General features: G+C 64.0%; 199 protein-coding genes, 4 tRNA genes, 3 rRNA genes, 8 pseudogenes and 2 riboswitches. Of the genes and pseudogenes, 102 read left to right on the top strand and 112 right to left on the bottom strand.

What is annotated here, in order from left to right:
• Positions 1–202, top strand: a 202-nt coding sequence (locus RM530_RS04710; RefSeq protein ID WP_311364050.1) for a transposase domain-containing protein, incomplete at its 5' end; no start/stop codon positions are given.
• A 67-nt stretch (positions 203–269) separates the two neighbouring features.
• On the opposite strand, the pseudogene RM530_RS04705 reads toward RM530_RS04710, so the two are convergent.
• Together RM530_RS04705 and RM530_RS04700 are read right to left on the bottom strand one after the other, a co-directional pair.
• Positions 270–491: pseudogene (locus RM530_RS04705) on the bottom strand (MAPEG family protein); the annotation flags it as partial.
• 30 nt (positions 492–521) lie between these two features.
• Positions 522–1,400: a phosphoribosylaminoimidazolesuccinocarboxamide synthase gene (locus RM530_RS04700; protein ID WP_349256178.1), complete on the bottom strand. Its 879-nt coding sequence runs from the start codon at positions 1,398–1,400 to the stop codon at positions 522–524.
• Between the two features lie 114 nt (positions 1,401–1,514).
• Here RM530_RS04700 and rpe point away from each other — a divergent pair, with 114 nt between their 5' ends.
• The 6 genes from rpe to trpC all read left to right on the top strand — a co-directional run bounded on the left by rpe (position 1,515) and on the right by trpC (position 7,496).
• Positions 1,515–2,192, top strand: a complete 678-nt coding sequence (gene rpe / locus RM530_RS04695) for a ribulose-phosphate 3-epimerase (protein WP_311364047.1) — start codon at positions 1,515–1,517, stop codon at positions 2,190–2,192.
• A 25-nt stretch (positions 2,193–2,217) separates the two neighbouring features.
• Positions 2,218–3,417 carry an MFS transporter gene (locus RM530_RS04690; RefSeq protein ID WP_311364046.1) on the top strand — a complete coding sequence of 400 codons (1,200 nt, stop codon included), beginning with the start codon at positions 2,218–2,220 and terminating at the stop codon, positions 3,415–3,417.
• Positions 3,418–3,644: 227 nt separating this feature from the next.
• Positions 3,645–5,069, top strand: a complete 1,425-nt coding sequence (trpE, locus tag RM530_RS04685) for an anthranilate synthase component I (protein WP_311364045.1) — start codon at positions 3,645–3,647, stop codon at positions 5,067–5,069.
• An 11-nt stretch (positions 5,070–5,080) separates the two neighbouring features.
• Entirely contained in the window at positions 5,081–5,662 is a 582-nt protein-coding gene (locus tag RM530_RS04680) for an anthranilate synthase component II (protein ID WP_311364044.1), read from the top strand.
• A gap of 2 nt (positions 5,663–5,664) precedes the next feature.
• Positions 5,665–6,702 carry an anthranilate phosphoribosyltransferase gene (gene trpD / locus RM530_RS04675; protein ID WP_311364043.1) on the top strand — a complete coding sequence of 346 codons (1,038 nt, stop codon included), beginning with the start codon at positions 5,665–5,667 and terminating at the stop codon, positions 6,700–6,702.
• Complete coding sequence (trpC, locus tag RM530_RS04670; protein ID WP_311364042.1) at positions 6,699–7,496, top strand: indole-3-glycerol phosphate synthase TrpC; 798 nt, start codon at positions 6,699–6,701, stop codon at positions 7,494–7,496. Before trpD ends, trpC begins: the two co-directional genes overlap by 4 nt.
• Positions 7,497–7,513: 17 nt before the next feature.
• Here trpC and crp read toward each other — a convergent pair whose 3' ends face one another.
• Complete coding sequence (gene crp, locus RM530_RS04665; RefSeq protein WP_311364041.1) at positions 7,514–8,149, bottom strand: cAMP-activated global transcriptional regulator CRP; 636 nt, start codon at positions 8,147–8,149, stop codon at positions 7,514–7,516.
• A 79-nt stretch (positions 8,150–8,228) separates the two neighbouring features.
• Between crp and RM530_RS04660 the strand changes: the two genes are divergently transcribed.
• On the top strand, positions 8,229–8,648 hold the full coding sequence (locus RM530_RS04660; protein WP_311364040.1) for an OsmC family protein: 420 nt from the start codon (positions 8,229–8,231) through the stop codon (positions 8,646–8,648).
• Between the two features lie 110 nt (positions 8,649–8,758).
• Positions 8,759–9,559 carry an adenosylmethionine decarboxylase gene (speD, locus tag RM530_RS04655; protein WP_349256174.1) on the top strand — a complete coding sequence of 267 codons (801 nt, stop codon included), beginning with the start codon at positions 8,759–8,761 and terminating at the stop codon, positions 9,557–9,559.
• A 24-nt stretch (positions 9,560–9,583) separates the two neighbouring features.
• Here speD and coq7 read toward each other — a convergent pair whose 3' ends face one another.
• Entirely contained in the window at positions 9,584–10,171 is a 588-nt protein-coding gene (coq7, locus tag RM530_RS04650) for a 2-polyprenyl-3-methyl-6-methoxy-1,4-benzoquinone monooxygenase (protein WP_311364039.1), read from the bottom strand.
• Between the two features lie 172 nt (positions 10,172–10,343).
• On the opposite strand from coq7, the gene RM530_RS04645 reads away from it, so the two are divergent.
• The 3 genes from RM530_RS04645 to RM530_RS04635 all read left to right on the top strand — a co-directional run bounded on the left by RM530_RS04645 (position 10,344) and on the right by RM530_RS04635 (position 14,385).
• Entirely contained in the window at positions 10,344–10,598 is a 255-nt protein-coding gene (locus RM530_RS04645) for a ComEA family DNA-binding protein (protein ID WP_311364038.1), read from the top strand.
• A gap of 327 nt (positions 10,599–10,925) precedes the next feature.
• Positions 10,926–13,997: a TonB-dependent receptor gene (locus RM530_RS04640; RefSeq protein ID WP_311364037.1), complete on the top strand. Its 3,072-nt coding sequence runs from the start codon at positions 10,926–10,928 to the stop codon at positions 13,995–13,997.
• 136 nt (positions 13,998–14,133) lie between these two features.
• Complete coding sequence (locus tag RM530_RS04635; protein WP_311364036.1) at positions 14,134–14,385, top strand: hypothetical protein; 252 nt, start codon at positions 14,134–14,136, stop codon at positions 14,383–14,385.
• On the opposite strand, the gene RM530_RS04630 is transcribed toward RM530_RS04635, so the two are convergent.
• From RM530_RS04630 to RM530_RS04610, 5 genes are all read right to left on the bottom strand, one after another.
• Complete coding sequence (locus RM530_RS04630; protein WP_311364035.1) at positions 14,343–14,675, bottom strand: hypothetical protein; 333 nt, start codon at positions 14,673–14,675, stop codon at positions 14,343–14,345. The two genes, RM530_RS04635 and RM530_RS04630, sit on opposite strands and share 43 nt — an antisense overlap.
• Before the next feature lie 184 nt (positions 14,676–14,859).
• Positions 14,860–15,204 (bottom strand): helix-turn-helix domain-containing protein, encoded by a 345-nt coding sequence (locus RM530_RS04625; protein ID WP_311364034.1) that lies wholly within the window; start codon positions 15,202–15,204, stop codon positions 14,860–14,862.
• A complete protein-coding gene (locus tag RM530_RS04620) occupies positions 15,201–15,581 on the bottom strand; it encodes a type II toxin-antitoxin system RelE/ParE family toxin (RefSeq protein WP_311364033.1) in 381 nt (126 codons plus the stop codon). The genes RM530_RS04625 and RM530_RS04620 overlap by 4 nt, the downstream gene beginning before the upstream one ends.
• 194 nt (positions 15,582–15,775) lie before the next feature.
• Positions 15,776–15,955 carry a hypothetical protein gene (locus RM530_RS04615; protein ID WP_311364032.1) on the bottom strand — a complete coding sequence of 60 codons (180 nt, stop codon included), beginning with the start codon at positions 15,953–15,955 and terminating at the stop codon, positions 15,776–15,778.
• A gap of 193 nt (positions 15,956–16,148) precedes the next feature.
• Positions 16,149–17,054, bottom strand: a complete 906-nt coding sequence (locus RM530_RS04610; RefSeq protein WP_349256172.1) for a cupin domain-containing protein — start codon at positions 17,052–17,054, stop codon at positions 16,149–16,151.
• 77 nt (positions 17,055–17,131) lie between these two features.
• Between RM530_RS04610 and RM530_RS04605 the strand changes: the two genes are divergently transcribed.
• From RM530_RS04605 to RM530_RS04565, 9 genes are all read left to right on the top strand, one after another.
• Entirely contained in the window at positions 17,132–17,374 is a 243-nt protein-coding gene (locus RM530_RS04605; protein ID WP_311364030.1) for a substrate-binding domain-containing protein, read from the top strand.
• The gene (locus RM530_RS04600; protein ID WP_311364029.1) at positions 17,359–17,721 is read left to right on the top strand and encodes a substrate-binding domain-containing protein; all 363 of its coding nucleotides are present in this window, start codon (positions 17,359–17,361) and stop codon (positions 17,719–17,721) included. Before RM530_RS04605 ends, RM530_RS04600 begins: the two co-directional genes overlap by 16 nt.
• 50 nt (positions 17,722–17,771) lie before the next feature.
• On the top strand, positions 17,772–18,806 hold the full coding sequence (locus RM530_RS04595) for a methyltransferase domain-containing protein (protein ID WP_311364028.1): 1,035 nt from the start codon (positions 17,772–17,774) through the stop codon (positions 18,804–18,806).
• Positions 18,806–19,834, top strand: coding sequence for an arsenosugar biosynthesis radical SAM (seleno)protein ArsS (gene arsS, locus RM530_RS04590; protein ID WP_311364027.1), 1,029 nt, complete (start codon positions 18,806–18,808; stop codon positions 19,832–19,834). The genes RM530_RS04595 and arsS overlap by 1 nt, the downstream gene beginning before the upstream one ends.
• Positions 19,835–19,883: 49 nt before the next feature.
• Positions 19,884–20,678 (top strand): peroxiredoxin family protein, encoded by a 795-nt coding sequence (locus tag RM530_RS04585; RefSeq protein WP_311364026.1) that lies wholly within the window; start codon positions 19,884–19,886, stop codon positions 20,676–20,678.
• Entirely contained in the window at positions 20,679–22,832 is a 2,154-nt protein-coding gene (locus RM530_RS04580; protein WP_311364025.1) for a dihydrolipoyl dehydrogenase family protein, read from the top strand. It begins immediately after the preceding gene.
• Positions 22,833–22,837: 5 nt separating this feature from the next.
• Positions 22,838–23,641 carry a DUF547 domain-containing protein gene (locus tag RM530_RS04575; protein WP_311364024.1) on the top strand — a complete coding sequence of 268 codons (804 nt, stop codon included), beginning with the start codon at positions 22,838–22,840 and terminating at the stop codon, positions 23,639–23,641.
• A 185-nt stretch (positions 23,642–23,826) separates the two neighbouring features.
• Complete coding sequence (locus tag RM530_RS04570; protein ID WP_311364023.1) at positions 23,827–24,648, top strand: sterol desaturase family protein; 822 nt, start codon at positions 23,827–23,829, stop codon at positions 24,646–24,648.
• Positions 24,638–24,763, top strand: a complete 126-nt coding sequence (locus RM530_RS04565) for a hypothetical protein (RefSeq protein WP_311364022.1) — start codon at positions 24,638–24,640, stop codon at positions 24,761–24,763. Before RM530_RS04570 ends, RM530_RS04565 begins: the two co-directional genes overlap by 11 nt.
• Positions 24,764–24,788: 25 nt before the next feature.
• On the opposite strand, the gene dauA is transcribed toward RM530_RS04565, so the two are convergent.
• Positions 24,789–26,567, bottom strand: a complete 1,779-nt coding sequence (gene dauA, locus RM530_RS04560) for a C4-dicarboxylic acid transporter DauA (protein WP_311364021.1) — start codon at positions 26,565–26,567, stop codon at positions 24,789–24,791.
• Positions 26,568–26,803: 236 nt separating this feature from the next.
• Between dauA and RM530_RS04555 the strand changes: the two genes are divergently transcribed.
• Positions 26,804–26,995 (top strand): CopG family transcriptional regulator, encoded by a 192-nt coding sequence (locus tag RM530_RS04555; protein ID WP_349256170.1) that lies wholly within the window; start codon positions 26,804–26,806, stop codon positions 26,993–26,995.
• Between the two features lie 239 nt (positions 26,996–27,234).
• On the opposite strand, the gene metH is transcribed toward RM530_RS04555, so the two are convergent.
• Positions 27,235–31,455, bottom strand: coding sequence for a methionine synthase (gene metH, locus RM530_RS04550; protein WP_311364019.1), 4,221 nt, complete (start codon positions 31,453–31,455; stop codon positions 27,235–27,237).
• A gap of 285 nt (positions 31,456–31,740) precedes the next feature.
• Here metH and RM530_RS04545 point away from each other — a divergent pair, with 285 nt between their 5' ends.
• The 3 genes and pseudogenes from RM530_RS04545 (at position 31,741) to RM530_RS04530 (ending at position 35,189) form a co-directional block, all read left to right on the top strand.
• Positions 31,741–33,939, top strand: a complete 2,199-nt coding sequence (locus RM530_RS04545; protein ID WP_311364018.1) for a DUF1631 family protein — start codon at positions 31,741–31,743, stop codon at positions 33,937–33,939.
• A 168-nt stretch (positions 33,940–34,107) separates the two neighbouring features.
• Positions 34,108–34,871: pseudogene (locus RM530_RS04535) on the top strand (alkane 1-monooxygenase); the annotation flags it as partial.
• Between the two features lie 147 nt (positions 34,872–35,018).
• Positions 35,019–35,189: a rubredoxin gene (locus RM530_RS04530; protein ID WP_311364015.1), complete on the top strand. Its 171-nt coding sequence runs from the start codon at positions 35,019–35,021 to the stop codon at positions 35,187–35,189.
• 230 nt (positions 35,190–35,419) lie between these two features.
• Here RM530_RS04530 and RM530_RS04525 read toward each other — a convergent pair whose 3' ends face one another.
• The 4 genes and pseudogenes from RM530_RS04525 to RM530_RS04510 all read right to left on the bottom strand — a co-directional run bounded on the left by RM530_RS04525 (position 35,420) and on the right by RM530_RS04510 (position 37,604).
• Positions 35,420–35,638 carry a hypothetical protein gene (locus tag RM530_RS04525; RefSeq protein ID WP_311364057.1) on the bottom strand — a complete coding sequence of 73 codons (219 nt, stop codon included), beginning with the start codon at positions 35,636–35,638 and terminating at the stop codon, positions 35,420–35,422.
• Positions 35,618–36,018: pseudogene (locus tag RM530_RS04520) on the bottom strand (integrase core domain-containing protein); the annotation flags it as partial. The gene RM530_RS04525 and the pseudogene RM530_RS04520, both read right to left, overlap by 21 nt.
• A 97-nt stretch (positions 36,019–36,115) precedes the next feature.
• Complete coding sequence (locus tag RM530_RS04515) at positions 36,116–36,868, bottom strand: SDR family oxidoreductase (protein ID WP_311364014.1); 753 nt, start codon at positions 36,866–36,868, stop codon at positions 36,116–36,118.
• A 61-nt stretch (positions 36,869–36,929) separates the two neighbouring features.
• Positions 36,930–37,604, bottom strand: coding sequence for a histidinol-phosphatase (locus RM530_RS04510; protein ID WP_311364013.1), 675 nt, complete (start codon positions 37,602–37,604; stop codon positions 36,930–36,932).
• Positions 37,605–37,715: 111 nt separating this feature from the next.
• Between RM530_RS04510 and RM530_RS04505 the strand changes: the two genes are divergently transcribed.
• The 3 genes from RM530_RS04505 to bfr all read left to right on the top strand — a co-directional run bounded on the left by RM530_RS04505 (position 37,716) and on the right by bfr (position 39,196).
• The gene (locus RM530_RS04505) at positions 37,716–38,237 is read left to right on the top strand and encodes an RNA pyrophosphohydrolase (RefSeq protein ID WP_311364012.1); all 522 of its coding nucleotides are present in this window, start codon (positions 37,716–37,718) and stop codon (positions 38,235–38,237) included.
• Positions 38,238–38,374: 137 nt separating this feature from the next.
• Complete coding sequence (locus RM530_RS04500; RefSeq protein ID WP_311364011.1) at positions 38,375–38,587, top strand: bacterioferritin-associated ferredoxin; 213 nt, start codon at positions 38,375–38,377, stop codon at positions 38,585–38,587.
• 129 nt (positions 38,588–38,716) lie between these two features.
• On the top strand, positions 38,717–39,196 hold the full coding sequence (bfr, locus tag RM530_RS04495) for a bacterioferritin (protein ID WP_311364010.1): 480 nt from the start codon (positions 38,717–38,719) through the stop codon (positions 39,194–39,196).
• Between the two features lie 45 nt (positions 39,197–39,241).
• On the opposite strand, the gene RM530_RS04490 is transcribed toward bfr, so the two are convergent.
• Entirely contained in the window at positions 39,242–39,658 is a 417-nt protein-coding gene (locus tag RM530_RS04490; protein ID WP_311364009.1) for a CopD family protein, read from the bottom strand.
• 114 nt (positions 39,659–39,772) lie between these two features.
• Between RM530_RS04490 and argC the strand changes: the two genes are divergently transcribed.
• From argC to erpA, 4 genes are read left to right on the top strand one after another with little or no spacing between them, the layout of a single operon-like run.
• Complete coding sequence (gene argC / locus RM530_RS04485; RefSeq protein ID WP_311364008.1) at positions 39,773–40,804, top strand: N-acetyl-gamma-glutamyl-phosphate reductase; 1,032 nt, start codon at positions 39,773–39,775, stop codon at positions 40,802–40,804.
• Positions 40,801–41,541, top strand: coding sequence for a DUF6776 family protein (locus RM530_RS04480; RefSeq protein WP_311364007.1), 741 nt, complete (start codon positions 40,801–40,803; stop codon positions 41,539–41,541). The genes argC and RM530_RS04480 overlap by 4 nt, the downstream gene beginning before the upstream one ends.
• 1 nt (position 41,542) lies before the next feature.
• A complete protein-coding gene (locus RM530_RS04475; RefSeq protein WP_311364006.1) occupies positions 41,543–42,028 on the top strand; it encodes a bactofilin family protein in 486 nt (161 codons plus the stop codon).
• A gap of 58 nt (positions 42,029–42,086) precedes the next feature.
• Positions 42,087–42,434, top strand: coding sequence for an iron-sulfur cluster insertion protein ErpA (gene erpA, locus RM530_RS04470; protein ID WP_311364005.1), 348 nt, complete (start codon positions 42,087–42,089; stop codon positions 42,432–42,434).
• Positions 42,435–42,441: 7 nt separating this feature from the next.
• Here erpA and RM530_RS04465 read toward each other — a convergent pair whose 3' ends face one another.
• A complete protein-coding gene (locus tag RM530_RS04465; RefSeq protein ID WP_311364004.1) occupies positions 42,442–43,551 on the bottom strand; it encodes an anhydro-N-acetylmuramic acid kinase in 1,110 nt (369 codons plus the stop codon).
• A gap of 51 nt (positions 43,552–43,602) precedes the next feature.
• Entirely contained in the window at positions 43,603–44,940 is a 1,338-nt protein-coding gene (locus RM530_RS04460) for a peptidoglycan DD-metalloendopeptidase family protein (RefSeq protein ID WP_311364003.1), read from the bottom strand.
• 264 nt (positions 44,941–45,204) lie between these two features.
• Between RM530_RS04460 and tyrS the strand changes: the two genes are divergently transcribed.
• The 7 genes from tyrS to RM530_RS04425 all read left to right on the top strand — a co-directional run bounded on the left by tyrS (position 45,205) and on the right by RM530_RS04425 (position 53,142).
• Entirely contained in the window at positions 45,205–46,410 is a 1,206-nt protein-coding gene (gene tyrS / locus RM530_RS04455; protein WP_311364002.1) for a tyrosine--tRNA ligase, read from the top strand.
• 507 nt (positions 46,411–46,917) lie between these two features.
• Positions 46,918–48,452: ribosomal RNA gene (locus tag RM530_RS04450) — 16S ribosomal RNA — on the top strand.
• A gap of 100 nt (positions 48,453–48,552) precedes the next feature.
• Positions 48,553–48,629, top strand: a tRNA-Ile gene (locus tag RM530_RS04445).
• 46 nt (positions 48,630–48,675) lie between these two features.
• A tRNA-Ala gene (locus RM530_RS04440) sits at positions 48,676–48,751 on the top strand.
• A gap of 220 nt (positions 48,752–48,971) precedes the next feature.
• Positions 48,972–51,859, top strand: a 23S ribosomal RNA gene (locus RM530_RS04435).
• Between the two features lie 119 nt (positions 51,860–51,978).
• A 5S ribosomal RNA gene (gene rrf, locus RM530_RS04430) occupies positions 51,979–52,093 on the top strand.
• The 16S, 23S and 5S rRNA genes sit together here with 2 tRNA genes alongside, the layout of an rRNA operon.
• 155 nt (positions 52,094–52,248) lie before the next feature.
• Positions 52,249–53,142, top strand: a complete 894-nt coding sequence (locus RM530_RS04425; protein ID WP_311364001.1) for a DUF4382 domain-containing protein — start codon at positions 52,249–52,251, stop codon at positions 53,140–53,142.
• Between the two features lie 53 nt (positions 53,143–53,195).
• Here RM530_RS04425 and RM530_RS04420 read toward each other — a convergent pair whose 3' ends face one another.
• The 3 genes and pseudogenes from RM530_RS04420 to RM530_RS04415 form a co-directional block, all read right to left on the bottom strand.
• A complete protein-coding gene (locus RM530_RS04420) occupies positions 53,196–53,642 on the bottom strand; it encodes a rhomboid family intramembrane serine protease (protein WP_311364000.1) in 447 nt (148 codons plus the stop codon).
• A gap of 23 nt (positions 53,643–53,665) precedes the next feature.
• Positions 53,666–53,935 (bottom strand): annotated as a pseudogene (locus tag RM530_RS18945) (Sir2 family NAD-dependent protein deacetylase); the annotation flags it as partial.
• A gap of 80 nt (positions 53,936–54,015) precedes the next feature.
• Complete coding sequence (locus RM530_RS04415; RefSeq protein WP_311363999.1) at positions 54,016–54,828, bottom strand: glutaminyl-peptide cyclotransferase; 813 nt, start codon at positions 54,826–54,828, stop codon at positions 54,016–54,018.
• Positions 54,829–54,953: 125 nt separating this feature from the next.
• On the opposite strand from RM530_RS04415, the gene RM530_RS04410 reads away from it, so the two are divergent.
• The 8 genes from RM530_RS04410 to ubiA all read left to right on the top strand — a co-directional run bounded on the left by RM530_RS04410 (position 54,954) and on the right by ubiA (position 63,273).
• Positions 54,954–55,349 (top strand): hypothetical protein, encoded by a 396-nt coding sequence (locus RM530_RS04410; RefSeq protein WP_311363998.1) that lies wholly within the window; start codon positions 54,954–54,956, stop codon positions 55,347–55,349.
• Between the two features lie 243 nt (positions 55,350–55,592).
• On the top strand, positions 55,593–56,444 hold the full coding sequence (locus RM530_RS04405; protein ID WP_311363997.1) for a YicC/YloC family endoribonuclease: 852 nt from the start codon (positions 55,593–55,595) through the stop codon (positions 56,442–56,444).
• Entirely contained in the window at positions 56,434–57,090 is a 657-nt protein-coding gene (gmk, locus tag RM530_RS04400; protein ID WP_311363996.1) for a guanylate kinase, read from the top strand. The genes RM530_RS04405 and gmk overlap by 11 nt, the downstream gene beginning before the upstream one ends.
• 38 nt (positions 57,091–57,128) lie before the next feature.
• A complete protein-coding gene (gene rpoZ, locus RM530_RS04395; protein ID WP_311363995.1) occupies positions 57,129–57,398 on the top strand; it encodes a DNA-directed RNA polymerase subunit omega in 270 nt (89 codons plus the stop codon).
• Positions 57,399–57,542: 144 nt separating this feature from the next.
• On the top strand, positions 57,543–59,720 hold the full coding sequence (locus RM530_RS04390) for a RelA/SpoT family protein (RefSeq protein WP_311363994.1): 2,178 nt from the start codon (positions 57,543–57,545) through the stop codon (positions 59,718–59,720).
• A 39-nt stretch (positions 59,721–59,759) separates the two neighbouring features.
• A complete protein-coding gene (locus RM530_RS04385; RefSeq protein WP_311363993.1) occupies positions 59,760–60,143 on the top strand; it encodes a RidA family protein in 384 nt (127 codons plus the stop codon).
• Between the two features lie 38 nt (positions 60,144–60,181).
• On the top strand, positions 60,182–62,299 hold the full coding sequence (gene recG / locus RM530_RS04380; protein ID WP_311363992.1) for an ATP-dependent DNA helicase RecG: 2,118 nt from the start codon (positions 60,182–60,184) through the stop codon (positions 62,297–62,299).
• 92 nt (positions 62,300–62,391) lie between these two features.
• Positions 62,392–63,273, top strand: coding sequence for a 4-hydroxybenzoate octaprenyltransferase (gene ubiA / locus RM530_RS04375; RefSeq protein WP_311363991.1), 882 nt, complete (start codon positions 62,392–62,394; stop codon positions 63,271–63,273).
• 12 nt (positions 63,274–63,285) lie between these two features.
• Here the strand turns inward: ubiA and RM530_RS04370 are convergent, their stop codons facing one another.
• Together RM530_RS04370 and RM530_RS04365 are read right to left on the bottom strand one after the other, a co-directional pair.
• Positions 63,286–64,518 (bottom strand): DUF819 family protein, encoded by a 1,233-nt coding sequence (locus RM530_RS04370; RefSeq protein ID WP_311364055.1) that lies wholly within the window; start codon positions 64,516–64,518, stop codon positions 63,286–63,288.
• A gap of 92 nt (positions 64,519–64,610) precedes the next feature.
• Positions 64,611–65,300, bottom strand: coding sequence for a ComF family protein (locus RM530_RS04365; protein WP_311363990.1), 690 nt, complete (start codon positions 65,298–65,300; stop codon positions 64,611–64,613).
• 87 nt (positions 65,301–65,387) lie between these two features.
• On the opposite strand from RM530_RS04365, the gene bioB reads away from it, so the two are divergent.
• From bioB to RM530_RS04330, 7 genes are all read left to right on the top strand, one after another.
• Positions 65,388–66,404, top strand: coding sequence for a biotin synthase BioB (bioB, locus tag RM530_RS04360; RefSeq protein ID WP_311363989.1), 1,017 nt, complete (start codon positions 65,388–65,390; stop codon positions 66,402–66,404).
• 23 nt (positions 66,405–66,427) lie between these two features.
• Positions 66,428–67,642 carry an aminotransferase class I/II-fold pyridoxal phosphate-dependent enzyme gene (locus RM530_RS04355; RefSeq protein WP_311363988.1) on the top strand — a complete coding sequence of 405 codons (1,215 nt, stop codon included), beginning with the start codon at positions 66,428–66,430 and terminating at the stop codon, positions 67,640–67,642.
• 1 nt (position 67,643) lies between these two features.
• Positions 67,644–68,345 carry a dethiobiotin synthase gene (gene bioD / locus RM530_RS04350; protein ID WP_311363987.1) on the top strand — a complete coding sequence of 234 codons (702 nt, stop codon included), beginning with the start codon at positions 67,644–67,646 and terminating at the stop codon, positions 68,343–68,345.
• A gap of 87 nt (positions 68,346–68,432) precedes the next feature.
• Positions 68,433–68,954 carry a DUF2244 domain-containing protein gene (locus tag RM530_RS04345; RefSeq protein ID WP_311363986.1) on the top strand — a complete coding sequence of 174 codons (522 nt, stop codon included), beginning with the start codon at positions 68,433–68,435 and terminating at the stop codon, positions 68,952–68,954.
• Positions 68,955–70,223: a cytochrome c oxidase subunit II gene (gene coxB / locus RM530_RS04340; protein WP_311363985.1), complete on the top strand. Its 1,269-nt coding sequence runs from the start codon at positions 68,955–68,957 to the stop codon at positions 70,221–70,223.
• A gap of 50 nt (positions 70,224–70,273) precedes the next feature.
• Complete coding sequence (gene ctaD, locus RM530_RS04335) at positions 70,274–71,887, top strand: cytochrome c oxidase subunit I (protein ID WP_349256169.1); 1,614 nt, start codon at positions 70,274–70,276, stop codon at positions 71,885–71,887.
• A gap of 233 nt (positions 71,888–72,120) precedes the next feature.
• Complete coding sequence (locus tag RM530_RS04330; protein WP_311363984.1) at positions 72,121–72,999, top strand: cytochrome c oxidase subunit 3; 879 nt, start codon at positions 72,121–72,123, stop codon at positions 72,997–72,999.
• Positions 73,000–73,064: 65 nt separating this feature from the next.
• Here the strand turns inward: RM530_RS04330 and RM530_RS04325 are convergent, their stop codons facing one another.
• Positions 73,065–73,274, bottom strand: coding sequence for a twin transmembrane helix small protein (locus tag RM530_RS04325; RefSeq protein WP_311363983.1), 210 nt, complete (start codon positions 73,272–73,274; stop codon positions 73,065–73,067).
• Between the two features lie 81 nt (positions 73,275–73,355).
• On the opposite strand from RM530_RS04325, the gene RM530_RS04320 reads away from it, so the two are divergent.
• From RM530_RS04320 to cyoE, 4 genes are read left to right on the top strand one after another with little or no spacing between them, the layout of a single operon-like run.
• Positions 73,356–74,060, top strand: a complete 705-nt coding sequence (locus tag RM530_RS04320) for an SURF1 family protein (protein ID WP_311363982.1) — start codon at positions 73,356–73,358, stop codon at positions 74,058–74,060.
• On the top strand, positions 74,057–74,653 hold the full coding sequence (locus RM530_RS04315; RefSeq protein ID WP_311363981.1) for an SCO family protein: 597 nt from the start codon (positions 74,057–74,059) through the stop codon (positions 74,651–74,653). The genes RM530_RS04320 and RM530_RS04315 overlap by 4 nt, the downstream gene beginning before the upstream one ends.
• Before the next feature lie 29 nt (positions 74,654–74,682).
• On the top strand, positions 74,683–75,699 hold the full coding sequence (locus tag RM530_RS04310) for a COX15/CtaA family protein (protein ID WP_311363980.1): 1,017 nt from the start codon (positions 74,683–74,685) through the stop codon (positions 75,697–75,699).
• Positions 75,696–76,598 (top strand): heme o synthase, encoded by a 903-nt coding sequence (gene cyoE / locus RM530_RS04305; protein WP_311363979.1) that lies wholly within the window; start codon positions 75,696–75,698, stop codon positions 76,596–76,598. Before RM530_RS04310 ends, cyoE begins: the two co-directional genes overlap by 4 nt.
• Before the next feature lie 222 nt (positions 76,599–76,820).
• Here the strand turns inward: cyoE and RM530_RS04300 are convergent, their stop codons facing one another.
• From RM530_RS04300 to RM530_RS04280, 5 genes are all read right to left on the bottom strand, one after another.
• On the bottom strand, positions 76,821–77,414 hold the full coding sequence (locus RM530_RS04300) for a pyridoxine/pyridoxamine 5'-phosphate oxidase (protein ID WP_311363978.1): 594 nt from the start codon (positions 77,412–77,414) through the stop codon (positions 76,821–76,823).
• Positions 77,415–77,809: 395 nt separating this feature from the next.
• The gene (locus RM530_RS04295; RefSeq protein ID WP_311363977.1) at positions 77,810–78,547 is read right to left on the bottom strand and encodes a SapC family protein; all 738 of its coding nucleotides are present in this window, start codon (positions 78,545–78,547) and stop codon (positions 77,810–77,812) included.
• 2 nt (positions 78,548–78,549) lie between these two features.
• Positions 78,550–79,290 (bottom strand): FecR family protein, encoded by a 741-nt coding sequence (locus RM530_RS04290; RefSeq protein WP_311363976.1) that lies wholly within the window; start codon positions 79,288–79,290, stop codon positions 78,550–78,552.
• 23 nt (positions 79,291–79,313) lie between these two features.
• Entirely contained in the window at positions 79,314–85,718 is a 6,405-nt protein-coding gene (locus tag RM530_RS04285; protein WP_311363975.1) for a two-partner secretion domain-containing protein, read from the bottom strand.
• A gap of 10 nt (positions 85,719–85,728) precedes the next feature.
• Entirely contained in the window at positions 85,729–87,393 is a 1,665-nt protein-coding gene (locus tag RM530_RS04280) for a ShlB/FhaC/HecB family hemolysin secretion/activation protein (RefSeq protein ID WP_311363974.1), read from the bottom strand.
• Between the two features lie 250 nt (positions 87,394–87,643).
• Positions 87,644–87,746: riboswitch (glycine riboswitch) on the top strand.
• Between the two features lie 38 nt (positions 87,747–87,784).
• Positions 87,785–87,881: riboswitch (glycine riboswitch) on the top strand.
• Between the two features lie 45 nt (positions 87,882–87,926).
• Between RM530_RS04280 and gcvT the strand changes: the two genes are divergently transcribed.
• The 8 genes from gcvT (at position 87,927) to RM530_RS04240 (ending at position 94,906) form a co-directional block, all read left to right on the top strand.
• Entirely contained in the window at positions 87,927–89,009 is a 1,083-nt protein-coding gene (gene gcvT, locus RM530_RS04275; protein WP_311363973.1) for a glycine cleavage system aminomethyltransferase GcvT, read from the top strand.
• Between the two features lie 106 nt (positions 89,010–89,115).
• Positions 89,116–89,505: a glycine cleavage system protein GcvH gene (gene gcvH / locus RM530_RS04270; protein WP_311363972.1), complete on the top strand. Its 390-nt coding sequence runs from the start codon at positions 89,116–89,118 to the stop codon at positions 89,503–89,505.
• A 94-nt stretch (positions 89,506–89,599) separates the two neighbouring features.
• Complete coding sequence (gene gcvPA, locus RM530_RS04265; RefSeq protein WP_311363971.1) at positions 89,600–90,958, top strand: aminomethyl-transferring glycine dehydrogenase subunit GcvPA; 1,359 nt, start codon at positions 89,600–89,602, stop codon at positions 90,956–90,958.
• 34 nt (positions 90,959–90,992) lie between these two features.
• The gene (gene tpx / locus RM530_RS04260; RefSeq protein ID WP_311363970.1) at positions 90,993–91,493 is read left to right on the top strand and encodes a thiol peroxidase; all 501 of its coding nucleotides are present in this window, start codon (positions 90,993–90,995) and stop codon (positions 91,491–91,493) included.
• 23 nt (positions 91,494–91,516) lie between these two features.
• On the top strand, positions 91,517–92,980 hold the full coding sequence (gene gcvPB, locus RM530_RS04255) for an aminomethyl-transferring glycine dehydrogenase subunit GcvPB (protein ID WP_311363969.1): 1,464 nt from the start codon (positions 91,517–91,519) through the stop codon (positions 92,978–92,980).
• Between the two features lie 82 nt (positions 92,981–93,062).
• The gene (locus tag RM530_RS04250) at positions 93,063–93,995 is read left to right on the top strand and encodes a carbohydrate kinase family protein (RefSeq protein WP_311363968.1); all 933 of its coding nucleotides are present in this window, start codon (positions 93,063–93,065) and stop codon (positions 93,993–93,995) included.
• 329 nt (positions 93,996–94,324) lie between these two features.
• Positions 94,325–94,519, top strand: a complete 195-nt coding sequence (locus RM530_RS04245; RefSeq protein WP_311363967.1) for a DUF4169 family protein — start codon at positions 94,325–94,327, stop codon at positions 94,517–94,519.
• 141 nt (positions 94,520–94,660) lie between these two features.
• Entirely contained in the window at positions 94,661–94,906 is a 246-nt protein-coding gene (locus RM530_RS04240; protein ID WP_311363966.1) for a hypothetical protein, read from the top strand.
• Between the two features lie 8 nt (positions 94,907–94,914).
• On the opposite strand, the gene RM530_RS04235 is transcribed toward RM530_RS04240, so the two are convergent.
• The 7 genes from RM530_RS04235 to ettA all read right to left on the bottom strand — a co-directional run bounded on the left by RM530_RS04235 (position 94,915) and on the right by ettA (position 99,633).
• Positions 94,915–95,304: a hypothetical protein gene (locus RM530_RS04235; RefSeq protein WP_311363965.1), complete on the bottom strand. Its 390-nt coding sequence runs from the start codon at positions 95,302–95,304 to the stop codon at positions 94,915–94,917.
• Between the two features lie 19 nt (positions 95,305–95,323).
• Positions 95,324–95,509, bottom strand: coding sequence for a hypothetical protein (locus tag RM530_RS04230; protein WP_311363964.1), 186 nt, complete (start codon positions 95,507–95,509; stop codon positions 95,324–95,326).
• 97 nt (positions 95,510–95,606) lie between these two features.
• Positions 95,607–96,116: a glycoside hydrolase family 5 protein gene (locus tag RM530_RS04225; protein WP_311363963.1), complete on the bottom strand. Its 510-nt coding sequence runs from the start codon at positions 96,114–96,116 to the stop codon at positions 95,607–95,609.
• Positions 96,089–96,610, bottom strand: a complete 522-nt coding sequence (locus tag RM530_RS04220) for a cellulase family glycosylhydrolase (RefSeq protein ID WP_311364053.1) — start codon at positions 96,608–96,610, stop codon at positions 96,089–96,091. The genes RM530_RS04225 and RM530_RS04220 overlap by 28 nt, the downstream gene beginning before the upstream one ends.
• A complete protein-coding gene (locus tag RM530_RS04215) occupies positions 96,611–96,865 on the bottom strand; it encodes a hypothetical protein (protein ID WP_311363962.1) in 255 nt (84 codons plus the stop codon). It lies immediately after the preceding gene.
• A gap of 296 nt (positions 96,866–97,161) precedes the next feature.
• Complete coding sequence (locus tag RM530_RS04210; RefSeq protein WP_311363961.1) at positions 97,162–97,923, bottom strand: ATP-binding protein; 762 nt, start codon at positions 97,921–97,923, stop codon at positions 97,162–97,164.
• Positions 97,924–97,968: 45 nt separating this feature from the next.
• A complete protein-coding gene (ettA, locus tag RM530_RS04205; RefSeq protein ID WP_311363960.1) occupies positions 97,969–99,633 on the bottom strand; it encodes an energy-dependent translational throttle protein EttA in 1,665 nt (554 codons plus the stop codon).
• Positions 99,634–99,793: 160 nt separating this feature from the next.
• Between ettA and RM530_RS04200 the strand changes: the two genes are divergently transcribed.
• The 3 genes from RM530_RS04200 to RM530_RS04190 all read left to right on the top strand — a co-directional run bounded on the left by RM530_RS04200 (position 99,794) and on the right by RM530_RS04190 (position 103,814).
• Positions 99,794–101,023 (top strand): threonine ammonia-lyase, encoded by a 1,230-nt coding sequence (locus RM530_RS04200; RefSeq protein ID WP_311363959.1) that lies wholly within the window; start codon positions 99,794–99,796, stop codon positions 101,021–101,023.
• A 73-nt stretch (positions 101,024–101,096) separates the two neighbouring features.
• Entirely contained in the window at positions 101,097–101,861 is a 765-nt protein-coding gene (locus tag RM530_RS04195) for a DUF1571 domain-containing protein (RefSeq protein ID WP_311363958.1), read from the top strand.
• A gap of 282 nt (positions 101,862–102,143) precedes the next feature.
• Positions 102,144–103,814, top strand: a complete 1,671-nt coding sequence (locus RM530_RS04190) for a diguanylate cyclase domain-containing protein (RefSeq protein ID WP_311363957.1) — start codon at positions 102,144–102,146, stop codon at positions 103,812–103,814.
• 8 nt (positions 103,815–103,822) lie between these two features.
• On the opposite strand, the gene nth is transcribed toward RM530_RS04190, so the two are convergent.
• The 5 genes from nth to metG form a co-directional block, all read right to left on the bottom strand.
• Positions 103,823–104,509, bottom strand: coding sequence for an endonuclease III (gene nth, locus RM530_RS04185; protein WP_311363956.1), 687 nt, complete (start codon positions 104,507–104,509; stop codon positions 103,823–103,825).
• A gap of 112 nt (positions 104,510–104,621) precedes the next feature.
• Positions 104,622–104,900, bottom strand: coding sequence for a hypothetical protein (locus tag RM530_RS04180; RefSeq protein ID WP_311363955.1), 279 nt, complete (start codon positions 104,898–104,900; stop codon positions 104,622–104,624).
• Between the two features lie 160 nt (positions 104,901–105,060).
• Positions 105,061–105,252, bottom strand: coding sequence for a hypothetical protein (locus RM530_RS04175; RefSeq protein ID WP_311363954.1), 192 nt, complete (start codon positions 105,250–105,252; stop codon positions 105,061–105,063).
• A 76-nt stretch (positions 105,253–105,328) separates the two neighbouring features.
• Entirely contained in the window at positions 105,329–105,922 is a 594-nt protein-coding gene (locus RM530_RS04170) for an RnfABCDGE type electron transport complex subunit B (protein WP_311363953.1), read from the bottom strand.
• Between the two features lie 16 nt (positions 105,923–105,938).
• A complete protein-coding gene (gene metG, locus RM530_RS04165; protein WP_311363952.1) occupies positions 105,939–107,954 on the bottom strand; it encodes a methionine--tRNA ligase in 2,016 nt (671 codons plus the stop codon).
• Positions 107,955–108,081: 127 nt separating this feature from the next.
• Between metG and RM530_RS04160 the strand changes: the two genes are divergently transcribed.
• Positions 108,082–108,567 (top strand): hypothetical protein, encoded by a 486-nt coding sequence (locus RM530_RS04160; protein ID WP_311363951.1) that lies wholly within the window; start codon positions 108,082–108,084, stop codon positions 108,565–108,567.
• Between the two features lie 13 nt (positions 108,568–108,580).
• Here RM530_RS04160 and RM530_RS04155 read toward each other — a convergent pair whose 3' ends face one another.
• On the bottom strand, positions 108,581–109,054 hold the full coding sequence (locus RM530_RS04155; RefSeq protein ID WP_311363950.1) for a TspO/MBR family protein: 474 nt from the start codon (positions 109,052–109,054) through the stop codon (positions 108,581–108,583).
• Between the two features lie 40 nt (positions 109,055–109,094).
• On the opposite strand from RM530_RS04155, the gene RM530_RS04150 reads away from it, so the two are divergent.
• The 5 genes from RM530_RS04150 to apbC all read left to right on the top strand — a co-directional run bounded on the left by RM530_RS04150 (position 109,095) and on the right by apbC (position 114,931).
• The gene (locus RM530_RS04150) at positions 109,095–109,628 is read left to right on the top strand and encodes a MarR family winged helix-turn-helix transcriptional regulator (protein ID WP_311363949.1); all 534 of its coding nucleotides are present in this window, start codon (positions 109,095–109,097) and stop codon (positions 109,626–109,628) included.
• Between the two features lie 31 nt (positions 109,629–109,659).
• Complete coding sequence (locus RM530_RS04145) at positions 109,660–111,102, top strand: TolC family protein (protein WP_311363948.1); 1,443 nt, start codon at positions 109,660–109,662, stop codon at positions 111,100–111,102.
• Positions 111,095–112,198 (top strand): HlyD family secretion protein, encoded by a 1,104-nt coding sequence (locus RM530_RS04140; RefSeq protein WP_311363947.1) that lies wholly within the window; start codon positions 111,095–111,097, stop codon positions 112,196–112,198. The genes RM530_RS04145 and RM530_RS04140 overlap by 8 nt, the downstream gene beginning before the upstream one ends.
• Before the next feature lie 8 nt (positions 112,199–112,206).
• A complete protein-coding gene (locus RM530_RS04135; RefSeq protein ID WP_311363946.1) occupies positions 112,207–113,775 on the top strand; it encodes a DHA2 family efflux MFS transporter permease subunit in 1,569 nt (522 codons plus the stop codon).
• Between the two features lie 73 nt (positions 113,776–113,848).
• The gene (gene apbC, locus RM530_RS04130; protein ID WP_311363945.1) at positions 113,849–114,931 is read left to right on the top strand and encodes an iron-sulfur cluster carrier protein ApbC; all 1,083 of its coding nucleotides are present in this window, start codon (positions 113,849–113,851) and stop codon (positions 114,929–114,931) included.
• Between the two features lie 6 nt (positions 114,932–114,937).
• Here apbC and RM530_RS04125 read toward each other — a convergent pair whose 3' ends face one another.
• Positions 114,938–115,873, bottom strand: a complete 936-nt coding sequence (locus RM530_RS04125; RefSeq protein ID WP_311363944.1) for a 2-oxoadipate dioxygenase/decarboxylase family protein — start codon at positions 115,871–115,873, stop codon at positions 114,938–114,940.
• 143 nt (positions 115,874–116,016) lie between these two features.
• Here RM530_RS04125 and RM530_RS04120 point away from each other — a divergent pair, with 143 nt between their 5' ends.
• A complete protein-coding gene (locus tag RM530_RS04120) occupies positions 116,017–117,774 on the top strand; it encodes a DUF885 domain-containing protein (RefSeq protein ID WP_311363943.1) in 1,758 nt (585 codons plus the stop codon).
• An 83-nt stretch (positions 117,775–117,857) separates the two neighbouring features.
• Here RM530_RS04120 and RM530_RS04115 read toward each other — a convergent pair whose 3' ends face one another.
• Both RM530_RS04115 and RM530_RS04110 read right to left on the bottom strand, forming a co-directional pair.
• The gene (locus RM530_RS04115) at positions 117,858–118,130 is read right to left on the bottom strand and encodes a hypothetical protein (protein WP_311363942.1); all 273 of its coding nucleotides are present in this window, start codon (positions 118,128–118,130) and stop codon (positions 117,858–117,860) included.
• 5 nt (positions 118,131–118,135) lie between these two features.
• Positions 118,136–118,405: a BrnT family toxin gene (locus tag RM530_RS04110; RefSeq protein WP_311363941.1), complete on the bottom strand. Its 270-nt coding sequence runs from the start codon at positions 118,403–118,405 to the stop codon at positions 118,136–118,138.
• A gap of 187 nt (positions 118,406–118,592) precedes the next feature.
• Here RM530_RS04110 and RM530_RS04105 point away from each other — a divergent pair, with 187 nt between their 5' ends.
• The 3 genes from RM530_RS04105 (at position 118,593) to RM530_RS04095 (ending at position 122,943) form a co-directional block, all read left to right on the top strand.
• Complete coding sequence (locus RM530_RS04105; RefSeq protein ID WP_311363940.1) at positions 118,593–118,814, top strand: type II toxin-antitoxin system VapB family antitoxin; 222 nt, start codon at positions 118,593–118,595, stop codon at positions 118,812–118,814.
• On the top strand, positions 118,811–119,203 hold the full coding sequence (gene vapC, locus RM530_RS04100) for a type II toxin-antitoxin system VapC family toxin (protein WP_311363939.1): 393 nt from the start codon (positions 118,811–118,813) through the stop codon (positions 119,201–119,203). Before RM530_RS04105 ends, vapC begins: the two co-directional genes overlap by 4 nt.
• 104 nt (positions 119,204–119,307) lie before the next feature.
• A complete protein-coding gene (locus RM530_RS04095; protein ID WP_311363938.1) occupies positions 119,308–122,943 on the top strand; it encodes a hydantoinase B/oxoprolinase family protein in 3,636 nt (1,211 codons plus the stop codon).
• An 18-nt stretch (positions 122,944–122,961) separates the two neighbouring features.
• Here the strand turns inward: RM530_RS04095 and mutS are convergent, their stop codons facing one another.
• Positions 122,962–125,547: a DNA mismatch repair protein MutS gene (gene mutS / locus RM530_RS04090; RefSeq protein WP_311363937.1), complete on the bottom strand. Its 2,586-nt coding sequence runs from the start codon at positions 125,545–125,547 to the stop codon at positions 122,962–122,964.
• Between the two features lie 139 nt (positions 125,548–125,686).
• Here mutS and RM530_RS04085 point away from each other — a divergent pair, with 139 nt between their 5' ends.
• The 9 genes from RM530_RS04085 (at position 125,687) to RM530_RS04045 (ending at position 133,304) form a co-directional block, all read left to right on the top strand.
• Positions 125,687–126,181, top strand: coding sequence for a CinA family protein (locus RM530_RS04085; RefSeq protein ID WP_311363936.1), 495 nt, complete (start codon positions 125,687–125,689; stop codon positions 126,179–126,181).
• The gene (gene thpR / locus RM530_RS04080) at positions 126,174–126,707 is read left to right on the top strand and encodes an RNA 2',3'-cyclic phosphodiesterase (protein ID WP_311363935.1); all 534 of its coding nucleotides are present in this window, start codon (positions 126,174–126,176) and stop codon (positions 126,705–126,707) included. Before RM530_RS04085 ends, thpR begins: the two co-directional genes overlap by 8 nt.
• A 293-nt stretch (positions 126,708–127,000) precedes the next feature.
• Entirely contained in the window at positions 127,001–128,020 is a 1,020-nt protein-coding gene (gene recA, locus RM530_RS04075; protein ID WP_311363934.1) for a recombinase RecA, read from the top strand.
• Entirely contained in the window at positions 128,004–128,477 is a 474-nt protein-coding gene (locus RM530_RS04070) for a regulatory protein RecX (RefSeq protein WP_311363933.1), read from the top strand. Before recA ends, RM530_RS04070 begins: the two co-directional genes overlap by 17 nt.
• 33 nt (positions 128,478–128,510) lie before the next feature.
• Positions 128,511–128,735 carry a hypothetical protein gene (locus RM530_RS04065; protein WP_311363932.1) on the top strand — a complete coding sequence of 75 codons (225 nt, stop codon included), beginning with the start codon at positions 128,511–128,513 and terminating at the stop codon, positions 128,733–128,735.
• Between the two features lie 68 nt (positions 128,736–128,803).
• Positions 128,804–131,449 carry an alanine--tRNA ligase gene (gene alaS, locus RM530_RS04060; RefSeq protein ID WP_311363931.1) on the top strand — a complete coding sequence of 882 codons (2,646 nt, stop codon included), beginning with the start codon at positions 128,804–128,806 and terminating at the stop codon, positions 131,447–131,449.
• A gap of 41 nt (positions 131,450–131,490) precedes the next feature.
• Positions 131,491–132,720 (top strand): aspartate kinase, encoded by a 1,230-nt coding sequence (locus tag RM530_RS04055; RefSeq protein WP_311363930.1) that lies wholly within the window; start codon positions 131,491–131,493, stop codon positions 132,718–132,720.
• A gap of 106 nt (positions 132,721–132,826) precedes the next feature.
• The gene (csrA, locus tag RM530_RS04050) at positions 132,827–133,021 is read left to right on the top strand and encodes a carbon storage regulator CsrA (RefSeq protein ID WP_311363929.1); all 195 of its coding nucleotides are present in this window, start codon (positions 132,827–132,829) and stop codon (positions 133,019–133,021) included.
• 192 nt (positions 133,022–133,213) lie between these two features.
• Positions 133,214–133,304, top strand: a tRNA-Ser gene (locus tag RM530_RS04045).
• Between the two features lie 121 nt (positions 133,305–133,425).
• On the opposite strand, the gene RM530_RS04040 is transcribed toward RM530_RS04045, so the two are convergent.
• From RM530_RS04040 to RM530_RS03910, 27 genes are all read right to left on the bottom strand, one after another.
• Entirely contained in the window at positions 133,426–134,244 is an 819-nt protein-coding gene (locus RM530_RS04040; RefSeq protein ID WP_311363928.1) for a DNA adenine methylase, read from the bottom strand.
• A 149-nt stretch (positions 134,245–134,393) separates the two neighbouring features.
• Positions 134,394–134,621 (bottom strand): hypothetical protein, encoded by a 228-nt coding sequence (locus RM530_RS04035; protein WP_311363927.1) that lies wholly within the window; start codon positions 134,619–134,621, stop codon positions 134,394–134,396.
• Entirely contained in the window at positions 134,618–136,546 is a 1,929-nt protein-coding gene (locus tag RM530_RS04030; RefSeq protein WP_311363926.1) for a hypothetical protein, read from the bottom strand. The genes RM530_RS04035 and RM530_RS04030 overlap by 4 nt, the downstream gene beginning before the upstream one ends.
• Positions 136,543–136,818 (bottom strand): hypothetical protein, encoded by a 276-nt coding sequence (locus RM530_RS04025; RefSeq protein ID WP_311363925.1) that lies wholly within the window; start codon positions 136,816–136,818, stop codon positions 136,543–136,545. The genes RM530_RS04030 and RM530_RS04025 overlap by 4 nt, the downstream gene beginning before the upstream one ends.
• 77 nt (positions 136,819–136,895) lie before the next feature.
• Positions 136,896–137,813, bottom strand: coding sequence for a hypothetical protein (locus RM530_RS04020; protein WP_311363924.1), 918 nt, complete (start codon positions 137,811–137,813; stop codon positions 136,896–136,898).
• A gap of 13 nt (positions 137,814–137,826) precedes the next feature.
• The gene (locus RM530_RS04015) at positions 137,827–141,366 is read right to left on the bottom strand and encodes a hypothetical protein (RefSeq protein ID WP_311363923.1); all 3,540 of its coding nucleotides are present in this window, start codon (positions 141,364–141,366) and stop codon (positions 137,827–137,829) included.
• Positions 141,367–141,370: 4 nt separating this feature from the next.
• On the bottom strand, positions 141,371–141,739 hold the full coding sequence (locus RM530_RS04010; RefSeq protein ID WP_311363922.1) for a hypothetical protein: 369 nt from the start codon (positions 141,737–141,739) through the stop codon (positions 141,371–141,373).
• Positions 141,739–144,840, bottom strand: a complete 3,102-nt coding sequence (locus tag RM530_RS04005; RefSeq protein WP_311363921.1) for a phage tail tape measure protein — start codon at positions 144,838–144,840, stop codon at positions 141,739–141,741. Before RM530_RS04005 ends, RM530_RS04010 begins: the two co-directional genes overlap by 1 nt.
• 15 nt (positions 144,841–144,855) lie before the next feature.
• Positions 144,856–145,182, bottom strand: a complete 327-nt coding sequence (locus RM530_RS04000; RefSeq protein WP_311363920.1) for a hypothetical protein — start codon at positions 145,180–145,182, stop codon at positions 144,856–144,858.
• A gap of 48 nt (positions 145,183–145,230) precedes the next feature.
• Entirely contained in the window at positions 145,231–145,470 is a 240-nt protein-coding gene (locus RM530_RS03995; RefSeq protein ID WP_311363919.1) for a DUF7210 family protein, read from the bottom strand.
• Between the two features lie 3 nt (positions 145,471–145,473).
• Positions 145,474–146,217 (bottom strand): phage tail tube protein, encoded by a 744-nt coding sequence (locus tag RM530_RS03990; RefSeq protein ID WP_311363918.1) that lies wholly within the window; start codon positions 146,215–146,217, stop codon positions 145,474–145,476.
• The gene (locus tag RM530_RS03985) at positions 146,214–146,690 is read right to left on the bottom strand and encodes a phage tail terminator protein (RefSeq protein ID WP_311363917.1); all 477 of its coding nucleotides are present in this window, start codon (positions 146,688–146,690) and stop codon (positions 146,214–146,216) included. Before RM530_RS03985 ends, RM530_RS03990 begins: the two co-directional genes overlap by 4 nt.
• Before the next feature lies 1 nt (position 146,691).
• Positions 146,692–147,192, bottom strand: coding sequence for a gp436 family protein (locus RM530_RS03980; protein ID WP_311363916.1), 501 nt, complete (start codon positions 147,190–147,192; stop codon positions 146,692–146,694).
• A 6-nt stretch (positions 147,193–147,198) separates the two neighbouring features.
• Entirely contained in the window at positions 147,199–147,420 is a 222-nt protein-coding gene (locus tag RM530_RS03975; RefSeq protein ID WP_311363915.1) for an HI1506-related protein, read from the bottom strand.
• Between the two features lie 138 nt (positions 147,421–147,558).
• Positions 147,559–148,464: a Mu-like prophage major head subunit gpT family protein gene (locus RM530_RS03970; RefSeq protein ID WP_311363914.1), complete on the bottom strand. Its 906-nt coding sequence runs from the start codon at positions 148,462–148,464 to the stop codon at positions 147,559–147,561.
• Positions 148,465–148,502: 38 nt separating this feature from the next.
• Entirely contained in the window at positions 148,503–148,952 is a 450-nt protein-coding gene (locus RM530_RS03965) for a hypothetical protein (protein ID WP_311363913.1), read from the bottom strand.
• 33 nt (positions 148,953–148,985) lie between these two features.
• The gene (locus tag RM530_RS03960) at positions 148,986–149,894 is read right to left on the bottom strand and encodes a phage protease (RefSeq protein WP_311363912.1); all 909 of its coding nucleotides are present in this window, start codon (positions 149,892–149,894) and stop codon (positions 148,986–148,988) included.
• Positions 149,895–150,175: 281 nt separating this feature from the next.
• Complete coding sequence (locus tag RM530_RS03955) at positions 150,176–150,670, bottom strand: phage virion morphogenesis protein (protein ID WP_311363911.1); 495 nt, start codon at positions 150,668–150,670, stop codon at positions 150,176–150,178.
• Between the two features lie 90 nt (positions 150,671–150,760).
• Complete coding sequence (locus tag RM530_RS03950) at positions 150,761–151,993, bottom strand: PBECR2 nuclease fold domain-containing protein (RefSeq protein WP_311363910.1); 1,233 nt, start codon at positions 151,991–151,993, stop codon at positions 150,761–150,763.
• Position 151,994: 1 nt separating this feature from the next.
• Positions 151,995–153,551 carry a DUF935 domain-containing protein gene (locus RM530_RS03945; RefSeq protein WP_311363909.1) on the bottom strand — a complete coding sequence of 519 codons (1,557 nt, stop codon included), beginning with the start codon at positions 153,549–153,551 and terminating at the stop codon, positions 151,995–151,997.
• The gene (locus tag RM530_RS03940) at positions 153,551–155,221 is read right to left on the bottom strand and encodes a hypothetical protein (protein ID WP_311363908.1); all 1,671 of its coding nucleotides are present in this window, start codon (positions 155,219–155,221) and stop codon (positions 153,551–153,553) included. Before RM530_RS03940 ends, RM530_RS03945 begins: the two co-directional genes overlap by 1 nt.
• Complete coding sequence (locus RM530_RS03935; protein ID WP_311363907.1) at positions 155,221–155,715, bottom strand: DUF3486 family protein; 495 nt, start codon at positions 155,713–155,715, stop codon at positions 155,221–155,223. The genes RM530_RS03940 and RM530_RS03935 overlap by 1 nt, the downstream gene beginning before the upstream one ends.
• A gap of 32 nt (positions 155,716–155,747) precedes the next feature.
• Positions 155,748–156,053 (bottom strand): cytoplasmic protein, encoded by a 306-nt coding sequence (locus tag RM530_RS03930; protein WP_311363906.1) that lies wholly within the window; start codon positions 156,051–156,053, stop codon positions 155,748–155,750.
• Entirely contained in the window at positions 156,050–156,400 is a 351-nt protein-coding gene (locus RM530_RS03925) for a hypothetical protein (protein WP_311363905.1), read from the bottom strand. The genes RM530_RS03930 and RM530_RS03925 overlap by 4 nt, the downstream gene beginning before the upstream one ends.
• Positions 156,390–157,016, bottom strand: coding sequence for a hypothetical protein (locus RM530_RS03920; RefSeq protein WP_311363904.1), 627 nt, complete (start codon positions 157,014–157,016; stop codon positions 156,390–156,392). Before RM530_RS03920 ends, RM530_RS03925 begins: the two co-directional genes overlap by 11 nt.
• A complete protein-coding gene (locus tag RM530_RS03915) occupies positions 157,016–157,252 on the bottom strand; it encodes a hypothetical protein (RefSeq protein ID WP_311363903.1) in 237 nt (78 codons plus the stop codon). Before RM530_RS03915 ends, RM530_RS03920 begins: the two co-directional genes overlap by 1 nt.
• Positions 157,249–157,782 (bottom strand): lytic transglycosylase domain-containing protein, encoded by a 534-nt coding sequence (locus RM530_RS03910; RefSeq protein ID WP_311363902.1) that lies wholly within the window; start codon positions 157,780–157,782, stop codon positions 157,249–157,251. The genes RM530_RS03915 and RM530_RS03910 overlap by 4 nt, the downstream gene beginning before the upstream one ends.
• A 136-nt stretch (positions 157,783–157,918) precedes the next feature.
• Here RM530_RS03910 and RM530_RS03905 point away from each other — a divergent pair, with 136 nt between their 5' ends.
• Positions 157,919–158,521: a hypothetical protein gene (locus RM530_RS03905; protein ID WP_311363901.1), complete on the top strand. Its 603-nt coding sequence runs from the start codon at positions 157,919–157,921 to the stop codon at positions 158,519–158,521.
• 16 nt (positions 158,522–158,537) lie between these two features.
• On the opposite strand, the pseudogene RM530_RS03900 reads toward RM530_RS03905, so the two are convergent.
• The 25 genes and pseudogenes from RM530_RS03900 to RM530_RS03780 form a co-directional block, all read right to left on the bottom strand.
• Positions 158,538–158,657 (bottom strand): annotated as a pseudogene (locus RM530_RS03900) (tyrosine-type recombinase/integrase); the annotation flags it as partial.
• A gap of 50 nt (positions 158,658–158,707) precedes the next feature.
• Complete coding sequence (locus RM530_RS03895) at positions 158,708–158,893, bottom strand: hypothetical protein (protein WP_311363900.1); 186 nt, start codon at positions 158,891–158,893, stop codon at positions 158,708–158,710.
• Positions 158,890–159,528 carry a BRO family protein gene (locus RM530_RS03890; protein WP_311363899.1) on the bottom strand — a complete coding sequence of 213 codons (639 nt, stop codon included), beginning with the start codon at positions 159,526–159,528 and terminating at the stop codon, positions 158,890–158,892. Before RM530_RS03890 ends, RM530_RS03895 begins: the two co-directional genes overlap by 4 nt.
• A 317-nt stretch (positions 159,529–159,845) precedes the next feature.
• Entirely contained in the window at positions 159,846–160,124 is a 279-nt protein-coding gene (locus RM530_RS03885; protein WP_311363898.1) for a hypothetical protein, read from the bottom strand.
• A gap of 82 nt (positions 160,125–160,206) precedes the next feature.
• The gene (locus RM530_RS03880; protein ID WP_311363897.1) at positions 160,207–160,587 is read right to left on the bottom strand and encodes a Mor transcription activator family protein; all 381 of its coding nucleotides are present in this window, start codon (positions 160,585–160,587) and stop codon (positions 160,207–160,209) included.
• Between the two features lie 4 nt (positions 160,588–160,591).
• Positions 160,592–160,825 carry a hypothetical protein gene (locus RM530_RS03875; RefSeq protein WP_311363896.1) on the bottom strand — a complete coding sequence of 78 codons (234 nt, stop codon included), beginning with the start codon at positions 160,823–160,825 and terminating at the stop codon, positions 160,592–160,594.
• Positions 160,822–161,253 carry a regulatory protein GemA gene (locus tag RM530_RS03870; protein WP_311363895.1) on the bottom strand — a complete coding sequence of 144 codons (432 nt, stop codon included), beginning with the start codon at positions 161,251–161,253 and terminating at the stop codon, positions 160,822–160,824. Before RM530_RS03870 ends, RM530_RS03875 begins: the two co-directional genes overlap by 4 nt.
• Entirely contained in the window at positions 161,237–161,584 is a 348-nt protein-coding gene (locus tag RM530_RS03865) for a DUF6378 domain-containing protein (protein ID WP_311363894.1), read from the bottom strand. Before RM530_RS03865 ends, RM530_RS03870 begins: the two co-directional genes overlap by 17 nt.
• The gene (locus RM530_RS03860) at positions 161,581–162,099 is read right to left on the bottom strand and encodes a host-nuclease inhibitor Gam family protein (RefSeq protein WP_311363893.1); all 519 of its coding nucleotides are present in this window, start codon (positions 162,097–162,099) and stop codon (positions 161,581–161,583) included. The genes RM530_RS03865 and RM530_RS03860 overlap by 4 nt, the downstream gene beginning before the upstream one ends.
• Positions 162,100–162,106: 7 nt before the next feature.
• On the bottom strand, positions 162,107–162,448 hold the full coding sequence (locus RM530_RS03855; protein ID WP_311363892.1) for a hypothetical protein: 342 nt from the start codon (positions 162,446–162,448) through the stop codon (positions 162,107–162,109).
• Positions 162,445–162,858 carry a hypothetical protein gene (locus tag RM530_RS03850; RefSeq protein WP_311363891.1) on the bottom strand — a complete coding sequence of 138 codons (414 nt, stop codon included), beginning with the start codon at positions 162,856–162,858 and terminating at the stop codon, positions 162,445–162,447. Before RM530_RS03850 ends, RM530_RS03855 begins: the two co-directional genes overlap by 4 nt.
• Entirely contained in the window at positions 162,855–163,433 is a 579-nt protein-coding gene (locus tag RM530_RS03845; RefSeq protein ID WP_311363890.1) for a hypothetical protein, read from the bottom strand. The genes RM530_RS03850 and RM530_RS03845 overlap by 4 nt, the downstream gene beginning before the upstream one ends.
• Positions 163,430–163,972 (bottom strand): Rieske 2Fe-2S domain-containing protein, encoded by a 543-nt coding sequence (locus tag RM530_RS03840; protein ID WP_311363889.1) that lies wholly within the window; start codon positions 163,970–163,972, stop codon positions 163,430–163,432. Before RM530_RS03840 ends, RM530_RS03845 begins: the two co-directional genes overlap by 4 nt.
• The gene (locus RM530_RS03835; RefSeq protein WP_311363888.1) at positions 163,969–164,268 is read right to left on the bottom strand and encodes a hypothetical protein; all 300 of its coding nucleotides are present in this window, start codon (positions 164,266–164,268) and stop codon (positions 163,969–163,971) included. The genes RM530_RS03840 and RM530_RS03835 overlap by 4 nt, the downstream gene beginning before the upstream one ends.
• Entirely contained in the window at positions 164,265–164,528 is a 264-nt protein-coding gene (locus tag RM530_RS03830) for a hypothetical protein (protein WP_311363887.1), read from the bottom strand. Before RM530_RS03830 ends, RM530_RS03835 begins: the two co-directional genes overlap by 4 nt.
• Positions 164,525–164,770, bottom strand: coding sequence for a hypothetical protein (locus RM530_RS03825; protein WP_311363886.1), 246 nt, complete (start codon positions 164,768–164,770; stop codon positions 164,525–164,527). The genes RM530_RS03830 and RM530_RS03825 overlap by 4 nt, the downstream gene beginning before the upstream one ends.
• A complete protein-coding gene (locus RM530_RS03820) occupies positions 164,767–164,988 on the bottom strand; it encodes a hypothetical protein (protein ID WP_311363885.1) in 222 nt (73 codons plus the stop codon). The genes RM530_RS03825 and RM530_RS03820 overlap by 4 nt, the downstream gene beginning before the upstream one ends.
• Positions 164,985–165,284, bottom strand: coding sequence for a hypothetical protein (locus RM530_RS03815; RefSeq protein WP_311363884.1), 300 nt, complete (start codon positions 165,282–165,284; stop codon positions 164,985–164,987). The genes RM530_RS03820 and RM530_RS03815 overlap by 4 nt, the downstream gene beginning before the upstream one ends.
• Positions 165,281–165,661 carry a hypothetical protein gene (locus tag RM530_RS03810; RefSeq protein WP_311363883.1) on the bottom strand — a complete coding sequence of 127 codons (381 nt, stop codon included), beginning with the start codon at positions 165,659–165,661 and terminating at the stop codon, positions 165,281–165,283. Before RM530_RS03810 ends, RM530_RS03815 begins: the two co-directional genes overlap by 4 nt.
• Positions 165,658–166,278, bottom strand: coding sequence for a hypothetical protein (locus RM530_RS03805; RefSeq protein WP_311363882.1), 621 nt, complete (start codon positions 166,276–166,278; stop codon positions 165,658–165,660). The genes RM530_RS03810 and RM530_RS03805 overlap by 4 nt, the downstream gene beginning before the upstream one ends.
• Complete coding sequence (locus tag RM530_RS03800; RefSeq protein WP_311363881.1) at positions 166,278–167,027, bottom strand: AAA family ATPase; 750 nt, start codon at positions 167,025–167,027, stop codon at positions 166,278–166,280. Before RM530_RS03800 ends, RM530_RS03805 begins: the two co-directional genes overlap by 1 nt.
• A gap of 52 nt (positions 167,028–167,079) precedes the next feature.
• Positions 167,080–169,260 carry a DDE-type integrase/transposase/recombinase gene (locus RM530_RS03795; RefSeq protein ID WP_311363880.1) on the bottom strand — a complete coding sequence of 727 codons (2,181 nt, stop codon included), beginning with the start codon at positions 169,258–169,260 and terminating at the stop codon, positions 167,080–167,082.
• Entirely contained in the window at positions 169,257–169,736 is a 480-nt protein-coding gene (locus RM530_RS03790; RefSeq protein WP_311363879.1) for a DNA-binding protein, read from the bottom strand. The genes RM530_RS03795 and RM530_RS03790 overlap by 4 nt, the downstream gene beginning before the upstream one ends.
• Positions 169,733–170,167 (bottom strand): hypothetical protein, encoded by a 435-nt coding sequence (locus tag RM530_RS03785; protein ID WP_311363878.1) that lies wholly within the window; start codon positions 170,165–170,167, stop codon positions 169,733–169,735. Before RM530_RS03785 ends, RM530_RS03790 begins: the two co-directional genes overlap by 4 nt.
• 2 nt (positions 170,168–170,169) lie before the next feature.
• Positions 170,170–170,520, bottom strand: coding sequence for a helix-turn-helix domain-containing protein (locus RM530_RS03780; protein WP_311363877.1), 351 nt, complete (start codon positions 170,518–170,520; stop codon positions 170,170–170,172).
• Between the two features lie 152 nt (positions 170,521–170,672).
• Here RM530_RS03780 and RM530_RS03775 point away from each other — a divergent pair, with 152 nt between their 5' ends.
• Positions 170,673–171,212 carry a helix-turn-helix domain-containing protein gene (locus tag RM530_RS03775; RefSeq protein ID WP_311363876.1) on the top strand — a complete coding sequence of 180 codons (540 nt, stop codon included), beginning with the start codon at positions 170,673–170,675 and terminating at the stop codon, positions 171,210–171,212.
• Between the two features lie 422 nt (positions 171,213–171,634).
• On the opposite strand, the pseudogene RM530_RS18635 reads toward RM530_RS03775, so the two are convergent.
• Together RM530_RS18635 and RM530_RS03755 are read right to left on the bottom strand one after the other, a co-directional pair.
• A pseudogene (locus RM530_RS18635) lies at positions 171,635–172,666 on the bottom strand (recombinase family protein); the annotation flags it as partial.
• A gap of 200 nt (positions 172,667–172,866) precedes the next feature.
• A complete protein-coding gene (locus RM530_RS03755; protein ID WP_349256168.1) occupies positions 172,867–173,448 on the bottom strand; it encodes a type IV toxin-antitoxin system AbiEi family antitoxin in 582 nt (193 codons plus the stop codon).
• 413 nt (positions 173,449–173,861) lie between these two features.
• Here RM530_RS03755 and RM530_RS03750 point away from each other — a divergent pair, with 413 nt between their 5' ends.
• The 10 genes and pseudogenes from RM530_RS03750 to RM530_RS03705 all read left to right on the top strand — a co-directional run bounded on the left by RM530_RS03750 (position 173,862) and on the right by RM530_RS03705 (position 183,840).
• The gene (locus RM530_RS03750) at positions 173,862–174,059 is read left to right on the top strand and encodes a helix-turn-helix domain-containing protein (protein ID WP_311363871.1); all 198 of its coding nucleotides are present in this window, start codon (positions 173,862–173,864) and stop codon (positions 174,057–174,059) included.
• Positions 174,056–174,857 (top strand): annotated as a pseudogene (locus RM530_RS18630) (DEAD/DEAH box helicase family protein); the annotation flags it as partial. The gene RM530_RS03750 and the pseudogene RM530_RS18630, both read left to right, overlap by 4 nt.
• Positions 174,858–175,924: 1,067 nt before the next feature.
• Positions 175,925–176,284 (top strand): NADH-quinone oxidoreductase subunit A, encoded by a 360-nt coding sequence (locus RM530_RS03740; RefSeq protein ID WP_311363869.1) that lies wholly within the window; start codon positions 175,925–175,927, stop codon positions 176,282–176,284.
• Positions 176,275–177,258: a hypothetical protein gene (locus RM530_RS03735; protein ID WP_311363868.1), complete on the top strand. Its 984-nt coding sequence runs from the start codon at positions 176,275–176,277 to the stop codon at positions 177,256–177,258. Before RM530_RS03740 ends, RM530_RS03735 begins: the two co-directional genes overlap by 10 nt.
• On the top strand, positions 177,258–178,142 hold the full coding sequence (locus tag RM530_RS03730; protein ID WP_311363867.1) for an NADH-quinone oxidoreductase subunit H: 885 nt from the start codon (positions 177,258–177,260) through the stop codon (positions 178,140–178,142). The genes RM530_RS03735 and RM530_RS03730 overlap by 1 nt, the downstream gene beginning before the upstream one ends.
• Complete coding sequence (locus RM530_RS03725) at positions 178,139–178,747, top strand: NADH-quinone oxidoreductase subunit J family protein (RefSeq protein ID WP_311363866.1); 609 nt, start codon at positions 178,139–178,141, stop codon at positions 178,745–178,747. The genes RM530_RS03730 and RM530_RS03725 overlap by 4 nt, the downstream gene beginning before the upstream one ends.
• Positions 178,744–179,049, top strand: a complete 306-nt coding sequence (nuoK, locus tag RM530_RS03720; RefSeq protein WP_311363865.1) for an NADH-quinone oxidoreductase subunit NuoK — start codon at positions 178,744–178,746, stop codon at positions 179,047–179,049. Before RM530_RS03725 ends, nuoK begins: the two co-directional genes overlap by 4 nt.
• On the top strand, positions 179,046–180,929 hold the full coding sequence (locus RM530_RS03715) for a proton-conducting transporter transmembrane domain-containing protein (protein ID WP_311363864.1): 1,884 nt from the start codon (positions 179,046–179,048) through the stop codon (positions 180,927–180,929). Before nuoK ends, RM530_RS03715 begins: the two co-directional genes overlap by 4 nt.
• Positions 180,930–180,931: 2 nt before the next feature.
• Entirely contained in the window at positions 180,932–182,419 is a 1,488-nt protein-coding gene (locus RM530_RS03710; protein WP_311363863.1) for a complex I subunit 4 family protein, read from the top strand.
• A 2-nt stretch (positions 182,420–182,421) separates the two neighbouring features.
• On the top strand, positions 182,422–183,840 hold the full coding sequence (locus RM530_RS03705; RefSeq protein WP_311363862.1) for an NADH-quinone oxidoreductase subunit N: 1,419 nt from the start codon (positions 182,422–182,424) through the stop codon (positions 183,838–183,840).
• A gap of 6 nt (positions 183,841–183,846) precedes the next feature.
• Here the strand turns inward: RM530_RS03705 and RM530_RS03700 are convergent, their stop codons facing one another.
• Positions 183,847–184,212, bottom strand: a complete 366-nt coding sequence (locus RM530_RS03700; RefSeq protein WP_311363861.1) for an IS4 family transposase — start codon at positions 184,210–184,212, stop codon at positions 183,847–183,849.
• A 177-nt stretch (positions 184,213–184,389) separates the two neighbouring features.
• Positions 184,390–184,677 carry a hypothetical protein gene (locus RM530_RS03695; RefSeq protein ID WP_311363860.1) on the bottom strand — a complete coding sequence of 96 codons (288 nt, stop codon included), beginning with the start codon at positions 184,675–184,677 and terminating at the stop codon, positions 184,390–184,392.
• Between RM530_RS03695 and RM530_RS18940 the strand changes: the two are divergent.
• Together RM530_RS18940 and RM530_RS03690 are read left to right on the top strand one after the other, a co-directional pair.
• Positions 184,582–184,941 (top strand): annotated as a pseudogene (locus tag RM530_RS18940) (EAL domain-containing protein); the annotation flags it as partial. The gene RM530_RS03695 and the pseudogene RM530_RS18940 overlap by 96 nt on opposite strands.
• Before the next feature lie 23 nt (positions 184,942–184,964).
• Entirely contained in the window at positions 184,965–185,093 is a 129-nt protein-coding gene (locus RM530_RS03690; RefSeq protein WP_311363859.1) for a hypothetical protein, read from the top strand.
• 112 nt (positions 185,094–185,205) lie between these two features.
• Here RM530_RS03690 and rpoC read toward each other — a convergent pair whose 3' ends face one another.
• The 10 genes from rpoC to RM530_RS03640 form a co-directional block, all read right to left on the bottom strand.
• The gene (gene rpoC, locus RM530_RS03685) at positions 185,206–189,486 is read right to left on the bottom strand and encodes a DNA-directed RNA polymerase subunit beta' (RefSeq protein ID WP_311363858.1); all 4,281 of its coding nucleotides are present in this window, start codon (positions 189,484–189,486) and stop codon (positions 185,206–185,208) included.
• Positions 189,487–189,529: 43 nt separating this feature from the next.
• Positions 189,530–193,603 (bottom strand): DNA-directed RNA polymerase subunit beta, encoded by a 4,074-nt coding sequence (rpoB, locus tag RM530_RS03680; protein WP_311363857.1) that lies wholly within the window; start codon positions 193,601–193,603, stop codon positions 189,530–189,532.
• Between the two features lie 212 nt (positions 193,604–193,815).
• Positions 193,816–194,190: a 50S ribosomal protein L7/L12 gene (rplL, locus tag RM530_RS03675; RefSeq protein ID WP_311363856.1), complete on the bottom strand. Its 375-nt coding sequence runs from the start codon at positions 194,188–194,190 to the stop codon at positions 193,816–193,818.
• Between the two features lie 68 nt (positions 194,191–194,258).
• On the bottom strand, positions 194,259–194,783 hold the full coding sequence (gene rplJ / locus RM530_RS03670; protein WP_311364052.1) for a 50S ribosomal protein L10: 525 nt from the start codon (positions 194,781–194,783) through the stop codon (positions 194,259–194,261).
• 222 nt (positions 194,784–195,005) lie between these two features.
• Positions 195,006–195,698, bottom strand: coding sequence for a 50S ribosomal protein L1 (rplA, locus tag RM530_RS03665; protein ID WP_311363855.1), 693 nt, complete (start codon positions 195,696–195,698; stop codon positions 195,006–195,008).
• 3 nt (positions 195,699–195,701) lie between these two features.
• A complete protein-coding gene (gene rplK, locus RM530_RS03660) occupies positions 195,702–196,133 on the bottom strand; it encodes a 50S ribosomal protein L11 (protein ID WP_311363854.1) in 432 nt (143 codons plus the stop codon).
• A gap of 120 nt (positions 196,134–196,253) precedes the next feature.
• Positions 196,254–196,787, bottom strand: a complete 534-nt coding sequence (gene nusG, locus RM530_RS03655; RefSeq protein WP_311363853.1) for a transcription termination/antitermination protein NusG — start codon at positions 196,785–196,787, stop codon at positions 196,254–196,256.
• Positions 196,784–197,179: a preprotein translocase subunit SecE gene (gene secE / locus RM530_RS03650; RefSeq protein ID WP_311363852.1), complete on the bottom strand. Its 396-nt coding sequence runs from the start codon at positions 197,177–197,179 to the stop codon at positions 196,784–196,786. Before secE ends, nusG begins: the two co-directional genes overlap by 4 nt.
• A gap of 93 nt (positions 197,180–197,272) precedes the next feature.
• A tRNA-Trp gene (locus RM530_RS03645) sits at positions 197,273–197,348 on the bottom strand.
• A 99-nt stretch (positions 197,349–197,447) separates the two neighbouring features.
• On the bottom strand, positions 197,448–197,535 hold an 88-nt coding region (locus tag RM530_RS03640), incomplete at its 5' end, for an EF-Tu C-terminal domain-related protein (RefSeq protein WP_311364051.1).

The following is a 197,535-nucleotide window of genomic DNA, read 5'->3' as shown; positions in this document are numbered from 1 at the left end:
CGCGATCATTCAGAGCCTGCTCGTCACCTGCCGGCTGCACGGCGTCAACGCGCACGCCTATCTGGTCGATGTGCTCCAGCGCGTCGGTCAGCATCCCGCCAGCCGAGTCATCGAACTCACGCCGCGTGAATGGAAAGTCCGCTTCGCCGACAATCCGCTCCGATCAGACCTTGAGCATCGGGGCAACTACGCCGCGGTTTGAACGCTTACGAAGATGCGGCAGGCGATGAAGAGCAGGGCCAGCAGGTCGCAGTCGAATTCGGCCCGGGCACGACATGCGCGATGATCACGGCGGCGGCGAACATCGGGAACGCCTCGAAGCTGTTCTGCTGCGCCCAGTGTGCACGCTTCGGCCAACCCTGGATGGTTTCCAGGAATTCGCGTGGGTTGTGATTGGCACGCGGCGTGAAACGTCCGCCGGCCTTGGCGGTCATGCTGAAGCAGAACGGCAGCAGGGCCGCCACAAGAACGCACCACAGAGCAATCGTCATTGCCTTTCTCCCTCGTCGGTGTTCCTGGACTCAGCCGATCAGCCGGCGCTGAGCCTCGCGATACTTGTCGGCCGTACGCAGGATGATCTCGTCCGGCAATTTCGGACCGGGCGCCTGCTTGTTCCAGTCCAGGGTGTCCAGATAATCGCGCACGAACTGCTTGTCGAAACTCGGCGGGCTGATGCCGGGACGGTAAGTATCCGCCGGCCAGAAGCGTGAGGAGTCAGGTGTCAGCACTTCGTCGATCAGGTGCAGCTTGCCGGCCGCATCGACGCCGAATTCGAACTTGGTGTCGGCGATGATGATACCGCGTTCGCGCGCATACTCCGCAGCCTCGCTGTACAGACGCAGGCTCAGATCGCGGACCTGGATCGCAAGCTCGTGGCCGATGGCCGCCTCGACCTGAGCAAAGCTGATGTTTTCGTCATGGCTGCCGACCGGTGCCTTGTCGGCCGGCGTGAAGATCGGCTGCGGCAGGCGATCGGCGATGCGCAAGCCCTGCGGCAGTCTGATCCCGCAGACCGCGCCGGTATTCTGATAGTCCTTCCAGCCGGAGCCGATCAGGTAGCCACGTACCACGGCCTCGATCGGCAGGGCCTTGAGTTTCCGGACCAGCACGGCGCGCCCTTCGCATTCGGCCATCTCTTCCGGCGTGATCCATTGCCAGAGCTCCAGGTCCGAAGCGTGATTGGGCACCAGCTCCGAAAAGCGCCGCATCCAGAAGTCGGTGACGGCGGTCAGTACCGCGCCCTTGCCGGGAATCGGCTGCGGAAGAATCACGTCGAAGGCCGAAAGCCGGTCGCTGGTGACGATCAGCATATGCTCGTCGCCGACCGCGAAAATGTCCCGCACCTTGCCGCGGTGCAGGCGCGGCAGCGATTGGATCGAGGATTCGTACAGGACAGGCATCGCGTTCATGGCGGGTTCCGGGAGCGGGCGCTGAATGTAGGCAAGCTCGGCGGGGCTCGCAACTGGCGCCGCCAGACGGAATAATGCGCGCGCTTTCCGCCACGGACGAATTCCATGCCGCGCCAGTCACCGATCATCGCCCCCAGCATTCTTTCCGCCGACTTCGCGCGTCTCGGCGAGGAGGTCGATCAGGTGATCGCCGCCGGCGCGGACTGGGTGCATTTCGACGTGATGGACAATCACTACGTGCCCAATCTGACAATCGGTCCGATGGTCTGCGAAGCGCTGCGCAAGCATGGGGTCACGGCGCCGATCGATGTGCATCTGATGGTCGAGCCGGTGGATGAACTCGCGCAGATGTTCGCCAAGGCCGGCGCCAGCCTGATCAGCTTTCACCCCGAGGCGAGCCGCCATGTGGATCGCAGCCTGCAGGCGATACGCGCGGCCGGCTGCAAGACCGGCCTGGTGTTCAATCCGGCGACGCCGCTGGATGTCCTGCGCTATGTCATGGACAAGGTGGACATGGTGTTGCTGATGTCGGTGAATCCAGGCTTCGGCGGACAGAGCTTCATCCCGGCGGCGCTCGACAAGCTGCGCGAAGTGCGTGCCCTGATCGACGCCAGCGGCCACGAGATTCGCCTGGAGATCGATGGCGGGGTCAAGGCCGACAACATCGGTGCGATCGCTGCCGCCGGTGCCGATACCTTCGTCGCCGGCTCCGCGATCTTCGGCGCGAGCGATTACCAGGCCACGATTCGGGCGATGCGCGATGCCATTGCCGAAGCCGTTTGATCGGGACGCTGAAGGGACTGGTGATTTGAACGACGTCAGCAAGCCGGCGGCACCGGTGCGCGCTGGCCTGGTCTGGACTTTCGCACTGGCCTGCGGACTGATCGCCGCCAACCTCTATTATGCGCAACCCCTGGTCGGCCTGATCGGCGCCGACCTGGGTCTGAGCCATGCCACCGTCAGTCTGGTGGTGACCCTGACCCAGCTCGGCTATGGCCTCGGCCTGCTGTTGCTGGTGCCGCTGGGCGATCGGTTCGAAAACCGGCGGCTGTCGGTCGGTCTGCTCACCCTGGTCGTGCTCAGTCTGATCGCGGTGGCCACGGCGCGGGGCCCCGCGCTGTTCCTCCTGGCGACCTTCGGCATGGGGCTGTGCTGTGTCGCAGCGCAGATTCTGGTGCCGTTTGCCGCCTCGCTGGCACCGCCGGCGGAGCGCGGTCGTGTCGTCGGCAACGTCATGAGCGGTCTGCTGGTCGGCATACTGTTGGCGCGGCCGCTGTCGAGTTTCGTCGCCGAGTTCGGCGGCTGGCGCGCCATCTACGCGATCTCCGCCGTGGCGATCGCGGTGCTGGCGATGGCGCTGCGCCGCTTGCTGCCCCTGCGTCAGCCTGCGCCCATGGATTTGTCGTATGGCGCATTGATCCGGTCCCTGTGGCACTTGTTCCGGGACACGCCCTTGCTGCGCCGGCGGGCGACCTATCACGCCGCCATGTTCGGTGCGTTCAGCGCGTTCTGGACGATGATCGCCCTGCGACTGGGAGACGCGCCCTTCGATTTCTCGCAGCGCGACATTGCCCTGTTCGCACTGGCCGGCGCCTCGGGCGCGCTGTCGGCACCGTTGGCCGGGCGGCTTGCCGATCGGGGACTGACCCGGCTCGCGACCGGCGGTGCCTTCCTGCTGGCGGGGCTGTCTTTCGTGTTGGCCGGCTGGGGTGGGGCTGCGGGTTCGCTGTGGCTGTTGCTCGCCGCCGCGGTGATCCTGGATTTCGCGGTGTCCGTGAATCTGGTGCTCGGTCAGCGTGCGATCTACATGCTCAGCGATGAAGTGCGCGGGCGCCTCAACGCCCTGTACATGGCGCTGTTCTTCGGCGGCGGCGCGGCCGGCTCGGCGCTGGCCGGTCTTGCCTATGCCTCAGGCGGCTGGACGCGCGTTTGCGAGGCCGCTTTCGTGGCACTGGCATTGACCACGCTGTACTTTCTGACCGAGCTCGCACACGGCGGGCAGCGCTGAATGAATGGCGACCTGAATGCTGTGGGGCTTGTCGGGACGGCGCGGAATTCGCGTATCATTCGCGCGTCCAGATGATTCTTAGCTTGCCGACAATGTTGATCCGGGAGTCGAATGCGCAGGCCGCAAACCTGCGCCAGTGGTGGCGATGGCGCTGACCTGAGTGTCACGCGGCGCTTGTCATTGGCCGCAGCCAGAGTGGTTCCACCTCGTTCGACGATCTCGACCCCATGACGGACTACACCCACATTGCGCTGACGCGCGAACTGGCCGGCGACCTGGATACGCCGGTCGGCACCTATCTCAAACTCGGCAATCGTCCGTACTCGTTTCTGTTCGAATCGATGCAGGGCGGCGAGACCTGGGGACGCTATTCGTTCATCGGTCTGCCCTGCCGCGAAATTCTCAGCGTGCGCGGCTCGGCAATCGAGCGTCGCGTCGACGGTGAACTCGTCGAACATACGAATTCCGACAATCCCTTCGAGTGGATCGCCGACTACGCCCGCCGCTTTCAGGTGGAGGAGGCGCCGGGTCTGCCGCGTTTCACGGGCGGGCTGGTGGGCTATTTCGGCTACGACTGTGTGCGCTATGTCGAATCGCGCATCAACCGCGAGCATCCGGACCCGATCGGCGCGCCCGACATTCTGCTGATGCGCTGCGACGAACTGGCGATCTTCGATTCGCTGCGTGCCACCCTGACGATTGTGGTGCACGCGGCGATCGGCGATGCGGACGATCAGGCGCGGGCGCGGCGCCGGCTCGACGAGATCGAGGCATTGCTGACGCAGCCCTTGCCGCGCACGCCCTCGCGCGGAACCGGCGGTGTGGCGGCCGAGCGCTTCGAATCCGGATTCACGCCGCAGAGCTATGGCGAGGCGATCGCCAAGATCAAGCAGTACATCGCGGCCGGCGATGTCATGCAGGTGGTGCCCTCGCAGCGGCTGGCGGCCGATTTCGACGCCGATCCGGTGGCGCTGTACCGCGCGCTGCGGCGGATCAATCCCTCGCCGTACCTGTACTGCCTGGATCTGGACGATCATCACGTCGTCGGGTCCAGCCCGGAAATCCTGGTACGTGTGGAAGACCAGGAAATGACGGTGCGCCCGATCGCCGGCACGCGTCGGCGCGGCGCCAGCGAAGCCGAGGATCGCGCGCTGGAAACCGAGCTGCTGGCCGATCCCAAGGAAATCGCCGAGCACCTGATGCTGATCGACCTGGGTCGAAACGATGTCGGCCGCGTCGCCGAGATCGGCAGCGTCACGCTCACTGAAAAAATGGCGATCGAGCGTTACTCGCACGTCATGCACATCGTGTCCAATGTGCGCGGGCGCCTCAAGCCGCACATGCATGCGCTGGATGCCCTGGCTGCCGCGTTCCCGGCCGGCACCCTCTCCGGCGCGCCCAAGGTGCGGGCAATGGAGATCATCGACGAACTGGAGCCGGTCAAGCGCGGCATCTACGGCGGCGCCGTCGGCTACCTCGCCTGGTCCGGCAACATGGACATGGCGATCGCGATCCGCACCGCGGTGATCAAGGACGGACGCATCTATGTGCAGGCCGGTGGCGGTGTGGTCGCGGATTCCGACGCTCAGGCGGAATGGGAAGAAACCATGAACAAGGCCGGCGCGATGCTGCGTGCCGCCGCCAGCGTGTAGGGGGCGAACCGATGCTATTGATGATCGATAACTACGATTCGTTCACCTACAACCTGGTGCAGTATTTCGGGGAATTGGGCGCCGAGGTCGAGGTGTATCGCAATGACCGGATCCGCATTGAGGAGGTTGCCGCCAAGCGGCCGAGCCATATCGTGCTGTCGCCCGGACCGTGCACGCCCAACGAGGCCGGAATCTGCCTGGATCTGATCGACCGTCTCAAGGGCCAGTTTCCGATCCTCGGCGTGTGTCTGGGGCATCAGGCGATCGGGCAGGCCTTCGGCGGCAAGGTGGTGCGCGCGCGCGAGGTCATGCACGGCAAGGTCAGCGCCATCGAGCATCGCCAGCAGAGCGTGTTCTACGGTCTGCCTTCACCGTTCACGGCGACCCGCTATCACTCGCTGGTGGTCGAGCGCGACTCTCTGCCGGAGGACTTCGAACTGACGGCCTGGACCGCGACGGCGGATGGCGCTGTCGACGAGATCATGGGGATTCAGCACAAGACGCTGCCGATCGAAGGCGTGCAGTTTCATCCAGAATCGATCCTGACCGAGCATGGGCATACCATGCTCAAGAACTTTCTGGAGGCCCGCTGATCATGGCGATCACCCCGCAGGAGGCGCTGACGCGCGCCATCGAGCATCGTGAAATCTTTCATGACGAGATGGTCGATCTGATGCGCCAGATCATGCGCGGCGAAGTCTCGCCGGTGATGACGGCGGCGATCATCACCGGACTGCGCGTGAAGAAGGAAACCATCGGCGAGATCGCGGCGGCGGCGCAGGTGATGCGCGAATTCGCGGTCAAGGTGGAGACGCCGGCCTATCCACATTTCGTCGATATCGTCGGTACCGGCGGTGATGGCGCGCAGACCTTCAATATCTCCACTGCCTCGATGTTCGTGGCGGCGGCGGCCGGCGCACATGTCGCCAAGCACGGCAATCGCAGCGTGTCCTCCAAGTCCGGTGCGGCCGACGTGCTGGAGGCGCTGGGCGCCTGCATCGATCTCGATCCGGTGCAGGTTGCGGAATCGCTGGATCGATGCGGCGCCGGCTTCATGTTCGCGCCCCGCCACCACCCGGCGATGAAGGCGGTCGGTCCGGCGCGCCGGGAAATGGGGGTCAAGACGATCTTCAACATCCTCGGCCCGCTGACCAATCCCGCCAGCGCGCCGACCATTCTGATGGGCGTGTTCCATCCGGATCTGGTGGGCATCCAGGTGCGCGTGTTACAGCGTCTCGGTGTATCGCGTGCGCTGGTGGTCTGGGGCAAGGACGGCATGGACGAGATTTCGCTCGGCGCCGCTACGCTGGTCGGTGAACTGCGCAACAACGAGGTTCGCGAGTACGAAATCCATCCCGAGGATTTCGGCCTGCCGATGGCCGCGAGCCGGAATCTGCGGGTCGACGATCCCAGGCATTCGCGCTCGGTGCTGCTGGACGTGCTCGACGGCAAGGCCGGCACGGCCTCGGACATCGTTGCGCTCAATGCTGGCGCGGCGCTTTATGTCTGCGGTGTATGTCCGAGTATCGATGATGGTGTTGTGCTGGCTGCACGCACCATTGCTTCCGGCGCGGCGCGCCGCAAGCTCGACGCATTCATTGGCGTGACGCGCGAGCTGGGAGGACTTTCGTGAGCGAGGACATCCTGCAACGCATCCTCGCCGTCAAGCGCGAGGAGATCACGGCATTGGCCAAGCGCCACAGCCGGGCTTCCCTTCACGGCCTCGCCGACGAGCAGGCCGCCCCGCGCGGTTTTGCGGCTGCGCTTTCGAAGAAGGCTGCGCACGGTGTGGGCGTGATCGCCGAGATCAAGCGGGCGAGTCCGAGCAAGGGCCTGATCCGGGCGGACTTCGAGCCGTCCTGGCTGGCGCGCGAATATCAAAGCGGCGGCGCGGCCTGTCTGTCGGTCCTGACCGATGAGCGCTTTTTCCAGGGCGCAACGGTTTATCTGGAACAGGCGCGTGGCGCCTGCGATCTGCCAGTCCTGCGCAAGGACTTCATGATCGACGAATTGCAGATCTATGAAGCACGCGCCATCGGTGCCGATGCCATCCTGCTGATTGCCGCCGCGCTGAGCGCCGGGCAGATGGGCGAACTGGCGGCTTGCGCGACCGAACTCGGCATGGACGTGTTGCTGGAAATCCATGACCGCGAGGAACTGGATGCGGTGCTCGACGCCGGCTTGCTGGGCCGCTGCCTGCTCGGCATCAACAACCGTAACCTGCGGACCTTCGGAACCCGTCTGGAAACCACATTGGAGCTGTTGCCGCTGCTGCCGGAAGCGACGGACGTGGTAACCGAAAGCGGAATCGGTGTCGCGGCGGACGTGAAGCGAATGACCGATGCGGGCGTACGCCGTTTCCTGGTGGGTGAGTCGCTGATGCGCCAGTCCAGCCCCGCGGCGGCCTTGCTTCGTCTGTTGGCCTGATCGCCTGGCCGCCGCGATCAGGCGATCGCGTGCCGTGGCACTGCGTTGATGACCAGAATGCTGCGGCCCGTGACCTGCACCAGGCCGTCTTCTTCGAGTTTCTTGAGTACGCGACCGGCCATTTCGCGGGAGCAGCCGACGATGCGCGCCAATTCCTGCCGGCTGATGCGAATCACCATTCCACGCGGATTGGGCTGCGCATCCGGCTGCTGGCACAGCGCCAGCAGTTCGTGTGACACGCGCCCGGCAACATCGACAAAAGCAAGATCGGCGAGTCGCCGGCTGGTGTCGCGCAGGCGCGCTGCGAGCTGGCCGGCGATTTCGTACATCACATCCGGCATTTCGTGCGAAAGCTGGTGAAACGCGTGAAATCCGATCTCGGCGACCAGCGTGGGTGTGCGCGTGCGGACGATGGCAGTGCGCACGTTCTGCTCCGGGAACAGACACATTTCGCCGAAAAACGAGCCGGGATTGAGATATGCGAGTACCATCTCGCGCCCGTCTTGGTCCTCGACGAGCACACTGACGGATCCTTCGAGTATCAGGTAGAGGCTCGTGGGCAGATCGCCAGCATGAATCAGTGTGTGCTTGGGCGGATAGCTGCGTTTGTGGGCCCGTCCAATGAACTCCTGGATGGCCGGCTTGTGAAACATCGAATAACCCCCGGTGGACTCGCCATTGTTTGACCGGCGATCCACAAAAAATAGCATGGCCCGGAGGTGAGCGACAGCGATGCAAGTACGTGTGAAGTGGGTCGAAGGCATGGCCTTCGTCGGCGAAAGCGGCAGCGGCCACGGCATCGTGATCGATGGGCCGCCCGATCTGGGCGGGCGCGATCTGGGCATGCGTCCGATGGAATTGATGCTGATGTCGGTCGGGGCATGCTCGGCCGTGGACGTCGTGCATATTCTCAAGAAGGCGCGCCAGCCTGTGCTTGACTGCTACGTGGAAGTGAAGGGCAAACGCGCCGAGACCCAGCCCAAGGTGTTTACCGATATTCATCTGCATTTCGTGGTGATCGGCAATGACCTCAAGGCGAACCAGGTAGAACGAGCCGTCAAGCTGTCGGCGGACAAGTACTGTTCCGCCTCGCTGATGCTGTCCAAGGCCGCCAAGGTGACGCACGACTATGAATTGCGCGTGCCTGGATGAGTCGCGAAAGCGTCATGAAGTTGCGATAATTAGCGGTTCCTCGCTGAACAAACCAGCATCCGATTTCCTCTGCCGCCACCAGAGCCGCCATTAGATTGGGGACGCCCACGTTGACCAAGCCCACCAAGGCCAAGGACCTGAAGCTCAAGCTGCACGGGTTCAACAACCTGACCAAGTCGCTGAGCTTCAACATCTATGACATCTGCTACGCGCGTTCGGCACGCCACCAGCAGGAATACATCGAATACATCGACGAGGCCTACAACGCGGAGCGATTGACCGCGATCCTCACCGAGGTCGCGGACATCATCGGCGCGAACATCCTCAACGTGGCGCGGCAGGACTACGATCCGCAGGGCGCCTCGGTAACGATGCTGATATCCGAAGGCCATCTCGACGGCCTGCCGACACCGGCCACGCACAAGGACTCGGTTGTCGCGCATCTGGACAAGAGCCACATCACGGTCCACACCTATCCGGAAACCCACCCGGACGCCGGCATCAGCACCTTCCGCGCCGACATCGACGTTTCGACCTGCGGCAAGATTTCGCCTCTGAAGGCGCTCAACTACCTGATCAGCAGTTTCGAATCGGACATCGTGGTCATGGACTACCGCGTACGTGGTTTCACGCGCAACGTGCGCGGCATGAAGCATTTCATCGACCACAACATCGACTCGATCCAGAACTTCATCTCCAAGGGCATCAAGGACCGGTACGACATGGTCGACGTCAACGTCTACCAGGAGTACTTCTTCCACACCAAGATGCGCCTCAAGGACCTGGACCTCGACACCTACCTGTTCGGCGAAGGCGCGCGTGAGTTGCCGCCGCGTGAATCCAAGCGGATTCGCAATCGTGTCGACCACGAGATCATGGAAATCTTCTACGGTCGGAACATCGCCCGATAAGCAAGCGCGCGGGCGCTGCTTCGACTAGAAGCGGCCGGCCGTCCACTTCATCACGGCCGCAACCCGCCGCATCAAGCGGCGCACCGGCGCCGGCGGTGGCCGGCCGCCGGCCACGGCTGCCTCGTCGCCGTGACGCTGCTCGTCCAGACGCATCTGTTCGAGTATCGTGCGGCTGCGCACGTCCGAATCGGACAGTTGCGCGATGTGCTCGTCCAGGTGTTCGGCGACCTGCCGTTCGGTTTCGTTGACGAAACCCAGGCTCCAGCGGTCACCGGCAAGTCCCGCCAGCGCGCCGATCGCAAACGAACCGCCGTACCAGAACGCCTGCAATCGGCTCGGTCGTGCGCCCAGCTCCGCGAGACGGGCCTCGCACCACGCCAGGTGATCCTTCTCTTCCATTGCGGCAGACAGCATGTGTTGACGCGTTTTCGCATCTCGAGCGGTCATCGACTGACCGTGATAAAGCGCCTGAGCTGCCACCTCGCCCGCGTGATTGATGCGCATCAGGCCAACGCTGCGAAGCCGGGTCTCAACAGCTGGAACAGCGGCGCCTGCCCTATCCGTATCCAGACGTGCAGGCAGTGCGCGACGAGGGGGCTGAGCCGCCGTCATTAGCAAAGCCGACCCCCGGACCAGGGCGGATTCAAGTACGGAATCGGAACGGATTTGTCGCATTGAAGGCCAAATATCACCTGGGCAGGGGATTCCAAATGTGCCACAACGCGCTAAATTGAGCACGTCTCGCAAGGCGAGGCATAAATCACTTTGGATAGGGAGTGTCGAAATGAAATATGCCCGAATCGCAGGTCTGTTCACCGCCGGCCTGATCTCGTTTTCTGCCTGGAGTTGCCCGGTCAACATCAACACGGCGACCGCCGAAGAACTCATCGAACTCAAGAATATCGGCGCAGCCAAGGCCGAGGACATCATCGAGTACCGCAGTGCCCAGCCGTTCAAGGTCCCCGAAGACCTGATCAAGGTATCCGGCGTCGGCGAAGCGACCTTGTCGGCCAACAAGGACTGCATCACCGTGGAGTGAAAACCCGAAGGCGGGGTGATCAGGCATCACCCCGCCAACGCGGCCCCCTCGTCTGCGAATGTGCATTCCGGCTCAGGGGGGCGTCGATTGGGAATGCAGTGATTGCCAGCGCGACCGATGAATAAAATCAATTAAAACCGCCACTTCTGCCCGAAAACGGGGCGTCTTTGGCGCACCGCAACGGCGCACCGCACCACTTGGTTACACATTCTTGACGGCCCCAATACCGGGGGCTACTCTCCGCCTGCATCGCTAGGTCCCGGGCGTCGTACTCGCGTTCCCGCGTGCACGATTCGGGGGCAACTAAATTCGTAGGGAGAATTCATGATGAAAGTTCGTAAGGGCCACAGAGGCCGTGCGATCGTTTCCAGTGCTCTTAAGGGAGCTCTGGTCGCGTCCGCATTCGGGCTCGCGAGTCCAATTTTCGCGCAGAGTAACGCTGAAGGTTTCGTGTACGGCGAAGCGCCCGCCGGAAGTTCAGTTGTACTTAAGAACGTCGATACTGGCTATTCGCGTACAGTCACCGCAGGTCAGAGCGGAGATTTCCGCGCCAACTCGATTCCGGTGGGCAAATACGTGGTTATCGTGGACGGGCAAGAGGATCAGTCGTTCACGGTCAGGATTGGTCAAGGTACTTTAGTTTCGCTGGGTGGATCGAATCAGTCCGCTGTCGAATTGGGTACGACCACAGTATCCGCTGCGGCAATTTCGCCTATTGACGTTTCTTCGTCGGAACTCGCGTTTAATATCGACGAAGCCCAGCTTGACGCTCTGCCGCTGGGCCGAAACATCACTTCGGTTGCATTGCTCGCTCCCGGCACTATCCAAGGGGATGACGGTTTTGGAAATTTGGCCTCCTTCGGTGGGTCAACAGTTGCCGAAAACCAGTACTTTCTTAACGGATTCAACATCTCTGATCTTAGGACTCGGTTAGGGCCTTCGAATGTTCCTTTTGAATTCTTTCAGGACTTTCAAGTAAAGACAGGCGGATACTCCGCTGAGTTCGGGCGCTCCACGGGTGGTATTGTGAACGCCGTATCCAAGCGCGGAACAAACGAGTGGGAAGCAGGCATGAGCGCTTTCTACCAAGATGATTCGTGGTCAGAAACTTCGCCGAATGTTCTGGATGCGAATGGCTCAAGTCAGTACCTGTATTTTAATGAAGCGGACTACCGTCAAGAGACGCAAGCGAACTTTTACGCGGGCGGGCCGATCATTCGCGACAAACTCTTTATCTTCGCGCTTGCAAACCTGAGAAACATCCAAGACAACGGTGTTCTTAAGACGGGCGATTATTCTCAGAGTTTTGCACGAGGCTCGCGTTACGGGGAGTCACATATTAGTTCTCCGTTCTACGCGGCAAAACTAGACTGGGCGATTGCGCAGGGCCACAATTTTGAAATCACCTACTTTAAAGACGAATCGATTACCAGTCGCTATAACTACACATTCGATTTGGATGTCGGTGTGGCGACCGATGCAACTGGTCAGCTCGACTTTAATTCAGGCGGCGAGACTCAAATTTACCGTTATACGGGCCAAATAACAGATGCTTTCACTGCGTCGGCTTTGTACGGTAAAGGTACTGACGATACATCAGTGATTCCTTCAAATACTGACTGTCCGAATGTCACCGAAGTGCAAGATGGTGATGATGCCGTTTCGCGTCAGAAGGGCTGCTATGTCGGAAGCTCAACGCTAGACAAGGATACGCGTGAAGCGTACCGCTTGGACTTCCAGTATTACTTGGGTGATTTTGGTGTTTTCGGCTCGCATTCGCTTCGGTTTGGTGCAGACCGTGAAGAAAATGAGAGCTTCAGTGCGACCGCGCTTTCGGGTGGTTCATCCTACGAGGTCTATCTGAATCAGTCTGCGGGCTCCAGCGTCGGTGGTATCCAGGTTAATGAGCCGGGAGACTACGTGGCCATCATTGATTTCTCGAACAACGGGACCATCAATGAGACCCTGAGCGCCTATTACGTTGAAGACCAGTGGCAGATCACCCCCAGGTTGTCCGCCACCATCGGTTTTCGCCAGGAATCATTTAAACTGGAAAATACGTTAGGCGACACCTTCTTAGATCTCGATGGAGATATTGCACCGCGTCTCGGATTGGCCTTTGACGTCTTTGGCGACGGCAACACAAAGGTATTTGCGAGCTATGGGCGTTATTATATTCCAACAAGCACACAGGTCGCCGTCCGAAACGGTACTGGTGAGTTTTATCGGACTCAGGTCTACGACTTTGAAGGCTACTCAGCGGACCAGACTGAGCGTCCAATGACCGGGGATGATCTGATTGGTGAAGCTGTTACTGCCGACGGTGACGTTGCAAACACTCTGCAGCTCGTTTCCGGTGATGTAGATCCGAGCTATCAGGATGAAATTGTCGTTGGTTTCGAATCGACACTTCCGGAAAACATCTTCGGCAAGAAGGCAACTGGTGGTATTCGATATGTTTATCGCGAGCTGGGACAAACTTTGGAAGACATCGCGATTGACGAAGGCTTGAACCGGACGCTTGCAGGTCGCGACGATGTCAATATGCAGAGCTGCACGTTCCCGAATGTTCGAACGGCGTTCGCTTGTGGATTTGACTTCTACTTCATCACCAATCCTGGCGGTGACGTGACGGCCTATATCCCAACCGATTCCGCAACGGGGAACCTTGACGCCTATGGCGACGGTCCGTTGGTTCCGGTTGAGCTTTCGGCGGATGCTCTTGGCTACCCGGAAGCGGAACGCAAGTACCATGCTGTCGAACTGACCTACGATAAGGTTTGGGGCACCGAGTGGTTTATACAGGCGTCCTATACTTGGTCGCAGAGCTACGGTAATTACGAAGGCTTCGTTAACAGTGTCGTGGAGCAGGAAGATGTCGCTATCACGCAGGACTTCGACCAGCCAGGCTTCACGGAAGGCGCCTACGGTTGGCTCTCGAATGATCGTCGCCACAAGATCAAGCTTTCGGGTGCCTATAAGCCGACTGATGAATGGCAGATTGGTGCATTTTTCCAAGCGTATTCCGGCCGTCCGCTGAGTGCCTATGGCTTCTATCCGGATGCTTCGCGCCCCGAGTATTACTACGCCCAGTTCTCGTACTACACCAATAACGAACAGTTCTCCGAAGATGGGTCATCAGTATTGGTGCCTCGCGGTTCCGCCGGAAGAACAGATTGGGTGTACAAGCTGGATCTGAGTGTGACGTATACGCCTAATGTTTTTGATAACAAGCTGAGTGTGGGCGTAGATGTATTTAACGTCTTTAACTCGGATGCTTCTCTTGAAGAGAATGAAACGTCTGAAACTGGCAGTGGTGCTTCGAACGCGAACTACCGTGCGACCGCAAGCTTTCAAACTCCTCGGTACATGAGGGCAAGATTGGAGTATCGGTTCTAAGCAGGGCAGAAGGTCAGCAGTTTTCAGAGGGGGGGCATTCGCCCCCCTTTTTTTGGGTCTATGCTGAATCGAGTGGAATCGGCCTGTAATCTTCGTGTTGCCTGATTGAGGCGTTCATGAAGAGTGGGGAGCACACATGTCGGGATCGGAAGCCTTGTTCACGGCGGCGTTGGGACTGTCGGCGCCGTGGCGCGTCACCGATATTCGCTTTGCGCCGGAGGCGGGTGAGATCCATTTCGACATCAAACGTCGGGGTCAGGTCTTGTTCCTTGCCAAATTTCTTTGGCTTCGCTACGTTCCCCGCATGGCCCGCCCTCTGCGTATCGAATTCCCCGGCGCGATCCATCATGTGACCCCGACCTTCGTGACCCCGACCTTCCCGACCTGACCCCGACCTTCCCCATCCATCTCCTTGCGGACGGTTTCGTAGATCCCCTTGGGCGAGTCGAGGTCGGGCGGCGTAGCGGGGGCCTGGGCGGCGAGTGCCGATCCCGCGAAGAACCCCTTCACCTGCGCCAGCGGCGTCCATGTCGACACGCCTTCCATGCGGATCGTGTCCGTCGCGGCGAGCCGGCCTCCGGCGTGCATCGCCTTGAGCTGGGGAATCGAGAGGGCGACTGGCGTGCTGTTTCCGCGGCGCAGCCAGACCGTTGGAACAGCATTGGTGTCCATGGTCACGGGAGTTCTTCGGTGCGACAGTGCCAAGGGCGCCGATTCTGACAACCGAGTCGCGTCTGATGCCGTCCGATTGCTGCGCAGACGGTATCGCCAGACCGATGGTTTCTGGTTGCTTGCTGGGGTTCTACCTTTGAGATCATGGGCCGCCAGCGGACATGGGTGTATCGCATCACACCTAAACTTCTCACGCCGAAGCCGCCTGCAGGTGGATCGTGTCCTCCGGCTTCGCGCGCCGGCCGTGCTGCCGTACGACGATCTCGACGTCACAACCGAGCCTGGTCAGCATGCGCATCAGGCGTTCGACGGAAATGTCCCGGAACTGACCCTTGAGCAGCCGGGACACGTCTGGCTGGCTGACGCCCATGCGACTGGCGGCTTCGACCTGGGTCAGCTTGCGTTCGCTGATGACATCCTGCAGGCGGCTGACCAGTCCGGCCTTGAGCAGATGGGTCTCCGCGTCGGGATAGCCGAGATCGGCAAAGACATTGCCGGTGCCGCGGACGATGGTCGTTTCAGTATCGTTGCTCATGATGGTCCTCTTGCGAGTTGCTGCTGGTAGTCGGCTTCGGCCACTTTGAGCCGGCGCCGGATCAGTTCAATTTCCTCAGCCGGCGTTTTGCGGCCCGACTTCGATTTCTTCTGGAAGGCGTGCAGGACGTAGATCGCATTGGCGAACTTCACGGTGTACACCGCCCGGAAGGTATCGCCGTCATGATCAGTGACGATTTCCAGTACGCCTGCGCCGCCGAAGCCCTTGAGGGGTTTCGCGTCATCGTGCTTGGCGCCCTGCTGGGCGCGGAACAGCGCGAAACCCATCGCATCCTGTACAGGCTCCGGGAACGCCCGGTAGTCCTTGTAGCTGGACGCAATCCAGGAAACGGGTCTGAGAGCTTCTGCCTCCAGCATCGGCTCAATATGGTGGAAGCACTATAGAGAGTCAAGGACCGCCATGTCTCCGTTCGAGCAGGGCCAAAACCCGCCCTGAAGAGGTCGGGGTCAAGAGGTCGGGGTCAGTGAAGAGGTCGGGGTCAAGTGAAGAGGTCGGGGTCAGGTCTTGCGTCTTGACGCAGCCCGCCGATCCACACCTCGCGCGATCCGGCTTACCGTCGAGTAGTCGAGTAGTGCGACCCGAAGTGCACACCGATCTGCGGAAGTTGTCGGTGTCCGCTCTCGTAGGCGTCGCGACCTTCGTCATTGAGGAAGATTGCTTGACGGGCATTGCCGCGCGCCATCACATGATGGATCGCGCCGGGGAATTCGATACGCAGAGGGCGGGCCATGCGGGGAACGTAGCGAAGCCAAAGAAATTTGGCAAGGAACAAGACCTGACCCCGACGTTTGACCCCGACGTTCGACCCCGACGTTCGAGGAACAAGACCTGACCCCGACGTTGCTGACCCCGACGTTGACCCGACGTCTCTGACCCCGACGTCTGCTGAGTTACTTTCCTCGGCGCGAATCCGCGAACTTGGGTCAAGGCATCCGCTCCTTTAGCCATCGCTTGATTGCGCCGGGCCCGATGCCGTGAACCCTCTTGAAGGCCTTGCGAAAGGCGGCCTCCGTTTCGTAGCCCATCTGCTCAGCGACGGCTGCGACGGACACCCGTGGTTTTCGAAGGGCGAGCTCCGCCTGGATCATGCGCCACCGAGTGAGATAGTTGATCGGCGTCGAGCCCACCACGGCAGCGAAGTGCTGAGAGAAGTTGCTGCGCGACATGCCGGCTTCCTGTGCCAGCGATTCAAGCGTCCAGTCCGCACCCGGCTTGCGATGCATGGCCGCCAAAGCGCGCCGCAGTCGCTCGTCCGCCAGTGCCGCCAGCACGCCACGCTGTTCGCTGAGCCCGTTGACGTAGAAGCGGACCACCATCACGAACAAGGTATCGGCAAGCTTGTCGAGCACAGTCCGCGTGCCCACCGAAGAACCGTCGGTTTCCGCCATCATCAGCTCCCCCAGCGCTGCCAAGGCCCTGCCGCCTTCACGGTAGGTGATGACCAGCACTTCTGGCAGTGCATCCAGAATGGGATTCTTGTCGCCCAGTTCGAACTCGAAGAAGCCGCAGACCATGACGGTATAAGGCCCGTCACCCTCCTGGATCGGAATCGAGTCCTCTCCGTGCAATACCGGTCCGGCAGAAAGCATGTGCCAGGCATCGTGGGGTAGCACCACGAGGTCGCCAGGCTCCAGTCGGATGGGCTCGGCCTGCTGCCGCGTGTGAAACCACGCTCCCCCGGTGCCAACGAGATGAAACGCACCGCGGTGCATCCCGGTGGTGCTGTGCTGCCAGGCACCGCAAAAGCGCGGGCTGCCGTAGACGCCCGCTCGCAAGTGATAGGCGGATAGCACTGAGGACAGCAGATCGTCTTCTGGACTCATGGACATATATTCAAGACTCCAGCATGTTCAGATTCGCGGCTTGGCCAACGTAGGATGCCCTATATCGTCATACGGTCGCGTCCATGCAAATGCCTGCTCGTTTTGTATTGATCCTCTGTATTGCCGCCCATATGGTCTCACCGGCGGCGGCGGACAAGCTGGTTCTGACCGGCTCCAGCACGGTCGCGCCGCTGGCCGCCGAACTCGGCAAGCGGTTTGAGCAGCAGCAGCCGGGCACGCGTATCGATGTGCAGAGCGGCGGTTCTTCGCGTGGCGTGCAGGATGCCCGCAGCGGGCTTGCGGGGGCATGGTGTCGCGTGCACTGAAAGCCGACGAGGCGGATCTGCGCGGTTTCGTGATTGCCCGGGACGGCATTGCTGTGATCGTGCATGCCCGCAATCCGATCCAGGCCCTCACCGACTCGCAGATCGTGGCGATTTACACCGGACAGCTGCGGGACTGGCACACTGAAGCTGCGCTTATACCCTGGTCGTGGTCACGGGTCGTGGCCACGCACAAGCTCGCGCAGGCGCGGCGCATCTCGGACTACTGCGCGGCGTTCTGGACGCACGACGGCAGTGGCCGGCTGATCGAATTCAATCGCACCGACGCACTGTTCAGTGCGCCCAACGATCCTCTGGTCGCAGCCTACCTCGATGGCCGCCGCGGCTGAGCCCCTTGACCCGCCCCTTGACCCATTTTACCGAACGAGCGAGATTTCAAATGGACGGCGATTTCAAGACCCACGAGAGCGTGCAGGACTATTACGGCCGGATTCTGCAATCCTCTGCCGACCTCAAGACCAGTGCCTGCTGCCTGGCGGAAGCCGGCCCGGCGCGCGTCCTCGAAGCCTTGAAGAACGTGCACGAGGACGTGAAGAGCCGCTTCTACGGCTGTGGCTCGCCGATCCCGCCCGCGCTGGAGGGCTTGAAGGTGCTCGACCTCGGCTGCGGCTCCGGTCGCGACTGCTATGTGCTCGCGCAACTGGTCGGCGCCGAGGGCCAGGTGACGGGCCTGGACATGACCACGGAGCAACTGGAGCTGGCGCGCAGCACGCAGGCCTGGCACGCCGAACGCTTCGGCTATGCCAACACGCGTTTCGTGCAGGGCTATATCGAGCAGCTCGATGGCATCGACGACGCCAGCCTCGATCTGGTCGTCAGCAACTGCGTCATCAACCTCTCGCCGGACAAGGAACGCGTCTTCCGCGAAATCTTCCGCGTCCTCAAGCCCGGCGGCGAACTCTATTTCTCGGACGTGTTCAGTGACCGGCGGATTCCAGCGACGCTGGCAACGGACGCGGTCATGCTCGGCGAGTGCCTGGGCGGCGCGCTGTATGAAGAGGATTTCCGGCGCCTGATGCTGCGGGTCGGCTGTGCGGATGTCCGCATCGTCACCAGCAGTCCGCTGTTGATCAACAACCCGGAACTGGAACAGCGCGCCGGCAATATCCGCTTTTATTCACGCACCGTGCGCGCGTTCAAGCTCGATCTCGAAGATCGCTGCGAGGATTATGGGCAGGTCGCCATCTATCTCGGCACGCTGCCCGAAGCGCCGCACGCCTTCACGCTCGACGACCACCATCATTTCGTGAGCGGCAAGCCGATGCTGGTCTGCGGCAACACCGCCGACATGCTCGGCGGCTCGCGCTACGCGGCGCATTTCCGCGTGTTCGGTGAAAAAACGCAGCACTTCGGTCTGTTCGATTGCGCACCGCCGGGCGCCGTGTCAGCCGTCCAGCCCGGAGCCTGCTGTTGATGAACATCACCGTCCGCCTCGCCGATCTTCCAGCCGCCGATCATGGTCCGGCGTTCGAGCGCCTGCTCGCAGAGCATGCACTGGTGCTATCGCCGATCGACGTGCAGACCCTGCAGGTCAACCTGACCAAGCTGTGCAACCAGGCCTGTCGGCATTGCCATGTCGATGCCTCGCCGGCACGGACAGAGCAGCTGTCGTCCGCGCATGCCGATCGTGTGCTGGCGATCCTGGCCGGACACCCGCAGATCACGCAGCTCGATCTCACCGGCGGCGCGCCGGAACTGCATGCGGATTTCGAGCGCCTGGTCGTCGGCGCCACGACGCTCGGCAAGCACGTCATGGTGCGACACAACCTGACGGTGCAGTTCGACGGGCATCCGAAAACGGGCCAATCGATGGCGCATCTGCCCGCCTTCTTCGCCGAGCACCGCGTCGAGGTCATTTCCTCGCTGCCGTGCTACGGCGAGAAGAACACCGACACCCAGCGCGGCAAAGGCGTCTTCGAAAAGTCGATCACCGCTCTGCATCGGCTCAATGCCGTCGGCTACGGCCAGCCCGACTCCGGGCTCATGCTGACGCTGGTCTACAACCCGCTCGGGCCGTCGCTGCCGCCGCCGCAAGCCCAGCTGGAAGCGGACTACCGCCGAGAACTGGCCGAGCATCACGGCATCGTCTTCAGCCGTTTGTTCACCATCACCAACATGCCGATCCACCGCTTCGCGCTGCACCTGCGCAAGAACGGTCAGTACGAGCGCTACATGGAGACCTTGCTCGCGGCCTTCAACCCGCAGGCGGCCGAGAATGTGATGTGCCGGCGCCTGATCAGCGTGGACCATGCGGGTCACCTGTTCGACTGTGACTTCAATCAGCAACTCGGCATCGCGGCGCGCGATGCGAATGGCCAGGCAATGACGCTCGACAGCTTCGATCACGCCCGTCTGCTGAATCGCGCCATCCGTTTTGAGCGTCACTGTCTGGGGTGCACCGCCGGCGCGGGTTCGTCCTGCGGCGGCGCGCTGTCCACTTGAGAAATTCTCCATGCATCGCATCAAGGCTCTATTCGTTTCGTTCTACATGATGGCGCTGATGGCCGGGCTGGTCGTCGCCGCCACGCGCCTGTGGACCGCACCGCAGGCCTGGGCCTGGTGGGGCGTGGTGCTGGCATCGGGCGTGCCGATGGCGTTCTTCATGCGCCTGTTCATGGGCTCGACCGCGCGGACCAGTGCCAACCTCCACGGGATCCCGATGGCCGGCGGCCTGGGCACTGTCGTCGCGCTCGCCGATGCGGGCCCCGGCCTGGCGGCCGGCATCGCCTTGTTCAACGGCGTGTTGCTGTCGCTGCTCTATATCCACTCACGCTTCAGTGCTCGCAGTGGCGATCTGCTCGGCACTGGAAAGCGGCTGCCCGATCTGGCTCTCATCGACATCGATGGCCGCGAGCTGCGCACCGCGGAGCTGACCCGCAAGCCCGCGCTGTGGATGTTCTATCGCGGCAACTGGTGCCCGCTGTGCATGGCGCAGATCAAGGAGGTCGCGGCCGAATACCGGCGGCTCGCGGATCGCGGCGTCGAAGTCTTCCTCATCAGCCCGCAGCCGCAGGACCACACGCGCAGGCTGGCGCAACGTTTCGAGGCGCCGATGCGCTTCCTGAGCGATCGCGACAATCGGGTTGCCGCGCAGCTCGGCATCCTCGCCAGAGGCGGCTTGCCGATGGGCATGCAGGCCCTGGGTTACGACTCCGACGTACCGATGCCGACGGTGTTCATCACCGCTGCGGGCGGCCGCATCGTGTACAGCGACCTCACGGACAACTACCGCCTCCGGCCCGAGCCCGCCGATTTCATCGCCGCGCTCGACCGCGCAGGACTGTGAATGAGCACTTCCACGCTTCGACGCCTGATCATCGGCCTGCTCATCGCGGCAGCGGTCGCGGCGTTCTTCGTGCTGGATCTCGGGCGCTATTTATCGCTGGACTACCTTCACGCGCAGCACGCTGCGCTGCTGGCCTGGCGCAGTGAGCAACCGCTGATTGCAACCGCCAGTTTTTTTGCCGTCTACGTGCTGGCCACGGCGCTGTCGGTTCCGGGGGCGGTGGTGCTGACGCTGGCGGCGGGCGCGATCTTCGGGCTGTGGTGGGGCCTGCTCATCGTCTCGTTCGCCTCGACGCTCGGTGCGACCGGTGCCTTCCTCGCCGCGCGTTACTTACTGCGCGGGATGATCGAGGCGCGTTACGGTGATCGGCTCAGGGCCATTAATGCCGGCATCGAGCGCGATGGCGCGTTCTATCTGTTCACGCTGCGGCTGGTGCCGCTGTTTCCGTTTTTTCTCATCAACCTGCTGATGGGTCTCACCGCAATGCCGGCGCGGCGCTTCTTCTGGGTGAGCCAGATCGGCATGCTGGCGGGCACGGCGGTTTATGTGAATGCCGGCACTCAGCTTGCGCAGCTGCGTTCGCTGGCCGGCATCCTGTCGCCGGGACTGATCGGCGCCTTCGTCCTGCTCGGCGTCTTTCCGTATCTGGCCCGAGGCCTTGTCAATGCCGCGCGGGCGCGCAAGGTCTATCGCGGCTTTCGCCGGCCAACGCGGTTTGATCGCAACCTGATCGTGATCGGTGCCGGCAGCGGTGGTCTGGTCAGCGCCTATATCGCAGCTGCGGTCCGCGCCAAGGTGACACTGATCGAGAAGCACCAGATGGGCGGCGACTGCCTGAATACTGGCTGCGTGCCGTCCAAGGCGCTGATCCGCTCCGCCAAGTACGCCAGTCAGCTGCGCCGTGCCGGCGAGTTCGGCTTTGACAAGGTCGCGGGGGAAGCCAATTTCGCCAAGGTGATGGACCGTGTGGCGCGGATCGTCGAAGCGATTGCGCCGCATGACTCGGTCGAGCGTTTCAGCGGGCTGGGCGTGGAATGTGTCCTGGGCGAGGCCAGGCTGGTCGATCCGTGGACCGTCGAAGTCAATGGCAGACGCCTGAGCGCGCGGAACATCATCCTGGCTACCGGTGCCGAGCCGTTCGTGCCGCCGATCCCGGGGCTCCGGGAGGTCGGTTACCTGAGCTCCGATACGGTCTGGCAGCTGCGCGAGCAGCCGCAACGATTGATCGTTCTCGGCGGCGGGCCGATCGGCTCGGAGCTCACGCAGGCCTTCGCGCGACTGGGCTCCCATGTGACGCAGATCGAGATGCTGCCGCGGCTGCTGGCGCGTGAGGACCCGGAAGTCTCGCAACTCGTCATCGACCGCTTCCGCGCCGAGGGCGTCGATGTGCGCGTCAACACCCAGGCCAGGGCCGTGATCGTTGAAAACGGCGAAAAGTTTCTGGTCTGCGAATCCGCAGGGCGCGAGGAACGCGTGGCCTTCGACGCCATTCTGGTCGCGGTCGGTCGTGTCGCCCGACTCCAGGGCTTTGGCCTCGAAGAACTGGGCATCAAGGCTGGCCGCACGATGGTGGTCAACGAGTTCCTGCAGACGAGCTTTCCCAATCTCTACGCCGTTGGCGATGTGGTCGGGCCGTTCCAGTTCACGCACACGGCGGCGCACATGGCGTGGTATGCCACTGTCAACAGCTTGTTCAGTCCCCTCCTCGCGCTGCGGGGCGGACCATTCAAGGTCGACTACTCAGTGATCCCTTGGGCCACGTTCACGGAGCCGGAAGTCGCGCGGGTCGGACTCAACGAGACCGAGGCGCAGGAGAAAGGCATTGCCTATGAAGTGGTCCGGTATCCGCTGGACGATCTTGACCGCGCCATTGCCGACGGCGAGGCGCATGGCTTCGTCAAGGTGCTGACGGTGCCGGGCAAGGACCGGATTCTCGGTGTCACCATCGTCGGCGAGCATGCCGGCGATCTCCTGGCCGAGTATGTCCTGGCGATGAAGCACCGCATCGGCCTGAACAAGATCCTCGGCACCATCCACATTTACCCGACGCTCGCCGAGGCCAACAAGTACGCGGCGGGTCTCTGGAAGCAGGCGCACAAGCCGGAGCGACTGCTGCGCCATGTCGAGCGCTTCCATACCTGGCGTAGAGCTTGACGCCCATGTGCAAGATTCTGAGGATGATGCTGATGATGACCGCCGCGATCTTGAGTACCGCCGCCATGGCCTTTGATCACGACTACGCCGTCTATGGCGAAGCACTGAAGAAGCATGTGCGGTGGACGGCCGGCGGGAACAGCAGCGTGGTGGACTATGCCGCACTCAAACGTGATCCCGCGGCACTCAGGACGTCGCTGTCGACGTTTTCGGCCGTCGACAAGGTGGATTTCCAGCGCTGGCATCCGGATCAGCAGCAGGCCTTTCTGATCAATGCCTACAACGCCTTCACGCTTGAGCTGATCCTGAGCCGATATCCCGATCTCCAGTCGATTCGGGATCTGGGTTCTCTGTTGAGTTCGCCCTGGAAGCAGAGCTTCTTCGCCTTGCTCGGCGAGCAGCGCAGCCTGGACTGGATCGAGCATCAGCAGCTGCGCCCGCGCTACCACGATGCGCGCATCCACTTCGCCGTCAACTGCGCGTCGATCGGCTGTCCGGCGCTGCGCCCGGAGCCCTATCGCGCGGCAAGCCTCGACGCGCAACTGACCGATCAGCAGAGACGCTTCCTGAGCGACCGGTCGCGCAATCGCTTCAATGCGAGCCGCGGGGTGCTGAGCGTCTCGTCGATCTTCAAGTGGTACGGCGAAGACTTCACGGCGGACAACAAAGGGCTTGAGGCCTGGCTGGCGAGTCAGGCAAGCCTGCTGGCGGATAAGCCGGTCGATCAGGCGCGGATCGCCAAGGGGCAGTTCAAGCTCGAATACCTGTCGTATGACTGGACGCTCAACGCGTCAGGCGGCCAGCGCTGATCGATGCACACCGGATCGATCCTCGCTGACCGAATTCGCACGCGCCACTCGCGGATGGCGAAAGCGAGGCAGCCGCGGTTCGCGATGGCGACGCCGGCGGGCCTTCAAGCTCACCGGTCTGCCGCAAAGTGACGCTCATGCATGTGGGCGGCCTATCGGAACTGACGTGGCGGCTGAGCGCATTCGTGGCGATCTTCGCGATCATGTCGCTGGCCGAGACCCGGTGGCCGCGTCGACCGCGACGGCTGGGCCGATCTCATCGCTGGGCGACCAACCTCAGCATCATGCTACTGGGCGCCGGCGTGGTCCGACTATTGGCTGCGCTGTCGGTGCCACTGGTTGCCGTCGCGGTGGCGCTCTGGGCCGAGCGAACACAGACGGGACTGCTGCATTGGCTGGCGTGGCCTGAATGGCTGGCGTTTACCGTCAGCCTGATCTTGCTCGACCTGCTGATCTGGGCCCAGCACGCGGCTTTCCATCGCGTGCCGCTGTTCTGGCGGCTGCACCGGGTGCATCATGCCGATCGCGAGATCGACGCCTCCACGGCCCTGCGTTTTCATCCGATCGAGATCGGATTGTCCATGCTGATCAAGAGCGCCGCGGTGCTGCTGCTGGGTGCGCCGGCCCTTGCCGTGATGATGTTCGAGATCGGCCTCAACGCGATGGCGATCTTCAATCACACCAACGTCGGACTTCCGGAACGGGTGGATCGCTGGCTGCGGCGCCTGCTGGTGACGCCGGACATGCATCGCATTCATCACTCGATCGATCCGCGCGAGCATCACCGCAACTTTGGATTCAACCTGTCGATCTGGGATCGGCTGTTCGGAAGCTATGTGGCTTCACCGCGGCTAGGCCATCTCGGCATGCAGATCGGCTTGCTGCAATACCTGTCCGATGACCCAGGCCGGCTGTGGTGGAGTCTGTGGCTGCCCTTTGCGCGAGCCAACATCTCACCGGAATCGCCACCGGCGAATGAGCATGAAGCTGGACCTCATGAACGGTGACGGGAGCGTGGCTACACCCACTGCGCCCGCGACCGAAACCCTTGGCGCGACGATCTCGATCATCGTGCCCCTGTTGATGAACATCTACACAGCGCCCGATACCTTCGGCGCTTGATCCAGCACTGCAATCATCTGGCTCATTAAAATACCTCCGCGTTTCGATCCATCTCGTTGCGCTCATGATGCCAACGCAGCACGACGACCTTGGCCCACTGCCAGTCTTTGCAGTACGTCAGCACTCCTTTTTCCTTTCGAATGCCTGCACGACGCAGTTTGACGATGATCCGCGTCGGTAATCCCATCAGGATCAGCGCTATTCCCTCGCGATGCATTTCGTCGATTAGCGACTGGAGAGCGACGATTGCCGTGCCATCCATGCTGGGCACCTTGCGCATGTCAATAAGTACAAGCTGGACGTTACGATCGACCAAGTGCAGTGATGTGAGGGCTTTCTCGGCCACCCCGAAGAACAGGGGGCCATTGATCTCGTAAACGGCCACTTCTGGAGGCAGCCCGTTGACAGTAGGGTGATTCTCGGCCTCGATACGATCAGTTGTGGTCAGCAAGGCCATACGCCGAATGAAAAGTGCCGCCGCCAGTCCCATACCGACAGCGACGGCCAGAACCATGTCAAACAGGACGGTCAGTCCGAAGCAGGTGACGAGAATGGCCACGTCGCCAGGAGGCGCCGACCGCAAGGTATGCAGGAAATGACGCGCTTCGCTCATGTTCCAGGCAATGATGAATAGCAGAGCCGCGAGGGCAGCCATGGGCACGAGGCCCAGCAATCCAGCGAGTGCAATGACCGCCAACAGCACCACTACAGAATGCACCACTGCCGCGATGGGTGAACGAGCGCCGCTTCGGATGTTGGTTGCTGTCCGGGCAATGGCCGCCGTGGCGGTGATGCCGCCGAACAGTGGCGCGATGATGTTGCCCAGCCCTTGGCCAATCAGCTCGGCGTTGGGATCATGCTTGGTCTTCGTCAGACCATCCGATACCACCGCGCACAGCAGTGACTCGATCGCCCCTAGCATGGCAATGGCAAAGGCAGGCCCTAGCAGAGCACGAATCAGTTCGAAATTCAGTTCAAGGGGCTCTCCATTGGCTCCCGGTAATAGCCAAGGAGCCATGAAGGAAGGCGCTATAGGGGGGATTCCAGTACCCGTCTCGCCATTGGCCTCCCAGGTAAAGCGTGAGGCAATCGTCTCAACGGCAGGCGCGCCGGCGCTCCCGAACCACTGATTGGCACCGTAAGCCGTGATAGCGCCAACGACCAGCCCGACTAGGGGCGCCGGAATGGGCACATGCAATCGCGGCCAAAGCTGCATGACGACGAGAGCGAATGCACCAATACCGAACTCAAGCATATTGAGGCTGGGGAGTGAGGTGAGGATCCGGCCCAAGTTTTCGACAAAATGCTCACCGAGCTGCCCAACGCTCAGCCCCAGAAAATCGGGAATCTGTAGTACCGCGATGACAACTGCTATCCCCGCCGTGAAGCCCAAAACCACGGGATAGGGTATGAACTCGATCAGGCGCCCCATTCGGGTAACCCCCAAAACCACCAGAATGATGCCGGCCATCATCGAGGCTAAAAGCAATCCGCCGAGACCGTACTGCTGAACAATCGGGAAAAGTATGACGACAAAAGCGGCTGTCGGGCCTGAGACACTGAAGCGAGCACCGCCGGTCAACGCGATGATGGCCCCAGCCACAATCGCTGTATAGAGACCCTGCTGAGGTGGAACGCCTGTAGCGATCGCCAGCGCCATCGACAGTGGCACGGCCACGGTACCGATGGTAAGGCCAGCCATCACGTCTTTGCGTAAATCCGAGAGTCCGTAACCCTCCCGCCACGCAGCGCGAAGACCTGTGGAGATGCTGGGCAGGCTAACCGAAAACCTTTGGCGCGACATTCGATGGCCCTCGCTGTAATGCACCCTCGCCATGGCGGCGTCGAGCGGAAAATTGGGCGCAGGGGGCGGAAAGCATGTTAATTACGTTAACATGTAGTTGTAATTATGTGCAAGCATTGGGCACCATGTTTCAATGCGAGCATCCGGCATCACGCGGCGCGTGATTCACGTTAAGACATTGCGGGATGAGAGTAATGACATTAACATTGGATGTTAATGTCAGGAGGGGAATGCTAATGGAAAAGAAAACTGCTCGCCTCACTCTGCTCATAGACCCCCAAAAGAAACGAGCCTTTGAGCAGCTATGCGCTTTGCAGGATCTGACACCCTCGCAAGTCGTGCGGCAGCTGATACGAGACTATCTACATAAGCATGGGGCGGAGTACGAGACACAGATGACCAAAGAGGGGAAAAACACCTCAAGCTGATGCCAGAGCCATCTCATGCAAAGCTACATGGCTCCGTGACGCCACCCTCGTCAGCAACCGGCGATCTGTGCCATGACGCCGGGCAGGTGGTAACTCATCAACCATGAAATCCGGTGAGACGGCGCAGTGGGCGCGACTCTATTTCATTGGTTCGGCTTTGGCGCCCTGATGGCGCCTGCGCTTCTGGCTTTGGTGCTGCACACGCGCGAGCTCGGTCGGCGAATAGTCGCCAGTCCTGATCAGTCTTCCGGCTCGTAACCCAGGTTCGGCGCCAGCCATTTCTCGGCCGTACGGAAATCCCAGCCCTTGCGCTGCGCGTAGTCCTCGACCTGATCGCGATTGATGCGGCCGACCACGAAATACTGCGATTCGGGATGGCCGAAATACCAGCCGGATACCGAGGCGCCGGGCCACATCGCCATGCTCTCGGTGAGTTCGATGCCGATGCGCTGGTTCACGTCCAGCAGTTGCCACAGCGTCTGCTTCTCGGTGTGCTCCGGACAGGCGGGGTAGCCTGGGGCCGGGCGGATGCCTGCGTATTGCTCGGCGATCAGCGCTTCATTGGGCAGGTGCTCGTCGGCGGCATAGCCCCACCATTCCTTGCGCACGCGTTGATGCAGGCGTTCGGCAAAGGCCTCCGCGAGGCGGTCGGCGATCGACTCCAGCAGGATCGCGTTGTAGTCGTCATTGGCCTTCTTGAAGGCTTCGACGCGTTCGGCGCTGCCGATGCCGGCGGTGACCGCGAAGGCGCCGACGTAGTCGTGAAGGCCGGTTTCGCGCGGTGCCACGTAGTCGGCGAGGCTGCGGTTTGGAATGCCGGGGCGGTGCTCACTCTGCTGGCGCAGGTGGTGTAGACGCGCGATTTCGGTCTGATACGTTTCGTCGGCGAAGATCACCGTGTCGTCACCGTCCGCCTGCGCCGGGAACAGCCCGAACACGCCACTTGCCTTGAGCCACTTTTCGGCGATGATCCGGTCGAGCATGGTCTGGGCGTCGTCCCACAGCTTGCGTGCGACTTCGCTGGTGGCCGGATTGTTGAGCAGGTCCGGGAAGCGGCCCTTCATCTCCCAGGAAATGAAGAAAGGCTGCCAATCGATGTATTCGCGCAGTTCCTCGATCGGGTAGTTCTTGAGTTCGTGGACGAACTGGGTCGCTTGCCTCCCCTCTCCCCTGGGGAGAGGGGCCGGGGGTGAGGGCGACCTACTGCCGCGAGCCTCACAAGCGTTCCACAGATGCCCCAGTACATCTTCGGTTCGCTCGAACAAATCATGATTCCAGACGCGTACGACTTCGATGCCCTCGGACAACAGAAACGCATCACGCGCCGTATCGTGCCGGGCCTGCGTATCTTCGTTGCGCTGCCCGCCATCCAGTTCGATGGCCAGCTTCAATTCGTGGCAATAGAAATCCAGGCGATACGGCGGCAGCGGATGTTCGCGCCGGAATTTGTGGTTGCCGAAACGGTGGTCGCGCAGCAGGCTCCACAGGAATTGCTCGGCATCGGTCGCGTCTTGCCGCTGGCGGCGTGCGGCTTCGGTGATTTCGTGTGGGATGTGGCGGAGGCGTGGGGCGCCCTCACCCCCGGCCCCTCTCCCGGAGGGGGAGGGGAATTCGATTGATACGTCCCTGGCCTGTTGCAGCAGCATGCGCGGGCGGAACGGGCGGTAGCCGTTCCAGTCGATCGGCGTGCGGTTCTCGCGCGCCTGCGACAGGCGCAGGAACTTCTCCTGGCGGTTGCGCTTGCCGTGGCGTTCGCGCACGCCGTCGTATTCCTCGCGCAACTTGTCGAGCAGGACCGGGCGCTGTTCGTCTGACAGCAGGGCCGCCGCGATCGGCACCGAGCGCGAGGCGTCCTTCACCCAGACCACCGGGCCGTGGTAGCCCTTGTCGACCTTGACCGCGGTGTGCGCGCGCGAGGTGGTAGCGCCACCGATCATCAAGGGGATGTCGAAGCCCTGGCGTTCCATTTCCTTGGCCAGATGCACCATCTCGTCGAGGCTGGGCGTGATCAGGCCGGAGACGCCGATGATGTCCACCTTTTCGGCCCTGGCGGCGTCGAGAATCTTCTGCGCCGGCACCATCACGCCGAGATCGACCACGTCATAGTTGTTGCATTGCAGGACCACGCCGACGATGTTCTTGCCGATGTCGTGCACGTCGCCCTTGACCGTGGCCATGAGGATCCTGCCCTTGGCCTTGTGTACCTCGCCCGGCTGCTTCTCGGCCTCGATGAACGGAATCAGATAGGCCACGGCCTTCTTCATCACGCGCGCGGACTTGACCACCTGCGGCAGGAACATCTTGCCGGCGCCGAACAGGTCGCCGACCACGTTCATGCCGTCCATCAGCGGGCCTTCGATCACCTCCAGCGGGCGCTTGCCCTGGCTCGCCAGTTCGGCGCGCAGCGCCTCCACGTCTTCCTCGACGTAAGCGTCGATGCCCTTGACCAGGGCGTGGGTGATGCGCTCGCCGAGCGGCAGCTTGCGCCAGACTTCGTCGTCCACGGCCTTCTTCTCGCCGGTGCCGCGAAAGCGTTCGGCGATCTCCAGCAAGCGCTCGGTGCCGTCCGCGCGGCGGTTGAGAATCACATCCTCGATGCGCTCGCGCAGCTCGGGGTCGAGGTCCGCGTAGATCGCGAGCTGGCCGGCGTTGACGATGCCCATGTTCAGGCCGGCCTGAATCGCGTGATACAGGAACACGCTGTGAATCGCCTCGCGCACCTCGTTGTTGCCGCGGAACGAGAACGAGACATTGGAGACGCCGCCGGAGACCGAGACATGCGGCAGGTTCTCACGCACCCAGCGCGTGGCCTCGATGAAGTCCACACCGTAGTTGTTGTGCTGCTCGATGCCGGTGGCGACCGCGAAGATGTTCGGGTCGAAGATGATGTCCTCGGGCGGAAAGCCGACCGTCTCGGTGAGAATCTGGTAGGCACGGCCGCAGATCTGCTTGCGGCGTTCCAGATTGTCGGCCTGGCCGTCCTCGTCGAAGGCCATCACCACCACGGCCGCGCCGTACTTGCGGCACAGGCGCGCGTGCTCGATGAAGGCGGCTTCGCCTTCCTTCATGGAAATGGAGTTGACCACCGGCTTGCCCTGTACGCAGCGCAGCCCGGCTTCGATCACTGTCCACTTGGAGGAGTCGATCATCACCGGCACGCGGCTGATGTCCGGTTCCGAGGCGATCAGCTTGAGAAAGGTGCTCATGGCCTCGACGCCGTCGAGCATGCCTTCGTCCATGTTGACGTCGATGATCTGCGCGCCGGCTTCGACCTGCTGGCGCGCCACGGTCAGCCCGCTGGTGTAGTCGCCGTCCTTGATCAGGTTGCGGAACCTGGCCGAGCCGGTGACGTTGGTGCGTTCGCCGACGTTGCAGAAATTCAGCTCGGCCGTCAGGTTCAGCGGTTCCAGGCCGGCGAGGCGGCACACCGGATCGTGCGCGGCCGGCGTGCGTGGCGCGATGCCCTCGACATGTTTCGCGATGTGCGCGATGTGGTCCGGCGTGGTGCCGCAGCAGCCGCCGACCAGGTTCACCAGCCCCGAATGCGCGAACTCCTCGATGATGCAGGCGGTGTCTTCCGGGTGTTCGTCGTACTCGCCGAAGGCGTTCGGCAGGCCGGCGTTCGGATAGCAGGAGATGTAGCAGTCGGCGAGGCGCGACAGCTCCTCGATGTAGGGGCGCATTTCCTTGCCGCCGAGCGCGCAGTTGAGGCCGATGGCCAGCGGCTTGGCGTGGCGCACCGAATTCCAGAAGGCCTCGGTGACCTGGCCCGACAGGGTGCGTCCGGAAGCGTCGGTGATGGTGCCGGACAGGATCACCGGCCAGCGCTGGCCGCGTTCCTCGAACAGCGTCTCCACCGCGAAGATCGCGGCCTTGGCGTTGAGCGTGTCGAAGATCGTTTCGATCATGAACAGGTCCACGCCGCCGTCGGCGAGCCCGCGCGCCTGTTCGAGGTAGGCGTCGACCAGTTCCTCGTAGGTCACGTTGCGCTTGCCGGGATCGTTCACGTCCGGGCTGATGCTGGCGGTGCGGTTGGTCGGGCCCAGCGCCCCGGCGACGAAGCGCGGGCGCTGCGGCGTGCTCGCGGCGTCCGCCGCCTCGCGCGCCACGCGCGCGGCCGCGACGTTGATTTCATAGGCCAGCGCTTCCATGCCGTAGTCGGCCTGGGAGATCTTCTGAGCATTGAAGGTGTTGGTCTCGACGATGTCGCTACCCGCCGAGAAGTACTTGCCGTGAATCTCGCGGATGATGTCCGGCTGCGTGATCGACAGCAGGTCGTTGTTGCCCTGGATGTCGCTGGGCCAGTCCGCGAAGCGCGCGCCGCGGTAGTCGGCCTCGCCGAGCTTGTAGCCCTGGATCATCGTGCCCATGGCGCCGTCGAGCACGAGTATGCGCCGACGCAGTTGTGCTTCGATGTCTTGGAAGGAGGGCGTCGGCACTGGGGTCTTGATCTCGCTCATCGGAAAATTATATCCGCTTATCCGCATAAGCGGATGACGTTGAGGGTGGCGATACTAAAACCATTTGAGCCACCGCACCAGGCTCGACGACATGGCACAGGCTGTGCTATCAATCCAGCGGCAACGGAGTGGCGATTTTGTCGCCGTTTTCGCAGGCCACTGTACTGGTCAATTTGCGTGAGTCCTGTGGAGACAGCTCTCTGTTTCATGGCTTCGCGGGCGGGGACTGGTTCGGGCCGGTTGTCGGATAGTGAATAATGAGCTTGGTCTCGGGGGTGGCCATAGATGGCCTCGGCCGCCTCGGCCGCCATTTCCGAAACCGGCAAGCCCAGGCTAGGGGATATGGCGGCGACGGTTCACACGTTTCCCAATGGACGAACGGCTCCACCGCAGGAAGTCGCGGGGCCAGCGTCAGCCATTGTCGAAGGCCTGAGCAACCGGGTCCGTGCGGCTTTTTCCGAGTTGACCCGCAAGATGTTCGAAGGCGCGGACGACGCGCTGTTCGAGATGAGCGAAAAGTCGCGCAACAACGAGGAGCAGCGCCTCTATTTCGACACGATGCGGGTGCTGAGAATCGAGCAGTCGCGTATCGTCAGCCGCTTCCTGACGCTGCTGGGCGAAGCCTTGTTGAGTTCCGGCAGCAACGAAGCCGGCGCCGTCAATATCGATTTCGAGCATCTGTCGCTCAAGCCGACCGAAGCGCTCGAAGAATCGATCGCGATCTCCAACATGGAAGCCAAGGCCGATGGACTGTACCGCGACCTGATCTGGGAACTCGATCGCCGTCTCGATACCGTGTCGCGCACCTACAAGGTTCAACTGACTTCGCAAGGTCTTGCGCCGGCGTCGCTGTGCGGAGCCTTTCGGCGCGCCGTTGAACCTCTGGACATCGAATTCGACATCAAGCTGGTCGTCTACAAGTTGTTTGACCGCAGCATCATTTGCTCGCTCGGTGAGTTTTACGCACAAACACTCAATTGGCTGGAATCGCAAGGCATCAAGTCGGTGCCGACGGCACCGACGGTGGAGCCCTCGCGCTGGACGCCGGCTGGCGCCACCGTTGATCGCGCAACGCTGGATGCATTGCGTGCGCTCGGTGAGGGGATGCCGTCCGCCATGAGTGGGTGGGCGAGCGAACGCTACGGCGCAGGCCTCTCGGCCGGCTCCATTCCGAATTCCCTGTCCGGGTCGGCCCCTGGTCAGTTCAGCGATGCGTCTCTGGCGGCGGAACTGGCCAGCACGCTGGGTGGTTCGTCGGCCAGTCTCTGGGCGCAGGCGGCCACCCAGCGGCTTGCTCTGGTGGGCCGTCTGTTCGCGGACATCCTGGGCGATCCGAATGTCCCGTCGTCGCTGAAGCCTTCTCTGGAACAACTGCGCTTTCCGGTGATCAAGACGGCGCTGTCCGATCCCGGATTCTTCAACGATGCGCAGCATCCCGTACGTTCATTGATTCACGAGATCGCGACGATGGTGGCCGCATCGCGTGCCGTCGACGGCGACGCCCAGCGGGAAGTCGAATGGCTGGTGCGCGAGGTTCGCAACCAGTTCGATCTCAATCCCGAAAGCGTGCGGCCCAGCCTGCGGGACGCCGAGCCGCTGGGGAAACCGGATATCGAAGGGTTCCTCGGCCAGATCGAGGTCCAGGCCCGAATTCGGCGCGAGGCGATTCTCGGCAAGGTGAAACGCATCGTTGCCGAGGAGTTGACGCTTCGCACCGTCGGGCGAGACGTGCCGGCGTCTGCATGGCCGCTGTTCAATGCCGGTTGGGCGCCGTTGATGTGCGTGCGCCTGTTGCGCTACGGAGTGCGCAGCAGCGGTTGGACCGATGGGCTTGCGCGTCTGGATGAGGTGCTTGCCGGAATGCGACCGATAGCGGCTGATGCCGAAATCCAGCATCGGCGCGATGCGGTCATTGCGGCGCTGTCCTCCGATTTGCGCAAGGTCGGCATGTCCGACGACAAGTGCGCGCGCCTGCTGGCGGGGCTGCGTCAGGCCTATGCCGAATTCGATTCCAGGGATGCGACGCCTGCGGCAACCCAGGCGGCGCCCGAAGTGCCCGCGGAGCCGGTCGCGTCTGCCGAGCACGGTGCACCGCAGGCGGCCACCGAATTGGTGCCCGAGCCGGCGATGGATGCTGCGCCGTTCGGGACGGCGCCCGACATGAACGCGCAGAAGCGCGAAGGCGGTAGCAACGCCGTCTCTGATGGCGACACGCGCCGTCTGCTCGATCTGCTGTGTACCCCGGGTGCCTGGTTCCGTGTTCTCGACCGCGAACAGCAGCGCACACGCTGGTTGCGGGTCAATTCCTTCCATCCGCAGCGCGACTCGATCGCTTTCGTCGAGTTCGACGGGACCGCCGCACTGCAACTGCGCGTCAGTATGCTGCTGGGCGATTTGCGCGACGGGCGTTCGGAGCCGATCAACCCGGATCCGTTCGCCAAGACCCTGCTTGATCGCGTGATTCGCGGCGAAACTGCGGCTTAGTCGCTCCACTCGATCCGCACCGACCGCGCGACCCAAAATCCGCCGCGGTCAGCTCAGACTCGATCCGTGCACTGGAGGAAGGTAATGCGCTCGGCAACGATCGATTCCACGTCCTGGAAGGGACGGCAAGCGCCATTCGTGGTTGTTGGGGGCGCCGATCATGGCATGCATGAGCTTGGGCACAAGACCTCACCGTTAGAGCGCTGGCTCGCCAAGATCAGCTTGCTGCCGACGGTCTACGGCCATTTTTTCGTGGAGCACAACTGCGGCCATCATGTTCGCGTCGCCACGCCGGAAGTCCCGGCGTCGGCACGCTTCGGTGAGTCATTCTGGAGTTTTCTGCCGCGCACGATGATCGGCAGTCTGACCTCTGTCTGGAGCGAGAACGCCTGGCGCGTCGCGGCCATTCGGTGTGGAGCTGGCGCAACGACATTCTGCAAACCACCGCGCTTACAGCGCTGCTGTTCGGCGGACTGATCGCGGCGCTCGGCTGGACCGTCGCGCCGTTTCTGCTGATCGCCGCGTTCTACGGCGCAAGCCTGCTCGAAGTCGTGAACTATGTGGAGCACTACGGCCTGTGCCGTGAACGCCTGGCCAACGGGCGCTACGAGTGCTGCCAGCCCAAGCATTCCTGGAACAGCAACCATGTCGTCACCAAGCTGCTGCTGTACCAGTTGCAACGCCATTCGGATCATCACGCCAACCCGATACGTTCCTATCAGGCGCTGCGCCATTTCGACGAAGCGCCGCAGTTGCCGTCGGGCTACGCCTCAATGATCCTTCTGGCCTATTTTCCGTCAAGCTGGTTCCGGCTGATGAACCCCAGAGTGGTCGCGCACTACGCCGGGGATATGCGGCAGGCCAACATCAAGCCTTCGGTCCGGACGCGCGTGCTGGCCAAGTACGCACATTCCGGCCCCTCGCCAGTGTAGTCCCAAGCGGTGTAGCCCCAAGCGCGGATTCGACCGCGCTGCCGAGGCTGGTAGAATGCTGCCTGCGCCGCGTTCACACGCGGCGTCGGCGTTATCGCTGGGTCGAGCGCCGTCTCCCTGAAATCGTTTCAAAGCCGAAGGATTCGAATGCGTAAGTGGCACTGCGTGATTTGCGACTTTATCTACGATGAAGCCAAGGGTCTGCCCGACGAGGGCATCGCGCCGGGAACCCGCTGGGAAGACATCCCGGATTCCTGGACCTGTCCCGATTGTGGTGCCTCGAAGGACGACTTCGAGATGGAACCGATCGACGAATAAGTCGACGATTGGTCGTTTGCGCAGGCCGCCACAAAGCCCGTACACCATACCCGCCGGGTCGCTTCGCTCGACGACGCCCGGTGCATGTTCCGGCTCCGGAAATGCTCCGGGTGTCGTGCGCTTGCGCGTTTCCTGCTGCTGGTGCTGCCGGCCGCCGGGCTGGATGGCTGCAGCGCGGCCAAGTTCGGCTGCAAGCATGCGGAGCGGCGGCTGTCCTGGAAGGTCGACGATCAGTCGAGCAGATAAACAAGGCGCTCGACGACGAGTTGCGCGAAGCGAGAGACGAACAGGCCCGGGAAGACGGAGACGATCCCTTGGCGCATCGTCGCGACAAGATCCAGGGCGACTTCGAGCGCTGAATCGGTCGCCTGAATCATGCAGCGATTTGAGTGTTGATCGCCGGCGCCGAAGCGGGCTGCGGCGGTGGGACGCTCGGGATTGAGCGTCACGGCACCGATCGGCGTCCAGTTACGCGTATGTCGTGTCCATCGTCGCGGGTTTTGCGCTCGGGCTTCGACGTAGAGCGCATGGCGCTGCGCGAGGATGCGGTGATCGTCACCGGCTGCCGCTGCGCGGGCGCGACGTAACGAATGCCGCTGTGCCGGTGCTGGTGGTTGTACCAGTCGACCAAGCCCGCCGGCCAGTGCCGGGCGTGATCGAGAGTGTCGAATCCCTGTGCGGGAAACCCAGGGCGGTACTTGGCGGTGCGGAACAGCGATTCGACGAAGGCGTTGTCGTCGGACACGCGTGGACGCGAGTAAGACGGTGCGATGCCCAGCCAGTGCAGCATCGCCAACACGGTGCAGCCCTTGAGTGCAGCGCCGTTGTCTTGGTCACGTCGTTCTCCTTGCGTGGGTTGAATCACACGGCAAGGGATACGTTTTTCGCGGGCAAGGTCAGTCGAAGGCTGAGTGCCGTGCGCCCGTTCAGGCGTCGCGCTTGACTGCCAGCGGGCCGAAGGCCTGGCTGACCGGCATCAGGGAAACGGTATTGATGTTGAGGTGCGCGGGGCGCGTCGCGATCCAATGCACGGTTTCGGCAATGTCCTCGGCCGTCATCGCCTGCGTATTGCTGTAGACCTTGGCGGCCCGTTCATCGTCGCCGTGAAACCGGACATTGGAAAATTCGGTGCCGCCGGCCAGGCCCGGCTCGACGTTGCTGACCCGCACCGGCGTACCCAGCAGGTCGGCACGCAGATTCAGCGAGAACTGGCGCACGAAGGCCTTGGTGCCGCCGTAGACATTGCCGCCCGGATACGGCCATTCACCAGCGGTGGAGCCGATGTTCACGATATGCCCACGTCCGCGTTCCACCATGCCTGGAAGCAGGCTGCGCGTGAGATACAGCACGCCCTTGATGTTGGTGTCGACCATCTGTTCCCAGTCGTCGAGCGAGGCCTGTGGAGCCGGCTCCAGTCCCAGTGCCAAGCCGGCGTTGTTGACCAGCAGATCGATCTCGCGAAATTCTTCCGGCAGCGTGGCGATGGCCGACTCCACGGCGGTACGGTCACGCACATCAAGCGCCAGCGGCAGGGCCATGGATGGCCCGATCTCGTCCGCCAGTGATTGAAGGCGCTCCATGCGCCGTCCGGTGATGATGAGACGGTGTCCGTCAGTGGCGAAGCGGCGCGCGATGGCGGCACCGAATCCGGCGCTCGCGCCGGTTACGAAAACGATCATGCAACTGTCCTGTCGAGGAGCGGGGTACACATCCTGGGGCGGGACCGGACCAGTCGGCAAATCAGCGGGGCGCGGTCGAGGGTGAGCGCAAGGAAATGATCGGCCAGCCGCGCGCGGCCGCGATGTCTCGCAGTACCGGGTCGGGGTCCACGGCAATCTGCACGTCAGCCATCTCCAGCAGTGGCACGTCGTTGCGGGAATCGCTGTAGGCGGTCATGTGTGTGACCGGGGCGGCGGCGGCCTCGATCCATTGGCGCAGTCTGATGCACTTGCCATCCTGAAAATTCGGCGTGCCGGCGATGCGACCGGTGTAGACCCCGTCGATGACCTCCGGGTCGGTCGCGATCAGGTGCTCAACGCCCAGCAGTTCGGCGATCGGCTCGGTGATGAAGCGGCTGGTTGCGGTGGTGATCAGCAGGGTGTCGCCATCGGCTCGATGACGCTCGAGCAGGGCGTAGGCCTGTTCGCTGACGATCGGCGTGATCTTGTCCCGAACAAAACGCGGTCGCAGCGCAGCCAGGCTGGGTGCGCCGAGTTCGACCAGCGGACGCAGCGAAAATGCCGCGAACTCCGCAATGTCCAGTTCCCCTGCGAGATACTGCTCGTAAAAGCGGCGGTTGGCGTGTGCATACTGATCGGCGTCGACATAGCCGCCGTCGGCCAGGAACTGACCCCAGAGGTAGTCGCTGTCTCCGGACAGCAGGGTATTGTCGAGATCGAAAACGGCCAGTTGCATCAAGCAGGCTCCGGAAAACACGCGCTTTTGGGGGCACCGCGTCGCCGCCGCCGATTGGCGCAGCTGTGGTGCTGTGAAACAATAGGATACCGACCAAACGAGGGCAGGATCGTGGTCGACGCCGAGGGCTTTCGCCCGAACGTCGGGATCATTCTGAGTAACGAGCAGGGCCGCGTGCTGTGGGCCAAACGAATCGGACAGAATGCCTGGCAGTTTCCACAGGGTGGACTCAGTCCCGGCGAATCCCCCGAACAGGCGCTGTATCGCGAATTGATGGAGGAATTGGGCCTCGACCCCGAGCACGTCGTCGTTCTGGGGCGCACCGAGGACTGGCTGCGTTACCGTCTGCCCAAACGCTATATCCGGCGCGGCCGCGTTCCAATGTGCATCGGCCAGAAACAGATCTGGTTTCTGTTGCGCCTTAAAGCCGACGAATCGGCGATTCGCTTCGATCGCTGCGAACGTCCGGAATTCGACGGCTTTCGCTGGGTCGATTTCTGGTACCCCTTGCGCGATGTCGTGTCCTTCAAGCGCGATGTCTATCGCGCTGCAATGCGTGAGCTGGCGCCCTTGATTGGCGTGCAGCCGCAGCGTCGACGCTATCCGCCCTATGGCGTGAGCGCCAGAGGCTGATCGCGCGATTCGCCATCGATCGGCGAAGGACGATAGTTAAAATCACTCGCAGACATTATTGACACCGATTCGCATTTGTAATGTAATCGGAATCACTCTCGTTCATGTTTTTCCAAGTCCTTCCGAGCCTGATTTCCATGTATGTCTGCATTTGCAAGGCTGTCAGCGAGTCCCGCATCCGTCGCGCAGTGGGCGAGGGCGCCTGCACGCTGCGTGACCTGACGCGCGAACTCGGCCTGGGAACCTGTTGTGGCAAGTGTGTACCCACTGCACGTGAGGTCTTGTCCTCGGCCCTGCCGGAGGTTTCGGCGCCGTTGATGCAGGCCGCAGCGCGGACGCGGTCGGTGTGAACGAGAATCCCAAGCATAATCGTTAAAAATTATAAATAAAAACAGCGGTTTATGGTCTATTCCGGGGTTCCCGGTGGCGATGTCCGCGCGTAGACTGCGCACGATCCTCAAGACTTACAGGAGTGTGCAATGCAGGGCGACGCCAAAGTGCTGGAATATCTCAATCTGGCGCTGAAAAACGAACTCACGGCGATCAACCAGTATTTCCTGCATGCGCGCATGCTGGAGAACTGGGGTTTTCATCGGCTCGGCAAGAAAGAGTACGAAGAGTCGATCGACGAGATGAAGCACGCTGACAAACTGGTCAAGCGAATCCTGTTTCTCGAAGGTCTGCCGAACCTGCAGGATCTCGGACGCCTGTTCATCGGTGAAGACGTACCCGAGCTGCTGCGCGCCGATCTCAAGCGCGAGCAGGAAGCGCACCCGATGTACAAGGAGGCGATCGCCTATTGCGAACAGGTCCGCGACTACGTGACGCGTGAGCTGTTGGTCGAGATTCAGGAGAGTGAGGAAGAGCACATCGACTTCCTGGAAGAGCAGCTCGGCCTGATCGACAAGGTCGGCCTACAGAACTATCAGCAGTCCCAGATGTACGGCGACGAATCCTGAAGTCTGCGTACCGCGGTCGCGCCGCAGGGGCGCGACCGCTCAGATTCAGAATGGCTTGACCACCGCGAGTATCACGATCGCGATCAGGAACACGGCCGGAACTTCGTTGATGATGCGGAAGTAACGCTCGCTTTTGGTGTTGGCGTGCGCGGCCAGCCGTCGTATGTGCGATTTGAGCCAGCCGGTATAGCCCGACAGCAACAGTGCCAGCGTGATCTTGGCGTGCAGCCAGCCCATCTGCAGGTAACCGGGCGTGGTCACGATCATTGCGATCGCAAACACCCAGGTGCCGAGCATGCCGATCATCATGATCGCGTACAGCTTGCGCTCCATCGTGCTGAAGCGCTGCTTGCCCGCATCGTCGCTGACGCCGACGTGGTAAACGAACAGGCGCGGCAGATAGAACAGGCCTGCAAACCAGGTGACCATGAAGATGATGTGGAAGGCCTTGAGCCAGAGCATCGTTTGAGTTTCCCGTGATCGTGTGAATGCGCACCGGCGAAGTTTATGCCAGGCCTGTCTCGCAGGGGTGCATTGCCGCTAATATCGCGCGCTCAGTTGTCAGAGCGTCCTCGCATGATCAAGGTCGGAATCGTCGGCGGCTCGGGATATACCGGAGCCGAGCTTCTGCGTCTGTTGGCGCGGCATCCGTATGCGCGCGTCGAGCATCTGACCTCGCGCAAGGAGGCCGGCAAACCGGTGACCGAGATGTTCCCGCAGTTGCGCGGATTTTTCGACGGCCTGGAATTCACGGCGCCGGATATCGCTGCGCTGGCGGGTTGCGATGCGGTGTTCTTCGCCACGCCGCACAGCACGGCGATGCAAATGGCCCCGGAACTGGTGTCGCGCGGCGTACGCGTCGTCGACCTGTCGGCCGATTTTCGCTTGCGTGACGCCGCGGTCTACAAGCAGTGGTATGGGCATGCGCATGCCTGTCCCGATTTGCTGGAAGCTGCGGTTTATGGATTGCCCGAGATCAAACGCGAGCACATTCGTCGCGCGAGCGTCGTCGGCAATCCCGGCTGTTACCCGACCGCCGTCCAGCTCGGTTTCCTGCCGCTGCTGGAGGCACGGGCTGTAGACGCGGAAAGCCTGATCGCGGACTGCAAGTCCGGTGTCAGCGGCGCCGGGCGTGAACTCAAGCTGGGTTCGTTGTTCGCAGAGGCGACGGATTCCTTCAAGGCCTATGGCGTGGCCGGCCATCGGCATCTGCCGGAAATCGAGCAAGGGTTGGTCGGTATTGCCGGGCCGGCGGTTTCCCTGACATTCACGCCGCATCTGGTCCCCATGGTGCGCGGCATCCATGCAACGCTCTATGCCAGGGTCAAGGGGGATCTCGACTACCAGGCCTTGTTCGAGGCGCGGTATCGCGATGAGCCGTTCGTTGATGTGATGCCGGCGGGGGCGGCGCCGGATACGCGATCGGTGCGCGCCTCGAATACCTGCCGAATCGCGGTTCATCGCCCCATGGGGCGGGACACCGTCGTGGTGCTGGCGGTGATCGACAATCTTGTCAAGGGCGCGGCTGGACAAGCCGTGCAGAACTTCAACCTGATGTTCGGTTTCGATGAAGTCACTGCGCTGGACCAGCCGCCTGTCTGGCCATGAACCCGAAGATCATCATCAAGCGAGACCGGCCCTGGTTTCGTCCGATTCTGATTGTTCTCATCACCGCCGCCGTGGCAATTGCGGCCTGGGCGCTCTACAGCTATACGCGGGCGACAACGGTTTCCGATTTCGAGGAAACCCGCGTGGAAAGCCAGAAGCTTTCTCTGGAGCGGCGTGAGCTGATGCGTGAACTGCGTGACGCGCGCACACAGGCGCAGGAACTGCGTGAGCAGGTGGTATTTCTGGAGCGCTCGCAGGAAATCGACAAGCAGGCCTGTCAGAGTGTGCGGGGCTCCCTAGTCAAGCTGCAATCCGAGGTCTCCGACCTGCAGGAACAGGTCGCCTTCTACCGGGGCATCGTTTCGCCCGGCGAGGCCCGCACCGGTGTACGCGTCTACGATTTCAAGGTACATCCGCCAGAAACCAAGGGGCGCCTGCGCTATGAACTGGTGTTGATCCAGTCGGTACGGCACGACCGGCGTATCACCGGGCGGGTCGAGATCGCGATCCAGGGCGCCCGGGAGAATCGAACGCAAACCTTGTCGCTTGGCGATCTGACGGCTGGTTCCGAGCGAAATCTGTTATTTTCATTCAAGTACTTTCAGGAGTTCAGCGGAGAGTTTGAACTTCCGGAGGGGTTCAACCCGTTGCGCGTGACCATTGCGGTGGTGCCCGAAGGTTCGGGTCAGACGCGCGTTGAGGACGTTTATGACTGGAGCAAGATCCAGGGGGTCTGAAGTGTTCAAAGCAAGCAAGGAAGGTGTGCCGCGCCCGGCCAACAATGCCGTCGATACCTTGATCGGCCGGCAGACCGAGGTTCAAGGCGATGTCCGCTTTACCGGCGGGCTGCATGTCGACGGACGAATCAAGGGCAAGGTGATCGCCGCTTCCGACAAGTCCGCGGTACTGTCGATCAGCGAATCCGGTGCGGTTGAAGGTGATGTGCGGGTTCCGAATGTCGTGCTCAATGGCAGCATTACCGGTGACGTGCACGCCTCCGAGCGGCTGTCCCTGAACAACAAGGCACGCATTTCCGGCAACGTGTATTACAAGGTGATCGAGATGGCCAGCGGCGCGACCGTCAACGGCCAGATGATTCACGAAGGTGAGGCGTCCTTGCAGTCGGTGACGCACGAGGCCAAGGGTATACACGAGATCGTCGATCCGGCAGCCAATACGGGCGACGCAGAGCGCGACGGTCAGGCTAGCCCGACGTCCGGCTAGTCACACTGGATGCTCGACGGGATTCTACTGCCTGGTTTTGGAGAGTAGACTTACCGCTATGAGTGAAGAAGCGATTTCGACATCCCTGCTGTTCTCGGATTCTGCGGCGCGCAAGGTGCGTGAGCTGCTGGACGAGGAGAACAATCCCAACCTGAAGCTGCGCGTGTTCGTGACCGGTGGCGGCTGTTCGGGGTTCCAGTACGGGTTCACCTTCGACGAAGCCGACGACGCTGAAGATTCTCGCGTCGAGAAGGGCGGCGTGACCCTGGTTGTTGACCCGATGAGCGTCCAATACCTTCAGGGCGCGGAAATCGACTACAAGGACGACGTAGAGGGCGCGCAGTTTGTGATCCGCAATCCCAACGCAGCGACGACCTGCGGCTGCGGCAACTCCTTTTCGGTCTGAAGAACGCTCACGGCTGGTAGATCGCGCCGAGGACCACGGCGCGGTGCGCGCCGGTCGCGCTCGGCAGGTTTCCGGGTAATCCCTCCATTCGTCGCTTTGCCAGCCACGCAAAGGCTGCCGCTTCGACCCATTTCGGATCGATTCCGCCGTCTGCTGTGGTACCGACGGTGCGCTGCGCCAGTTGCTCGCGCAGTCGCTCCACCAGATAGCCATTGTCGGCACCGCCACCGCACAGAAGCACACGAGTACCTCCGTCGGCCAGCGGTGCAAGCGAGTCCGCCACGCTTTGCACGGTCAACTCAAGCAGGGTCCGCGCCACATCCTCGTCCGGCAAGGTGTCCAGCGCCGGGAAACGGGCGCGGCACCATTCCAGATTGAAATGATCCCGGCCGGTGCTTTTGGGGGGCGGTTGCTGGAAGTATGGGGCGGCGAGCAGGGCATCCAGCAAGGGGCGGTGGACGGTGCCGCTGCGTGCAAGTGCGCCGTCGGCGTCAAAGGCACAGCCGCGCCGCGTCTGCATCCATTCGTCCAGCAAACCGTTCGCCGGGCCGGTATCGAAGCCGCGAACGGGGCCGTCACAGCTCGGGAGGTGGCTCAGATTTGCGATTCCGCCGAGGTTGACGATGCACAAGTCTTCATCGGTCCGGCCGAACATCGCACGATGAAACGCGGGGACCAGTGGCGCGCCCTGCCCGCCGGCCGCCATGTCGGCGCGCCGGAAGTCCGCAACGACGGGGCGGCCACAGGCGATCGCGATGCGGTTCGGGTCGCCGACCTGAAGGCTGTTGCCGAGAGGGTCGTGAAACAGGGTCTGTCCATGGCTCCCGACGGCTGCAACGTCGGCCCAAGGCACCTCTGAGTGTTCGACCAGGTCCGCCGCAAGCTGCGCGAACGCCTGACCGACGCGCGCATCGATCTGTGCGTAGGTCTGAAGGTCCAAAGCCCGCGCCCGGACCGAGGCGGACAGGATCGACTGTCGCAGGGCATCCGGGTAGGCGCGGGACAGGCGACCGATGAGTGTGCAACCGCCGCTGTCCGGGAATCGAGCCAGTACGGCGTCGATGCCGTCCGCGCTGGTGCCCGACATCAGGCCCAAATAGAGCGCAGTCTCTGCCATGCGGACGGCCGTGGGGGAGGGGGGCGAGGAGTGAGCAGCCCGGAATAGGGCCTAGTGTGTCCCGGCTGGCTCGGCGCCCAGTGCTTCGCTCGCACTGGCGAACTGGGCGCTCGACAGCGTCTCGATCTGGGCCATCAGTGGCGCAGAGACGTTCTTGAACTTGGGCAGATCGGCGCGTGCAACCGGGTTGGCCCTGGGCAGCGCGACCGTCACCGGGTTGCGGTGGGTTCCATTGACGAGGAATTCGTAATGAAGGTGCGGCCCGGTCGCGAGGCCGGTGGAGCCAACGTAGCCAATGATCTGCCCCTGCTTGACGGAAGCGCCGGTACGAATGCCAGAGCGAATCTTGGACATGTGACCGTACAGGGTCTGGTACGTCGACCCGTGACGCAACACCACGCAGTTGCCGTAGCCGCCTTTGACGCCGGCGAAAACCACGCGCCCTTCGCCGGTGGCCTTGATCGGCGTGCCGGTCGACGCGGCGTAGTCGGTGCCTTTGTGCGAGCGGATGCGGTTCAGCACCGGGTGAAAGCGTCCCGGATTGAAGTGAGAGCTGATGCGAAACACATCCAGGGGCGTGCGAATGAACGCTTTGCGCATCGAATCGCCTTCCGGCGTGTAATAGGCGGTATTGCCGTCCGCATCGGTGAAACGTACGGCGCGCAGTTCCCGATCCTGATTCACGAATTCGGCGGCGAGGATGTCGCCGTCGCGCAGCTTCTTGCCATCCTTGTAGAGGCGGTCGTAAACCACCACGAAGCGATCGCCGCGGCGAATATCGAGCGCGAAGTCGACGTCGTATCCGAATACACTCGCCATCTCCATGATCAGCCGTCCCGACAGGCCGGCGCGCTGCGCGGAGAGGAACAGGGAGTCATTGATCTCGCCGTAAGAGAACGCCGGACGGTGTTCGATCTGTGCGGCCAGTACGATCGCTTCGAATCCGTTGCCGGTGCGACGGATATTGAGCGTATGCGATTCATCGATATCGTATTTGAGCTCGGCAAGATGACCGGCGTTGACGCGCAGGTGCAGTTCCTCACCGGCCTTCAGCTTTTTCAGGCGCTCGGCGTCGCTGCCCAGCTTCAGGATTTCGATCCAGTCCGTGGCTGGAAGGCCTTGCCCGTCGAAGATGGCGGACAGGCTCTGACCCGGCTTGATGGTGATCCGGCTCCAATCGCTGGGCGATGGGATCTCCAGATCGTCCGTTACCGTTGCCTGGAGCATCGTGTCGTAGTCGACGCCGCTGGCGTCGGGAAGAGCGTCCTCGGCGTGTCCGCGCAAATCGAGCGATTCGGTTTGCGCGGACGGCGCATCCTGCTTCTTGGCAACGCCGGGACGACTGATAAATGCCAGAGCCACTAGGCTCACGGCGACAGCGATGACCACGGCGGTGTGGCGTCGCACGGGGAGCCGGCGGCGGCGCGGCTCAGGTGAACTATAATCAAAACGCATTGTTGCTCGCCCGGAAAACTACTTGATGAATGAGTCGTGCGGCCCCTGCCGCGCTGGCGCAGACCCTCATTCGCGATTCCTGGGTGCACACGCGCCAAACGCTAAAGAAACACAAAATCCGTTACAGCGCAAGATGTTCCGAGCAATTCCTAAAGTGGGTTCTCGGAATGATCCTGCCTCTACTCGAATGACAGACCAATGACTGACGTTTTCGCCGAGCTACAGCGCGGAACTGAGGAGATTCTCCCCCTCGACGAATTGCAGCAACGCCTTCGCGCATCGCAAGAATCAAGCCGACCGCTGCGCATCAAGGCCGGCTTCGACCCGACTGCCAAGGATCTGCACTTGGGACACACCCTGCTTCTGAACAAGCTTCGTACATTTCAGACGCTGGGTCACGAGGTCACCTTCCTGATCGGTGACTTTACCGGGATGATCGGTGATCCAACCGGCAAAAACGAAACCCGAAAGCCACTGACGCGCGCCCAGGTCGAGGAGAACGCGCAAACCTACAAAGAACAAGTCTACAAAATTCTGGACCCCGAGCGGACCCGAATCGCCTTCAATTCGGAGTGGCTCGACAAGCTCGGCACCGAAGGCATGATCCGCATCGCCGCGCAGCACACCGTTGCACGAATGCTCGAACGGGATGATTTCCAGAAGCGTTACCGCGAGGGCCATCCGATCGCCATTCACGAATTCCTGTATCCGCTGTTGCAGGGCTACGATTCGGTGGCCCTGCAGAGCGATGTTGAGCTCGGCGGCACCGATCAGAAATTCAACCTCCTGGTGGGGCGCCACCTTCAGAGCGCCGCCGGTCAGAAGCCGCAATGCATCATGACCGTACCCATTCTGGAGGGGCTCGACGGCGTGCAAAAAATGTCGAAGAGCCTCAACAACTACATCGGCGTGAACGATCCGCCGGTTGAGATGTTCGGAAAGCTCATGTCGATCTCCGATCAGCTGATGTGGCGCTACTTCGAGCTGCTGTCATTTCGCCCGCTCGCGGAGGTCGAAGCCTTGCGGCGCGGCGTGGAAGAGGGCGCAAATCCGCGGGATGTGAAAATGCAGCTCGGTCAGGAAATCGTCGCTCGCTTTCACGACCGGGCTGCCGCCGAGACCGCGCGTCAGGCCTTCGTCGATCAGTTCTCGAAGGGTGCGCTGCCGGACAACATTCCGGAGCTGACCGTCAGCGCAACGGACGGCGACGGCATTGCCCTGCCCAAGGCATTGAAGGAGGCCGGCCTCTGCGCCTCCGGCTCGGAAGCGTTCCGACAGATCCAACAGCGCGCCGTGCGCGTTGACCAGCAGCGAGTCGAGGACCGAGGTTTCCTGCTGCAGCGGGGGTGCAGCTACCTGCTTCAGGTCGGGCCCCGGCGGTTCGCCAGAGTCAGCATTGTCTGATGGCCGGCTCTCGACGCAATGTTGTGCCGGAAGGGGGGGGGGGCGATTCCCGCGGGCCAGCCCGCTCGAAATTCCGAAACCTCGGTTGCTCTACCACTGCCCCTTATAGAACGCGCGTGCGCGCGAGTCGCGGCCCATATCCAGGCCCCCCGGTTCGGGCAGGCTATTCGGCCGAAGCGGCTTGGATATGCCCTCCGGAAGAACTTTAAACCGTTTAGAAACAGTGTGTTGAAAGTTTTTCAAAAAATAGTTGTTGACGCTCTCTGTGAGCTGCGTAGAATGCGCCCTCCCAGCTGACGGGAACGACGCAAAGCGCCGGCCCCCAACGCTCTGATTTTTAACAAGAAGCAAGTGATTTGTGTGGGTGCTCCCGGGTGCGTGGCGGAAGCCATAGCATTACCGGAGTATCAACATGGCCCAAGCAGTTAAAGCAGTATTGGAGCCTTGAACGGATAACTCTGACGCATCAACGACCGTAAAAAGTCCTGATGCAATCCAGTTGTATTTTAATTGGAGAGTTTGATCCTGGCTCAGATTGAACGCTGGCGGAATGCTTAACACATGCAAGTCGAGCGGTAACAGGCCTTCGGGTGCTGACGAGCGGCGGACGGGTGAGTAACGCGTAGGTATCTGCCCAGAGGTGGGGGATAGCCCGGGGAAACCCGGATTAATACCGCATGACCTCTTCGGAGCAAAGTGGGGGATCGTAAGACCTCACGCCTTTGGATGAGCCTACGTCCGATTAGCTTGTTGGTAGGGTAACGGCCTACCAAGGCGACGATCGGTAGCTGGTCTGAGAGGATGATCAGCCACACTGGGACTGAGACACGGCCCAGACTCCTACGGGAGGCAGCAGTGGGGAATATTGGACAATGGGCGAAAGCCTGATCCAGCAATTCCGCGTGTGTGAAGAAGGCCTTAGGGTTGTAAAGCACTTTAGTTCGGGAAGAAAAAGCTCTGGTCAATACCCAGTGCCTTGACGGTACCGAAGGAATAAGCACCGGCTAACTCTGTGCCAGCAGCCGCGGTAATACAGAGGGTGCAAGCGTTAATCGGATTTACTGGGCGTAAAGCGTGCGTAGGAGGCTTGTTAAGTCGGATGTGAAAGCCCCGGGCTCAACCTGGGAACTGCATTCGATACTGGCAAGCTAGAGTTCGGTAGAGGGTGGTGGAATTCCGGGTGTAGCGGTGAAATGCGTAGATATCCGGAGGAACATCGATGGCGAAGGCAGCCACCTGGGCCTGAACTGACTCTGAGGCACGAAAGCGTGGGGAGCAAACAGGATTAGATACCCTGGTAGTCCACGCTGTAAACGATGGGTACTTGACGTTGGTTTGCTTAGCGAATCAGTGTCGTAGCTAACGCGATAAGTACCCCGCCTGGGGAGTACGGCCGCAAGGTTGAAACTCAAAGGAATTGACGGGGGCCCGCACAAGCGGTGGAGTATGTGGTTTAATTCGATGCAACGCGAAGAACCTTACCTGGCCTTGACATGTCCGGAATCCTGCAGAGATGCGGGAGTGCCTTCGGGAATCGGAACACAGGTGCTGCATGGCTGTCGTCAGCTCGTGTCGTGAGATGTTGGGTTAAGTCCCGCAACGAGCGCAACCCTTGTCTTTAGTTGCCATCAGTTCGGCTGGGCACTCTAGAGAGACTGCCGGTGACAAACCGGAGGAAGGTGGGGATGACGTCAAGTCATCATGGCCCTTATGGCCAGGGCTACACACGTACTACAATGGACAGTACAGAGGGTCGCCAACCCGCGAGGGGGAGCTAATCCCAGAAAGCTGTTCGTAGTCCGGATCGGAGTCTGCAACTCGACTCCGTGAAGTCGGAATCGCTAGTAATCGCCGATCAGCATTTGCGGCGGTGAATACGTTCCCGGGCCTTGTACACACCGCCCGTCACACCATGGGAGTTGGCTGCACCAGAAGCCGGTAGTCTAACCGTAAGGGGGACGCCGTCCACGGTGTGGTCAATGACTGGGGTGAAGTCGTAACAAGGTAGCCGTAGGGGAACCTGCGGCTGGATCACCTCCTTTATGAGCATGCTTCTACGCGTGCCTAGGGAGTACCCACACAAGTCACTTGCAATATCAAAATTAAGTCGCCGTTACACCGGCACTTATGCCCGAGGCGTCAGGGTCTGTAGCTCAGTTGGTTAGAGCGCACCCCTGATAAGGGTGAGGTCGGTGGTTCAAATCCACCCAGACCCACCAGCTTTCTGTGGGGGTCTCTCAGACGTCCGGGTACCGTGGGTCAGCCGGGGCCATAGCTCAATTGGGAGAGCGCCTGCTTTGCAAGCAGGAGGTCGTCGGTTCGATCCCGACTGGCTCCACCAGTCCCCAAGCCTATTCAGGAAAGCCGCTGGGCTTTCTTGAGTAGGCTTCGGCCTTCTAGACTTATTTTGATCTTTAACAATCAGGTTTGAAGTCGAACACTGTATAAGCAGCGTGTTCAAAGCATTAATGAACACACTCAATGCCTATAGGTGCTTGACGGCGTTGTATTATCGTAGATTGAATGGTCGACATTGATCTCAAGAATTCTTGAGGTTATATGGTCAAGCGACTAAGCGCATCTGGTGGATGCCTTGGCGGCAACAGGCGATGAAGGACGTAGTAGCTTGCGATAAGTCACGGGGAGCTAGCAAACAAGCTTTGATCCGTGAATTTCCGAATGGGGCAACCCAACCCGCAAGGGTTATCCGTGGCTGAATACATAGGTTACGGAGGCGAACCCGGAGAACTGAAACATCTAAGTACCCGGAGGAAAAGAAATCAACCGAGATTCCCCTAGTAGCGGCGAGCGAACGGGGACTAGCCCTTAAGTTTTATGCGTTTTAATGGAACAGTCTGGAAAGGCTGGCCGTAGTGGGTGATAGCCCCGTACATGAAAGGGCGCATAAGATGAAATCGAGTAGGGCGGGGCACGTGAAACCCTGTCTGAACATGGGGGGACCATCCTCCAAGGCTAAATACTCGTTGCCGACCGATAGTGAACCAGTACCGTGAGGGAAAGGCGAAAAGAACCCCGGCGAGGGGAGTGAAATAGAACCTGAAACCGGATGCGTACAAGCAGTCGGAGCTCCTTCGGGAGTGACGGCGTACCTTTTGTATAATGGGTCAGCGACTTACTAGTCTGTAGCGAGCCTAACCGTTTAGGGGAGGCGTAGGGAAACCGAGTCTGAATAGGGCGACTAGTTGCAGGCTGTAGACCCGAAACCTGTCGATCTATCCATGGCCAGGGTGAAGAGTGGGTAACACCACTTGGAGGCCCGCACTCACGCCTGTTGAAAAAGTCGGAGATGAGCTGTGGATAGGAGTGAAAGGCTAATCAAGGCAGGAGATAGCTGGTTCTCCTCGAAAGCTATTGAGGTAGCGCCTCGTGTCTCACTCCGGGGGGTAGAGCACTGTTTCGGCTAGGGGGCTCACAAGAGCTTACCAAACCGATGCAAACTCCGAATACCCGGAAGTGCAATCACGGGAGACACACGGCGAGAGCTAAATTTCGTCGTGAAGAGGGAAACAACCCAGACCGCCAGCTAAGGTCCCTAAATTATCGCTAAGTGGTGAACGATGTGGGAAGTCATAGACAGCCAGGAGGTTGGCTTAGAAGCAGCCATCCTTTAAAGAAAGCGTAATAGCTCACTGGTCGAGTCGGCCCGCGCGGAAGATGTAACGGGGCTAAGCGATATACCGAAGCTGCGGGTGCATAGCTTGCTATGCGCGGTAGAGGAGCGTTCTGTAAGCCTGTGAAGGTGAACTGTAAGGTTTGCTGGAGGTATCAGAAGTGCGAATGCTGACATGAGTAACGATAATGCAGGTGAAAAACCTGCACGCCGTAAGCCCAAGGGTTCCTGCGCAACGTTATTCGGCGCAGGGTGAGTCGGATCCTAAGGCGAGGCCGAAAGGCGTAGTCGATGGAAAACAGGTTAACATTCCTGTACTTGTTGCAACTGCGATGGGGTGACGGAGAAGGTTAGGCTAGCCGGGTGTTGGAAGTCCCGGTTCAAGCGTGTAGGTGGATCTCTTAGGCAAATCCGGGAGGTCAACACCGAGGCGTGATGTCGAGGCCCTATTGGGCCGAAGTAGTTGAGACCCCGCTTCCAGGAAAAACCTCTAAGCTTCAGGTTGCAAGAATCCGTACCCGAAACCGACACAGGTGGGCGAGGAGAGTATCCTAAGGCGTTTGAGATAACTCGGGTGAAGGAACTCGGCAAAATAGTACCGTAACTTCGGGATAAGGTACGCCCCTTTTATGTGATCGCCCTCGCGGTGTGAGCAGAACGGGGTCGCAGTTAAGAGAGGGTGGCGACTGTTTATCAAAAACACAGCACTCTGCAAACACGAAAGTGGACGTATAGGGTGTGACTCCTGCCCGGTGCCGGAAGGTTAATTGATGGGGTTAGCGCAAGCGAAGCTCTTGATCGAAGCCCCGGTAAACGGCGGCCGTAACTATAACGGTCCTAAGGTAGCGAAATTCCTTGTCGGGTAAGTTCCGACCTGCACGAATGGAGTAACGATCGCCCTACTGTCTCCACCCGAGGCTCAGTGAAATTGAAATCGCTGTGACGATGCAGTGTTCCCGCGGCAAGACGGAAAGACCCCGTGAACCTTTACTACAACTTTGCACTGGATTTTGAATTTGTTTGTGTAGGATAGGTGGGAGCCTTTGAAACCAGGACGCCAGTTCTGGTGGAGGCAACCTTGAAATACCACCCTGACAAATTCGAAGTTCTAACTTAGGCCCGTTATCCGGGTCAAGGACATTGCATGGCGGGTAGTTTGACTGGGGCGGTCTCCTCCCAAAGAGTAACGGAGGAGTGCGAAGGTTACCTCAGCGCGGTCGGAAATCGCGCTCTAGAGTGCATAGGCATAAGGTAGCTTGACTGCGAGACAGACAAGTCGAGCAGGTACGAAAGTAGGTCTAAGTGATCCGGTGGTTCTGTATGGAAGGGCCATCGCTCAACGGATAAAAGGTACTCCGGGGATAACAGGCTGATTCCTCCCAAGAGTCCACATCGACGGAGGAGTTTGGCACCTCGATGTCGGCTCATCACATCCTGGGGCTGTAGCAGGTCCCAAGGGTTCGGCTGTTCGCCGATTAAAGTGGTACGCGAGCTGGGTTCAGAACGTCGTGAGACAGTTCGGTCCCTATCTGCCGTGGGCGTTCGAAACTTGAGAGGAGCTGTCCTTAGTACGAGAGGACCGGGATGGACACACCTCTGGTGTTCCGGTTGTCACGCCAGTGGCATTGCCGGGTAGCTATGTGTGGACGGGATAACCGCTGAAAGCATCTAAGCGGGAAGCCCACCTCAAGATTAGGTTTCGCTGGATCTTCGAGATCCCTAAAGAGCCCAGAAAGACTATCTGGTTGATAGGCACGGTGTGGAAGTGTGGCAACACATGAAGCTAACGTGTACTAATTGCTCGTGAGGCTTGACCATATAACGCTCAAGCATTCTTGAAATACGACGCGCAAGTGTCCTGTGGCATTGAGTTGCCGCAGTGTTCGAACTTCAAACCAAATTCGGATCACGGCGAAGGCCGTGTTCCAGCCAGTTTGCCTGGCGGCTATAGCGTGTAGGAACCACCGGTCCCCATCCCGAACACCGAAGTGAAACTGCACAGCGCCGATGATAGTGTGGCAGCAGCCATGTGAAAGTAGGACATCGCCAGGCTCTTAAACCAAAACCCCGGACCGTAAGGTTCGGGTTTTTTTTGTGCTTTTCGATTTACGAGTCCCGTTATCAAGAGGCAATTCGTTCTGGTCTCACGGCACGCGTCCTTGGAGCAATCCGGACGAGTCCGTAGTAGCGTATAGCCCGAGCGTCTAATGCAAATTCAGTTCTGGAGGTTGGTCTTGTTACTTTCATGGAGTTCGTGGCGCAGGACGGTTCTGTTGATTACCTCAGCTGCCTTGGTCGCCTGCGACAACGGTTCGATCACCTTGTCGGTCACCGACACGCCGGCCGACGAAGTGTCACGTGTCGTCGTTCAGTTCTCCGCTGTGGAATTTGAGGATAGCGGCGGTGACTGGGAGCGGGTCGAACTCAAGCCGGAACTACAGGTTGATCTCCTGGCTTTGCGTGGCGGTGATTCAAAGGTCCTGATTGCAGACGAAAGCATTCCGTCAGGTTCCTACAGGCGTATTCGCTTTGTGATTGATGCGGATTCCAATGGCTCGGAGTCTTACGTTGATCGGACCAATGGCGGGCGGATTGCCCTTGAGCCGGACGGCGGCGAAGACGCCCGGCCGACGGTCGATTTTCGATTTTCGCTGGATGACGGCGATGATGTGGCGCTCACCGTGGACTTCGATCTGCGGCGTGGCTTGATCGAGCCCGACGATTTTTCTGATCCGTATCGATTGCGGAACGCGCTTCGTGTCGTTGACGACGAATTTTCAGGCCGGGTTCGCGGAACCGTCTCCGCCGCTCTCCTCAGCAATGCTTGTGAACCGGCACTTTACGTGTTCGATGGAGAGGACGCGGACGTGGGGGACATTGGCGCCGACAATGAGCCCCTGACATCGGTCGGCCTTGTCGCCCAGAACGGCAGTAGTGGACTGTCCTACAGCATTGGCTTTCTGGAAGCCGGTGACTACACGATAGCCTTTACCTGTGACGCCGAGGGCGATGATCCGGAAGATGACGATGAGCTGTCGTTCCGTCGTGAGCGCAACTTCGAAATTGAGGAAGGCGAAGAAACGATCCTGGACATCAATTGATCGCGCGCCTATCGATGGGTGTCGACGACATGCCGGCGGTTTGCGGCCGAATGTCAGTCATTGAAGCCGGTCCTTTCGTCTGACCGCAACATCGCGTTTGAAGCGATGCCGGCAAGAAAGCCACCGATATGAGCACGAAAGGCGGCACCGGCCGCGTCTGGACGACGGAACTCGGACAGTCGCTGCAAGGTGAGACACAGCCCGAGAATCAGCAACGTCGGCAAGCGTACGCTGAGAGTCCCGAATTTTCGGGGAAGCGCAATCAGCAGGTTGGCGCGCGGAAACCGCAAGACGTAGGCGACGAGCACGCCCGAATTGGCGCCGCTGGCCCCGATCATCGGCACCTCGGCTGGTGCCGTGACGAGCGACTGTGCGATCGCGGCCGAGATCGCGGAGCATAGGTGCGGCAATGCGAAGCGGGTATGGCCATCTCGATTTCGACACGACCGGCGAACATCCACAGGTAGAGAAGGTTGCCGATCAAGTGCGGCATCGTCCATACGGGAACATCTCGAACGCGCCACAGGCTGCCATGCAGTTCGACCACACTGCGCGAGCCTGCACGCGGGTGCATTCCGTCGATGTTCTGCGTCACGATCGCAAGATTCGGGTGAAGCGATTCGAGTTGAGCCAAGCTGAAGTGGCCCGCATGCGGCGCGCATTCAAGCACTTTGCGGCGTCGAGTCTGGTGAAAGTCCTGAATGGATCGCGCGTCCTTGTCGAACGCTCGTTGACACGCGTAGTCCTGCCACCGGTATTGCGACCAGATCCCAGCATGTCCTCGATAAGTTGGAACACCGCATTCGGATTACATCCCGACGCCGGTGAAAAAAGCCACACGCGTATAGCGGCTGACATCAAAGATCGGCGGATTCACGGCAGTCCGTCCAGCTTGATGACATACAGCACCGGCCAACACTTGCCCGTCAGCCAGAACTCGTCGCGTTTTTGGTCATACGCGATGCCGTTGAGCACGTGCTCTCGCGCGTCCCAGTGAGCCGGCTTGCGAAAGCCTTGCTTCAGGCGCGCGAGATCGAGCCAGGCGCGAACCTCTCCATTCGCCGGATCGATGACGGCGATTCGGTCGCTATGCCAGATGTTGGCGAAGATGTATCCGTGTGCGAACTCGAGTTCGTTGAGCTGCGATACCGACCGGCCCTTGTCGCGAACTTCGATCATGCTCTCGGTCCTGAACGTCGTTGTTGATCGAAAGAGCAGACGTGAGGTCCCGTTGCTCATCACGAATCGAGTGCCGTCGAAAGTCAGACCCCAGCCTTCCCCTTCATACGAATAGCGAGCCTGCAGTTCCAGCGCGTCGTTGAACAGCCATGCGATACCTGCGCGCCATGTCAGTTGCATCAGTCCGCCGGGTGCTGCGCTCACACCTTCGCCGAACACGTTCGATGGCAAGCGGATCAAGCGTTCTTCTGCGCTTCCGTTCAAGTTTCGAACGCTCAATAAGGACAGCCCATAGCCTCCGGTACTTTCGATCAGGCGGTCGCCAACAATCGTTAGTCCTTGTGTGAAGCGCGTGCTGTCATGCGGCTCAATGCGTTCGATGTGATAGCCGAGCGACGGCGCAGAAAAGGTCGGCGCACACACGCAAAGCAGACTGAAGAACGCGACAGCCGAGGCAATGAGATTTCGATTGAGTACCAAGTGGGCTGTCCTGTTGATCGCATCCAAGCTGGCTTCAATTGATTTTCTGACAGCAATCCGTCAAATTCCATTCACATGAAGCGTTGAGCGCTTCATTGTTGCATTCAGGGGACGGAAATTTTCCGATTGTGCGGAAATCAGGAGAGTACGAAATGGCAGTAGCGAAGAAGGCGGCCAAGAAGGTCGCAGCGAAGAAGGCTGCAAAGAAAGCGGTTGCCAAGAAAGCGGCTGCCAAGAAATCTGCGGTGAAGAAAGTCGCGGTCAAGAAAGCAGTCGCCAAAAAGACCGTAGCGAAGAAGGCCGTCAAGAAAGCTGCAAAGAAGGTCAGCAAGAAGACAGTCGCCAAGAAGGCCGTCAAGAAGGCGAGCAAGAAAGTAGCGAAGAAGCTTGCGGCGAAGAAGGCAACGAAGAAGGTCGCCAAAAAGGTCGCCAGGAAAGTTGCGGTGAAGAAGGCTGCCGTAAAGAAGATCGCCAAGAAGGCGCCCGCGAAGAAGAAGGCGGCGAAGAAGCTTGCTGCCACCAAGACGGTGCCTGCACCGATGCCTTGAGGCAGACGTGGGTATCTGTCCGTTGCGGCGGGCAGACGTCAGGCTTACAGATCGGCTTATCGTATCCGCTTGTTTTATGCGGCCAACGGTAGGCCGGTTTCTATTGGCTCCTCCCTACGCTCTGAGCGCAGTCAAGGGATGAGTGCGCGGTGCATCAAAGCGATGTGAGCATGTGAGCACGGCTGCGGTAGAATTCACCGCCTCCATTGTCGCGATAACGCGAGGCACCGAATGATACGCAGCATGACTGGCTACGCGCGGGCGGAACTGCAGAACCAGACAGGGCAGGTTACCTGGGAACTGCGATCCGTCAATCACCGTTACCTCGATCTGCAGTTGCGCTTGCCGGAAGAATTTCGTGGACTCGAAAACGAGCTGCGGACGATGGCAGCCGAATGCATGTCGCGCGGCAAGGTGGAGGCGCAGCTTCGCTATTCAACAGAGATTGATGGCGGCAACATCAAGATCGATCGATCGCGGCTGCAGCAGGTTCTCGATGCGCTGGAGCTGGTGCGGGAGGCCGCCGGTGCAAGCTCACAAATCGATCTACAGCGCGTCCTCGCCTGGCCGGGAGTGGTCAGCGAATCGTCCGCAGACTTTGCGCCGCTGCAGGCCTTGGCTCTGGAAACCTACAAAGCCGCCTTGGACGATTTCGCCCAAACTCGCGAGCGTGAAGGCGAGCGCCTGCACCAATACCTGATGCAGCGCTGCGAGTTGATGGAATCCTTGGTTGCCGCCGTGCGGAAGCGTCTTCCGGAAGTGCGCGGCGGCATGCTGGACAAGGTTCGGGAGCGGTGCCGAGAGCTCGGGGTCGACGTCGATCCCAGTCGCCTTGAGCAGGAGTTGGCGCTGCTGGCCCAGCGCCTGGATGTCGATGAGGAAATGTCGAGACTGGCCTCCCATATCGGCGAGGTTCGCAGAACCTTGGGGCGTGACGACGCGGTGGGGCGCCGTCTCGATTTCCTGATGCAGGAACTCAATCGCGAAGCGAACACCTTGTCGTCCAAATCTCAGGATGCGGAGATGACGCGCTGCGCGGTGGAGATGAAGGTGCTGATCGAACAGATGCGCGAGCAGGTCCAGAATGTCGAATGAGGTGGAGCGCGGCGGTCTGTTCGTCGTTTCGGCGCCATCGGGCGGGGGCAAAACCTCGCTGACGCGAGCGGCCATCGACGAGCTCGCGCGCCGTCAGATGTCCGCGGAGATTTCGGTGTCGTATACCACCCGAAAATGCCGGCCTGGCGAAACCGATGGGCAGCACTATCATTTCGTTGACGAAGCCGGATTTGTGGCGATGGTCGACAACGGAGAGTTTTTCGAGCATGCCGAAGTGTTCGGTCGGCGCTATGGCACCGGTCGCGCAAAGACCGAAGAACTGTTGGCGCGCGGTGTCGATGTGGTCCTCGACATCGATTGGCAGGGCGCCCGCCAAGTCAAGGCGCAGATGCCGGAGGCGATCGGCATCTTCATTCTGCCGCCGTCGGTCGAAGTCCTGGAGCAACGTCTGCACTCGCGAGGACAGGACAGCGCTGAAACGATCACCGAACGCATGGCGGAGGCGCACAGTGAAATCGCGCACCATGCCGAATACGATTATCTGATCGTCAACGACGATTTTGCGCAGGCGCTGGACGAATTGATTGCCGTCTTTGTGGCACGCCGACTCAGTCGCCCCGTGGCCTCGGCCCGTCATGCAGGGCTGGTCGAACGTCTGCTGGATTCCACGGCACGGAAGGTATAGAATTCCCGCCCTTTTGTTGGTGTTTTGAAGGTTTAGCAATGGCTCGTGTCACCGTCGAAGATTGTCTGGAAAAACTGCCGAATCAGTTCGAACTGACCTTGGTGGCCGCCAAACGTGCTCGCCAGCTTGCGCGCGGCGCCGAAGCCAAGATTCCCTGGGGCAATCACAAGTCCACCGTCGTTTCCTTGCGCGAGATCGCGGAAGGCCACGTGGACCGCGAGGTTCTGGACGAAGCCGATCTGCCGGCCGTTCAGGCGCCGAAGGTTGAACTCGAGGCGCTGGACCCGCTGGACGCGCTCGACCTCTGAGCGAGTTGGCGTCCATCCGTTTCGGATGGTTCGTCGCAGGAATCGAAAACGGCCCGCTCAGTGCGGGCCGTTTTCATTAGAGGGCAAGCAAACGGGTGCTGCGTTGCCCGCTTGGGCAGTTCGGGCCTCTATACTGACCATGACATGGACCTGCCCGTCATCCAAAGAATCGGTTCCGCCATCCGCACACAGCGGGTGGAGCGTTCGTTCGGCATCGACGCACTGACGCGCCTGCTCGGCGAATATCTGCCGGAGGAGCAGGTCTCCGAGGTTCGCCGCGCCTACGTGTATGGCGCGCAGCTGCACGAAGGCCAACGCCGCACCTCCGGCGAGCCGTATATCTACCATCCGCTTGCGGTCGCACGAATCCTCGCGGACATGCGGCTCGATCACACCACGCTGATCGCCGCGATCCTCCACGACGTCATCGAGGACACCGGCGTCACCAAGGAAGAGATCACGCGGGACTTCGGCGCGGACATTGCGCAGCTGGTCGACGGAGTCAGCAAGTTCCGCAAGGCCGAAGGCATGACGCGCGCCGAGATCCAGGCCGAGTCGTTCCGCAAACTGTTGATGGCGATGACGCAGGATCTGCGCGTGATTCTGATCAAGCTCGCCGATCGCCTGCACAACATGCGCACGCTCGGCGTCATGGAGTCCGCGAAGCGTCGAAGGATCGCGCGCGAAACGCTGGAGATCTATGCGCCGATCGCGCAGCGTCTGGGCATACACTTCATCCGGACCGAACTTGAGGATCTGGCGTTCGCCAGTCTGTACCCGAATCGCGCAGTCGTGTTCGCTGCGGCGATCAAGGAGCAGATCGGCGATACCAAGTCGATCATCAACGACATCGAAAGCCGCCTGTCGAAAGCGCTGCGTGCCGAAGGTATTGGTGCCACCGTGGTCGGACGCCAGAAGAATCTGTACAGCATCTATTCCAAGATGCGTCGCAAGCGTCTGCGGCTGCCGGCGGTCATGGATCTGTTGGGGTTTCGCATCACCGTCTCGAAGCTCGACGACTGCTATCGCTGTCTCGGTATCGTGCATTCGGTCTACCGGCCGGTGTCCGAGCTGTTCAACGATTACATCGCCAATCCCAAGATCAATGGCTATCAGTCCTTGCACACCACCTGCGTGGGACCTCGGGGGCGCAAGATCGAAGTGCAGATTCGAACGCGCGACATGCACCACATCGCCGAGTCCGGTATTGCCGCGCATTGGCAGTACAAGCTGGGCGGACGCACAACCTCGGTCGCCGCGCCGCAGGTACGGGCGCGCGAATGGCTGTCGTCGCTGTTCGAGATGCAGGGCGGTACCGCGGCGATCGATTTCCTCGAGAACGTCAAGGTCGACCTGTTCCCGGACGAGGTCTACGTGTTCACGCCCAAAGGGGAAATCCGCCGTCTGCCGCGCGGCGCCACGCCGGTCGATTTTGCCTATTCGGTGCATACCGAACTCGGCGATCACTGCGTCGCTGCCCGAATCGATCAGCATCTGGAACCCCTGAACTCGCCGATCTCGAACGGTCAGACGATCGAGATCATCACCGCCAATCATGCACGGCCGAACGCCACCTGGCTGAATTTCGTCAAGACGGCCAAGGCGCGTTCGTGCATTCGCCACTACCTCAAGACGCAGCGCGAGGACGAAGCGATCCGCCTCGGGCGCCGTCTGCTGGAAAAGGCGATGCGCGAGCTCAAGCTGCCGATGGCGCGGCTCAAGAACGAGCAGGCCGACGAGGTGCTCAAGCTCTACGGTCTCGATGACGTTGAGGATCTCTACTCCTCGATCGGCTTGGGCCAGCGCCTGGCGCCGCTGGTGGCGCGACACTTTCTGCCGGATGCGACCCGCATCAGCGGGACGACAGCGACAGGCGATGCCTCGCCGCTGGCGGTGGAGGGTACCGAAGGCCTGATTCTCGATTACGCGAAATGCTGTCGTCCCGTCCCCGGCGACGACATACGCGGTCATATCAGCGTCGGGCGCGGCATCGTGATCCACCGCATGGACTGCAAGCAGACCCACAACCGCAAGATCTCTCCCCAGGACTGGCTGTCGCTGGTCTGGGCCGACAATGTGTCCGGGGACTATGTTGCCGAGCTGCGGGTACAGGGTTCAAACCGGCGCGGGCTGCTGGCATCGATCGCGTCCGAGATCGCCGCTGCCGAGTCCAGCATCGAGAACGTCCACATGGCCGAACGCGTCGACACCGAAAGCGCCGACATGCGCTTCGTCATCACCGTGCACGACCGGACCCATCTGGCGCGGGTCATGCGCCGTATCCGGCGACTTTCCAATGTGGCCAAGGTCACGCGCGTTTAGAACAAGCACACCTCACAATTTTCGACGACAAGACGACACATGGCAAAGCAGATCATTCACACCGACGAAGCCCCCGCCGCCATCGGCACCTATTCGCAGGCGGTTCGTCACGGAGACACCGTTTACATCTCCGGCCAGATTCCGCTGGACCCGAAGACCATGGAAATGGTCAACGACTCGATCGAGTCCGAAATCCACCAGGTCTTCCGCAACCTGACGGCGGTGGCCGTGGCTGCCGGCGGTTCGCTCGCCGACGTCGCCAAGCTCAACATCTACCTCACCGATCTTGCCCATTTTCCCAGCGTCAACGAGATCATGGCGAAGTACATGCCGGAGCCGTACCCGGCTCGCGCGGCGATCGGGGTATCGAGCTTGCCCAAGGGGGCCCGCGTCGAGGCGGACGCGGTACTGGTTCTGGGCTGATCGCCGCACCTCGTAGCGTCGGCAAGAAAGAGGCGCCGGTGACCGGGGGCACGCGCAAGGCGCCGCCACGTGGCACGCGATCCGGCGTGCCAGCGTCCCTCAGTCTCGATGCCGAGGTTCAGTTCCTCAAGGGCGCCGGTCCGCACCTGGCCTCGCGACTCAGGGCGCTGGACATCACCCAGGTGCGGCACCTGCTGTTTCATCTGCCCTTCCGCTACGAGGATCGCCGTCATTTCGCCGCGCTGCATGGCTTGGTCGATGGCGCCGAAGCTCTGCTGCGTGTGCGCGTGGACCGGGCCGAAGTGCGCTACACCGGCCGGCGGCAGCTGATCGTGACTGCCCACGACGGCGACGACTGGCTGCGTATTCGGTTCTTTCACTTCGGTGATGCGCAAACGCGCAGCTTCGCCAGCGGGCGTTGGCTGCGTGCCTATGGCGTGGTCCGCTTCGGCCAAGGCGGTGCCGAGATGATCCATCCGGAATACACGCTTGCCGACTCCGCGGACGAACTACGCGCGGAAGCGCAGCTCACGCCGATCTACTCGCTGACCACGGGGGTCACACAGGCGCGGCTGCGCGGCCTGATTGCGCAGGCACTGGACATCGCCTCCCGCGACGCCGCGTTTGCAGAATCGCTGCCCGACCTGCCGCAACCGGCGACGCTGGACGCGCTGTGTGCGATTCATCGTCCGGCATCGGATGTGGATGCGGCCCAGCTGCTCGCCGGGACGCATCCCGCCCAGCTCCGACTGATCGACGAGGAACTACTGGCGCACCAGTTGGTGATGCGGGTGTTACGCCGCCAGGTTCGATCACGGCCAGCGCCGGTGATCCGCTCCCGTATCGATGGAATGCCGGCGCTGCAGGCGCAGCTCGGATTCGTCCCGACCGGCGCGCAGACACGGGTGATCGCCGAGGTCGCGGCCGATCTCTCGCAAACCAGACCGATGCTGCGTCTGGTCCAGGGCGATGTCGGTTCCGGCAAGACCGTCGTTGCGGCTGCCGCGATGCTGGCAGCCAAACAGGCGGGGTGGCAGTCCGTGCTGATGGCGCCGACCGAGCTGCTGGCCGAACAGCATGCGCGCAATCTTGCGCAATGGCTGTCGCCGCTGGGGGTTCACATCGCCCTGCTCAAGTCCGGACTGAAGAAGTCCGCGCGCGATGCGACGCTGAGCGCAATCGCGGGCGGCGAAGCCAATGTGATCATCGGAACCCATGCCGTATTCCAGGCGTCCGTGCAGTTCAGCCGGCTGGCGCTGGTGGTGGTCGATGAGCAGCATCGCTTCGGCGTGGGCCAGCGTCTGTCATTGCGCGACAAGGGGCCGGATGGCCTGTCGCCGCACCAATTGGTGATGACTGCCACGCCGATTCCCCGCACGCTCGCACAGACCATCTATGCCGACCTCGACGTGTCGGTGATCGACGAACTGCCGCCCGGGCGAACGCCGGTCCTCACCGTGGTGCTCGGCAACACCAGGCGCCATGAGGTCATGGAGCGCTTGCGCGCAGCATGCCGCCAGTCGCGCCAGGCCTATTGGGTGTGCACCTTGATCGAGGTGTCCGACGAGGTCGAGGCGCAGGCCGCCGAAGCGGTGGCGCAGCAGCTCACCGAGGAGTTGCCTGATGTCAGCGTGGGACTGGTGCACGGCCGCATGAAGTCGGCCGACAAGGACGCGCAGATGAACGCCTTCAAGGCCGGCGAGATACAGTTGCTGGTGGCGACCACGGTGATCGAAGTAGGCGTCGACGTGCCCAATGCCAGCATCATGGTGATCGAGAATGCGGAGCGCTTGGGACTCGCGCAATTGCATCAATTGAGAGGGCGCGTCGGGCGTGGCAGCCGCGAGAGCCAGTGCGTGCTGATGTACCAGCCACCGCTGTCCGACACCGCGCGGGCACGGCTGCAAACCATGCGTTCGACCACCGATGGATTCGAGATCGCACAACGCGATCTTGAACTGCGCGGGCCCGGCGAAATACTGGGACGGCGTCAGACCGGGCTGATCGGGCTCAAGGTTGCCGATCCGGTGCGCGATGCCGAACGGATACCGGCGCTGCAGGTCTGGGCCGACCGCTGGCTCGAACAGCATCCGCCCTTGGCGAGCCGCCTGATCGAACGCTGGGTCGGCGACATCAAGCGTTACGGACAGGTCTGATTGCGTGAGGCGTGAGGCGTGAGGCGTGAGGCGTGAGGCGTGAGGCGTGAGGCGTGAGGCGTGAGGCGTGGCGTGCGCGCTATGCTTGTCGCATGAGTTCCGCCACGCAGACGTCGCCACTGTCCGCGAAGCTGCGCGACTACGCGCTGCTGATGCGCTTCGACAAGCCGATCGGCATTTCGCTGTTGCTGTGGCCCACGCTGTGGGGCCTGTGGTTCGCCGCCGACGGAATGCCGCCGATCGCGATCCTGCTGACCTTCATCACCGGCACCGTGCTGATGCGCGCCGCCGGCTGCGTGATCAACGACTATGCCGACCGCGGGTTCGACCCGCATGTGGCGCGGACCCGTATGCGCCCGATCGCGGCTGGTCGCGTCGTGCCCAAGGAAGCACTTGTCCTGTTCGCGGTCCTGGTGTCGCTGGCGTTCCTGCTGGTGCTCGCACTCGGGATGAGGACCGTGTTGTGGTCGATTCCGGCTGTCTTGATCGCGGCCAGCTATCCCTATGCCAAGCGCCTGCACGGCCTGCCGCAGGCGCATCTTGGCGTCGCGTTTTCCTGGGGCATTCCGATGGCTTTCGTCGCCGTCAGCGGCGGCGTCGACTGGCCGCTGTGCGCCGCGCTGCTGGCGGCCAATCTGTGCTGGACGATCGCCTACGACACCTTCTACGCCATGGCCGACCGCGAGGACGATGTCAAGATCGGTGTCAAATCCTCGGCGATCCTGTTCGGTCGTCACGACCGACTCATCACCGCCGCCTTGCAGGCCTGTGCGCTGGCCTTGCTGCTGCTGGCCGGTGCACTCGATGGCCGCGGCGGCTACTGGTGGCTGGGTCTTGCCGGCGCCGCCGCAATCGCGGTCTATCAGCAGTTTCTAGTGCGCGAGCGCGAGCCAACCGCCTGCTTCCGGGCGTTCCTCAACAACCACTACTTCGGCATGCTGGTGTTCGCCGGCCTGCTGCTGGATTGCCTCTGAAAGCCAGCCGAACTATCCGGCGGCAAGCCGCATCAGCTGGCCGCAGGCCCAGGCCGCGTAGGTCCCGAGCGCATAGCCGAAGACCGCCAGCAGCACGCCGACCGGCGCCAGCGCCGGATGGAACGCGCTGGCCACCACCGGTGCGCTGGCGGCGCCGCCGATGTTGGCCTGGCTGCCCACGGCCAGATAGAACACCGGTGCGCGGATCAGGCGGCCGACCAGCAACAACAGGCCGGCGTGTATCGCGATCCAGCTCAGGCCCACGCCGAACAGCTTGGGGTCGCTGAGAATCGCGCCGAGGTTCATGTGCATGCCGATGCTGGCGATCAGGATGTAGAGCATCGCCGATCCGATCTTCGAAGCGCCGGCGCCTTCGAGTCGCTTCACGCGCGTGAAAGACAGCATCAGGCCGAAGCTGGTGGCCAGCACCACGATCCAGAAGAAGCTGCTGTCGAAGGACAGACGCGCCGCCCACCGGAACTGCGAGAACCAGGCGGCGATCGGCGCGCCGATCGCATGTGCCGCACCGGTGCAGCCGAAGGCCGCTGCCATGATGAACATCAGCTCCGGCAGGCTGGCGATGCGTGCGTTTTCGGCCTGAAAGCTTTCGATGCGCTGCCGGAGGGCGGTGATGCCCGAAGTGTCCGCGCCGCGCCGGGCGTCGAGACGTTCGGCATTGGCAGCCATCCATAGCAGTACCGCCATCCACAGATTGGCGACGATGATGTCGACCGCGACCATGGTTCCGAACAGATTGTTGTCGACGTCGAAGACTTCCTTCATCGCCGCCTGATTGGCGCCGCCGCCGATCCAGCTGCCGGCGATCGCGGTCATGCCGCGCCAGGTGTCGCCATCCACGGTGTCCGGCGAGAACAGTTGCCAGATCAGGATCGCGATCGGGCCGCCGATGACCACGCCGACGGTGCCGGTCAGGAACATGGTGACGGCCTTGGGCCCCAGGCGTGCCACCGACGGAAGATCGATGGACAGCGTCAACAGCACCAGCGTCGCCGGCAGCAGGTAGCGCGAGCTGATGAAGTAAAGCTGCGAGGCCTCGCCGTCGATGAGGCCCACGGTGTTGTAGACCGCTGGGATGAAGTAGCACAGCAGCAGGGCCGGCACATATTTGTAGAACGCGCGCAGCCAGGGATGTGGGCTCTGCGAGGTCCAGAAGACCGCGCCCAGGGTCACGGCCAGCAGGCCGAGCACCACGGCATCGTTTTCGATCAGCGCCGTCGAGGTCATCGAGTTCACGAGATATGCAAAGACGCATTGAACCGGTGTGGTGCCGGCCTGACAAGCGCGCCGTGCCCTCGCCGTGCCGTGAACGGTGGAGATCAGGGCGTGCGCGCGGCCGTCCACACCGAGATGCTGGCCGCTCCGGCCTGTCGGCACAGGCGGCTGATGGACTCGACCGTGGCGCCGGTGGTCATCACATCGTCGACCAGCACCAGCGCCTGGCCCCGAACCCGCGCCGGATCGACGGTGTAGGCGCCACGAACCTCGCGGCGGCGCGCAGGGCGGTCGAGTCGGGTCAGGTCGCGGCTGGCACGAACCTGAGTCACCGCCAGACCGTCGCAGCGCAGTTGCAGCCGTCGTGCCAGGCGCCGCGCCAGCTCCAGCGCCTGGTTGTAGCCGCGTCGACGCAAGCGATGCCGAAACAGCGGCACCGGGACGAGCAGGCAATGTTCGTCAACGAAGGCCGGGTGCGCACTTGTCATCAATTGCGCCAGCAGCTCGGCGTTGTCGAGACGCGCGTGCGACTTCAGGCCGTAGATCATCTGCTGTATCGGTGCTTCGAGTCGGAAGCTGGCCCCCGCGTGGTCGTATGGCGGGGCGCGACGCTGGCAACGGGCGCACAGCCGCTGCATCGTCGACAGGGGCTGCGCGCAGCGTTCGCAGGCGCAATCGTTCCACGGCAGGCTTTCGACGCAGGCCGTGCACAGTGGGCCAGCCCCGCTGGCCGCACACAAGCGGCAGGCCGGTGCGCTGAGTCGTCGCCAGCCGTCAACCAGAAGGCACTTCATAAGTTGACAGTCTCCCATCTGCTGCCGACACTGATCGCATTCTGCCGCGCGTGACCGCCGCCAGCCAGCCACCACAGGAAACCTACGATGTCCGCCAACGAAATCCGTCACGACTGGTCCAGTGCCGAAGTCGCCGCGCTGTTCGATCTGCCGTTCTCCGATCTGATGTTTCGTGCGCAGACCGTGCATCGCGAACATTTCGATCCGAACGCGGTGCAGCTTTCCACCCTGCTGTCGATCAAGACCGGCGCCTGCCCCGAAGATTGCGCCTATTGCCCGCAGTCGGTGCGCTTCGAGACGGGTTTGCAGAAGGAGGCGTTGATGGAGGTCGACGCGGTGCTGGAAGCCGCGCGCGAGGCCAAGGCCAATGGCGCGACCCGGTTCTGCATGGGTGCCGCCTGGCGTTCGCCGAAGGAGCGCGATCTCGACAAGGTCGAGGCGATGGTGCGCGGCGTCAAGGAACTGGGGCTGGAGTCCTGTGTCACGCTGGGCATGCTCAAGCCGCAGCAGGCGCAGCGCCTGGCCGATGCCGGGCTGGACTACTACAACCACAATCTCGATACCTCGGAGCGCTACTACAAGGACATCATCAGCACGCGGACCTATGCGGACCGGCTGGATACCCTGTCCAATGTGCGCGATGCCGGGCTCAAGACCTGTTGCGGCGGCATCGTCGGCATGGGTGAATCGCGCGAGGATCGCGTGGAACTGATGCTGACCCTGGCCAATCTGCCGGCCCACCCCGAAAGCGTGCCGATCAATAACCTGGTGCAGGTGCCGGGCACGCCACTGGCCGGTGGCGAGCCGCTGGACCCGTTCGAGTTCGTGCGCACCATCGCCGTGGCGCGCGTGATCATGCCGCGCGCCTATGTGCGCCTGTCCGCAGGCCGCACCGAGATGAACGATCAGTTGCAGGCGCTGTGTTTCCTCGCGGGCGCCAATTCGATCTTCTATGGCGATCGTCTGCTGACCACCGAGAACCCGCAGAACCTCCGCGATCGTGCATTGTTCGCCCGCCTCGGCATCGAGGCCGAAGGCCGTGCCGAAGCGCACTGCACGCCCAAGGCGGAGGTGTCCGCTGCGGCCGAGGGCCACTGCGGGTGAATGTCGCCGAGGCGCGGTCCTCAGTGCGCAATGCGCTGTCGACGCGCCTGGACGCCGAACTGCGGCGGATACGCGCGGCCGATCTGTACCGGGTGCGTCGCGTCATCGACGGGAATCACGGCGCGGATATCGTGGTCGATGGTCGCCGCTGCATCAATTTCTGCAGCAACGACTACCTCGGCCTCGCGGGCGATCCGCGCCTGGCGGTGGCGGCGAAGCGCGCGCTGGACCATGCCGGCGTCGGCAGCGGCGGCTCGGCGCTGATCTCCGGATACAACGCGGAACACCGCGCGCTGGAAGAAGCCCTGGCGGATTTCACCGGTCGTCCGCGCGCCTTGCTGTTTTCGAGCGGCTGGGCGGCCAATCTGGGTGTGCTGCGCGGCCTGCTGCGCTGCGGTGATGCCATCGTCGCGGACGAACTGAATCACGCTTCGTTGATCGACGGCGGCCGTCTGTCCGGCGCCGACTATCGACGCGTTCCGCATCGCAATCTGGCCGCGTACGAAGCCACGCTGGGTGATCTGGCGGCCGCCCCGGGCGGCACGCTGTCACTGATCGTCAGCGACAGCCTGTTCAGCATGGATGGCGATATCGCCGAGCTACCGGCCCTGCGCCGCCTGGGCCGGCGATTCGGTGCGCCGCTGATGATCGACGACGCACATGGATTCGGTGTACTCGGCGAGCACGGGCGCGGCGCCGTCGAAATGTCTTCGGATTCGATTCCCGACATCTATGTGGCCACGCTCGGCAAGGCGATCGGCGCCGCCGGCGCCTTCGTCGCCGGTGACGAGGATCTGATCGAGTATCTGGTGCAACGCGCACGCAGCTGGATCTTTTCCACGGCGCCGCCACCCGCTGTCGCTGCGGCCGCGCATGCCGGTTTGCGGATCGCGCGCGAGGAGCCCGGGCATCGCCAGCGTCTGCACGCCAATATCCGGCAGTTCGTCGACGGTGCCCGGCGCTGCGGACTTCCGCTGGGGCAGCAGGCCGGAGAAATGTCCAGCACCGCGATCCAGCCGCTGCTGACGGGCGATGAGGCGCGGACCCTTGCGATGAGCCGCGGCCTGTTCGAGCGTGGTTACTGGGTCGCGGCGATTCGCCCGCCGACGGTACCGCGCGGCACCTCGCGTCTGCGCATCACCTTGTCCGCTGCGCATCGACCGGCGCAGATCGACGGTTTGCTCAATGCGCTCGGCGAGGTCTGGGAGGCCTTGGGTTCCGAGTCCGAGCCGGCCTGAGATGCCGCTCGGACACGTCATCGCGGTCACCGGAACCGACACCGGCGTGGGCAAGACCTTCGCCGCCTGCGCCCTGATTCAGCACGCGTGCTCCCGGGGGCTGAGCGTCGTCGGCTACAAGCCGGTGGCCAGCGGCAGCGAAGCCACGTCCGAGGGCTTGCGCAACGAGGATGCGCTGGCACTGATGGCGGCGTCCGGAACCCAATTGCCATATGCGCGAATCAATCCCTACGCCTTTGCCGACCCGATCGCGCCGCATCTTGCCGCCGCCGACGACGATGTTCACATCGATCGCGCGCGCCTGACGCAAGGTGTTGCCGCGCTGCGTGAAACGCACGATCTGGTGATCGTCGAGGGCGCCGGGGGCTGGCAAGTGCCGCTGGGCGAGAGCTGGACCTTTGCCGACTGGATCGGCGCGAATGCCTGGCCGGTGCTGATGGTGGTGGGTATCCGCCTGGGCTGCATCAATCACGCCTTGTTGAGCGCGCAATCGATCGCTGCCCAAACCCGCTGTGTGGGCTGGGTCGCGAACGGTCTGCCGCCGCCGGCGGATCGAGAGGCGGACATCGTCGAAAGTTTGCGGCGCCGGCTTCAGGCGCCGTTGTTGGCGACGCTGCCGGCGCTGTCGACGCCCGCCGAGGCCGCGGATCATTTCATAGAGTCAACGCTGCAATCGCTGGAAGTTCCGGCGTCAAGGCGCTGATCGGCCACAGAACGGTCGCCTTGGCTTTGCGCATGCAATCCCCGGTGCACTACAATCCGCAGGCTTTATCCTGACCCTCCGAGCGAAGTGGACTCCACCATTCCCGCACGAACCCGTCTGGTGATTGGCCCCAACGCCTCGTTGAGTGGTCCTCAGGCGGTGTGCGTCATGGCCGGAATCAGCGCGGTGAGTCTGGGTATCGCCGGATTTTTGGCTTGGCGGGGCTTTTGGCCGGTATTGGCGTGGGCCGGGCTGGAACTGGCGGGGCTCGGGGCTGCGTTGTGGATCAGCATTCGTCGAAACGCCTATCGCGAAGTATTGCGATTCGAGAATGACCGTCTGCGCGTGGAACTCGGCATGTTGGGGCGCGGTGTGCAGTCGGTTTGTGATCTGCCACGCAGTTCGACGAGGGCCTTGCTGGAACCGGGGGCCACCGCGAACGAGTCGCGCCGTCTGCTGCTGAGCAGTGGACCGCAACGCATCGAGATTGGGCGTTGCCTGATCGAAGAGGAAAAAGTGGCGCTGCAGAAGCGCTTGAAGGAATTGCTACGTTCCGGTTGGGAGCACTGCTCCGCCGAGGCTGCCGGCACGGTGTCGGCCGAAACTTAAATGTTGGAGACGGGCGAAATGCTGTTGAAGAAGCTGATGACGGTTGCGGGCCTCATGCTCGCCAGCTTGGCTGCCAGTGTGCCGGCCTGGGCCGAGACTCCGGCGGCGGCGCAAGCCAAGTGGAACATGCCGGTCGGTGTGACCGAAATCAGCCGCAGCGTGCACTCCCTGCACATGACGATCTTCTACGTCTGCTGCGTGATCGGGCTGGTCGTGTTCGGCGCGATGTTCTATTCGGTGTTCGCGCATCGCCGCTCGCGCCACCCCAAGCCCGCCACCTTCCACGAATCGACGCTGGTCGAGATCATCTGGACGGTGCTTCCGTTCGTGGTGCTGATCGGCATGGCGATTCCGGCCACCGGCACGCTGGTCAAGATGTCCGACACCAGCAATTCGGACATGACCATCAAGATCACCGGCTATCAATGGCTGTGGGGTTATGACTACGTCGGCGAGGGCGTAAGTTTCTACAGCCGCCTCGACGAAGCTTCCAACGCGGCGCGTCAGCTCGATTCCGGCATCGATCCGGCCAGCGTCGAGAACTATCTGCTCAATGTCGACAAGCCGCTGGTCCTGCCGGTGGGCCAGAAGATCCGCTTCCAGATGACCTCCGCGGACGTGATTCACGCCTGGTGGGTGCCGGCTCTGGGATGGAAGAAAGACGCGATTCCGGGTTACGTCAACGAGATGTGGGCGCGGATCGACGAGCCCGGCATCTATCGCGGTCAGTGCGCCGAACTTTGCGGCCGGGATCACGGCTTCATGCCGATCGTGGTCGAGGCGCTGCCGCAGGACGAGTACGAGCAATGGCTGGCGAAGCAGAAGGGCGGCGATGAGGCCCCCGCGCAGTCGGCCGAAACCGCTGCCCCGGCGACCGAGGCCGCAGCCACTGAATCCGCCGTGGCCGGCGATATGGACGCAGATGCAGACGCAGGGGAATCCGAAGCACCGGCCGCCGCAGCCGGCGACGAGCTGTCCAGGGATGCCTTGATGGAAACCGGCAGGAACGCGTACCAGGCGAATTGCTCGGCCTGCCATCAGGCGGACGGCAACGGTTTGCCGCCGACCTTCCCGTCGTTGCACGGCAGTGCCGTGGTCAACGGGCCTGTCGATGCGCAGATTGCCCAGGTGCTCGAGGGCAAGAATGCAATGCCGCCGTTTGGCTATCTGTCCGACAAGGACATCGCGGCGGCGATTACCTATACCCGTAATTCATGGGGCAACGACGCCGGTGTGATTCAGCCGGCCCAGGTTGCTGCGGCCCGCTGAGTCGGAACTTTTCAGTCGTTTGGAGCGAAAGCTTCAGGAGTATCCAAGCCATGGCACACGAACACGCGCACGCGCACGACCACGACCACGAGCATCACGGTCCGCCCCCCGGGCTCATGCGCTGGGTCAAGACGACCAACCACAAGGATCTGGGCACGCTGTACCTGTGCTTCAGCATGCTGATGTTCTTCATCGGCGGCTTGATGTCGCTGGTGATCCGCGCCGAGCTGTTCGAACCGGGTCTGCAGTTCGTGCACCCCGAGTTCTTCAACTCCATGACCACCATGCACGCCTTGGTCATGATCTTCGGCGGTCTGATGCCGGCGTTCACCGGTCTGGCGAACTGGATGGTGCCGATGATGGTCGGTGCCGGCGATCTGGCGCTGCCGCGAGTCAACAACTGGGGCTTCTGGTTGCTGCCGTTCGCCTTCGCGCTGCTGCTGTCGACCCTGTTCATCGGTGGCGGTGCACCTGCGGGCGGCTGGACCATGTACCCGCCGCTGGTGCTGCAGACCGGCGCGGCATTTCCGCTGCTGATCTTCTCGATCCACTTGATGGGCATTTCGTCGATCACCGGCGCGATCAACGTCGTGGTCACGATCCTGAACATGCGTGCGCCGGGCATGACCCTGCTGAAGATGCCGCTGTTCGTGTGGACCTGGTTGATCACCGCCTATCTGCTGATCGCGACCATGCCGGTTCTGGCCGGCGCGGTGACGATGCTGCTCACCGACAAGTATTTCGGCACCACCTTCTTCGACGCCGCCGGCGGCGGCGACCCGGTGATGTTCCAGCACATCTTCTGGTTCTTCGGCCATCCCGAGGTCTACATCCTGATCCTGCCGGCCTTCGGCGTGGTTTCGACGATCATCCCGACCTTCGCGCGCAAGCCGCTGTTCGGCTATGACTCGATGGTGTACGCCACGGCCTCGATCGCCTTCCTGTCGTTCATCGTCTGGGCGCACCACATGTTCACCGTGGGCATGCCGCTGACCGGCGAGCTGTTCTTCATGTTCAGCACCATGCTGATCGCGGTGCCCACCGGTGTGAAGGTGTTCAACTGGATCGCGACGATGTGGAAGGGCTCGATGACCTTCGAGACGCCCATGCTGTTCGCGGTGGCCTTCGTGTTCCTGTTCACCATCGGCGGCTTCTCCGGATTGATGCTGGCGATCGCGCCGGCGGACTTCCAGTACCACGACACCTATTTCGTGGTGGCGCATTTCCATTACGTGCTGGTGCCGGGCGCGGTGTTCTCGGTGATCGCGGCGATCTACTACTGGATCCCGAAGTGGACCGGACACATGTACAACGAGAAGCTCGGCAAGCTGCATTTCTGGCTGTCTGCGATCTTCATCAATGTCACGTTCTTCCCGCAGCACTTCGTCGGTCTGGCCGGCATGCCGCGCCGTATCCCGGACTACGCGGTGCAGTTCACCGACTTCAACCAGATTTCGACGATCGGCGCGTTCGGTTTCTTCTTCGCGCAGTTCCTGTTCATCGGAAACATCATGCGCTGCATGGCGCGCAAGGGTGAGAAGGCCAAGGCGCGCGCCTGGGAAGGCGCACAGGGTCTGGAATGGACCGTGGCGTCGCCGGCGCCGTACCACACCTTCGAGGTGCCGCCGCAGATCGACGACGCCGAAACCCAGGCCGCGCACTGAACGCGAACTTGAACAGCGATCGAGTGGTAATGGGTGACAAGCAACAACGCCGACGCAATATCCGCACGGCTCTGCTGCTGCTGGGACTGGCGCTGCTGTTCTACGCCGGCATCTTCATCGCACAGGCGCTCCGATCCTCGGGCTGAGGGCCGGAACGCCGCTGCCGGATCGACGTCGATCCGGCAGAAACTGGAATGACGCAACGCGCGCAAGCGCGACAACGGGACTGGACCATGGCGACGCACGCGACTGATTCGAAGCAACCCTATTTTGTGCCCGCGCCCAGCGTGTGGCCGTTTCTGTTGACGTTAGGGCTGGCCGCCACGCTGCTGGGCGTTTCGCATCTGCTCGAAGGCAAGGCGTTCACGACGATCCCGCTGATCGCCGGTGTGGTGATTGCCGTCGCGATCATCTTCATGTGGTTCCGGGATGTCATCTCGGAGAGCGAGACCGGCAAGTATGGCGCCCAGGTCGACATGACCTATCGCTGGGGCATGGGCTGGTTCATCTTCAGCGAGGTGATGTTCTTTGCCGCCTTCTTCGGCGCGCTGTTCTACGCACGCCACATGGCGCTGCCGTGGCTGGGCGGCGCCGGCGAAAAGCTGTCGACCAACCTGCTGTTGTGGCCGGACTTCGAGAACACCTGGCCGACCAACGGCCCCGGCGAGATCGGCGGCGACTTCGAAACGGTCTCGGCCTGGGGTCTGCCGTTCATCAACACGCTGTTGTTGCTGTCCTCAGGCGTCACGATCACGATTGCACATCACGCGCTCAAGGATGCCAAGCGCCTCAAGTGCATCATTTTCATGTGGGCAACGGTCGCGCTCGGCGCCACGTTCCTGTATTTCCAGGCCGAGGAGTATATCCACGCCTATCATGAACTGAACCTCACGCTCGGTAGCGGCATCTACGGTTCCACCTTCTTCATGCTGACCGGCTTCCACGGCATGCACGTCACGCTCGGCACGTTCATGTTGATCGTGATCACCTTGCGCCTGATGAAAGGCCACTTCAAACCGGATTCGCACTTCGGATTCGAAGGCGTGGCCTGGTACTGGCATTTCGTGGATGTGGTGTGGGTCGGACTGTTTGTCTTCGTCTATATTTTGTAGCCACGCCTCATTCCGACGAACCGGGAGGGCGGATGACTGCCCGTACCGGCTCGTGAGCGCTGGGTTCAGTCGACGATGCCGTGGGGCTGAATCCAGCCCATGAAGTACGCGAGCACCAAAAACGCGATCAGCAACAGCGACAGGCTGATCCGCACCGTCAAGGCGTTGACCGTGCGCTTGCGGTTACTCGGGTCGCGGATCAGGAAGAACATCCCCGAAGCGAGTGACGCGACGATCGCGAGCAGAAACGCGATGATGATCAACTTGGGCAGCATGGGGCTTCCGGTGGCGGGAAAGCCGTCCATTCTATCCCGGGAGCCCAGCACTCGCTCCGGTGCCGGGGCGTGCCGATGGCCGTGAGCTTTCGGCCGCGCGCCTGGATCGTGCTCGCGACGGTGCTCGGATGTGTCGCCATGCTGTCCGCGGGTTTCTGGCAGCTGCGGCGTGCCGACGAGAAGCGGGCGATGATCGAGCAATATCGCACGCTCGCTGATCGCCCGGCCCAGGTTCTGCGGGTCGATACACCGGCGCCGCCGGCTACGCGCCCCTTGGTGGTGACCGTGAGTGGACACTACCTACCGGACCAACAGCTTTGGCTCGACAATCAGGTGGATCAGGGCGTGGCGGGTTATCACGTCTGGACGCCACTGGCGCTCGACGACGGCAGCGGAATCGTGCTGGTCGACCGCGGTTGGTTGGCCGCGCCGCGTTCGCGCGACGAGCGCCCGGCCGCGCCGGTGCCGAGCTCGGCGCTGAGCCTCCGCGGATATTGGCGCGAGCTGCCGGAATCGGCGCTGCACGTAGAGAACCGGTTGTGCGAGCCGAACGCGACGCCGGTGGTGCAATATCCGCGGTTCGAGGAACTGCGCTGCCTGTTCGACGCACCGCTCGCCGATGGCCTGCTGTGGCTGGCGCCGGGCGCCGAGGGCGGCTTTCGGCGCGAGTGGAATGTGGTTGATATCGGACCCGAGCGACATCTCGGCTACGCGCTGCAATGGTTTACGTTCAGCGCCACCCTGTTTGGACTGTTTGTGGTCCTGAACCTGAAACGAAAGCCATGAAAGACTCCAGTGATCAAGCCCGCGGTCGTCGCCAGTTCCTGCTGCTGGTCGGCCTGTTCGCAGCCCCGGTGGTCGCGGCCCTGCTGCTCTACTTCTTCCTGCCGGGGCTGCGGCCCGAGGGCACCACCAACTACGGCACTCTGGTGGAGCCGGCGCGTCCGCTGCCGGACAAGCTGCCGCTGACCACCGCGAACGGCCTGGCCGCCGATCTTGAAGTGTTCTATGGTCGCTGGACGCTGGTGCAGCGCACCGGTGCAAGCTGCGACGAGGCCTGCACCGAGAGTCTGTATCTGACGCGGCAGGTTCGCACCACGCTGAACAAGGATGAGGAGCGCCTGCGCCGCATTCTGATTGCCGAAACACCGGTGGCGGCCGAGCGCATGCGTGAGCAGCTGGCGGAGCTTCATCCCGATCTGGTGATCCTCGCCGATCCGCTGGAGCAGTTTCGCGCGTTCTTCGCCGATCGCGGCGACGATGTCTTGTTTCTGCTCGATCCGATCGGCAACTGGATGATGAGCTACCCGCAGGACGTGGAGCCCAAGGGCCTGCAGAAGGACCTCAAGCATCTGTTGCGCATTTCCCAAATGGGCTGAGGCCTGTTGCCGGAGTACGAACTTTAGAGATGATCTGGTTTCGCCGTATCAACAGCCTGGCCCTGCTGCTGTGCTTCTGCGTGGTGGTGTTGGGCGCCTTCGTGCGCCTTTCCGACGCCGGCCTGGGTTGCCCGGACTGGCCCGGCTGCTACGGGCACATCACCGTGCCGGACGCCGACCACGAGGTGCAGGCTGCCGAAGCGCGCTTCCCGGACCGTCCGGTCGAGGCGCACAAGGCCTGGAAGGAAATGCTCCATCGCTATTTCGCCTCCACGCTTGGCTTGCTGATCGTGGCGTTGGCGGCGATCAGCCTGTTGCGGCGCAAGCAGGGTATCCCGCGCGTGCTGCCACTGGTGCTGGTTGCGTTGGTGATATTCCAGGGCCTGCTCGGCATGTGGACCGTGACCTGGCTGCTCAAGCCGCTGGTCGTCACCGGGCACCTCATCGGCGGCATGACGACCATGGCCCTGCTGCTGTGGCTGCGTCTGTCTGTACGGCCGGGACCGGGGGCCCGGGGCCCGGGACCCGGAGATGCGCTCCCGCCGAAAGGCTTGAGGACGTTCGCGGCTGTCGCCCTGGTGGTCCTCGCCTGCCAGATCTTTCTGGGCGGCTGGACCAGCACCAACTACGCGGCGCTGGCCTGCCCCGATTTCCCGACCTGTCAGCTCAAGATGCTGCCCGAACTGGATCTCAAGGGCGCCTTCACACTCTGGCACGGACTCGGCATCAACTACGAATACGGCGTGCTCGACAACCGCCAGCGCGTCACCATCCATTTCACCCATCGCGTCGGCGCGGTGGTGGTCGCGCTGCTGTTTTCGCTGCTGTCCCTGTTTCTGCTGCTTCGCGGCAGCGGGCGCTGGCGCCGCCTCGGTGCGCTGGTACTCGCGGCGGTGCTGCTGCAACTGACGATCGGTATCGGAATCGTGATGCTGCACCTGCCCCTGGGCCTGGCGACGGCGCATAATGCCGGAGCCGCGATCCTGCTGCTGGTCACAGTGGCGCTGAACTTCTTCGCCCGGGACGCGGGCAGACAAAACCCATGAATACAGGCGCAAGCACCCTCAATCGAATCACGCCGCGCGCACGGCTGCGCGAATACTACGAGCTGTGCAAGCCGCGCGTGGTGATGCTGATCGTGTTCACCGCGGTCGTCGGCATGTTCCTGGCCACGCCCGGCATGGTGGCCCTGGATGTGCTGCTGCTCGGCACGCTCGGCATCGGTCTGATGGCCGCGGCGGCCGCGGCGGTCAATCAAATGCTGGACCGCCACGTCGATGCGCGCATGGCGCGCACCTGCGGCCGCCCGCTGGTCACCGGCACGCTGACGATGACCGAATCGGCGCTGTTCGCCACCATCATCGGCGTCGCCGGGTTCGCGATTCTGGCCAGCTGGGTCAATCCGCTGACCGCCTGGCTGACCCTGGTTACGCTGATCGGCTATGCCGGCGTCTATACGCTTTACCTGAAACGCGCCACGCCGCAGAACATCGTCATCGGCGGCGCCGCCGGCGCCGCGCCGCCGGTGCTCGGCTGGGTGGCCGTGACCGGCAGCCTGGATCCGCATTCGCTACTGCTGTTTCTGATCATTTTCGTGTGGACACCGCCGCACTTCTGGGCGCTGGCGATCGAACGCCGCGAGGAATACGCCAAGGTCGGTATTCCGATGCTGCCGGTCACGCATGGCGTGGAATACACCCGCACCCAGGTGCTGCTGTACACGCTGTTGCTGATCGGTGTGACGCTGCTGCCCTACGTCACCGGTATGTCCGGGCTGCTCTATCTCGTCGGCGCACTGCTGCTCGGCGGCGTATTCCTCTACCATGCAATCAGGCTCAAGTTCGCCCCGTACCCCGGCCTGCCGATGAAGACCTTCGGCTATTCCATCGTCTACCTGATGGCCTTGTTCACGGTGCTGCTGCTCGACCATTACGTTCGCTTCTGAGGCGGATTTTCGGGGCCGCGGACCTTCCGATCAGCCATTCTTCGCGCCCATAGACGCCAGGACTGTGGAACCGGAGGAGTCCGCGCCAGAGCGGAACGCCGCGCCACGATGACCTGGGCGCAGCGCCTCAAGCAGGTGTTCGGGATCGATATCGAGACCTGTTCTTCGCCAGCGCCAGCCAGAGCAATTCAGTCGCGATGAGCACCGACCGATCGTGGACCGTCAGGGATCCTGGCGCAAGCTAACCCATGTACCGTCGGGCTGGCGCTCGAAGGAACGGCGCGAACTCAGCCGGCCCCAGCCAGTCTCCCAGAATTCAAAATGCTCGGGGAGCAGCTTGTACCCAAGCCAGTGCTCGGGGCGGACCACTTTACTGAAGTTGAATCGTTGCTTTTCTTCGTGCAGGCGAGCCTTCATCGCTCGCTCATCGCCTGTGTGGGCGTGTTGCCGGGAGGCGTGTGCCGCAAGTCGGCTTTCACGCGGCCGATCGCGCCAGCAGGCATCAGCGGCAGCAGGATCGAGCAACTCGATCCTGCCCTCCACAATGACCTGCCGGCGCATATAGCGCCAGAAAAAGCACAGGCCGACGTAGGGGTTCCACTCGATCTGACGCCCCTTGCCACTGCGGGCATTTACGAAAAACACGATATCCTGCTCGACAATCTGCACGTATACGGTACGCACCGAGGGGCGGCCCGAGGCGGAATCGGCAGTGGCCAGCGCGGCCGCGTTCGCATCCGCATCGTCATTGGCATGTCCCTGCTGGATGATGTCGCGCAGGAGGGTGACCGGTTCGACCGTCTGAGCTTTCGTCATGACCCGACCTCCCCCAGCTTGAGCCCGATCAGCAAGCCGCAGATCAGACAGATGGCGCTCAACCACCGCGCCCAAAGCGGCGGCGGGCCATGATATCCGGAGACTGCTACCGAGCCCCTACGCTGATGTTGTTGCTTCGTCATGACTGTCCATCCCTCTCCGCTTAGCCACTGTACTTTGCGGAAGATCCAAAAAAATTGTTCCAGGTCAATTTCCTGATTCATGAGGGACGTCGAAAAACACAGCTTTCGGCCCAGCTGAATGCGAACGCGTCGGCACTCGAAGCCACCCGGCGTCCGGCAGTCCGCGGCCCCCCGCAGCGAGGGTTGTTCGACGAGACGGGCTAGGTGGGACGGCAGACTTTAGTCGTTTCGCCGGCCCGGCAAGCCAGTGCTTCAGGCTCGTGCCGTGCCTGTCGAAGCCGCGTCCATGAGTCGCGCGAAGTTCTCCAACGAGATCAGGTGCGCGTGTGCGGCGCGCAGCCAGTGCCGAGTCTGCCAGTCATGCAGGGTTTCGGGCGACAGCTTGTTCAGCCGGTTTTCGTCGATGCGATGCAGGCCCGAGACCCGCATCGGCTCGCCGGAACGCGGCCGTGCCAGTGCGTCGAACGGCACCAGCAGGTCGAGCGCGCGCAAGGCTTCGCTCCAGGCTTGGGTCGCACGGCGCGACTGTTCCGCCGCGTCGAGCAATTTCTCCCAGGAAGCCCAGTGCGCTGTCGGTTGGCCCGTGGTGTCGAACAGCGGCGGGGCGGTGGCGCTTAGGCGATCCGCCTGTACGGCCACCAGCGTTCGCGGTGCCGCGTCAGAATCGCCGGTGGCGATCTCGGCCAGGCACAAGGGATGCAGTCGGATGCCGGCTGGAACGTAGGCGCCCGGACGCCAGTGTCCCGATTCTTCCACGAACAGGTTTTGGCCGGCACGCAGTCCCAGTACGGCGACGGCGTCATAGCGTTCGCCACGACGGACGAAGGCCAGCGGATAGTCGAGCGCCGCGCGGGAGAATTCGACGAGACCGATGGCGACCGCCGTCAGCGCCGCGGTCCAGCGATGGTCGCTGGCCGTGACCAGGCCCAGGCCGGCGTGAGCCTGACGGTCCAGGGCGACGAGGTCTCCGTATCCTGGGGGGGCTGGCAATCTCACTCGACGCAGCTTTCCGGATTCGGAATCGGGTCCACGCTCAGGAAGCGCGGCTGCCGGCTCAGCAGCACGATACGCCCGTCGGCGAGGACGATCGCGTATTCGTCGGCGCCGAGTTCCTGGGTTTCGCCCTGCGGCGTGGTCAGCACGATGCGGCCCTCGATCACCCCGAAAATCGAGGCGCCTGCGGTATTGGCGCCTTCCGGCAGATCGCTGCGGACCACCGGGTCGGCCTGGCAGGCCAGATCGCACAGCACGGCAAGGTAGTCGGTGCCGCGAATGCCGATCGTCGCCACCGGGGTGACGGCTGCGTAGTCGTTGCGATCGCTCTTGCCGATCAGACCGGTGACGGCGCGAAACCCGCCCTTGAGCAGGCGGAAGAAGGCGCGGCCGGTGCTGGCTTGCGGTGTTGCACTGCTGGGCGACGCGGCCTCCGCCGGGGCGGGGGCATCGCCATCGTAGCGATACTCGCTGATCTCGAAGCGGCTGTTGGGCCGCAGCGTCACCAGACCGCCGTCGTGGAACTTGATATTGAGGAAGCTGTTGGTGCCGGTGTTGACGAGGTCTCCGGCGAACACCGGATCACCCTTGGCCAGGGCGCGCACATTGCCGTCCGGCGACAGGGCCGTGCCGCGCCCCACCAGCATGGTGAGGTTGCCGGCGTCTGCCGCGGCGGCGAACGACGGCAAGGCCGCGAGAATCAGCGTGGCTCCAAACAGGACACGGCGTAGCAAGCTCATGGTGTTTCCTTTCGAGCCCGTCATCATTCGCACTCCGCGTCTTCGCCGCCGGCGGTTTCGTCGATCAGGTCATCCTCATCGTCGGCGCTCGCCACGCTGACCAGCACGCCGCCTTCTCCCGGCAGCGAATCTCCTTCGGGATCGGGTGGCACGGCGCTGTTGATGCCCGGGTCTGCGTCCGGCTCCTGCTCAGGTACATCGAGCACCGTGCCGCCCAGGACGACGACCTGGCCATTGGTCGGGATTTTCTGCGTTGTGCCCGAGATCGTGCCGGAGGTCAGGAAGACGAAGTTGCTGTCGTGCCCGGCAAGATCGAGCGCGGCGCTGTCGCCAACCACGATATTGCCCGCGTAGGTGCTGCTGCCGAATGCCAGGGTGGTGCCGGGGAACACGGTGACGTGCTGGTCGACCGTGAAGTTGATGTCCTGCGTGGTCGAGGCGAGGTTTTCGATGCCCAGCGACAGCGCATCGTCGTAGGGCCGGAACTGCACGAACAGATCGGTCGGGGCCGCGATGTTGCCGGAGAAGCGCACCGAGTTGGTATGCAGGTAGAGATGATCGCCGGCCATGCTCAGTCCACCGAGACCGATTGCGCCGCCGGCGGTGAACGCCGCGTTGGGGTTCGGCGACGTGGGACGCAGCGCGACCGGCAGCCGCGCGATCAACGTGTCATCGCCGGCGAACGGAGAGTCACCGGTACCGACCGTGAGCTGCGCTTCGACCAGTTCGATGCGGTCACCGGCGACCACGCCGAGCCCGCCGGCATCGATCGTGGTCCCTTCGCCGCTGGCGACGACATCGCCGCCGGCGCGGATCGCCACGCTGTCGGTGTTCAGCGAGCTGCTGACCAGTGAGACATCGCCTTCATCCGCCGTGAGTTCGAGCTGATCGACCGTGATCGAACTGCCGCTGAGGCTCAGCGTGTTGCCGGCGCGCAGCGCGGCGCTGCCGGCGTTGACGTTTACCGAGTCGAGCGTCAGCTGGTTCGCAGCGAGCAGACCGATTGTTTCGGCATTGAGGCTCGAATCCTGGCTGACAATATTCACCGCTGAAACGTCGAGACTGTCGGCATCGACACTGCCGAAGCGAGCGTTGCCGTTGGCGAGTTCGATGCTCAGCGCCTGCGCGGATACGTCGCCTAGCGTGACATCGGCATTTGTATAATTGAAGCCGAGTACGCCGCCATAGGAAATGTCGCCGATCAGGGTTTGCGTGCCGGTTGCATCGCCTGCGGTCAGCATCAGGCTTTCGCTGACATCCAGGTCACCGAGCGTGAGGTTGCCGGCAGCGTCCGCGGCCAGCGCACTCACGTCGAGGTTGCCGGCGCTGATGCTGCCGGCATCGGCCGTCAGCGATAGCGCGGCACCCTCGAAGCTACCGAAGGCGAGGTCGCCGCTGAACTGACGCAGCGCGAGATCAGTCGTCGCCAGCGAGGTTTCCCCGAGGCCGAGGCTGTCGCCGCTGAGATTGATGCTGCCAGCCGTCAACTGGCTGCCATCGAGCGCAAGCACGCCGCCGGCACTCATGGCGATTTGTTCGGCGTTGATGCTGCTGCCGAGACTGCTGATGCCGGCTGCGCTGATATCGACGCTGTCGGCGTCGACATTGCCAAAGTGGGCGTCGCCATTGCCGAGTTCGAGGCTCAGCGCCTGCGCGGATACGTCGCCCAGCGTGACATCGGCATTGGCGTAGTTGAAGTCGAGTGCGCCGCCGTAGGCGATGTCGCCGACCAGGATCTGGGTGCCGACGGTATCGCTGGCGGCCAGACTGAGCGCTTCGTTGATGGTCAGATTGCCCAGGGTGAGGTTGTTGGCGCTGCTCACCGCCAAGCTGTCTGTATCGATGTTGCCGGCGCTGATGCTGCCGCCGTCGGCGGTCAGCGATAGCGCGGCACCCTCGAAGCTACCGAAGGCGAGGTCGCCGCTGAACTGACGCAGCGCGAGATCAGTGCTTGCCAGGGTGGTGTCGCCGAGGCCGAGGCTGTCACCGCTGAGATTGATGCTGCCAGCCGTCAACTGGCTGCCATCGAGCGCAAGCACGCCGTCGGCACTCATGGTGATCTGTTCGGCGTCGATGCTGCTGCCGAGACTGCTGATGCCGGCTGCGCTGATATCGACGCTATCGGCGTCGACGCTGCCGAAGCTCGCGTCGCCTTCGGTCAGCGCCAAAATCAGTGACTGCGTGTTCACGTCGTCAAGCGACACGCTGGTGTTGCTGTATTCGAAGCTCAGCGGACCGTCATAGTCGATGTCACCGATGGCGATCTGCGTGCCGGCGGCGTCGCCGGCCGTCAGCGCTAGGCTCTCAGCGATCAGCAGGTCGCCGAGCGAGACATTGCCGGCGGCCGCGACCGTCAGCGCATCCACGGCGATGTTACCGGCCGTGACGCTGCCGTTGTCGGATATCAGCGATAGCAGCTCGCCCTCGAAATCGCCGTAGCTGAGATCGTCGAGGACTTCATGCAGCGAAAGGCGCGCGGTCGACAGACTGGCTTGCGATAGGTCGAGTTCGCCACTGAGGGCGATACTGTTGGCGGTCAGCATGGTATTGCCGAGGTCGAGTCGGCTCTCGGCGGCCAGTGTGGTGTCGCCGTCGACGGTGAGGCTGGCGCCATGACCATTGAGGTCGACGGTCGATCCGCTCAGCTCCAATCCGTCCAGCGCGCTGTCGTCGAAGAACTGCATCGTCACCGCGCCGTCGGCCGCGATGTTCAGCGGCAGCAGCGAGATGTTCGAGCGTGCTGGCGCCGCACTGCCGCCGGAGACCTGGATATTGGCGCCGGCGCCCAGCGGAGAGGACGGCAGGTACTCGATCGGAATCGAACCGTCGATCAGGCCGGCGCTGCTGATGCTGACGTCGCCGCTGCTGTTGAAGCTGCCGCCGAGATGGACATTGCCCAGCGCATCGACGCTGACGGCACCTGTTGCGAGCGGGCCGTCCGTATCGATCTGCAGACTGGCGTCGCCGATGATCAGCGAAACCGGCTCCGCGAGCACGGTCGGGTCATTGGTTTCGACCAGACCGTTCTGGGCCGTCACCGACAGCGCGCCGGTGCTGGCACTGCCCGAGACCACGACCAGTGCGGCCTGACCGGCACCGCTGACCGAAATGTCGCCGGACGCGAAACTCAGTGGCGGACCGCCGGCCTCGTCGCCGACGGCGAAGCTGTTGAGGCCGCCGAGCAGCCGCGTCTGCGTGTCGCCGATGCTCGGGGCGGTTTCGTCCAGCGCCACGAAGCTGGCCGTGTCGGCGTAGTCGTTCGCGAGTTCGCCGAGCCCGCCGGCCACGGTGATGTCACCCACGCTCCAGTGCTGGCCGCCGTCAAACTGGATGTAGGCGTTGCCGCCGCTGGCCGATACGTCACCCAGCATGGCGTCGCCATCACGCAGGCCCAGGTAGATGCCCGATATGGCGTGGCGCGCCGGACTTTCCCCGTCGGTTCCGCTCACGCTGCGCGTGACTTCGTAGTCCGCTCCGTCGATCGTGCGGGTTTCGCGCCAGCTGCCGCTGAGGTGTCCGAGTGTTGCGTCGGTGCTCGTTGTCCCACCGACACTGAGTCCGTCGGTTTGCACCTGGGTCAGCGCGATGCCCTGACCGCTCACCTGAAGATTGCCGCCGATGCTGACGGCGTCGGCGAAGTCGCTGTCTTCCAGTACGCCGTTCTCCAGCGTGGTGCCGGCGATCAGGACACCGGCGCCGCCCCACTCGGTGCGACCCTCGAACAGTACCGGCGGCAGCAGCAGTGGTGATACCGGGCTGCCGGCGAGACCGTCCTCGTCGAGCAGGCGCGTGGCGTCGCCGTCGACGACATAGCCGCTGGCGAGGACCGAAAGCTCGCCGCCGATGCTGATGTCGTCAGTGGACGCCAGCGTGATGCCGGCGGTCGGGCCGTCGAGCATCAGATCGCCGGTCACGGAGATGCCGTCGCTGAGCGCGGTGAGACGCACACCGACACCGGAGAACGTCGAATCCACCAGGATTTCGCCATCCTCGATTTCGCGTTGCCAGGCGCTGCCCTCGCTGCCGGCCGCACGCGCGCTTGCGTGGAAATCGCCTTCGATGTCGATGCGCCTGCCGGAAATGGCGACGCCGGCTTCCGGACCGACCAGGGATACGTTGCCGAGTCCGATTCCAGAGGCTTCGCCGCCGAAGATCTGAAGATAAGCCACCCCGTAGTGTTCCTCGCCGCCGTAAGCGTCGCCGAACTCCGAGTACACGGCGGCGGCCGTATCAATGGCGATGTCGCCGGTGCTGACGTCACCGAGGCTGTCGATATACAGCCCGCTATCGCCGAAGCCCGCGATCGAGGTATCGCCTGCGATGGTCACGGTGCTGCCTTCGATCTGAGCGGTGGCGCGACCTTCAAGGCTGCCGTACGAGTAGCCGTCGCCGACGAATTCATCGATGACCGCCTCGGCGCTGAGCGAGAGGTTTCCGTTCACGGTCACGGCGTCCGCGGCACTCAGATGGATCTGTGCGCCATCGGTGTAGTAGTCCTCATAGCTATCGCCAGCCGACACGGCGGACGCGCTGACGGCTGCGGCCGGAATGTAACCGCCACCGCCGTTCGGGCCGGCGTGAACGGATATGTCCCCGGTGCTCAGGCTGCCACCGGCGAAGGCGCTGAGGTAGGCGGGCCCGCCGCCGTCGACCGCGATGTCTCCGACCGCGATCGATCCTTCGCTGGCATACAGGCTGAGCTCGGTACGGCCATAGCCATCGTTGTATGAATCGTCGGCGCCGAGGCTCAGATTGCCTGCCGTCAGGTCGCCGGCCGTGGTGTCCATGTAGATTGAACCCTGCGCCACGACGTTGCCAGTGACGATGCCGCTGCCGGCGTACACGGTCGCGGCGCCATCGCTGGTGATATCGCCCGCGATGATGTTGCCGCCCGCAGCCAATTCGATGCCGGCACCGCTGAGTTCGCCGAAGCCGCTGATCGAGCCGCTGCTCTCGCCGGCATAGATCGAAATGCCGCCATCCATCAGAAAGGCGTTGAGGGAACCGTCGGCGACCTGGATGTCTCCCGCGTCACCGCGATAGTAGATGCCGTCCACACTGCCGATGCCGATCAGCAGATTGCCGCCGCTGCCTTGTCCGTTGCGTCCGTCGAAGTGGCCGTCGGCGGTGGCGTAGAAGGAAATCAGGTCCTGCGCGACCAGGTCCACGTCCGCGCCCTGGACCAGCACGTCTTCTAGCAGTTCGTAGCAGTAGTCGAACTCGCAGCCCTGGCCGCCGCTGGCGCCGATGCTGATTTCGCTGGGATCGATCAGCAGTCGCCCGCCCAGGCCGATCTGCTGGCTGCCGCGAATCGTGATGCCGTGATGACCGGACAGTTCGACCAGGCCGCCGGTAGTGCCACCGCGCACGTCCAGCCGCGCGCTGCCGGCGCTGTAGAGATCGCCGTCGGCGATCGTGCGGATTTCGCCGCCCGTGCCGTTGGTGCCACCGCGTGCGACGGTGCGTGAACCGGCTGCCAGCTCGATGTCCCCATCGGTGCGCAGGTGAATGCTGCCGGCGCTAGCGCTGCCGGTCGCCGAGGCGTCCAGGGTGCCGGACTGCGAAATGTTGCCGCCGCTGGCGGACAGCAGGATCGAACCGTCGGCGCCTGCCTCGATCGACTGCGCGCGGACCAGGCCTTCGTTGTTGACCACGGTGCCGAGAAGACCGCGCGCGACCGCCGCGGTCATCAGCACGCTGCCGCCGTCGGCGGTGATGCGACCGAGATTCTCCACGCCGGCCAGCTCCGAGACCGTCGCCGCATCGACCGAAAAGCCGACCAGGCCGTCACCGCTCAGGTCCAGTGTCATCGCGCTGCCGGAGGCCAGCACCACTTCGCCGAGCCGGGCCTGGATCAGGCCGGCATTTCCAACATGGTCGCCGGCCAGCACCACGAAGCCGTTGTCGCCCGCGTGAATCGAGCCGGCATTGGCCACCTCGCCGTCGCCGCCTTCGGTGAAGACGTAGCGGCCGGCCATGAAATCTTCGTCCGAGATGCTCATGGTGGTGGCCACCAGGCCCCCCACGTTCAGCTCTGCGCCCGGCGCGAACAGCACGCCGGACGGGTTGACCAGAAACACGCGCCCGTTCGCCAGCAGGTGTCCGAAGATTTCGGACGGCGTGCCGCCGAGCACCCGGTTCAACGCCACCGAGGACGAGGACGGCTGGTTGAAGACCACGTACTCCTCGCTGCCGATCGAGAAGGTCTGCCAGTTGATCACGGCCGAATGCGTGGACTGGTCGATCGTGGTGGTGGTGCCGTTGGGCGTGTTGATCCCGGCATGTCCGCCGACCACCTGGCCGCCGCTCGGGCCCGCCATTGCCAGCGACGGAACGGCCAGACTGGCGGCGCCGAGCCAGGCGCCGCGCTGGCGCAGTGCGCGCGCGATCGGGGTCAGGGACAGACGCGGAAAATTGGCTGAAACCATGGCTCGGACCTCAGAAGCGATAGGAGACGGTGCCGTAGAGGCGGCCGTCGTCGTTTCCGTCGCTGATCGTGTCGCGGCGGTCACCGAAGGGGAAAGCCAGATCCAGGCGCAGCCCGAAACCGGCCGGCAGGCTCAGGTCGCCGCCGATGCCGATACTGGCGATCGAGACCTTCGAATCCGTGCCGTCCGGCGCGTCGATCACATAGACGCTGCCGGCGTCGACAAAGACGCGGCCGTCCAGCGTGACCGGCCCGAAGCCGAAGCTGCGGTTCAGGCCGAGCGTCGCCATGTATCCGCGATCGCCGCGCACTTCCGCGGCTGGGTAGCCGCGTACGCTGTTGGGGCCGCCCAGCGAAAACTGCTCGGTGTCGACCAGCGGGTCGGGCGACCACACCGCGGCCGCCCTCGTATATACGAAGATTTCCCGCCAAAGTGGACTCAGCTGTTGCAGATCGACTTCGGCGCGCAGCTTCTGTTCGGTACCGACGCTGTCCGGCGCGCTCAGATCCTCACGCGACTGCGAGCCGAAATCGCTCGAAAGATTGCCGCTGAGCTGGATCACCGAGCGGTTCGTGAACGCGCGGCTGTAGCTCGCGCCGAAGTCCAGCAGGGTGATGCGCGTACCGCGTTCCACGAGGCCGAACTGGTCGGTGTCGGCCACCGTGCGGCGCACCGCCGGTGACAGCACCAGGCGCTCGTTGCGCGTGATGATCAGCGGCCAGTTCAGGGCTACGCGGCCGTCGCGGTTGGTGCCTTCGACCAGGCCTTCGAACGGACCGTCGCCGACCTCGAAGTCGGATTGGCCGTAGGACACCGCCAGGCGCGGCCCGCGGAAGTTGAGCGGAACGGAATATTCTACGAAGCCGTAGCGCAGCAGTGCATCCTCGGACTGCAGGTAGAGCAGGCGCAACTGATCTTCGGTGCGGGTCGGATTGTTGAGCTCCAGATTCACGGTGGCGCGGTATTCGCCGATGCTGTCGCGGCCGTGGTTGTCGAGGAAGACGCCGCCGCGAACCGGCGTTTCCTCGGCACGCAGCACGATGTCGCTGCTGCCGTAGGCCTGACCCGGTTCGACCACGGCGCGCGCGGACAGGCCCGGCAGCTCATTGAGTTGGCGCAGCCCCCGCTCCAGATCCTCGGTGCGATACAGCTCGCCGGGATGGACCTCGTCCAGATAGTGACGCAGATGGGCTTCCTGATAGCGCGTGGTGCCTTCGGCGCGGACGCGGCCGACCCGACCCTCGATGACTTCGAACACCACCTCACCGCGATCCACGCGCTGTGCCGGAATCGCCACCGTGGTCAGCGTGTAGCCCTGGCCGATGTAGTGCGCGGCGATGCGATCAGCCGCTTCGTAGAGGTCGTAGAGCGTTACCGGCCGCGCCCGGTAGTCGGCGATCAGGGCGTCCAGCGTGGCCTCGTCGTAGGCGGTATTGCCTTCGAAGACGAAGCGTTCCACGGTGATCTCGCGGCCACCGGCCGGCACTTCGGCGCGAGGTTGCGGTGCTGGCGTGTCCACTGCGGCGGGTGGTAGCGGCTCGATTCTGGGTGCGGGCTTGAGCGTATCGGTCACGCTGCCCGGCGTGGGGGGCGTCTGCTGCGCGAGGCTGATGACCGGTGAAAGCAGAATCAGCGCGGCGAGCATGCGGCTCGCTGCGAACGGGTGTACTGACATTGTCTCGTTGTCTCCCCAGGTGCCGGACGCCGGCGCTTTGCCCGCTTCGCACGCGACCGGCTGCCGGGACCATTTTCCGCTTGCATCGGCAGTCACTCGCGATTCGCGAACCGCGTGGCGTCAGATTGTGCGCGCCGTACCGGTCGAGGAAAATCCCCTGCTTGGGGGAGTCTGACCGCGGTTCCGGGCGGTTCCGTGACACCGCTCTCGCTTTCGGGAGCGTGCCAGACCGGTTACCATGCCGGTCGATCAAAGGTGTTTGGGAGAGACCGCGAACCGGCCGAGGCCGCGCCGCGGCGCCGAAGGCGCAAATCCGCCCGGAATCGCTCAGGCAAAAGGACCAGACACTTTCCGATCCGCGATGCACGGGGGATGGTTGCGTCGCGGGCTGGTGATCGACTCTGGAGAGCGACCGAACAGGTCCACCGAAGGGGTAAGGTGACGCACTCGTCGCCTGAACTCTCAGGTTCCCGGACAGAGGGGCGGCGAGACATTGCTCGTTTTCGCCCACTGCTGTGCCCGACGGAACCTTCATGCTCAAGACCACCGCACTGCACGCCCAGCATCAGGCTCTCGGCGCCAGGCTCGTCGACTTCGCCGGTTGGGACATGCCGATTCACTACGGTTCCCAACTCGAAGAGCATCACGCGGTGCGCGCCGATGCCGGAATGTTCGATGTGGCCCACATGTCCGCCGTGGATCTGCACGGGCCACGCACCCGTGAGTTCCTGAGCCGGCTGCTGGCCAATGACGTCGCCAAGCTGCAAATTGTCGGCAAGGCCTTGTACAGCTGTCTGCTGCACGAAGATGGCGGCATTCTCGATGACCTGATCTGCTACTTCCTGGCCGAGGACCGCTTCCGCCTGGTGGTCAACGCCGGCACCACCGACAAGGACCTGGCCTGGATTCGAAGCCATGCGGCCGCGTTCGGTGTCGAGGTCCGACATCGGCAGGATCTGGGCATTCTGGCCGTGCAGGGTCCGAACGCGCGCGCCAAGGCGGATCGGCTGATGCCCGAAGCCTTGCAGCCGTCCGTCGCAGAACTCAGGCCGTTCCAGGCTGCCTGGGATGAAAGCTGGTTCGTCGCCCGCACCGGCTACACCGGCGAAGACGGTTACGAGCTGATCCTGCCGCACGACTTGCTGGTCGAGGTCTGGGAAGCGCTGGCGATGTCCGGCGTGCGTCCCTGCGGGCTCGGCGCGCGCGACACCCTGCGACTCGAAGCCGGCATGAATCTCTACGGGCAGGACATGGACGAATCGGTGAACCCGCTGGAATGCGGACTCGCCTGGACGGTCGCCTGGGAACCGGCGGAACGTGATTTCATCGGCCGGGGCGCGATCGAACCGCTGCGCGGCAAGGCGCCGCGCAAGATGATCGGCGTCGTGCTGGAAGGGCGCGGCGTGCTGCGCGGACACATGAAAGTGCGGTTCGGCAACGGCGCCGCCGGCGAACTCAGCTCCGGCGGCTTCGCGCCCAGCCTCAAGCTGTCGATCGGCCTGGCGCGCGTGCCGCGCGAAGCCGAGGGTGACTGCGAGGTCGAAATCCGCGGCCAGTGGCATCCGCTGCGCGTGGTCAAGCCGAACTTCGTGCGCCACGGGCAGTCGCAGCTTTGAGCGCCGACCGCTTCGGCATGCAATTCGCAGGAGTCCCGCACTACCGTGTGGCTCCATGACCTGCTGCACCTGAACCCCAAATCGACATTCAAGAGGAGTTGGTGAGATGAGCAATATTCCAGAGGATCTGCGGTACGTCGCATCGCACGAGTGGGTCAAGCCACTGGACGACGGCAGCGTGCTGATCGGCATCACCGACCACGCGCAGGAAGCGCTGGGTGACCTGGTATTCGTGGAACTGCCGGAGGTCGGCCGCGTGCTGGCCGCCGAGGAAGCCTGCGGTGTGGTCGAATCGGTCAAGGCTGCGTCGGACGTTTACGCGCCCCTGTCCGGCGAAGTGGTCGAGATCAACGAAAACCTCGCCGACGCCCCGGAAATTCTCAATCAGGATCCGTACGGTGAAGGCTGGATGTACAAGCTCAAGCCCGACAACATCGATCAGGTCGACGATCTGCTGGATGCGGATGGCTACGAGCAGGTGCTGTCGGAGGACTGAGCGCTGTTGCTCGCGCAAAGCCGCCAAGACGAGCGGGAAACAATTTGCGTCTCCGCGTCTTTGCGCGAGACATCAATCCGGTGACTGAAATTCGATGCCCTTCATTCCGCACACCCAGGACGACATCAACAGCATGCTCGGCGCGATCGGCGCCAGCAGTCTGGATGCCCTGTTCGACGAGATTCCGGCGGAGCTCAAGTCCGTCGGCCTGACGCAGGTGCCGTCCGCGCTGCCCGAAATGGCCGTGGCGCGCCTGATGCATGGCCGAGCGGCGATCGACGGTGCGCCGCTGAACTTCGTCGGTGCCGGTGCCTATGAGCACCATATTCCGGCCGCGGTGTGGGAGATCACCACGCGCGGCGAGTTCTATTCGGCGTACACCCCGTATCAGGCCGAGGCCAGTCAGGGCACGCTGCAGGTGCTCTACGAGTTCCAGTCGATGATGACGGCGCTGACCGGCATGGATGTCTCCAATGCCTCGCTCTACGACGGCGCCTCGGCGCTCGGCGAGGGCCTGCTGATGGCGATGCGCGCCAATGGCAAGAGCCGTACCGGGCGCGTGCTGATGCCGGCATCGGTGCATCCCTATTATCGCGAGACGGCCTACGCAATCACGCATGCGCAGAACATCGAGCAGATCGCCATCGGATACCTGGCTGATACCGGGGCCATGGACCTGTCGGCATTGAAGGCGCATGAGGGTTCCGACATCGCCGCCGTGGTCGTCGCGCAGCCCAATTTCTTCGGGCAGTACGAAGACGTGGACGCGATCACCGACTGGGCGCATGTTCAGGGCGCGCTCGTGGTCGCGGTGGTCAACCCGACCTCACTGGCGCTGCTCAAGCCGCCCGGCGAGTGGGGCGAAACCGGTGCCGACATCGTGGTCGGTGAAGGCCAGCCGCTGGGTGCGCCCCTGTCCTCCGGCGGGCCCTACTTCGGTTTCATGTGCAGCAAGCAGGCCTTCGTGCGCCAGATGCCGGGCCGTATCGTCGGCCGCACCGTGGATCTGGACGGCAAGCCTGGCTTCACGCTCACCTTGCAGGCGCGCGAACAGCACATCCGCCGCTCCAGGGCCACGTCCAACATCTGCACCAATCAGGGCCTGCTGGTCACGGCCGCCACGATCTACATGGCGATCACCGGTCCGGAGGGCCTGGCCCGCACCGCATCCGCCAGCACCGCCAATCTTCAGGCCCTGCGTCAGGCCTTGTGTGCAATCGACGGCGTCGAGGCGGTGTTCGCGCCGGCCGGTTTCCACGAATGCGTGATTCGCCTGAACCAGCCGGTGGCGCCGGTGCTGGAGAAGCTCGCGAATCTGGGCATCGTCGGCGGTTTCGACCTGAACCGGCACTATCCGGAACTGGGCAACGCGCTGCTGGTCTGCGCAACCGAAACCAAGACGGAGCAGGACATCAAGCAGTACGCCGACGCGTTGTCGGCGACCCTTCAATGAACATTTGTACCCACGTTTACAAGGAGTACAGACGATGAGCACCGTAACCCTTAGAGGCCAGGAGATTCAGGTCTTCGGCGAGATGCTGCCGGTGGGCAGCGACGCGCCCGGACTGCGGTTGGTCGGCCTCGATCTGGCCGACGTGACGCTGCATGATTTTGCCGGCAGGAAGAAGCTGCTGAACATCTTTCCGTCGATCGATACGCCGACCTGCGCGATGTCCGTGCGCAAGTTCAATGAGCGTGCCGCGGCGATCGACGGTGCGGCCGTGCTGTGCGTCTCCGCCGATCTGCCGTTTGCGCAGAAGCGTTTCTGCGGCGCCGAAGGCATCGCCAATGTCACCATGCTGTCGCTGATGCGCGGCCGCCAGTTCGGCAAGGACTACGGTCTGCTGATCGAAACCGGGCCGATGGCCGGACTCACAGCGCGCGCGGTAATCGTGCTGGATGCCGACAACAGGATCGTCTACTCCGAACTGGTGCCGGAGATCGGCAACGAGCCCGACTACGACACCGCCCTGGCCGCCCTGGTCTGAGCCCGCAGCTTCCAAGAAAGCCCATGAGCGAAAAGCTGATCTTCGAAGTCTCCCGTCCCGGCCGCGGCGCCTACGCGCAGCGACCGCAGGCCGCAGTCGACGTCTCCGGTATTCCCGAAGCACTGCGGCGCCGAAAGCCGCCTGCTTTGCCGGAGGTCTCCGAATTGCAGGCGGTGCGCCACTACACGCGCCTGTCTCAGCTCAACTTCAGCATCGACACTCATTTCTATCCGCTGGGTTCGTGCACCATGAAGTACAACCCGCGCGCCTGCAACACCCTGGCGATGCTGCCGGAGTTCCTGCACCGGCACCCATTGGCGCCGGTTTCGCATTCGCAGGGTTTTCTGGGCTGCATGTACGATCTGCAGGAAATCCTCAAGGACGTGACCGGCATGGCCGGTGTGTCGCTGACACCGATGGCCGGCGCCCAGGGCGAGTTCGCCGGGGTGGCGATGATCCGTGCCTATCACCGCTCACGCGGCGATACCGCGCGCAGCGAAATACTGGTGCCGGATGCCGCGCACGGCACCAATCCGGCGACGGCGACGATGCTCGGCCTCAAGGTGCGCGAGATCCCGACCACCGACGACGGCGACGTGGACTTTGACGCGCTGACGGCCGCCGTCGGTCCGCAGACGGCCGGCATCATGCTGACCAATCCCTCGACGCTGGGTGTGTTCGAGCGCCGCATCAAGGAGATCGCCAGACTCGTGCACGAGGCCGGTGGCCTGCTGTACTACGACGGCGCCAACCTCAACGCGATCCTCGGCAAGGTGCGGCCCGGCGACATGGGCTTCGACGTGATCCACATGAACCTGCACAAGACCTTCTCCACGCCGCATGGCGGTGGCGGGCCGGGCGCCGGCGCGGTCGGTGTGTCCAAGCGCCTGTTGCCGTTCATGCCGATTCCTGTCGTCGGTCGTTGCGATGACGGGCGCTATCGCTGGCTCGACGAGAACGACCTGCCGCAGTCGATCGGCCGCCTGTCTGCGTTCATGGGCAATGCCGGGGTGCTGCTGCGCGCCTACATCTACGCGCGCCTGCTGGGGCGCGAGGGCATGCACCGCGTGGCCGAATTCGCGGCGCTCAACGCCAACTACATGCAGGCACGGCTGCGCGAGAAAGGCTTCGATCTGGCATTTCCGACGCGTCGCGCCTCGCACGAGTTCATCATCACGCTCAAGAAGCAGAAGCAGGCGCTCGATCTCACCGCGACCGACGTCGCCAAGCGCCTGCTCGACTACGGATTCCACGCACCCACGATCTATTTCCCGCTGCTGGTTCCGGAATGCCTGCTGATCGAGCCGACCGAGAGCGAGGACAAGGAATCGCTGGACGCCTTCGTCGACGCCATGGTCGCGATCTGGGACGAGGCCAAGGCCGACATCACCAAGCTCAAGGGCGCGCCGTACACGATGCCGGTGCGGCGCCTGGACGACGTGCGTGCCGCACGCCAACTCGACCTGCGCTGGCAGCCGGCCGCCTGATCGGGGCGGATCTTCAATTCACGCAGCGACGGCTGGTAGAGCTGGCGCCGATGACACAACGGACAGAAGAGGAAGGGAAACGATGTCGGTACTGATCTGCGGCTCCGTCGCCTATGACACGATCATGGTTTATCCGGGCCATTTCAAGAACGAAATTCTTCCGGACAAGGTGCATATGTTGAACGTGTCGTTCCTGGTTCCACAGATGCGCCGCGAGTTCGGCGGCTGCGCCGGCAATATCGCCTACAACCTGCAGCTGCTTGGGGGTGTGGGTACACCGGTCGCCACGGTTGGCGAGGATTTCGCCAACTACGCCGAGTGGATGGACAAGCACGGCGTGCCGCGTGAGTTCGTCAAGGAAATGCCCGGCACGCTGACCGCGCATGGCCATGTCGTGACCGATCTCGACGACAACCAGATCTGGGCGTTTCACCCCGGCGCGATGTCCCAGTCGCATGCGCAGAGCCTGTCGACGCAAGGCGTGAAATTGGGCACCGTCTCACCGGACGGGCGCCAGGGCATGTTGCTGCACGCCCAGCAATTCGCGGACGCCGGTGTACCGTTCCTGTTCGATCCCGGGCAGGGCATGCCGCTGTTCGATTCCGAGGAACTCACGCATTTCCTTGACCTTGCGACCTATTGTGCCGTCAACGACTACGAAGCCGAGATGTTCATGTCGCGCACCGGGCTCAGCCTTGCTGAAATGGCGCAGCGCGTGGACACCCTGATCGTGACCCGCGGCGGCAAGGGCTCGATGATCCACAACAAGGGCAAGCTCATCGAAGTGCCGTGCGCCAAGGCCGAGTCGCTGGCCGACCCCACCGGCTGCGGCGATGCCTATCGCGCCGGCCTGCTGTACGGATTGCTCCACGGCAAGGACTGGGAGACCACCGGCCGCATTGCCTCCTTGCTGGGCGCAATGAAGATTGAACGCCCCGGCACGCAAAACCATCGCTTCACGCCGGAGAGTTTCCGTGCGCGATTCAAGAAGGAATTCCGCTACGACCTGAGCTGAGTCGCCAGATCGTCAACAGCCCCTAGTGTAGGTCCGGCGCGCCCAGCGGGAGCAGTGACCGGTAAGGCCGGTAGGTGCGCAGATGGCGCATAGCCGGATCGCGCGGATAGGCCCGGTCCGCGTAGAACGGCGCCGGCGCGGCCGCGCAAGCCGCCAGGCTGATTCGACGCTCGCGGCCCAGACCTGTCCATCATCCGGTCACCCAGCCGTAGCGGTCGATGGTTTCCAGCATCGGGTGCGCTCGGGTTCTGCGGCTCATGCAGGCTGTCATGGTGGGCCGCCATATCCAGGCTAGACTGTGGCGCATCGCCGGAGTTCGGAGTGACCTTGTGACTAAAGTGATCAATCTCAAACAGGCTCGCAAGCGCAAGCAACGGACAGACAAGGCCGCACAGGCCACCGAAAACCGTGCTCGGTTCGGACGTACGCTGGCCCAGAAGCAGCTCGACGAGACGCGCCGCCAACAGAGCCAGGATGCTCTGGATGCACATCGACGCGAACAGAGCGAGACGCCGAAGTCCTAGGGTTCCCGCTGCCATTGGTTCAAGCCGTCGATGCCTGGTTGCTGCGGTGCCTACGTCAACGTGCCGCCAAACGCCGACGGCACCGCTACACTGGGGTCTCGACCATCAAGGGAGTACAAGGTGACAAGGACGGGACAAGGCTTGGCGACACTGGGACTGCTCCTGGGCTGCGCGTACGGCAGCGTCGCGTCGGCGGCCCAGATCATGGTCTGCGTCTACGAGGGCGTACCGGGGCCGTCCGATACCATCGAATGTGAAGCGGTCGGTGGCGAAAAGGCGGACCACAGTCTCGCCTCGCTCTATGAAGACGGCTGGAAGCTGGCCGAGTTGGAAGTGACGTCGAAGTTCGGCGGCGCCACGACGGTGATGTTCGTCGACAAGGACTGATCGCTGCGCTAGGGGCAACGTCGTCGCACCAGCTCCCGGGCTCCGATTCGTTCGGATAGCGACTGACCGTCGTCGGACAAGCGCAAGCGGTGCTCACCCAGCCAGGTTTGCCCCTCGCCCTTGAATTCGGCGATCAGGGCCAGGGTGTCGTCGGCTTCGACGGCGGCGGTCTGGACAGTGCCGCTGCTTTCATGGAACCGAACGCGCTCGGATTCGATGCGCAGTCGGCTGTCGTTGTCACCCGTGCCGCAGTCCTTAAGGTCGGTATTCCATTCACCGATGAAGCGTTCCGGAATCCGCATGTCCGGTGGTTCCGGCGACTTCGTGCAGCCAATGAGAATCAGCGCCAGGCCGCTCGCCAGCAAGACGTTCAGTGGAGTCCGGGTACGGATTCGCATGGCTGCACGCTTGTGCCGGTCAGCCCGCTTCGGTCGGCAATGGCGGAGCTGGATCGGCCCATTCGATCAGGTCGCCGGAAACCGGAACGTCGCTGTCCGTGCTGGTGTCGGCACTGATCGCCTTGATGCCGGGATAGACGGAGAACACCGCTTCGGCGGTGGGGCTGCGAAGCCGGTTCTGACTGCACACGAAAAGCGGGTTCATGAGGATGTTGGTCCGGACCGATGGCATCGCCCGAGCTTTCGATCGGGCGGGCGACGCTTTCAGCCTGAAATCAGACCACAAGGCTCGTGAACGGCGGCTAAATTCCGAACAGCCGGTGCAGCATCGTCAGCTTGTCCTCGCGCACCTTGAGGTCGTCGTCGAGAATGCCGCCGGTGTTGTAACTGTTGGGGGTGTAGCACCAGTAGAAGGCGCTGCGCATGTCCTTGGAGATCAGGTAGTCCACCAGGGCGTCGTGCCACTGCCGGTCCTGGTCCCCGCTGGGACCGGTGCCGTAGAAGCCGCCGAATTCTCCAATGATGACCGGGTGCTGCTCTGAAAACTGGCCGAACAGGGTTTCCCAGTCCGCCGCGAGGCTGTCCGGAAAGTCCGGGTGATCGAAGGAGTCCTTGGGAAATTCGTACAGGGCATCCGGACCATAGGTATGCGGCGAGAGCACGAGCTTCTCGTCCGGAATGTCCAGCGGGCGGTAGGCCTGAGGTTGCAGATTCTCCCAAAGGTTCATCGGAATACTGCTGTCTTCCTCGCCGTCGAAATTGCCCTGTATGCCCTCCACGAAAATCAACAGCTGCGGGTTGGCGTCCAGCACGGCCGCGGGGCGCGTTCGACGGCGCGCTGCCAATCGGCCTCCTCGGAATAGCCGAAGGGATCGCCCGGGCCCCAACGGACGACGCCGTAGGGTTCGTTGTAGGGATCGATGCCGATGAAATGGACAAGGCCGGAATAGCGCTGCGCCACGAAGCGCAGGTCACGGATCCAGTCGTCTTCACTGTAGGCCTGGGCGTCGTGCGTTTCGGCCCACATGCCCTCGCCGTAAGCGCTGGGGTCGTCCGAGTACCAGGTGAAGTACTGCGAGACGTTGCTGATGGAGTGGAAGTCCAGCCCCACATACAAGTGCTGGCGGTCGGCTTCGGCCGTCCACAGGTCCATGATTTCCAGCGGGGTTTTGCCGATCAGCTCCGCATTGAGCGTGGGTTCGACGTGGGTCGGCAGATCCTCGCCAGCCTTGAGCGGCGAATACAGCGTCTTGGGTACGAAGGGCAGGCGCACGGCGTTGAAGCCCAAATCCTTGACCTGCTGAATCTATTCCTTCCAGCCCATTTCCCAAAGGTATTCGGGAATCAGGATGTCGGCATTGAAACCGTACATGTTGATGCCGCGCAGCTGCACTTCCTCACCCGCCGGGTCGTAGAGCTTGGCGCCCTGCGCGTAGTAACCGATCACGGGTGTTTCCCCGGCGCCGTCTGCATCGTCTTCGCCGCCCGAATCCGCTCCGCCACAGGCGCCGAGCAACAACAAGGTGGTGAAGACGAACGGGTGCAGGATCGAAAATCGCATGGGACAGACGCCATTGCGGTGGAGCATGGGCAGGTCGGACCCGCTCACGGAGCCCGAAGTCCCTCCATGCCAGGAGGGTCTGCGTTGATTGCGATGATGATCCGACCAGCGGTGCGGACCTGTCGCGTCAGCGCAGACTATTGCTATGTTGCCGGCGGCGTGAATCCGAGCGTGAACGGACACAGCGTGATCAGGGCCAGTCCGAAGAGCGGATTGAACGCGCCACAGGCAAATCGGCGAAGAACCGCCTACGCCGAACAGTTTCGAGAACGGGCTCGGGAACGCTTGGCCCTGCTCTAACCGCGTCGGCCCGCCCAGTCCCTTGCGAACTGTTGCGCGACACGACCGGAGCGCGAGGCGCGCGCCAGGGCCCAGCGCAGTGCGGCTTTGATTCCGTCTTCGTCCAGCGAGTCCACACCCAGGCGCGCCAGATGCAGGTGCACCGCGTCCAGATACTGCTGCTGGGAGAACGGCTGGAAGCTCAGCCACAGGCCGAAACGCTCCGACAGAGAAATCTTTTCCTCGCTGGATTCGCCGGGATGCAGTTCGTCGCCGTGCCAGCGGTATTCGTCGTTCTCGCTCTGAAATTCCGGCATCAGATGGCGCCGGTTGGAGGTGGCGTAGATCAGCACATTGTCCGGCGGCTCTTCGATGCCGCCGTCCAGCGCGGTCTTGAGCGCGGTCAGCGCCGGGTCGTTGGCCTGAACCGAGAAGTCGTCCACGTACAGCACGAAGCGCTCGCGGCGCTCGCGCAGCGGGGCGACGATGTCCGGCAGGTCCGTGAGCTGGTGGCCCGGCACCTCGATCAGGCGCAGGCCCTGTTCGCCGAATTCGTTGAGCAGGGCCTTGACCACCGAGGACTTGCCGGTGCCGCGTGATCCGGTCAGCAGCGCGTGATTGGCCGGGCGGCCCTCCACGAACTGGCGTGTGTTCTGCACCAGAATCGCTTTCTGCCGATCGATGCCCAGCAGCTGATCGAGCCGCACCGGCTGCGGAAACTCGATCGGTTGCAGGGTGCCGTTGCGCCAACGATAGGCAAGCGTGCGGTCTGGTTCCATGCGCAGGCCCGGCCCTCAGAGGGCAGTGGAAATATTCATAAGCTCTCAGCCGATCTTCTTGTGGCGCTGACGGCGGTTCACGCCGGGCTCCGAACCATGCCGACGGCGGAAGTCCGCTTCGTAGTCCTGGTAGTTGCCCTCGTGGAACACGATCTCGCCGGAATCCTCGAAGGCGAGGATGTGCGTGGCGATACGATCCAGGAACCAGCGGTCATGCGAGATCACCATCGCGGCCCCGGGGAAGTTGAGCAGCGCGTCTTCGAGCGCACGCAAGGTTTCCACGTCCAGATCGTTGGTCGGCTCGTCCAGCAGCAGTACGTTGCCTCCGGCCAGCAGCAGCTTGGCGAGATGGGCGCGGTTGCGTTCGCCGCCGGAGAGGTCCTGCAGGCGCTTCTGCTGGTCCGCGCCCTTGAAGTTGAAGCGGCCGATGTAGGCGCGCGAGGGCATTTCCCAGTTGTTGACGCGCAGGATGTCCTGTCCGCCGCTGAGTTCTTCCCAGACAGTCTTCTTGTCGTTCAGTGAATCGCGGCTCTGGTTGACGTAGGCGATCTGCACGGTTTCGCCGATCGTGATGCTGCCGCCGTCGGGCTTTTCCTCGCCGGTGATCATGCGAAACAGCGTGGTCTTGCCACGGCCGTTGGCGCCGATGATGCCGACGATACCGCCGCGCGGCACGCTGAAGCTGAGCCCTTCGTAGAGGACGCGATCGCCGTAGGTCTTCTTGAGATCGGTGGCGTCGATCACCACGTCGCCCAGACGCGGGCCCGGCGGAATGTAGATTTCGCTGGTCTCGGCACGCTTCTGGTAATCCTGTGAGGACATTTCCTCGAAGGCCTTGAGGCGCGCCTTGGACTTGGACTGGCGGCCCTTGGGGTTCTGGCGTACCCATTCGAGTTCTTCGGCCATCGCCTTCTGGCGCGCCGATTCGGTCTTTTCTTCCTGGGCGAGGCGCTTTTCCTTCTGCTCCAGCCAGGTTGAATAGTTGCCCTCGTACGGAATGCCGTGGCCGCGATCGAGTTCCAGAATCCAGCCGGCGACGTTGTCGAGGAAGTAGCGGTCATGCGTGACCGCGACGATGGTGCCGGGAAAGTCGTTGAGGAACTTTTCCAGCCAGGCCACGGACTCGGCGTCGAGGTGGTTGGTCGGCTCGTCCAGCAGCAGCATGTCCGGCTTGGACAGCAGCAGGCGGCACAGTGCGACGCGGCGACGTTCACCGCCGGACAGCGATTCGATGTTCGCGTCCCAGGGCGGCAGATTCAACGCCTCGGCGGACTTGTCGAGCGTGACGTCCAGCTCCCAGCCATTGGCGGCCTCGATGATTTCCTGTAGCTCGGCCTGTTCGGCCAGCAGCGCATCGAAGTCCGCATCCGGGTCTTCGAAGCCCTTGGTGACTGCGTTGAAGCGTTCCAGTGCGGTGCCGAGTTCGCCGAGGCCGTCCATCACGTTGCCGCGCACGTCCTTTTCGGGATCCAGCTGCGGTTCCTGCGGCAGGTAGCCGACCTTGAGGCCGGGCATGGGCCGCGCCTCGCCGTGAAAGTCCTTGTCGATGCCGCCCATGATCCTGAGCAGCGTGGACTTGCCGGCGCCGTTGTAGCCGAGGACGCCGATCTTGGCGCCGGGGAAGAAGGACAGCGAGATGTCGCGCAGAATTTCCTTCTTGGGCGGGACGACCTTGCCGACCCGGTTCATCGTGTAGACGTACTGAGCCATCTGATATGTCTGCTGTGGCGTGCGGGGGAACACGCAATTATCGCGGTCGCGGGGTGCGCTGTCACGGCGCACCTCCGGAAAAGCGGGATATTGGCTTGTTTGGTCAGGGTTGCCGTGTTGCGTCACCCTATAATCGCCAACTGTTCCAGTGGATTGAATCATGTCGATCACGATCGAGGATGTGCGGGCGGCGGCGCAGCGAATTTCCGGCCAGGTGATGCGGACGCCGATGCGGCCGTCCCGCGTGCTTTCGAAAATCACCGGCGCCGATGTCTGGCTCAAGTTCGAGAACTTTCAATTCACCGCTTCGTTCAAGGAGCGCGGTGCGCTCAACAAGCTCGCCAGCCTCAGCGAGGACCAGCGCGCGCAGGGCGTGGTCTGCATGTCGGCTGGCAATCACGCGCAGGCGGTGGCCTATCACGCGACGCGGCTGGGTATCAAAAGCCTGATCGTGATGCCACGCAACACGCCGTTCACCAAGGTGCGCAACACGCGCGAACTCGGCGGCGAGGTGCTGCTGGAAGGCGAAACACTGGCGGATTCCTGGACCTATCTGGAACGCGAGCTGTTGCCGCGCGGCTACACTCTGGTGCATCCCTACGACGATCCTCTGGTGATGGCCGGGCAGGGCACGATCGCCCTGGAGATGCTCGGCGAGCAGCCGGACCTCGACGCGATGCTGATTCCGATCGGCGGCGGCGGCCTGTTCGCCGGCAATGCTGTGGCGGCACATGACGTGAACCCGAAGATCGAAATGTATGGCGTGGAGTCGGCGGGCTATTGCTCGGCCTATGCCGCGCTGCAAGGCGATGCCTCGCTAGCGCGTGGCGGCCCGACGATCGCCGAAGGCATTGCCGTGAAGAACGTCGGCGCGATGACGCTGCCCTTGATCCGCGATCACGCCGCCGATCTGCTGCGCGTGGAGGAAGCCGTGATCGAACGGGCCGTGGGCATGCTGGCCAATGTCGAGAAGGTCGTGGTCGAGGGCGCCGGCGCCAGCGGGCTGGCGGCCCTGCTGTCCGATCCGGCGCGCTTCGCCGGACGGCGCCTCGGCTTGATCCTGTGCGGCGGCAACATCGATCCGCGCCTGTTGGCCTCGGTGCTGCTGCGTCAGTTGGTGCACGAATCGAGGCTGGTGTCGCTGTCGATCGAGATCGAGGACAGTCCCGGCTTTCTGGCGCGTGTCGCGGGCTGTGTCGGCGCCGCCGGCGGCAATATCGTGCAGGTGCATCATGAGCGACTGGCTACCGGCCACGGCGCCAAGCTGACGGTGCTGGAGATGTTGATCGAGGCACAGGACGGCGCGCACGCGGAACAGGTGATTCGCGATCTGGGCGAGGGCGGCTTCGTGGTGCGCCGCGTGCACGGCGAGCACATCGAATTCGAGTAGCGCGGTCAACCGATCGGTCGCTGCGCGGTTTACGAAACAAGTGCTTACAGATCGGCCGATGCGGAGGCGCCTCATGCGTGCTTCACTCTCGGTTATGAATGTTCTGATCAAGCCTCAGTCCGGCTGGGTCCCGCCGATGTTCGTGCTGCTGTTCGCCTGCACCAGTTTTGCTGCACACGCGCAGGCCTCTGCCGATCCGCTCGCACCGCTCAAACGCCTGGCCCAGATCGCGGCGGATGTGGACGATTACACGCTGCACATGGACCGCGATCAGCGCCATGACGATCCATCGGACGACATGGAGCCAGCCACCGTGCTGGTCAAGCATCGCCGTGAACCTGCTTGCGTCTACATGCGTTGGATCGAGAAGCCGCACAAGGGCCGCGAGATGCTGTACTGCAGCGACAAGTACGATGGCAAGATCCAGGTTCACGAAGGGGGATTCCTGGGCATGGTCAGCATCACCATGGACCCGAAGAAGGAATCCTCGGCGCGCGGCCTGGGTTTCCGCTCGCCGGACGAGATCGGTCTGTTCGGTTTGTCGCGGATGGTCGACGATGTACGCGAACGCGGGCTGAGCCCGCAGACCTCGGTTCGGACCATCAACGAAGCCGAGGCTACCTGCCTGCGTTTCGACGGTGGCGCCGAGGTGCCGCGCCGTTTTGAAGTGGGTGCGCGCGAGCTGTGCGTCGATACGCAAAGCGGGCTGCCGGTCGGGCTGCGCCTGTGGTCGCCGGACGGTACGCTGATGGAAGACTCGCGCTTCTCGATGATCATGCTCGACGCAGGTCTGACGGACCTGGACTTCGACAAATCGAATCCAGATTACGACTTTTGATCACTTTTCGGCGGGTTCCCGTATGCTCATGGCGTCGGTGCGACCTTCGATGCGCTGAACCGGGCCGTTTGTCTGTATGACGGCCGCTCGGTGAGTTGCCGGGCCTACAGTCGGAATTTCAGAATTCCTTGCGGCTCTGCCGGTCACGCAGGACTTGCGCGTACAGATATCGGCCCGTAAGAGGCGATGCGCACCCGCAAAATGGAACGAACGCGTGTTTTCGGTGCTGTCCAGGGGAGGGGCGGCGGCGAGCTTCGCTTTTTGCTCAGGAGCTTTGTTGCGATGTCAGGGGATCGAGCGTCGCCGCCGGCGGATCTTGGCGGCAAGGCGTTTTACATGTTCGTGGGAAACTGGGTCGCCTTGGCGACGCTGATCCCCATGGTGATTGCTGGTCTGATGCTCAGCTTTCTGTTCATCGACCGCGCCGAGCAGGACGACATGGCCGATCTGCAACGCATCGTCGGCGGTGTCGCGCGGGGAATGGATGCCTATCTCGACTCCAATATCGTCATCGCCAGTTCGGTGGCCGAGGCGGTGCATCTCTATTCCGGGCCGAATCCCGGTGTGAGCCGGTCTTTGCCTGAGCTGATCGTAAGTCAGCGCGAAACGGTGCTGAGCATTACGATCACGGACGCAGAGGGTGCGATCATTAGCGCATCGCCGGGCGGCGCAAGGCCTGCGTCCGATCTTCCGGAGTTGTCGAGGCAGTCGCCGGCACGATTTTCGACGCTGCGCCAGCCGGCTGGCGGCGATGCGCAACTCGGCGTCACGGTGCCGATTCGCGACGCGGCAGACGTCTATTCGGGAGCGGTCCATCTGGAATTCTCGCTGGCACCTTTGATTGCTCTTGGGCGAGAAATTGGTGGTCAGGATATGGACCTTCGGCTGCTGGATGCCGCCGGCCACGAGGTGGCTCTGAGTGCGCATGTCGCGACAAGCGCGGTCCCCGAATCCGTGTTGCTGGCCGATCGTACGCTGTCCAATGGCTTCGTCGTCTCCGGTCGGCGCTACGTGCAGACCGTGGAACTGCGTGAATGGAATGAATACGCGGTGGCGGCTTGCCTGTTGTTGCTGGCATCCATGGTGTCCTGGCTGGTGGCGCAGGCGGTGGCGCATCGGGTCACCAAACCGCTCGCGGGCCTGGCGCGTGATCTCGCGGACCTGAATCTGGAAGGTGGCCAGCACCAACTCGATGTGCCGGACGATGCCCCGCGGGAAATCCGCGCATTGTTCGGCGAATTCAATGCCTTGCTGCGGCGCCTTGACCTGTCCTATGGACAGCTGCGTGAATCGCTGGAAGAAGCCAAGCTTTTGCGCCGCCGCATGGAGCATGTGATCGACGAGCGCGACGCGATCATCAGCAAGCGCACCGCGGATCTGCAGAGCCGTACCGCGCAGCTGGAGCGAGCCAATTCGGCATTGCAGCGCGTGGCCATGGAAGACGCGTTGACCGGGCTCGCCAATCGTCGCGCGTTCGACGAGTTTCTGGCGCTGGTATGGCGCCTGTCCTTGCGCGAGCACGTGCCGGTATCGCTGATCCTGATCGATATCGACTGTTTCAAGTCGTACAACGATCATCTGGGACATCAGGCCGGCGATGACTGTCTGCGTCAGGTCGCGCATGCCATGCGCAGCCTGGCCAAGCGCCCGCTCGATCTGGTGGCGCGCTACGGCGGGGAAGAGTTCGCGATCGTGCTCGGCCGTACCGATCTGGCCGACGCGGCGGATATCGCGCAGATGGTGAGGCGTGCGGTCGAATCCATGCGTATCGACCATGCGGCCGGCGGCATCAACGGTATCGTCACGATCAGCCTCGGCGTGGCCTCGATGTTGCCGGACGAGACGGCGGAGGCCGACGATCTGATCGCGATGGCGGATAACAATCTATATGCCGCCAAGGATCGTGGCCGTAACCGCGTCGAGTTCGAGTTCCCGACCGCTCCGGAGTCGTAGCTCGCGGCTCAGCCCGGCCCGATGCGGCGACCGCGGCGGGGTGTTGCGGTTTGCTCCCCGGGCTCGGGCGTTTTCGGTCGGTAGGGGCACAGGTCCTCGATCGGGCAGCGCCAGCATTCCGGCACGCGGGCCTTGCAAATGTAGCGGCCGTGCAGGATCAGCCAGTGGTGCGCATCGCGCAGATATTCCCTGGGGATGACCCGCATCAGCCGATCCTCGACCTCGCGCACGGTTTTTCCAGGCGCCAGCTTGATGCGATTGGCCAAGCGGAAGATATGCGTATCCACGGCGATCGTATGTTCGCCGTAAGCGGTGTTCAGCACCACATTGGCGGTCTTGCGGCCGACGCCGGGCAAGGCTTCCAGGGCCTCGCGTGAGCGCGGCACTTCGCCATCATGTTGCTCCACCAGGATTCGACATAGCGCCATGACGTTCCTGGCCTTGGCGTTGAACAGGCCGATGGTCTTGATGTGTTCGCGCAAACCCTCCAATCCCAGATCCAGGATCGCCTGCGGTGTATTCGCGACCTGGTAAAGGCGCGCCGTGGCTTTGTTGACGGACACGTCTGTGGCCTGAGCCGACAACACGACTGCCACCAGCAGCTCGAATGGCGTGGTGTAGAGCAGCTCCGTGGTCGGGGCCGGATTGTTTTGCTTGAGGCGCGCGAAAATCTCGCGGCGGGTCTGGGCGTTCAAGCGTGGCGGGTTCCAAGCGGATCTCCGCGCATTATGAACCGTGCGGTGCAGCGGTATTCCAAGGAGCAAGGGCCGCGATTCGCGGCCCTTGCTCCTCGCCAGCGGTGCGCGTTTAGCGCGAAACCACCAGTTCGAATCCCTCCGCGTTCATGCAGTCCTTGTAGTCCTGGAACTCCGCCGAATAGGCGTTGCCGGAACCGGTGAATCCGGAGGTGTCTTCACAGGAGGCGTTCTTGACGAAGAACGCGGTCTGTCGCACCGGTTGTCTGGCCGTCCAGGAGTAGGTCGGCGCAGCCGCAGTCTGCGCTGTGGAGGCGACCGGCTGTGAAGTCGAGGCGCAGGCCATCAGTAATGCCGCCGGGGCCAAAACCAGTAGCAGGCTCTTTTTCATATCGGTCTCCTCCATGTCATGTTGATGTCACAAAACTACGATAGGGATAAATATCCAGGACGTCAACTTTTTTCTTAGGATGATTGATCCTATAAATCCGACACGGAAACTGCGTGGGAATTCGATCCTTCGGGGAAGGGCAGCGAAGGCGGGCCGGCGGTTACTTGCCGAATTTGTGGCGCAGCGTGTACCAGCTCGGGTACGGGATCTGGCGTGGTTCTTCTTTTTGTGTCCAGAAACGCACGACGCGACCGTCCGACAGATGCAGCGCCTTGGCCACGTCCTTGTTGGACAGATTTTTCTTATCCATCCATTGGCGCAGCTCTTTGGCGGTCGGCGGGTATTTCTTCATCGGGCGGTGCCGGTGGTGGGACCGTGAATCCTATGTGACTGTCCCCGCGCTGCGCCAGCGCGCGGCCAGCGGCGAATCAGGGTTTGCCGGCGCGGGCACGGACTCTTGCGAGCAGATCGTCCATCGTCGCCGCGTCGCGCAACGGCGAGGTTCGCGCTCGCCGTTTCGATTCGCGCTCATCGCTCTGGCCTTGCAGGCGGGCTGTGCGTAACTCGAAGCGCTGCCGCGAGCGCGTTGCGCGCTCGCGGCCCAGGTACGGGTCGATCTGACGCGGCACCCACTCGATGCAGTCGACCGGGCACGGCGGCAGGCATAGCTCGCAGCCGGTGCACTCGGCTTCGACTACGGTGTGCATCAGCTTGGGCGCGCCGACGATCGCGTCCACCGGGCAGACCTGGATGCATTTGTAGCAGCCGATGCAGCGCGCTTCGTCGATCAGCGCCACGAACGGCTGCGTCTCCGGCTCACCGTAAGCCGGGTCCAGCGGCAGCGCCGGCTGGCCGGTGATTGCCGCGAGTTCCGCGATCGTCTCGCCGCCGCCCGGTGGACACTGATTGATGCGAGCCTCGCCGCTGGCGATCGCCTCCGCATACGGGCGGCAGCCGTCGTAACCGCAGCGCGTGCATTGCGTCTGCGGCAGCCGTGCATCGATGGAGTCGGCAAGACTCACGCGAAATCCGGGAGGTTTACTTGACGCGCATGCCGGGCTCGGCGCCCGAGTCCGGCGACAGAATGTACGGCTTGCCGTCACCGAAGGAGGCGGCGAGCACCATGCCTTCGGACAGGCCGAAACGCATCTTGCGCGGTGCCAGATTGGCCACCACCACGGTCAAACGCCCGACCAGCGATTCCGGTGTGTACTGCGATTTGATGCCGGCGAAGACCTGGCGTTTGCCCAGCTCGCCCACGTCCAGTGTCAGCCTGAGCAGTTTGTCAGCGCCTTCCACCGCCTCGGCGGCGTCGATACGCGCGATGCGCAGATCCACCCGGGTGAAATCATTGATGCCGATTTCCTCGGATTGCGATGCCGCTGCGCTTGTGGCGGCTGCGGTCGCGGGGGCGAGATCTTCCCGGGATGCGTCGACCATGGCTTTGATCCTGTCGGTTTCGATACGGGTGATCAGTGGCTGGTACGGGCGAATCCCGTGATCGAGCAAGGGCGTGGCCGCGTCGGTCCATTGCAGCGCGGGAATCGCCAGAAAGGCTTCGGCTTCGCTGGCGAGTTTCGGCAGCACCGGCTTGAGATACAGCGTCAGCAGCCGGAACACGTTGAGGAACGTGGTGCACACCCGATGGAGCTCGGCTTCGCGCGCCGGATCCTTGGCGATCAGCCACGGGGCGTTCTTCTGGATCACTTCATTGGCCTGGTCGGCCAGCGCCATGATGCGGCGTACTGCGGCGGCGAAGTCGCGGGTTTCGTAGGCCCCGGCGATCGTCTCGGCTTCGGCCGCGAATCGGTCGAGCAAGGCCGGATCATGCACGGCCTCCGCCAGACGCCCGCCGAAACGCTTGCTGATGAAGCCGGCGCAGCGGCTGGCGATGTTGACGTACTTGCCGACCAGATCACTGTTGATGCGCGCGACGAAGTCGTCGAGATTGAGGTCGAGATCGACCACGCCGTCCGACAGCTTGGCAGCGTAGTAGTAGCGCAGGCATTCCGGATTCAGATGCTGCAGGTAGGTGTCGGCGCGGATGAAGGTACCGCGGCTCTTGCTCATCTTGGCGCCGTCCACCGTCAGATAGCCGTTGACGGACAGTCCGGTCGGCAGGCGCAGTCCGGCGCCCTTGAGCATGGCCGGCCAGAACAGGCCGTGGAAGTTGACGATGTCCTTGCCGATGAAGTGCCACATCTCCCATTCGGAACCGATGGCGATGTAGTCGTCGATGTTGCGGCCCTGGGTGGTACACCAGTTCTGCAGGCTGGCGAAGTAGCCGACCGGCGCGTCCAGCCAGACATAAAAGTATTTGCCGGGTGCGTCCGGAATCTCGAAGCCGAAGTAAGGCGCGTCGCGTGAGATATCCCAGTCGCGCAGGCCGGCCGTGGTCCATTCGCGCAGCTTGGCGCGCACCGCGCTTTGCAACTTTGATTCCGCCAGCCACTGCTCCACGGCGGCTTGCAGTGCTTCCAGCCGGAAGAAGTAATGATCCGAGGCGCGTGTTTCCGGTACGGCGCCGGACACCACCGAACGTGGATTCTTCAGCTCGGTCGGTGCGTAGGTGGCGCCGCAGTTTTCGCAGTTGTCGCCGTACTGGTCGGTGGTGCCGCAACGCGGGCATTCGCCCTTGATGTAGCGGTCCGGCAGGAACATCTGCTTGATCGGGTCGTAGGCCTGCTCGACCGAGCGCGTGGCGATGTGGCCGGCCTCGCGCAGTGCCCTATAGATACGCTGCGCCAGTTCGCGATTTTCGTCCGAGTGCGTCGTGTAATAGTTGTCGAAACTGATGTTGAAGCCGGCGAAGTCGCGCTCGTGCATGTCACGGATTCGCGCGATGAAGGCCTCGGGCGTTTCGCCGGCCTTTTCCGCGGCCAGCATGATCGGCGTGCCGTGCGCGTCGTCGGCGCAGACATAGGTGACTTCATGGCCACGCAGACGCTGGAATCGAACCCAGATGTCGGCCTGGATGTAGCCCACCAGATGACCGAGATGAATCGGTCCGTTGGCGTAGGGCAGGGCGTTGGTGACGAAGATCTTGCGCGGCATGGCCGGCTTCGGGACAGTCAGAGGGGCGCGGATTATCGCATGGAGACAGTTCAGGCCGCGTTCACGTTTCGCGCTCTAGCGTCGGCCTACCACCCAAGGATGCCCGTTTCGGCATCACGGAGCCACGATGAACCGTCAATCACCCTGTCGGCTGTCACGATATGGCGCCCTGCTTGCCGCCTGCGCGCTGTCACTGGCGGCAGCACCGGTCCTGGCCGATTCCAAGTGGTACGCCAACAAGGGTCACGACGAGCATCGCGACCGCAATGATCGCCACGGTCATGAAGGTCGGCATGGTCACGATAATCGTCACGAGCACAATGCCCGTTACGCGCAGCACGAGCGAGACGTCCGCGTGATCTATCGGCAGCCGTACGCAGCGCACCAGCCCGCGCGCTACCGGTATGTCTACTATCCACGTTACGAAACCTATTACGCGCCGGACCGCAACCTCTGGTACTGGCCGCAAGGCCACAGCTGGCACAGCGCAAGCCGTGCGCCCTCGTTTCTGGGTAGTCGCATCGATGTCGGGGGCGTCACGATTCTGCTGGATAGCGGACGGCCTTACGAGCGCCACGAGCGGATCCGTCACGAATACGCATACGGCTACTGAAGCGCGCCGACGTTCAGTTAAGCCGTACGATCGAGGCGTTGAGCAGCGCCGCGAACGAAACCCAGGCTAGATATGGCAGCATCAGCCAGCCTGCGACTCGGTCGTGCGCGAAGAAGCGTCGTGTGGTCAGCAGGATCGCCAGCCACAGCAGCAGAATTTCGAACAAGGCCCATTCCGGCCGGCGCAGTCCAAAGAACAGCACCGACCAGAGGCCGTTCAGCGCGAGCTGCGCAGCGAACAGGCTCAAGGCCGCTGAAGCGGGCGTCCAACCACCGCTATACAGAACCCGCCACGCGGCCACGGCCATCATCAGGTAGAGCGCTGTCCAGGCTGGGCCGAACACCCAATCGGGTGGATTGAAGACCGGCTTCTCAAGAGCACGATACCAAGTGTCGACACTGCTCGCGGTGGCGAGCCCGCCAATTGCGGCGACGGCGAAAACCAGCAGGAGGGTGCCAAGCAGGCTGAGGATTGCGCTTCGGTTCATGGTGAACGGCCGGTTTCTGGATTCGCGATGGTAGGGGTGCTTGATCGCCGCCGTATGGAATGTCAGTATCGCTGAATATCTGTCGTACCGCGTATTATCATTGGCCGGAAAACATCCAATCTCCGAATCGGCAACGGGTACTCTAGGCCTGCCATCCGAGTTCGAAGACTACCTTGCGTTCAGCCTGATCAAGACGACCTTGTTTCTGACCGAGCGCCTCAATCAGGTCACCGCTCCGGACGGCCTCACTCCGCGTCACTTCGGGCTGCTCCGGCTTTTGCACAGCCGTGGTCCGATGCGCCAGACGGATATCGCCGAGTTGCTGCGTGGTGACAGAACCACCGTCATGCAGTTCATCGACCATCTGGAACGTCTCGACATGGTCGTGCGCGAGCGCGATCCGGACGACCGGCGCGCCAATGCCGTGACGCTGACGGCCAAGGGCCTTGATTATCTCGAAGCCAATATGCCGCGAATGGCCTTGGCCGAGGACGAGTTTCTGGAACCGCTCAGCCTTTCAGAGCGCAAACGTCTCAAGTCTCTTGTGAAGAAGCTGTTGGTCACGCACTGGTAACAGGCATCGGCTGACAAAAGGAAACGTCTACATGAACCATCTTCAGCGCGATAGTGCGCCCTGCTCGAAGTCCTGCAAGGCACGTGGCCTGGTCCTGATCGGCGCCATGCTCTTGTGCAGCGGGGCCGCATGGGCCGCCGAGGCGCCCTTGACGCTCGAACAGGCGATTCACGATGCGGTGGCGCGTGCGCCATCCTCGCTCGCCGCCAGCGCCGCGGTGAGCACCGCAGACGCCGAGGCGCGACAGGCCGACGGCAGCCTCCGGCCACAGGTTGATCTGGCGGCCTCGCAGACGCGCGCAACCACCAATCTGGCGGCGCAGGGCCTCATGCTTCCGGGCCTCGATCCCCTCATCGGTCCGTTTTCGACCTTCGACGCACGGGTCGAGCTGTCGCAAGTGATCTTCGACTGGAGTCGCGTGCTGCAGAGCCGCAGCGCACGCCTGGCGGTCGACGTCGCCAAGGCGCAGGCGGCGCTGGCGCGTGAGCACGCGGCCTCACGTGCGGCGATCGCCTATATCAATGTGCTGGGTTCGGAACAGGGGCTCGAAGCAGGCAAGGCCAACCTCGCGCTGTCCGAGGATCTTTACAGGCTGGCGGTCGATCAGCGTGATGCCGGCGTGGCTTCCGGAATCGACGTGGCGCGTGCCGAAACGGCTGTTTCGCAGAACCGCTTTCGTGTGTCCGAGGCGGATACCGCCTTGCAGACGGCGCGCCTGAATTTGCGCCGCGCGATTGCGTTGCCGAGCGACCAGCCCATGAACCTGACGGGTCGTCTGCAACGCCAGCAAGTCATGGTGCCGGAGCCCGAACAGGCGCTTTCGGTGGCGCGACGCACGCGGCCCGATCTGTTGGTGATCGCGGCGCAGCTCGATCAGCTCGATCAGCTCCTGGCCGCGGCCAGGAGCGAACGTCTGCCCAAACTCGTGGCATATGCCGACTACGGCTATTCCGGCAGTACCCCGGTACAGAACGAGGAACGGACCTATCGCTATGGCGCCAGCGTCGAAGTGCCGATTTTCACCGGCGGAACCATCGGCGCCGCCACCGATGCCGCCCTGAGTCGCATCACTGAAGCACGCCTGCGTGCGGACGATCTCAATGCCCAGGTCGAGGAGGATGTGCTCACGGCATTGGTGCAGGTACGCAATCGTGCCGAGCAGGTGGACGCTGCGGCGTCGACCCGTTCCCTGGCGGAGCGTGAGCTGACGCTGGCGCGAGACCGCTTCAGCCAGGGCGTGGCGGACAACATCGAAGTGGTGTCCGCGCAGGCATCGTTGACCGAGGCGCGGGCGGGCTACGTGCAGGCACTGGCCGGCTTCCAGCAGGCGCGCGTCAATCTCGCGGCGGCATTGGGGCAGGCCGAAACATTCAGTCTGGAACAGAATGTGATTGCCTCGCCTGCTGCTGCGAGCCCTGCGAGCCGCAATGACGGCGGAGGGCTTGGCGTAGCCGAAAGGAACAACCATGGCTGAGCCGACGCAGTCGGTGAACGATCGCAAGAAACGACGATCCCGTGCCGGCACTCTGGTGGCGATCATCGTGGTGGCGCTGGGCGTGGTCGCCTGGTGGTGGTTGGGGCGTGGACGGGTGTCTACGGACAACGCCTTCATCCAGGCCGATATCGTGCAATTGTCGCCGCGGATCAACGGTACCGTTGCCGAAGTGCTGGTCGACGAAAATGACTGGGTCGACGCCGGACAGCCGCTGGTGCGGCTCGACCCGGTGGACTATGACGTGCAGGTTGATCAGGCTCGTGCCGCAGTGGCGACCGCGCGTGCCCAGCTCGAAACCGCCGCAGCCGACCTGGACCTGACGCGCGAGCAAAGTGAAGCCGGTGTCTTGCAGGCCGAAGCGGTCTTGCGGGCCGCACAGTCGGAGGCCTCACGCGCCGCCAAGGATGCGCAGCGCTACCGCGACCTGTTGGCCAAGGATGAAATCGCGCGTCAGCAGGTCGATCAGATCGAGACCATGGCGCAGTCCGCACGCGAGCAGGTCGAGCAGGCCCGCGCCGGCCTGCGTCAGGCGCGAACCGCGCCGCAGCAGGTTGCCGCCAGGCAGGCTCAGGTGAATGCCGCCCAGGCCCGGCTGGAGCAGGCCGAAGCCATCCTGCGTCAGGCCGAGCTTGAGCGGTCGTATTGCGAAATCCGCGCGCCGCGCGCCGGCCGTGTAACGCGCAAGAACGTGCTTGCCGGACAGCAGGTGGCGGTTGGCAAGCCGATGCTGGCGCTGGTGTCGAACGAGCCCTGGGTGATCGCCAACTTCAAGGAAACCCAGCTCACGGACATGCGTCCCGGCCAGGCGGCGAGCTTCGAGATCGACGCTTACCCGGACTATGAATTCCACGGCTACGTGGAAAGCATCCAGGCCGGCACGGGCTCCATATTCAGCCTGCTGCCGCCGGAGAACGCCACCGGGAACTATGTAAAGGTGGTGCAGCGGGTACCCGTGAAGCTGATGTTTGACCCGGAACCGGATGAGGCGCACCGGCTGGTGCCCGGCATGTCCGTGGTGCCGACCGTGGATGTCGCACGCGCCCCGCGCGAGCTGCCGCGCCAGAGCGGTCCCTAGGGCGCGGCATGGCCGGGATCAGCGCCGGCTCGGCGGGTCTTCCTGCGAGCGCCCGCAACCCGTACCTGATCGCGACGGTCGTCGGGATTGCGGCGTTCATGGAGGTGTTGGACATCTCCATCGCCAACGTCGCGCTGCAGCACATCGCCGGTTCGCTGTCTGCGGGCCAGGAGGAGTCCACCTGGGTGCTGACCTCCTATCTGGTGGCCAATGGCATCGTGCTGCCGATGAGCGGCTGGCTGTCGGATCTGATCGGCCGTCGCCGTTTTTTCATCATGTCGGTGGGCGTGTTCTCGGTGGCATCGTTCCTATGCGGGATCGCGCCCAGCCTGGAGTTGCTGATCTGCGCCCGCGTGCTGCAGGGCTTCGGCGGGGCCGGCCTGCAGCCGGTGTCGCAGGCGATCCTGTCGGATGCCTTCCCGCCGGAAAAGCGCGGCATGGCCTTCGGCATCTACGGTATGGCCGTGGTCGCGGCGCCGGCGATCGGACCTACCCTGGGAGGCTGGATCACCGAGAACTACAGCTGGCATTGGATCTTTCTGATCAATGTGCCGATCGGCATGCTGCTGATCGCGCTGGCGCGCGTGTTCGTGTCCGACCCCCCGGAACTGGTCGAGGCCCGCAAGACGCGAATGGCACGCGGGTTCAAGATCGACTACCTGGGTTTGGCTCTGATCACGCTGGGGCTCGGTGCCTTGCAGATCGTGCTCGACAAGGGCCAGCAGGAAGACTGGTTCGACTCCGGCTTCATCCAGTTGTGGGCGCTGTTCGCGGCGATAGGAATCGTCGGCGCGGTGTTCTGGGAACTGCGCCAGAAGGATCCCATCGTCAACCTGCGCCTGCTCCGGCAACGCAATTTCGGCATCGCCAACGGCCTCATGTTCTTGCTGGGCTTCGTTCTGCTCAGCACCACCCTGCTGCTGCCGCAGCTGACGCAGTCGCTGCTGGGATACAACGCGCTGCTGGCCGGCCTGGTGCTGACGCCCGGCGGCATGATCCTGCTGGTGCTGATGCCGCTGATGGGGCGGCTGGTGTCGGTGATCGACGCCCGTCTGCTGATCGGCATCGGCTGCATGATCGTCGGCAGCTCGATGCTCTACATGGGCACGCTGAGTCTGGACGTGGACTTCAATACGCTGGTGTGGGCGCGCATGTTCCAGACTGCGGGGCTGGCCTTTCTGTTCATACCGATCAATACCCTGGCCTATGTCGGGATCTCGCCCGACCAGAGCGGTTCCGCCTCCGCGCTCATCAACCTGATGCGCAACGTCGGCGGCAGTTTCGGCATTTCACTGACCACCACACTGCTGGCGCGCGGCGCGCAGGCCCACCAGGTGGAACTGGTCGACCGTGTAACGCCGCTCGACCCGGTCTACCAGGCCACGATGGACGGCCTGCAGGCGGCCACCGGCAGTGAACAGGCAGCCCACGGCGCGATCTATCAGATGGTGGTGCAGCAGGCGACGATGTTGTCGTTCGTCGATGTCTTTCACGTGCTGGCGATCATCATCTTTGCCTGCCTGCTCTCGGTGTTCGCACTGCGCAAGGGGGGAGCGCCGCCGCCGGGTGCGCATTGAGCCCAACGAGGCCTGTGCATGTCGCGTGATAGCGGCCTAGACTTTCCGCCCCCTTTGCACATTCCGAGGTTTCGTGAACGCGCACGCCGATACCGAACTGCTGGCCCTGCTCGATCAGATCGTCGACCCCTTGATCGGTCGCGGACTGGCCGAGGCCGGGGCCGTCGCCGAGGCACGTCGCGAGGACGGCCGCGCCATCGTGCATCTGCGTCTGGACTTCCCGGCGGCGAGCCTGCGCGACACCCTGATCGGCCGGGTGCGCGCCCTGCTGACTGAACATGGCATCGAATCACAAGTCACGCTGGACTGGGCCGTGCGCTCGCATGCGGCGCAGCAGAAGCTGGTGCCTTTGCCGGGTATTCGCAATGTCATCGCCGTGGCCAGCGGCAAGGGCGGCGTCGGCAAGTCCACGGTCGCCGCAAATTTCGCGCTGGCGCTGCTGGCGGAAGGCGCGCGTGTCGGCATGCTCGATGCGGATATCTATGGCCCCAGTCAGCCGCAGATGCTGGGCGTGCCGGACGAGAAGCCGCAATCGCCGGATGGCAAGCTCGCGATCCCGGTGCGTGCGCACGGGCTGCAGGTGATGTCGATCGGTTTTCTGGTGGACCCCGAGCAGCCGATGATCTGGCGCGGCCCGATCGTCACGCAGGCGCTGATGCAGTTGATCAACGACGCGCGCTGGGACGATCTGGATTATCTCGTGGTCGATATGCCGCCCGGTACCGGCGACGTACAGCTGACGCTGGCGCAGCGCATTCCCCTGGCCGGGGCGGTGATCGTGACCACGCCGCAGGACATCGCCACGCTCGATGCCAAGCGCGGCCTGCAGATGTTCCGCCGCGTGGAAGTGCCGGTGCTCGGCATTGTCGAGAACATGGCGCTGTACACCTGTCCGAACTGCGGGCGCAGCGAGCACGTGTTCGGCCAGGGCGGCGGCGACAGTATCGCGGAGCGTTACGACGTGGAACTGCTCGGCAGCCTGCCGCTGTCGCGCTCGATCCGCGAGCAGGCCGATTCCGGTGTGCCGACCGTGGTTGCGGAGCCCGAATCCGAGATCGCCCTGCTTTATCGCAGCATCGCGCGCCGGGCCGTGGCTCGCCTGGCCTACGGCGAAGCGCCTGACGCGTTTCCGAGCATCGAGATTGCCGAGGACTGAGACGGCTCAGCAGCTTTCGGCTGCCGCGCGCGCATGCGTGCTTGCGGCATCGAAGATCTTCTCGGCATTGGCGGCGAGAAAATTCTTGAAGATGCGCGGCGCACCGTCGGTCCTGTCGACCAGTCCGCGTTCGATGATTTCCACGAACTGCCTTTCGGTCTGCGCGCTGCCGATGCGGCCGTCGGCCTCGCGCACCGGCGTCTCCATCGTCGCCGCCATCGTCGCCGTCTGACGCAGCTTGCTGCCGGGTTCGCCCTGAATCTTCGGCAGCAGGCGGAAGCCCCGTTCACGCATCGCTGTCGTCATTTCGTCGATGCCGGGATAGCCGGCGGCGAGCACGTCGATGGTCACGTGGTTGAAGTCCGGCCCCAGCGCCAGTGCACTGGCGGCTTCCCCTGAGACTTCGGCAACTGCCTGCAGTGTGCTGCGTTTCATCGGCGGTCCGTTGCGCGTCATCAATCGGTCGACGAAATAGTCGATGAAAGCCTGCGCCTCATCGGCTTCCAGGCCGGATTCGCCAGCCTTGGCGATCAGGGCTCTGAACCTGGCGTGATCCACCGCATCGGCCTGCTCCGCACAATCCTCGCGAATCAGGGCAGTCACGTCCGGCGGAAAGGCGTCGAGGTCGACCTGCGACACGAAAATCTTGAACTGCGTGGAATCGTCTCCTGGTACCTGAAGATCGAATGACACGAGTTTCTTGGTCGGGAACGCGTAGTCCAGGTCGCGCTGGAGTCCCAGCACTGCCGCGGCCTCCACGAACAGATCGCGCACCGCCGGGTCGGCCGTGCGGATCGCGCCGTGATCGTTGCGGAACCGGCCGCCGTTGTCCGCCACCAGCTTTTGCAGGGCGAGGAAATCGGGGACATTGGTCGCGAACTTCGCCGTGGCCGCTTCGACGAAGCGGGCGCGCAGCTCGGCGGTGGCAATGGTCTGAGCCATTTCTGGAACTCCGTAGGCGGGGTGAGTATGAACCGCGGGGCCGAAGTCTAATCCAAGCGACCACGCTATGGCGGATGCTGCCCGGCATGAGCCGAAGCGGTTAGAGTCGCCCGGGTTCTTGACCTGTTTTTGGGGATTTCTTCATGCGAAATGCGTTCGGTCTTTGGCTGTGCGCCGGCCTCATCGCCTGGGCGAACCTGGCCCCGGCCGCAACCGTAACCAACCCGGCCCTGACCGAAGCCGTTGCGCTCTACGAGCAGATCGACTGGCCGGAAATGAGCGAGGATGATCTGGCGGGCGACGACCGGCTGCTGCCGGATCTCAGTCCTGCGGCAGACCAATTGCGCGAAACCAGTCTGCGTCAGGTGCGGGCACGACTCGTCGGGATCCCGGCCGCAGGCCTGGATGAAAAGGATCGCATCACCCTGGCCCTGCTCAAATGGACGGTCGACGAGCACATCGACGCCACCGCGTTCGATGAGGCGCGCATGCCCTTCAACAGCGACGGCGGTTTCGACCTCGCGCTGAACTACCGCGCGGACCGCACCCGCCCCGCCACGGTCGAGCAGGCCGAGCACTGGCTGGCGGTACTGGGAGCCGTTCCGGACTACTACCGCGCCAACCTCGACAATCTGCGGCGGGGTGTCGACACCGGATTCGTGTTGCCGCACATCACGGTCGAATCGGTGTTGCCGCGTGTACGCAGGGCGGCGGCGGTGCCGGTCGAACAGGACCCTCTGCTGGCGCCGTTGTCGGAGCTACCGGAATCGATTCCAGAGCAGCAGCGGACGGCGCTGCTCGACCGAGGACGCGCGCTGATCCGCGACCGGATCGGCCCGGCGCGCGCCGACTTCGCCCGCTTCCTCGAAGCCGAATACCTGCCGGCCTCGACGAAAAGCCTGGCGGTGTCCTCGCTGCCGGATGGCGAGGCCTACTACCGCTTCCTGGTGCGACGTCATACCACGACCACGATGACGCCCGAGCAGATCTTCGAACTCGGCCAGCGCGAGGTGGCGCGAATTCGCGCGCGCATGCAGGCGGTGATGGAGGAGGTCGGCTTCGACGGTACGCTCAGCGCGTTCATCGCCAGCCTGCGCGCCGACCCGCAATTCGTGGCGGCCAGCCGTCAGGACCTGCTCGAAAAGGCGTCCGAAATCGCCAAGCGCGTCGATGGCCTGCTGCCGGCCCACTTCAAGACCTTGCCACGGCTCAGCTATGGCGTGCGCGCGGTGCCGGCGGACATCGAGGACGGCTACACCACCGGCCGTTATTTTTCCGGCGATCCGGACAAGGGCCGGGCCGGCGGGTTGATGATCAACACCTCACATCTCGACCAGCGCCCGCTCTATGAGCTTCCGGCGTTGGTATTGCACGAAGGCGCGCCCGGTCACCACATTCAGGTCGCGCTCGCGCAGGAACAGGACGAAGTGCCGGATTTCCGCCGCGAGCTGTATTTCACGCCGTTCGGCGAAGGCTGGGGCCTGTACGCGGAGCGCCTCGGCGAAAGCATGGGAATCTACCGCGATGCCTACGAGCGGTTCGGTCGTTTGTCCTACGAAATGTGGCGCGCCTGCCGCCTGGTCGCCGATACGGGTATTCACTGGAAGCACTGGAGCTTCGAGCAGGCCCGTGCCTGTTTCGCCGACAACACCGCGATGTCGCCGCTGAACATCGATATCGAATTGCAGCGCTACGTCTCCTGGCCCGGGCAGGCGCTCGGCTACAAGATCGGCGAACTCAAACTGGTTGAGCTGCGTTCCAGAGCCGAAGCTGCCCTCGGTGCGGACTTTGACGTACGCACCTTCCATGACGCCGTGCTGTTCAACGGATCGCTGCCGATGACGGTGCTGGAACAGCAGGTGGAGGCATGGATCGCGGCGCGAAAGCTCGAGGGAACCTGAAGCTGCCGGGGCCCCGGTGCGGGGTCACGGATTCCGCGAGGAAGGATTTTGGCGCCGTCGGGATTCGATGTGGGCTCTCGAACTCACCCTTCGTCGCGCAAGCGGCCCTCCACGTACTTGTGGAGAATGCTCGCGATCAAGGTTTGATACGGGATGCCCTCCGCCAGTGCGCGTTTCTGCAAGCCACGCAAATCGCGTGAGGACAGACGAATGTTGATTCGTGCGTCTTTTCGAAACGTCGCTTCGGCGTAGCCTTGGTGGCGCTGCAACAAGGACCGAGCCTCAGCAACCCGCTTGAGTGTTCCAGCCTCGAAGGCTTCGAGAATTTCTTCTTCTTCCCGGTCGCGTTCAGTCATCGCGTTCACCTTTTGTATCTTTGGGTGGCCTTTCGGCTTGGGATGATTGTCTTGAGAAAGACTTCGTTCTCGGACTCCACGAATGGCACCAGATAGACATATGCCTCGATCTCGATCGCGTAAATCCTCTGCCCCGGATACCGGTCTTGATTGGGGTGCTCGAAGATGTCCAGTACATCACCGGCTTCCAGATGAAACAGCACCTCCTCGAAACTGATACCACGCTCCCGTTTCAGAAGTGCATTCCTTTCCGGAGCCCATGCGAACAGTTTCACGGAGAGCCATCCAGGACAACGTGTGCCTAATGTACTCCGGCACCATGAAGAGTTTCATCCTTACCGCGTTGTTCTTCAATACTGGGCATGAGGTTCGGAAATTGAGCCTTGTTATTCAGTCCGGGCGGCTATCAAGCCAATGCTGGCCTTGCTACAATGTGTATGAATTGATCTTTTAGTACACATTATGCGCACCAATATCGTGATTGACGAAGACCTGATGCAGGAGACGCTCCGACTCACTGGCATCAAGACCAAGCGGGAGGCAGTGGAGAAGGGCCTGCGCACGCTGTTGCGCCTGGAGCGTCAGGCCCAGTTGCGGAAATTCCGCGGCAAGCTGGACTGGCAAGGAGATTTGGAGGCCATGCGTGTCGACCGGACGCCTATGGGCTCCGGAGATGCCGTGTGATCCTGGTCGATTCCAGTGTCTGGGTCGACTATTTCCGGGGTGTCGCCTGCGCCGAAACCGATCGGCTCGATGGCGCTTTGGGGAACGAGCCGGTATTGATCGGCGACCTGATCCTGACCGAGGTGTTGCAGGGCTTCACGCATGAGCGCGACTTCCGCCGTGCGCGACGGCTGCTCGGGGAACTGCAAGTGGTGGAAATTGTCGGTCAAGCCATCGCAATCGAAGCGGCGCGAAATTTTCGCCGCCTGCGCGCCAGAGGCGTCACCGTCCGCAAGACCATCGACACTTTGATTGCTACGCGCTGCATCGCGGACCGCTATCCGTTGCTGTATCGAGATCGCGATTTCGACCCTTTTGTCGAACACTTGGGTCTGCGCGCCGCCGTGTAGGCGAGTCGCGTGTCGGGCCGATGCAGGCGGAACGAAGTCTGTCCGCGCCTTGGCGTCCTGGCGGCTTTGCGCGAGACTGATTTCTGACTTTTCTGGACGAGTCCATGCCCGAGACCTTCGAGCGCGGTTGCTGGGCCTTCTGGATCGACCGCGGCGGGACCTTCACCGATATCGTCGCGCGTTGTCCGGACGGTGCGCTGGTGACACACAAACTGCTGTCCGAAAATCCAGAGCGCTATTCCGATGCCGCCACGGCCGGCATTCGTGCGCTGCTGGACTTGCATGGCGATGCGCCGATCGCAGTCGTGCGCATGGGCACTACCGTGGCGACCAACGCGCTGCTGGAGCGCAAGGGCGAGCCGACCCTGCTGGCAATCACGGCCGGGCACGGTGACGCCTTGCGGATCGGCTACCAGAGTCGGCCGGACATCTTTGCGCTGAATATCCGCCTGTCGAACCCACTGTATTCACGCGTTATCGAAATCGACGAGCGAGTCGGCGCCGACGGTAGCCTGATCCGCGAACTGGACGAGCCTGCCGCGCGTCGCGAACTGCAGGCGGGGTACGACCTGGGTTTGCGCGCAATTGCCATCGTGCTGCTGCATGGCTATGCCTTCCCGGAACACGAGCGGCGGCTGGCGCGAATGGCCCGTGACATCGGCTACACCCAGGTCTCGGTCAGTCACGAAGTCAGCGCGCTGATCAAGTTCGTGGGGCGTGGCGATACCACGGTGGCCGATGCCTATCTTTCACCGATCCTGCGACGCTATGTCGAACGCGTGGCGAGCGAATTGGCAAGCGATACCCGGCTGTTGTTCATGCAGTCCACCGGTGGCCTGGTGGATGCTCAGGCCTTCCGCGGCAAGGACGCGGTGCTGTCCGGCCCGGCCGGTGGCATCGTCGGCATGGTGCGCACGGCGCAGGCGGCAGGCTATGAGCGGCTCATCGGTTTCGACATGGGCGGCACCTCCACCGATGTGTCGCACTACGCCGGTGACTACGAGCGCACCCACGAATCGCAGATCGCCGGTGTGCGCCTGCGCACGCCGATGATGGACATTCATACCGTGGCGGCGGGCGGCGGCTCGATCTGCCGTTTCGACGGTTCGCGGCTGCGGGTCGGCCCGGCCTCGGCCGGCGCGATGCCGGGGCCGGCCTCGTATCGACGCGGCGGGCCGCTGACCGTGACCGACTGCAATCTGCTGCTCGGCAGAATTCAGGCGCAATCGTTTCCCGCGGTGTTTGGCGCGAACGGCGACCAGCCGCTGGACCTCGACGCGGTGGAGCGCGGATTCGTAGCCCTGGCTCATGAGGTCGAACAGGCCAGCGCTCAGGCGCGCACGCCGCAGCAGATCGCCGAAGGCTTCATCACCATCGCCGTGGAGAACATGGCCAAGGCGATCAAGCAGATTTCGATTCAGCGTGGCTATGCGGTGGGCGACTACACCCTGGTCTGTTTCGGCGGTGCCGGCGGCCAGCACGCCTGCCGCGTGGCCGACGCCCTGGGCATGAGCCGCGTGATGATTCATCCGTTGGCCGGTGTCTTGTCCGCCTACGGCATGGGCCTGGCCGATCTGCGGCTGATTCGCGAACGGACCGTGAACGTGCCGCTGGACGATGCAGTCGTCGTGCTCGCCGATAGTGCGCAAGTGCTGGGAGATGAAGCCGAGGCTGCGTTGCGTGCGCAGGGCGTGCCGCTGCGCACACTCACGCGCGAGGCGAGCGCGCAGATCAAATACGCCGGTTCGGATACCACGCTGTCTGTGTCGCTGGAGTCGCCGACAGTGATGCGCGAGACCTTCGAAGCACAGCACCGGCAGCGCTTCGGATTCATGGCGCCCGACAAGGCGGTGATCGTGGAGATGGTGTCGGTGGAGGTGATCGGTACCGCTTCTGCAGGGCCAAGCCTCAATGAGGCGGACGCCCTCAGCCTCGGTCCCTCTACCGGAGGGAGAGGGAAGACCAGCAACGGCAGTGGGCCACGGACGGTCAAGGCGCACTTCGACGGCAAGGACTTGGACACGCCCGTTCATGATCGCGCCGCACTCCTTGCCGGCGCCGCCATCGACGGCCCAGCGATCATCCGAGAGGACACCGCGACCACGGTCGTCGAACCGGGCTGGCGCGCCGAGGTCGATCGCCTGTTCAATCTCATCCTGCGCCGGGTTGTGCCCTTGCCGTCGCGTGTCGCGATCGGCACCGCGGTCGATCCGGTGATGCTGGAGGTGTTCAACAAGCAGTTCATGGCAGTGGCGGAGCAGATGGGCGTGGCGCTGCAGAGCACCGCCTATTCGGTGAACATCAAGGAGCGGCTGGATTTTTCCTGCGCGCTGTTCGATCGCCACGGCGCATTGATCGCCAACGCACCACACATCCCGGTGCACCTGGGTTCGATGGGCGACAGCGTGCGCGCGATCATCGATGGCCGGCGCCGCGACGGACGCGGTTTCGCCGTCGGCGACGCCTACATGCTCAATGCTCCGTACAACGGCGGCACCCATCTGCCGGACGTGACGGTGATCGCCCCGGTGTTCGACGAGGCCGGGGAACTGCTGGTGTTTGTCGCCGCGCGCGGCCACCACGCGGATATCGGCGGACTCACGCCAGGCTCGATGCCACCGAACAGCCGCACTGTCGAAGACGAGGGCGTGCTGATCGACGATTTCCTGCTGGTCGAAGCGGGGCAACTGCGAGAACACGCGGTGCGTGCATTGCTGGCGTCCGGGGCGTATCCGGCGCGCCGGCCCGATCAGAACCTGGCCGATCTGCAGGCCCAGCTCGCGGCTTGCGCGCGCGGGGCCGAGGGCATCGGAAAAATGGTCTCGACCTATGGCCGCGCCGTGGTCGAAGCCTACATGGGCCACGTGCAGGCCAATGCCGAGGAATCGGTGCGCCGTGTCATCGCGAAACTGGCGGATGGCGATTGCACGGTAGACATGGACGACGGCGCACGTATCCAGGTTTCGATTCGCGTCGATCGCGTGGCGCGCCGGGTGCGCGTCGATTTCTCGGGCACCAGCGAACAGCAGCGCAGCAACTTCAACGCGCCGCTTTCGATTGCCCGCGCCGCGACCCTGTACGTGTTCAGAACCCTGGTGAACGATGACATCCCGCTCAATGAAGGCTGTCTCAAGGCGATCGAACTGATCGTGCCCGAGGGCTGCATGCTCAATCCGCGCTATCCGGCGGCGGTGGTCGCCGGCAATGTCGAAACCAGTCAGGCGGTGACCGACGCGCTGTACGGCGCGCTCGGCGTGCTGGCCGGATCGCAGGGCACGATGAACAACTTCACCTTCGGCGACGGCGAGCGGCAGTACTACGAAACCATTTGCGGCGGCGCCGGCGCCGGCCGTGACTTCGACGGTGCCTCGGTGGTACAGACGCACATGACCAACAGCCGGCTGACCGACACCGAAGTGCTCGAAACCCGCTTTCCGGTGCGGGTGGAACGCTTCGCGATCCGGCACGGCTCCGGCGGCGATGGCGCGCATCGTGGCGGCGACGGCGTGATTCGACACATTCGATTTCTGCAGCCGATGACTGCGGCGATTCTGTCGAACCGTCGCCGCGTGGCGCCCATGGGCTTGCAGGGCGGTGAGGACGGCGCCTGCGGTATCAACCGCTGTCTGCACGCGGATGGGCGCGAGCAAGTGCTCGCCGCAACTGCCGTCGTCGAATTACAGGCCTGCGACGCCATCGTGATTGAAACGCCCGGAGGTGGCGGGTACGGACACGGCTGACGGCAGGCTGTTCCGCACTCAGCGTTCCAGCTTGCGCAGCGCCTTGAGTTCGAACAGCGCGTCCAGCGCCTGACGTGGACTCATGTCGTTGGGATCGATGCTGTCGAGCTGTCGCAGCGATTCCGACAGCGGCGCGGGCTCCGTCGGCGCAGGCGCGGCGTTGAACAGGGCCATTTGCGGCGTGGTTTCCGCGCCGCCGACCGGACGCCGCTCCAGTTGTTCGAGACAGGCCCGCGCGCGGGCGATCAGCGGCTTGGGAATACCGGCCAGCGCGGCCACCTGAATGCCGAAGCTGCGGTTCGCCGGTCCGTCCTTGACCCGGTGCAGCAGGACCAGTTGTTCGCCATGCTCGCCGTGGTATTCGGCGGCGTCCAGATGCACGTTGACCACGCCGGGCAGGGTCTGCGCCAGCGCCGTCAGTTCGAAATAATGCGTGGCGAACAGCGTGAACGCGCGTGTGCGCGTGGCCAGCCATTCGGCGCAGGCCTGGGCCAGCGACAGGCCGTCGTAGGTCGAGGTGCCGCGTCCGATTTCGTCCATCAGGATCAGTGACTGCTCGCTGGCGTTGTGCAGGATGTTGGCGGTTTCGCTCATTTCGACCATGAAGGTCGACTGCCCGGAGGCGAGATCGTCGGCTGCGCCGATGCGCGTGAAGATGCGGTCGATCGGACCGATCCGCACCGAATCGGCCGGCACGCAGGCGCCGGTGTGTGCCAGCAGTGCGATCAGCGAGGTCTGCCGCATGTAGGTGGACTTGCCGCCCATGTTGGGGCCGGTGATGACCAGCAGGCGGCGTTCGTCGTCGAACAGCAGATCGTTGGCGACGAACGGCTCGCGGGTGTGGCGTTCCACCACCGGATGGCGGCCGGCGACAATGTGCAGGCCGGGGGCGTCGCTGAGTTGCGGCGCGACCAGATCGAGCGCGTCGGCGCGTTCCGCGAAACAGGCCAGCACATCGAGTTCGGCGAGTGCGGATGCAGCGTCCTGCAAGGCCGGCAGATCGGCCAGCAGCCGGTCGAGCAATGCCTCGTAGAGCTGTTTCTCGCGGGCCAGCGCGCGTTCGCGCGCTGACAGTACCTGGTCCTCGAAGCGCTTGAGTTCCTCGGTGATGTAACGTTCCGCGCCCTTGAGCGTCTGGCGGCGCGTGTAATCCACCGGCACGCGCTCGGCGTGTATGCGCGACAGTTCGATGTAGTAACCGTGTACGCGGTTGTAGCCGACCTTGAGATTGTCGATGCCGGTACGTGTGCGTTCGCGTGTTTCGAGGTCGGAGAGATAGCCGTCGGCGTTTTCGGACAGATTGCGCAGTTCGTCGAGTTCGGCATCGTAGCCCGAGCGGAACACGCTGCCGTCCTTGGCCAGCAGCGGCAGCTCGTCCGCCAAGGCGCTGTGCAGCCAGGCGACAGTGTCGTTGTGATTGCCCATCGTTTCGCACAGCGCGCGCAGCAGGCTGAGCGGCGCTTCGTCCAATACGGCGTGCACGGATGGCAGCGCGGCCAGGGTCGAGGCGAGTCCCGCGATGTCGCGTGGCCGGGCGCTGCGCAGGGCCACGCGCGCCAGGATGCGCTCGGCGTCCGAGCAGGGTTCCAGCGCCTCGCGCAGCAGCGTGTAGGCGCAGTCGCTGCGCAGCCAGGCCACGGCCTGCTGGCGCCCCTGGAGCACGGCGCGCGTGCGCAAGGGCCGGGCCAGCCAGCTGCGCAGCAGGCGGCTGCCCATGGGCGTGCGGCAAGTGTCGAAGACCGCCACCAGGGTGTGCTGCGGTTTGCCGGACAGCGACTCGTCGATCTCCAGATTGCGCCGCGTGATGCCGTCCAGGATCAGCGTGTCGTCGGCCGATTCGGTACGCAAGGCGGTGATGTGCGGCAGCGCGCCACGCTGGGTTTCGCGGGCGTATTGCAGCAGCGCGCCGGCCGCCGCGATCGCACACGGCAGCGCCTCGCAGCCGAACCCCTTGAGGTCGCGCGTGGCGAATTGCTCCACCAGCAGGCGATAGGCGGAGGTGCTGTCGAAGTGCCAGGGTGGTCGCGCGCGTGGCAGGAAACCCGCCGGCAGCATCAGACCTTCCGGCGCCAGCAGTTCGGTCGGCGAGAGGCGGTGCAGCTCCGCCAGCCATTCGCCTTCGGTCGCGGGCTGCATCACCGAAAAGCGGCCCGATGACAGTTCCAGCCAGGCCAGGCCGAAAGCACCGCGTTCGCGGCAGCAGGCCACCAGCAGGTTCTGGCGATTGGGATTGAGCAGCGATTCCTCGGTAGCAGTGCCGGGGGTGACGATACGCACCACCTCGCGCGCGACCGGCCCCTTGGCGGCGCCGACTTCGCCGACCTGCTCGGCAATCGCCACGGATTCGCCGAGCTTGAGCAGCCGCGCCAGATACTGCTCCACCGCGTGATACGGCACGCCGGCCATCGGAATCGGCGTGCCGGCCGATTCACCGCGCTTGGTCAGCGTGATGTTGAGCAGGCGCGCGGCCTTGACCGCGTCGTCGAAGAACACTTCATAGAAATCGCCCATGCGGAACAGCAGCAACTCATTCGGATGCTGGGCTTTCAGCGACAGGTATTGCTGCATCACCGGGGTGTGACCGGCGTGCTCGGCGGGGTTCATTCGATGAGGCGGCGGCATGAAACGGGGCGCTAGTGTGCCAAGCGCCGCCGGTCGCACCAAGGGGCGCCACCACATGGCGCCGCGAACCGCGTCACGAGTAGGCGTCGCCGCATTCGCTTCCAGATGCTAGCGTGATTGCATGAACGACGACGAAGCACTCAACCGACTGGCGAAGACAGTCGCCGGGCGCTTGGCCGAACGCGGCCAGTGGCTGGCCACGGCCGAGTCCTGCACGGGTGGCTGGATTGCGAAATGCCTGACGGATATCGCCGGCAGCTCCGGCTGGTTCGAACGCGGGCTGGTCTCGTATTCGAATCGCGCCAAAAGCGAGTTGCTGGGGGTGCCGGAGGCGACGATCGCCCGCTTTGGTGCGGTCAGTGAACAGACGGCGCGGGCGATGACGGACGGTGTGCTGGAGCATGCGCCGGTCGACCACGCCATTGCCGTGACCGGCATCGCCGGGCCGGGCGGCGGGACCGCTGGCAAGCCGGTGGGGACCGTGTGGATCGCTTGGCAGACGCGGGGCTGTGATGCGCAGGCGCGGCGGTTCCGGTTCGACGGCGATCGCGAACAGGTGCGCCGCGAGACGGTTGGCGCTGCCTTGGCCGGTCTGATCGCGCGCCTGGATGGCTGAGCACCGGCGCCTGTTCTTCGCGTTGTGGCCCGACGAGGCGCTGCGCCAGCAAATCGCGGCGATCTCGGCGACCGCGGATTGGCCGCGCGGTGCGCGTCGGGTACCGGCAGCGCATCTGCATCTGACGCTGGTGTTTCTGGGCGACGTGCCAGCGGAGCGCGTCGATGCCGTTCGGTCGGTGGCGGCGTCGTTGAGAGTGGCGCCGTTCGAACTGTCGCTCGCCGGTTGCGGACACTTCCCGCGTGCCGAGGTCGGCTGGCTGGGTTGTGTCGATGCACCGCCGGCATTGTTCGCGCTGAATACCGGATTGCGTCAGCGGCTGCGGACACAGGGCTTCGCGCTGCGGGGCGAATCGTTCCGACCGCATGTCACGCTGGCTCGGGGGCTGCGCGAGCCGCCGGTGCTGCCGGATTACCCGCCGCTGCACTGGCCGGTCTCGGAATACGTGCTGGTGGAAAGCCGGCGCGGGCGCGCACCGGCCTATACCGTGATCGGCGCCTGGTCGCTGGCGCCGGTCAGCGACTGAAGTTGCGGAACTAGCAGCCTGCCGGAACTTAAGGGGTCGCAGCGAGGGTTTGGTCCTGTGAGATGAAAATTTCGGGAGACCGAGGCGAATATCGGGAATTATTCAAGGAGGGCGCCCGGAATTTTCAGCCGCAACGAAAACTGTCAGCAGAGCCGGACTTTACGTGATTTGGGCGCAATCGGGCCGCTCCGGCGCTGTCCTCCGGCGGACGCTGTGGGATAATTCCCGGATTCGGTCGCGCATCGCCTCGAAGCGCGCCGCCCCAGGATTTCACACAGGAATTACCAGACTCGATGGACGACAATCGCAAGAAAGCCCTTGAAGCCGCTCTCGGACAGATCGAACGCCAGTTCGGCAAGGGTGCGGTCATGCGCATGGGCAGCAAGGAGGCGCCGCGCGACATCGAATCGGTCTCTACCGGATCGCTGGCGCTGGACGTGGCTCTGGGTATCGGCGGCCTGCCTCGCGGTCGTGTGATCGAAATCTACGGCCCGGAGTCCTCGGGCAAGACCACGCTGACCCTGCATGTGGTTTCGGAAATCCAGAAGCTCGGCGGCGTGGCCGCATTCGTGGACGCCGAACATGCGCTCGATACCGGTTATGCCAAGAAGCTCGGCGTCAACATTGATGACCTGCTGATTTCGCAGCCGGACACCGGTGAGCAGGCGCTGGAGATCACCGACATGCTGGTGCGCTCGGCCGCTGTCGACATCGTCGTGATCGATTCGGTGGCGGCGTTGACGCCCAAGGCCGAGATCGAGGGCGAGATGGGCGACCAGTTGCCGGGTCTGCAGGCACGACTGATGAGCCAGGCGCTGCGCAAGCTCACCGCCAATATCCAGAAGTCGAACACCATGGTGATCTTCATCAACCAGATCCGCATGAAGATCGGCGTGATGTTCGGAAGCCCGGAAACCACGACCGGCGGCAATGCGCTCAAGTTCTATTCCTCGGTACGTCTCGACATTCGCCGTATCGGCGCGATCAAGCGCGCGGACGAAGTGGTCGGCAACGAAACCAAGGTCAAGATCGTCAAGAACAAGGTGGCGCCGCCATTCCGCGAAGCCTTCTTCGAAATCCTCTACAACGAAGGCATCTCGCGTTACGGCGAATTGATCGAACTCGGCGTGGCCAACAGGCTGGTCGACAAGTCCGGAGCCTGGTACGCCTACAACGGCGAGAAGATCGGGCAGGGCAAGGAAAACTCCAAGCAGTTCCTCAAGGACAACCCCGCCATCGCTGAGGAAATCGAAACCAAGCTGCGCGAACTGCTGTTGCCGCCACGCAAGCCGAGCAGTGGAGAAGCCGCCTAAACGCGGCCGCCCGCCGCTATCGACCAAGGGCCGCGCCGTGCGCCTGCTGGCGCGGCGCGAGCACTCCGCGGTCGAACTCAAGCGCAAGCTGGCCTGGCGCGGCGTGGACGAAGCCGAGGCCGACAAGGCGGTCAACGAACTCGCCGATGATGGCTGGCAATCCGATCAGCGCTACGCCGAATCGATGGTGCGTCAGCGGGTCATGCAGGGCTACGGCCCGCTGCGTATCGAGGCCGAGCTGGAACAGTCGGGCGTGGATTCGGCACTGGTGCGCGCCGCGTTCGCCGAGATCGAATGCGACTGGCTACAGCTGGCTTACGAAACACACGCGCGCCGCTTCGCGGCGCCGGGCAATGCCAAGGAGTGGCAGAAGCAGTACAGCTATCTGCGAATGCGCGGATTCCAGTCTGACCATATTCGTAGCGTGCTCAAGGGCGATCCGCCCGTTTCGGACTAGGCCGCGACCGTTTCACAACCGCAAGGAAGCATCATGAGCGCCGCCGGCTTCAAGCTTGAATCGCTGAATTTCCCGGTTCGCGGTGATCGGCTTTCCGCCGACCTTTATCGGCCTGTATCGCCCGACCACCGAGGTCGCTGCGATCAAGGTGCCGGTGCAGATATTCGTGGCACGCCAGGACAGCCTGATTCCGATTGCCGCCGCCGAGAAGGCCGCCGAAATCGGGTCGAGATCAAGTGTTCGCCGAAGCTGCAATAGCGGTCCGACAAGCGCTCCGTTAATATTGCCGCCCTTTTTCCCAGGCCGCCTGCGCGGCCCGACCGCCGATGGACAGCAACACTCTGCGAGCCAGATTTCTGGCCTACTTCGAAGCGCACGGTCATGCCGTGGTGCCTTCGAGTTCGCTCGTGCCCGCAAACGACCCCACGCTGTTGTTCACGAATGCCGGGATGGTGCAGTTCAAGGACGTGTTCCTCGGGCGTGAGCCGCGTGGCTACAAGCGCGCAGTGTCCTCGCAGCGCTGTGTGCGCGCCGGCGGCAAGCACAACGATCTGGAGAACGTGGGCTATACCGCGCGCCATCATACGTTCTTCGAAATGCTCGGCAATTTCAGTTTCGGTGATTACTTCAAGCGCGATGCCATCGGCTTTGCCTGGGAGTTCCTCACCGGTGCCGCTTGGCTCGGCATTTCACCGGATCGCCTGTTGGTCACCGTCTATGCCTCCGACGATGAGGCCTACGGCATCTGGAAGAATGAGATCGGCGTGCCCGTGGATCGTATCGTGCGCATCGGTGACAAGCCGGGCGGCGGTTCGGACAACTTCTGGCAGATGGGCGATACCGGCCCCTGCGGACCCTGCTCCGAGATCTTCTACGACCATGATCCGGACGGGTCGCTTGGCATCTGGGGCGGTCCGCCCGGCTCCCCGGAAGAGGACGGTGACCGCTGGATCGAGATTTGGAATCTGGTGTTCATGCAGTTCGAGCGCGCCGCCGACGGCACGCTGACGCCGCTGCCCAAGCCCTCGGTGGACACCGGCATGGGCCTGGAGCGCATCTGCGCGCTGATGCAGGGCGTGCACAACAATTACGATATCGACATCTTCCAGACACTGATCCGGGCCGTGGCGGGCCTGGCCGGAACCGGGGATCTCGGCGATGCGTCGCTGAAAGTCGTGGCCGACCACATCCGTGCCACCTGTTTCCTGATCACCGACGGTGTGGTGCCTTCCAATGAGGGCCGGGGCTATGTCCTGCGTCGCATCATGCGTCGCGCGATCCGCCACGGTTACAAGCTGGGCCTCGAAGACGCCTTTTTCTACAGGCTGGTGGCACCGCTGGCCGCCGTCATGGGCGACGCGTATCCGGAACTCAAGGAAAAGCGCGATTATCTGGAGCGTGTGATCCGGCAGGAGGAGGACAGCTTCGCGCAGACCCTGGAAAAGGGCATGCGCCTGCTCGAGGACGCGATCGAGGCCAGCCCGCAAGGCATTTCCGGCAACACCGTATTCAAGCTTTACGACACCTACGGCTTTCCGGTGGACCTGACCGCGGACATCGCGCGCGAACGCAAGATCACGATCGACCTAGACGGCTTCGAGCGCGAGATGCAGGGCCAGCGCGAGCAGTCGCGCGCCGCCAGCAGCTTCGGCGCCGGCAATGTCGAAGTCTCGGTGATCGACGTGGAATCCGAATTCACCGGCTACACCGAGACCATGCGCGGCGCCAAGGTGCTGGCGATCCTGTGTGACGGCGCGCCCGTCGGACAATTGCAGGCCGGCGAAAGCGCCGTGGTGTTTCTCGACAAGACGCCGTTCTACGCCGAATCCGGTGGTCAGGTGGGCGACACCGGCGTGATCGCCGCACCCGGTTTGCGTTTCGCGGTGAACGACACGCGGGCGCTCAAGCCCGGCACGCCGGGTCACATCGGCACGCTGGAATCCGGCACCCTGACGGTCGGTGACAACGTCAAGGCCGAGATCGACCATGAGCGCCGCCATGCGATCATGCGCAATCATTCGGCGACGCATCTACTGCATGCGGCTCTGCGCGAGACCCTGGGTACGCACGTCGCGCAGAAGGGATCCCTGGTGGCGGCGGACCGGCTGCGCTTCGATTTTTCGCATTTCCAGGCTGTCACGCCCGAGGAAATCACCGCGATCGAGGATCAGGTCAACCGCCAGGTTCTGGCCAATGTCGCGGCCGAGACCCAGTTGTGTGGCTATCAGGAGGCCGTGGACCGTGGCGCGATCGTGCTGTTCGGCGAAAAATACGGCGATGTCGTGCGCGTGCTGTCGTTCGGACCGGCCGGCAACAGTTTCTCCACCGAATTGTGCGGCGGCACGCATGTGGCGCGCAGCGGCGACATCGGCCTGTTCAAGATCGTCGCCGAGGCCGGCGTGGCCGCCGGTGTACGTCGCATCGAAGCGGTCACCGGCCTTAACGCACTGAGTTATCTGCGCGGTCTGGATCGGAAGCTGAGCGAGGCGGCGGCTCTGCTCAAGGCGCCGCGCGACGAACTGGCCGCCAAGCTGGCCCAGCAACTCGACCGCAGTCGTGCGCTCGAAAAGGAACTGGCTCAAGCCAGACAGAAGCTCACCAGCCAACAGGGCGGCGATCTCGCTTCGCAGGCGCAGGATGTCGCTGGCGCCAAGCTGCTGGTGCAGCAGGTCGAAGGGCTGGACGTGGCCGGTCTGCGTGGATTGATGGATCAGCTCAAGAACAAGCTCGGTTCGGGTATCGTGGTGTTGGGCCAGGCCACGGACGGCAAGGTCACGCTGCTGACCGGCGTCACCCAGGACCTGACGGCACGGCTCAAGGCCGGCGAACTCGTCAACTTCGTGGCGTCGCAGGTCGGCGGCAAGGGCGGTGGTCGGCCGGACATGGCCCAGGCCGGCGGCAGCGAGCCCGACAAATTGCCGGCCGCGCTGAAATCCGTGCACGCCTTCGTTGCCGGCAAGCTCGGCGCCTAAGCCTGCCGTAAACCGCAGGCGTCCAAATTTCCCAGGGAACCATGGCTCTAATCGTCCAGAAATACGGCGGCACCTCGATGGGCTCGGTCGAGCGTATCGAGCACGTCGCCGGCAAGGTCGCCAGCTGGCGCGACAAAGGTCATCAGGTGGTGGTCGTGGTCTCCGCCATGTCCGGCGAGACCGACCGTCTGCTCAAGCTCGCCCGTTCCATCGCACCGCGCGGCAATCCGCGCGAATACGACCAGATCATCTCCTCGGGAGAACAGATTTCGACCGGCTTGCTGGCGCTTGCGCTGGAAAAGGCGGGAGTTCCGGCACGGTCGTACACCGGCCGCCAGGTCGCGATCCGCACGGATGATGCGCATGGCAAGGCTCGCATCCAGAGCATCGACACGGAGCGTTTGCTGGCCGACTGCAAGGCGGGGGTCGTTCCAGTGGTCGCAGGCTTCCAGGGCGTGGCCGACACCGGCAGCGTCACCACGCTGGGGCGCGGCGGCTCGGACACCACCGGCGTGGCGCTGGCGGCGGCGCTCGGGGCCGACGAGTGTCAGATCTACACTGATGTCGATGGGGTCTACACCACCGATCCGCGCGTCGAACCGCGCGCGCGCCGTCTGGACCGGATCACTTTCGAGGAAATGCTGGAAATGGCCAGCCTCGGGTCCAAGATACTGCAGATACGGTCAGTCGAATTCGCCGGTAAGTACAAGGTGCCGCTACGCGTCCTGTCCACGTTCGAGGACGGCCCCGGCACGCTCATCACGCTTGAGGATTCTGGTATGGAAGAACCGCTGATCTCCGGTATCGCCTTCAATCGCGACGAAGCGCAGATCACCATGGTCGGCGTGCCCGACAGGCCCGGCATCGCCGCCGCGATTCTGGGGCCGGTCGGCGAGGCCAACATCGAGATCGACATGATCGTGCAGAACGTCGCGGGCGATTCGACCACGGACTTCACGTTCACCGTGCATCGCAACGACGTCGAGCGGGCCGTGGAAATCGTCGAAGGCGTTGCGCGCGAACTCGGCGCGGCCGGAGTGCGCACCGCGCAGGACATCGTCAAGGTGTCCTTGGTCGGCGTCGGCATGCGCAGTCACGCCGGCATCGCCTCGCAGATGTTCAAGGCCCTCGCGGCGGAAGGCATCAACATCCGCATGATCTCCACATCGGAGATCAAGATCTCCGTTGTCATCGAAGACAAGTACCTCGAACTTGCCGTTCGGACGCTGCATACGTCCTTTCGGCTGGAAAGCGCACCCCTTTCGGGGTGACGTGGGTTACAACATTGTTTCCCCGTATGGCAATAGTGCGCGGAACAGGATTGAGATCGAGGGGTCCAAGAACCATCCTGCCGGCTCTAATGGAAGGAGTGAATGGATGCTTATTTTGACAAGGCGCGTCGGCGAGACTGTCATGATCGGTGACGAGGTTTCCGTGACGGTCCTTGGCGTCAAAGGAAATCAGGTTCGCCTGGGCGTGGATGCCCCAAAGAACGTAGCGGTTCATCGCGAAGAGATTTTCGAGCGTATCAAGCGCGAAGAAGCCCTGCCCGGGACCGGTACGGGCGGCTGAGCCGATACCGCCGCTGAGGGCGACAGTCAGGCGATGGCGGCACGAGCGGCAGCGCTGTGCTCGCCGTTGTTCCGCGTTCCGGCTTTGCGCCTGTGGTCCCATCCTGCTTTACCGGGCCCTGACGGTCCGGTATTCTCTCGCCCTCTTTGGCGGTCCAGCCCGTGAATCCACGGCCGGTCGCCTCCAAGTCCCGGAGAGATGGCCGAGTGGACGAAGGCGCTCCCCTGCTAAGGGAGTAAGGGCCAAAAGCTCTTCGAGGGTTCGAATCCCTCTCTCTCCGCCAAATGCAATCGCCGGAAACTCGACGTTTGAGTCGTGCGGCGCAATCGGGGATTCGAACCCTCGAACAATCGATGTAACGCGCCGGTTGGTTCGGGGCGCTCGACCGGATGGTTTGGGGTGCGCTACCACTCCCCGATCCGGAATTGTTGAGTGAGCGGCCGGGGCTCTGGCCAGCCACCTCGCCAGTTCCCTATCACCAACTCCATCCGTTCGGCAGGCCGGTCGGCACCGCCGACCGTGTAGGTGATAGGCACCGCGCGCATTGGGAGGCCTGCAAACACCCTGCGCATCTCCGGGTGATCGTTGACCGATACGATCATCGTGCCCTGCATTGTGCGCGCGAGTTCCGCCATCAGCTCGTACTCCTCAATCGGAAAGTCCGTGCCGTAGCCAGCTGTCTCCCAATACGGCGGATCACAATACACAAGCGTGTGCGGTCGGTCGTAGCATTCGATTACCCGCTGCCAAGGCAGGTGCTCCAGGTAGACGCCATCCAAGCGCAAGTGGGCCGCGCTCAACTCTTCTTCTATCCTCAGCAGGTTTAGCCGCGGCCCGGAGGTCGTGGACGTGCCGAAAGTCTGCCCGGTGACCTTGCCTCCGAAACACAGACGCTGTAGGTAGTAGAAGCGCGCCGCGCGCTGGATGTCTGTGAGAGTTTCCGGTCTCTTTAACCGTTCCCATTCGAACATTTGGCGGCTGCTTAAAGCCCATTTGAACTGGCGCACGAACTCTTCGAGGTGGTTCGCCACGACGCGGTACAGGTTGATCAACTCTCCGTTGAGGTCGTTCAGAATCTCCGACTCGGCGCGCTCTTTTGCGAACAGGCAGGCGGCACCGCCAGCAAAGGCCTCGACATAACACGTGTGATCCGGGAACAAGGGCAGGATCGTCGGCAGCAGGCGCCGCTTCCCGCCCATCCACGGGATGATCGGTAAAGACATGGTGAGCTTCCTTATTTCTGCGATCATTCCCCCGCTCGGTACCGGGCGGGGAAGCTTCGGCTGGCTCACCTGCTAGCTCAGGTGGGTTGGCGGCTGGGCTGCGTTGCCGCGCAGTCCAGTCGCTTCCTCTTTTTGCTTCGTGGCACATCTCAGACAGTGATGTTGTAACTCGGTAAATTCGGTGCTGCCCCCTCAATCTGCCCCGCGCGCACGAAAGCCTTGCCGCCGATGGCCACGTCCTGGCCGCGGGCGCGGACGGTTTGGTTACCGGGGAGCTGAACGTCGCTGGTGCCGTCGGCGTTGTGGGCGGTGACGGTGCCGACCTGGAGCGGCTCGCGGGGAATCAGGCGGCGGAATTCGCGGTAGAGGTTGCTCATGTGAGGTCCACCGGGTAGTGCCTGGCCAGTTCGACGGTCTGGCGGATGGTGACGGCGCCGTCGCCGGCGAGGCTGGCGCTGATCGAGACGCCGGTGGCCTGCGCCTTGTAGATGCCGTGGATGGGGTCTTCGACTTGCACCAGCTCACAGGGCTGGATCACGCCAGGGCCGGCCGGGGCCGGCAGCAGCGGGAGCACGACGGGCTCAAGGGTCTGGTTTTCGCTGTCGGCGATTTCGCGGGTGCCGCGACCGCGGGCGGGCTCGGTGGCGGTGATCAGGGGGTCGACGATCATCTGCGCGTAGGGGCTGCCGGCGCTGCCGTCCCGGATCACGTTGACCAGCACGCCGTCAGATTCGCCGCTGACGTAGATGCCGAGGTACTGCGGGCCTGGGCGCCACTCGCGGCCCATCTCGATGAGCGATTGGCCGTCCATGATCACACTCGGCGTCTCGCCGTCCCAAGCCCAGGGCGCGACGGCGTAGGCCGGGCGGACGATGAGGGTCTCGTCCTCGGGATGCGACTGCACAACGCCACCGCAGGCCGCGGCGATCTTGGTGATCGCGGACAGCGGCGTCTCGCGGTCGTAGTGCCAGGCGCCGGCCGGTATCAGCCAGTCGTCGACCTGCCAGTCGAGCGCGAAGCCGCTGAAGTCCAGTTCACGCGCGGCGGCTTGCGCGGCCGTGGTGGCTTCCTCGTTGATGTAGGGCCGCGCGATCGCGTAGGGCTCCGCCAGCAGCGCGGAGCGGCTGCGGCCGGAGGCGCTGAATCGAGCGGCCGAGCCGCGATCACCGGACGGCGCGGATCGGCGCTCGCTGGCGCGCTCGATCAGCGCGGTCCAAACGTGACCGCTGGCGTTGACTTCGACGAGCTTGGGGCCGTCGCCGTCCGGCATGATCGCGTGATAGCTGGCGCGGTCCGCAATCTGCAGGTCCACCGACCAGGCCCAGCTATCGCGGTCCGTGCTGATCGAGACCGACACCACGTGCAGCGGCAAGCGGTCCGGCAGGCGGACGACGCTCAAGCTGTGCTGCATCACATATCTCCGGTGGATGACGTAGACGCGCTGCTTGCAGCGGATGCGCAGGGCCACGCGATCGCCCGGCGGCGGGTCCATCGGCTCCGTGAGGCTGAGGCGCACCGCATCGCCGGCGGGCGGTAGGTAACACGGCAGCACTGGCGGCGGCGTGATGGGCGGCGGCTCGATGATCCCGTAGCGCTGACGCAGCGGCTTGGCCCAATCCCAAGGCGCGACGCGGTGCACGTCCTTGGGCGGCGGGTTGCGCCAGGGCATGCGCCAGAGCTGGCCGTGCGGATCGCCAGCATCCCATTCGAGCCGGCGGGCTGCATCGCGCGGCGGCGGATTGCGGTATGGGAGCGTACGCGCAGCGTCGTGCGGGTCGCCCCAGTCCCAGGCGTCGGCCGCCGTGCTGTCGCGCTTGGGTACGTCGCGCCAGCCGGAGCGCCGAGCGGTGCCGAGCGGGTCCGCCCAGTTCCAGCGGGCGTCGGCGCGGTTGTCGGCGCGGTTGCTGGCCGCCCATCGCAAGGCAAACGGGTGCTCGAACATCCGCGCCCACTGCCACGCCATGATCGGCGCGGCATCGGCGCGTGGTGCGTCGACCCAGCGTGCATGCAGACGCGCATTGTGGAGGTCGCCCGGGTCCCAAGGCAGGCGCGTGCGGGCGGCGAGGCCGTCGTAAACGTTGCCCGGCGGCGGTGGCGGCTCGATGCCGTCGCAGACCAGCGCGAGGGCGACCGCCGCTCCGGACGGCGGGGTGTAGTCGCCTGCGAGTGCCAGCGCGACGAAATTGCCGGCGGGTGGCACGTAGCACGGGGGATCGATCGCCAATGCCAGGGCGTCGCCGGCCGGTGGCGACAGCTCTCCGACGAGTGCGAGCGGTACCGCATCACCGGGCGTCTCGCTCACGACTCAACCGGCGTAATCCCGTCAGCGATGGCAGCATTGTGCTCAGCTGCAAGATCGAGCGCGACGACGTAGTACTGGCGCGACGAGTTGAGGCCGGTCAGTTCGTAGGTGCCATCCGCCGACGACTGCGTTGCAGCGACGACCTGACCGCTCGCGCGGTCATGGACGCGCACCATCGCCGCGGCGGGTGCGCCATCGATCGTCACGATGCCCGGCGCCTCACCCGCGATGCGACCCGCGCCGTTCGTGTCGCTGGCGCGCCAGCGATTCATAGTTGCGCCGGGGTTGCGGGGCTGTACTCGCAGTGCGCCGATCCGGATGATGCCGCCCCGTGGCGCTGCTACGTCACTCATCGCCAAGGCCCGGTCACATCGACTATGACGTTGCCGATGGCGGAACTCGAGGCGCCGTTTAACACTACGACGAGATTTCGGCCAGTCAAGTCACCGTTTCCAGGGATCAACGCCCCGAATTCAAGGCCGTGATTGTGCAAGGGCTGGAAGATGCCGGGCAGTTGCCCACGCAATATTGCTCCGCCCGATACCACTTCGCGCAGAATAATGGGGGCTACCCCGATCGAGCCGTCGACGACGTTTGGGTATTCGCAGCAATAACCGCCGTACCCGATGCTTTGATTGTTCGCTGAAATCACCGAGCAACCCAATAACGGGGACTCCGTCATTTCGTCGATCCCACGAGCCCAGCGCGATCGCGGCGAGCCTGTGGTCATGCCGCCGGCATCGAACCCAGCGTATCCGGTGGCCGAATTGCTGGTGTCAGCCAACAGTATGGCGGCGGCTGCATCGGTCGGGCTATACCCGATCACGTCGCCGAAAAAGTGCACAGACCAGTACGAACTGTATGCGTTTGTCGCGAGCAGAAAAGCACGTTCGTCGCCCACCAAGTACCAGGCTCTACTGTCGCTTGTCGCCGAATTGCTTTTATGCGCGTACAAGCCGGACGCCGCCTGAGCCGATGTGGGGAAGGAGAACGTGCCGGTGTCGATATCGGACATCGTCAAGAACCCGCGCAACATTGCTACGGTAGTGCCGGTGTCCTGCACGCGCAGTAGTGCTCCGCTCGCGTCCGGATCCGTGCTGCGATACGCACGTAGATCGGTGCCGGTAAACGCAATCTCCCAACCCAGCGCCGGCTTGCTGCCGTAGCCATCGACCACGCAGGCATCAAGCAAGGCCGTCAACGCCCCCGCCTGCCCACTGAGCACCGGAGCCCCGGCATCCTCACTGCTGTAGTACTGCACTCCCATCACGAATCTCCTATCAGTTGGCGTCGCCGCGCAGCTCGACCTGGAACCGGTCTTCGGGATCGGTCAGCGGGCCGGGCAAGGTGCAGCGGTTGAACCAGATTGGCCGCGCGGCCGCCTCGGTGTTGAAGCGCAGCTGATTGCCGATGTTCCAGCCCGCGGACCAGCCGGCGGCCTGCAGCTCGAAGTACGGGGCGCCGGTGGCGGGGTTGATCGGCAGGCAGTTGGTTTCGGTGTCGCCGACGCCGACCTGGCCGACCGTTTCGCCGATGACGCGAAAGGCCGTGACGCTCGTAAACTCCACGCGCCAGCGCTCGCGGATCGCGCCCTTGTTGGTGGTGATGATCGGCGCGACGGTGGCGTTGTATTGGCCGACGGCGGGCGTGCCGATCAGCTCATCCGACCATTCGTCGGTCCACGTGGTCTGAGAGAACACGCCGTAGGCGCTGGCTTGTAGCTCATTGCCCAGGGGCAGCGCCGTCGATAGAAACGAGGTGTCCGCCGGGTAGTCGTGCGTGAGCTGGGCGTTGAGGTCGACGAGGCCGCTGAGCTGCGCGTCCGTGACCAGCAGCATGTCCTCGATGCGGTGATGCGCCGTGAGCGGCTGGGTGTAGTCATCCAGGTCCAGGGGGTTTGCCATCGTCACGTCGCCGGTGGTCTTGTCCCAGGTGTAGCGGTCGGTGGGGATGCGCTCGCCGTCCGCGTCGTAGAGGTCCAGCGCGCTGATGTAGGCGCGGGTGCTGTAGGTCTGGCCGGCGATGGCGGGATTGGGCAGCGCGGTGGTCTGGGTGTTGTGGATGACGGCCACGTCCGCGTCCTGCACCGTCGGGATACGGCCGTCCGCCGAGAGGCGCACCGGGTCCAGGCCGATGATCTCCGGGTCCAGCGGCAGGTACTGCACGGCCACGGCGTTGTAGGTGGCCAGCTCCGGTAGGACTTCGGACTCCGCCCATGCCAGCGAGTAGACGCCGGTGTCGTAGTTGATGGTGCCGGTGAAGCCGCCGTCCCCCGCGATGTCTCCGGCGTTGTCGGAGACGGCCTGGTCGGGATCGGTCTCCCCGATGCGGGTGTAGGTGGCCTGGAATGAGGCGGACTTGACCTGCTCGGCCGGAACGCGCCAGAAGGCGGCCGTCATCGGCCAGCGACCGTAGGCGACGAGCACGCCGCGCACGTTGCCGGTGGGCGCGCCGGCGGCCCAACTGGTGAGGATGATCAGGCCGGCTGCGTAGTCGATGCTGCCGGCAGTCTGCTCGTTGCCATTGCTGTCCCGGTAGTAGACGACGCCGTTGCGGTCGTAGTAGCGGCGGCCGTTGAACTCGACCCAGAGGCTCGCGGCTTGGACGCCGTAGAGCAGGTCGTCGCCGCTGAGTTGCAGGGTGAGGCTGTCCAACGTGGCCGCGTCTGCCTGCGCCTGCGGCGCGCCGGCGGAGCTGTAGCGCACGTCGGTGAAAGATTCCCATAGGAGGTCGTAGGGGTCGTCGGTCCAGGTTCCGGAGCCGAAGCCGCTGTAGCTGAGGTGAGAGATGGCGCCGGCCACGGTTTCGTCCAGCTCGATGAGGCCGGTGCTGTAGTTGATGGTGCCCATCGGTTCGCCGGCCCGCACGTAGGCGGCGCTGAACCCGGGGACGGTCACGGAGTCACGCACGACGATACTGCCGGCGCCGTCATCGATCAGCTGCAGGGCGAACGGGTCCGCCGTGCCGGCCGAGGCGCTGAACTCGGCGCGAATGCGGATGCTGCGCGGATCGACCGCGCCGTTGTCGAGCTGGATTTCCACCACGCCGCCGCTGCCGCCGGGCGTGGGCGTTTCGGTGTAGCGGTTGCCCTCGGTTTGGTAGTCGACATCGAGCGATGCGCCAGACGCAGGCACCTGCGTCAACTGCACGCGGATCTCGCCGGCGGCGTAGTCGATGCTGCCGGTGGCGTCGCCCGTCCAGCCGCCGGTGCCGTCGTCGGTGGCGCTGTAGTCATCCTCGCCGCTGCTGTACTCCAGAGTGACCGTGCCGGGCTTGGCCGGTGCCTCGTCGAGCTGGATGACGATTTCCGGCGTCTTGGCCTGCACGGTGCCGGCCGGGCCCTTGTAGTGCGCACCGCTGCCCCAGCCATAGAGTAGGTGGCTGCCGATGTCCGGCTCCGCGCCCAGCGTCAGATTGACCGAGCCGGTGGCGTAGTTGATGGTGCCGCTGCCCTCGCCGGAGGAGCCGGCAATGGTGCCGTCCCCTCGATCGCGCAGGGTGATCCAGCGGCCGAGCGCGCGATACTCGATCTGCAGGGCGCTGGGTGTGGGCTTGGGCAGCAGGGTGCGCGTCCACACCAGGCCGCGGTTGCTGACGTCGATCTCCACACCGTCGGTATGCTGCACGTCCGTGATCGCGACGGCGGGCCGGTAGGTGACGGTGCTGTTGGCGGGGTCGAGCGAGCCGTCCGCGATGCTCATGCCGGTGACGACGATCTGACCGAAGCGGTAGTCCACGGTGCCGGCACACTGCGCGGGCACGCTGGCGCCGCTGGCGGCGTCCCGCACCAGGACGCCGCGGCCGTTGTCGGTGAGAACGTGCTGGTGCCCGGTCGACTCGCCGGTGGGCCGCAGGCTGACGGTGACGCTGCCGGGAATCACCGAGTGCTCCAGCACCGCCGCGACGGCGTTGCTGGTAATGGCCACACCGCGGACGGCTTCGGCCAGCTCGCCGGCCGTGCCGGGGTCGCCGATCGCCACCAAGGACGTGGTGTCGCTGCCGATCTGCTGATCGACGATGGCGGTTTCCTGCTGCGCGGCGGGCACCATCGGGGTAAGGATGGACTCGACGCTGCAGCTGCTGTCCCCTGCTGTGATCGGCTCCACGATCTTGTGGATGGAGTAGTAGCGCTTGCCGCCCGCCAGCGTGGTGCGACGCACGGCGGTTTTCTGCTGGCTGGATTGAGTGAAGCCGAAGTTCTCGCCCGGCACGTCGAAGCGCAGCGGCTGGTCGATGGTGATGTCCAGCAGCTGCAAGGTCTTGGTGCTGGAGTTGGGCGGCACCGTGGCGGTGATCTGGCTGACCTCGACCTTGATGCATCGCACGAACTGCTGCTCGCCGACGTTGACGCTGCCATGCTCGACCGACAGCACCAACACATCGCCGGCCGCCGGCGGCGTGTTGGCCAATTCCGTCAGCAGGGAGACGATCAGCGCGCCTTCGGGCTGGGTGTCGTACGGGTAGTACGGCAGCGTGGCGCCGGCGGCCAGGTACTGTTCCAGGTGCGCCTGGGCGGCATCCCGGCGGTCCGTGTGATTGTCGCGCCCGAACATGGAGACGTGGACCAGCGGATCGAGCGCGCGCTGCAGCAGGATGGCGTGCGCGCCGAGCAGCTTGGTGCGGTTCTCGCTGATGACGGCCATCCAGCCTTTGCGTAGGCTCACGCGGCCGGTGACGCGGTCGAAGCGCGACTGATCGTCGAAGACGTTGTTCAGGTCGCCGTCCACGACTTGGTTGGGCGACATGCGGCCGCCGCCGTTGGGCGTGTCGTCGAGGACTTCGGGCTGGTAGAGCTGGATGTCTTGCGTTGTGATCGTCATGGGCTCAGACCGTGATGAGGTTGATTTGCACGGCGTAGAAGTCGTCGACCGTGGGGTCGGCGAACTCGATCACTGGCCGTGCGCTGATCGCGGGGCGCCGGAAGACGACGTCGTATTCGTCTCCGCGCAGGTCCAGCGTGTGTATCTGTCCCGCCGTGTCCGCCAGGGCACGCAGCGTGAGCAGCGTGCTGCGCGTGATCCACTGGTTGTCCGTGCCCAGCGTGATCGGGCGGCCGGCGATCAATGCCGTCTCTTCGATGATTTGTGCGCCGCCCAGCGTGCGCTGGAGGGCCTGTCCGACGGGCTCGTGCACAAACTCGTCGGTCCAGACCAGGTCGTCAGGCAGGGCGATCGATGCGAGGGTGATCGCCATCAGCTGCTGACCCCGGCGGATCGCTCAAGCTCGCGGAGGATGTCGGCGGCGCTGACGCTGGAGCTGGGCCGGTATTGCCCTCGCACGGCGTCGTCGATCTGACCGCTGATGATTTGCAGTCGGCGGTCGATCGATTGCAGGACGCTGACGGCTGAGGATAAGTCGACGGTGCCGCCGGTCGATGGCAATTGGATCGGGTTGCCGCCGCCGCCAGTGCCGGGCGTCGTCGGATAGTCGATCGTGACTGAGCCGCCCGAGCTGGAGCCGGGCGAGGTATAGGGAATGCCCAGCTGGCGGTAGATCGATTTGCGCGCCGCCTCGGCGCTCGCGCCACCGCCGGCGAGCTTGCGGGTGAGCGTTTCCAACTCATTGACAATGCGCTGGGACGCGTCCGCCGACGCACCCGACAGCGAGCCTGTATTCACGCCCCTGTTGCGGCTGTAGATGTCCTGGAGTTGCTGCTTCTGCAGCTGCGCGGCGAGGAGCTGCAGAATGTCGCGATCGTCGCCGGTGAGCAGGTTTGCGGCAGCCGGGAGGCTGGAGCCGGCGGTGGACGTGGTGCGGTCGGGGATTGCGCGCGGATCATGGTCGCTGACGTCGTAGACCTTGGCTGCCTCTGCGGCCGCCTCGCGTGCAGCATTCTGTACATCCACGATTTTTTGCCGCCACGGTTCGAGCGCATCGGTCGCTTTTTTGGCGCCATCGGCCGCCTGCTGGCCAGCGTCCGTTGCCGCTTCGCCGACCTCGACATACTTGTCGGCAATCTCGCGCACCTTGACGCGAAAATTCTCGGTGCCTGGCAGGGCCTTCGCATTGGCGGCGATGACTTTGACCGCGAACTCGTCGCCCGCCGCATCGGCGGCCTTGAGTTCGGCTTCCAGCACTGCAAGCCAAGCCTTTTCCTGATCCGCCAGTGGGGCGCCAGATGCACGGATGGCCTCCGCCGCTTCGCGTGCCTCTTGTGCCTGTTGCTTGAGCGTCGCGCTGCTGGTGATGCCGAGCGTCTGATAAGCCTGTTCAACGTCGGCGGCTGTGGGGCCGAGCGCCTCGACTTTCTTTCCAGCGTCAGTGGCAGCGTTACCGACGTCGTCTATTGCTGATGCCGCGCTGGTTGCGCCCTCGACCAGCTTGTTGCTGGCCTGCTCGCCCTGGCCTCCCAAGTTTTCGACGGCGCTTCCGGCATCGGCGGCGCTGTCGACGACGCGCCCGCCAGCGACTTCGGCGCCGTCTCCCAGTGCGTCGAACTGTTCGACGGTGAGGCCGGCCGCATCGCCGACCGACTTGACTTTCTTTCCAGCGTCAGTGGCAGCGTCACCGACGTCGTCTATTGCTGATGCCGCGCTGGTTGCGCCCTCGACCAGCTTGTTGCTGGCCTGCTCGCCCTGGCCTCCCAAGTTTTCGACGGCGCTTCCGGCATCGGCGGCGCTGTCGACGACGCGCCCGCCAGCGACTTCGGCAGTGTCTCCCAGGGCGTCGAGTTGTTCTGCAGTGATACCGGCCGCGTCGCCTGCAGATCGGGTGTCTGCGCTCAGCGCCTGGACCTTCGGTGAGGCGCTATCCGCCCCGGCGCCCAGGCTGCTGACGCCTTCGGCGGCGCGGGCGAATCCGCTGCGGACGGTTTCGCCGGCCTCGGCAATGTCGCCAAGGTCGCCCTGGATGCGTTCGCCGAGGTCGGCGGACGTCTGCCGCATCAGCGCCGCGTGGCGTTCGAGGTCATCCGACAGATCGCCGAAGGTGACCTGGCTCAGCGCCTCGGCGGCGACGGCCACCTTGTCGACCACGAACTGCAGCACGCTGGCCACAGTAATCTGGACCAAATTGAAGAACGCGCGCAGCCCGCCGCCAAGCGCCTGCGCGGAACCGACAATGATCTGTAGCGCCGGTTCGATCTTGGCCGCTGCGGCGCTGACCGATTCGCCGAGGTCGTCGCTGCTTTGGGCGCTGTCATTGAACTCGTTGACGATATTCGTTGCCGCGTCGGCAAGCGGCACCAGGGCCTTGGCAATTAGGCCGCCAGCCGTGATGCCGATGTCGGTCATCGCGGAGCCGAAGCGGCGCAGGCTGGACCGGTCATCGCCTGCGATCTTGGCGACGGCCTTGTCGGTCTCGCCTGCACTGTTTTCGACGCTGTCGAGCACGGCGCCGAAGTCGTTCGCCTGCGTCCCCGTCAGGCTCAGCGCGCCACCCAGCGCCTCGACCTGACTGAACAGGATCGCCATCTGTTCGGTGTTGCCGCCGGTCTTGTCCGCTACGGCCTGCAGGAATCCGGACAGGCCCTGGGCCTTGAGCGCCTGCACGTCGAACTGCAGACCCAGTTCCTCGGCCTGTTTCGCCGCCTCGCTCGTCGGCTTGAGCACCGAGCTGATGATGCCGCGCAGCTGGGTCACGGCCTGGGACGTGCTGACGCCGCCCTTGGTCAGGGTGGCGGTCGCGGCCGCCACCTCTTCGAATGAGACGCCGGCCTGGGCGGCGATCGGCGTAACCTGGCCGAGGCTGGACGACAGCTCGCCGATGGTGGTTTTGCCGGCGCGCATCGCCGCGAACAGGCCGTCGCTGATGCGCGTGGACTGCCCCGCTTCCATGCCGTAGGCGTTGAGGATCGAGGTCAGGCCGTCCGCCGCGGTATTGACGTCGGTCACGCCGCCCAACGCCAGCTTGTTGGCGTCCGTCAGCAGGCGCATGGCGTCGGCGGAATCCGATGCGCCGGCGGAAATGATGTTGTAGAGCGCCTGCGCCTGCTCGGTCGGCGCGTTGCCGAATTCGCGCGCCAGGTCACGCGTCTTGGCGGTCAGCGCGTCGAGGCCGCTGGTGTCATCGAGCAGGGTGCTGACTTCGGCGATTTTGCCGCCGAAGTCGGTGGAGGCGCTGACCGACGCCTTGAGCCCTGCGATGAGGCCGGCACCGCCCAGCAGCCCGGCGGCCAGCCCGGCGGCGGTTTTGGTCAGGCTGCCGAGGCCACCGCCGAGCCGCGTGGTGGTGGCGCTGGCGCCTTGTGCACTGTCGCCCAGATCGCGCACGCCCTGGCGGGTCTCGCGCAGCCCGGAGTCCACGCCCTCTTTGCGCAGGGCGATGCGCAGCAGCATTTCCAGGGCATTGGCCATGCCGCGCTCCGGGGCTTACTGGCGGCTGGTGGTCGGATTCGCCGCGGCGTCCAACTGGGTAGACAAAGCCTGCAAGCGCACCACGCCGGGCAAGACCTTCTCACCCAGGTAGGCGCCCGCGCGGTCGATAAAGTCCGGCGCGCGCTGATTGAGCAGGTCCACTGCTTCATCCAGCGGCATGGTGGCGGCATCCGGGCGGTCGCAGATCAGCGCCACCAGACGGATCAAATCCTCGCCGTGGGCCAGCAGCAGCGCGCTCCAGTCCTCATGGCCGGATTGCTGCTGCGAGGACCAGGCATCGATCAAGCGCAGCAGCAACAGCATGTCGTTCAAATTGAGCATCGGTCTACCCGTGTTTAGGCCCCATCAAAGGGGCCTGTAAATAAGGAGTCAGATCACGCCGCGCTGGCGCAGCCAGTCGGCGATCTGGGGCGACACCTCGATGGTCTTGCCGGCGCCGTACTGGACGCCGGCATGGTTGTGCGGTGTGCGCAGCACCACCGCCACCCGAGCCGGCTCCGCGCTGCGCTCCAGCTCGGAGTCGAAGGGTGGCGGCGCGCCGTAATCGCCGGGCGTGTCGCCGATTTCGGGTGCGATCGGGTCCGGGCCGGTGGTCGGTTTGCGGGGCATGGCTCAGGCCGCCCGCAGGGTGACGGTGTAGGGCCCGGTCTGGCCCGGCAGTGTGCGCGGCAAGCCCGACAGGGCCACCCGCGCATAGGCGCCGGAGGCAAAGTCCAGCTCGCCGGTGGGCGCCAGGCGCGTTTCCGGCACGTCTACGATGACCAGCGACTGGTCGGCCAGGTTGATGCCGTCCAGGATCACGCGGCCGCGGATCACCGGTTTGGAGCCGCCCGTCACCGTGCTGCCGGTGACCTCGCTGTAGGCGTAGCTCAGCTTGTTGTCGGTGGCGACGGCACCAGCGCTGAGCCCCTGCATCCAGCCCATGCGGCGGTTGATCGAATAGTCCGTGCCCTCGACATAGGTGACATCGCCGGCGGCATTGGTCAGCACCACGCCGACTGCATTGATATTGACGTGCGGCAGCTGCACGCTGGCGTTGAGCTTGAGCCCGACCACCGCGTCCGTGACCGTGCCGTCGGCCTGCGTCAGCGCGGCCACATCGCCCATCAGCGCCAGGCCCAGCACGGCGGCGTTGACCTCGTCGGCCTCGATCGCCAGCGTGGCGGGGCTCTTGATGTAGACCACGTCCTTGGCTTGGCCGTAGTCATCGCGCCCGCGCGACTCGCGGATCACGGACTGCGTGGGCTCGGTGATCGCGAACTTCTTCGCGTCGAACAAGTAGACGATGCCGGTGGACTGGCCGGCATCGTCGAGCCGGTCGAAATAGACATCGCCGGCACACAGGATTCCGCTCATGAGGTGACTCCAGGCTGCGCGCCCGTCAACGAGCGCTCGGTGGTAAATGAAAGAGGGAAATAGGCGTTGCGCACGCCGTACTGCGGCGGGTAGGCCGGGTCGGTCAAGGCGAGCGGTTTGAACGCGCGGCCGGACTGGTACGGCGGCACCCAGCCGTGGACCATGCCGATCACGTCGTCGAGCAGGATCGAGGCATCCTCCCGCGCGCCCAGGCGTTCGCCGTCGCGCAGGTTGGCGAGCACGGCGGTGACGGAATACCCCTGACCGATGCGCACCTGGCGCTTGGCCGCTTCCAGCACGCGATAACCGTCATAGGTCACCAGCAGTGCCGGCACCCGCAGGATCGGCTCGGCGGTGGCGTTGTCGCGCGGCACCTGGCGGCCGGACTTCACGTCCACCGGCCGGCCCTGGAATTCCACCTGGCCGGCCAGGTGCTCCACGAGCTGTTGTTCGAGGACGAGGAAGTCGCTCATCTCACAGGCCCTTCATGCTGTCGCGCGTGAACAGCCGCGCCGGCCCGAAGACCTCGCCGGAGACATGCTCCGCGGCCGGCGCCGGCGCGGTGGCGCTGCCCAGTGCGAGCTTGCCGTCGCGCACCGCCTGCAGGGTCTTTTCCGCGATCTTGTAGTCGCGCTCTTCCACGCCGTCCTTGGCCGCGGCGTCGCCCCAGAGATAGAAGCGCGCGATCGAGCAGGTATTACGCACGATCATCAGCGGCAGCGGCGACAGCGGCACCGCGTAGAGATCCGAGACGTGCGTGTTGACGAACTCCGTGGCGTCGGACAGTGCCTCTTCGATGCGGGCGATCGCCGCATCGATCGCGGCGACCTCCTCCGCGTTGTAGTCCCCCAGCTCGCCGGCGATGCCCGCCTTGAGCATGTCCCCGGTCACGCGCAGACCCTCGGGTGCCGCACGCTGAGCGACGAGGTCCGCCTCGAAGCGCGCGATCAAGTCGGCTGGCGTGGCATAGCTCATTGCGAATTACTTCGTCTGGGCGACTTTCTTGGCCGGCACTTTCTTGGCTGGCGCTGGTGTATCGATCTCGACCGTCTCGACGATCAGGCGCGGTTCGCCCTTGAGCGCAGCGATGTCCTCGTCGCTCAAGGTATCGATCGGGTGATCGACGGCTGTCGCGGGGTGATGCATCCCGGCGCGGCGAAAGCCTTCGCGGGGCTTGGCGGTGATGCGGATGAATTGCGGCATGATGTGTTGACCCTGTTGGACCTGCGGCGAGGGCATCCCCGACCACCCGCTGCAGGATTTCGTCTGCGCTCGCCTCAACCGATCCGGGGAATCCGCTGCGGGTCAATGCGCCTCGCTGGGGGGGGGAATGGCTGCGGATCAGATGACCCAGGGGGAGCTGACGACCTCGACCAGGCCCTTGAGCACGTTCTCGGCGCCGTTGGCCAGCGTGCTGGCGCTGACCAGCTTGCGGGCAGCGAACTCCTGTCCGGGACGCACCAGCAGCACGTTGGGCTTGATGCCCAGCGGGCGGCCGAAATCACCCGTGCGTTCGGTCATGGCGGTGTACGCGGCGATGAGGTTGGTTTCGTCCAGCGCCTTGCGGGATCCATAGGCGAGCTGCCAGAAGCCGTAACCCACGTTGCGGCGGCAGTCCACGCCGTAGACGAATTCCTTGGCCCAGAAGACGTTGTCGTCGGTGACTTGGTTCTTGGACACGAACTCGGGCTTTTTGCGGTCCTGGAAGATGATCGGCCGCAGTGCGCGAGATAGGTCCAACAGATACCAGGGCGTGCCGGCGCCGGAGTTGTCGTCCCAATTGCTCTGGGATTGCACCCCGCCGGCGGCATCGAGCACCGGGTGATCCGTGTCGAAGAAGTTCTGGCCGTCGTAGCACAGCTGGCTTGCGCCATCCTTGACCAGGCCGAATACCATCTGATCAGGATGCGCCTCCACCGAGCGGCCCATTTCTTCCATCATTGGCGCATAGATGCCGTGCTGGTCGTCGTCGACAGCGTTGCGCGGCACGCCAACCGTCAGCTCCCAATCCTTGTTTTTGATGGTGTAGCCGTGGCTCTTGACACCGTGGACCACGCGATCACCGAGCCATTCGCGGACGTTCGGGAAGCTGCCCAGCCAGCCATATTCTTCGCTCGCGGTGCCGCTGGGCACCATCGTCGCGAAACGGCTGTACTGCGTCTGCGCCTGGGCGGCCGTGATGCCGCGCTGGAACGCGGCTTTGTAGCCGGTGTTGAGGGTGCGAAGATTCGCCTGATTGATCTGCATGTGATGCGCTCCGAGAATCGGGTAGGGAGAACCTGGGCTTAGGGGCCGGCCGGACCTGCGGGACCGAGGGCGCCGGGCATGATCTGCACCCAGACATCGCCATCGGAATCCACGTCGGCGATGGCGCCGGCCAATGAGAGTGAGCCACTGCCATCGGTCAGCGCCACGGTCTGGTCGTCCACCGCGTAGCAGGCCTGGCCGATGTGCGCGTGGGTGATTTCGTCGCCGGCGGCGGAATTGGCGAACTTGAAACAGCCGCGTTCGCCGTCCACACGATTGAGCCCGTCCGTACCTTCGCCGGACACGGTATAGCGGGCAACAGCGAGTGCCTGGCCGCTGCCTGCGGTGCCGGCCGGTACGGCCATGCCGTCCGCCGCGAGTAGCGCGAACATCGTGCCCGCGTAGATCGTGGCACTGCCCGAGACGGGCTTGTTGATGAGCAGGTTCTCGCGCCGGGCGGTGGCGCGGCCTTGAATGGCTGCAGTCATGATTGCGTGACTCCGTGTGTGAGGGGTGCGGGCTTACGCCCGAGCCGCCAGGTACTGTTCTTCGGTGACGCCCATCTGCCGGCAGATCAGCTGCTCATCGGCATTGAGCGCGGTCTGCCCGGCCTGCCCGGCCGGCGGCTTGTCGCCGGGGTTGACCGGCGGCGCGCCGATCACGGGCATGGCGGCCAGCGCCGCCTTGAAGCGTTCGAGCCCGCCATCGGCGCGGCAGTTGGCCAGGTAGTACTCGCGGGTGGCCGGGATCACCTTGCCGTCCGCCTGCGCCTGGTCGACCAGCGCCACGATCTCGGCCTCGCGGCCCTGTGCGCGTTCAGCGTTGAGCGCGGTCTCGGCGGTGGTGGCGCGTGCCAGCGCGGCATTCAGCTCGGCGGCCGGTTTCCACTGCGTCGGGTCGGGCGTCTGCGCCGCGTTGAGGGCGGTCTGCTTGTCCTGCTGGAGGCTGTTGATGGCCGTCAGGCAGGCGGATTCGTCGGCGGTTTCGGGCAGGCCGAGTGCCGCGGCTATGGCTTTCAAAGACATGGGGTGCTCCGGGTCGTCGTTCTCGCGGTTGAGGGCGAGCTGCGGGAAGTTGGGATCGTTGGTGAGGCCGGCGCCGACCACGGCCAGGATGTTGCCGTCGCCGTCGTGCTCGAACTCGGGAGACAGAAAGCGGTAATCGCGGCCGTTGATGGCTGCTTCACCGCGCGCATTCCAGTCCGGCGTGAACTCGATGCCGCCGTCGGCGGCGGCGCGGATGGATTCGATCCAGCCGAAAGCCGGGGCGCGGCCGCCCTTTGGGGCCGCCAGCACGCGCGCATGGTTTTCGGTGATCGCCCGCGACCGGGTCCACGCCGCGATGACGGCGCCGGGGTTGGCGAGCTGGAACGTGCGCCCGTCCACGCCGCGCACCTTGCCTTCGGCGTCCGGGGCGGGAATCAGCGTCATCGTGGCGCCAGCGGCATCAGCCGTTGGCAACTCGAAACACAGGGCGGAAATACGCGTCTGGGGCATGGACCGCAGTGTGTGCGGTCGCCCGGCGGCGGATAACGCTAACGGCGGTTAGCCGCACCCATCAGTGGCGCCCGACCAGCATGAAGCACCGGACGCACGCCGCGCAAGCTGGCGCTGACCCCTTTAATTGGCCTTTAATCGCTCGCGTAAGGCGATTACAGAAATTCTTGGTGTCGTTGCGCGCCGGACGGCCCCGCGCGGCCCTGGCGGCGCGCTCAGGGCTTGGCGTCGATCGCGATCTGCAGATGGTCCTGGGTGATGTCCACCAGCTCACGGTCATCGGCGGCCGAATGGCCCAGCCACGGCCGCGCCGGGATGTCGCCTCGGGGGATCGGCCCGCCGCGCCGGGTGCGGCCGAACACGCCTTGCGCGGCGCCATACTGCATGACCGCGCCATAGGGCCGGTTGGTCCCGAACTCCAGGCCGTCCGGCCCGGCGTTGTAGCGCAGGGTACCGGCAAGGAAGCCTTCCAGCACCAGGATGCGGCTGGCGTTCTTTTTCTTCTGGGCCTGGTACTCGGGCGACAAGGGCGCCCAGGGCTTGCCGGCCGGGCTCACCTGCCGCTCGAAGCGATCGCGATGCGAGATCAACAGGTATTCGCCGTAGTCGCGCATGATCGGCGTGATGTCGCCGAGCAGCGCCATTGCCCGGCTCAAGGCGTTGGACGCCAGCGTGCCGTCGAACTCGATCGTGTAGCGCGCGCCGGCCATGCTAGGATCGCCTCACGGCGTCAGGACAAGGGCTGCGTCCCGTTCCAGTCCTGGCGATTGCCGGCCTCCGCGCAGGGAGGCAACGCGCCTTCACCCAGGCCTCCCATAGATCAGCTCACCCTGCCGCTGCCGTTGCAGATCAGCCAGGTTGCCGGTGGGGATGACGGTCCAGCCTTCCAGGCGCCCACGCACGGCGTTGGCCACCAGCAGTAAACCCCGGCCCTTGCCCAGGTCGAAGCCCTTGATCACCCGCGCGCGCAGCGCCACGTAGCCGGTGGCCTTGTGGCGCTCAAACGAGACCCAGGTTTCGAAGGGGTCGGCCAGAGTGTCATCCAGCAGCGGCAGGTAGGCGGCGCGGCCGAAATCGTCGATATGCTCGGCCAGCGACTCGGCGTTGATCGCCACGGGTAGGCCCTGCACGTCGTAGACCTTTTCCGGCCCCCCGATGGTCTCGCGCACGCGCCGCAGTAGATCCTCGCGCGAGACCGCAGGCGGTTGCAGGCCCACGCGCGGCGGGTCCAGCGGGATGCGCGGCGGCCGGTCGAACTCCATCCAGGTCTTGGGCGTGAGCTTGTCCCAGGCCGGCGCGCCCTGGGCGCGCCAGCCGTCCATCACTTCATCGGCCAACGGTTTGCCGTAGGCCGCCTCGCCAGGCGAATAGCCGAAGCCGGGGTCGATGCCCTTGGGCACGCGCACGGTGCGCGGATTGGGGCCGCGCACGCCCACCGTGCGCTCCTCGTACTCGATCGCTGGCGCCTGGTCCGGGCCGTCCTTGCCGAGGCGTTTCAAGTCCCGTTCCGACAGGGTTTCGACATCGCAGTCGCAGCCCCAGGCGTTTTGCGGGTAGTGCGTCGACCAGAAGGCGTCGTCATGGCGCAGCACCAAACCGTCCCAGGCTTGATGTTCGGCACGCGGGTGCTCCTGAAACGGGCTGTGCCGATAGCGCCAGAACGGCCGCGTGCGGATCACCTGCTGCTGCTGTTGCCAGCGCCCGGTGTTGTAGCTCTGGCGCAGATTGGTGTGGTAGATCACGCGGGTACGCCAGTTGCGGCCGCCGTTGTAGACCCAGCCGTGGCGCTGGACCAGCGCATCGAAATCCTTGCGGAAATCCTCCAGGGTGGCGCCGTCGGCGATCACCTTGTCCACAGCGCCGCGTAGATCCGTGAGCAGATCATCCTTCATCGCCCCGGCGACGACGAAGGCACGGGCATGCTGGCCGTCGAAGATATCGGTCCAACTCGCCGTGGGCAGGTTGAGCTTGCCGCGAAAGAACTCGATCTGCTCGCCAAAGGGCAGCGAGCCGTGTTCGACGCTGCCGGGCACCTCAGCGGACCTGCCCGGCCTCGGCCAGGATGTCGTAGCGGCCGGCCAGCTCGGCCGCCGTCAGGGCATCGCCGAGCAGTGCCTGGAAGTCCGCCGTCGGCATCTGCGCGTGCAGCGCCAGCAGGCCGTCGCGATATTCCTCCAGGCTCTGCACCTGGTCCAGCAGCCGGCGCGCGGCGTCGATCCATCCGTCCAGCGGCGCATCCGCTTCACGGCTCACGCGCTCCACCTGCCCCGGCGTCGCATCCTGCGCGCGCTGCGCGGCGTTGAGGGCAACGTGGTGATTCAGGGCGGCGGGCGCCGCCATCGGCGAGCGCAGCAGCTTGGCGCCCTTGGCCGGCTCCGGCGCGCCGATCTTGTCGCGCGCCCATTTTTCCTCGACCTCCAGGCCCAGGGGCACCATCACCTTCAGATAGTCGGCGATGCCCTTCACATCCTCGGGCTCGGTGATTTGCAGGATGAGGCGCGGATACTCCTCTTGCGGGCCGAAGTTGAGGTCCACCAGGGGCCGCACCAGATCGCGATTCAGCGTGACTTCCAGGTCGAAGGCATCCGCCGCCAGGATGTCGCCACGGATCTCGTTCTTGACCTCGGCAAAGCCGCTGCCGATGCCGCCGGGCTCCGTATCCGTGGTGCCGGTCTGGCCGAGCACCGCCTTGCTGATCTGCTTGTCCGCGAAGGTGCAGAGCTTCTCGTACAGATCCGCGCCGCCGGTGACGTTGCCCAGCTGGTGGAACTCCATCTTCAGCGAGTCGCTGAGCATGGCGGCCGCATCGGTCCCGATCGAGGACAGCGCCCGGCGCAGCACGGCCTTGTCCTCGTTATTCGCGTTCGGCCCGTAGCGGCCGATGCGCAGCGGCATGCCGAACACTTCGGCGAAGGCCACCCAATCTTTGAGCGCATACGACTTGCACAGGAACATGAAGGCGCACAGGCGCGCCAGGCCGGCGCGGATCTGCAGGCCGGTCTTGATGCGCGGCTGGTGAACGACGTAGGCGAAGGGCTGCAGCGGCATGCCATCCGTGTGGGAGGGGTCGAGCAGGCGTAGCTCGCGGCCGGTATCCCGGTCGTAGCGGAACCAGCGCGGATCCATATGCGGGTATTCGCCCGGCGTCCACTGTGCCTGGCGCAGCCAGCGGATCGAACAGACCGAGTAGCCCTTGCCGATGCCATCGGTCAGATCGGCCACCAGTTCGGTGGTGGCGGGCCGGCGGATGACCTGGCGCACAAAGTCGGCGTGCTTCACGTGGTCGGCCGATTCGGACGCGGCCTCGACCAGGCGCGGCAGGCCCACGACGGCGCGCTTGCGCACCGAGAGCACGGCCGCGTAGTGCGCGTCCCGCTCTTCCATTTCCTCGGCCAGCGTGAGGTAGTCGTCCGCGTCGCCCTGCGCGGAACGTTCCAGCACGCCGGCGAGCTGCGCCGGCGTCAGCCCACGCGCGACCGACTCGTGCCAGACCTGGCGCACGCTGGTGAGGCCGCCGAGGTCGACGTCTTCTTCCAGCTGGCGCAGATCGATGAACTGCCCGTCGGGGCCGAGAATGCGGGATAGGGCCATCAGATCACCCCTTTGACGCGCCAGCCATGTGCGGGCGCGTCGTCGTTGTTTCGTGGTCGCATGAAACCGCCGCCGGCGGCACGGCCAGCGGGTGCGCTGACGGGCTCATAGGTGGCTGGCTGATACGGGTTCTGCAGGCTGGCGAACCACATCAGTGCACCGGCAATGGCAAAGTCGCCGTGGCGCTTGAGATCGGGTTCCTTCAGATCCTTGCGTTCGATCTTGGGCACCATCTGGATGCCGTCCACCGCTTCGATCATGCGCAGATCGCCGTCGAGGTTGTCGTCCAGCGGAATCTGGATGGTGCCGTCTTCAAACGCCCCGGTGAACTTGGGCATCCATTCGCCGTACCAGGGACGGCTCAGCGTGACCTGGTGCACACGGCCCTCGCCGTAGCGATCCCAGGTGTATTCGGCGATCGTTTGGCCGGGTCCGGTGGCATCCACCGCCAGCACCGGGAAGTTCGGCACGCCGTCCATCATCGACCAGAGGATTTGCTCCTGTTGCCGCGTGGGCACGTTGTGCAGCTCCACCACGAAGGGCACGCTGCGCGTCAGCACACGGTCGATCTCCGCAGGCACGATGACGGAAAAGTGCCGGTGGCGTGCGTAGTCCATGCCCATCGCATAGCGCGCCCGCGCATCCAGGCTCTCGATCAGCGGCTTGAGCCGCTCGCCGATCCAGTCATCGCACCAGGCGATGCGCGTGTCCTCGTGCAGTTCGATGAACGATTCGTCCAGCGCCAGCCGCAGGACGGGACGGCCGTCGCACATCGCACGCTCGATCCACACGCCTGGGATGCCCTTGCCGCCGCCGTCGCGCGGGATCGCGTCCAGCTCCTCGCGCATGGCGGATACACGAGAGCCGTAGCCGCGCCGCACCCGCGTATACCAAGCCTTTTTGCCCTCGGGCGTGGGGGTTTCGCGGGTCTTGAGGCACACGCGTTCGTACAGGCCGTTGGCCACCGCATCGTCGAACGTGGCCGTGTAGCGCCAGGCATCTGGTCCGTACAGCCCGGCTTCGATGTCTTTGCACAGCTGATTGAAGGCGTTCTTCTTACCGTTATGGGTACTGATAATGCGCAGCTTGCCGCCCCAGATCAGCAGTGCGGTGGCGGCGTCGAGCACCGCCTGCACGTCGGTATGGAACGCGGCCTCGTCGATGACGACGATACCCTGCAGCCCGCGGATCGCCGCCGGGCGCGAGGACAGCGCGACGACCGAGAAACCGCTGGCAAAGCGGATGCGCCAGGCCGTGATGTGCTTGGTATTGCCGCGCTCGTCCTGATCTTCGAACAGAAACTCCTCGATGCCGGAAACGCCCTGGCCCTGTGCGGTGGCGATCACGCGCGCGAACTTGGCGCAATAGCCGATGAATTCCAGCCCTTTTTCCTTGGCGTCTGGGATGTAGTAGACATTGTCGCCGCCGGCCTCGCGGCTGCTGGCGGCGGTGACGGTATCGTCCAGAGCCTCGGCAAAGGTGATGCCGGTTCGGCGGCCCTTGTCGCAGACCTTGATAGGGGCGGCGATCAGTATCCATTCGCTTTGGTGATGCATCAGCACGCCGGTGGCCGACGGATCGAAGTCCGCCGGGATCGCACGCACGCTGTCCGGCAGCTCTTCCCAGCCGACGATGCGCTGCACGTCGCCCAAAGCCTGGAGGGTGCCCATCAGATCCCCGCGAGCACTTGCTGGCGCCAGAACTGGACCTGCTCGGTGCCCATGCCCTGCGAGGTCGCAGCCTGCTCGACGCGCTGCGCGGCTTCCTTGAGCGCCTGCTCGCGCGCCTCGCGCTGCCACTTCTTTTGCTGCACGGAGGCGCGCGTCAGCTCCGCGATCGCGCGCGCGAGTTTGGGAAAGTCCACCGTGTCGGGATCCAGCTCCAGGTCGATCAACACGCCGAACAGCTTTTCCTGGGTGAGCCGCATCAGCGCATCGTTCATGGCGCCTTCGTCGTCCGGGCTCTCCGCGACGATGGCCTTGGCCTGTTCGGTGCTGAGTTTGAGCGCGCGGATGCGCTCCTCGAACTTCTGGCCATAGCGATGTAATGCGCTCTTCGAGATTTCGCAGTGCTGTTCGACCAGCCAGTCGGCCAGCGCCTCGTAACCCGAGAACGATCCCGCGATCAGCCGGCGATTCAGCTCATCGCGCAGAGGCTCGGGCAATTGGGAGACGCCGCTACGGGGTGGCACGGCCGTTACCAGTACTTCGCCGGCCGGGCGATGCCCGGTTCGCAGTCGATGGTGTATTCAGCGATGTCGGTGCCGTAGCGCGTCAGCGCCGCATGCCAGCGGCCGCCGGGGTCTTTGTGCAGCTCGACTAGGTCGCGGTCTTCCAGGTAGTCCAGCTCGCGCCGGATTTCCAGGGCGGTGGCATCCGGCCACATGGCGTGCGCGGTCATCAGCACCAGCTCTTCGTGGCAGCCGATAGGACGGGCGTTGTTGAGCGTGAGCAGGATGGTCCAGCGCATACCCTCGCGCCGTACCTTGGCGTGGTCGATCATGGAGTCCCCCGGAGTTGCACGGTTTCCAGCTTGGTGGCCAGCGCGTCCAGCTTGCTTTCGATCACCGTCTGTCCGCGCACGTAGTCCTCGCGGCGCACATATTGCAGCGGCAGCTCGGCGCGCAGCTTGAGAATCTCCTTGTCCACGCGCTGCCATTGCTCGGCCTCCTGTCGAGCGTTGGTTTCCAGCTTGTTCAACGAGCCCTCGATGCCGTGCAGGCGCTGCGTCAGCGTCTGGTCCTGCTGGTGCTGCGTCATGCGGATCACGCCCCAGGCGCCGCCCATGAACGTCACCAGCAGCCCCACCAGGAACGTCAGCAAGGCCCAGAAGTCGATTTCAAGAAGCACAGTCTTTCCCTTTGCCGAGGCGCTGGCAGGTCTGTCGCTGCCACTCGATCAGCCGCTGGCACTGGGCGCGCTGGTCGTACCACAGCTCGGCGTTGTCGACGTGGTTGGCGAGCACGTCGCCGGTAGAGACGGCGGCGGCCGCGGCGTCAGCGGGATCGGCACCGCCAGCGGCATCAGTAGGTCCGCCGGCGGTACCGGGCACTCCCGGATCGAGGGCGCGGTTCCACACGCGGACAAAGCCGCGGCTGTACTCATTGCGATCAGGGCACTCGCAAGCCGGTGCCTCCGGCGTGGCCGGGACGCGGACGATCTGGGTAACGACATGGGGCACCTCCTCACGAATCGTGCGGTAGACGATGCGGGCCTCGGCACGGTCCGCCGCCAGCGCGGTGGATTGCGTACGGTCGATCCGCGCCTGCGCAGCGCGGGCCTCGCGGTCTGCCGCTGCGGCGTTCTGCACGGACTGGAGCTGCGCCGCGGCCACGGCGTTCGCCTTGGCTGTCCAGCCCCACCGATAGCCGCCAGCCACCAGTGCCACGGCGCAGAGCACCCACACGAGCAAGCCAATGGCGTAGGCGCGTAGACCGGCGAGCCCGGCAATGGCGCGGCCCAGCATCACGCGTCACCGCCGCGCCGGTAATAGGGGCGGTCCGCGGTCGACCGGCGCATGCAGATCGGCTGCGTGGTCTTGCCGCGCAAGAGCAAATTGACCATCGCCAACAAGAACGTCAGCCAGACGAATGCCCCGCGCGGGATCTCGGATTCGAGCATCGGAAGAGTCTCTGCCAGCGCCCCGCATATCAGCACCAGCGCGTTGACCCAGATCGTCCAGGAGCGATACCAGGGCTTCATGCCAGCCCCTGGAAGCCGCCCTCACGGGCGACTTTGTCCACGTAGACCTGATTCTCGAACCGGCCCTGTGCATCCAGGCGTGGGCTGCCGGCGTTGTAGGCCGCCACCACGCCGGGCCAGCCGTGCTGCAGGCGGAAGCGGCCGGCGAGGCGGGCCAAGTAGCGGCAGCCGTAATCCAGCCCGGTGGCCGGATCGCACAGGCCGGCGAAGTGGCCCTCGTAGCCCAGCTCACGCGCCACGGCACCCATCACCTGCATCACGCCCCAGCTGGTTTGCTGGCCCAGCCATTCGGTCAGTCGGGAGGAGCCGCGCGGTGACGGGAAGCTCGCGGGCGGCAGGCGCCGGCTCGCTGTGGCGCTGGAGACCGGCAGCGGCGCGCCGCTGCGCACATTCCACAACCAGGGATAGGCGGGCTCGCAGCGCATGGCGTTGGCGTCGCCACCAGATTCAACCTGCACGATCGCCTGCACCAGCTGGGGCGGCAGGTGGTGGCGGGCGGCGATGGCGGCGATTGGCAGGCCGGGAGTCATGGCCGCAGTGTGTGCGGCGGGCCGGCAGTGGCGAAGGCTAACCGGTGTTAGCTGCCGGGGCGGATCATTGCAACGGATGTTGCGATGCGGGGCGCGACTGTGTCAATTTGCGCTGCGAGGAAAGACGGGGGAAGACATGTTTCGCAAGCACTTGGTATTGCTCGCCCTGGTTTTTTGCGCGAGTTCATCAGCATGGGCCGGTGCTAAGTGTTTTGGCATCGATCAGGAGTGGCATCCCTATGGCGACAAGCGGTGCGATGCACCCGTACCGCAACCCAAAACTGAGGCTCCCGTCACCCCGCACAGAGCAGTATCAGTGTCTGCGACGAGCGAGCTTTTGAAGAGCAGAGCTTCTTTTCGGGCAGATTCGCAGGCGGTCTGCTCCGAAAAGTGGACCAAGCGGGGCGTGCTGGACAATCGGATGTTTGATTACTGCATGAAGCAGCAGAGCGAGGCCTACGCGGATCTCGTTTCGCTGGACCAGTATGCCGACAAAGCGTTCTATCGCGATACGGCGTTTCCGTACTGCAACCGGCAGTGGACCAAGCGAGACGTTACGGATGCGGTGATGCTCGCGCACTGCCTGAACCAGGAGGTGGAGGGCGTCAAAGATGTCCTCTACTACCGCGACAAGTTCGGCGCAGCAGCCGTGGACCCGATATCCAACCGTGCGATTGCCCGCTTTGGCTCGTGGAACATGGCCGCGCATGAGGTGAAGCAAGCCGTACAGGGCCGGTGATTGCCTTGCACCCGCCTTATTGCAAGCGGTCCAGCGGGCTCGTAACGCCGCGCACGCCCCGGTTGAGAACGTGCGTATAGATCATTGTAGTTTCCACGTCCTTGTGGCCCAGCAATTCCTGAACGGTGCGAATGTCCGAATTCCAGAAATAAGCAAGGGCCGCACATTGCGGCCCTTGCGCCAGAACTACTCCAGCCCTAGTTTCGTCAAGGCCGCATTCTGCCGGCGAATCAGATCGTCGAGCACGCAGGCCAGTGCGTCGCGGTTCACACTACCTAAGTCCCGCTCCGGCGTCACAAGATCAGCCAGAACGTGCAGGTAATGCTGCGTGATATGCAACTCGTCCAGCGGGTTGTTGGCCGGCGCGTTCATGCGAGCAGCCCCTTGGTGCGTTGTCCACGGATGAAGCTTTCGACCGTACTGTCCGACCGGCCGATACGCTTGCCGATCGCCGCGTTTCCCAGGCCGCTGGCACGCAGCGCCAGAATCTGCGCGCGTTCGGATTCGGACAGCGGAACCCGTTTGGGCGCTTGCAGCTTCTGCATGATGCTGATCTGCGTGCGCAGTGCTTCCAGTAGCTCGTCTTTGAGTGAGGCGACCTGATCGCGCAGGTCACCGATCTCGCGAGCCTCGGCTAGGGCCTGGACCTGGCCGGGGCGGACGGGAGGCCCAGCCGGCACCGACGGCCGATCCTTGAGCACGGCGAGCACCCAGCGGCGGAACGCCTTGGCTCGCGGGGTGTGGGAGAACATGCCGAGGAGATGCGCGCCGTCGGCGTTGAATACTCGGAGGTCGCGACGCTGACCCTGCGTGGTCAAATTGACCACGCAGGTCATGGCCTCCGTGAATTCATCTGCATGACGACTGTAGATTTTGAGAAGGCTGCGAGGGTCGGCGTAACCCATCGCGAGCGCCGTCTCGGTGGCCGTCAGCCACCGTTGCCCATTGAGGCTGTGCACCGACAGTGAAATATCTTCGAATTGAACAACAGAGGGTATGTTGTGCATGTCTGAACTCCTGTTTCCGAGATAGGAGCCCCACGGCCTTTCTACGGGCGATGGGGCGGCCGGGAGGGTAGAAACCGGAAACAGACGGCCGACGGTATTCCCCTTTCGGGTCTTGTGTTCCCGCCGCCTCCCGACCATAGAAGATGGGTCGGGCACAACAAAGCCAGTCTTTCGGGACCGGCTTTCCGCTGTTTCAGAGGTTTCTACGCCTCTGCGCGGATGTTGCGCCCGCCTTTTTCAGGCTGTCAACTATTCGGCACAACTTGCGCTTGAAGCCGACCCGGCTTCGCCGGACGGCTTAAGCTGTCCGTTGGGCGTCATGCCAGCGACTCCAGCGTGTAATCGCCGATGTTGACCACGATGTACCCGTCATCGGTTTCGTGGCTCACCGCTTCGCCGTGCCAGCACAGATGCGCAATGCACTCACGCATGTGGCCGTCGGCCTGACATTGCGGTATCGCAAATTCATCAATTCCGCTGGTAGCCACGCCTTCGCAGCGGATCAGTTCTTCCGCTGCCATAGTGGCTATTCGATGCGCCCGGTCGTCGGCCATCTTTTCGGCTAGTTGGCGGGCAATTTTCCGCTCTGCGTTCAAGTTCAATCCTCCGCGCCCAACAGGCGCTTCAAGCCGACATCCCCGCCTTCGGCGGGGCTGCGGCTTAAGCTGGCGTTATGCCTCACAACAAAGTCCCCTGTCGCTGTCGATCCGCCTTGGCTTTGAGCCGGTAGATTGAGAACTGATGGATCCCGTACTCGCGGGCCACATCGGCGGCGCTGCGCGTTTCCAGCGCCTGCAGAATCTGCGCGTTGAGGCGCGCGCGGTGGTAGCGGGTGCACATGGGCGGCACCAGCGTATCGCCGCCGTAGATGCTGGCCAGCTTGCGGGCGGCTTCGATGCCGAGGTGCAGCGCGATTGGATGATCGGCACGGATGTCTTTGGGCACGGTGAGCCGAATGCCCGGCCAGGCCGCAGACAGCTTGAGCGCCGCGTCCAGGCCGATGACCTGGGCGATCTCGATCAGCTTGGGCGGCAGGAACTGGCGGGCGATCGGGTCCATCGGATCAGTGCATGCCGCGAGGGTGGAAGCGGTCGAATACGGCGTTGGCACAGGCGCGCGCCACGCCGGCGACAAAGGCGTGCACGCGCTGCCAGCGCTGGGTCTCATGCTCGGCCTGGGCGGCCAGGCGGCCGGCGACGTCCGCCAGGACGGCCATCTGTTCGTGGTCGTCGCTGAGTTCGGCGAGGATGGTGCGGATCCGGGTCTCGGCATCCACGAGTTGTTGGTCGGTGCTCATTGCGTGCGCTCCTCACGCCGTGTGCGGTCGATCTGCAGGGCGGCAATCAGCTTGTGCAGCTGCCCCGGATCGCACCATGTGAATTTCTCGATGCCGAACATGCGCTTGCTCATGCCGTCGGCGTAGGCGTCATTGCGACGCGGTGTGGCGTTGATCAGCAGCGCGCGGACCTTGGCGACCAGGCGAGCCTTGCCGTCGGCTGGGCGCTGGCGGGGTTTGGCGCGCAGCGACAAGCCTCGCGTCTTGGCGTGCGCTTCGAGGTGCGCGATGACCTGGGCGCGGCCCTGGCTGTCCAGCCGGACCGACGATTCCACACGGCCCACGGACCACAGCATGGCTTCGTATTGGTCGCGGTCCAGACCAAGCAGCCCGGCCAGGATGTGGATGCGGGCCAGCTCGCGGCGGCGTGGGTCAGCTTGCCGGTTCATTGGGCTTCGGCTCCCGGCCCGCGCTTTCTCCGGCCAGCGACAGGTAGCTGGCGCCGTCCACGTAGTCGTCGCGGTTGTAGGCGCCCTGCGCGGCGCGGGCCGCCTTGAGCGCGACCATAAACATCCAGCCTTCCTCCTCGGAAAGATGGATGTCCGTCATCGCCGCGAAGATGGCGACGGTGCGGGCCATCGAGCGCTCGCCGCCGGGCGTGTCGCGTGTTGCCGCACGAGCGTTCTGCACGTCGATCGCTTCCTGGAGGATTTGCTGGGCGCCTGTGCGCGGCGGCGGCTGCTGCGTCAGGAACACGGGCACATCGGGTCTGGCGTTCATTCGGCATCGGCCTCCAGAGCGGATGCGAGCAGCGCATCGACCAGCTTGTCGATCTCACTGTCCACGGGCTTGATCACCACGCATTCGCCCAACTCCACGGCCTGCACGCCGATGCGTCGCAGCTCGGCCGTCGAAAGGGTGTTCAAACCGCCCTTGAGCGGCTTCTCCGTGGTCTTGATGAGGGTGTCCGCCATGTCTGGCAGGTGCCGGCGGATCAAGGTGCAGACCTTGGCGCTGTCGTCCCACAGCAGCGCGCCGCGGCCTTTCATGTAGCCGACGCGGATGCCGTGAAAGGTGCGGGTCTTGGGCGCCTCGAACAGAGCCGGGCCGGTTTCGATGGCGGCCTGCAGTTCGTCCTGGCGCGCGGCGGCAGTGGCGATCGCCGCCTTGATGCCGCGCAGGCGCTGGCGCTTGATACGGGTCAGCTCGTCGTCGAGTTCGCGCACACGCTCGGCGAGCACGGCGCGCGCGTCGGCGAAGGCCTTGGTCTGCAGCTCAATGGTTTCCAGTGTCATGGGGTCCTCACAGTTCGGTCATCCGCAGTTGTCCGCGCAGGTCGGGTTCGGCGACCTTGCGCATCCGGGCGATTTGGCGGATCGACTTGATCGCCCGGTCATGCAGGTATTGGCAGGTGTGGTCCAGTTCCTCGGCGGTGGCGGCGACGAAGTAGCCGCTGGCCGGGTGGCCGCAGATGTGCTGCCCGTCCAGGCGCAGTTCTTCGATGCAGTGCCGCAGCTGGCGTTCCAGGCCGGGCGAGGTCTCGCCGCAGATCTCGCGCACCAGATCGCAGGCGCGCACGCCGTTGTCCCGGCCGCGGTGCATTGCCAGGTGCCAGAGGACGAGATCGCGGGTGAGGTCGGTCATGGCGTCGCGTCCTCCTTGATCCACTCGATGGACTCGTTGTGCGCGATCAGATGCCGGCGCAACGCTTTGGCGGATGTCCACCAGGGCACGTAGTAAGTGCCCTTCTTGTCGGGGTCGATGCCGATCGACCGCACCAGCCGCTCCTGCGCCTTGGTCTGCTTCATCCGTGCCCGCTCTTTGGGCGTATGCAAATACGTCGTGACCGGGCGCAGGAAGCGGCGGCGTTCCTCGCAATCCTGCGTCAGCCATTCGCCCTTCATCCAGCCGTTCACGTAGACCGTGATTTCGTAGCGCAGCCCCTTGATGCGCTGCACCTGCAGGCTCAGGTCGTAGCCGTCCACGCGTAGCCGTGCGCTGCCGTAGGCGTGCGCCAGCTGTGCCTCGAACTGTGTCCAGTCGGCGGGCGTCATACCGGCGGCTCCACGCCGTGGTCGCGCCAGATGCGCGCTTCCTGGTCTTTGTTGAGCGGCGGCTTGCCTGCCTTTGTCATCATGACGTTGCGCTCTGCGATCACTTGCCGGGCCACTCCGATCATCACGTTGGGTCCGCTGTCGCGGCGCTGCCCGGCGCGCAGCTCGGCATCGCGATCGCGTTCCGCGCGGTCTTCACTGCGCTCGTGCAGGCCGACGAGGATGCGCACCAGGTAGCCGTGGCTTTCCATCGGCAGCGTCAGGCGGTCGATGTGGTCGAGCATCTGCCGCAGCGCGCGAGACCAGGACTCCGGCGGCGCCGGGTAGGTATGGCCGCGGTACTCGATCGACTGCGCGTGGATCGCTGCGCTCAACTCCTGCAGCAGGCGCAGCGCACGCGGCCAAGTGAGCGCTCGCTTGCGCGGCATGAACAGCCCCATGTATTCCATCACCAGCGGGCCCAGGCCGGCCGGCACCTTCGCCAGCTGGGCCTGGTACTGGCGGGCAACCGGATCGGCGCTGAACACCGGCAAGGGTCCGTAGGTGCCGCAGGTGGGGCAGATGCAGGTGGTCATGCGGCGGGCTCCGTCCACCGCACCAGCCGCCCGGACTCCACATGCCAGCGCAGCCCATGCAGCGGGCACTGAACGCAGCCGTCCGCGTCGATCGGCAGATTGGAAAGGTCCGCGCCGCGATGCGGGCAGATTCCTGCCTTCATGCGCTTGGACTGCTGCTCGTCTTCGAGCGCCCGCGTCCACCGCGCGAAGCTGTAGTTCAGCGTTGGCCACTGGCGCTTGCACTTCATTCGGCGTGGCTTGATCTGCGGCTGAATGGCACCAGACTCTTCCCAGCGCTTGCCATGCAGATCGACTATCAGCGGGGCGTTGCGCATGATGATGCCGTCGCCATTTCGCCATTCGCAGCGCCGTCGATTCAGCACTGCTTGCGGCACGAACCGGTAGTCGACGTGGATATGCAGGTACGGGAAATTGACCACGCCCTCGTCGCGATGCAGCGGTCCGAGCACGGGCCAGTGCGCCAGGATGCCGCAGTACTTGCCGTACACCGTGGGCACTCGATAGTACTTGCCGATCTCGTAGGCCGGCCCGTTCATGTCTCGGCCCTCCGCCGTCCGTCCAGCGCTCGCTGAGCAAACGCGACCGCAGTCTTGTCCCAGATCTGGCGGTGGTAGCGATCCACCAAGCGGAACAGGCTGAGCTGCTGCTTGTCCGTCAGCGACACGTTGTTATCGATCCACTTGACGATGTCGGCGCCGAAGCGTTCGTCGAAGGACTGGCCTCCATCGGGCGCGGCGCGGAATTCCACGCTGCGCAGGGCCTTGGCGGCGCGGCGGTTGAACTCGCACACGTCGGGCGGTGCATTGCGGGCGGTGTGTGTGCTGTCGTTCATCGTTCCCACCACCCGGATACGAGCATCAACTTCGTTTCGTTCGGGTGTGTCACGTCGTCGAACCAGATGTCGAAGCCGTGCTCGGGATGCCAGAACACCTCATTGACGCGCATCGGGTCTCCACCCGCGCCGAAGCCGAGCCTGTCGCCGACTCGTGGCACGAACGGCATCTCGATCTTGCGGGTGATCGTGATCACATCGTCCCCCGCCGTGTTGCGGACGGCGTCGCAATGGGCAGTCACGGTGATGAGGTACGTCATGACATCACCGCCCAGGCGATCACCAGCCCGGCCACCAAACCCACCAGGGCGCTTCCCATCATCAGCAAGGCGATCGCCACGCCGTTGCCGTCGTCACGTTCCTCCACCACCGTTACCGTGCCAGTCTGGTGGTCCACCGACAGCAACGGGTGCGCCGCCTTGTCGAGATCGGCTTCGTCGAGCCATCCGCGCCGGATCAGCTCGTTGACCAGCGGCGATGTGTGGATTCTTTGAATGCTCATGCCGCCCCCCCCCGCAGCCCAACCAACATGCGGTGGCCTTCGTCCAGCGCTTGTGCGAAGCGTTGGTCAGCGATGGCGTCATTGCCCGTAATCTCGGGCAGGTTGGCGATGACGCGCCGCGGCTGCCCGCGCGCACCGGCTTCGATGAGCCGCACACCACGATGCAGTTCGCCCTGGCGGTATTCACTGCGCAAGTAGAGGAAGAACGCCGATTTCATCGCCGCGCCCTCAGCCCATCCACCATGCGATCCGCGTTGCGCTGTTGGCGTAGAGCTTCTGCGTCTTGTTCTGGTCCGCTGCCGATGATGGCGTCCGTATGGGCCAGCACCTTGTCGGCCAAGCGGGGGCGCGTTTCCACGATTTCGAACCACCGGAATCGCTGCCCCCACTGGTGTTTGTCGACGGCGCGGACTTCGTAGCTGGGCAGGCCCAGCCGATGCGCATGCAGGTGGGGGCTCAGGGATTCCACGCCCAGTTGATCGCGCAGGGCGTGCAGCTTCTCGGCGGGGGTCATGGCTCGCTCCTGTCGCGCCCCAGGCGCGAGTGCGGACAACCACCACGGCAGGCTCGATAGAGCCGCACGCGGGTGGGGTTGGTGGCGGCAAACTGGCTGCGTTGATGCTGCAGGCAGACGTGCAGGGCCATCTCGCCGAGCACCGGGCAGCTGACGGTGGCGGCGAGAAAGGCGCCGCGCACGCGGGCTTCAACGGCGTCGTAACCGGCGGTGTAGGTGCGGCGCAGCACCGGGCCGACAATGCCGCCGGAATAGCCCAGCGCCTTGGCGACGGTGGATTGGGAGCTGGCGTCGCACTGTGTGGCGAGCACGCGCACCCAGTCCGGCATGCCTTCACCCCAGGCGGCCACCGCGGTATCCAGCCATTGCGTGCTCATGCGTGGGTCTCCAGCGGCCAGACCACGCGGCCCTCGTTGGCGTCCCAGACGTGGTGGATGCGCTGAACCTGCGGCGGCCGCGGGCCGGTGTTGCGGGCCGGTACCAGGGCGTAGCGAGCGCCGCAGCCTGGGCCGCCGCGGTCGACCATGCGCAGGTAGCGCGCCTTGTGTAGGTGGGAGACGTAGCGCTTGGCGGTGTAGAGCGTGACAGACGCCCCGCCGCTGCTGGCGAGGGTGACCAGCTCGCGGGTGCTGAAGGATTGGACCATGCGCATGGCACGCCACATGGATTCGGTGCCGGCGCCTTGCGTCACGGGCTTGCCGGCGCGGGTGACGCGCGGGGCCTCTACGCCGATGTCTCGCACCAGCGCGAGAACTTCGCTGCTACTGTTGAGCACGCCGTGCCTGTGATCCTTTTTCACAGGCTCTGCCACGGTGAGGTAGCCGGCAGCTTTGAGGCCCTGCACGTAGCTGCGGATGGTCTGTTCGTCGATCCGCGTGGCGTGCTCCAGATCCTGCACCGTACAGCGGCGCAGCTTGCGGATGGCGCCCCAGATCACGTCGCGGCCCTGGGGGCGCTTGGCATCGGCGACCAGATGGACGGGCTGCCGGGCCATCAGGCGGCCCTCCGGCGGATGGCTTCGCCGGTGTACAGCTCCTGGTTCCCCCAGTCCTGCAGGTTGACCAGCGCGAGGTCTGCAGCGATGCCGAATTCCTGCACGCGCGACAGGTTGATGCAGATGCGGCGGGTACCGCCGCGGCTGACCTGGTGGATGTGGTGCAGTAGGTCGTCCGCGACGTCGACGTGCGGGCAGTAGAGCGCGCGTAGCTTGCGGGCGTCGTCCAGCGTGGCGGGTTGGGCTGGTATCCATTCGAGCATGCGCGAATGGAATCGCTCCCAACGGCGCAGGTTCTTCTCCATTTCTTCTTCGCCGATCAGGAGGATCGGCGCGGAGCCGGCAGCGTCGTGCAGGTCTCGGATGATCTCCACTGAGCTGCGGTCGATGAGAATGTCGAACTGGTCGATGATCAGCGGCCGTTCACACAGGGCGAGCTGTTCGGCGGCTTGGTCGGCCATTTCGTAGATGGTCCGCGCCGGTTTGATCTGCATTTCCTGCAGGATGGATTCGAGCAGCTTCTTTTTGGTCCAGGTGGACTTGATCTCGATGTAGTACGCCCGGTGCTGGTTAGCGGCGTAGGCGGCGCCGAAGCTCTTGCCCAGGCCGGCCGGGCCATAGAAACCCACCAGCCCCGGCAGGTGTGGGTCGCGGTTCATGGCGCGCTCCAGCGCGCGCATGGCCAGCGCGACGTTCGTCGTGGCGGCTGTGACCGCGTCTCCCTGTACGTTGATCCCGTTTTTAGTCATGCTTCACCTCGCTAGGTTTGGGCCGCGTTCTGCGGCCTTTTCTTTGCCCGGCCTACAGCTGCAGGCCGAAGCTCTCCACGAAACGCTTGTGCCCCCGGTATTCAGCGGTGGTCTGGTATCGGCCCAGCCAGCCGGCGGCGGCCGGGTCCACGGTCTCGCCGGCGGCGATGCGCCGCTCCAGCTCTGCGGCCCGCGCAAAGCGCGCCTGCACGTCGTCTTCGGTGTTGGTGGCCTTGGGCTTGCGCAGCGGCACCACGTCGGCCGGCTTGCGCTCCATCTGGTGCAGGATTTCGCGCGTGCGGTCGTCAATGACGGCTTCGGGCGCCTGCGGCCCGCGGGCGGCCTGCGCGGCGGCTTCGAGGGCCGGCGTGGTGTAGGCGTCGCCGCGGTGGGGGAAGTCGACGATGTGCTGGCGTGCCTCGCGGCCCTGTTCCAGGATGGAGCCGATGACGTTGGCCTTCTTGACCTTGCGAGCGGCGGCCTGCAGCTCGGCCCGCTTGGTGGCGAGTTCGTTGTCGACCATGCGGCGGCGCTCTGCCGCAAACTGGGCGTAGGTGATCCCAGCCAGTCCCGGATTGCGGGCCACGCACAGAAACTCCAGCGCGCCGGATTCCGGGTTCGCGCGGTAGACGACTACGTTTCCCATGTCCTGCTCGTCGAAGCGGCAGTGGACCTTCTCGCCCACCCGGTACCGCATCGCTTCATCCCAGTAGTCGTCGGTGTCGATGCTGATGCCGGACTTGGTGATGGTGCGCCAGCCGTCATTGCTGGGCGCCTGGCGCAGCAACAGGTCGAGGGCACGTTCGTTCTCGATGCGTCGCACGGTCCCTTGCCAGCTGCGCGCCTTTTCCGCCGGCGTGCAGCCGAGGCTGCTGTGCGGTTGGTTTTCGTACCAGGCGCAGTACTCGTCGCAGAGCTTTTGCAGCTCGGCGCCGGTGAGGTCGACCGTGACCGTGGCGTTCTTCTTGAACAGCCGTTCGGCGAAGGTCTGACGGGCACGCAGTTCCTGGGCCTCCGCCACGTCATGGCCGATGAATGCGGGGTGCAATTCGATCATCGGGCTGTGGAGGAATGTGCCGAGGCCGCGCTCGATGAAGGGCTTCTCCCAGGGCGAGAACGGTGTGCACTCGCGATGCTCGATCTGCAGGTCTGCGAGCACGCGTAGGAAATAGTTGGAGACGTAGTCTTTGCCGCCGTCCGTGTGGACCTCTTGCGGCACGCCCCAATCCAGGACACAGCGGCGGAATAGCTGCCCGATGGCTTCGGCGGTGCTGGTGCGCGACACCAGAATCTTCATGCGGCGCGGCCACACGTCGATGCAGCCGATCAGTGCGTAGCGGCCGTCGTGGCAGGTGACGTCCGACGGTGTGGAGTCCAGCTCCCAGCACTGATTGATGGCTTTGATGAACTCGTCCATCTTGCCGGGGGCGGCCATGTACTTGTTCTTCCATGCGTCCGGATTGGTGACGCTTGTCAGTGCGCTGGCGTTGTTGCGGCTGTAGGCCTTGGCCCATTCGCGAATGCGGGTGACGGATGGGATCACGATGTCTGGCCGGGCGCGAAAATGCGCTCGGGCGGCCTTGGGGGCGTGGGTGATGCCGTTGGCGCCGTATTCGGCCAACAGCCCGATCAGGAATTCCTGCAGCTCAGGCTGGGAGTCAATCGCACCGGTCCCGCGGCGGTTGCCGTACTTCGGCGCCAGTCCGGCCAAGCCATGCTCGCGCACGCGGGCGATCCATTTCTCGAAGGTCTTGTACGGCATGGATTCAAACTGCCGTTTAACCGCCTCCGAAACGGGGATTTGACCGGCGTTGTAGGCGGCGATCGCATCGCGCCAGTTGCAGGCGGCAGCGCGCCGATACACGTCGATGGCGACGTATAGCTCGGCGCGGGGTTCGAAGCGCTGCGCCTTCCAGCCGGTGAATCCGATCTGCGCCTGCAGGCTGCCGGACCTGTCGCGATTGGTCGTGTGCGCCTGGCGCAGTGCGATGCCAGCCTCGGCGCCTGCCGACGCGGCGCGCTGGGTGGATCGGTTGCGCTGCATTTCGCGCGAGGCCAGGGCCTTGCGGGTCTCGGCCGGCAGGGCGTCGAGGCTGTACTCGCGGCCGCCGCCGCGACCAGCGCGCTTTCGCCACGACAAACCGGCTCGTTCCAAGAAACGAATCGTTCCAGATTTGGTGGCAGGCATCGCAGGCAGGCCAGCCAGCTCGGCCGCCGTGAACCACGCCTTCACTGCAGCGCCTCGCGCACAGACGAGGGCAAATTGCGGATGTGATAGTCCCGCCCCCCACCGAGGCCACGATGTTTGCGAAACGTCCAGTGTTCGCGCTCTGCCTTGATCTGAATGCCGCGCTCGGTTTCCGGCATTCCCGGTAAACAACGCTCGGCCAATTCGCGCGCGTTGAACCATTGCTTTGGCGGAACCGATGCCTCTGAATAGAAAGCCCCGCGCGCGGGGCTGCGCGGGGAAAGGGAGCCACCGGTACGGGGGGAACCGGCGGCTGGGGGGAAGGTGGGCACCGCCTGCGGGACTCGGTCGGGGGCGCTGGGCTCTTGCCCGCCTCCTGCAGCGGCGCCCATGAACTGGGCGGGATCGGTAACCCGCAGCGCCAGCTGCAGATGCACCCGCAAATTGCGCAGCTCCGCCCGGCGTTGTGACGCCCGGACGAGGCCGAAACGACGCAGCAGCGCGTCGAACAGACGTTTCATAGGTGTTCCCCCATCGCACGCTTGAGATCGCGGATACGGACCGCGGTCGCGTGCTTGATTTGCTCAAGGCGCCCCAGCTCGGCATTCAGAGCTTCGGCGCCGATCAGTAGCTGGCCGCCGCGGACTTCCGCGATCCAGCCGGAAAAGGCGTGTGTGGCGCAGGCCGATTCCAGCGCCGGCATCAGATACGCGGGCGCGTTGTAGTCCTCGCGTGCCGGAGAGCTATAGGCGTCCAGCATGTATTTGCTGATGTCCTTACCGACTAGTCGGGAGCATTCGGCCGCCACATCCGCACGGTGTGTGCCGGCGCCATCCAGCATGTCGCTGACCATGCGCGACACCGTCGCTCGGTAATCCATGCCTGCTTCAACTGGCGCCGCAGGCTGCGGCACCTGGAACAGTTCGAGCGTGACGGAGTCGCGGCGTGTCATGTCTAGGCCGCTTTGCTGGACTGCGTATTGCGCCGACCCTTGGCCGGGTTATTCTTGCCGCCATGACTGTACGAAACGGCAATTCGGGTCCGGCGGCGGCCGTTTGGTATCCCATGCTCGTCGTATCGTTCCGGAAACAGCTCTTGCGGCTTGAGTCCGACCGACAGCGCGACGTGGTATTCCATCCGCGGATACGGCCGGACGAAGACGTGGTAAAGCGTCCGGCGGTCCACGTTGGCCGATCGGGCCACATCGGCCAGGCACTGCTGGCGCAGGCTGAGTTGGTAGATCACCCAAACCCGGCGTTTGAGCGGGTCTGCCAGTACGGCTTTGGGGGGCTTGTCTATTTTCATGGGGTCTTTGAGTTGTCGCGTGTAATGGCGGCAACTTTGCGGACCAATTCGGCCGGTGTCAAGCCCAAAACGGCCGGTCACTGTTTAAATGTGACCGATTCGGCCGATAGATCGGCCTATTTGTTCATGGATTCAATGCCTTGGGATATACAGTGACCGCCGACGAACTGGACGCCGAGCTGGTCACAGTTGCAGGCGAGAACAGTTACCTACTATTCGCCAAGCGGGTCCAGGAGGTGATCGAAGATTCGGGCGGCATTGGCGCCCTTGCCCGAAAGTCCGGAATACCGGAACGAACAATCCGAAAATGGGCTGATGGCGTATCCGATCCATCGCGCCAGCGGCTGGTCAAACTGGCGAAGGCAGCGCCTGTCAACGTGGCATGGCTAGCAACTGGGGAGGAGCCGAAGCGCGGAGCCCCGTTGCTGAATTCATACGCCACACCATTTGGCGTCGCGGAGGGTCAGGTCGGGATATCCCCTTCGGTTGTGCACGCGCGGCAGGACGCATATCAGGAAGCTAGATCAGCTTGGTTGGCGCTTGAGCGCTTTGTGCAATCGCGAGGCCTGCAGTTGTCCCCGGAGAAGAAGGCGGCCGCTGCGGACCTAATCGCTCAAGTCCACGCGAGGCACTTAGCCGACGGCGAGTCGATAGACTCTTTCATAGAGCGACTCATCGAATTGGCGGCATGACCCCAAACCATACGGCGCGCGCTTCAGTTCGCCCCCCAAACCAAGCGAACGAAAATTTTTCGCCGAAAAATTCTAACTCGTTGTTTCTTCGGCCGATCCCACTTCATCCCGCTTCGTCCGACTTCTTCCCGCTTTCCCCCTAACCATCCCGTGGGTCACAATCGAAGCCTGGGTCGACGATTCGGGCAAAGCCCGAATCGAACGCGCGCAGCGCGGCCCGAAGGGCGAGGGTTCCGCAGAACCCGAGTAATCCCTCTCTCTCCGCCAAATGCAATCGCCGGAAACTCGACGTTTGAGTCGTGCGGCGCAATCGGGGATTCGAACCCTCGAACAATCGAAGCCTGGGTCGACGATTCGGGCAAAGCCCGAATCGAACGCGCGCAGCGCGGCCCGAAGGGCGAGGGTTCCGCAGAACCCGAGTAATCCCTCTCTCTCCGCCACTTCAGTCCCTGAGTGGGCACTGCGTTTGCGCCGCCGTTCGCCACAAGCGTCTGGAGCAGCCGAGACTTCGATCCCATGATACGAACCTCGCCTTCGGCGACCTCGACGCGTTGGGCGAACGCGCGGAAGATGGTCGCGGCGGTAGCCGCCCCCTTCAAGCCGGATACGCTGACGTGCGGTGCGGGCGAATTTGCTCAACATCTGTGGCGTGACCGCCTTGCTTCCTGAGTTCTGAAGCATGGCCTGGGAGCGCTCGGCATCGGCCTTCGCCTGATCGCGAATGGCCTTGAGGCCGTCGATGCGGTCCTTGAGCGCCGGGTCGTCCAGATCGGCGACGCCCGCTTCGATGGCGTCGTAGAGGCGCTTGAGGCGGGCTTCCGACTCCGCCGCACGCCTGTTCAGCTCGGCGATATGCTCGCGTTGGCGCTCGGACCGTTCCTGTCTGCGGTCGAGGACTGTGGCCTGGATCGTTTCCAGTCGTTCGGGCTGGAGCAGACGGTCTTCGAGATGGCTGGCGACAAGACCGTCCAGCTTGTCCATCGGCACGGCCATGCCCTCGCACGCGGTTGGTCCCTGTCGGGCTTTCATGGAGCAAGCGTAGTAACGATAGCGCCCGCCCTAGCCGGTGCGGATGGTCATGGCTCCGCCGCACTTGGCGCAGTGGATCAGGCCGGTGAGCATCGTCGGGCCGCTGATGACGGCGGAGGGCGTCACCGTGGGATGTCGGGCCTTGAGCAGCGCCTGCACCGCGTCGAAGGTGTCGCGGTCGATGATATCGGGTGCACCGGCACAACCACGATCTCGCTGACCGGCTTCAACTCCTTGCTCTTGGACCGCTTGTTGAACTCGTGCTCGCCCATGTAGGTGCGACGGGTCAGGATGCGGTGGACCTGGCCGATGCCCCAGCGCCCACCGTCGCGGGTGAAGATGCGATTGCGGTTCAGGTAGCTGACGATGTTCTTCACGCCCATCTGGCCCTTGGTGCCGTCGCCGTGGAGCGCAAGCCTGTAGATCTAAAGTGGACCCCGAAATCGAGACAGCGGTTGTCGCGGCGAACTGTATCAGCGCCTGACCGCGATGCAGGCGGCGCTCCGGCGCAATCGGGCAGCGTGCAACCGGCATCAGGCGGCGGTGGCGCGACATGACATGCGGACCTGGCAGGTCGAGCGCCGCAAGTGCACGCGGCTCCAGGCGGTGATGTAATCCTGCGGGATCATTCGTCGATCTCCGGCGGCCGGCGAACGATCACGCGCCAGCGTTCATCGCGTTCGGATGGCGGCGGCGACAAATCGGGATCGCCTGCCTGTTTGGGATCGAGTTCGACCCACGGCAGCGGCCCCCGCGCCGATAGCGCCGTGAACATCGCTTCCGCTATCTGCGGGTGCCCCAACCTTCCGAGCAGATGCCCGAGGCGCTGCACGACCGCTCTCTCGAAAGCGCCCGACAGGGAGGCGAGCTTTTCCGGTTGCAGCCGTTCGGCAAGCTCGGAAAGCACCGTCGCAATGTTGTCCAGGCCCGCGCCGGATTGCGGGTAGCGCACCAGATCGAGCGCCGTCAGCTCCGGCGAGGACAGCTTCATATAGCCCGATTGCGTCTTGCGATCCTCGACCCCCGACGACACCGCCGCCATGTCCTTGCGATAGGAAAAGACGATCCGCGTCCGTCCGGCCTCGATGTCGGGCAGAAGTTTGTCCGTGACGACCTGAAACTCCATGACGGCCTGATGGGAAGCGCCGTGGACCGCCGCCGCCGCCGCCAGCAGCCCCACATAATAGGGCCGCTTTTCATGGCGCATGAGGGCGTCGATGTACCACTCAGGCGGCGGCGCTCCCGTCGTGGCGTGCTGTGGCGGTACGACCACGTAGAAGCCGCGCCGGGGCCGGATGAGCTGGCCGCGCCTCTCTGCAAACGCTCGGCGGCGTCGAGGAATGCGCCCCGGCTGATGCCGATCTCCTTCTGCGCTTCATCCGCAGAAAAGACCCCCCGGCCCGCAGCAAGCAGGCCGGAAGCGTAAGTGGACAAGGCTGATCGCTCGACTCGGATCATATCTCGTTATCCGCTTTTAGCGCGGATTTTTCAATATGATGCTGCGGCGGCTCCGGTTCCTGCCGCCGTTGCTCGACCTCAGGATAGGCAGCCACCGCTATCTTCCCTAATTTTCTCCGATCTTCTATACACTTCCCCAACCACACGAGTCACGGCGGGCGCATGAGCGACGAAATCCTGACGATCCGGGAGGTGGCGGAACTTCTCAAGATCAATGAGAAGACCGCCTACAAGCTCGCCTCGGCAGGCAAGATTCCTGGCTTCAAGGTCGGCGGATCGTGGCGGTTCCAGCGGCAGGAAATCGCAAACTGGATAAAGCGCAAGGTAGAAGAACAACAGGGGGGCAGCGGGGGAGCATGACGAACGAAGCCGACACATGCCGGAAATTCGTCGTGCCCAAGCTGCAATCGGCGGGGTGGGATAACGAACCCCATTCCATCGCCGAGCAGCGCACCATCACGGACGGCCGCGTCATTCCCGTGGGCAAGGGCTTTGTCCGCAAGCCGCCCAAACGTGTGGACTATCTGCTGCGCTACACGCGGGACTTTCCGCTAGCCGTGGTCGAGGCCAAGGCCAGCTACAAATCCGCGACCGATGCCGTGCAGCAGGCCCGCGACTATGCGGAAATCCTCGGCCTCAAATACGCCTACGCCACCAACGGCGCCGAGATACTACCAGCAGATCGCCATCAACCGGGCGGTCGAAGCCATCCTTGCCGGGAAGAAGCGCCTGCTTCTCACCATGGCGACGGGAACGGGCAAGACCATCGTGGCCTTCCAGATTTGCTGGAAGCTCTGGTCGAGCCGCTGGAACAGGACCGGGGAGCATCGCAAGCCGCGCATCCTGTTCCTCGCCGACCGCAACATCCTCATCGACGACCCGAAGGACAAGACCTTTACCCCCTTCGGGGACGCGCGCCACAAGATCGAATCCGGCGAGATCGTCAAAAGCCGGGAAATGTATTTCGCCATCTATCAGGCGCTTGCCGAGGACGAGCGCCGCGCCGGGCTTTTCCGCGATTATCCGCCGGACTTCTTCGACCTCATCATCGTCGATGAATGCCACCGGGGAAGCGCGAGGGACGACAGTTCGTGGCGCGTCATCCTTGAGCATTTCAAGCCCGCCTACCAGCTTGGCATGACGGCCACGCCACTGCGCGTAAACGCCCAAATGCGACGGCGGGCCGTGGTTTCTTGCTGCCCTGGGTCAAACCAGTTCCAGACGCAGTTTCCGGCCCACGGCGTCGGCCGCGCGTTGAAGGGTTTCCAGTGTGACGTTTCCTTCCGCTGGATTGAGCAGACGATTGACCTGCGTACGGCTGGTATGGAGCAGTTCGGCCATGCGCGTTTTGCTCAGCTTGCATTCTTGCATCGCTTGGGCCAATTGCCATGCGATTCGCTTTGTCGTGCCAGTACGCAGGCGCGTTCGCCAGGGCACCCGATTCTATTTGAACGGTTCGAGCAAGAAATCCGTCTTTGGGGGGTACGGTGACGGTATACAAAACGCACGAATTGGTTCGGACCGAGCAGGGGATACAGTAAGCTGTCACCGTAACCCGCTCCACCAAAGAATCAAGGGCCTGCAGAGATACAGGCCCTTTGTGTTTGGGCCGGGTCCACGCCGGGCCCACATTTTTCGCAAGCGGTGTCTGGCATCCGATTCATGCCAGAGCCCGAGACCCTGCGACTGTTTTCCTGCGCAATTGCGCATGAGCGATCATGTCGATCGCCGTCCCGGTGCCCGGTTCGGGTTCAGATCCGGGAAGGGTCGCCGTCGGATCCTTTTCCCAGAGAACTTGGGTGACTACCTGGCAGCGCCGCTTTTGAGGGGTTCTACCCCGCAATCACGGACAGTTTGGAACGCGCTGTGTACCGGTTCGGCCCTCTTGTGATCTACCCGTAGACCTACCTGGTACGTCTTCAAACAGATCGTCTCGGCACCCCTCGTTGCCAGCTGCCGTTGCGTCTCCGGAACTGGTAGCACCGGTTTGCGGCTGCCGAAGGTTTTCGCCCCCGAATTTCCCTGCCATGTCGGCTACGAATACGCCGGAGCTGCAGCACGAAGAAGGTGCTGACAGGGCGGGGCTGTGCGCCGCTGTCCGGATGCGTTCGATTCCGAGTCGCGGCGGGAGCCTTCCCAGTTCAGCGCGACTTCACCCCGTGAGGTTCCCAATGGCAATCAGCTTGGGAGACGTCGGCTCCTTACAGAACTATTGAGAAGACGTGATGTCGCACGATCAATTGCTGCAGTTTGCGGTCATGCTCTGTGTCGCCTTGTCGACGGCAGTCGTGGCCGCCCTTGTCGCCAGCCCGCATAAACCGGGCGGAGCCAGCTGGCCTCAGCGCGCACCCTTCCTTGGGGGCGGCACGATGGCCACGCATGCCTGGCAACGCTATCACTTGCGCTACTACCCGATGACCCTTCTGTTCATCGCCTTCGAGATGGAGATGATGTTCATGTATCCCTGGGCCGTGGTCTACGTTGCCGAAGGGATCAAGGCCCTGGGCGAGATGGGCATGTTCCTCGCCATTTTGTCGGTCGGCATCCTCTATGCGTGGCGTGAAGGAGTGTTCCGGTGGCAGTAGGCGCACTTCTCAGGCTGGCCGGCCGTGCAGACGCCGTTGTCTACCCGGCGATCGGCGGCGGCGCTGCCGCGCGTGTGGCGCGCCTGGCGCATGCGCCGCGCCTGCGCATGGCGCGCAGCATCCGTGAGGCCACGGTCCTGCTGGTCGCCGGCGAGCTGCGCGCGCACGATGTGCAGCCGCTGATGCGTCTGCACGACCAGTTGCCGCATCCGCGTGCAACGCTGTGCTGGGGCGTCGAGCCCGGCTTCCTGCCCGGCCGCGCCTGGGCGCTCGACGCGGGCGCCGACCCACTGCCGCTGCTGCACGACATCCAGCAGCGGCTGTTTCGCGGTGAGCTGGAATCCGAACCGGACACTCTGCCCGACGAGCCGCCAGCGCCGTGGCAGGGCAAGGGTTCGCATGGCCAGGGCGGTGAAGGCATGATGGGCGGCAGGCCTTACGGCCGGCCAATGCCGATGATGGGCAAGGAGCACCGCGACGGCCTGATGCTCGACGCGCTCAAGCTGAGCCTCGGCCCGTTCTTCCCGCTGCTGCCACCGGGCCTTGCTCTGGAATTCGAACTGCAGGGCGATGTCATCCAACATGCGCGGGTCCTGTCGCCGCCCTGGCCGGACCCCGGGCCAGGCGCCGGGCTGCGCCTCGCCGCGCGCCTGCTGGAGCTGCTCGGACTGCCGCAGCTGGCGCGTCGCGCTGCGGCCGGCATGGCCGGCGACGGCCCGGCCCTGCTGCGCCGCGCGCGCCGCCACGGCGCACTGCTGGCGATCCCGCCGCGGCTCGGCGGCGTGCGCGAACGTCTCGTCTGCGCCCTCTCCGGAACGCCCGCGTCAGGCGAAGACGCCGCGCCGCTGCTCGGACAGCTGCCGGGCCTGGAATGGCACGAGGCGCTGCTGCTGATCAACAGCTACGACAGTCCGGCGCTGCTGCGCATAGCCGGTCCGTCCGTGGTGGCTGGCGCCCCGGCGGAGGCTGCCTGATGGCCGCTGCCGCAAGCCTTGCGGTGTTGCTGCTCGGCATGGTTTTCGCCGCCGCCGCCGCCGCGCGGCTGCTGCAGGGCGGTTCGCCGCTGGCGATGGCCTGTGACTCGGCGCGCCTGCTGCTGCAACAGCGTGTCCCCACCGAGCGGCCCGACGCCCTGAACCTGGCGCTGGCGCCGCTGCTGTACTTCGCGCTGGCCGTGATCGGCCTGTCCGTGGTGCCGCTGGCGCCGGAACTCGTTGTAGCGCGTCCGGATGCCGGCATCGTGCTGTGGGGCGCCTGCGAGGCGCTGACAGTGGTCGCGGTGTTCCTGCACGGATGGTCGGCCAATGCCCCGCTGCCGTTGATCGGCGCCTATCGCTACGTCGCGGTCGGCCTGCCGACGATGCTGCTGAGCATGTTCGTGCTGATCGGCGCGGCGCTGCCGGCCGAATCGCTGTCGCTGCCGGCCATCGTCGAATCCCAGCGCGACGGCTGGAATCTGCTGCGCCAGCCGCTGGGGCTGCCGCTGTTCCTGCTGCTCGGACTGACGCTGAGCTTGCGCGGGCCGTTCGATTACGGCGACTCGACCGACCTCGCCGGCGGCACTCAGGCCGAAGCCTCAGGCCGCGCGCGCCTGGGCTGGCGGGTCGCCAAGCTGGCGATGCTGGTTTCGTTCTCGGCGGTGGCGGCGAGCGCCTTTCTCGGCGGCTACCTCGGGCCGCTGCTGCCACCGCCGCTGTGGTTGCTGCTCAAGTCTGCGGCCGTGCTGCTGCTGGTGCTGGCGCTGGAGCGGACGCTGGCCCGCACGCCGCCGGCGCGGATGATGACGCTGCTGTGGGTCGTGCTCATGCCGCTGGCCTTCGTCGATCTGCTGGTCGCCGGCCTGGGGGCGCTGCGATGAGCGCCGCGGACCTCGCCTTCGCCGTGCTGGCGTCCGTCGCCGTGCTCTGCGGCTGGCGCGTGTTCCGCACCGACAGCATGGTGCGCGCGTCCTTCCTGCTGATGCTTTCGTTCTTCGCCGTCGGCGCGATCATGCTGCTGCTGTCGGCCCCGTACCTGGGCTTGGCGACGATTTTCATGATGGCCGTGGAGATGATGGTGATGGCGCTGTTCATGGTCGCCTTCATGATGAATCCGGCCGGCCTCAACCCGATGTCGATGGTCCACCAGCAGCGCTTCGCCGCGCTGGCCGGCATCGCCGTCTTCGCCGGCTTGAGCCTCGCGGTGCTGTTCAGCGATCTTCCGGAGCGGCCGGTCGATCCCGCGCGGCCGGTGATCCGCGATCTTGGTACGGAACTGCTGGGACCGTCGATGCTGAGCTTCGAGACCGCCGGCCTGACGCTGCTGGCGGCGATGATCGGCACGGTGGTGCTGTCCAGCCGCAACGGCCGCTACGGGCCGGCGGACGCGGGGGCGCGGCCGCCGGGTCTGGAGCCGGGCGGTGAACCGGCCGGGCGCCGGCCGCGGAACGAGCAGGGCGAAGACCGCCACGGAGACGCGCCGTGACGCTGGCGCTGGTCCTCATCGTCGCCGCAGCGCTGATCGGCATCGGCCTGTACGGTGCACTGTCGCAGCAGTCCTTCGTCATGCTGATGATGGGTCTGGAGCTGATGCTCAACGGTGTGCTGCTGGCGGCCATCGGCTTTTGGTCGATGGCCGCCGCCGGCAGCCCGAAGGGCCAGTTGCTGGCGATCGTGGTGATGGCGGTGATGGCGGTGGAGATGGCGATCGGCTTCGCGCTGGTCGCGGCCCTGTTCCGGCGGCGCCAGATCGACACCGTCGACAGCCTCGGCACGCTCCGGCGATGACGCCCTGGCTGTTGCCGCTGTTGCCGGCCGTTGCCGGTTTGGCCGTGCTGCCGGGGCCGGCGCATCGCGGTTACCTTGGCGCCGTGGCGGCGCTGGCGCTGGCCGCGACGCTGGCGCTGGCCGCGGCGGCTGCCGGGCAGGAGGCGACGCTGGCCTGGAGCGGCGCCCTGCAGCTCCGCGCCGGGATGCCGCCGCAGGCCAGCGTCATGGCTGTTTTGGTGCCCGCGGTGGCGCTGCCGGTCTGCGTCTACGCCGCGGCCCACGAGCACGCCGCCGGCCTGCGCCGTCTGATCGGGCTGCTGCTGCTTTTCTGCGCCGGGATGGAGCTGCTGCTCATCGCCGCCGACCTGCTGACATTGCTGATCGCCTGGGAACTCGTCGGTGCCTGTTCCTGGGCGCTGATCGCGCATCGCTGGCAGGCGCCGGAAGCCGGCGCCGCCGGCAGCTACGCCTTCGTTATCACGCGGGCCGGCGACCTCGGCCTGTTCGTTGCCGTGATGGCGGCCTATGCCGGCAGTGGTTCGTTCGACTATGCCGCGCTTGTGGACCTGCCACCATCGCTGCTCGTTCTGGTCGCAGCCGGTGTACTGATGGCCGCCGCCGCCAAATCGGGCCAGCTGCCGTTCTCGCCGTGGCTGTTCCGCGCGATGGCAGGGCCGACTTCGGTCTCGGCGCTGCTGCATGCCGCAGCCATGGTTGCGGCCGGCGCCTGGCTGCTGGTCCGGCTGCAGCCGGCGTTCGCCGCGCTGGCGTGGTTTGGCGCCGCGACGATGGTGCTCGGCCTTGCCACCGCGCTCTGCGGTGGCCTGGTCGCGCTGCTGCAGACGCACGCGAAGAAACTGCTGGCGGCATCGACCTCGGCCCATTTCGGCCTGATGTTCGCGGCGGTCGGCGCCGGCTATCCGCTGGTGGCGCTGCTGCACCTGCTGACGCACGCCGCGTTCAAGGCGCCGCTGTTCCTCGCCGCCGGCACGGCCGGCGAGCGCGCCGGGCACTACGAGCTGCCGCGGCTGCGCCTCGGCCGCAGCATGCCGGCGGTGGCGGCATTCAGCGCCGTCGCCGCGCTGGCGCTGGCCGGCCTGCCGCCGCTCGGCGGCGGCTGGAGCAAGGAGGCCATCGCCGGCGCGGTAGCGCATCGCGGCCCGGCGCCGGCGCTGCTGGCGATGCTGGCCGGCGGCCTCAGCGCTGCCTACGCGCTGCGCTTCCAGTGGCTCGCCTTTGGCCGCGGCACCGGCACGGATACGCGCGGCCGCGCGCCCGGCACCGCAGAATGCGCCGCCATCGGCACGCTGGCATTGGCCTGCCTGCTGCTGGGCGTGCTGTGGCTGGCGCCGCTACGCGACCGCATCGCGATCGTACTCGCCGGCGAGATCCCCGCTTCGCCGCCTGGCGAGCAGCTGCTGTCTCTGCTGTTCGTGCTGGCCGGCCTCGCGCTCGGCGCCATCTCGGCGCGCCGCTGGCTCGCGCCCACCGCAGCGGCGGAATGGCTGGGCCTGCCGCGCCTGATCGAACGCCTGTTCGTGGGGCCGGTGACGGCCCTGTCGCAGACCTGCCGCCGGGTCGACGAGGGGCTGCTCGACGCCCCGGTGCGCGGCATCGCCGCATTCGGCCTGCGGGCTGCGCGCGGCTTTGCCCGCTTCGATGCGCGCGCGGTGGAGCGGGGCGCGCGCGGCGCCGCAGGGCTGGCCCGCGCCTGTGCGCGCCTGGGCGCCGGACCTGGCGAGCGCCTCAGCGACGGGGCGCCCGCAAGCGTGGCGCGCCTGGTCAGCTTCGGCGGTCGCATCGCGCCGCGCCTGCAGGGCGGTCTTGCACACCAGTACTACAGCCTGATCGTTGTCGCCGCGGCCCTGCTCGGTGCGATGCTCATCCTCGGGAGCTGACGATGTTGACGCTGACGATCCTCGTCCCGCTGTTCGGCGCTCTGGTTCTGGCCTCCGGCACGCGGCTGGATGCGCGGCGGGCGCGTCTGTGCGCGCTGCCGTTCGGCCTGGTTCCGCTGCTGCTGCTCGCCGCCGCCTGGGTGGGTTTCGACGGCAGCGCCGGCGCACCGGCGTTCCAGCACGTGGTCGACCTGCCGTGGATCGCCTCGCTCGGCGTCGGCTGGCGCCTCGGCGTGGACGGCATCTCGCTGAGCCTGGCCGCGATGAGCGCACTGCTGTTCGTCGCCGCGCTGGCCTGGCCGCAGGTGCTCGGTGCGCGGGCCCGGCACTGGTATGCCTGGCTGCTGTTCCTGCAGGGCGTCTCGCTGGGCGTGTTCCTCGCGCTGGACCTGCTGCTGTTCTACGTGTTCTTCGACCTCAGCCTGGTCGGCATGTATTTCCTGATCGGACGCTGGGGCCACGACGATGCCCCACGCGCGGCGCTGAAGTTCTTCCTCTACACGCTTGCCGGCTCACTGGCGATCCTGCTCGCGATCCTCGGTCTGACGCTGGGCGATGCGCCGCTGAGCTTCGACATGCGGGTGCTGATCGAGCGCCAGCCGCTCGACGGCGGCGGCCTGCGCGCGACCCTGGTGCTGCTCGGCTTCGTCTTCGGCTTTGCGGTGAAGACGCCGCTGTTTCCGGTTCACACCTGGCTGCCGCCGGCGCACGTGCAGGCGCCGGCTCCGGCCTCGGCGATACTTGCCGGCGTGCTGCTGAAGATGGGGGGCTACGGGCTGATCCGCATCCCGCTGTCGATGATGGGCGAAACCTTTGCCCGCCACGCGCCGTGGCTGGCGGCGCTGGCGCTGGCCTCGATCCTCTGGGGCGCACTGGTGGCCCTGGCGCAGAGCAATCTCAAGCAGCGCATCGCCTACACCTCGATCAACCACATGGGTTACTCCGTGCTCGGCATCGCGGCCGCCGGTTCCATGCGGGCCGGGGAAACCCCCGCGCGGCAGCTGGCCCTGAGCGGCGCCGTGGTCGAGATGCTCGCGCACGGTCTGATCACCGGTTCGCTGTTCTTCATGACGGGCGTCTTCTGGCAGCGCCGTCAGGACTATGAAATGGCTCACTACGGCGGACTTGCCGGCAATGCGCCGAAGCTTGCGGCGGCCTTCATCGTCGCCGCCTTCGCCAGCCTCGGCCTGCCGGGTCTGGCCGGCTTCGTCGCCGAATTCCAGATCTTCGCCGGCACCTTCGTGCTGCATCCGTGGATGGCGGCGATCGCGCTGCTCGGCGTCCTGGTGACGGCCGCGTTGTTCCTGCAGATGGTGCAGCGGCTGTTCTTCGGGACGGCGCCGCAGGGCCAGCCGGCGTTTGCGGACCTGCGCGGGGTGGAACTGGCCGTGCTGACGGTATTGCTGGCGCTGGTGCTGCTGATCGGTGTCTATCCCGCCTGGCTGCTGCTGCCGATCGAACGCGCAGCGGCCATGATCGTCGGCGGCTGACGATGCCGATCGGTGACGTCGGCCCCGAGATCGCGCTGGCGCTGGCGGCGGTGGCGGCGCTGCTGGCGGCGGCCTTCCTGCCGCAGTCGCGGCAGCCACTGTGTGCCGGCATCGCGCTGCTCGGCGTGCTCGCCGCGCTGCTGCTTGGTGCACAGCAGCTGACGACGCCACCGCGGCTCGGCTTCTCCGGAAGCTGGGCGCTGGACGGCATCGCCGTGCAGGCGCGTCTGCTGATCGTTCTGGCCAGCGGCCTGTGTGTGCTGCTGGCGCCGCGCTGGCTGGCCGACGACCGTCGCCACGGCGAGTTCTACAGTCTGCTGCTGTTGTCCGCGCTGGGCGCCATGATGCTGGCCGGTGCCGCGGACCTGCTGCAGCTCAGCCTTGCGGTGCTGCTGTCCTCGGTGACTGGCTACACGCTGGCGGCTTACCACCGCGACTGGTCGATCTCGGTCGAGGCCGGCATGAAGTATTTCCTGATCGGCGCCTTCGCCAATGCGCTGCTGATGGTCGGTGTGACGCTGCTGTTCGGCCTGCTCGGCACGACGCGCTACGACGCGATGGCGACGGCTCTTGCCGGCGCGGAAGCCTCTCCGCTGCTGCTGATCGGCGCCGGCCTGTGCGTACTCGGCATCGCCTTCAAGCTGGCGGCCTTTCCGCTGCACGCCTGGCTGCCGGACGTCGCCGAAGGCGCGCCGGTGCCGGCTGCGGCGTTTCTCACCGTGGTGCCGAAAGTCGGCGCTGCGGTGGCATTGGCGCGGCTGGTCGGATTGTTCCCGGTCGAAACCCTGGACTTGCGGCCGCTGGTCGCGGTACTGGCACTGCTGACGATGAGCCTGGGCAATCTCGCCGCGCTGTGGCAGGACGACCTGCGGCGGCTGCTCGGCTGGTCTTCGGTCTCGCAGTCCGGCTATGCGCTGGTGGCCGTGGCACTGGTCGGACTTTCGCCGCGGGCCGAAGCGGCCCTGCTCTACTTCCTGCTGGGCTATGCGCTGGCCAATCTCGCCGCCTTCGCCGTCGTGGCCGAGCTGCGCGGGCGCACGCGGCTGGTCGATTACGCCGGCCTGGGCGCGATACGGCCGATGGCGGCATTGGTGCTGGTCGTCAGTCTGCTGTCGCTGACCGGCATTCCGCCGCTGGTGGGCTTCGTCGGCAAGCTGCTGCTGTTCTCGGTGGCGATCGACGGCGGCTACGCCTGGCTGGCTGTGGCCGCCGTCATCAATACCGTGATTTCGCTGTTCTACTACCTGAGGCCGATCGGCACGGTCTACTTTGGCAGTACCCGGAGTGCCGTCGCGGTGCTGGGCGGCAGCATTCGCTTGAGCCTGGTGCTGGTCGGTTCGGCGCTGTTGCTGGCTGGACTTGCCGCCGACTGGCTGCTGCAGTTGGCTGTGACCGCGCATCTGTTGGCGCTCATCGACTAACGTGAATCACGCGCCGCGTGATGCCGAGCTACCCTGGCCCACTTGCCCTGACTTTTGCCCATAAGTTTGCTGAACACGGGGAGGGGCACGGCTACGGCTGAAGACGCGGTACATATTGGTGAGGTCGTCGAGTCGCTGCAGGCCGCCCCAGAGGGATTTCGTGCCGGGTTCGCCGTCGCCTTTGCGGCCGAGGAAGCCGCCCAGCGCAGCCACTATGCGCGTGGCCTCATGCAAGCTGGGCTCGGTCTCGGGCGGCTCGGGGCTCTGGCTGTGGTAGGCCACCAGAGCTTTCCACGGGCCCTGTTCGAAATAGACGCTGCACGGCATCTCGGGGACATCGCGACCGAGCTTGGTCAGATGCAAGACACGCAAGGCGACGACCAGGTTCGATGGTCAGGCAGGCTTGAAGCCGGACGGCGCTACCGAGTTGGCGCTCTTCGATCTTGCAGCCGCTTTTGAGCGTGCGGTGATACACCTCGATCTGCCAGCGGGTGGCATACCAGCTCAGGCGCCCGCAGGCCTGCTCGAAGGTCGTGACAAGGGCGGCGGTCAGACGCAGCCGCCCTGTTCGAGCACGCGAATTCCACGATGATCGAATCCAAGCGCGCGCGGGCCGGACGTTTCCGCCGATACGACAGCGGCATCAATCTGCTCGCGAGCGAACGGGTTTCCTTGGTCGCCGATCTGCGCGCGGCCTTCAGTAACGGCACCCTGGTGTGCCACTACCAAGCACAGGTCACGGTGCGTACGCGCGAAATTGTCGGCGCCGAAGCGCTGCTGCGCTGGCGGCGCGGTGGCAAATGGATTCCGCCCTCCACCTTCATGCCGCTGGCTCATGAAGCCGGGCTCAACCAGGAACTGGGGCTGATCGAGGCGATCGCCGCCAACACGCAGGATGCCGGCTGGCAGGCGGTGCGCCGCCTGCGCGGCGAAGGTGTGCGCTTCTCGGTCGACGACGTTGGCACCGGCTTTTCATCGCTGGGACGACTGCGTGATCTTCCGCTGGACCGGCTCAAGGTCGATCACTCGTTCGTGGCGGATTTGCCGGACACGAGGGCGGCCGGAATGGTGCGCGCGATTCTGGCGCTGGGCGACAGCCTCGACGTGGACGTATCGCCGAGGGCGTGGAAACCGAAATCCAGCACGGCAGCCTGCAGTCTCTCGGCTGTCGCTACGCACAGGACTATCTCTACGGCCGAGCGATTCCGGCGGAGGAGTTCGCCACGCGCTGGTTACCCAGCGTCGCCGCCTGAACGTCCGCAGCGCGCCAGCAGCACTCAAAGCGGTGGCGGCACACCGTTACCGTCGCCCTCAAAAGAAGATCAAAAAAAACGGCGCCGAGGCGCCGTTTTTCTTGAGGCTGACTTATTCCTCGCTGCCCTCGGACTCTCCGCTGTCCGCATCTGCCACATCACCGCTGTCCGCGTCCACGGTCATGCCGGTGTCGCGGATCGGCGCTTCGCCACCGACCGCGTCGAAGGCTCCGGACATGCTGCTGGTGCGTTGCAGATCGGCAAGGAAACTGCCGCCCTTGGCGCGCCGGCGCTGCTCGTGGAACGCCAGACCGGTACCGGCCGGTATCAGGCGACCGACGATGACGTTTTCCTTGAGTCCACGCAGTTCGTCGCGCGAACCACGCACCGAGGCTTCCGTCAGAACGCGGGTGGTTTCCTGGAACGAGGCTGCCGAGATGAACGACTCGGTCGACAGGCTGGCCTTGGTGATGCCCAGCAGCAGGCGATTGAACTTGGCGCCCGCCAGGCCGTCGGCCTTCATCTTCCGGTTCTCGCTGTTGACCTGGAACATCTCGACCTGCTCGCCCTGCAGGAAGCGCGCGTCACCGACCTGCGTGACCTCGACCTTGCGCAGCATCTGACGAATGATCGTCTCGATGTGCTTGTCGTTGATCTTCACACCCTGCAGGCGGTAGACGTCCTGGATTTCCTTCACCAGATAGTTCGCCAGCGCGGTCACGCCCTGCAGCCGCAGAATGTCGTGCGGGCTCGGCTCGCCGTCGGAGATGATTTCGCCCTGCTCGACGTGCTCGCCTTCGAACACCCCGATCTGCCGCCACTTCGGAATCAGCAGTTCGACCTCGTCGCCGTCGGACTTGACGATCTTCAGGCGGGTCTTGCCCTTGGTCGGGCTGCCGAACTTGACCGTGCCCGATGCCTCGGCCAACACCGCCGGGTCCTTGGGCTTGCGCGCCTCGAACAGGTCGGCCACACGCGGCAGACCGCCGGTGATGTCACGCGACTTGGAGGCTTCCTGAGGCAGACGGGCGATGATGTCGCCGACGCCGAGCCTGGCTCCGTCCTCGACGCCCACGACCGCCTTCGGCGGCAGCGAGTAGTTCGCTGGAATGTCGGTGCCCGGGAAGCACATTTCCTCGCCGCTCTCATCGAGCAACTGAATCGTCGGCCGCAGATCGCGTCCGGCCGAGCGGCCCTTGCCTTCGGTGACGACCAGGGTCGACACACCGGTGACGGGGTCCTCTTCGCGGTGCACGCTGACGCCTTCCTCGAAATCGAGCAGGCGTACGGTACCGGCCAGCTCGGTGACGATGGGGTGGGTATGCGGATCCCATTTGGCGACACGCTGGCCCGGTTTCACCTCTTCGCCGTCGAACACCAGAATCGTCGCACCGTACGGAATCTTGTAGCGCTCACGCTCGCGACCATCGGCCGCGATCACGCCGATTTCACCGGAACGCGATACCGCGACGAGGTTGCCGTCGCGGTTCTTGACGGTCTTGACGTTGTGCAGCTTGATCGTGCCGCTGGCACGCACGTCCGCGCCATCCGCCGCAGCCGCACGCGAAGCCGCGCCGCCGACGTGGAAGGTACGCATGGTCAACTGCGTGCCCGGTTCGCCGATCGACTGAGCGGCGATGACGCCCACCGACTCGCCGATGTTGACGACATGGCCACGCGCCAGGTCGCGGCCATAGCACTTGCCGCAGATACCGAACGGCAGCTCGCAGGTGATCGGCGAGCGCACCCAGACCTCGTCGACGCTGTTGCGTTCGATGATGTCGCAGAGCTTTTCGTCGAGCATCACGCCGGTGTCGACCAGAACCTCGTCGGTGCCGGGCTTGTAGATCGGGCCCAGCGTAACGCGGCCGAGCACGCGATCGCGCAGCGGCTCGAGAATGTCTCCCCCCTCGACGATCGGCGTCATCTGCAGGCCGTGCTCGGTTTCGCAATCTTCTGCCGTCACCACCACGTCCTGGGCGACGTCGACCAGACGACGCGTCAGGTAGCCCGAGTTCGCGGTCTTCAACGCCGTATCGGCCAGGCCCTTACGAGCGCCGTGGGTCGAGATGAAGTACTGCAGAACGTTGAGGCCTTCGCGGAAGTTCGCGGTGATCGGCGTTTCGATGATCGAGCCGTCCGGCTTGGCCATCAGGCCACGCATGCCGGCCAGCTGACGAATCTGCGCCTGCGAGCCACGCGCACCGGAGTCGGCCATGATGAACACCGAGTTGAAGCTCGGCTGCTTGACTTCCTTGCCGTCACGATCCACCACCGACTCGGAGCCGATACGCGTCATCATCGCCCGTGACACGTCGTCATTGGCGCGTGACCATACGTCGACGACGCGGTTGTAGCGTTCACCGGCCGTGGTCAGACCCTGCGAGTACTCCTCGTTGATCTCCTTGACCTTGTCCTCGGCCTCGGACAGAACCTTGACCTTCTCGTCCGGCACGACCATGTCGTCGATGCAGAACGAGACGCCGGCCTTGGTCGACATGCGGAAGCCGGTGTACATCAGCTGATCGGCGAAGATGACCGAATCCTTGGTTCCGCAGCGGCGATACACGTAGTTGATGACGCCGGAGACCTGCTTCTTGGTCAGCGTCTTGTTGACCACGGAAAACGGTACGCCCTCCGGAAGTATTTCCGACAACAGGGCACGACCGGTCGTGGTGTCGACGATATGACGCACCGCCTTGACGCTGTCGTCCTGCTGATCCTCGTAGTCGTTCAGACGTACCTTGATCTTGGCCTGCAGATCCAGGGCACCGGACTCATAAGCGCGATGCACTTCGGACACGTCCGCGAAGACCATGCCCTCACCTGGGGCGTTGATGCGATCACGCGTCATCCAGTACAGGCCCAGAACAACGTCCTGCGACGGCACGATGATCGGATCGCCGTTGGCCGGCGAGAGGATGTTGTTGGTCGACATCATCAGCACACGCGCTTCGATCTGCGCTTCGAGCGACAGCGGCACGTGTACGGCCATCTGGTCGCCGTCGAAGTCGGCGTTGAACGCGGTGCAGACCAGCGGATGCAGGTTGATCGCCTTGCCTTCGATCAGGATCGGCTCGAAGGCCTGGATGCCCAGACGATGCAGCGTCGGCGCGCGGTTCAGCAGAACCGGGTGCTCCTTGATGCACTCTTCGAGCACATCCCAGACCAGACCGTCTTCACGCTCGACCATTTTCTTGGCGGCCTTGATCGTGGTCGCGTGGCCGAGGCGCTGCAGGCGCGAGAACACGAACGGCTTGAACAGCTCCAGCGCCATCTTCTTGGGCAGGCCGCACTGGTGCAGCTTCAGCGTCGGGCCGACCACGATGACCGAACGGCCGGAGTAGTCGACACGCTTGCCCAGCAGGTTCTGGCGGAAGCGGCCCTGCTTGCCCTTGATCATGTCGGCCAGCGACTTGAGCGGGCGCTTGTTGGTGCCGGTGATCGCACGGCCACGACGGCCGTTGTCGATCAGCGCGTCCACCGACTCCTGCAGCATGCGCTTTTCGTTGCGCACGATGATGTCCGGCGCCGACAGTTCCAGCAGGCGCTTGAGGCGGTTGTTGCGGTTGATGACGCGGCGGTACAGATCGTTGAGATCCGAAGTCGCGAAGCGGCCACCATCCAGCGGCACCAGCGGACGCAGGTCCGGCGGCAGCACCGGCAGCACCGTCAGGATCATCCATTCCGGGCGATTGCTCGACGCCAGGAAGTACTCGATCAGCTTGAGGCGCTTGCCGAGCTTCTTGATCTTGGTGTCCGAACCGGTGGCGTTGATCTCCTCACGCAGCTTGACCGTTTCCTTCTGCAGGTCGATCTGCTTGATGAGGTCATGAACGGCTTCGGCGCCCATGCGTGCATCGAATTCATCACCGTACTTCTCCACCGCGTCGAGGTATTCCTCTTCGGTCAGCAGGGTGCCGCGCTCCAGCGGCGTGAGGCCGCCGTCGACCACCACGTGGGCCTCGAAGTACAGCACGCGTTCGATCGCGCGCAGCGGCATGTCCATCAACAGGCCGATACGCGAGGGCAGCGACTTCAGGAACCAGATGTGCGCGACCGGCGAGGCCAGTTCGATGTGGCCCATGCGTTCGCGACGCACCTTGGCCACGGTGACTTCCACGCCGCACTTCTCGCAGACCACGCCGCGGTGCTTGAGGCGCTTGTACTTGCCGCAAAGACACTCGTAGTCCTTGATCGGCCCGAACAGCTTGGCGCAGAACAGACCGTCACGCTCCGGCTTGAACGTGCGGTAGTTGATCGTCTCCGGCTTCTTGACCTCGCCGAAGGACCAGGCGCGAATCGTTTCCGGTGAGGACAGACCGATCTTGATCGCGTCGAAGTCCTCGTAATCGTCCTGCGAGCTCTTCAGCAGGTTGAACAGTTCTTTCATGACTTACTCCGAATTCTTGTCCGAATTCAATTCAATGTCGCGCTTAGTTGGACTGGTCCAGCTCGATGTTGAGACCGATCGAACGGATTTCCTTGACCAGCACGTTGAACGATTCCGGCATGCCGGCGTGCATGCGGTGATCGCCATCGACGATCGCCTTGTACATGCGCGTACGACCGTTGGTGTCGTCCGACTTGACGGTGAGCATTTCCTGCAGCGTGTAGGCCGCGCCATAGGCTTCCAGCGCCCAGACTTCCATTTCGCCGAAGCGCTGGCCGCCGAACTGCGCCTTGCCGCCCAGCGGCTGCTGGGTCACGAGCGAGTACGGCCCCGTCGAACGCGCATGCATCTTGTCGTCGACGAGGTGGTTGAGCTTGAGCATGTACATGTAGCCCACGGTCACCGTACGCGAGAACGCTTCACCGCTGCGGCCATCGATCAGCGTGGTCTGCCCGGTTTCGGGCAGACCCGCGAGCTTCAGCAGGGCCTTGATCTCGTGCTCGGCAGCGCCGTCGAACACCGGCGTCGCCACCGGCAGACCGCCGGTGAGATTCTTCGCCAGCGTCACGACTTCGGCATCCTCGAGTTCGTCGAGGTCGACCTTCTGCGTGCCTTCGCTCTTGTAGACCTCGCCCAGGAACTTGCGCAGCTCACCGACCGCCTTGTTCTGTTCCAGCATATCGTTGATCTTGCGGCCGATGCCCTTGGCCGCCCAGCCCAGATGGACTTCGAGCAACTGGCCGATGTTCATGCGCGACGGCACGCCCAGCGGGTTGAGAACGATGTCGACGGGGGTTCCGTCGGCCATGTGCGGCATGTCCTCGACCGGCACGATCTGCGAGATCACGCCCTTGTTGCCGTGGCGGCCGGCCATCTTGTCGCCCGGCTGGATGCGACGCTTCACGGCCAGATAGACCTTGACCATCTTCAGCACGCCCGGGGCCAGTTCGTCGCCCGCGGTGATCTTGGTGCGCTTGGATTCGAAGCGCTTCTCGAACTCGGACTTCATGTCCTTGATCTGCTTGGCCGCCACTTCCAGCGCGACCTGCGCGTCTTCGTCCTTGAGACGAACCTCGAACCAGCGATCGCGCTCCAGGCCTTCGAGATACTCCGCGCTGACCTCGTCGCCCTTCTTCAGCGGCTTCGGTCCGCCGTCGGCAGTCTTGCCGATCAGCACACGCGACAGACGATCGTAGATGTCGTCCTCGAAGATGCGCAGCTCGTCGTTCAAATCCTTGCGGACCTGGGCCAGCTCGGAATCCTCGATCGAGACCGCGCGCTTGTCCTTCTTCACGCCTTCACGCGTGAACACGCGCACGTCGATGACGGTGCCATCCATACCCGGCGGCACCTTCAGCGAGGTGTCCTTCACGTCGGACGCCTTTTCGCCGAAGATCGCGCGCAGCAGCTTTTCTTCCGGCGTCAGCTGGGTCTCGCCCTTGGGCGTGACCTTGCCGACGAGAATGTCGGCAGCCTTGACCTCGGCACCGATGTAGACGATGCCGGACTCGTCGAGCTTGCGCAGCGCCGCTTCGTTGACGTTGGGGATGTCCGCGGAAATTTCCTCGGACCCCAGCTTGGTCTCACGCGCGACGCAGGTCAGCTCCTCGATGTGGATCGTGGTGAAGCGATCCTCTTCGACCACCCGCTCCGAAATCAGGATCGAGTCCTCGAAGTTGTAGCCGTTCCAGGGCATGAACGCGATCAGCATGTTCTGGCCCAGGGCCAGCTCACCGATATCGGTGGAAGGGCCGTCCGCGATCACGTCCTTGCGGGCCACGACATCGCCCGGCGCCACGATCGGCTTCTGGTTGATGCAGGTGTTCTGATTGGAACGCGTGTACTTGATCAGATTGTAGATATCGACGCCGGCTTCACCGGCGACGGTCTCGTCATCGTTGACGCGAATCACGATGCGCGAGGCGTCGACCTTGTCGACCACGCCACCGCGCATCGCGGTGATGGCGTTGCCGGAGTCGACAGCCACGCGACGCTCCATGCCGGTGCCGACCAGCGGCTTGTCGGCGCGCAGCGTCGGCACGGCCTGACGTTGCATGTTCGAACCCATCAGGGCGCGGTTGGCGTCATCGTGCTCCAGGAACGGAATCAGCGCGGCCGCCACCGACACGATCTGGCGCGGCGAAATGTCCATGTACTGGACCTGGTCCGGCCCCAGCAGCGAGAACTCGTTCTGGAAGCGGCAGGAGATCAGGTCGTTGACGAAGCCGCCGGACTCGTCGAGTTCGGAGTTCGCCTGCGCGATCACGTAGCGACCTTCCTCGATCGCCGACAGATAGTCGATCTCGGCCGAGACCTTGCCGTCGATGACGCGACGATACGGCGTCTCGAGGAAACCGTAGTCGTTGGTGCGCGCATACACCGACAGCGAGTTGATCAGACCGATGTTCGGGCCTTCCGGCGTCTCGATCGGGCAGATGCGACCGTAGTGCGTCGGGTGCACGTCGCGCACTTCGAAACCGGCGCGCTCGCGCGTCAGGCCGCCCGGCCCCAGCGCCGAAACGCGACGCTTGTGGGTGACCTCGGACAGCGGATTGTTCTGATCCATGAACTGCGACAGCTGGGAGGATCCGAAGAACTCCTTGACTGCGGCAGAGACCGGCTTGGCATTGATCAGGTCCTGCGGCGTGAGGTTGTCGGCCTCGGCCAGGGCCAGGCGTTCGCGCACCGCGCGCTCGACACGGACCAGCCCGGTGCGGAACACGTTCTCCGCCATTTCACCCACCGAACGGATGCGGCGGTTGCCGAGGTGATCGATGTCATCGGTGATGCCTTCGCCGTTGCGGATGGCGATGATCTCCTTCATGACATCGATGATGTCCTCGTGCGTCAGCACGCCCGAACCGGTGACCTCTTCACGGCGCAGACGACGGTTGAACTTCATGCGGCCCACGGCCGACAGGTCGTAGCGTTCGCCGGCGAAGAACAGGTTATGGAACAGCTGTTCGGCCGCATCCTTGGTCGGCGGCTCGCCAGGACGCATCATCCTGTAGATCTCGACCAGCGCCTCGATCCGCGTGCGCGTCGGGTCGATGTTCAGCGTGGTGCTGACATACGGACCCTTGTCGAGTTCGTTGACGAACAGCGTCTTGAGTTCCTTGATGCCGGCATTGCGGAACTCGGCCAGCAAGGGCTCGGTGATCTCGGTGTTGGCGGCGGCCAAGAGTTCACCGTCTTCGCTGGCGATGTCATTCGATACCACCTTGCCGACGACATATGCATCCGGCACACGCAGCTTGTCCAGGCCGGCGTCACCGATCAGCTTGATGTGGCGTGCGGTGATGCGCTTGCCGGCTTCGACGATGACCTTGCCGCCCGCGGCGATATCGAACTGCGCCGTCTCGCCCTTGAGGCGTTCCGGAACCAGTTCAAGCTCGGCCCCTTCGTCGTCCAGGTGGAAGATGTTGTGCTCGTGGAAATTCTCGAGCATCCACTGATTGTCGTAACCCAACGCGCGCAGCAGGATCGTCGCCGGCAACTTGCGGCGGCGGTCGATACGCACGAACAGGTTGTCCTTCGGATCGAACTCGAAGTCCAGCCATGAGCCGCGGTACGGAATGATGCGCGCCGAGTACAGCAGCTTGCCGGAGCTGTGCGTCTTGCCACGGTCGTGGTCGAAGAATACGCCCGGCGAACGATGCAGCTGCGACACCACGACACGCTCGGTGCCGTTGACGATGAAGGTGCCGTTGTCGGTCATGAGCGGAATTTCGCCCATGTAGACTTCCTGCTCGCGCACTTCCTTGACGCGCTTTTCCTTCGACTCCTTGTCGTAGATGACAAGGCGCGTCTTGACGCGCAGCGGTGCTGCGAGCGTCAGTCCGCGAATCCGGCATTCCTTCTCGTCGAACACCGGTTCGCCGAGCTTGTACGACAGGTATTCCAGTGCCGCGCTGCCCGAAAAACTGGACATCGGGAACACGGAACGGAAGGCCGCATGCAGGCCGAGCTCACGCCGACTGGCATTGGGCAGCTCCGCCTGAAGAAACCCACGATACGAATCGATTTGGGTGGCGAGCAGGAACGGGACTTCCAGAGTCTCGTCCTGCTTACGGAAATCCTTACGGATGCGCTTTTTCTCGGTGAACGAGTAGGCCATCGATGTTCTACCTCGGTCGATTGAGATGCGGGGCTGCCGCACCATCACAGAATCCACACGCATGATCGGAAATCCCGGTCATGCGTGTGGGTTCTCTCAAACGCAGCGAACGGCCAGAGGCCGGGGGTCGATCACCCCCAGCCTCGGACGTTCGATACAACAACTCGAAACAGTCAACGCAGTGTCTGAAATCAGGCACGTCCTCAAGGGACTTACTTGACCTCGACCTTGGCGCCAGCTTCTTCGAGCTTCTTCTTCATCGCCGCGGCGTCGTCCTTGGACACGCCTTCCTTCAGCTCCTTCGGCGCGCCTTCGACGAGGTCCTTGGCTTCCTTCAGACCAAGGCCCGTGAGTTCGCGAACCGCCTTGATCACGTTGACCTTGTTTTCGCCGAAGGAGGCGAGAACCACGGTGAACTCGGTCTGCTCTTCCGCCGGGGCGGCGGCCGCAGCCGGACCCGCAGCAGCAGCGACCGGGGCCGCAGCGCTCACACCGAACTTGTCTTCCATCATCTTGACCAGCTCAACGATGTCCATGACGGACTTTTCGCTGATTGCGTCAAGGATTTCCTGGTTGGAAAGTGCCATTGCTGTTTACCTCAAAAACGTAAGTGGGAAAGCCAATCTTTTGAGCCTGGGAACGGATCCGAACGAGATCACGCCGCCTGCTTGTCCGCGACCGCCTGAACGACGCGAACAAACTGGGCGGTGGGCTCCGCCAGGGTACGAACGAAGGTGCTGATCGGTGCCTGCATCGTGCCGAGGAGCATGGACAAGGCCTGCTCCTTGGTCGGCAGCGAGGCCAGACGGTCGAGATCGGCGGCACCATAGAGCGTGCCTCCCACCGCAACAGCCTTGACCACCAGCTTTTCGTTCGCCTTGGCGAAGTCCTTGATCACGCGACCCACCGCACCCGGATCCTCCAGAGAGAAACCGAGAATCAGTGGCCCGGTCAGCGCGGACTGGAGGCACTCGAATTCGGTGCCTGCAACCGCTCGGCTGGCCAGCGTGTTCTTCACTACGTGCAGGTAAATCCCTTTGTCACGGGCTTCCTTGCGCAGAATGTCGAGCTGACCCGCCTTCAGACCGCGATATTCGGCAGCCACTGCCGATAGCGCGCGCTGGGCGACTTCGTTCACTTCCGCAACCAGGGCCTTCTTGTCACCAAGCCTTAAAGCCATGAGACGTTCGATCTCCTGGTAGCTCATTACTCGAAAAGAAGTCCTACCAACATGCCGCGGACTTCCACCTGTCCGGTGCCTCGGGCTCTCGCGAGCCTTCGGATTCACCATCTACGCGAGCGGCACGGGGCCTTTAATCACCGCCCTGTCGGGCGGTTCACTTGCGGTCTCAGACGGTGTGGCTTTCACCACACAGCCAAAGATTTGCTGCGCCGACCCGATTTATTCGGGCAGGCTTGAAAGGTCGACCGGCACACCCGGCCCCATCGTCGTCGACAGGGTGAGCTTCTTGATGTAGATGCCCTTGGACGTGGACGGCTTGGCGCGACGCAGATCGCGCAGCACCGCGCCCAGATTGTCCTTGAGCTTGGCTTCTTCGAAATCGGCGGCGCCGATCGCGCAATGAATGATGCCGGCCTTGTCGGTACGGAACTTGGCCATACCGGCCTTGGCGTTCTTGACCGCCTCGCCCACGTTCGGCGTGACCGTGCCGGTCTTCGGGTTCGGCATCAGGCCGCGCGGCCCCAGCAACTGGCCCAGCGCGCCGACGACACGCATGGCGGCCGGTTCGGCCACGACGACCTGATAGCTCAGATCACCGTCCTTCATCGCCTGCGCCAACTCGTCCATGCCCACGGCGTCTGCACCGGCGGCCTTGGCCTCCTCGGCCTTGGCGCCCTGCGCGAACACCGCCACGCGCACGCTCTTGCCCGAGCCATGCGGCAGCACGGTGGAGCCGCGCACGTTCTGGTCGGACTTGCGCGCATCAATGCCGAGGTTCACGGACATGTCGAAGGACTCGCGGAACTTCGCACTGGCCACGCTCTTGAGCAGGGCGATGGCTTCGTCGATCGGATAGGACTTGCCGGCCTCGACCTTTTCGTTGAACAGCTTCTTTCGTTTCGTGATTGCCATGACTTAGACCCCTTCGACCTCGACACCCATGGAACGGGCGGAACCGGCGATCGTGCGGACCGCGGCTTCGGCATCGCCGGCGTTCAGATCCGGCCACTTGGTCTTGGCGATCTCTTCGAGCTGCTCGCGCGTGATCTTGCCGACCTTGTTGGTGTTCGGCGTGGCACTGCCCGACTTGAGGCCGATCGCCTTCTTGATCAGCGTGGTCGCGGGCGGCGTCTTGGTGATGAAGGTGAACGAACGGTCGGAGTAGACCGTGATCACCACCGGCGTCGGCAGACCGACTTCCAGCTTCTGCGTGGCCGCATTGAAGGCCTTGCAGAATTCCATGATGTTGACGCCCTGCTGGCCCAGTGCGGGACCGACCGGCGGCGACGGATTGGCCTTGCCTGCCGGAATCTGCAGCTTGACGTAGCCTTTTACTTTCTTAGCCATGACAACTCCTGGTTTGGGTGCTAGCGCCTTGCGGCTCCCCGGTGTTCGTGAGGCGAGGTGTGCGGCGGGAAGCGCAACTGCTTTTACGCTTCCCGCCGCACGCCTGACACCTCACGGCTTTCAGGCCTTCTCGACCTGCGAAAATTCCAGCTCGACCGGCGTCGACCGGCCAAAAATCAGAACCGCGACGCGCAGGCGGTTCTTGTCGTAATTGACTTCCTCGACGACACCCGCGAAATCCGCGAACGGCCCGTCGATCACGCGCACACTCTCGCCCGGCTCGAACAGGGTCTTGGGCTTCGGCTTTTCGACCGATTCCTCCACGCGCGACAGGATCTGGGCGGCCTCCTTGTCGGAGATCGGCGCCGGCTTGTCCGGGGTGCCACCGATGAAGCCAAGCACCTTCGGCGTGTTCTTGACGAGGTGCCAGGCTTCCTCGTTCATGTCCATCTGCACCAGAACATAGCCCGGGAAGAACTTGCGCTCGGTGGTGCGCTTGACGCCATCCTTGATTTCGACGACCTCTTCGGTCGGCACCAGGATGTCGCCGAACGAGTCGTCCAGCCCATCGCGGCGGATGCGCTCGGCCAGCGCCTTCTTGACCTGATTCTCGTACTGCGAATAGGCGTGTACGACGTACCAGCGCATCGTCATGAGGCTCTCCCGGTCAGCAATTTGACGCCCTTGAGCAGCGCGGCATCCAGGCCCCACAGAAACACCGCCATGATCAGCACGACCACCGCGATCATCAGCGTGGTCTGGACCGCTTCCTGCTTGGTCGGCCACACAGTCTTGCGCAGTTCCACGCGCGCCCCGCGCACGTAGTCCCAGGTGGTCTTGCCGATCCGAGCCTGGTAGACCAGAAATGCGCCGATGCCGATACCGGCGATCATCACCACCGCGCGAATCGCGGCATTGAGGTCACTCTGATAGCGGTAGAAGACGAAAATGGCGCCCACAACGACCAGCAGCGCACCCACCAACCAGAGGGTGTCGAGCCTTGAGCCGTGCGACGTGTCGGACGGCGTCTGCGATGTTTGGTTCATGCCTACCTAAAACAGCAATTCATTCACGACCGTGATACCGAAGCCCAACAGAGTCGAAACACAAGCCATTGATTAGGCTTGCATTGCCGACGCTGGCAGGGGCGGAGGGTCTCGAACCCCCAACCTGCGGTTTTGGAGACCGCCGCTCTACCAATTGAGCTACGCCCCTGTGGGTATCCGCCGCGCGAAAACGGGCCGCGCATTATACGCACGTCCCGTCAAAAGGAAAGGGCCCAGGCGCGCATGCGCACGCCCGGGCCCTTCGGGCCTACTGCAGGATCTTGGCGACGACGCCGGCGCCAACGGTACGGCCGCCTTCGCGAATCGCGAAGCGCAGGCCATCTTCCATCGCGATC

Origin of the sequence: Banduia mediterranea (assembly GCF_031846245.1) — a bacterium.
GTDB lineage: Bacteria > Pseudomonadota > Gammaproteobacteria > Nevskiales > Nevskiaceae > Banduia > Banduia mediterranea.
This window is presented reverse-complemented; position numbering and strand designations above follow the sequence as displayed.

Excerpts from the sequence above, each read along its gene's own strand:
- RM530_RS04700 (WP_349256178.1), bottom strand. The coding sequence starts at position 1,400 with ATGCCTGTCCTGTACGAATCCTCGATCCAATCGCTGCCGCGCCTGCAC.
- rpe (WP_311364047.1), top strand. The coding sequence starts at position 1,515 with ATGCCGCGCCAGTCACCGATCATCGCCCCCAGCATTCTTTCCGCCGAC.
- trpE (WP_311364045.1), top strand. The coding sequence starts at position 3,645 with ATGACGGACTACACCCACATTGCGCTGACGCGCGAACTGGCCGGCGAC.
- RM530_RS04680 (WP_311364044.1), top strand. The coding sequence starts at position 5,081 with ATGCTATTGATGATCGATAACTACGATTCGTTCACCTACAACCTGGTG.
- trpD (WP_311364043.1), top strand. The coding sequence starts at position 5,665 with ATGGCGATCACCCCGCAGGAGGCGCTGACGCGCGCCATCGAGCATCGT.
- crp (WP_311364041.1), bottom strand. The coding sequence starts at position 8,149 with ATGTTTCACAAGCCGGCCATCCAGGAGTTCATTGGACGGGCCCACAAA.
- RM530_RS04660 (WP_311364040.1), top strand. The coding sequence starts at position 8,229 with ATGCAAGTACGTGTGAAGTGGGTCGAAGGCATGGCCTTCGTCGGCGAA.
- coq7 (WP_311364039.1), bottom strand. The coding sequence starts at position 10,171 with ATGACGGCGGCTCAGCCCCCTCGTCGCGCACTGCCTGCACGTCTGGAT.
- RM530_RS04645 (WP_311364038.1), top strand. The coding sequence starts at position 10,344 with ATGAAATATGCCCGAATCGCAGGTCTGTTCACCGCCGGCCTGATCTCG.
- RM530_RS04640 (WP_311364037.1), top strand. The coding sequence starts at position 10,926 with ATGAAAGTTCGTAAGGGCCACAGAGGCCGTGCGATCGTTTCCAGTGCT.
- RM530_RS04635 (WP_311364036.1), top strand. The coding sequence starts at position 14,134 with ATGTCGGGATCGGAAGCCTTGTTCACGGCGGCGTTGGGACTGTCGGCG.
- RM530_RS04625 (WP_311364034.1), bottom strand. The coding sequence starts at position 15,204 with ATGAGCAACGATACTGAAACGACCATCGTCCGCGGCACCGGCAATGTC.
- RM530_RS04620 (WP_311364033.1), bottom strand. The coding sequence starts at position 15,581 with ATGCTGGAGGCAGAAGCTCTCAGACCCGTTTCCTGGATTGCGTCCAGC.
- RM530_RS04615 (WP_311364032.1), bottom strand. The coding sequence starts at position 15,955 with ATGGCCCGCCCTCTGCGTATCGAATTCCCCGGCGCGATCCATCATGTG.
- RM530_RS04610 (WP_349256172.1), bottom strand. The coding sequence starts at position 17,054 with ATGTCCATGAGTCCAGAAGACGATCTGCTGTCCTCAGTGCTATCCGCC.
- RM530_RS04605 (WP_311364030.1), top strand. The coding sequence starts at position 17,132 with ATGCAAATGCCTGCTCGTTTTGTATTGATCCTCTGTATTGCCGCCCAT.
- RM530_RS04595 (WP_311364028.1), top strand. The coding sequence starts at position 17,772 with ATGGACGGCGATTTCAAGACCCACGAGAGCGTGCAGGACTATTACGGC.
- arsS (WP_311364027.1), top strand. The coding sequence starts at position 18,806 with ATGAACATCACCGTCCGCCTCGCCGATCTTCCAGCCGCCGATCATGGT.
- RM530_RS04585 (WP_311364026.1), top strand. The coding sequence starts at position 19,884 with ATGGCGCTGATGGCCGGGCTGGTCGTCGCCGCCACGCGCCTGTGGACC.
- RM530_RS04580 (WP_311364025.1), top strand. The coding sequence starts at position 20,679 with ATGAGCACTTCCACGCTTCGACGCCTGATCATCGGCCTGCTCATCGCG.
- RM530_RS04575 (WP_311364024.1), top strand. The coding sequence starts at position 22,838 with ATGTGCAAGATTCTGAGGATGATGCTGATGATGACCGCCGCGATCTTG.
- RM530_RS04565 (WP_311364022.1), top strand. The coding sequence starts at position 24,638 with ATGAACGGTGACGGGAGCGTGGCTACACCCACTGCGCCCGCGACCGAA.
- dauA (WP_311364021.1), bottom strand. The coding sequence starts at position 26,567 with ATGTCGCGCCAAAGGTTTTCGGTTAGCCTGCCCAGCATCTCCACAGGT.
- RM530_RS04555 (WP_349256170.1), top strand. The coding sequence starts at position 26,804 with ATGGAAAAGAAAACTGCTCGCCTCACTCTGCTCATAGACCCCCAAAAG.
- metH (WP_311364019.1), bottom strand. The coding sequence starts at position 31,455 with ATGAGCGAGATCAAGACCCCAGTGCCGACGCCCTCCTTCCAAGACATC.
- RM530_RS04545 (WP_311364018.1), top strand. The coding sequence starts at position 31,741 with ATGGCCTCGGCCGCCTCGGCCGCCATTTCCGAAACCGGCAAGCCCAGG.
- RM530_RS04530 (WP_311364015.1), top strand. The coding sequence starts at position 35,019 with ATGCGTAAGTGGCACTGCGTGATTTGCGACTTTATCTACGATGAAGCC.
- RM530_RS04515 (WP_311364014.1), bottom strand. The coding sequence starts at position 36,868 with ATGATCGTTTTCGTAACCGGCGCGAGCGCCGGATTCGGTGCCGCCATC.
- RM530_RS04510 (WP_311364013.1), bottom strand. The coding sequence starts at position 37,604 with ATGCAACTGGCCGTTTTCGATCTCGACAATACCCTGCTGTCCGGAGAC.
- RM530_RS04500 (WP_311364011.1), top strand. The coding sequence starts at position 38,375 with ATGTATGTCTGCATTTGCAAGGCTGTCAGCGAGTCCCGCATCCGTCGC.
- bfr (WP_311364010.1), top strand. The coding sequence starts at position 38,717 with ATGCAGGGCGACGCCAAAGTGCTGGAATATCTCAATCTGGCGCTGAAA.
- RM530_RS04490 (WP_311364009.1), bottom strand. The coding sequence starts at position 39,658 with ATGCTCTGGCTCAAGGCCTTCCACATCATCTTCATGGTCACCTGGTTT.
- argC (WP_311364008.1), top strand. The coding sequence starts at position 39,773 with ATGATCAAGGTCGGAATCGTCGGCGGCTCGGGATATACCGGAGCCGAG.
- RM530_RS04480 (WP_311364007.1), top strand. The coding sequence starts at position 40,801 with ATGAACCCGAAGATCATCATCAAGCGAGACCGGCCCTGGTTTCGTCCG.
- erpA (WP_311364005.1), top strand. The coding sequence starts at position 42,087 with ATGAGTGAAGAAGCGATTTCGACATCCCTGCTGTTCTCGGATTCTGCG.
- RM530_RS04465 (WP_311364004.1), bottom strand. The coding sequence starts at position 43,551 with ATGGCAGAGACTGCGCTCTATTTGGGCCTGATGTCGGGCACCAGCGCG.
- tyrS (WP_311364002.1), top strand. The coding sequence starts at position 45,205 with ATGACTGACGTTTTCGCCGAGCTACAGCGCGGAACTGAGGAGATTCTC.
- RM530_RS04425 (WP_311364001.1), top strand. The coding sequence starts at position 52,249 with ATGCAAATTCAGTTCTGGAGGTTGGTCTTGTTACTTTCATGGAGTTCG.
- RM530_RS04420 (WP_311364000.1), bottom strand. The coding sequence starts at position 53,642 with ATGGACGATGCCGCACTTGATCGGCAACCTTCTCTACCTGTGGATGTT.
- RM530_RS04410 (WP_311363998.1), top strand. The coding sequence starts at position 54,954 with ATGGCAGTAGCGAAGAAGGCGGCCAAGAAGGTCGCAGCGAAGAAGGCT.
- RM530_RS04405 (WP_311363997.1), top strand. The coding sequence starts at position 55,593 with ATGACTGGCTACGCGCGGGCGGAACTGCAGAACCAGACAGGGCAGGTT.
- gmk (WP_311363996.1), top strand. The coding sequence starts at position 56,434 with ATGTCGAATGAGGTGGAGCGCGGCGGTCTGTTCGTCGTTTCGGCGCCA.
- rpoZ (WP_311363995.1), top strand. The coding sequence starts at position 57,129 with ATGGCTCGTGTCACCGTCGAAGATTGTCTGGAAAAACTGCCGAATCAG.
- RM530_RS04390 (WP_311363994.1), top strand. The coding sequence starts at position 57,543 with ATGGACCTGCCCGTCATCCAAAGAATCGGTTCCGCCATCCGCACACAG.
- RM530_RS04385 (WP_311363993.1), top strand. The coding sequence starts at position 59,760 with ATGGCAAAGCAGATCATTCACACCGACGAAGCCCCCGCCGCCATCGGC.
- ubiA (WP_311363991.1), top strand. The coding sequence starts at position 62,392 with ATGAGTTCCGCCACGCAGACGTCGCCACTGTCCGCGAAGCTGCGCGAC.
- RM530_RS04370 (WP_311364055.1), bottom strand. The coding sequence starts at position 64,518 with ATGACCTCGACGGCGCTGATCGAAAACGATGCCGTGGTGCTCGGCCTG.
- RM530_RS04365 (WP_311363990.1), bottom strand. The coding sequence starts at position 65,300 with ATGAAGTGCCTTCTGGTTGACGGCTGGCGACGACTCAGCGCACCGGCC.
- bioB (WP_311363989.1), top strand. The coding sequence starts at position 65,388 with ATGTCCGCCAACGAAATCCGTCACGACTGGTCCAGTGCCGAAGTCGCC.
- bioD (WP_311363987.1), top strand. The coding sequence starts at position 67,644 with ATGCCGCTCGGACACGTCATCGCGGTCACCGGAACCGACACCGGCGTG.
- coxB (WP_311363985.1), top strand. The coding sequence starts at position 68,955 with ATGTTGGAGACGGGCGAAATGCTGTTGAAGAAGCTGATGACGGTTGCG.
- ctaD (WP_349256169.1), top strand. The coding sequence starts at position 70,274 with ATGGCACACGAACACGCGCACGCGCACGACCACGACCACGAGCATCAC.
- RM530_RS04330 (WP_311363984.1), top strand. The coding sequence starts at position 72,121 with ATGGCGACGCACGCGACTGATTCGAAGCAACCCTATTTTGTGCCCGCG.
- RM530_RS04325 (WP_311363983.1), bottom strand. The coding sequence starts at position 73,274 with ATGCTGCCCAAGTTGATCATCATCGCGTTTCTGCTCGCGATCGTCGCG.
- RM530_RS04315 (WP_311363981.1), top strand. The coding sequence starts at position 74,057 with ATGAAAGACTCCAGTGATCAAGCCCGCGGTCGTCGCCAGTTCCTGCTG.
- RM530_RS04310 (WP_311363980.1), top strand. The coding sequence starts at position 74,683 with ATGATCTGGTTTCGCCGTATCAACAGCCTGGCCCTGCTGCTGTGCTTC.
- cyoE (WP_311363979.1), top strand. The coding sequence starts at position 75,696 with ATGAATACAGGCGCAAGCACCCTCAATCGAATCACGCCGCGCGCACGG.
- RM530_RS04300 (WP_311363978.1), bottom strand. The coding sequence starts at position 77,414 with ATGACGAAAGCTCAGACGGTCGAACCGGTCACCCTCCTGCGCGACATC.
- RM530_RS04290 (WP_311363976.1), bottom strand. The coding sequence starts at position 79,290 with ATGAGCTTGCTACGCCGTGTCCTGTTTGGAGCCACGCTGATTCTCGCG.
- RM530_RS04285 (WP_311363975.1), bottom strand. The coding sequence starts at position 85,718 with ATGGTTTCAGCCAATTTTCCGCGTCTGTCCCTGACCCCGATCGCGCGC.
- RM530_RS04280 (WP_311363974.1), bottom strand. The coding sequence starts at position 87,393 with ATGTCAGTACACCCGTTCGCAGCGAGCCGCATGCTCGCCGCGCTGATT.
- gcvT (WP_311363973.1), top strand. The coding sequence starts at position 87,927 with ATGCTCAAGACCACCGCACTGCACGCCCAGCATCAGGCTCTCGGCGCC.
- gcvH (WP_311363972.1), top strand. The coding sequence starts at position 89,116 with ATGAGCAATATTCCAGAGGATCTGCGGTACGTCGCATCGCACGAGTGG.
- gcvPA (WP_311363971.1), top strand. The coding sequence starts at position 89,600 with ATGCCCTTCATTCCGCACACCCAGGACGACATCAACAGCATGCTCGGC.
- tpx (WP_311363970.1), top strand. The coding sequence starts at position 90,993 with ATGAGCACCGTAACCCTTAGAGGCCAGGAGATTCAGGTCTTCGGCGAG.
- gcvPB (WP_311363969.1), top strand. The coding sequence starts at position 91,517 with ATGAGCGAAAAGCTGATCTTCGAAGTCTCCCGTCCCGGCCGCGGCGCC.
- RM530_RS04250 (WP_311363968.1), top strand. The coding sequence starts at position 93,063 with ATGTCGGTACTGATCTGCGGCTCCGTCGCCTATGACACGATCATGGTT.
- RM530_RS04235 (WP_311363965.1), bottom strand. The coding sequence starts at position 95,304 with ATGCGAATCCGTACCCGGACTCCACTGAACGTCTTGCTGGCGAGCGGC.
- RM530_RS04230 (WP_311363964.1), bottom strand. The coding sequence starts at position 95,509 with ATGAACCCGCTTTTCGTGTGCAGTCAGAACCGGCTTCGCAGCCCCACC.
- RM530_RS04215 (WP_311363962.1), bottom strand. The coding sequence starts at position 96,865 with ATGCGATTTTCGATCCTGCACCCGTTCGTCTTCACCACCTTGTTGTTG.
- RM530_RS04210 (WP_311363961.1), bottom strand. The coding sequence starts at position 97,923 with ATGGAACCAGACCGCACGCTTGCCTATCGTTGGCGCAACGGCACCCTG.
- ettA (WP_311363960.1), bottom strand. The coding sequence starts at position 99,633 with ATGGCTCAGTACGTCTACACGATGAACCGGGTCGGCAAGGTCGTCCCG.
- RM530_RS04200 (WP_311363959.1), top strand. The coding sequence starts at position 99,794 with ATGTCGATCACGATCGAGGATGTGCGGGCGGCGGCGCAGCGAATTTCC.
- RM530_RS04195 (WP_311363958.1), top strand. The coding sequence starts at position 101,097 with ATGCGTGCTTCACTCTCGGTTATGAATGTTCTGATCAAGCCTCAGTCC.
- RM530_RS04190 (WP_311363957.1), top strand. The coding sequence starts at position 102,144 with ATGTCAGGGGATCGAGCGTCGCCGCCGGCGGATCTTGGCGGCAAGGCG.
- RM530_RS04180 (WP_311363955.1), bottom strand. The coding sequence starts at position 104,900 with ATGAAAAAGAGCCTGCTACTGGTTTTGGCCCCGGCGGCATTACTGATG.
- RM530_RS04175 (WP_311363954.1), bottom strand. The coding sequence starts at position 105,252 with ATGAAGAAATACCCGCCGACCGCCAAAGAGCTGCGCCAATGGATGGAT.
- metG (WP_311363952.1), bottom strand. The coding sequence starts at position 107,954 with ATGCCGCGCAAGATCTTCGTCACCAACGCCCTGCCCTACGCCAACGGA.
- RM530_RS04160 (WP_311363951.1), top strand. The coding sequence starts at position 108,082 with ATGAACCGTCAATCACCCTGTCGGCTGTCACGATATGGCGCCCTGCTT.
- RM530_RS04155 (WP_311363950.1), bottom strand. The coding sequence starts at position 109,054 with ATGAACCGAAGCGCAATCCTCAGCCTGCTTGGCACCCTCCTGCTGGTT.
- RM530_RS04145 (WP_311363948.1), top strand. The coding sequence starts at position 109,660 with ATGAACCATCTTCAGCGCGATAGTGCGCCCTGCTCGAAGTCCTGCAAG.
- RM530_RS04140 (WP_311363947.1), top strand. The coding sequence starts at position 111,095 with ATGGCTGAGCCGACGCAGTCGGTGAACGATCGCAAGAAACGACGATCC.
- RM530_RS04135 (WP_311363946.1), top strand. The coding sequence starts at position 112,207 with ATGGCCGGGATCAGCGCCGGCTCGGCGGGTCTTCCTGCGAGCGCCCGC.
- RM530_RS04125 (WP_311363944.1), bottom strand. The coding sequence starts at position 115,873 with ATGGCTCAGACCATTGCCACCGCCGAGCTGCGCGCCCGCTTCGTCGAA.
- RM530_RS04120 (WP_311363943.1), top strand. The coding sequence starts at position 116,017 with ATGCGAAATGCGTTCGGTCTTTGGCTGTGCGCCGGCCTCATCGCCTGG.
- RM530_RS04115 (WP_311363942.1), bottom strand. The coding sequence starts at position 118,130 with ATGACTGAACGCGACCGGGAAGAAGAAGAAATTCTCGAAGCCTTCGAG.
- RM530_RS04105 (WP_311363940.1), top strand. The coding sequence starts at position 118,593 with ATGCGCACCAATATCGTGATTGACGAAGACCTGATGCAGGAGACGCTC.
- RM530_RS04095 (WP_311363938.1), top strand. The coding sequence starts at position 119,308 with ATGCCCGAGACCTTCGAGCGCGGTTGCTGGGCCTTCTGGATCGACCGC.
- mutS (WP_311363937.1), bottom strand. The coding sequence starts at position 125,547 with ATGAACCCCGCCGAGCACGCCGGTCACACCCCGGTGATGCAGCAATAC.
- RM530_RS04085 (WP_311363936.1), top strand. The coding sequence starts at position 125,687 with ATGAACGACGACGAAGCACTCAACCGACTGGCGAAGACAGTCGCCGGG.
- thpR (WP_311363935.1), top strand. The coding sequence starts at position 126,174 with ATGGCTGAGCACCGGCGCCTGTTCTTCGCGTTGTGGCCCGACGAGGCG.
- recA (WP_311363934.1), top strand. The coding sequence starts at position 127,001 with ATGGACGACAATCGCAAGAAAGCCCTTGAAGCCGCTCTCGGACAGATC.
- RM530_RS04065 (WP_311363932.1), top strand. The coding sequence starts at position 128,511 with ATGAGCGCCGCCGGCTTCAAGCTTGAATCGCTGAATTTCCCGGTTCGC.
- alaS (WP_311363931.1), top strand. The coding sequence starts at position 128,804 with ATGGACAGCAACACTCTGCGAGCCAGATTTCTGGCCTACTTCGAAGCG.
- RM530_RS04055 (WP_311363930.1), top strand. The coding sequence starts at position 131,491 with ATGGCTCTAATCGTCCAGAAATACGGCGGCACCTCGATGGGCTCGGTC.
- csrA (WP_311363929.1), top strand. The coding sequence starts at position 132,827 with ATGCTTATTTTGACAAGGCGCGTCGGCGAGACTGTCATGATCGGTGAC.
- RM530_RS04040 (WP_311363928.1), bottom strand. The coding sequence starts at position 134,244 with ATGTCTTTACCGATCATCCCGTGGATGGGCGGGAAGCGGCGCCTGCTG.
- RM530_RS04035 (WP_311363927.1), bottom strand. The coding sequence starts at position 134,621 with ATGAGCAACCTCTACCGCGAATTCCGCCGCCTGATTCCCCGCGAGCCG.
- RM530_RS04025 (WP_311363925.1), bottom strand. The coding sequence starts at position 136,818 with ATGAATCGCTGGCGCGCCAGCGACACGAACGGCGCGGGTCGCATCGCG.
- RM530_RS04020 (WP_311363924.1), bottom strand. The coding sequence starts at position 137,813 with ATGGGAGTGCAGTACTACAGCAGTGAGGATGCCGGGGCTCCGGTGCTC.
- RM530_RS04015 (WP_311363923.1), bottom strand. The coding sequence starts at position 141,366 with ATGACGATCACAACGCAAGACATCCAGCTCTACCAGCCCGAAGTCCTC.
- RM530_RS04010 (WP_311363922.1), bottom strand. The coding sequence starts at position 141,739 with ATGGCGATCACCCTCGCATCGATCGCCCTGCCTGACGACCTGGTCTGG.
- RM530_RS04005 (WP_311363921.1), bottom strand. The coding sequence starts at position 144,840 with ATGGCCAATGCCCTGGAAATGCTGCTGCGCATCGCCCTGCGCAAAGAG.
- RM530_RS04000 (WP_311363920.1), bottom strand. The coding sequence starts at position 145,182 with ATGCTCAATTTGAACGACATGCTGTTGCTGCTGCGCTTGATCGATGCC.
- RM530_RS03995 (WP_311363919.1), bottom strand. The coding sequence starts at position 145,470 with ATGCCCCGCAAACCGACCACCGGCCCGGACCCGATCGCACCCGAAATC.
- RM530_RS03990 (WP_311363918.1), bottom strand. The coding sequence starts at position 146,217 with ATGAGCGGAATCCTGTGTGCCGGCGATGTCTATTTCGACCGGCTCGAC.
- RM530_RS03985 (WP_311363917.1), bottom strand. The coding sequence starts at position 146,690 with ATGAGCGACTTCCTCGTCCTCGAACAACAGCTCGTGGAGCACCTGGCC.
- RM530_RS03980 (WP_311363916.1), bottom strand. The coding sequence starts at position 147,192 with ATGAGCTATGCCACGCCAGCCGACTTGATCGCGCGCTTCGAGGCGGAC.
- RM530_RS03975 (WP_311363915.1), bottom strand. The coding sequence starts at position 147,420 with ATGCCGCAATTCATCCGCATCACCGCCAAGCCCCGCGAAGGCTTTCGC.
- RM530_RS03970 (WP_311363914.1), bottom strand. The coding sequence starts at position 148,464 with ATGCAGATCAATCAGGCGAATCTTCGCACCCTCAACACCGGCTACAAA.
- RM530_RS03965 (WP_311363913.1), bottom strand. The coding sequence starts at position 148,952 with ATGACTGCAGCCATTCAAGGCCGCGCCACCGCCCGGCGCGAGAACCTG.
- RM530_RS03960 (WP_311363912.1), bottom strand. The coding sequence starts at position 149,894 with ATGACGCTGATTCCCGCCCCGGACGCCGAAGGCAAGGTGCGCGGCGTG.
- RM530_RS03955 (WP_311363911.1), bottom strand. The coding sequence starts at position 150,670 with ATGGCCGGCGCGCGCTACACGATCGAGTTCGACGGCACGCTGGCGTCC.
- RM530_RS03945 (WP_311363909.1), bottom strand. The coding sequence starts at position 153,551 with ATGGCCCTATCCCGCATTCTCGGCCCCGACGGGCAGTTCATCGATCTG.
- RM530_RS03940 (WP_311363908.1), bottom strand. The coding sequence starts at position 155,221 with ATGGGCACCCTCCAGGCTTTGGGCGACGTGCAGCGCATCGTCGGCTGG.
- RM530_RS03930 (WP_311363906.1), bottom strand. The coding sequence starts at position 156,053 with ATGATCGACCACGCCAAGGTACGGCGCGAGGGTATGCGCTGGACCATC.
- RM530_RS03920 (WP_311363904.1), bottom strand. The coding sequence starts at position 157,016 with ATGCTGGGCCGCGCCATTGCCGGGCTCGCCGGTCTACGCGCCTACGCC.
- RM530_RS03915 (WP_311363903.1), bottom strand. The coding sequence starts at position 157,252 with ATGAAGCCCTGGTATCGCTCCTGGACGATCTGGGTCAACGCGCTGGTG.
- RM530_RS03910 (WP_311363902.1), bottom strand. The coding sequence starts at position 157,782 with ATGACTCCCGGCCTGCCAATCGCCGCCATCGCCGCCCGCCACCACCTG.
- RM530_RS03905 (WP_311363901.1), top strand. The coding sequence starts at position 157,919 with ATGTTTCGCAAGCACTTGGTATTGCTCGCCCTGGTTTTTTGCGCGAGT.
- RM530_RS03895 (WP_311363900.1), bottom strand. The coding sequence starts at position 158,893 with ATGAACGCGCCGGCCAACAACCCGCTGGACGAGTTGCATATCACGCAG.
- RM530_RS03890 (WP_311363899.1), bottom strand. The coding sequence starts at position 159,528 with ATGCACAACATACCCTCTGTTGTTCAATTCGAAGATATTTCACTGTCG.
- RM530_RS03880 (WP_311363897.1), bottom strand. The coding sequence starts at position 160,587 with ATGGACCCGATCGCCCGCCAGTTCCTGCCGCCCAAGCTGATCGAGATC.
- RM530_RS03875 (WP_311363896.1), bottom strand. The coding sequence starts at position 160,825 with ATGAGCACCGACCAACAACTCGTGGATGCCGAGACCCGGATCCGCACC.
- RM530_RS03870 (WP_311363895.1), bottom strand. The coding sequence starts at position 161,253 with ATGAACCGGCAAGCTGACCCACGCCGCCGCGAGCTGGCCCGCATCCAC.
- RM530_RS03865 (WP_311363894.1), bottom strand. The coding sequence starts at position 161,584 with ATGAACGCCAGACCCGATGTGCCCGTGTTCCTGACGCAGCAGCCGCCG.
- RM530_RS03860 (WP_311363893.1), bottom strand. The coding sequence starts at position 162,099 with ATGACACTGGAAACCATTGAGCTGCAGACCAAGGCCTTCGCCGACGCG.
- RM530_RS03855 (WP_311363892.1), bottom strand. The coding sequence starts at position 162,448 with ATGACCGACCTCACCCGCGATCTCGTCCTCTGGCACCTGGCAATGCAC.
- RM530_RS03850 (WP_311363891.1), bottom strand. The coding sequence starts at position 162,858 with ATGACGCCCGCCGACTGGACACAGTTCGAGGCACAGCTGGCGCACGCC.
- RM530_RS03845 (WP_311363890.1), bottom strand. The coding sequence starts at position 163,433 with ATGACCACCTGCATCTGCCCCACCTGCGGCACCTACGGACCCTTGCCG.
- RM530_RS03840 (WP_311363889.1), bottom strand. The coding sequence starts at position 163,972 with ATGAACGGGCCGGCCTACGAGATCGGCAAGTACTATCGAGTGCCCACG.
- RM530_RS03835 (WP_311363888.1), bottom strand. The coding sequence starts at position 164,268 with ATGAACGACAGCACACACACCGCCCGCAATGCACCGCCCGACGTGTGC.
- RM530_RS03830 (WP_311363887.1), bottom strand. The coding sequence starts at position 164,528 with ATGACGTACCTCATCACCGTGACTGCCCATTGCGACGCCGTCCGCAAC.
- RM530_RS03825 (WP_311363886.1), bottom strand. The coding sequence starts at position 164,770 with ATGAGCATTCAAAGAATCCACACATCGCCGCTGGTCAACGAGCTGATC.
- RM530_RS03820 (WP_311363885.1), bottom strand. The coding sequence starts at position 164,988 with ATGAAATCGGCGTTCTTCCTCTACTTGCGCAGTGAATACCGCCAGGGC.
- RM530_RS03815 (WP_311363884.1), bottom strand. The coding sequence starts at position 165,284 with ATGACCCCCGCCGAGAAGCTGCACGCCCTGCGCGATCAACTGGGCGTG.
- RM530_RS03810 (WP_311363883.1), bottom strand. The coding sequence starts at position 165,661 with ATGAGCACGCAATGGCTGGATACCGCGGTGGCCGCCTGGGGTGAAGGC.
- RM530_RS03805 (WP_311363882.1), bottom strand. The coding sequence starts at position 166,278 with ATGGCCCGGCAGCCCGTCCATCTGGTCGCCGATGCCAAGCGCCCCCAG.
- RM530_RS03800 (WP_311363881.1), bottom strand. The coding sequence starts at position 167,027 with ATGACTAAAAACGGGATCAACGTACAGGGAGACGCGGTCACAGCCGCC.
- RM530_RS03790 (WP_311363879.1), bottom strand. The coding sequence starts at position 169,736 with ATGAAACGTCTGTTCGACGCGCTGCTGCGTCGTTTCGGCCTCGTCCGG.
- RM530_RS03785 (WP_311363878.1), bottom strand. The coding sequence starts at position 170,167 with ATGACACGCCGCGACTCCGTCACGCTCGAACTGTTCCAGGTGCCGCAG.
- RM530_RS03780 (WP_311363877.1), bottom strand. The coding sequence starts at position 170,520 with ATGAAAATAGACAAGCCCCCCAAAGCCGTACTGGCAGACCCGCTCAAA.
- RM530_RS03755 (WP_349256168.1), bottom strand. The coding sequence starts at position 173,448 with ATGCGCCATGAAAAGCGGCCCTATTATGTGGGGCTGCTGGCGGCGGCG.
- RM530_RS03750 (WP_311363871.1), top strand. The coding sequence starts at position 173,862 with ATGAGCGACGAAATCCTGACGATCCGGGAGGTGGCGGAACTTCTCAAG.
- RM530_RS03740 (WP_311363869.1), top strand. The coding sequence starts at position 175,925 with ATGTCGCACGATCAATTGCTGCAGTTTGCGGTCATGCTCTGTGTCGCC.
- RM530_RS03730 (WP_311363867.1), top strand. The coding sequence starts at position 177,258 with ATGGCCGCTGCCGCAAGCCTTGCGGTGTTGCTGCTCGGCATGGTTTTC.
- RM530_RS03725 (WP_311363866.1), top strand. The coding sequence starts at position 178,139 with ATGAGCGCCGCGGACCTCGCCTTCGCCGTGCTGGCGTCCGTCGCCGTG.
- RM530_RS03715 (WP_311363864.1), top strand. The coding sequence starts at position 179,046 with ATGACGCCCTGGCTGTTGCCGCTGTTGCCGGCCGTTGCCGGTTTGGCC.
- RM530_RS03710 (WP_311363863.1), top strand. The coding sequence starts at position 180,932 with ATGTTGACGCTGACGATCCTCGTCCCGCTGTTCGGCGCTCTGGTTCTG.
- RM530_RS03705 (WP_311363862.1), top strand. The coding sequence starts at position 182,422 with ATGCCGATCGGTGACGTCGGCCCCGAGATCGCGCTGGCGCTGGCGGCG.
- RM530_RS03695 (WP_311363860.1), bottom strand. The coding sequence starts at position 184,677 with ATGAGCCAGCGGCATGAAGGTGGAGGGCGGAATCCATTTGCCACCGCG.
- rpoC (WP_311363858.1), bottom strand. The coding sequence starts at position 189,486 with ATGAAAGAACTGTTCAACCTGCTGAAGAGCTCGCAGGACGATTACGAG.
- rpoB (WP_311363857.1), bottom strand. The coding sequence starts at position 193,603 with ATGGCCTACTCGTTCACCGAGAAAAAGCGCATCCGTAAGGATTTCCGT.
- rplL (WP_311363856.1), bottom strand. The coding sequence starts at position 194,190 with ATGGCACTTTCCAACCAGGAAATCCTTGACGCAATCAGCGAAAAGTCC.
- rplJ (WP_311364052.1), bottom strand. The coding sequence starts at position 194,783 with ATGGCTTTAAGGCTTGGTGACAAGAAGGCCCTGGTTGCGGAAGTGAAC.
- rplA (WP_311363855.1), bottom strand. The coding sequence starts at position 195,698 with ATGGCAATCACGAAACGAAAGAAGCTGTTCAACGAAAAGGTCGAGGCC.
- rplK (WP_311363854.1), bottom strand. The coding sequence starts at position 196,133 with ATGGCTAAGAAAGTAAAAGGCTACGTCAAGCTGCAGATTCCGGCAGGC.
- nusG (WP_311363853.1), bottom strand. The coding sequence starts at position 196,787 with ATGACGATGCGCTGGTACGTCGTACACGCCTATTCGCAGTACGAGAAT.
- secE (WP_311363852.1), bottom strand. The coding sequence starts at position 197,179 with ATGAACCAAACATCGCAGACGCCGTCCGACACGTCGCACGGCTCAAGG.